Genomic DNA, 230686 nt, shown 5'->3' with positions numbered 1-230686 from the left:
TGAACCACACGCTCTCGATCAGCGTCGTCTGGGTGTAGTCGAGGTCGAACACGCTGCGCAGGTGCGGCAGCAACGTGTTGTTGATGACTGTGATGAAGCCCCAGATGAAGAACAGGCTGGCGAGCAGTCTCAGTGCCCCGCTATAGACGGCGCCGGTAGACGCCGCGCCGGGGAGCGCGTTGTTGGAACCGAATGCGGCAGGCATGGAATACCCCTCCCGTGTGTCCGCCCGGACGGCGCGGACTCTCCTTTACAATTTGTCTGAGTTTAAACTAGAGAACGGGCAGGTCAATCGGGAGGGGATGATGGCATCGTTCAAAACCGCGACAGTCGGGCTGTTCGGCGTCGTGCCGCTCGCGGCGGCGCTGCTCGCCTCGACCAGCGCCCATGCCGCCACCGCCGAGCGTTCCGCCTTCGGCAAGCTCGCGGACGGAACAGTGATCGAGGCGGTGACGCTCACCGGGACGAATGGCGTTTCGGCGCGCATCATCACCTATGGCGCGACGCTGCAGGCGCTGAACGCGCCCGGCCGCGACGGCAAGAGCGTCGACGTGACGCTCGGCTATGATGATCTCCAGAGCTATATCGACCACCCCAATTATTGGGGCCAGACGATCGGGCGCTATGCGAACCGGATCGCCGGCGGCCGCTTCACGCTCGACGGCAAAAGCTATCAGCTGACCCAGAACGACAAGGCCAACTCGCTTCACGGCGGCACGATCGGCTTCGACAAGCGGGTGTGGCGGATCGTCGCGGTGAAAAATGGGCCCGAGGCGAGCGTGACGATGGCGCTGACCAGCCCGGCGGGCGATCAGGGCTATCCCGGCAAGCTGGAGGTGACGACCACCTTCACGCTCGACGACAAGGGCAGCCTGACGATCGACTATGACGCGAAGAGCGATGCGCCGACCGTCGTCAACCTTACCAATCACGCACTCTTCAACATGGCCGGAGAGGGGGCGCCTGCCGGCATCCTCCAGCACCGGATGACGATCCCGGCCAGCCGCTACACCCCCGTCAACGCTGCGCTGATCCCGACCGGCGAGCTGAAGCCCGTCGCCGGCACGGTCTTCGACTTCACCCAGGGCCGCGTCATCGAGGACGGCATTCGCGATGGCTGCGATCCGCAGATCGTGATTGGACGCGGCTACGACCATAATTTCGTGCTCGACGCAGGCAAGACGGCCGAGCCCAAGCTCGCCGCCCGGATCGAGGACCCCGCCTCGGGCCGCGTGCTGGAGGTGCTGTCGGACCAGCCCGGCATCCAGGTCTATACCGGGAATTTCCTGGACGGCACGCTCATCGGCAAGGGCGGGCATCTCTACCGTATGGGCGACGGCATCGCGCTCGAGCCGCAGGTCTTTCCAGACACGCCCAACCAGCCCGCCTTCGGTTCGGCGCGCGTCGCGCCCGGCAAGCCCTATCGCCACCGTATGATCTACCGCGTGTCAGTCGCACGCTGAGCTTAGAGAGAACCGATCGACATCATGGCCGATACGCCAACCCCGAAACTGCGCAGCCGCGCGTGGTTCGACAATCCTGCCAACATCGACATGACGTCGCTCTATCTGGAGCGGTATCTCAATTATGGCCTCAGCCTGGAGGAGCTGCGCTCGGGCAAGCCCATCATCGGCATTGCCCAGACCGGCAGCGACCTCTCGCCCTGCAACCGCCATCATCTCGTCCTGGCCGAGCGGGTGCGGGAGGGCATCCGCGAGGCGGGCGGCATCGCGATCGAATTCCCCGTCCATCCGATCCAGGAGACGGGCAAGCGCCCGACGGCCGGGCTCGACCGCAATCTTACCTATCTGGGGCTGGTCGAGGCGCTCTACGGCTATCCGCTCGACGGCGTCGTGCTGACCACCGGCTGCGACAAGACGACGCCGGCGCTGCTGATGGCGGCGGCGACCGTCAACATTCCCGCCATCGCGCTGTCGGTCGGGCCGATGCTCAACGGCTGGCACAAGGGCGAGCGGACCGGCTCCGGCACGATCGTGTGGAAGGCGCGGCAGATGCTTGCTGCAGGTGAGATCGATGACGAAGGCTTCATCGCGCTCGTCGCCTCGTCGGCGCCGTCGACCGGCTATTGCAACACGATGGGCACGGCGACGACGATGAACAGCCTCGCCGAGGCGCTGGGCATGATGCTGCCCGGATCGGCGGCGATCCCGGCGCCCTATCGCGACCGTCAGGAGGTTGCGTGGCGGACGGGGAAGCGCATCGTCGCGATGGTTCACGAGGATCTGAAACCCTCCGACATCCTGACCCGCGAGGCATTCGAGAACGCGATTGTCGTCAATTCGGCGATCGGCGGCTCGACCAACGCGCCGATCCATCTCGCTGCGATCGCGCGGCACGTCGGCGTCGACCTGCCGATCGAGACCTGGCAGGAGCGGGGGCACAAGGTGCCGCTGCTGGTCAATCTCCAGCCCGCGGGCGAGTATCTGGGCGAGGATTATTACCGCGCGGGCGGCGTGCCCGCGGTGGTCGGCCAGCTGATCCGCCATGGGTTGATCCACGAAGGCGCGATGACGGTGAACGGTCGCACCATGGGCGACAATTGTCGCGGCGCGGCGATCGAGGACGAACGGGTCATCCGCCCGTTCGAGGCGCCGCTGGTCGAGGACGCGGGCTTCATCGTGCTCAAGGGCAATCTCTTCGACGCGGCGGTCATGAAGACCAGCGTGATCGGGCCCGAGTTCCGCGAACGTTATCTCTCCAACCCCGACGATCCCGATGCGTTCGAGGGCCCCGCCGTCGTCTTCGACGGACCGGAGGATTATCACGCGCGGATCGACGATCCCGCGCTCGACATCACCCCCGATACCCTGCTGTTCATGCGCGGCGCGGGGCCGGTCGGCTATCCGGGCGCGGCCGAGGTCGTCAACATGCGCCCTCCCGCCTATCTGATCCGCGAGGGCATCCATGCGCTCCCCTGCATCGGCGACGGACGCCAGTCGGGAACGTCAGGATCGCCGTCGATCCTCAACGCTTCCCCGGAGGCCGCCGTCGGCGGCGGGCTCGCGCTGCTGAGGACCGGCGACCGCGTCCGCATCGACCTGCGCCGCGGCACCTGCGACGTGCTGATTCCCAACGCAGAACTGGCGGAGCGGCGTCGCGCATTCGAGGAGGCCGGCGGCTATTCCTATCCGCCGTCGCAGACGCCCTGGCAGGAGATCCAGCGCGCGCTAGTCGGGCAGATGAGCTCCGGTGCGATCCTGGAAGGCGCGGAAAAATACCAGCGCATCGCCCAGACGCTAGGATTGCCGCGCGACAATCACTGAGTCTGTCTGAAGCAGCGTAAGTGCTCCTGCGAAGGCAGGAGCCTTGACCGCAAGCGATCCCCGGCGATCCAGGGCTCCTGCCTTCGCAGGAGCACGATTCCATAAAAAGGACCCCGGCCACCGCAAGGCAGCCGAGGTCATCCGTCCTGGGAGGAGGGACTCAGAAGGCGTAGCGCGCGCCGAGGAAGAACTGGCGGCCGCTGTGCGTCAGGACGTTGAGGCGGTTGGATGCGTCCACGAACTGGTCGTTGACCTGGTCGGTGAGATTGATGGCTTCCAGGCTCAGCTTCAGGCGGTCGGTCACGTTGTACGACATCTGCGCATCGACGTTGGTGGTCGAGTTGGTGCCGTTGTAGCTGTTGCCCTCGGTCCCCGGCACTGCCGTCAGATACTTTGACCGGTAGGCGACCGAGCCGCGGATCGAGAATTTCTTGGTCTCGAAATAGAGCGTGCCGTTGGCGGCGTGCTTCGACAGGCCGATGAGCGACGCACGAACGGAGTCGGTGCCGGCCGAATTGGTCAGATATTCGATGTTCGAGTCGACATAGGTATAGTTGGCGAGAATGCCGAAGTTCGAGAGGATGCCCGGCAGGAAGCTCAGCGGCTGCTGCACGTTGACCTCGAACCCGCGCAGGCGGCCGCCGTTCGAGTTGACCGGCTGGCTGACGATGAAGCTGTCGGTCGGCCTGGCCGTCGTCCCGTCGAGCAGCGAATCGGGGAGGCCGAGGTCGCGGAAGGGCACGTCGTCCGACAGCGTCTGGACGAATGTGCCGATGTCCTTCTGGAAACCCGACACCGCATAGATCGCGCCGCGCATCGGATACCATTCGATCGACACGTCGTAGTTGGTCGAACTGGTCGGCATCAGGTCCGGGTTGCCGCGGCTGAAGGTGCGGTTGCCGCCCGACACGCTGAGGTTGCCGCCCGGCGTGATCGACGCGATGCCGGCGCGCGCCAGCGTCTTGGCCGTGCCGAAGCGGACGAGCAGCTTGTCGGTCACGTCCACGACCAGATTCACCGACGGCAGCCAGCGATGGTAGCTGCGGTCGGCGGTCACCAGGTTGAAGGTGCCGCCCTGGCTGGCATAGCCGGTCGAGACCTGGTCGGTGTTGACGTAGCGCACGCCGACGTCGCCGCGGATAGGCAGGCCGGCATCGGCGAAATTGAATTCCGCCATGCCCCAGACGCCGAGATCCTTCTCCTCGACGGTGATGTAGGAACCGCGCGCCGAGGCGTTCTCGACGCCGCCGGTCGCATAGAGCGGGTTGGAATAGATGCCGTAGAGCGCGGCGAACTTGGCGAGATCGGGCACGGCCCAGGATGTGATCGTCCCCGCAGGCACATCGAGCCCTTTGCCGAAGCCCGAGAACACCGTTGTTGCCGCGGCGAGCTGTGCCGGGGTCAGCGTCTGGACCACCGTCTCGCCCTGGAGGCGGCGGCGTTCGGTCGAGCTGTATTCGAACTTGCGCCAGTCGACGCCGGCCTTGAGCTTGGCGAGCGGGCTCACCGTCCATTCGGCGAAGGCCTTGGCGTTGGTGAAGCGGTTGTCGACCGTCTGCGGCCGGATGCGGACCTCCGACGTGCCGTTGGTGAAGGCGAAGGTCCCGGGGTTGGTCACGTCGACGCCCGGCTTGATCACCGGGAAGCGGCTGGAGAAATCGTAGAAGAAGTTCGAGGTGTTCGCCGCGTCCATCGTGACGGTGGTCTGGACGGGGTTGCTGAACGACGAATCGGCGTAGCCCACCACCGCGCCGACCTTGAAATTCTCGCCGAACTTCTGGTCGAGCGTCGCGGTGACCTGGTAGAAATCGGTCTCGAGCTCGTCGTAGCGCGACTGGGTGCGCAGATCGACGTTGTCGAAGGTGCCGCTGACGATGTTGTTGCCCTCGACCACGCCGTCGCGGATGATCGTCTGCGGCTTGCCGGAGCCGCCGCGGCTGAAGCTGATCGCCTGGAACTGCGCTTCCTTGCGGGTGCCGTCGAGGCGCGAATAGAGCGCGTCGATCGAGATCAGCGTCCGGTCGGTCGGCTGGAACTGGATCGATCCCGCAGCGCCGAGGCGCTTCTGGAAGATGTCGTAGCTGACCAGGCCCGGGATACGGGGGTGGTAGAGCGCGGTCGCGGGGTCGCTGTTGTTGATCTGAGCGATCGTATAGCCCGGCAGCGTCGAGGCGGCGTTGAACCCGCCGTTGAAGCCGCCATAGGTCCAGCGCGTGATGTTGGCGCCCTCTTCCTTGAGCGCGCGCTCCTCATAGGCAACCGACAGCAGCACGCCGAAGCGGCCGTCGGCGGTGGAGGTCGAGACGAGTCCGGAGAAGCGCGGCGTCACCTTCTCGCGCAGGTCGTTGTAGCTCGCCTGCGCCGACAGCGAGACGGTCGGCTTCTTGAAGTCGAAGGGGCGGGCGGTCTGGAGGTCGACCGTCGCGCCGAGCGATCCTTCCTCGACGTCCGCGCTCGCGGTCTTGCGGACGGCGAGGCTGTTGAACAGGTCGGACGAGAAGATGTTGAAGTCGAAGCCGCGGCCGCGGTTGACGCCGCCCGAATTGTCGGTGCCGCCGGTCGTGCCAATCGCCTCCATCCCGTTGATGCGGACGCGGGTGTATTCGGGTCCGAGGCCGCGGACGGAGATGTTGCGGCCCTCGCCGTTGACGCGGCTGATCGCGACGCCGGGAATGCGCTGAAGCGATTCCGCCAGGTTGAGGTCGGGGAACTCGGCGACGTCCTCGGCCTTGATCGCATCGATCGTCCCGGTCGAGGTGCGCTTGATGCTGAGGGCGCTGTTCAGGCTCTCGCGGAAGCCGGTGACGACGATGTCCTGCTGCTCGTTATCGATCGCTGCTGGTGGGGCATCCTCCGCCTGCTGCGCCTGTGCCGGCAGCGCTGCGAATGCGACCAGCGCGGTCGAGGCCGCCAATATGGGCTTGATGCGACGAATGGCGATCATGCAGCCGAATCCCCTCTCTGTATGGTCGCGGCTTCGTGCAGAGCCGCTTGGCGTCGAGGGTGGTTAGCGCTGGGGCGGCGGCGATGGCCAACCTGATTACGGCATCGATCGATGCACGACGCGCACCGAACGAGGCGGCACCGAGACGGCAGGTGCCGCGATCATGCCAAGCCGTGGCTCGATCATCCCCGTTTTGGACTTGGACCGCGCTTCGCCGGACGCCTAGCATCGGGGCTACTGAACCAGACGCAGCGCCCCGGGAGACGGGCGCAGCGGCGACAGGGAGAGCGGCGTGACCAGCGAGGCAGGAATAGAGGCCGATCAGACCGTGACGGCGCGCCCGACCCGCGTGCGCTACTGGATCATCGCGCTGATCTTCATCATCACCTCGATCAACTATGCCGATCGTGCGACTTTCTCGATCGCGGGGAGCGCGGCCTCGGCCGAGCTCGGCCTGTCGCCGGTGGCGACCGGCTATATCCTGTCAGCCTTCGCCTGGGCCTATGCGCTGGCGCAGATCCCTGGCGGGGCGCTGCTCGATCGGTTCGGGACCAAGCGCATCTATGCCGGCGCGATCGCGATCTGGTCGCTGTTCACCGCGAGCCAGGGGCTTGCCGGGCTGATCCCCGGCATTTCTGCGGTGGCGATGCTGTTCGCCCTGCGTTTCCTGGTGGGGCTGGCGGAGGCGCCGTCCTTTCCTGGCAACGCGCGGCTGGTCGCCGCCTGGTTCCCGGCACCCGAGCGCGGTACCGCGTCGGCGATCTTCAACTCGGCGCAATATTTCTCGCTCGTCGCCTTCGCGCCGCTGATGGGCTGGCTGGTCCATGCGTTCGGCTGGCGCGCGGTGTTCTGGGTGATGGGAGCGTTGGGGCTGGTCGCCGCCTGGGTCTTCGTCCGCTTCATCCACAGCCCCGCGCGGCATCCGGCGATCAACGCCGCCGAGTTCGCCGCGATCGAGGCGGGCGGCGGGCTGGTGCGGATGGAGGACGAGGCCGCGACGCGCGCGCCGTCGTTCGAATGGGCCAATGTCCGCCAACTGCTCGCCAGCCGGATGATGCTGGGCATCTACCTCGGTCAATATTGCATCAACGTGCTGACCTATTTCTTCGTCACCTGGTTCCCGATCTACCTGGTCAAGGAACGCGGGTTGAACATCATGCAGGCGGGGTTCGCCGCGGCGGCGCCGGCGCTGTGTGGGTTCGTCGGCGGGCTGGCGGGCGGCTATGCGTCCGACCTGATCCTCAAGCGCACCGGTTCGCTCGACCTCGCGCGCAAGGCGCCGCTGGTGGTCGGCATGATCCTGGCGACGCTGATCATCGCCTGCGTCTGGGTCGAGGCCGAGTGGCTGGTGGTGACGCTGATGGCGGTCGCCTTCTTCGGCAAGGGGATCGCCTCGCTCGGCTGGGCGGTGATGGCCGATGTCGCGCCGCGGCAGCTCGCCGGACTATCGGGCGGGGTGTTCAACATGTTCGGCAACATGGCCGGCATCGTCACGCCGATCGTGGTCGGCTACATCGTCGCCGCGACCGGGTCGTTCGACCTGGCACTGGTGTTCGTCGGAGCGCATTGCCTGCTCACCATCTTCGCCTTCCTCGTGATCGTGGGGCCGATCCGGCGGCTGGAACTCGCCTGATGAAGACCGATCGCCGGACGTTCCTGGGCGGCGCCGCGGCGCTGGCGCTGCCGGCGGCGGCGCGGAGGGCCAATCCGACGCTGACGGTCTCGACGCCGATGGCGGCGCCCGGCTGGGCCGCGCTCCAGCGCCGCCTGCTCGACGCGAATGCAGCGGCGTGCGAGGCTTTCTACGCCAAATATGTCGATGCCGACGATGCGCTGCGCGTCTTCGTGCGCTGGGGCGCGAACGACGGGCCCGACGACGCGGCCGAGGCGACCAACGACTGGGCGATCCTCCACGCGCTCGGCGGATCGGATCGCATCCTGGAGCTCACCCGCCGCTTCTGGGAGGGGCACCTCAGGCAATATGCCGCGGCGCGGACGGTCGACGTGCCGATCGCGCGGGACGGCATGTATTTCCGCGAGTTCCCGGTGCAGATGGACTGGCAGCACAATGCCGAGGGGCTCACCACCTTCAATTGCATGGGACTGAGTTCGCCGCGCGACGCCCGGCTGATTGAGCGGACGCGACGCTACGCCGATTTCTATACCGGCCGCGATCCGTCCGCACCCAATTACGACCCCGAGCGCCGGCTGATCCGCAGCCTGCTGAACGGCAGCCGCGGGCCGATGCTGCGCCGGGCGACGCCGCTCGACTGGGCGGGCGATCCGTTCGATCCCGCGCCCTTCCACATGGAGCATGGCGAGGCGAGCTATCGGCAGACGCTCGACCATTATGCCGAGTACGGCGACGTGATCGGCGACAATCCGCTCAACCTCCAGGCGACGACGCTGGGGCTCAACGCCTATGCGCTGGGGGGAGGGGAGCACTACCGCCGCTGGGCGCTCGACTATCTCGACGCCTGGGTGGAGCGGGCGCGGGCCAATAACGACATCGTGCCGAGCCATGTCGCGCTCGACGGCACGGTAGGCGGGGGCTGGTGGAAGGGCGTCTACGGCTGGGGCTTCTCGCCGGTGGTGCCGCAGACCGGCGCGCGCGAGGATCGCAATCGGGTGCCGCGATCGATCACCGCCTTCATGAACGGCACGCTGCTGACCGGCGACGGCGCCTATATCGAGGTGTGGCGGCGGCAGAACGCACGACTCAACGGTCTCGCTCGGATGGTCGGAGGCACGCTATCGGTGCCGACGATGCACGGCGCGGACGGCTGGTACGGCTGGAAGCCGGCACCCTATCGGACCAACGGCTTCGAGATCTGGTACGTGACGCAGAGCGCCGCCGACCGCGAGGCGGCGGGCGATCATCCCTGGATCGCCTTCCTGGAAGGGCGCAATCCCGGCTATCCGGTCGAGGCGCTCAATGCGGACCTCGCCCGCGTCGCCGAGCGAGTGAAACGGCGCGAGCAGGACCGGACCACGCCGGCGACGCGGCTCGCCGACTGGCCGATCGACATCAATCCGGCCAGCGTCACCAGTCTGATCCAGACGATGACCGGCGGGCTGCACATCGCGCGCCCGCCCTGGTCGCGCACCTCGCCTCCGCAAGGCGGCGTGCCGCTGCATTGCCGGCTGCGCTATTTCGACCCGGAGCGGCGGCGGGCGGGCGTGCCCGAAGGCGTGGCGGCGCTGGTCCATGCGCTGGGCGACGCGTCTACCGAAGTGACGCTGGTCAATCTCGACCGGCATCGGGCAAGGACGGTGACGGTGCAGGGCGGCGCCTACGCCGAGCACCGGATCGAAGCGGTGATCGTCGGCGGGCGGCGGATCGACGTGAGTGGATCGGCCTTCACGCTGCGGTTGGAGCCGGGATGCGGCGCGCGGCTGGCGATCGCGATGCGACGCTATGCCAATCGTCCGGCGCTCGCCTTTCCGTGGGATCGGGCGTGAAGCCTAGCCGCCGGGCTTGATGTAGGGCGCGACCGCGAACAGCAGTCGTTCCTCACGCCGCGGATCATTCTCCACCCGCACCTCGCGGTCGAAGATCATGGTCGGTCGCCGCTCCAGGTCGAAGCGGGGCCAGCTCGGAATGCTCGCGCAGTTCGGGTCGCCGGTGCGCGCGAAGGCAATGAAGGCGTCCGCCATCCGCCCCGCCAGCCGCCGCGCATCCGGGCCGTCGCCGGTGCGTGCGGCGGGCAATCGGGTGTTGTCGAAGACCAGGCCGATGTCGAGCGAGTGGAAGGCCCCCAGCACGCCGCCCGCATCCGGCGAGGGAAAGTCGAGCTGGTACATCCAGGTCGGTGCGCCGATCTTCGCCCGCTCTTCGGCCTGGATCAGATGCCCCGGCCATGACCGGCCGGCGGTGGAGGCGGCGAGCAGGATCTGGCCCGGCGTCTTCTCCGGATAGAGCTCGCGATAGCGGCGGATGACGTAGTCGGACGACAGGTCCTTCACCGTCTCGCGCGTCAGCCGGGCCGGCAGGTTCTCCCAGGTGGTATCGCCGCGCTTCAGCGTCTCGGCGAGCCATATTCCGGTCTCGTCATGGGTGTTGCCGACGATCAGCGGGATGTGCGCGGCTTCACGCGGGGCATCGGGGTAGAAGGGGTGGCGCGGCAGCACGCCATGGTCGAGCGTCGATACGAAGCTGATCTCGCTCTTGCCCTCGAGCGGGTCGGTCATCGCCATCGCTTCGACCAGGCGCTCGACCGGCATCGCCGCCAGCTCGGCGACGGTCCGTGCGCCGGCCTTGGCCATCCAGGCGCGGGCGCGTTCGGTGGCGTGGTTGGGGCCGGCGGCGGTGACGTGCTGGCCGCTCATCGTCGCCACGCGGTGGAACAGCGGTCGCGCCTCGGGCATCGCCATCAGCGTCACCGCCTTGGCGCCGCCGCCCGACTGGCCGAAGATCATCACCCGCCCCGGATCGCCGCCGAAGCCGGCGATGTTGTCCCGCACCCATTGCAGCGCGAGGACGAGGTCGAGATTGCCGACGTTCCCCGATTCCGCCGGGCCGCCCAGCGCGGCGAGATAGGCGTAGCCGAGCCCCGCCAGCCGGTGGTTGACCGTCACCACCACCACGTCGCCGCGGCGGACCAGCGCGCCGCCGTCGTAGAGCGGGTCGGAGCCCGAGCCGTGGCTGTGCGCGCCGCCGTGGAAATAGACCATCACCGGCCGCCGGCCGCGGTCGAGCGCGGGTGTCCAGACGTTGAGGAACAGGCAGTCCTCGCTGGTCGGCTCGTCCGCGCGCGTCTGCGGCGATGCGGGGCCGTAGCGGGTGGCGTCGGCGACGCCGGTCCATGGCGCGGGCGGCACGGCACGGCGGAAGCGGCGCGGACCTGTGTCGGCGCCGTAGCGGATGCCGCGGAACACCGTCACGCCGTCCTCGACCAGCCCGCGAACGCGGCCGGCGCGCGTGACCGCGATGGGGTCGCCTGCCAGGCGTATCGATCCCATCGCCGGCGCGGCCGCGAGGCCGGCCATGACGGTGCGGCGATCGATCATCCGGTGACCTCGCGACAAAGGTTGCGCATTGCCTCCAGCGCCGGATTGCTGTTGTCGCGCCGCCACGCCATGTGCAGCTCGACCGGCTGGGCGGGCGTGGTCCTGAGCTGGCGGAACTGGACGTCCATCAGATGCAGGCCCGATGCCGATTCCGGCACGATCGCCGCCGCCAGCCCGGCATGGACCAGCCCCAGCATCGAATGGATCTGCGTCACATGCTGCACATAGAGCGGCGACACGCCGGCCTCGTCGAACAGGCGGACCAGCATGGCGTGGAAGTATCCGGCGCCCTGGCGCGCGTACATGATGAGCGGCTCGTCGTCGAAATCGGCGAGCTCCAGCTCCGCCCGCGCCTGGCGGGGATCGCCGGCCGGGAGGGCGACCACCAGCGGCTCGTGCAGCACGCACAATGTGTCGAACTCGTGCCGGTCGACGGGCGGGCGGACGAAGCCGATATCGATGAGGCCGGTCAGCAGCGCCTCGACCTGGTCGGTCGTGACCATCTCCCTCAGCTCCAGCTCGATGTTGGGGAGCGTGGCGCGGGCCTGGGCGACGATCTGCGGCACCAGGCTGTAGCCCGAGACGGCGGTGAAGCCGATCGCGACCTTGCCCGCATCGCCCTTCGCGACGCGGCGGGCGGAGAGCTGCGCGCTTTCGGCGAGGCGGACGATCCGCTTGGCCTCGATCAGGAACACGCGGCCGGCGGGGGTCAGGCTGACCTGCCGGCTTGTGCGCTCCAGCAGCGTCACGTCGAGGATGCGCTCGAGCAGCTGGATCTGCCGGCTGAGCGGCGACTGGGTCATGTTGAGCCGCTGCGCCGCGCGGCCGAAGTGGAGCTCCTCGGCGGCGGCGACGAAGCAGCGGAGCTGGCTCAGTTCAAACATCGCGCCAGCCTAGTCACCTCATGCCGCGGCGGCGAGAGCCTGGGGCGCCGCACGCCGGATCAGCGATCGCAGTGTCTCATGCTCGGCCTCGGTGAGATCGGTCAGCGGCGGGCGGACCGGACCGGCGTCGCGGCCGACGATGCGCATCCCCGCCTTGACGATCGCCACGGCATAGCCGCGCCCCTGGTTACGGAGCGCGATGTAGGGGAGGACGAACTCGCGCAGTCGATCGAGGACTGTTGTCTGATCCTTCGCCAGCACCGCCTTGTAGAAGGCGAGGGCCCACTCCGGCATGAAGTTGAAGATCGCCGACGAATATGTCGTGACACCCATGGTGAGATAGGGGGTCGCGAAGGTCTCGGCGGTGGGGAGGCCGCCGATATAGGTCAGCCGGTCGCCCATGCGGGCGAAGATGCGCGTCATCAGCTCGATGTCGCCGACACCGTCCTTGAACCCGACGAGATTGGGGTTACGCTCGCACAGGCGAGCCAGGGTCTCATCGTCGACCACGGCGTTGTCGCGGTTGTAGACGATGACGCCGAGGCCGGTCGCCTTGCACACCGCCTCGATATGCGCGGCGAGCCCTTCCTGCTTCGAGCCGACCAGATAGGGCGGCAGCAGCAGCAGCCCGTCGGCGCCCGCCTTCTCGGCGTCGCGCGCGATGCCGGTGGCGATGGCGGTGCCGTAGCCGCAGCCCGAGATCACCGGCAGGCGGCCGTTGGCCTCGGCGACGGCGGCGGAGACCACGGCCGCGATCTCGTCCGGCGTCAGCGAGAAGAACTCGCCGGTGCCGCCCGCCGCGAACAGGCCGGCCAGGTCATGTTCGAGCATCCACGAGCAGTGCGCGCGATAGGCGTCCTCGACGAAGCGACCCTCCGCGTCGAAATGGGTGACGGGAAAGGAAAGCAGTCCGCTCCCCAGCCGCTTTGCCATTTCCTGGGGAGCCATCGTCGTCATGCCAGCCGTTCCTTCCGAACAGGGCGCGTTCCGCTGCCCGTCTTCCGGTCGGTTGGTAAGATGGAGGCGTTCGGGCGTCCAAGCCAAAGGCGCTATCGATCGATGCGCGTCTTGGCTGGATAGAGCCGAGCTGGCGTGGAGGCCAGCCCGGCGGAGAATGTCTCAGCTTCCGAAGCGGTAGCGCAGCGTCACGCTGAAGTTGCGGCCGTTGACGAAATGCTGGCGCTCGATGCCGGTCGCCAGCGCCGGTTCGCCGACATAGCGGTTGGCGGCGGCGTTGGTGAGGTTCTCGGCGCTGAACGACAGCGAGAAGTTCGCCGGCAGGTTGAAGGTGACCGACGCGTCGAGCAGGCCGAAGTTGTCGATGTAGCGGCCGTCGATCGGGTTCCCAGCGACGCCGAACAGGATCGCCTTGGACCGGTAGGTGTAGACGATGCGGGCAGACAGGAAGCTGTCCTCGTAGAGTCCCGAGGCGGTCCAGTTGTATTTGGAGGTGAAGGGCTGCGGCGTATCGGTCAGCTGGCCGTTGAGCGTCAGCGGGTTCTTGGTGTCGACGTAGGTGAAGGATCCGGCCACGCCGAACTTGTGCAGGAAATCCGGCAGGAAGGGATAGTCGAAGAAGGTCTGGCCGGAGATTTCGACGCCCTTGGCGTCCCCGGTCGCGGCGTTGACGGTCTGAGTGATGAAATACTGGCCGCCGGTGCAGCCGTTGGGCAGGGTGCCGGTATAGGGCGGGAAGGTCGCCACCGTCTCGCAGTTGGAGATGCCGCTGAAGAAGCCCTTGATCCGCTTGTAGAAGAAGGCGGCGGCGACATAGTTCACCGACGAGAAATAATGTTCGAGCGAGACGTCGTAGCTGTCGGCACGCTGCGGCTTGAGCTCGGAATTGCCGCGGCTGCCGAGGCCGGTGTTGGTGTCGACGGTGATGGTCGGATTGAGCGCGTCGACGCTCGGCCGGGTGATCCCCTTGCCGTAACCGAGGCGCACGATCGTCTTCGGCGTCACATACCAGGCGAGATTGGCGGTCGGCAGCACGTCCCAATAGGAGCTGCTCGTCTCGTTGGGGACGATGACGATCGGTGCACCGGGCGCGCTCTGGGAGTTCACCATCGCCCGTGCGAACGTCTCGGTCCTGACCGCGCGCACGCCGATGTTGCCGCGAATCTTGTCGTCGAGGAAGCCATAGTCGGCGACCGCGTAGCCGGCATAGGTGCGCTCGCGGATGAAGCGCCGGGCGAGCAGGTTCTCGGCAAGGTTGTCCTCGGGCAGGATTCCCGCGTTCGGGAAGCGCGCGCGGACATTGTCGCCGAGCAGCGCATCGGGCGAGAAGACCAGATAGCCGCCCGAATAGCCCATCTTGCCGTTCATGAAGTTGGTCGGCGAGTTCTCGAACAGATCCGGCACGGCGGTGACGGGAATGGCGTTGGACTGGTTGGCGGCGAGCGGAAGGCCGTCGGTGGTCAGGTTGCGGCCGCTGAACGAATAGTTGCGGTAGCGATCCTCGAGCACCGAATAGCGCACGCCGACCTTGATCGCCTTGATCGGCGAATCGTCGAACCGGTAGCGCAGGTCGAGTGCCGCCGCGCCGGCCACATCGTCCCACGCCTGGTTGGTGCCGTTGGCGTAGTTGTTGAGCACCCAGGTCGAGGGGCTCGCCAGATCGGGCCCGGAAATGCCGAGCTGCGCCGGGCTGGTGGTGAGATCGCGGGTCACGTCCCAGGTCAGGCCGCTCCGCGCCGAAAGAGTGACGGCGCGGTTGTCGGTGCTGCGGTCGGCCTTGACGTAGGAATAGTCGAAATGGGCATCGAAATGCGGCGTCACCTGCCAGCGCACGCCGCCGGCGATCAGCCAGGTGGTATAGTCGCTCTTCTCATCGCCGCCGATCGAGGTGGCGCCCGATCCCAGGAAGGTGCCGGTGGCAAGACGGGTGCCGGACAGCAGCTCGTTGGCACCGCCGTTGGCGTTGCGGTTGGCGAGCGCCTCGTCGATGGCGAAAGGGACGGTGGTCAGGTTCTGGACGTATCGCGAATTGGCGATGTTCAGGAACCGATAGTTCTGATGGTACTGGTAGTAATTGTAGTTGCCGTCGACGTAGAATTCGAGGTCCGGCGTCGGCTTGTACTGGAACGCGCCGTTCAATCCCTTGCGGGTGCGCATATAGTCTTCCTGGAAGATATTATGCGCTTCGGTGACGGTCGAGACCAGGTTGGCGCGCTGGGCCTCCGGTAGGGCGAGCGGATTGGCGACGTCGGCCAGATAGACGACGTCCGACCGGCCGACATAGGCGGGATTCAGGTTGAGGCCGGTGCCGATGTTGGAAGCATATTCTGCGCTGTCGCCGCTGATCGCGCGCCGGATCGAGGTGCCGCCGCCGGCCGGATTGTTGTCGCCGCGGTTGAAGCTGCGCGAATAGGAGCCGGCGAGCAGCAGTCCCATCTCGCCGTCGCCGACCTTCCAGCGGGTCGAGCCGAGCGCGAACAGCTCCGGCTGCACCTTCTTGCCCAGGTCGTTGTACCGCCCGCCGACCGAGGCGGAGAGGGCGGTGCCCTTGAAATCGAACGGTCGGCGCGTGCGGATGTCGACGAGACCGCCGATGCCGCCCTCGATATGTTCGGCGGACGGGTTCTTGTAGACGTCGATCCCGGCGACCATGCCTGGGCTCGCCCCTTCCACGTTGAACTCGCGGCCGCCGGCGGTGATGTAGGCGCGGCCGTCGACCCGTGATGCGGTCTGGCCCGAGAGGCCGCGGATGGTGAGGCCGCTGCCCTGGCCGACAGGGGAGGCGGATTCGCCGCCGAAGCGATAGGCCTGGACGCCCGGCACGCGTGAGAGCGTCGCGGCGACATTGTTGTCGGGCAGCTTGCCGATGTCGTCGGCGGTGATCGAGTCCACCACCTCCAGCGTGTTCTTCTTGCGCAGCGCGGAGGACTGGAGGCTCTCGCGGATGCCGGTGACGATGATCTCCTGCTCGGCGGTAGCGTCGGGAGCTGCCGTTTCCGGCTGCTGCGTGGCCTGCTGGCCCCAGGCGGGTACGGCTGCGGTGGTGCAGAGGAGCACCGAGGCGAATTTCGTGAAACTCTTCATCATCCCCTCCCTCGTTCGGCGGCACCGGCGATGACGCAGGTGGTACCGCGTCCCGTCGCCGATCGTCCTCACCGGGCGAATCGTGCCCCGATATGTTATCGGTAGCAGAAGCATCTGTTATCGATCACATAAACGTTGTGCAATAGGGATTCTGCTGTAGCTCGCCGATTTGGGTAGCAGGGGAGGTGGTGCGCTCGTCGCTGTCAGCGGATGAGCCCGCTATTTGACTGTCAGGCCCTCGACGAACTGGCCGACGTCAATGTCGGACCTGCGCAGCGGGGCGCCGCCGACCGTCACATTCTCGATCGTCACCCCGCGCACGATCCGGTCGGCGGAATAACCCGCGATCACTGGCCGGTTGATGTCGCCGCCCTTGAAGCGGACGTTGCGGATCGTCACGTCCTCGATCCCGCGGCCGGGCGCGTGGCTGTACTTGGGATTGAAGAGCACGCGGAAGTTGAACAGCATCCCTTCCTCGATGCTGTCGATGCGGATGTCCTCGAACCGCACGTTGCGGACGAGATTGTTGTCGCTGTTCGAGATCGCCATCACGCCCTGATAGTCGCGCTCGTCCTCGTCATGGCCGAGCACGTCGATGTTGCGAAAGACGAGGTTCTCCAGAACCTCCGGCGCCTCGGCATTGCCATGGAGGCCGATGTTGATCGGATGCGCGATGTCCGCCCACAGAATGGAGTTGGTGACGAGATAGTTGCGCGCGTCGCCGCGATAGTCCCACCGCGATCCGTAGATCGCGATGGTGTCGTCCGAATTGCGCATGAACACGCCGTCGATCCGCACGTCGGAGCAGCTCATGAAATCGAGCCCGTCGCTCCAGCTCGATGCGCTGAACGACTTGACGTCGCGGATGGTGACGTTCGAGGACTGGCCGCACGCCACTGTGTAGTGATTGGGGTCGATGAAGATCGGGCCGTCGATCGTCACGTTGCGCGAATGGGCGATGGTGATGCCCTGCTCCGGGCGGTCGATGATGCCATGGCCGATCACGCGGACGTTCTCGGCGTCGCGAATCTCGATATTGCCCTGCACCAGCGCACCGCCCGCGACCACGACCGTGGTGTTGGAGGGGATACGGAAGCTCTTCTGCCCCTCCGGCAGCGGGTGAACGCCCGGACCGAAATAGACGACGCCGGGGCCGGGCGGCGGCAGCTCCGGCTCGGGCGCGTCGGCGAAGAGGTGGAGATTGTGGAGCCGGTCGCCGTCGAACTCGATCGACAGTTTCGCCGGCCGGTCGAGCCGGAAATAGGCGGTGTTGCCCACCAGCCGCGCCTTGACGCCTGCGGATGTGGGCCGCACCTCGACGCGCCGGACATCGCCGTTGTTCTTCTTGACCGAGACCTCCACCGGCCCGGCCATGTCGAACGCCACCATCGAGGCATCCTGCGGCCGGTCGAGATCGACCTTGACGTCATATTCGTAGAGGTCCTGCCATTCGCCGCCCGGCACCCGGACGCGCACGGTGAAATCGTCGTTGAGATGGGTCCAGAACGCCTTGCCGGCCGGCGGCGCGTGGATGCGCAGCGTCTGGCTCTGCGCCGACGCGGGAAGTGCCGCGAGCGTGAGGAGGAGAGCAGGGGCAAGGCAGAGCCGGGTCATCGCGTGATCCTGAGCCAGTCGAAATCGGCATGGCCGACGGTGGTGGCGATGCTGGCGGGCGTGCCGTCCTGCGCCTGGGCGAACAACCCGATCTGCGCGCCGACCCAGCGGCCGGGGCGGCTCTCGAAAGCCTCGCCGAGCGGGACGAAGCGGATGCCGTCGAGGCTGTAGCTGAAGCGGACGCGCATGTGCGTCTCGCGCAGCATCGACGGCCAATAGGGGGTGAAGTCCGGCGGTCCGACGCGGGTCGTCACCGGCGCCGCCTCCAGCCGCAACCAGACTCGGCCGTCCGGGGCGAGCGGTCCCGAAGTCCGCTGTTCGGGAGGCGACGGCTCGATCCCGTCGCGCCGGCCCTGGACGAGGCGGAGCGCATCGCCCTGGCGTTCGATTCCGATCCACGCATAGCGCTGGCCGAGCATGGCCAGCCCGGCGCGCTCCCCGGATCGCAGTGGCTGGAAGTGCATCAACGTCGTGGCGGTGAACGCCTCCCCTGGTAGCTTCTGCGACAACAGGTTGCCTGCTTCATAGAGATTGGCCGATCCGCTGACCGACTTGAGGCGGAGCTGTCCGTCGGCAAGCGTCAGCCAGTCGGCGTCCGGGTTGCTGTTCCACTGCCAGGCGAGCGACAAGGGGCCGGCGAACTCGTCGTCGGCGACCGGCGCCGTGCGCGGCTGGGCCGGGCCCATGGGTTTGCGGTGTCGCGCGACCGGTTCGCCGCGGCCGTCGCCGTCGGGATCGGCGCCGATCACCGGCCAGCCGTTCCGCCACGCCATCGGCTGGAGATGGACGACGCGGCCATAGCTGTCGCGGTCTTGGAAATGGAGGAACCAGTCCTCGCCGGACGGCGTCGTCACCCAGGCGCCCTGGTGCGGGCCGTTGACGTCGGTCGTGCCTTGGTCGAGCACGTTGCGCCCCTCATAGGGCCCCTCGATCCGCCGGCTGCGGAACACGCCCTGCCAGCCGCCCTTCACGCTGCCGGAGGGTACGAGGACATAATACCAGCCGTCGCGCTTGTAGAGCTTGGGGCCCTCGGTCGTCTGCCACGGCCGCAGTCCCACGCTGGTCGCGACCGGGGGCAGCGCGTCGCCGTCGATGATCGTCCGCACCTCGCCCACCGTCCTGCCGCCGTCGGGGTCGAGCCGCTTGAGCACGATCAGATTGGCCTTGCCTGCGCGGCTGCGGGCGAAGGCGTGGACCAGCCAGCCGGTGCCGTCCTCGTCCCAGAAGGGGGCTGGGTCGATCGCGCCCCTGGTCGCATCGACCAGTTCGGGCGCGGACCACGGGCCCCGCGGGTCGGTGGCGGTCACCCGGAAGATGCCGAAATCGGGATCGGGGTAGTAGATCATGAAGCGTCCGCCGTGATGGCGGATCGCCGGCGCCCAGACGCCGCCGCCGCGGCGTGGCGTGCGGAAATGCGCCTCCGGCGTCAGCTCGGGCAGGGCGTGGCCGATGATCGTCCAGTTCACCAGATCGCGCGAGTGGAGGATCGGCAGCCCCGGCACATTCGCGAAGGACGATGCGGTGAGATAATAATCGTCGCCGACGCGGACCACGTCCGGGTCCGAATAGTCCCCGATGAGCACCGGATTGCGATAGGTGCCGTCGCCCTGGTCGGCGAACCAGCGGCCGTCCTCGATCCGGTCGGATGCGGAGGCCGTCAGCAGCGCGCAGCAACACGCCAGCAGGACATGCGCTCCGCGCCGTCGCCACGCGGGAATCGAGCCTCGTTCCGCGGATTTTGCCATCGACCCCCTCCGACCGTGCTTGCTCTTCGATATGGTTCTGTTATCGATACCAGTATGCGACCCGCCCCGGGCGAGCGCAAGAAGATTGTGGAGGAGAGGAGTGGAAGGAACGCGAAGCGGCATTCGTCGGCGCGAGCTGATGTCGGGAGCGCTGGCCGCCGCAGGCGTCGGCAGCCTGGCACCTGCGCATGCCGCGGGGCGGGCACCGCTGGAGGCGCGCTCCCCCAACGGCGCCATCGTCGTCCGCCTCGATCCGCCGAGCGGCCCCGGCGACTTTCCCCGTTGGTCGGCGAGCTTCGGCGGCAAGCCCATCTTCGAGTCCTCCCGCCTGGCGCTGGTGCTGTCCGATGGACGGCTGCTGGGACCGGGAGCGGTGCTGACCAGCCATCGCGTACACGCCCATAGCGAGCAATGGCGCCCTCCCTATGGCATTGCCGAAAGCTATGACGCGAGCCGCAACCTGCTCGAGGCTCGCTTCGAGGATCGGGAGCGCGGCATTGCCTTCAGTATCGTCCTGGCCGCGCATGATGACGGCGTTGCAGTGCGCTATGTGCTGCACGAGGCGCCGGGCGGCCGGCTGGCGCTGGGCGGTGAGGCGACCGAGCTCTGCTTTCCCGCGGGCGCCCGGGTGTGGAGCAGCCGCGACGAAGGCGAGTATCAGGTCTCGGCGCCGGGGGACATCGCCCCGGTGCCGCATCCCGACCTCACCCGGAGCACCGATCAGGGACCGCTCGCCGATCCGCCGCTCCACGTTGCGACGCGGGAAGGACTGGCGCTTTGCGTCTGCGAGTCCGATCGGTTGCACTATCCGCGGATGATGGTGCGGAGCGCCGGCCGTGACACCATCGCCACGCATCTCATGCGCTTCCCCGGCCGCGCGACCGGCTATTCGGGACCGGGCGATACCCATGCGGCGCCGGTCTTCACCGTCGAGACCCCGTTCGAGACACCGTGGCGGGTCGTTCTTGTCGCGGCGGAATCCGCCAAGCTGATCGAGAAGGCCGGGCTGATCCCGTCGCTCGCCACGCCCAACCGGCTCGGCAACGTCTCCTGGGTCCGTCCCGGCCGCGCCTTACGTATCCGCAAGCCCTACACGACCGAGCGCGCGCTTGCCTGCGTCGACTTCGCCGCGCGCCGCAAGCTCGATTTCGTCGAGTTCGACGCCCATTGGTACGGCGACGGCACCGACCCGAGCGATGCGACCGTGCCGATCGCCGGGCTCGACATGGCGCGGATCATCGCGGCGGCGAAGGGCAGGGGGATCGGCATGATCCTCTACGTCGATCGCGTGCCGGCGATGCGGCAGCTCGATGCGATCCTCGCCACCTATCGCGACTGGGGCGTGGCGGGGATCAAGTTCGGCTTCGTCTGGGAAGGGCGGCAGGAGGACGTCGATTTCATCTACGACCTCGTCCGCCGCTGCGGCGAGCACCGGCTGCTCGTCAACCTTCACGACAATCTGCGGCCGGCGGGGCTCGAGCGGACGCTGCCCAACTATGTCGCGCTCGAAGGGGTGCGAGGCAACGAGCAGTTCCCGACCGCACGGCACAACGTGACCTTGCCGTTCACGCGCGCGCTGGGCGGACCGATCGACTACACGATCTGCTACGCCCACGAACGCAACCAGACCACCAACGCGCATCAGCTCGCGATGGCGGCGGTTTACTATAACCCGCTCACCTTCCTCTATTGGTACGACGAGCCGGCGAAATATGACGCCGGCGGCTGGCCCGAGCTGCGCTGGTTCGACGAATGTCCCACGAGTTGGCACGAGACCCGGGCTCTTGCCGGCGCGGTCGGCGAATATGTCGCGGTCGCGCGCCGCCACGGTGCACGCTGGTTCCTGGGGGCGATGACTAATGAGGAGGCGAGGGTGCTGACGGTGCCGCTCGATTTCCTGGGCGCGGGGCGGTGGCGCGCGCAGATCTTCGCCGATGGGCCGCCCGCGGCGCAGGCCCGGCAGACGCCGGTCGTGGTCCGAGAGGTGTTGGTGACGGCCGGTGACAGGCTCGATCTCGCGCTTGCCCCGTCCGGCGGCCAGGCGATCCTGTTCGAGCGTGGCTAGGCGGATCGTTCCGGCGCGGGGCCGATCGAATCGCGTTCGACGAGCGTCAGCATCTCGCGCACATGCCGCGGCGAAGGGGAGGTGCCGGCACGGACCTCGCGGACCTGATCGCTGAGCATCGCCACCGCCGTCGCCGCCATGTCCGCGATCGGCTGGCGGATGGTGGTGAGCTCGGGCCAGATGGTCGAGGCGATCGGCGCGTCGTCGAAGCCGGCGATGCTGAGGTCGCGCGGCACGGTGAGGCCCATGCCCTGCGCGACCGCCGAGACCGCCGCTGCCATGTCGTCGTTGCTCGCGAAGATCGCGGTAGGGCGTGGCGAGGCGGCGAGCAGCAGCCGGGCGGCATCGAGCCCGGACTTGTAGGTGAACAGGCCCGGTGCGATCCATTCGGGCTTGATGGTGATACCGGCGCCGGCGAGCGCCGCGCGATAACCCTGTTCGCGGCGCTGCGAGGGCGAATGCCGGGGATCGCCCTGGATGAAGCCGATCGCGCGATGCCCCGCCGCGATCAGGTGGCGCGTCATGTCGAATGCGCCCTTGTAGTCGTCGACCACGATCGCCGCGATGCCCTCGCGCGGCTTGGCCGTCGCGAAGGCGAGCGGCAGCACGCCGGCCTGCTCGACCCGTTCCAGGACCAGCGCCGAATCGCACAGCGGCGGCGGCAGGATGACGCCCCCGATCCCCGCCTCGATCAGCCGCTCGAGGCCGTCGAGCGCTTCCTCCTCGGTCACGCCCGGCTCGATCAGGAACTGGCAGCCGCTGGTGCCGCTCTGGCGGAAGGCGCCCATCAGAAAGGCGGCGAGGTTCGACGAGCTCGGATTGCTGTAGAGCGCGCCGATGCGGACGTCGCGCTTCAGGCTGCGCGCGGTGAGGTTGGGCGAGTAATTGAGGGCGCGGATCGCCGCCTCGACCTTCTCCCGCATGTCCTTGCTGACGTATCTGGCGCCGTTGATGACGCGTGAGACCGTCATCGACGAGACGCCGGCATGGCGGGCGACGTCGTGGATGGTCACGGTCGCGCGCCTGGGCGTTCCGCCGGGCTCTCGGTCGTCGCTCGCCGCCATGTTCTTGCTTTCGCTGAGCCCCGCGATATCCTGTCGTACCGATCGCGGAAGCGAGCCGGCTATCTGATATCGATAACAGCTTTCCCGGGCGGGTCAATCTCGGGCCTTGCCACCGATGATTCGGCAGGCGTATATGATATCGATAACAGATTCGAGAGGGTCCGGACGTGTCCGAAACGAGGCGCAATTATGTAGTGCTCAGCGCCTTCCTCTTCTGTTTCTTCTTCGCCCAGGCGATGGCGATGTCGCTGCTGTCGATCTGGCTCACCCGCACGCTGGGGCTGAACGGTGTCGAGGCGGGGACGGTCTTCTCGGCCAATTTCATCGGCGCGATGTGCGCGCAGCCGCTCTACGGATATCTCTCCGACCGGATGGGGTTCCGCAAGGCGGTGCCGGCGGGCATCGCGCTGCTGGTCGTCATGGCGGGGCTGTTCTTCACCTTCGCCTATGCGCCGCTATTGCGCTGGAACATCGTCGTCGGCGCGGTCGCTGGCGGCATCTATCTCGGCGTCACCTTCATCGCCGGCAGCTATGCTCTCGAAAGCTATGTCGACCGCGTCGGGCGGCGGTACGGGTTCGAATATAGCCGGGTGCGGCTGTGGGGCTCGCTGGGCTTCGCGACCGCGGCGGCTTTCTCCGGGCGCCTCTACAACCTCGATCCCGGCATCAACTTCTTCCTGGCGAGCGCGGCCGGGCTGCTGCTGCTGCCGATCCTGGCATTTGCCCGGATCGATCCCGATCCCGGGCAGCAGGCGGCGGCGGACCGGCTCACGCCTGCCCAGTCCGCCGCCCTGCTTACCCAGCCCAAGTTCTGGGGATTCATGGTGCTGATCCTCGGCGTGACCAACCTCTATCTGGTCTACGATCAACAGTTCCCCTTCTATTTCTCCTCGCTGTTCCCGACGCCCGAGGCCGGCAACGCCATGTTCGGCTATCTCAACTCGGCGCAGATCTTCGTCGAGGCCGCGGGTATGTTCGCCGCGCCCTTTCTCGTGCGGCGGATCGGTGCGACGCGGGGGCTGATGCTGGCGACGGCGATCATGATCGTGCGCATCGCCGGTTCCGGCCTCGCCGCCGGGCCGCTCGCCATCTCGGCATGCAAGATGCTGCATGCGATCGAACTGCCGATCCTGGCGGTCTCGCTCTTCCGCTACATCGCCTATCATTTCGAGGCGCGGCACGCCTCGACCGTCTATATGGTGGGCGTCAGCTTCGGCCATTCGCTGGGGCTTGCCGTCCTGTCGCCGATCGCGGGCATGGGCTATGACCTGATCGGCTTCCAGAACACCTATTTCGCCATCGCCGGCCTCGCGCTGCTGTTCTGGGTCGCGTCCTGGTTCGCGCTGTCGCCGACGCCGCCTGAACGGGCGGGAAGGGCGAGGGGCCGAGGCATACCTGCTGCGGGGCTAGATCCGGCCGGCAGCGGCGATGTCGCACCGCTGGGATCGGCGGCGCGATGACGGCGAACGACACGTCGGCCGCGCTGCTGCCGCCGACCCAGCCCACGCCCGAACAGGTCGATGCGTTGATCGTGGCTGCGCTTGCGCGGCTCGACCGCACGATGCCGCAGTTCGTCGACCATTTCCCCGCGCCGTCGAGCGAAAGCGGGGTCTATGCGCCGATCGACAATGTCGAATGGACCAACGGCTTCTGGACCGGGATGCTGTGGCTCGCCTGGGAGCTGACCGGCGAGGTGCGCTATCGGCTGGCGGCGGAACGGGACGTCCTGTCCTTCGCCGATCGCGTGGAGCGGCGGATCAACGTCGATCATCACGACCTCGGCTTCCTCTACACGCTCTCGGCTTGTGCGGCGCACCGGCTGACGGGAAGCGAGATTGGCCGCACTGCTGGGCTCGATGCCGCCAGGCTGCTGCTCGCGCGGTTCGATCCGGTCGCGGATGTCATCCAGGCCTGGGGCGACATGCGCGATCCGGCGCAGCGCGGGCGGATGATCATCGACTGCAACCTCAACCTGCCGCTGCTGTTCTGGGCAGGGCGCGAAACGCTCGATCCGGCCTTCGCCGAGGCCGCGCACCGTCACCTCGCCCAGGCCGCGCGGCTGCTCGTTCGGCCCGATGCCTCGACCTATCACACCTATTATGTCGACACGGCGACCGGCCAACCGCGCTTCGGCAGCACCCATCAGGGCCATTCGGACGAAAGCTGCTGGGCGCGGGGTCAGGCCTGGGGCATCTACGGTTTCGCGCTCGGCGGGCTGCACACTGGCGACGACAGCTATTTCGAGCTCGCAGCCCGGCTCGCCGACTATTTCCTCGCCCGGCTGCCGAGCGACGGCATCTGCTGCTGGGATCTGATCTTCACCGGAGACGGCGAGGCGCCGCGCGACAGCTCCGCGGCGGCGATCGCGGCCTGCGGGCTGCTCGAGCTGGTCAAGGCGCTGCCGCTCTCCGATCCCCGTCGCGAGAGCTATGCCGGGTGGGCGTGGCGAATCGTCGAGCGGCTGGGCACGGCCTATGTCGCGCCGCTCGAGGGCTCCAATGCGCTGCTGCTCCATGCGGTCTACCACATGCCGAACGGCGCCGGCGTCGACGAGGCCTGCATCTGGGGCGACTATTTTTATCTGGAGGCGCTGGTCCGCTTGCGGCAGGTCTGGGTTCCCTACTGGTCCTAGCATTCGGGCCGACTCATCCGACGCCGACGGAACGGAGAAGTCTCACTGGTCAATCCAGTGGGAAGTAATGTGCCTGATTCGAGTGTGAGTTGACCGTCGCCCGCCCCAAATGGTAGCGCTACCTTAAATGGTGCACCACTCATGGTGCAATCACCGGAGGGGAACGATAGTGGCCGAGGTCAGGCGTCCGTTGTGTGATTGGCTGCCCGTGCGAGGGCTGGCGGCGCTTGCGTTTCTTTTCGGAGCCTTGTTCGGGCCACCAGCGCTCGCCTGTACCGCGCCGATGACGCCTTGTGGTGCTTCCGGGGCCGGCAGTTTCGCGCTTATTCGGAATGGGCAGCCGGCGCCGGTCTACGTCGATGCCGGCGCGGACCCGGCGATCACACGGGTCGCGAGGAGCTTCGCCGGGGACCTGCAGCGCGTCGGTGGTCGTGGGAGCGGTGGGGCCGTGCTGAACGACCTGCGGCTGGCCAAGGGACAGGTCGTGATCATCGGCGCGATCGGCACCAGCCCGGTCATCGACCGCCTTGCCGCGGAAGGGAAGCTGGCGACCTCCGATCTCCGCGGGCGATGGGAAGCCTATCGCCAGGTGGTGGTGGAGCGGCCGCTGCCGAACATCCCGCGGGCGCTGGTGATCGTGGGGTCCGACCGTCGCGGCGCCGTGTTCGGGGCTTATGACCTTTCCGCGAAGATCGGCGTCAATCCCTGGAACTGGTGGGCGGATATCCCGGTCCGCAAGCGTGACGATCTCTTTCTTACGGCCGGTTCGCACACCGATCAGCCGAAGGTCCGCTACCGCGGCTTTTTCATCAACGACGAGGATCCGGCATTCAGCGGCTGGGCGAAGAAGACGTTCGGCGGCCTGAACTCAGCGATGTACGAGCATGTGTTCGAGCTCGTCCTCAGGATGAAGGGCAATTATCTCTGGCCGGCGATGTGGGGGAAGGCATTCGCCGTCGACGATCCGCGGAACCAGGCGCTCGCCGATCAGATGGGGGTGGTGATGGGGACCTCCCACCACGAGCCGATGATGCGGGCACAGGCCGAATGGCACCGTGACACCGGCAGCGGCGTTACCGGCGGCAAATGGGATTATGCGCAGAACGGCGCCAACCTCCGCGCCTTCTGGCGTGGGGCGATCGAGCGGATGGCGTCCAAGCCCGGCGGCGGGACCTACGAAAGCCTGGTGACGATCGGGATGCGCGGCGACGGCGACGAGCCGATGGCCGAGGGCACCGCGACGCGTCTTCTGGAAACCATCGTCGCCGATCAGCGCAGGATCATCGCCGACGTGACCGGCAAGCCCGCCGAGCGGACGCCGCAGGTGTGGGCGCTGTATAAGGAGGTGCAGGACTATTACGACGACGGGATGACCGTCCCGGATGACGTCATCCTGCTGTTCTGCGATGACAATTGGGGGCAGATCAGAAGGCTGCCGGAGAAGCCGGATCGACGCGCGGGCGGTTACGGCGTCTATTACCATTTCGACTATGTCGGCGCTCCACGAAACTACAAGTGGATCAACACCAATCAGATAGAGAAGACCTGGCAGCAGATGGACCTCGCCTATCGGCGAGGCGCGCGCAGCCTGTGGATCGTCAACGTCGGCGACATCAAGCCGATGGAGTTCCCGCTGCAGTTCTTCATGGACATGGCCTGGGACCCGGAAGCGATGACGCCCGCGGCGCTCGCGGCCTATCCGGAGCGGTGGGCCGCCGCCGCATTCGGCCCCGACCATGCGCAGGCGATCGGGCGGATGGTGACGCGCTACGGACAGCTCGCCGCACGGCGCAAGCCGGAGCTCATCGACGCGGCGAGCTTCGATCTCGGGCCGGCGTCGGGCAAGACGCTCGACGGCGGCGAATTCGGCGCGATGGTCGCCGAATGGGATGCGCTGGAGCGGGAGATGCTGGCGGTGAAGGCCTCGCTGCCGCCCGAGCAGCGCGACGCCTATTTCCAGCTGGTCGAGCATCCGATCGCCGCGCTCGGCAATCTCTACCGCCTCTATTATGCGGTGGCGTGGAACCGGCGGCTGGCTGCGGCCGGGGACGTTAGGGCCAACGCCTTCGCCGACATGGCCGAGGCTGCGTACCGGCGCGACGGGCAACTGACCCACGACTATCATGCTCTCGCCGGCGGCAAGTGGGACAGGATGATGTCCCAGATCCATATCGGCTACACGAACTGGCAGCAGCCCGATACACAGAAGATGCCGGAGGTGGTCCGCGTGCCCGGCGGCGCGCCCGTCCAGGTTCCGACGATCGGGCGATCGGAAGCCGGCGCCGATCCGGGGATCGTCGCGATCGAGGCCCCGGACTTCAGCCGGGCCGTCAACGGGAAAGGGCTGACCTGGACCGTCATTCCGCATCTCGGACGGACGCTTGGATCGGTAGTGGCCTTGCCGCAGGGGCGGCCCGCGAGCGGCTTCGGCGATGGCGTGCGGCTCGAATATGATGTCGACCTGCGGCAGGCGGGCGACGGGCAGGTGCTGCTCTATCTGGTCCCGACCCTCGACACGCACGGTGGGAAGGGGCTCAGGATCGGCGTCTCCGTCGACGACGGTCCGCCGCAGACGCTGACCTTCAATCCGGTGCCGGCGGCCGGCGGCGCGCGTTCGACGGAGGAGCGAGCCTGGGTCGAGGCAGTCAAAGACAACGCCGTCACCGTCAGCGCCAGATTTCCCGCGCTGTCGGCCGGACGGCATCGCGTCAGGATCTGGCGCCTGGACGACAATGTGGTCCTCCAGAAGCTGGTGATCGCCACCCGTCCCGTTCCGCCGTCCTATCTGGGGCCGGTGCCCACCGCCGCTTCGGTGCGCAAGTGAGCGCGCCGATAGCTCCGCTGCTGAGCCGGCGTGACGTGATCGCCGGCTGTGCCGCGCTGGGGCTCGCCACCGCGGCGGATGCTGCGGGCGAGCCGGGCCTGGCAGAGGTCGCCGCGCGCCGCGGCATCCTGTTCGGGTCGGCAGTCGCCTGGGGAGGGCAGGGGAGCGATACCGGCTCCTTCGCCAATCCGCGCTATGCCGCCCTGCTCGAGCGCGATTGCGCGGTGCTGGTGCCCGAGAACGAGCTGAAGTGGCAGGCCACGCGGCCCGGGCCGCACCTTTTCGACTTCGCGCGCATGGATGCGATCGCCGACTATGCGATGGATCATCATATGCGCCTTCGCGGCCATACGTTGTTCTGGGTGCCGCCGCAGTGGTACCCGGACTGGCTGCGCGACCATGATTTCGGGAGCCGCCCCGCGCAAGCGGCCGAGGCGATGCTGATCGAGCATGTGCGGACGGTCTGCGGCCGATACGGCAGCCGCATCTTCTCCTACGACGTGGTCAACGAGGCGATCCAGCCGGAGACCGGGGCGATCCGCGATACCGTCGTGACCAAAGCGCTCGGCGGCGAGGCGATGCTCGACCTCCTGTTCCACAGCGCCCGCGCCGAGGCGCCGCACGCACAGCTGGTCTACAACGACTATATGAGCTGGGAGCGGGGCACCGAGGACGAGAGCCATATCCGGGGTGTGCTCAAGCTGCTCGAGGGGTTTCGCAAGCGGAACACGCCGGTCGACGCATTGGGTGTCCAGTCGCATATCCGGCTGCTCAAATCCGATCCGGTTGCGGCCATCGTCAAGGAATCGGCGGGGCCGTGGCGCCGCTTTCTGGACGAGGTCGTCGCGATGGGCTTCGACCTCGTCATCACCGAATTCGACGTCAACGACCGGAAGGCGCCGGCCGACATCGCCGCGCGGGACGGCGCGGTCGCGGACTATGCGCGGGCCTATCTCGACATCATGTTCAGCTATCCTCAGCTGCGCGAGATGCTCGTCTGGGGCCTGAGCGATCGCTATAGCTGGCTGGAAGGCTTCGATCCGCGCGCCGACAAGCTGCCCAAGCGCGGCCTGCCCTATGATCGGGAATTCCGCGCCAAGCCGCTCCGCTCCGCCATCGCCCGCGCGCTTGCGGGAGCGCCCCGGCGGGAACCGCTGAGGCCGGCGGGCTGACCCTGGACGACCAGCTGAACTATTCGAGGCCGGTTGCCGATGGCAGGCGCTGGTCTCAGGGCTCGGGACAGGCTTCGGAAAGCCGCAGAAAACCGTCGAAGGTCACGAAAGTCACGGGTAGATGGGGCCCGATCCGGATGGCGCATCCGGTATCAGGACACCCGAAAATGTTGACTAAATTGACTCAGGCATGTGTGCACGAGCCGGTCCGCTCGGAACGCTACATGAAAGCGACGGATAAGCGACGCGGACACAACGACGACGCGACACCTGCGCGACACTCACGCGACGGCAACGCGACACTGGCGCGACGCCTACGCGACATGGACAAGATCGACGGGATCAAAGAGCAGCCCGACGCTCGCGCGGCCCGGACCGGAGCAGCCAAGCAGGCGAAATCCTACATTGCAAGCGGCGGTGACGGTTGTGTCTCATTCAGATTGAAGCAGTGTCAGTGCTCCTGCGAAGGGAAACCCAGGCTGTAGTGCGGCGCACATAATCCAAGGCTCCTGCCTTCGCAGGAGCACGTTCCTGTTCATTCGGCGGACTCCAAAGCCGTCCGCAAATAAGAAGTTTGATATCGATATCACTGATTCCCCGCCTGTATCGCGACATGCGGCAAGGCGCTCCCGCTTAATCTTCCTCCATTTCAAGCCTCAAGCCTTCGGAAGGCCGTCGCTCGCACGCGATGGTATCGCTCCCATTTTTTGATTGACACAAGAGGTCAGGCCACTAGCCTGACCACAAAGAGAAGGTGAGGCACCCAATCGCTTCACGAATAGGGAGAGGGGACATGAGGCCGAAAGGGATCGACGGCAATTCTGTGCGCATCGCGTGGCTGTCCGGGACGGCTTTGGCGATGGCGCTGGTGGTCATGCCAATTGCGGCGAATGCGCAATCTGCGGCACCGTCAGGGAGCACGCCCCAGGAACGCGTGGCCAGCCCGGCATCCCCGCCGGCACCGCCCGCGCAATATCAGGCTGCGCCGGGGGATGCGTCCGACTCCGAGAACCGGGCCGACGACATCATCGTCACCGGCTATGCGAGGTCGCTCGAGGATTCGGCGAACGCGAAGAAGAACGCCACCAACTTCACCGATTCGATCTTCGCCGAGGACATCGGCAAGTTCCCCGACCTCAACCTCGCCGAATCGCTGCAGCGCCTGCCGGGCGTGCAGATCGATCGCGATACGTCGGGCGAGGGGACCTACATCAACGTGCGCGGCCTCAGCGCGGGCTTCACCGTGCTGACGGTCAACGGCTTCGCGATCAGCACCTCGGCCAACGGCTCCAACGAGGGCCGCGGGTCGAGCCTCGACATCCTGCCGTCGGAGCTGTTCCGCCGCCTGACGCTCAGCAAGTCGCCGATCGCCAGCGCCGTCGAGGGCGGCACCGCCGGATCGGTCGACATGCAGCCGATCGGTCCGTTCGACCGGAAGGGCTTCCACGTCAGCATCCAGGCGCAGGGCTCGTATCAGGACGCCGACAAGACCACGACCCCGCGCATCGCCGGGATCGTCAGCAACACGTTCATGGATACGCCGATCGGCGACTTCGGCATCGTCGTCGCCGGCGCCTATGCCAAGCGCAACTATCGCAGCGAGATCTTCAACACCGTCGGCTATACGACGATGAGCCTCGGGTCGGCCTGTCCCACTACGCGTGCGGGCTGCAACTCGCTGACGATCGATCCGAGCAGCCTTCCCGCCAACAACGTCGACAACCGGACGTCGGGCTATGGCGGCGGCGGCGGCGCCACGCTGACCCGCGTGCCGAGCAACGTGCCGCCCGAGCTCGGCCTGCCCGCCGCGGGGTCGCCGCTCGTCCAGTGCGGGAACGGCGTGCCGGGCGGTACGTCGGGCATGTCGTGCCAGGACCTGAGCTATGTGATCGTCCCGCGCCTCGTGCGTGCGGAGCAGGTCGTCGGCTCGCGGGACCGGAAGGCCGGTATGCTCAATTTCGAGTGGCGGCCGGTCGATGGTGTGAGCCTCAGGATCGATTCGATCCTGAGCGAGTCGAACAATAATTTCGGCCAGCACGACGTGATGATGGTCGTGCGCAGCTACAACAACAACATCCCGATCGACTTCGAGGCGGACGAGAACAACGTCCTCACCTCGGGCACCTTCGGCAATGCCTATTTCCTCAACCAGAGCACCGACGCCCAGACCTATACGCGGCTGTTCTACCGTTCCGCGCAGCTGGATTGGGAGATCAACAAGGACTTCCGCGTCTCGGTCGCCGGCATGGTCAACACCGGCAAGTTCAAGAATGATTCGCTGCAATACACGCTGCAGTCGGCGCCGGGGCAGGTGCAGCCGGTCGTCTACGCGCCCGGGCAGACCGCGCCGGCCGGCGGCGGTCCTGCATCGAACCTCACGCCGCTGAACACCGGGCAATATGTCAATTACAGCTACACCCCGGGCGACCTCACGCCCCGGATCTCGTCGAACATCGACCTGGCGAACTACACCGGCTGGTACTGGAACAGCATCCAGATCGCGCCGAACCGGCAGGACCTGAAGCAGAAGGCCGGCCGCATCGACTTCGCCGGCGGCGACGCCAACCGCTTCCAGGTGTCGGCGGGCATGATGGTGTCGAGCTTCGAGCGGAACATCACCAGCTGGAACGTTTCCGATTGCGCGTTCCGCAACAACTGCACGTCGCAGTTCACGTCGCAGGAGACCTCGGTGCTCGGCGCGGTGCCGAACTCTGCGATCCCGCAGTTCCTGACCAACCTGCCGGCGAGCGGCCTGTTCAAGAATGCGCCGTTCGACGCGGGCTTCAACGGCGGCTGGCAGGTCCTCGACTTCGCCAAGATGCGCAATGCGGTCGATTTCGATTATTACATCAACCAGACCAATCCGGGCGACCAGCCGGGCAATTATCTCAACACCTATTCGCCGCGGGTGCTGACCGAGGATACCTGGTCGAACTATCTGATGGTCGACGGCCGGCAGGACGTCTTCGGCGGCGAGCTGCGCTACAATGCCGGCGTGCGCTACACCCGCACGACCCAGACCGTCGCCGGCATCGTCAACGACTTCCTGGTGGGCGGCGGCACGCGGACCGCACCCTTTACCAAGAGCAGCGGTTCCAAATGGCTGCCGAGCGCCAATTTCGCCTATCTGGCGACGAACTCGCTGGTGTTCCGCGGCGCCGCCGCGCGGACCGTGACGCGGCCCAATCCGCAGGACCTGGCGCCGACCTTCGGCCTCAGCCTGGACGGCGACGTCTTCACGAGGGGCAACCCCAGCCTGCGTCCCTTCTATGCCGACAATTTCGATGTCGGCATCGAATGGTATCCGCGGTCCAGGACCGTGCTGACGTTCAACCTGTGGTGGAAGAACGTCCACGACTATCCCGCGACGATCGACACCGCGACGCCGTTCGCCGAGACCGGCCTCGTCTTCAGCCGCCTGAGCCAGCGTCAGCAGACCGGCATCAGCAACCTCGGCAACGGCGACCCGAACGCAGCGCGCATCATCGTGCGCCAGAAACTCAACTCGGACGTCACGGTGAACCTGTTCGGGCAGGAGTTCCAGTGGATCCAGCCGCTCGACTTCCTGGTGAAGGGGGTCGGCTTCAATGCGAACGTGACGCATATCTCGCAGAAGCTGTCGGGCACGGTGCCCAAGAACTTCAATCCCAAGTCGCTGATCGCAGGGCTCGCGCCGTGGACCTACAACGGCACGATCTATTACGAGACCAAGGGCGGGTTCTCCGCGCGGCTTTCCTACACGCACCGCGACGAGAATCTGAACACCGTCTGCCCGTGCAACAACGTGCCCGGCGATCTCTACTCGATCGCGACGGACTATATGGATGCGCAGATCAGCTTTCCGCTGCCGTGGTACACCAACCTCAAGATCACGCTCCAGGCGCAGAACCTGCTCCAGCAGGTCCAGCTGAACCGGTACGAGAACCGTGAATCCCAGCCGGACGGCGCGACCTATGCCGGCCGCAATTTCCTGATCGGCGCGCGGCTCAATTTCTGAACCCTCCTCGGGCGGCGCGCTTTGCGGCGCGCCGCCGCTTTTTTGGGAGGTAGTCGAGAGAGATTGGCGTTATCCGTTTCTGGCACTGATCAGAGCGGCTATACCGCACCGAAACGACGGGAGCGGTGCGTGCGCCAGGAACGGCTTTACGAGCATGTGAAGAAGGAAATCGCCGCGAAGATCGCGGCGCACGAATATCCGGTGGGGTCGAAACTCCCCTCCGAGCGATTGCTCTCGCAGGCCTATGCGGTGTCCCGGCCGACCATCCGCGAGGCGCTCATCGCGCTCGAGCTGGACGGCCAGGTGGAGGTCCGTCACGGTTACGGCATCATCGTCACCTCCGCCTCGCCGGCGGGCGGCAAGGCCAATGAGGCCGATGTCGGGCCGTTCGAGCTGCTGGAGGCGCGGCGGGCGATCGAGGCGGAGACCTGCGCCCTCGCGGCCCAGCACGCGGATGCCGAGGATGTGAGGGCGCTGGAAGCGCTTCTCGATGAGATGGTCTCGACGCTTGGGGATTTTCCGACGTGCGAAGACGCGGATCGGCGCTTCCACCTCGCGATCGCCAGAGCGTCGCGCAACAGCGCGTTCGAGGCGGTGGTCGAGCAATTGTGGGACATGCGCGACCGATCGGCGCAGTATCGGCTGGTGACGGAGAAGGCGCGGGCGGCCGGGGTCGCTCCCGTGGTCGAGGAGCATCGTCAGATTCTCGCGGCGATAACGTCGGGCGACCCGGACCAGGCGCGGGCATGCATGCGAAGCCACATCAACCGGGTACTGCGCGACCTGCTGCACGCGACCGAAGTTCATGAGATCGAGCAGGTGCGGGCGCGCCTCATGGCCGATCGCCGCCGCTATGCGGATTCGCTTGAAGAGGCGGTTGACCTGCCCGAGCGGTGATCCGGCGGCATTGGGGAGGCTCGGGAGGTTCACGCGGCTGATCATCGTCGGGGCGGCACGGACAAGGCCGGCAGCTCCAGCGGACGCGCGTTGCCTTGCCGGGCTGCGACGCTGTGGCTCACCACGCCTGTGCACTGGAGTGTCGAAGGGTGTCCGTTAGCCGCGCGGCAGCGGCGTTGAGCGCGCCTGGAAAGATTACTGGGCGAGCGAACGCTGCCCGTAGCCCATCGTCTGCGCCGCGATCGCGACCTGGGTGCGGTTACGCACGTTGAGCTTGCGCATCAGCGCGGTCATGTGCGCCTTCACCGTCGCTTCGGCGATACCGAGATCGAACGCGATCTGCTTGTTGAGCAGGCCGGAACGGACGCCCTGAAGCACCTTGATCTGGGTGGGAGTGAGCGTGGCAAGGACGGCCCGGCCATCCTCGCGCGCCGCGCCGTTGGCCACTGCCTGATGCTGCTCGGTTCCGATCATCATCATCTCCCTTTTTTCGCGCGGTTCTGTTTGCCGCATCGCGAGCCGCGGTTGGGCGGGGAATCGCGATAGCGCTAACTTAGCGCTATCTGTTGGACAGATTCAAGCAGGTAACGCGCATTCTGCCGCAATTCCTGTGGTAAATGCCGGGAATCTGTCCTACAGATATTGCCAAGCTCCCGACCGTGGAGCACGAGGAAGGGAGCGGATAACAAATGGGGCGACGCCGACCCTGGCGGGGCATGGAGACGATCCTCCGCGGGCCTTCGAGGAAAGGGGGAGGGCGATGACCTTCGCCGACTATCGCCTCGTCCTTGCCGCTGTTCTGGGCATCGCGCTGTCGATCCTGCTGATCATAAGGGGCCGCTTCCATCCGTTCGTCGGGCTGCTGTGCGGCGCCTTCGCGGTCGGTCTGCTCGCCGGGATGCCGATCGGCGACACGGCCAAGGCGGTGCAGAAGGGCGCCGGCGACATCCTGGGCGGAACCGGCCTGGTGGTCGCGCTGGGGCTGGCGCTCGGCGCGATGCTGCAGCTGTCGGACGGTGCTGCCGGGCTTGCCCGCGCGGCGCTGCGCTGGTCGGGCGTCGCGGGTGCGCCGTGGGCGAGCCTGTTCGCCGCGCTGGTGATCGGCCTGCCGCTGTTCTTCGAGACCGGGCTGGTGCTGCTGCTCCCCATCGTCGCCACCGCCGCGGCGGCGCTGCCGCAGGGCGCGAACGGCGATGCGGCCAAGCTCCGCCTGATGCTGCCCGCGCTCGCCGGCCTGTCGGTGGTGCACGCGCTGGTGCCGCCGCACCCGGGGCCGCTGCTCGCGGTCGAAGCGCTGGGTGCGAGCCTTGGCCGGACGATCGTTTACGGCCTGATCATAGCACTGCCGGTCGCCGTGCTCTCCGGACCGGTGCTCGCGCGCCTTACCGCGCGCGGCGTGACGCTCGGGCCGCCCGCGCTCGAGCCGGTGCGAGTGGAGATGGAGAGCCCATCGTTGTGGCGGGCGTTCGTGGTCGTGCTGATGCCGGTCGTGCTGATCGCGGTGGGCCAGGTCGGTGCGCTGCTGCCCGCCGGCGTCGCGCCGCGCTTCGCCTGGCTCGGCGCGGCGAGCAACCCGATCGCGGCGCTGCTGATCGCCTGTCTTCTCGCGCTTCCCCTCCTGTTCGGCCGCCGGCTGATCGAGCCGCGGATCCAGGAGGCGATCTGGATCGAGACGATGAAGCCTGCCGGCACGATCCTGCTCGCGATCGGCGCGGGCGGCGCGCTCAAGCAGGTGCTGGTGAGTGCCGGCCTGTCCGACATGCTCGTGCGCGTGGCGGCGGGCGGCGCGGTCTCGCCGCTGGTGCTCGCCTGGCTGATCGCGGTGTTCATCCGCCTGGCGACCGGATCGGCGACGGTGGCGACGATCACCGCGGCGGGCGTCATGCCCGGGTTGGTGGCGGCGTCGGGCGTGTCGCCCGAATGGACCGTGCTCGCGATCGGCGCCGGCTCGGTCTTCTTCTCGCACGTCAACGATCCGGGCTTCTGGCTGGTCAAGGGCTATCTCGGCACCGACATGCCCGGCACGTTCCGGACCTGGTCGGTACTCGAGACCGTCATCTCGGTGGCGGGATTGCTGCTGGTCCTGGCCGCCAGCAGCGTGTTCTAGGGAGGCCGCGATGAGTGAGGGACGGGCGGCGGATCGCGCCTATACAGGCATCGTCGAGATGATCAATGCCGAGGGTCTCGGCATCGGCGACCGGCTGCCCTCGGAGGCGGGGCTCGCCGAGATGTTCGGCGTGTCGCGCACGATCGTCCGCGAGGCGCTGGTCCGTCTCGCCTCCGACGGGATCACCGAAGCGCGGCGCGGCGCAGGGTCGTTCGTGAAGAGCCGGCCGTCCGACCGGCTGGTCGCCTTCATGCCGCTCACCGAGCTGTCGTCGACGCTCGGCAGCTACGAGGTCCGCTTCGTGCTGGAGGCGGAGGCGGCACGGCTGGCGGCGATGCGGCGCTCCGCCGAGGACCTTGCCGAGATCGAGGATGGGCTGGTGCGGCTGCGCGAGGCGCTGCTGTCGAGCGCGCCGGCCCATGCCGAGGACATGGACCTGCATCGCCGGATCGCGCGGGCGACCGCCAATCCGGCCTTCGTGGTCGCCTTCGACGCCCTGTCGGAGGAAACGGATCGCATCATGCGCGCCGGGGTGGACATCTCGCGTTCGCGTCCGCCCGAGGTGATCGGTGCGATGATGCGAGAGCATGAGATGATCGTCGACGCGATCCGCGCGCAGGACGCCGACGGCGCCGCGCTGGCGATGCGGTGGCATCTCTCCGAAGGGCGCAAGCGGCTGATGCCATAGGGGAGATCGACATTTAAGGTTGCAGGCATTTCCTAGCCCGATTCCCAGCCGTCACCCCGGACTTGTTCCGGGGTCCACCGGACCTAGCGGACTGCACTCAAACCTCTTGCCCGGTCCTTGCCTCCCGGTGGACTCCGGAACAAGTCCGGGGTGACGGTGAGGAGGGTTGAGATGTCAGTCATCCCTCACTTGTCGATCGATCCTAAGGCGTCTCCCGTTCGCCACGCAGCCAGGCCAGCGCGGTGTCGCGGAGCTGCTCGGGCGCGGCGCAGGCGTCGAGCGCGATCGCCGCTTCGTCGGGATCGGGGCGCTCGAGGGTCGCGAGCTGGCTGTCGAGCAGGCTCGCCGGCATATAGTGGTGAGGACGATTGAGGAGCCGGCGCATCAACTCGTCCCGGCCGCTATCGAGCAGCACGAACCGCGCCGGCACTCCGATCGCTTCCCGGAGCTGGTCTCGATACCGTCGCCGCAGCGCCGAGCAGGCCGCGACGGCGACGCCGTCCGACCGCACCGCCGCGCCGATCGCCTGTCCGACCCGGTCGAGCCACGGCCGGCGATCCTCGTCGGACAGCGGCTGGCCGGCCCGCATCTTGGCGACCGCGGCATCGTCGTGGAACTGGTCGCCCTCGAGGAACGGGCAACCCAGCGTGCGGGCGAGCAGCGCGCCGAGCGTCGACTTGCCGCAGCCGCTCACGCCCATCACGACGATGGCCGGCGCCTTCATGCCGCTGTGACTGTCTGATCCTTGCAAGCGCTGTCCCTGAAGGCTGCCGGCAGCGGGCCCGATCACGGCCCTTTCCGATGGTTGCACGGCCGAGTCCTAACGGCGGCTCCGCGCCGGAGGGAACTACGACCATGGTCGCGGATGGCAGCGGCGCCGCAGCCGCCTATCGGTCGCGGGATCGGGGCACCGGCCCCTTTCGGAGAGGATGATCGAGGGCAGCATGAAAGCGCGCCTGTTCGCGACTGCGGCGATCCTGTGGACCTATGGCTGCGGCCCCGCCGCGGCGGAGTCCGTGCTGCCGGTCGCTCCGAACGATCCCAGGGCGATCACCGTGCGCGGACAGGGAGACGGGCGCGCCGACGACACCGACGCCATCCAGCGCGCGCTCGACGCGGCCCGCGACAAGACCGGCCACGGCATCGTCTTCCTGCCGTCCGGCCGCTACCGCCTCACCCGCACCGTCGTGGTGCCGGCGGGCGTGCGCATCTTCGGCGTGGGCCCGACCCGGCCCGTGCTCGTGCTCGGCGCCAACACGCCGGGCTTCCAGAGTGGCGTGTCGACGATGATCGTATTCGCCGGCGGGGATCAGTACAATGTCGGCAAGGTGCCCGTGCCCGTGCCGACCGTGGTGCCGCGTGACAAGGTCGTCCGCGACGCCAATTCGGGCACCTTCTATTCGTCGATGAGCAACGTCGACGTCGAGATCGGCCCCGGCAACCCGGCGGCGGCCGCGGTGCGCTTCCGCATGGCCCAGCACGCCTTCCTCAGCCACATGGACTTCCGCCTGGGATCGGCCTTCGCCGGCGTCTACCAGGCCGGCAACGTCATGGAGAACGTCCATTTCCATGGCGGCCGCTACGGCATCGTCACCGAGAAGACCTCGCCCGCCTGGCAGTTCACCCTGATCGATTCGAGCTTCGACGGGCAGCGCGACGCGGCGATCCGCGAGCATGAGGTCGACCTCACCCTGGTCAACGTCGCGATCCGCGACACGCCGGTCGGGATCGAGATCGACCGCGGCTATGGCGATTCGCTGTGGGGCAAGGACGTCCGCTTCGAGAACGTCTCGCGGGCGGGGATCGTCATCTCCAACGAGAACAACGTCTTCACCCAGATCGGCTTCGAGAACGCGCTTGCCAGCAACAGCCCGGTGTTCGCGCGCTTCCGCGACAGCGGCCGGACCGTCGAGGGCAAGGGCCGCGCCTACAAGGTCGCGTCCTTCTCCTACGGCCTCGCGGTGCCCGAGCTCGGCCGCACCGGCGACTATGCGACCGAGGCCGACATCCAGCCGCTGCCCGCCATGCCGGCGCCGCGCCCGCCCGCGATCCGCGACCTGCCCCCTGTGGCGGAGTGGACCGACGTGCGCTCGCTCGGCGTGGTCGGCGACGGGCAGGCGGACGACACCGCGGCGATCCAGCGCGCAATCGACGGCCACCGCGTCCTCTATTTCCCGACCGGCTTCTACAAGGTCACCGACAGCCTGAAGCTGCGGCCGGACACGGTGCTGATCGGGCTGCACCCGGCGATCACCCAATTCTACATCCCCGACAATAATCCGCGCCATGCCGGCCTCGGCACCGTGCTGCCGATCATCGAGAGCCCGCGCGGCGGCGACAACATCCTGTCCGGCCTCGGCCTCTTCACCGGGCGGGTGAACCCGCGCGCGTCCGCGCTGCTGTGGCGGTCGGGCGAGAACAGCCTGGTCGAGGACGTGAAGATCATGGGCGGCGGCGGCACGCCGACCGCGGACGACAAGCCGCTGGGGACCCAGTCCGCGCACAGCGGCGATCCGGTCGCCGACGGACGCTGGGACGCGCAATATCCCAGCATCTGGGTCACCGACGGCGGCGGCGGCACCTTCGCCGACGTGTGGAGCCCCAACACCTTCGCGCAGGCGGGCTTCTACGTCACCGACACCAGCACGCCCGGCCATGTCTACGAGATGTCGGTCGAGCATCATGCCCGCAACGAGATCGTGCTCGACAACGTCCGGAACTGGGAGTTCCTCGCGCCCCAGACCGAGCAGGAAGTGGGCGACGGGCCGAACGCGATCTCGCTGGAGATCCGCAACTCGCGCAACCTGCTGTTCGCCAACTATCACGGCTATCGGGTGACGCGCAGCTACCACCCGGCGCGCAGTGCGGTGAAGCTGTTCAACTCGGGCGACATCCGTTTCCGCAACGTCCATGTGAACGCCGAGAGCGGCTATGCGACGTGCGACGACGAGGGGTGCGGCACCTTCCTGCGCGCCAGCAAATATCCGTTCGAGAATGCGATCGAGGACCTGTCGCACAAGCTGGTGGTGCGCGAGCGCGAGTTCGCGAAGCTCGACGTCGGCCCGGCGGACCGCAGCATCGCGGCGGCGCCGTCCGGCATGGCCAAGGTCGACAAGCTGGAGGAAGGCTTCTGGTCGATCTCCGGCGCGGCGGTGGATGCCGGGGGCGCGCTCTACTTCATCGACCGGCGGTTCCAGCGCATCTATCGCTGGACCGAGGCCAAGGGGCTGGAGATCGTGCGCGACCAGCCGCTCGACCCGGTCAACCTGGCGGTCGACGGCTCCGGGCACCTGCTGGTGCTGTCGTCGCTCGGCGCCAAGGCGACCGTCTATTCGCTCGATCCGGCGGGGCCCAAGGACCAGCTCACGCTGATCAAGCCGACGCCCGTCCGTGCGGGGTCGGGCGCGCGGACGCTGCTGCCCGTCAATTGGTGGAACAACGGCGAGTTCCGCGACCAGCTCGACCACAAGACCTATGAGTTCACCACGCTCGCCGAGATGTTCGCGCGCGACGCGGGCACGCCCAAGGCGCAGGAATATGTCTCGCCGGACGGCAGCATCGCGCTGCCCGCCTTCCGCGTGTGGCAGCAGGGGCCGACGGATCACGTCGGCTGGCGCTGGTCCGACAGCCTCAATGCCAACGGCTTCGTGAGCGGCAAACAGGGCGACCGGCTGTTCGTCACCAACGGGTCGGAGAACGTCACCTACAGCGGCACGGTGGGACCGGGCGGCGCGCTGACCGGCCTCAAGCCCTTCGCCAACCGCGGCGGCGAGAGCGTCGCCGTCGCCGGGGACGGCCGCGTCTTCGTCGCGAACGGGCAGGTGTTCGTCTACGGCGCCGACGGCAAGGAGTTGGGCCGCATCGACGTGCCCGACCGGCCGCTGCAGCTGATCTTCGGCGGGCGCGACCGGCGCACGCTGTTCATCCTCACGCACCACGCGCTCTACGCGGTGACGCCGTGAGGTTGGTCCAATCACAACAGAAGCACCGGGGAGACCGACCATGCTAACGATCTACGCTGACAACCCCCGCCGCCGCCTTGCCGCGGCGAGTCTGACTGCGCTTGCCGTCGCGACGCTCGCGATGCCTGCCGCCGCGCAGACCAGCCCACCGGCGCAGGCCCCAACGGCTCAAACGACGCCCGCCGACGCGCCCCAATCGCTCCCCGCCGAGCAGGAGACTCAGCAATCGGCGACGGGTGCCGACATCATCGTCACCGGATCGCGCATCACCACCAGCGGCTTCAACGCGCCGACGCCGACCCAGGTGCTCGGCGAGGCGCAGATCGCCAACAACGCGCAGCCGAACGTCTTCAACACCATCGCCCAGCTGCCCTCGCTCCAGGGATCGACCGGCGCGGCGACGGGCACCTTCAGCACCTCGAGCGGGCAGCAGGGCCTCAGCTCCTTCTCGCTGCGCGGCCTCGGCCCGATCCGCACGCTGACCCTGCTCGACAGCCAGCGCGTCGTCGCCGCCAACGTGACCGGCGTGCCCGACATCAGCATGTTCCCGCAGCTGCTGATCAAGCGCGTCGACGTGGTGACCGGCGGCGCCTCGGCCTCCTACGGGTCCGATGCGGTCGGCGGCGTCGTCAACTTCATCACCGACACGCATTTCGAGGGGTTCAAGGGCAATATCCTCGGCAGCATCACCAAATACGGCGACGACGAGACCGCCTTGGTCCAGGCGGCCTATGGCAAGGCGTTCCTCGACAACCGCCTGCACCTCGTGCTGAGCGGCGAATACGACCATGAGGGCGGCGTCGGCGCGGGCGATTTCGGCACCGACCTAGCCGGCAGCCGCGACTGGTATCGCGCGACGACGCTGATGAACACCGGGCAGACCAACAACGGCCTGCCGCAGTTCAACTATCGCGACTATGCGCAACCCTATCAGTTTTCCCGCTACGGCCTGATCAACAACGGCCCGCTCCAGGGCATCGCCTTCGACCAGAACGGCACGCCCTATAATTTCAACTATGGGTCGGGCGGCCGGCCGACCGGCACCGGCGCCGTCACCGGCTGCTATCCCGGCAACAGCTTCTGCGAGGGCGGCGATCTGTCGGGCGCGCCGGGGTCGGGGGCGTCGCTCAAATCATCGCTGGAGCGCATCAACGGCTACGGCCGGATCGGCTTCGACTTCGCCCCGGACAACGAGGTCTATCTCACGGTCAATGTGGCCCAGGTGAAGACCCATAACCAGCCGAGCCCCGGCTACGGCCGGTCGAACCTGACCGTCCAATGCGCCAACCCGTTCCTGCCGCAGCTGGTCCGCGATCGCTGCGCCCAGGCCGGCATCACCCAGTTCGGCTTCGGGTCGAGCAACGCGTCTTTCCCCGACCCGCAGGTCTATACCGACCGGCGCCAGTACCGCTTCGTCGGAGGCGCCAAGGGTAAGTTCGACGTTGCGGGCACGAACTGGAACTACGACGCCTATTACGAGCACGGCATCACCATCTCCGACATCCGGGTGAAGGACATCGTCCTGCAGAACCGCTATGCGGCCGCGACCAACGCGATCACGCTCAACGGCGCGATCGTCTGCGCCGATCCGGCGGCGCGGGCGCTGGGGTGCCAGCCGATCAACATCTTCGGCGGCTTCACGCCCTCGGATGCGGCGCTTGCCTATGTCGCGCCGCACGACAACGGCCCGTTCCAGCACACCAAGCTGACCCAGGACGTCGCCAGCCTGAACTTCTCCGGCGAGCCGCTCGAATTGTGGGCGGGGCCGCTGTCGGTCGCGTTCGGCGGCGAATACCGCCGCGAGTTCTACCGCGTGAACGCCGATCCCTACGGCGCCGGCGTTTCGGACCTCAGCCCCAACAGCGCCGACTATCCGGCGGACCCGCTGCTCAACGCGGCGCAGGGCAGCAACTGGGCGGCCGGCAACTACAAGAACGGCCGCGGCAAATATGAGGTCTATGAAGGCTTTCTGGAAGTCGACCTGCCGCTGTTCAACAGCAAGTCGATCGGCCGCGCCAATCTGAACGCCGCGGGCCGCGGCACGCATTACAGCACCTCGGGCACGGTCTGGGCGTGGAAGGTGGGCGGCACCTGGGACACGCCGCTCGACGGCATCCGCCTGCGCGGCGTGACCTCGCGCGACGTGCGCGCGCCGAACCTGTCGGAACTGTTCGCCGCACCGACCGTCACGACGCTGCCGAACTTCAACGATCCGTTCCGCAACGTGGCGGTGCAGGCGTTCCAGAACACGATCGGCAACACCGAGCTGAAGCCGGAGATCGCGCGCAACACCGAAGTCGGCATCGTGCTGGCGCGCCCGTCGTGGCTGCCGGGCCTCAGCTTGTCGTTCGACTATTACAACATCAAGCTGAAGGGCGTGGTCTCCACCCTGTCGGCGCAGCAGATCGTGCAATTCTGCTTCGAGGGCAATCAGGCCTTCTGCGGCGGCTTCAGCCTGGACAATGCCAATCCCAGCCTGAACTACATTAACGTCCAGCCGTTCAACCTGGCCTCCTGGTCGACCAGCGGCTTCGATATCGAGGCGAGCTACCAATGGCAGCGGCCTCTGGGCCTGCCGGGCACTTTCACCGTCCGCGCGCTGGGTACGCATATCCGCAAGTTCATCGTCAATGCGGGCATCGCCGGCGTGGACCCGGTCGATCAGGCCGGCGCGAACAACGGCAACACGCCCGACTGGAAATGGCTGGCCGTGCAGACCTATGACAGCGACAAGATCACCCTGACCGTGCAGGAACGCTGGTTCAGCGACGGCACCTTCGGCAACCAATATGTGGTCTGCCAGACGTCCTGCCCGGTTTCGACCGGGAACCATCCGACCATCGACTACAACAAGATGAAGGGCGCGTTCTACGTCGACGTCGGCGCCACCTATAAGATCAGCAACCGCTTCTCCATCTATGGCAAGGTCGACAATCTCTTCGACAAGGATCCGGTGGCGTCGCCGCAGACCAACACCGGCCTGGATATCAATCCGGCGCTCTACGACACGCTGGGCCGGATCTATCGCGCCGGCGTCCGCTTCAACTTCTGATCCCCCGCCGCCTCCTGATGGAGGCGGTCCTCTCCGCCTTGTCCCGGCCCCTTGCGGCCGGGACAATTTTCAGGAGTCGAGACATGCAAGGCTGGTCAGGTGCGTTGATCGGAGCGCTCGCGATGCTGCTGGCATCCGCGACGCCTGCGTCGGCATCGCGGTCGGCCTTTGTGAAAGCGCCGGACGAGCCGCGCGCAGTCACCGTCAACGGCAAGGGTGACGGCCGCGCGGACGACACGGCCGCCATCCAGCAGGCGATCGACGCCGCCGCGGCGAAACCCGGCGGCGGGATCGTGTTCGTGCCGTCGGGCCGCTACCGGATCAGCCGCACGATCTTCATCTGGCCAGGCGTGCGCGTGTTCGGCGTGGGCGCATCGCGGCCGGTCATCGAGCTGGGCGACAATACGCCCGGTTTCCAGCGCGGTATCGCCAACATGGTGATCTTCGCGGGTGCCAAGCGTGATCCGTCGCGCCGCGTTCCTTTTCCGCCACCGGGCAGTGTCCCGTTCGACAAGGACGTCGCCGACGCCAATCCCGGCACTTTCTATTCGGCGCTCAGCAACGTCGATTTCGTGATCGGCGATGGCAATCCGGCCGCGACCGCGATCCGCTTCCATGCCGCGCAGCACGCCTATCTCAGCCATATCGACTTCGACATCGGCTCGGGGCTCGCCGGCCTCTACCATGTCGCCAACGAGGCCGAGGACCTCCACTTCCGCGGCGGCCGTTACGGCATCCTCGCCGAGAAGCCCTCGCCGGCCTGGCAGTTCACGCTCATCGATTCGACCTTCGACGGCCAGCGCGACGCGGCGATCCGCGAGCATGAGGCGAGCCTGACGCTGCTCAACGTCACGATGCGCAACACGCCGGTCGGCATCGAGATCGACCGCGGCTATGGCGACTGGCTGTGGGGCCAGGATCTGCGGCTCGAGAACGTCAGCCGGGCCGGCGTGATCATCTCCAACGAGGAGAATGTCTACACCCAAGTCGGCTTCCAGAATGTCGTGGCGACCGGCACGCCGGTCTTCGCGCGCTTCCGCGACAGCGGCCGGTCGGCGCCGGGGAAGGGAAGCCGCTACCGCGTCAAATCCTTCACCTACGGTCTGACACTTTCCGGCGTCGGCCAGATGGGCCGGTACGAGACGCGGATGGACGCCGAGGCGCTTGCCGCGCTCCCGTCGCCGTCGTCGCCGATGATCCGCTCGCTTCCGGCCGTCGGCGAATGGGTGAACGTCCGCACGCTCGGCGCCAAGGGCGACAATGCGGCCGACGACACCGCCGCGATCCAGCGCGCGATCGATGGGCACCGCGTGGTCTATTTCCCGGCCGGCTTCTACGTCGTCAGCAACACGCTGCGCCTGCGCCCGGACACGGTGCTGATCGGCCTTCATCCGAGCCTGACGCAGATCGTGCTCGCCGACCGCACCGCGGCATACCAGGGCGTCGGCGCGCCCAAGGCGCTGGTGGAATCGGCGCGCGGCGGCGACGCCATCGTCTCCGGCCTCGGCCTCGCGACCGGCGGGCTCAATCCGCGCGCCACCGCGCTCCTTTGGAGGGCCGGCGCGCAATCGCTCGTCAACGACGTCAAGTTCCAGGGCGGCCACGGCACCAACCTGTTCGACGGCACCCGCTTCATCCCCTACAACGCGAATCAGACCGGCGATCCCGATCCCGCCAAGCGCTGGGCCGGCCAATACGCCAGCCTGTGGGTGACGCAGGGCGGCGGCGGTACCTTCGTCAACGTCTGGAGCCCCAGCACCTATGCCGATCCGGGCATCTATGTCTCCGACACCGAGACGCCGGGGCGGATCATCCAGGCGTCGGTCGAGCATCACGTCCGCAGCGAGTTCGCGCTCAACCGAGTCGCCAACTGGGAGCTGATCGCTCCGCAGACGGAGGAGGAAGCCGGGGAGAGCGGCGACGCGGTGTCGCTCGAGATCCGCGATTCGCGTAACATCCTCGTCGCCAACCATCATGCTTATCGCGTGACGCGGACGCGCAAGCCGGCGCCGGCGGCGGTCACGCTCTACAACTCGCGGGACATCCGCTTCCGCAACGTCCATGTGAATGCCGAAAGCGGGCTCGGCACCTGCGACGAGAACGGCTGCGCGACCTTCCTGCGCGTCAGCAAATATCCCTATGAGAACGCCATCCGCGACGTGACGCATGGGCTGGAGGTGCGCGAGCGTGAGTTCGCGGTGCTCGACGTGCCGGCCGATCCGGCACCGGTCGAACCGGCGACGTTCGGCGGCGCCCGGGTCGAGAAGCTCGCCGACGGCTTCGAGGCGGTCGGCGGCGGCGCGGTCGATGCTGCGGGGGCGCTCTACTTCGTCGACCGCAAGACGCAGCGGATCTACGGCTGGTCGGCGGACCGCAAGCTGTCGATCGTCCGCGACAACACGCTCGATCCGGTCAACCTGGCCGTCGACCGTTCGGGCAATTTGCTCGTGCTCTCGTCCGACGGACGAAACGGCACGGTCTACAGCTTCAAGCCGGGAAGCCCCGAGACTGAGCTCACCGTCATCCCGCCGACTCCCGTCGCCGAGCGTCCGGACGCGGCCAAGGTGCTGCCGGTCAACTGGTGGAACAACGGCGAGTTCAAGGACCAGCTCGATCCTGAGACGCTCCAGTTCACCACGCTGGCCGAGATGTTCGCCCGCGACATGGCGTTGCCCAAGGCGCAGGAATATGTCTCGCCCGATGGCAGCCTGGCGCTGCCGGCCTATCGGACGTTCCAGCAGGGGCCGCCCGACTTCCGCGGCTGGCGCTTCTCCGACGCGCTCGATGCCTATGGCTTCACCACGGCAAGGCCGGGCACGCGCGCGTTCGTGACCAATGCGTCGGAGAACAGGACCTATTCCGGCCTGGTCGGCGGGCGTGGGGAGATCACCGAGCTCAAACCCTTCGCCAACCGCGGCGGCGAGAGCGTGGCGACGGACGCCGAGGGTCGCGTCTATGTCGCCAACGGTCAGGTGTTCGTCTACGCGCCCGACGGGCGGGAGCTGGGCCGGATCGACGTGCCCGAGCGGCCGCTCCAGCTCCTGTTCGGCGGAGAGGACCGGCGGACGCTGTTCATCCTGTCACATCATGCGCTCTATCGAGTGAATAGGGACTGATCACCGCCGTCGGCGGTTATGATGAAGAGGCTCCGAACTGGGCCGATCGGCCCTGACGGGCGGATCGGGCGTCGGATTTGCAGGCCAGGACCGTCGAGAAAGCGACCTTCTTCGCGCCGGCTGTGCGTCTGGCCGATCCCCTGAGCGAGCAGCAGCTGTTGGTCCGGGTGGTGACCGGCGACCGCTGACTCGCGGGTCCATTTGCGACCATCCCGTTAGGACCAGAACGATACTTTTCATGGTGCCAGGCGGGGATTTGGCTCTCCTCCTCTCCATTGTGAGATCGGCTTTCCGCGACGAAATGCCGCTTCCAGGCGGTGGTTGTCGGATGCCGCCGCTGATTGCGCTCGCATGAATGGTAGTATTTTGGTTATGTCGATTGTAGCGCAATCGAGCGGGCGAAGCCGCCGGGCGCGACCGTCAGCAGGGAACGGCGTCCACGCGACGCAGACCAGTCCGGTGTTTGAAAGGGAGTACCACATGCGTTTGCGAGAGATGACCCTGCTGTCCACGTCCCTGGCCGGCATCCTCGGCTTTGCCGGCAGCGCCCAGGCGCAGCAGGCGCCTGCCACGCAATCCGACACGACACCCACGCAGGAAACGGCGCCCCAACCGGCGGGTCAGGGTGTCGATGCCGATCAGTCGGACATCGTCGTCACCGGCCTCCGCGGCAGCCTTCGCGAGGCCCTTGAGATCAAGCGCAACGCGAACGCCGTGGTAGACGCGATCTCGTCGGAGGACATCGGCAAGTTCCCCGATCGCAACGTCGCCGAATCGCTGTCGCACATCCCCGGCGTCTCGATCGACCGCCGTTTCGGCGAGGGCGAGAAGGTCGCGATTCTCGGCACCGATCCGGCGCTGAACCGGATGCTGCTCGACGGCCACGGCCTGGCCTCGGCCGATTGGGGCGGCAACGACAACGATCCCAGCAGCCGCACCTTCAACTATTCGCTGCTCGCGCCCGAGCTGGTCGACCGGCTGGAGGTCTACAAGTCGCCCGAGGCGCGCATCGAGGAAGGCAGCCTCGGCGGCACGGTGATCGTCCGCACCCGCCGGCCGCTTGAGCTCAAGGCCAATTCGATCTTCGCGTCCGGCGGCTATTCGTACAACGACCGGGCGGAGAAAGGGAGCTTCCGCGGCTCCGGCCTCTACAGCTGGAAGAACGAGGCGGAGACGTTCGGCGTCCTGGTCGCCGCCACCTACGACAAGCAGAATCTCGTGCGCTCGGGCGTCGAGTTCTTCGGCTACGACAATGCCGACGGTTCCGGCAGCCCGTTCATGACGACCAACGCGGCGGGCGAGCGCGTGCTCAAGAACCCGAATGCGGTGATCACCGGGGGAACGCTCGCCGACCTCGACAAGGCCGCGTCGCCGTTCGGCATCAACTATGCCTATTTCCAGCAGAAGCGCGAGCGCGCCAGCATCGCGGGCACCGTGCAGTTGCGCCCGGCGGAGAAGCTGACCCTCACGCTGAGCGGCCTGCACATCGACGGCAACTACAACAACTACAGCCAGTCGATGTACACGATCCCCGGCGCCTGGACGGGCGACGTACTGCAGTCGGCGACCATCTCGAACGGCGTGGTGACCGACGCCAGCTTCGGCGCTTCGAACGGAGCGAGCGCGCAGCTCGACACGCTCGTCCGCCGCACGAAGCTCAAGACGGACAACCTCAACTTCTTCGCGGACTGGGAGGGCGACGACGGCTCGAAGCTGTCCTTCGTCGCCGGGTGGAGCAAGGCGAAGGGCGGGCGCAATCCCGAATATCTCTTCAACGTCCAGACGGCGGCGCCGTTCAGCTACTCGATCACCCCGACGTCGGCCGAGGTGAACTTCGGCGGCGACATCACCAATCCGGCCAGCTATTTCACCAATCCCAACAACAACCCCGCGACGATCGAGGGCAACCCGGTGATCGTCAACGGCGCGCCGCTCGTCGCCGCGCAGATCGGCGGTCTCGACTACAGCGTCACCACCGACAAGGACGCGTTCGCCGGCTTCGACGGGACCGTGCCGCTCGGCGGCTTCTTCACCCAGCTGCTTATCGGCGCCCGCTTCACCGACCACGTCAACCGGGTCGATGCGCGCGGCGTGAACACCTATCTCCAGCAATCGCTGCTCGGCTCGGAGCTGGGCGTGGACGCGCTCGTCACCCCCGACGACGTATTCAGCGGGACGGGGGCCAGCGGCAATGCGACGCGATACCTGAACCTGCCCGAACAATCGGTCATCGACGTCCTCGCCAACGCGATCAACTCGCCACTGGTGGACAAGATCGGCGCCTCCACCCGCGTGAAGGAGCGGGTCGCGGCGAGCTACGTCCAGCTCAACTTCGAGCAGGGCGGGCTGCGCGGCAACATCGGCGGACGGCTCGTCTACACCAAGAACGTGTCATACTACGCCCTGACGCTGCCGACGCCGGCCGATCCCAATCCGCGCCCGGTGCCGACCAGCACCTCGACCGACTATCTGAAATTCCTGCCGGCGCTCAACGTCGCCTATGAGGTCAATCCGAAGCTGATCTTCCGCGGCGCGGTGGCCAAGGTGATCTCGCGGCCGCGCTATCAGGACCTGGCGGCGTCGATCACGCAGAACGACGTCACCTATGATGCCGGCGGCGGCAATCCCTTCCTCAAGCCCTATGAGTCGACCAACTTCGAGGTCACGGCGGAATATTATCCGGCGCCCGGCGCGCTGCTGTCGCTCGAGCTCTATCGCCGCGAAATCTCCAACTACATCATCACCACGCGCCAGGAGGGCGTGACGCTCTACAACTCGCTGACCGGTCAGCTCGAGAGCCGTTATAGCGTGTCGCGGCCGGTCAACGGCGGCAAGGCGAAGGTGAACGGCATCCTGATCAACGGGCAGGCGGAGCTCTGGGGCGGGTTCGGCATCCAGGCCAACTATGCCTATCAGGACAGCAGCACCTCGACGACGCTGGACACGACCGAGATCCTCAACCTGCCGTATCTCTCCAAGCACACGGTCAACATCATCCCTTATTTCGAGAAGGGGCCGTTCCAGGCGCGCGTGAGCTACAATTATCGCTCATCCTATTTCCGGACGATCGGGCGCCTCGGCTCGCAGGAGATGGTGGCGCCCTATCATCAGCTCGACGCCTCGGCCGCGCTCAAGCTGAACGACAATGTCACGCTGACCGTCCAGGCGCAGAACCTGCTCGACGAGAAGTATCTGCAATACAGCGGCACGCGCGACCGACCGTCGGCCTTCTACAAGAACGGGCGGACCTTCGTCGGCAGCATCTCCTTCCGGATGTAGCCCGAACCCGGGGCTCCGCAATCGTGCGGGGCCCCGCCTTTCAGTAGTCGACGTAATAATCCTTGGGGAACGGCTCGCCATTGAAGGCTTTTCTGGTCGTCCAGGACAGGCCGGGCGCGGTCCAGTAGCTGTCCTTCGCAGGAAGACCGAGCGCGATGAGGCTCTCCGCCGCGATATACATGCTGCCGGCGTTCGAATAGACGTCGCCGAGCGTCGGCTGATGGCCGGCGAAGCCGATCGTGAGATAGCCTTTCGCGTTGAAATTGGTGGGATTGCGAAAGATCGCCCGCTGCGCGGCGAGCGTCGCGGCGCGGACCTGGCCCTCGGGCAGCGAATTGGGGAGCCTCTTGCGCCAGGCGAGCAATCCCAGCGGCTGGAAGACGGCGGTGCGATAGGTGAGCGACCGCCCGATCGGCGCATAGCTGCCGTCCGGCCCGATCAGCCGCTCGAGATGCTCACCGAACCGCTGCATCCGCTTGTACGCCTGGTCGAGCAGTTCCGGCGCGTTGAGCTTGTTGAACCTGGCCCCGGTCGCGACGAGCACCTCGAGGATTTCCACGAGCATCGGCTGGATCACATATGAATTATAGTAATCGAAGTGAAAGCGCGGACCGTCCGCATACCAGCCGTCGCCCACATACCATTCGTTGATCTTGCGGACCGCGAGGTCGATCCGGATCGGGTCCCATTGCTCGCCGACCGAAAGCAGGAACGCCTCGTTCATCGCCGCGAAGAGCAGCCAGTTGGTGTAGGGCGGCGGCACGCGGCGCAGGCCCTGGATCTCCTGCACCACCCGCCGCTTCGTGGCCCCATCGAGCGGGTCCCAGAGCTGCTTCGGCGCGCGGAGGAGGGCGTTGGTGAAATAGGCCGAGTCGACAAGCGGCTGGCCTTCGCTCCGCCACAGCAGATAGTCGGGGCTGGCCGGATCGACCGCATGGGCATAGCTGGCGAGCGCTTGCCGGCGCAGCTTCGCGCGCAGCCGCCCCTCTGCCGTCTCGTCGTCGGGAAGCGCCAGCCACGGCGCGATGCCGGAGATCAGCCGCCCGAAACATTCGAGATAGGCGACCTTGGCATTGCGCCCGTCCCAGGTGGGGCTGAGCTCCGGCTCGAACACCGCCTGGAGCCGGCCTTCGGACATCGGGCCCAGCACCGGTTCCGCCATACTGGCGAGGATGTCGAGCATATAGCTCCGGTCGCTCGCGCCGTCGGGCGTGTGCCGCGCGGTGGCGAAGCCCGGAGCGGTCGCGGCAAGCGTGCCGGTGGCCAGGGTGGAGGCGAGGAAGCGGCGGCGTTCCATGGGTGGTCCTATGATCAGCGCGGCGGGAGGAAATCGAGCCGCTCTGCAGCCACGTAGCGCTCCCAGGCCTCTCGGCTGCGGAAGCCGCCTTCGCCCAGGCTCCAGGCCGAGCCGGAATAATAGACGAACGGCTTGCCCGGCGTGACCTTGAGCAGCACCAGATGGTTATCGGCGTCCTGCCGGATCTCGGCGATCATCGCCGGATTGACCCGCAGCGCGATCGCCATGCGGCCGTGATGCGGGTCCGCGGGCCCCCACCAGGAGAGCAGACCGCGCGCGCGGTCGACGGTCAGCTCGCCGCCGTCGCCGGTAGTGCGCTTGCCGATGCCGATGCCCACGAGCAGCGGCCCCGGCTTGTCCGACCGGATCGTCGACACCAGCCGCGTGAAATGGGTGCCGAGGGGAAGGGTGAACCGGCGCGTCTCCCACACCTTGCGTCCGACATCGACCGGCCAGGGGGCATAGTCGACCACGAAGTCGGCCGTGTCGGGCCCATCCTTCAGGATACGATAGCTGCGATAATTGCGCGAGACCCACAGCTTGTTGTCGAACCAGATGCCCAGCCCGCCGGCGCCGCGGCCCGTGCCGACGTTATAGAAGTCGAGGCCCTCGCCATGATAGGCGTGCTGGTCGCCGGTGCGCAGCTGCCGGTCCATGAAGGGCCAGGCGACGTTCTTGCCCCAGCTGTCGATTCCCGACCCAGAGGGCGGCTCGGCCGCCTCCAGCGCGTGGCCGTAGATGCGGTGCGCGGTCCTGTCGTTCTCCCACAGGAGATCGCCGTAGCGATAGTCCGCGCGCATCACCCTCGCGCGCGGCGTCTTGTCCGGCGCGGGGGGCAGGGGGCTCGCCACGGGCGGCAATTGCTCGGCCTCGGAGAGGGTCCGGGCCGGTGCCGCGCCGGCGAGCAGCACGACGGCGGCGGCGCAGAGTCGGGCGCTCACCGGAGTTCCTCCGCGGCGGCGGGCTTGGCCCGGTCGGGCGTGGTGCCGTCGCCCGCGAAGGGTTCGAGCGTGAAGCCGTAATGGATCGGCTTCAACGGCACCCGATATTGCAGCAGCGGGCGTCCGCCGGCATCCCAGGCATTGTCGCCGCCGACGCCGGACTGAACCGCGTCGATCATCAGCGAGACCTCGCCATGCGGCACGATGTCGGTGCTCCGGCGCGTGCCGGGCGGGCGGCGGGAGAGATCGTCATAGGGGAAGGCCAGCGCGTTCATCGACAGCGGCGCGTCGCCGACGACGCGCAGCCCGCCATGTCCGGGCTGGAGCAGCTCCATCCAGCGGACGTCCACTTTGTTGCCGGTCTCCTGCGGACGCATGTAATCGTGGTTCTGGTCGGCGATCCTGCCCCGCCACAGCCCCAGCGGGGCGCCGGTCCTGCGGTCCTGATAGCTTTCGTGCGGACCACGCCCGTACCATGAGACGGTATCGATGCGCGCCGGCATCGAGAAGAACAGGCCTACGCGGAGCGGATCGGGCAGGTCGGGCTTGAGCGGCGTGAAATCGCCCTCCACCCGGACCGAGCCGTCGCCGATCATGCGATAGCGTGAGACGAAGGTGGCCGCACCATCGCCCACGGCATAGCGGATCGTCACCTCGGCCGCGCTTGGTCCAAGCCGGCGCGTCTCGACGCCCTGGACCACGCGCACCGCCGAAGCTTGTTTCCATAGGCCATGCGATTTCTCGAGGCCCGTGCCGATGTCGTTGTCGGTGAGCGCACGATAGAAATTGGGCGTGCCGCCGTGGAGGAAAGGCTGGCCGTTGACGGCATAGCGCTCGACGAGCCCCGTCTTGCGGTCGAGGACCAGTTCGGCACCGTGGGCGGCGAGGCGGATCGTCTCCTTGCCCTCCGCGAGCGCGACATCACCCGAGGGGACAGGCGCGTTCGCCGGCTCGCGGCCGAGCACGAATTGTTCCCATCCGATCACCGTCCCGGCCTCCACCGCGGGGATAGCTCCTGCCTTGGCGCGGGCGCTCACGGTCAGCACATATTCGGCGCCGGGTTTGCGGGTGAAGGAGGGGAGGGCGAGCGCGATCGTCTCGCGGCCCCGCGCCGGAACATGGAGCGCGGGAAGCTGCCCCTTCGCCACTGCCACACCGTCCTCCAGCACCTCGAAGCCGAAGTCGTAACCGGAAAGGTCGACGAAGTCGTGGCGGTTAATCACCGTCAACCGGCCCGCCGCGGCGTCGAAGTTCGAGAATTGGATCGGCGAATACACTTTCCGGACTTCGAACAGGTGCGGGTTGGGCGTGCGGTCGGGTTGGTTCAGCCCGTCGCCGAACTCGATGTCGCCGCCCGGATTGGGACCGTACTCGCCGCCCGTGCCCCAATATCGGCGCCCGTCGGCGGTGTAGCGGTACATCGACTGGTCGACCCAGTCCCAGATGAAGCCGCCCTGCAGCTTGCCGGGATGCGCATAGATCGCATCCCAATATTCCTTGAGGTTCCCGCCCGAATTGCCCTGCATATGGGCATATTCGCACTGGATCATCGGCTGGCGGAATGCCCAGCTCTCGGCATAGTCGACCATCTTCTCGACGCTGTCGTACATCGGTGCATAGATGTCGGCATAGTCGTTGGGCCGATGATCGGTCACCCCGGGCCAGGTGCCCCAGCCGAGATAGCTCACCAGCCGGTTCGGATCGCGCGCCTTCACTGCCGCCGCGGCCTTGTTGAAGGTGGGGCCGATGCCTGCCTCGTTGCCCAGCGACCAGAAGATGATCGAGGGATGATTCTTGTCGCGCTCGACCATGTTGAGGATGCGGCTCTTGTGCGCATCCTCCCAGGCGGGATCGAAGCCGAGCTGATATTGGCCGCGGAGCCGCGGGCGCTTGTTGGCCCAGTCCATATAGCCGTGGCTCTCGATATTGGCCTCGTCCATCACGTAGAGGCCGTATCGGTCGGCGAGCTCGTAGAGGCGCGGATCGTTAGGGTAGTGCGACGTGCGCAGCGCGTTGATGTTGTTGCGCTTCATCAGCTGGATGTCGCGTTCCATCGATTCGAGCGAGATGACGTGAAACGTCTCGGGATCGTGCTCGTGGCGGTTGACGCCGCGGATGGTGATCGGCTTGCCGTTCACCGTGACCAGGCCATTGCGAACCTCCACGGTGCGGAAGCCGATGCGGCTGTAGGTCGACTGGATGATCCGACCCTCGGCGTCGTAGAGCTCGACGAGCAGCATGTAGAGGTTGGGCGTTTCGGCCGTCCACGGCTTCACGCCGGGCACTGCACCGGTCAGCGTGACGGTGCGTTCGCCCGTGCCCGCTTCGATCCGCCGGGAAAGCTCGAGCACCCGCCGGTCGCCGTCGAGCAGCAGCGCGCGTGCCGTGACCGGGCGATCGGATGCAGTCACTGCCACGTCCACCGAGAGCCGTCCGTCCCGGTAGGCGTCGTCGAGGCCGGCGTGGACGAAGAAATCGCGCACCCGGGTCTTGGGCGCCGCCATCAGGAACACCTCGCGCTCGATGCCCGAGACGCGCCAGAAATCCTGATCCTCCAGATAACTGCCGTCGGACCAGCGATAGACCTGGATCGCGATGGTGTTGCGGCCCGGCCGCACGAACCGCGTCACGTCGAACTCGGAGGGGAGCTTCGAATCCTCCGAATAGCCGACCTTCTCGCCGTTGACCCAGACATAATAGGCCGATCCGGCTGCGCCGATGTGGAGGATGACGTCCGATCCGCTCCAGTCCGCCGGCACCTCCACGTCGCGCCGGTACGAGCCCACCGGGTTGGTGGCATGCGGGATCAGCGGCCGGTTGGCGGGGAAGGGGTAGGTGATGTTGTTGTACCTGGGCTGGTCATAGCCCTCCGTCTGCCAGTCGGCCGGGACCTTGATCTCCTTCCAGCCGGACACGTCATAGCCGGGCTTCTCGAACCCCGCCGGGAGCGTGTCGGCACTGGGCGAGAAGGCGAAACGCCATTGGCCGTTGAGCGGGAGGAAGCGCGTCGACTTGGTGCGGTGCCCGGCAAGCGCCTTCTCGCGCGATTCGAACGGGAATCCGGTGGCGCGCGCCGGCTCCTTGCCGATCGCGTAGACGGCGGGATTCTCCCACTCCGGCCGATCGGGCGAGACCTGCGGCTGGATCGGCAGCGCCACCTCCTGCGCTGCGAGCGTCGAGGCGGTGCTCGCGAGGAGCAGGGCGGACAGACCGGGCAGTGATCGCATAAATCCCCTCATTGTCGGCCTTTCGCCGGATCGACTGTTGTCATTGTTGGTGATAAACGAGGGTAGCTATCGGAGATAAGTATGACAAGTCGGTCTGAGGCCCTGCCGATCGAGGTCTCGCCCAGCGGAGCCGAAGAGACGATCCGCACCGGATCGTTGACCGACGAGCTGTTCGCCAAGCTAGAGGCACGGATTCGTTCCGGCGAGCTTCCCGCCGGCTCGCGGCTTCCCTCCCAGAAGGAGATTGCGCTGTCGGAGAATGTCAGCCGCACCGTCGTGCGCGAAGCCGTCGCGCGGCTCGCTGCTCAGGGGCTGACGCTCTCGCGACAGGGCGCCGGGGTGTTCGTTGCGGAAACCGCCGAATATCGGGCGTTCCAGATCACCCGCGACGAAGTCCAGGAACTGGCCGACGTCATCAAGCTGCTCGAGATCCGCATGGCGGTGGAGACCGAGATGGCGGGGCTGGCGGCGGCGCGCCGCACCACGGCCGATATCGGCGCCATCCAGGACGCGCTGGAGGAGATGGTCGCGGTCGGTGAGGATCCCGTCGCCTCGGCCAAGGCGGACGCCGCCTTCCACCTCGCGATCGCACAGGCCACGCAGAACGAATATTATGCGCGTTTCGTCGAGTTCCTCGGCCTTCGCCTAGTGCCCTCGCGTAGCCTTTATCTAGGCGACAAGCCCGACGAGGCGCATCGCGCCTATGCCGCGAAGGTGCTCGCGGAGCATGAGGCGATCGTCGACGCGATCATCCGGATGGATTCGGCCCGCGCCCGCGAGGCCGCCCGCCAGCATATGCACGAGAGCCTCACGCGCCATTCCACCCTCAGCGCCAGCTTGCGGGCGCGTAGGCGGACCGACGAGGCCTGCTAGGTCACACTGCCCGACAGGGGCTGATTCCTCGAATCTATCATACCACTTACACCGAGTCGGTGGATCGGGAGCGCGGAATCGTCGCGGATTTCCGTAGGAAACCGCTGATATCTCCCCGAAACAGTCTGACAATTGACTGGATCGCCAAAAGTTATCATACAAGAACGGCACGCGCGGCCTGCACCGCGAACGTGACGGGAGAGAGACATGGGGAAATCGATTCTGGCGTCGGCTGTTTCGGCGGGCGCGCTTGCCATCACCCTTGCAGCCGGACCTGCCTATGCGCAGCAATCGGGCATCGAGCCGGGTCAGCCTTCCGCGCAGGATGCGCCCGCGAGCGGCGATCAGGCCGATGCGTCGGCGGACGACATCATCGTCACCGGCTTCCGCGGCAGCCTCAGCAAGGCGATCGAACTCAAGCGCGAGGCGATCGGCTTCCGCGATTCGATCGTGGCCGAGGATATCGGCAAGTTCCCGGAGGCGAACGTCGCCGATTCGCTTCAGCGCATTCCCGGCGTCATCCTGTCGCGCGACGGCGCATCCAACGAAGGGCAGCGGATCAGCATCCGCGGCCTCGGCTCGGAATTCACCGTAACGACGATCAACGGCGCGCCGGTGCGCACGACCTCGGCGATGAACGTCGGCACTTCGGCGCGCGACTTCAACTACGACGTCTTCCCGTCCGAGCTGTTCGGGCGGGTCGACGTCTACAAGACGCCGCTTGCCAATCTCGAGGAAGGCGGCATCGGCGGCAACGTCGACCTGCAGACGCCCCGGCCGTTCGACAACAGCGGCCGGGTGATCCGCTACACGGCGCAGGCCAATTACAACACCCAGTCAAAGGAATGGCGCCCGCGCGGGTCGCTGCTGCTCAGCGACACCTGGGGCAATTTCGGTGCGCTGTTCGGCGTGGCCTATGCCAAGAACGTCAACGAGCGGTCGGGCTTCCAGTCCACCGGCGGCTATAATTCGTCGGCGCTCGGTCGCCGTCCCTATTACACGCCCGCGCCGCCCGCGAACACGAGCGGGCCGTTCCAGTTCGAGCTGGACCTCGACAACCCGCTCGCCAATTTCGGCGGCCTGACCCGTGCCCAGGTGGAGAACGGCTATCTGCCGCGCTTCTATCGCGTCTTCGCCTCGAACAACGAGCGCGAGCGCCTCGGCTTCGTCGGATCGCTTCAGTACAAGAGCGACCGTTTCGAGGCGAGCGTCGACGGCATCTTCTCGCGGCTGACCGACCAGACGGACGAGTTCACCTTCGGCGTGCCGGTGCGCAACTCGCGGACCGTCGCCGGCAGCACCGCTCCGCCCGGCACCGGCAACCATTCGGGCCTCATCCCGCTCGACGTGCACCTCGACGAATACAACAACCTCTACGGCACGTTCGGGAACTCGAGCATCCTGACGGAGAGCTTCTTCCGCGACGCCAAGACCCGGTTCAAATACGGCATCGTGCGAGCGTCCTACAAGCTCACCGACACGATGACGCTCTCGGCCCAGGGCAATATCAGCGAGAGCAAGGCGGTCTATTCCGAGAACCGCATCATCTCGAACATCTTCGGCATCACCACCACCTTCGATCCCAGCGGCAACGTGAGCTATCCGACGATCAGCTCGCCGGTCGATTTCACCGATACGAGCAGATATTCGTCGCCGTCGCTCGGCTTCGCGATCAACGACGAGCTGGACCGGGAAAAGACCGCCCGGGCCGTGCTGGACTGGACCCCGGTCGACACCGGCGACCAGCTGCTGTCGCTCAAGCTCGGCGGCAGCTATGTCTCGACCACCAAGAGGATCTCGCGGCAGGACGGCACCAGCATCGCCACCGCCACCCCGCTGCCGAACGGCGGCACCTTCGCCAGCAATCCGGCCGGCGTCTTTTCATACATGGACCCGTATATCCAGTTCGGCGAGCTGACCAACGGCGGGAATTCCGGCTATCCGTCGCAGTTCGCGACCTTCCCGCGTTCGTTCGTGATGGACGTGCTGGATGCGAACGGTGCGAACCGGCAGGCGCCGGTCCGTCTCAACGCCGCCTTCAACGCAGAGGAGATCGTCAAGTCGGCGTTCTTCGAGACCAGCTTCAAGATCCCGGTCGGTAGCCATGCGCTGCGCGGCAACTTCGGCATGCGCTTTTCCGATACCCGCACGATCATCGACAATTATCAGAGCATCGGCGGCGGCAACTTCGCTCCGGTGCAGCGCAAGGGTGGGTATCAGAACCTTCTCCCCTCGGCGAGCCTGGCATTCGACATCACGCCGAAGCTCGTCCTGCGCGCGTCCGGAGGCCAGACGATCACCCGCGCAGCGCTGTCCTATATTGCGACCGGCACCAACGTGCCGAACATCTTCAACGCCGAATACACCGTCGGCAATCCGAACCTGCGTCCGCAGATCGCCACGCAGTACGATGCGGGCCTCGAATGGTATTTCGCGCCGGGTGGGCTGCTCAGCGCGGGCGTGTTCCAGAAGAACATCGTCGATCGCGCGACCCAGGTGTTCGACTATGTCCCGTTCAGCGAGGTCGGCCTGCCTTCGAGCGCCTTCAACTGCGCCTCGCTCGGCTCCCCGGCCTGCGTAAACGGCGTCATCGATCCCAATTACCTGTTCCGCCGCACGATCTGGGTTAACCAGGGCAGGCTGAAGCTGAAGGGGCTGGAGCTGGCCTATCAGCAGAACTTCACCTTCCTGCCCAAGCCGTTCGACGGCCTCGGCATCACCAGCAGCTTCACGCTGATCGACCAGTCCGGCGACGATTTCGTGCTGACGAACGGAGATCGTATCTCGATCCAGTTCGTCCCGGATTATACGTACAGCGTGACGGCTTTCTACGAGAAGGGGCCGTTCTCGATCCGCGGCTCCTACAATTACCGCGCGAAGACGGGCATCACGTCACAGAACAACGGCAACGACCAGATCCCCTATGTCGCGCCGCAGGCGTTCCTCGACGGCACGATCAGCTACAAGGTCAACGATCTGGTCGAGCTGCGCATCGATGCGTTGAACATCACCAACGAGAATCTCTACACCTACTACACCAACCCCAACCAGCCGAAGGGCAATGGCTCGACGCGCCGCGACAATTCATTCTTCAACGGCACGACGATCTCGTTCGGCGTCCGTGGGAAATTCTAGGCTCCTCCCTGGGGCGCCCGGTCCGCTGGGCGCCCCCTTGTTTGATTTCCGGAGAAGGGAATGAAGCTATCCGCTCTCGCGGCGGCCCTGCTGCTCGCCGCGCCCGCCGCCGCCTTCGCGCAAGCCGCGCCGGCAGAGGCGCCCGCGTCTGCCCTCGACGCAGCGATCCGTCTTGCCGACTGGCAGCTCGACCGGATGAACGGCCATGGCATCTCTCAGGCGACGAGCGAGACTCGCAAGCCGCGGGCGTGGGAGCAGGCGGTGTTCTGGGTCGGCATGACCGCGCTCGCCGACGCGGGTGGCCCGCCCCGGATCCGGCAGGCCATCCTCGACATGGGACGCGCGAACCAGTGGCTCCCCGGCGAGAAGCCCTATTTCGCCGACGACCATGCCATCACCCAGGCCTATCTCTGGGCCGCCGCGAACGGCGCCGGCCCGGCTGCGCGGGCGCCGACGCGCCGCACCTTGGACCTGGTCGTGACCAAGCCGGCGGTCACGACCCTGGCCTTCTATGTACCCAAGGACGGCTATTCCTCCACCGAATGCCTGACGCGCTGGTGCTGGTGCGATGCGCTGTTCATGGCGCCGCCCGCCTTCTTCGAGCTTTCCCGTCAGACGGGGGACCGCCGCTATCGCGACTTCGCGCTACGCGAGTTCTGGGCGACCACCGATTTCCTCTACGATCCCGTCGAGCATCTCTACTATCGCGACAGCCGTTTCTTCGAGCGCCGCGACGCCCAGGGTCGGAAGATGTTCTGGAGCCGCGGGAACGGCTGGGTCTTCGGCGGCCTGGCGCGCATCATCCCGCAGCTTCCCAAGGCCAGTCCCGAACGGCGCAAGATGGAGGCGCTGTTCCTGCAGATGGCGACCCGCATCAAGCAATTGCAGAAGCCGGATGGCTATTGGGCGCCGTCGCTGCTCGCGCCGGAGGGCTCGCCGCCCGAGACGAGTGGCACGGCCTTCTACACCTATGGGCTGGCCTGGGGGATCAACGCGGGGCTGCTGCCGCGCAGCGACTATGAACCGGCGGTCCGGCGCGGATGGGCCGCTCTGCTTCGCGCTATCCAGCCCGACGGGCGGCTGGGATATGTGCAGCAGGTGGGCGACCGCCCGGACAAGGTCGAGGCGGCCGACACCCAATATTACGGCGTCGGCGCCTTCCTGCTCGCGGCGACCCAGGTCGCGGCACTCGACAAACGCACGCGCTGACCGGCGAGGACGATTTTGTACGAAAAAACCTATTACGCGACGCATCCGGACATGATGGCGGGGGCGTCGAACGAGGCGCTGCGCGACCGGCATCTCGTCTCCGGATTGTTCCGGCCCGGCGAGGTCGTGCTGACCTATTCGCACGGCGAGCGCTTCGTGATCGGGGGTGCGGTGCCGGCCGGTAAGCCGCTCGCGCTGCCCGACCAGACCGAGCCCGAGAGCGCGGCGGGTCATCCTCTGCTCGAACGACGAGAGCTGGGGGTCGTCAACATCGGCGCCGGCGAGGGGCTCGTCACCGTCGACGGCGAAGCGATCCAGCTGGCGAAATATGAGGCGCTGTACGTGCCCATGGGGTCCCGCAGCGTGACCTTCGCCGGGGAGGGCGCGCGTTTCTACCTGCTGTCGGTGCCGGCGCACGCGCGCTTTCCCCTGCGCAGGATCACCGCTGCCGACACCAGCCCGCTCCAGCGCGGCGATCTTGAGACCTCCAATCGGCGCACGATCTATCAGCTGATCCTGCCGCATGTCTGCGGGAGCGCCGCGCTATGCCTTGGCCTGACCCGGCTCGATCCCGGCAGCGTCTGGAACACGATGCCGCCGCACGTCCATGAGCGGCGGTCGGAAATCTACCTCTATTTCGATCTGGAGGAGGACGATCGGGTCTTCCACTACATGGGGCAGCCGGACGACCTGCGGCATATCGTGATGCGCAACGAGGAGGTCGTGATCTCTCCGCCCTGGTCGGTGCACATGGGTTCCGGCACGCGCAATTACAGCTTCATCTGGGCGATGGCCGGCGAGAATCTCGATTACAATGACATGGACGTGATCGATATCTGCCAGCTGCGGTGACGCCGCTGGCGTCGGCGGAACCGGAGCCGACTGCCCTCGGCTACCGCGTCACTCTGAGCATAGCGATCGGCCCTCGTTCCCTTCTCGTCGTCGGTGTCGAGCAGCGCGACCAGGCGTGGATATAGCCCTGGATCGAGACGTCGGGCGCGACGCGGCCATCGCCGCCATTCGCGACAGCGCGATCACGAATCCCCTTGCCGGGTCGAATAGCGCGACGAAACCGATGCGGACGCGGCCGCCTAGCTATGCGCTCGTCCTCAACGACGCGGCTTTGCGGCCTTTGCTGCCGTTGCCTCCGCGGTGGAAAGCGTACCGTTGCCGTCGGTATCGGCCCGAGTGAACCAGGCCGACTTCTTCGCGGTGAATTCCGCCTGCGAGAGCGTGCCGTTGCCGTCCGTATCCGCGGCAGTCCAATCGGCAGCATCCTTCGCGCCGGCTTCGTCGCGCGTCAGCTGACCGTCGCCGTTCTTGTCCTTGTCCGCCCATTGCGCCGCGACATGCCCGTCGAACTCGGCGCGGGTGATCTGACCATTCTTGTCGGCATCGAGGTCGTGCTTCTGGCCTGCCGCCGCGGGGGCGGCGAGCACGAGACCGGCGGCCGCCATGACCAAGGTCCGCCTCATGACATCCTCCTATGATTGGCGCCGCGTCAAAGCGCGCGGCACCGGTGCCGCATGAACGCACGCGCGCGCGGGATATTTCCCGCGAACCGTCAAATTTCCCGACGTGTCGCCGATGCTCGACGCTATTCGATCAGCGACCAGGGCGTGCCGAAGCTCGCATGACGCGCGCGGCGGGTCAGCCGCATGAACTCGCCGTGATCGAGCCGTATCAGCGACCGGTGATCGCCGGCCTCGAAATAGACCTCCGGCTCGTCCGAGAGATGCATGTCGACGATCAGCGGCACGCCGAATCCCATCGGCGGCACTGCGCCCGGCTCGCAGCCGGTGAAGATTGCGGAGACCTCGTCCTCGTCGGCGAGTTGCGGCTTCTCGCCGATATCGTCCCTGAGGTCGGCGAGTTCGATCCGCCGGTCGGCGGACAGCACCGCGAGCAGCGGTCCGTCCCTGGTCTCGAGCAGTACGGCCTTGGCCATCCGGTTCGGCGGGACGTGCGCCTCGGCCGCACTCTGCATGGCGGATTGGGTCGGCGGGTGCTCGACCAGATCGTAGGTCACGTCCCTGAGGTCGAGGAATTGGCGAAGCTTGGGGGCAATGGTCATGGCGCGGTCCTCCGGGTCGAAGATGTTTCGTCCGCATGAAGGCTACGCTGCGCAAGCGCGCCGGTTCCCGCCGATGCGGCGGATCGTTCGCGGGTTCGCGGGCAGTTGGCGCGGTTTCGTTCGCGGCGCCGAACGCCGCACGTACGCCATGGGCGTGCCGTCACCGGGCGGCGGTGAAGCTCGAAAGACCGCCGATGCCGAGCCGCCGCTCGATCGACCCGATGCGCGCGGTCTCGTGGATATAACCGGTGAGCTCGCGTCCGCGCCGGTGCTGCATCAGCAGGGCGTCGACCAGATCGCCGGCATCGCCGCCGAGCGCCGCAGCTCGGGAAAGAGGAAACCCTCTGCGCGCGCTCGTCCGCCGTGTCGAAGTAGGCGATACGCAGGTGCGGATTCTCGGCTCGCGGAAGGTGCTCGAACACGCCGTTCGGCGCATCAATGACGAGGCGAGCGGTGGAGTTCCCAGCATCGAACGGAAATGGCGCGCCCGGCAGGATTCGAACCTGCGACCACGAGCTTAGAAGGCACGTGCTCTATCCAGCTGAGCTACGGGCGCCCGCCGCGGCGATTAGCGTGGATTGCGCGGCCGCGGAACCACCTTCATAGATGTTCCGCATGAGCGAAGGGGCAGCACCGGCCGCGGTCGACGCGCGCGAGGTTTCGGGCGGGCATTTCCGCTATTTCGATTTCGTGATGGCGGCGTTCGTCGCGATCCTGCTGCTGTCGAACGTGATCGGCGCGGGCAAGGTCGCCACCATCGGCGGATTCGTATTCGGCGCCGGCATCCTGTTCTTTCCGATCTCCTACGTGATCGGCGACGTCCTGACCGAAGTCTACGGCTATGCCCGCGCGCGCCGGTGCATCTGGGCGGGCTTCGTCGCCGTGGTGTTCATGGCGCTGATGAGCTGGGTGGTGGTGAGTCTGCCGCCTGCCGAGGGCTGGACCGGCCAGGCAGCCTATGAGGCGGTGTTCGGTCAGGTGCCGCGGATCGTGTTCGCCTCGGTCGTCGCCTTCTGGGTCGGCGAGTTCGTCAACAGCTTCGTGCTCGCCAAGATGAAGCTGCTGACCGGCGGCCGGATGCTGTGGACCCGCACGATCGCCTCGACCGTGTTCGGCCAGGCGGCCGACAGCCTGATCTTCTATCCGCTCGCCTTCCTCGGCGTCTGGCCGACGAGCCAGGTGGTGACGGTGCTGGTCACCAACTGGGCGCTGAAGGTCGGTTGGGAGATCGTCCTCACCCCCGTCACCTATGCGGTGGTCGGCTTCCTCAAGCGCCGCGAGGGCGTCGACGTGTTCGACCGCGGCACCGACTTCACCCCTTTCTCGGCGCGGGTATGAGCGATCTCCAGGCGGCCAAGGTCTGGCTGATCAGCCACGTCCATCTCGCGAAGGACGCGCTGCATATCTATGTCGGGCTGACGGTATTCCTCGCGACGCTGCTGGTGCTGCGCTGGCGGATCGGGAGCTGGAAGCCGCTGATCGCGGTGGCGGTCGTCGCGTTGGCGGGAGAGATCTGGGACGTTCGCGACAGCGTCGTCTTCCGCACGCGAATCGATTTCTGGGGCAACTGGCACGACATCTGGAACACGCTGTTCTGGCCGGCCGCGATCACGCTGCTGGCGCGATGGACGAGCGTGTTCGGCAGAAAGGCTCGCGGTTAGGGCGGTCAGGCGACCGCTTCGAGCAGCCCCTCGAACAGCCGCCGCCCGTCGGTGCCGCCGTGCGCCGCCTCGATCTTGCGCTCGGGGTGAGGCATCATGCCGAGCACATTGCCCTCGGCATTGAGGATGCCAGCGATCGACCGTGCCGAGCCGTTGACGGCCTCGCCATAGCGGAAGGCGACGCGGCCTTCGCCCTCAAGCCGGTCGAGCGTCTCGTCGTCGGCGAAGAAATTGCCGTCGTGGTGCGCCACCGGCACGCTCAGCGTCTCGCCCGAGCGGTAGCGACTGGTGAACAGGCTCTGGCTGTTCTCGACCGTCAGCGTGACGTCGCGGCACACGAAATCGAGCCCGGCATTGCGCATCAGCGCGCCGGGCAGCAGCCCCGCCTCGGTCAGTACCTGGAAGCCGTTGCACACGCCCAGCACCGGCACGCCGCGCCCGGCCGCCTCGACCACCGCCCGCATAACCGGGGAGCGCGCCGCCATCGCGCCGCTGCGCAGGTAATCGCCGTAGGAAAAGCCGCCCGGCAGCGCGATCAGGCCGAGGCGGTCGGGAAGTTCGGTCTCGCCGTGCCAAACCATGTCCGGCCGCTTGCCCGTCACCTCCTCCAGCGCGACCGCCAGGTCCCGGTCGCAATTGGAGCCCGGGAAGACGATCACCGCTGTCTTCATGCCGCCTTCTCCACGCGATAATTCTCGATCACCGTGTTGGCGAGCAGCTTGCGGCACATCTCGTCGATCTGGGCGTCGGACGTGCCGTCGGCGACGTCGAGCTCGAAGACCTTGCCGGCGCGGACCTGATCCACGCCGGAGAAGCCGAGGCCGGCGAGGGCATGTTCGATCGCCTTGCCCTGCGGGTCGAGCACGCCGTTCTTGAGCGTCACCACGATGCGGAGTTTCATGGCACGCGCCTATGGCGCCTCGACGCGGCGAGGGCAAGGCTGGAACAGGCCTCAATCGTCATGCCGGACTTGTTCCGGCATCCACTCCTCCGCGAAGACAGGCACCGAGGCTCCGGCTGGAACCGGGAAGCCTGTATTTGCTGCCCGGTGGACCCCGGAACAAGTCCGGGGTGACGATTCCGGTCAGAAATAGCGTGCGAGGGCGAGGCGGAGGCGCAGGCGGTCGCTGGCGAAGAAGGGGAGGGTGGACTCCGTCCGCGAATAGCTGAGCTGCACCGAGGGGGAGAAGCCCATATAGTTGAACTTACGGGCGCCGAGCGACAGACCGCCGCTGAGCCGCCAGTCCTTGCGCGGATCGGGCGAGAAGATCGTCAGCGGCGCGTCGTAGCTCGCGTGCGATACGACGCCGTTCAACACGAAGCTGATCCCGAGCGGCAACGAGCCGCCCAGGCCGAGCGAGCCGCCGAGCTCGGCGTTGGAGTAGATCGGCGTTCGCAGCAGGTCTCGGCGGGCGAACAGGCCGCCGGTGACGACCAGCGACTGCGAGACCGACCGCTCGGCATTGGCATAGAGTCCCAATTGCCAGCCGCTGAAGGCGCGGTCGAACAGCGCCGTTGTGCGCCGTGCGTCGAACTGGATGCCGAGGCGGGTCTTGTCCGCCACCGCAAGCTGGCCACCGAAGCGGGTGCCGATCTGACGGGTGACGCTTCGTCCGCCGTACCAGCGCTGCGCGCCGACGAGCTGGCCGAACAGGCTCGCGCCGTCGGACAGGTTAAGCTGCGGGCCGGCGGCGAGCTGGACGAGGTAGTCGTCGAACTCCGAGCCCCTGTAGTTGCTGCCGCTGCCGTTGAGGTCGACCAGCATCGCCGTCTTGCCCGACACCGGCAGCCGTACGCCGGCATTGAGGCTGGCGACCTGCCCGGTGCCCGAGCGTGCCCTGATCGAGTCGTCGAGCGCGATGGGCAGGGTGATATCGCCGAGCTGGATGGTGATCCGGTCGGCCGAGGTGGCGCCGTTGATGTTGCTGTCGGGCGCGATGCCGAAGTCCATGTCGAGCCGCCACGGCCGCTGCGATCGGATCACCTCGCGCACGCCGCGGATGATGCGGGCGAGGTCGGGCGGCAGATCGTCGTCCTGCTGCGCGATCCTCAGCTGCCGGTCGGCGCTCGCGGTCTTGCCGAGCCCGATCAGCGCGCGGGCCAGCTCGAGCCGGACGCGGGTCTGGCCCGGATTGTCGGCCAGGATCGCCTTGAACAGCTCGGACGCGCGCTTGTAGTCGCCCTGTTCGGCGGCGGCATAGCCGGCGAGGAAGCGGGCCTGGAGCCGCATCTCCGGCGATCGGGAGAGGGCGGCGATCAGCGGTTCGGCATCGGCGAAGCGCTTCGCTTGGACGAGCGCCTCGGCTTGGGCGAGAAGTTGCGGGGAGGCCGGGGCCGTGGCGACCGCCTCCTGCGCCGTCGCAGGAGGCGTGGACAGGATCAACGGCATCGCCGCGATCAAGGCCAGGCAGCGCATGTCCGAACCTCTCCTGTCCTGCCCGTCGGATCGGGCGGAGGATGAGGCGGACGGGGCTAAGCGCCGTTGAAGATTGCCTCCGGAACGGCGCCGAAGCCGGGCTTACTTGCCGCGGCGCTTCCGGTGCGTTTCGAGGTCGAGCACCGCCGAATCGGCGCCTTCGGGCAGCAGGCCCAGCCGGCGCGCGACCTCCTGATAGGCTTCGACCTCCCCGCCGAGGTCGCGGCGGAAGCGGTCCTTGTCGAGCTTCTCGTTGGTGGCCATGTCCCACAGCCGGCAATTGTCCGGGCTGATCTCGTCGGCCAGGATGATGCGACCGTAGTCGTTGTCCCAGATTCGCCCGAATTCGAGCTTGAAGTCGACCAGGCGGATGCCGATCCCTGCGAACAGGCCGGAGAGGAAGTCGTTCACCCGGATCGCCAGGTCGGCGATGTCGTGGAGCTCGTCCTGGCTCGCCCAGCCGAAGCAGAGGATATGCTCGTCGCTGACGATCGGGTCGCCGAGCGCGTCGTCCTTCAGGCAATATTCGATGATCGTGCGGGGGAGCTGGGTGCCTTCCTCGATCCCGAGACGCTTGGACAGCGAGCCGGCGGCAACGTTGCGGACGACCACCTCGATCGGCACGATCTCGACCTGGCGGATCAGCTGCTCGCGCATGTTGAGCCGGCGGATGAAATGTGTCGGCACGCCGATGTTGGCGAGCAGCGTGAAGATATGCTCGGAAATGCGGTTGTTGAGGACGCCCTTGCCGCTGATCGTCCCCTTCTTCTGCGCGTTGAAGGCGGTGGCGTCGTCCTTGAAATACTGGATCAGCGTGCCCGGCTCCGGACCCTCGTACAGGATCTTGGCCTTGCCCTCGTAGATCTGGCGGCGGCGAGCCATCGGCGACGGTCCCCTTGGAAAAAGAGCAGCCCCGGCCGCACGGGACGTGACCCGGGCCGGGGCGGGAAGGGCGCGCCTATACGGTATGGGGCGCCGGCAATCAATCGGGCGCGGACGCCTGAGGCTCGACTTGCCCGTTCCGCCGCATGCGAGGGGCGGTGGCCGACCGGCAGGCGCTGGTCGCAGGGCCTGGGGCAGGCGCCGGAAAACCGTGGAAATCCGTCGAAGGTCACGAAAGTCACGGGTAGAACGACCCCGTTCCGGATGGCGTCTGCGGTATCAGGGCGCCCGGAAATGTTGACTAAATTGACTCGGGCACGTGTGTACGAACCGGTCCGCTCGGAACGCTACACGAAGGCGACAGATAGGCGACGCGGGCGCAACGACGACGCGACACCCATGCGACACCCATGCGACACCGGCGCGACGGTCGCGCGACACTGGCGCGACGCCTACGCGACGGCGACGCGGCATGGATAAGATCGACGGGATCAAAGAGCGGGCCGGCGCATGCGCGGGTCGGACCGGGCGAGCCAAGCAGGCGAAATCCTACATTGCAAGCGGCGGTAACGGGCTGGAGGCTATCCGGCTCGGTCGGCGGGTGGAATGGGTCCGATCGACATTCAGATACCAACCGCGTGGCGTCGTCGTCCAAAAATCCTCCCCTGCAAGGGGAGGGGGAGCATTCGCGTCAGCGAATGGTGGAGGGGTGTCGAGCTATCGAGGCCGGAATACCCCTCCGTCAGCCGCTGCGCGGCTGCCACCTCCCCTTGCAGGGGAGGATCGGAATGTCGATCGGTCCTAGAGGCTTCGCCCCGAAATCCGCGCGATCTCCCGCGCGACCATCGCCTCGACGATCTCGGGCAGGTGGGTGTCGAGCCATTCGCGGAGCATCGGGCGCAGCATCTCGCGCACCAGTCCCTCCAGCGTATCGCTGCCCGCGACGTCGGGCTTCACGATCATGCGCGACAGCGTCTCGAGCGGTCCGCGAGTCGCTTCGGCAACATCGGGAGAGATGATCGGCTCCGGCTTCGCCGGTTCTTCCGTCGCCGGCGGCGTGGTCGCGCGGTCGGAGAGTTCGAGCACCTCCTCGCGCTCGGCGGCCGGCGGGGGAGGCATCGGGCGGACGGGACGGTTCTTGCGCGCGGCGGGCGCGGCCTCGCTCTCCTCGATCACGCGTTTGATCGAAGAGAGGATTTCCTCCATGCTCGGCTCGGCGCCGACGTCCCCCATCAACTGGGCCCTCTAAAACGCGAAAGCGGCGTGATTAATTGGGCGTAACTGCGGGATTCGCGGGGGTGCTGTCAACTCCGCGGCGCAGCGCGGGGTCGTCGAGCTCAGGATTGGAGCCGATCGCAGGCGTCTGCGCCGGCGTTCCGACGGTGCGGGTCGCGATCGGTTGCGGGTCGGGATCGTCGTCCCAATCGTTGATGTTGCCCTTGACGCGATTGTAGTTGGCGACCGGATCGTAGAGCGGACCGCCGTCGAGGCCGAGGTCCTTCGCCTCCGCCTGCCCCATCGCCGCGAGCAGCGCGAAGCCCGCGACATAGGCGTCGCGCCGCGCCGTCACCAGCGTCACCTGCGAGTTGAGCAGCTCCTGCTCCGCGTTGAGGATGTCGAGGATGGTACGGGTGCCGACGCTGTTCTCGGCGCGCACGCCCTCCAGCGACAGCTTGTTGGCCTGGACCGCGATCTCGCTGCTGTGGATCACCTGCTGCGCCGACTGCCAGCTTGCAAAGGCGGAGCGGGTCTGGGCGATGACACCGCGCTCGGTCTCGGTCACCTGCTCGATCGCCTGCGAACGCCGCGCCTGCGCCTGGCGGACCTGCGCCGATGGGCGGCCACCCTGGAACAGCGGCAGGGTCATCGACAGACCTGCGGTGGCACCGACGCCGTTGCCGGGCGTACCGCTCCCGTTGGGGAGGGTGCCGAGATAGTTGTAGTAGGTGCTGCCGACGATCACGTTGACGCGCGGCAGCCGGGCCGTCTTGGCGACACTGACGTCATAGCGCGTGGCGTCGCGGGCCTTCGCCGCGGCGAGCAGCAGCGGGTTGTTGTCGAGCGCGATGCCGACCGCTCCGTCGGGATTGCTCGGCAGGTTCGGCAGCGCCGGCGGCTCCTCCAGCGCATTCGGAGGCGTGCCGACGACGCGGACATAGGTTTCGCGGCTGGCGATGAGCTGCGCCTCGGCCGAGCGCAGCTGGCCCTCCGCCACCGCGAGTCGCGCCTCGGACTGGGCGACGTCGGTGCGGGTGAGGTCGCCCACTTCGAACCGGTCGCGCGTCGCCTGGAGGTTGACCTGCAGCGCGCGGACGTTCTGCTGGTTGAGCGCGACGATCGCCTCATCGCGGATCACGTCCATGTAGGAGGCGACCACGTTGGTGAAGAGATCCGCCTCTGTCCCGCGCAGGCTGGCGCGGCCGGCCTCCACACGCGTGCGGGCCGCATTCACCGAGTTGCGCACCGCGCCGAAGCTCAGGACCGGATAGCTGACGCTCGCGCTGGCGTTGAGCGCCCGCTCCGGCGCCAGGAAATTGTTCTGCGCGTTCTTCATCGTCTCGGTGAAGTCCGCCTGCGTCTGCAGCGAGGGCAGGCCGTCCGCCCGGGCGATCGGCACATTCTCGTCCTGCGCGCGCAGGTCTGCCCGCGCCGCGCTGAGCGTCGGGTTGGTGTTGTAGGCGCGCACCAGCGCCTCGCGCAGCGTGTCCGCGGACGCGGGCGTCGCGAGCAGGGCCGAGATCGCCGCCCCCCCGGCGGCCGTCAGAAGAATGCGTCGCATCGTCATCCCGGAAATTGGAACCCGCGCGGCCGGGCGAAGCCGGGCAGCAGTGCGCAATCGATGTCGGCGAAATCGGCCAGGCCATGGCCCCCTTCGGTACGAACCCCTGAGGCGAGGCGCGTCACCCCGCGGTCGACGATGCCCGTGCCGATCCGGCCGCCCGGCCGGAGCTGGTCCACCAGACTCGCCGGCAGCACCTCGACCGCGCCGTCGATCAGCAGCACGTCATAGGGCGCGCCCTCGGGGTGACCGGCGGCGAGATCGCCCTCGACGACGGTGACGTTGCCGGTCCCCGCCAGCGCCTCGCGTGCCATTCCGGCGAGCTGCGAATCGCTCTCGACCGCGACCACCTCCCGCGCCAGCCGCGCCAGCACGGCGGCGGTATAGCCGGCGGTCGCGCCGATCAGCAGCACCTTGTCCCCGGCACCGATCCCGACCTCGGTCAGCAGCCGTGCGGTGGCGAGCGGCGGGTTCTGCTTGCGCCCGCCCGGCAGCGGCAGCGGCGTGTCGCGATAGGCGAGCGCGTCGTGGCCCGGCACGAACGCCTCGCGCGGGACGGCCGCCATCGCCTCGACGACACGCGCATCGCTGACGCCGCTCGTCCTGAGCTGGCTGGCGACCATGGCGTGACGGGCGGCGTCGGTGTCGGGGAAGGTCGTGGTCATCATCGTCCTCGATGTCGCACAACTGTTTTAGTCATGCAATACAGTTGTTGTCGCGAGGCTGCATATCCTGCTCGCGGAGCCCAGCCAAGCCGGTGTAAGAACTTCCTGCCCGCCTGTGGTTTCGGCGCTAGAGTTGGTTTCAGCGGAGCTGAAACGGTTACGGCACCGGCCCGCTCCCCCACCCGGCCACCCATAAGATACTGCCGTTGGGTGGCCGGGTGGGGGAGCGGGCCGGTGCCGATCCAGCGAAGCTGAAAACGACTCTATCCGGTTGACACGCCGCCCCGGGCGCGGGCATTGGCGCCGACCACCACCTGATCGGGGCCCGATGGCGGAGTGGTGACGCAGCGGACTGCAAATCCGTGCACGCCGGTTCGATTCCGGCTCGGGCCTCCATTCTCGATCGAAACGACTCCGCCGCGGGCACGGTTTGTCGCCCCGGGCTGGCTTTCTGCGCCCGAGGCGGGCAGGGGAGCGGCATGGAACTGGTAAACGCCTACGCTCGGATCATCGCGCATATCACCGAACTCTGCGGCGGCAGCGACAAGTTCGCGCATACCTATATCGGGCTGGCGATCTGGCTCGCCACTTTGATCGTCATGCGCCGGCCGCTGACGGACTGGCGTGCGCTGATCCCGCTGATGCTGCTGGAAGGCGCCAACGAGGTCATGGATCGGCTCGCCGTCGGATCCTGGATGGTGCCCGAGACGCTGAAGGACATCGCCGCCACGCTGTTCTGGCCGGTGACGATCATCCTGCTCGTGCGGATCGGCGCGGTGCGGCTGGCGGCCCAAGAGGGGGCGGCCGCCGGGGATGCGGCGACGGAAAGATCGAACTCGGATGCAACTCCCGCCTTTGCCCGGACGCAACGGATTGACCGGCCACGCGCCGCCGCGAGATGATCCGGCCCGCAACAGGCGAGGAGCGGGTCATGGACGAGATGATCGCGGCACGGCGCGAGGGGCTGATCGAGGCGGAGGTCGACGGCGAGCTGCTCGGGCTGCATGTCGAGCGGGGCTATTGCTACGGCTTCAATCCCACCGCGACGCGCATCTGGGCGCTGATCGAGACGCCACAGAGCGTCACCCGGCTGTGCGAGACGTTGAGCGAGGAATTCGAGGTGGCGCCCGAAGCCGCACGCCCCGAGGTGGTGGCGCTGCTGGAGGAGCTGAAGCGCGAAGGGCTGGTCGAACTGACGCCGGCATGAGCCGGGACTGCCGATGACGCAGCGCTACAACGCGGTTGTCATCGGCGGCGGGCACAATGGGCTGGTCTGCGCCTTCTACCTCGCTCGCGCAGGACTGAAGGTCTGCGTGCTGGAGGCGCGCTCCGTCGTCGGCGGCGCGGCGGTGACCGAGGAGTTCGCCCCGGGCTTTCGCAATTCGACCGCGAGCTACACCGTCAGCCTGCTCCAGCCCAAGGTGATCCGCGATATGCGGCTCCGCGAGCATGGCTATCGGGTCGTGCTGCGCCCGCTCGCCAATTTCCTGCCGCTGCCCGACGGGCGGTCGCTGGCAATGGGCGGCGGCATGGCGGCGACTCGGGCGGAAGTGACGAAATTCTCGGCCGCCGACGCCGAGGCGCTGCCGGCCTATCACGCCACGCTCGACCGGATCGCCGATGTGCTGCGCGACCTGGCGCTGCGCATCCCGCCCAACGCCGGCGAAGGACTCGCGACGCTGCTCGACGCGGCGCGGCAGGGGCGGCGATTGGGGCGACTCGACGTCGAAGGACAACGCGATCTTCTCGAACTCTTCACCCGCAGCGCGCGAGTTCCTCGACCGCTGGTTCGAGAGCGATCCGGTGAAGGCGGTGTTCGGCTTCGATTCGGTGGTCGGCAACCATGCCGGGCCGAGCACGCCGGGATCGGCCTATGTGCTGCTCCACCATGTCTTCGGCGAGGTGAACGGGGAGAAGGGCGCCTGGGGCCATGCGATCGGCGGCATGGGCGCGATCACCCAGGCGATGGCGGCGGCGTGCCGCGATGCGGGCGTGACGATCCGTACCGAGGCGCCGGTCGCGCGCGTGGTGACGGAACGAGGCAGGGCGACCGGCGTGCAGCTCGCGAGCGGCGAACTGATCGCGGCGCCGATCGTGGTCGCCAATATCGGGCCGAAGCCTCTCTATGAGACGCTCATCGATCCCGTCGACCTGCCCGCCGACTTCCGCACCCGTATCGCTGCCTATCAGGTGGGCTCGGGCAGCTTCCGCATGAATGTCGCGCTGTCCGAACTGCCGCGCTTCACTGCCTGGCCGGAGCCGGGGCCGCATCTCAGCGCCGGCATCATCCTCGCGCCGTCGCTCGCCTATATGGATGTCGCTTTCGAGGAGGCGCGGAAGCGGGGATGGACGCGCCGTCCGGTGGTGGAGATGCTGATCCCCTCGACGCTCGACGACAGCCTGGCGCCGCCCGGCGCGCATGTCGCGAGCCTGTTCTGCCAGGGCTTCTCGCCGACGCTTCCGGACGGCCGGAGCTGGGACGACGAGCGCGAGGCGGCCGCCGATGCGATCCTCGATGTGATCGAAAGCTACGCGCCCGGCTTCAAGGCATCGGTGATCGCCCGCCAGCTCCATTCGCCGCTCGATCTGGAGCGCAAGTTCGGGCTCGCCGGCGGCGACATCTTCCACGGCCGCATGTCGCTCGACCAGCTCTGGGCGGCGCGGCCGGTGCTGGGGCACGGCAGCTATCGCGCGCCGATCCCCGGCCTGTGGATGTGCGGCGCGGGCACGCATCCCGGCGGCGGCGTCACCGGCGCGCCCGGACACAATGCCGCGCACGCGATCCTGCGCGATCGCTCGTTGCTCGGCCGCTGGCGCCGTCGCAGCTGAGCCGGAACGGCGGGCCCGCCGGCGCGTTCGGCGGCGGGAGGAGAGAGAGGATGACCGACATCGCCGAGACGCCGCCCGCCATACGCATCGCCCGCGTGATCGCCGCCGCGGCGCTCAGCCCCAATGCCGAGGGACCGCAGGGCTCCGAACGGCCGGTATCCGACGCGGTGGACGACGCCTGGCGGCTGGAAGTCGACCGCGCCCGGGCGATCCTGCGCACCCTACGCGAGCCGACCCGCACGATGGTCGCGGCCGGCAACGCCGCGCGCGGTGACGCCGCCGAGGTGTGGAGCGCGATGGTCCGCGCCGCGATCGAGGAGGAGGAAAGCGCCGAGGGAATCGCGCTCTAGCCTCGGCGGGCGGAGCCGCGCTAAGGCGCCGGTCATGTCCGGCACACCGCTCAGGCTCTACAACAGCCTCACCCGCTCGCTCGAAGAGTTCCGCCCGATCCACCCCGGCGAGGCGCGCGTCTATTCATGCGGGCCGACGGTCTACAACTACCAGCATATCGGCAACATGCGGGCGTACATCTTCGCCGATACGCTCGGCCGCACGCTGCGCTGGAAGGGCTATGACCTCCGCCATGTCATCAACATCACCGATGTCGGCCACCTGACCTCCGACGCCGATGCCGGCGAGGACAAGATGGAGAAGGCGGCCGCCGCGCAGGCCAAGTCGATCTGGGAGGTCGCCGCGCATTATACCGAGGCGTTCAAGCGCGACGTCGCCCGGCTCAACATCACCCCGCCGATGCTGTGGTCGGTCGCGACCGATCACATTCCGGAGATGATCGACTTCGCACAGAAGATCGAAAAGAGCTGCTATCAGCTTGAATCCGGTCTCTATTTCGACGTCAGCACCGTGCCGAACTACGGCAGCCTCGCGCGCGCCGGCACCGACGAGGGCGAAAGCCGCATCGATCCGGTCGAAGGCAAGCGCCACCCGCAGGACTTCGCGATCTGGCGCACCTCGGCGCCGGACGAGCATCGGCAGATGGAATGGGATTCGCCCTGGGGACGGGGCGCGCCGGGCTGGCATCTCGAATGCTCGGTGATGAGCCTCAAGCATCTCGGGCATCCGTTCGATATCCATACCGGCGGGATCGATCATCGCGAAATCCACCATCCCAATGAGATTGCGCAGAACCAGGCTCATTGCGCGTGCCCGAATCCAGGCGCAAATATCTGGATGCACAATAATTTCCTCGTGGATCGCGGCGGCAAGATGTCGAAGTCCGCGGGTGGCTTCCTCACGCTGCAGACCCTGGTCGACGCGGGCGTGCATCCGCTCGCCTATCGCCTGATGTGCCTCCAGGCGCATTACCGCAGCGAGCTGGAGTTCACCTGGGACAATCTGTCCGCGGCGCTGACGCGGCTGAAGCGGCTGGTGCAGGGGATCGAGAAGCTGGCAGCGCGGTTCGACGCCGAGCCGCGCGGATCGCTGGACGTCGCCGAGGTGCGCGAGGTCGAGGAAGCGATGAGCGACGATCTCAACACCGCGCGCGCGCTGGTGCTGCTGGAGAGCGTGGTGGCAGGGAAGGGCCATGCTGGCGATCGTTTCACCGCCGTGCGCAAGATCGATCGCGTGCTTGGGCTCAGGCTCGCCACCCTCCACCGCACCGAGCTGCGCGTGCGTCCGGCCGATGCCGTGATCGACGAGGCGACGATCGAGGCCCGGCTCGCCGAGCGCAAGGAAGCGCGCGCTGCCAAGGACTTCGCTCGATCTGATGCGATTCGGGATGAACTAGCGGCGGCGGGCGTCGAGGTGATGGATGGCGACCCGCTGGGGTGGGATTGGAAGCTCGCCCTCTAAGCTCCTCCCCGGCACGGGGAGGGGGACCGCCGCCGAAGGCGGTGGTGGAGGGGGCTCACCGCTAACGAGTCGCCCGCCGCACTCCCCCTCCACCAGCCTGCGGCCACGGCTTGCTCCGCAAGCCGGCTCCGCGGCTGCGACCTGCCCCCGGCAGGTCGCTGATCGCCGCTACGCCCCCCTCCCCGTGCCGGGGAGGATTTGGTAGGCCGTCTCTATGAAAGCCGTCCTCCCCGCGCTCGCCCGCCCGCTGCTGGAACCGCGCCTGCCGGGCGGCCTCGATGTCGCCTGGTTCGCCTCCCGCGAAGACGCGCGGGAGATGATCGTCGACGCCGATATCGCCTGGGTCGACATGCAGCGCTCAGCCGATACCGCAGAGGCGGTTGTGGCCGGCGGCCGGCTCAAGTGGGTCAACACCATCTACGCCGGCGTCGACCCGTTCGATCTCGCCAGGCTGAAGGCCAACGGCACGATCCTCACCAACGGCGTCGGCATCAACGCGATCGCGGTCGCCGAATATGCGGTGATGGGCGTGCTCGCTGCCGCCAAGCGTTTCGACGAGGTGGTGCGCATGGCCGACCGCCGCGAGTGGTCGACCGACGCGCCGGGCAAGATCGAGCTCGACGGGACCGCAGCGCTGATCGTCGGCTACGGCACGATCGGCCGGCTGATCGGCGAGCGGCTCGCGGCGTTCGGGGTCACGGTCACCGGCGTCACCCGCTCGGGCCACGACGGCACGCTCGCCCCCGGCCAGTGGAAACCGCGCCTCGGCGAGTTCGACTGGGTGATCCTCGCCGCGCCTTCGACCGGAGAGACCCACGCGCTGCTCGGCGCCGACGAGCTCCGTACGATGAAGCCGTCGGCCTGGCTCATCAACGTCGCCCGCGGCGACATGGTCGATCAGGATGCGCTGACCGAGGCGCTGGAGAAGCGCCGCATCGCCGGCGCCTTCCTCGACACCGTCACGCCGGAGCCGTTGCCGTCCGACCATCCGCTCTGGTCCGCGCCCAACGCGATCCTGACCATGCATCTGTCCGGCCGCAGCCAGACGAAGATGTTCCTCCGCGCCGCCGAGCTGTTCCTCGACAATCTCTCCGCCTTCCTCGACGGACGGCCGATGCGCAACGTCGTCGATCTCGACCGCGGCTATTGAGCGCCGCCCCGGTTGTATCGCCGCACGGGGCGGCTATGGACGGCCGCATGACCGACCTGCCGAAGACCTTCGACCCCGCCGAGATCGAATCGCGCTGGTACCAGCATTGGGAGGAGAACGGGCTGTTCCGCCCCGACCGTCCCGGCGCCGAGCCCTGGACGATCGTCAACCCGCCGCCCAACGTCACCGGCAGCCTCCATATCGGCCACGCGCTCGACAACACGCTGCAGGACATCCTCGTCCGTCACGCCCGCCTCACCGGCAAGGACGCGCTATGGGTGGTCGGCACCGATCATGCCGGCATCGCCACCCAGATGGTGGTCGAGCGGCAGATGGCGCTCCATCAGCAGAAGCGCACCGACTTCACCCGCGAGGAGTTCGTCGCCAAGGTCTGGGAGTGGAAGGCGGAGAGCGGCGGCGAGATCACCCGCCAGCTCCGCCGGCTCGGCTGCTCGATGGATTGGGCGAACGAGCGCTTCACCATGGACGAGGGCTTCTCCAAGGCGGTCCTCAAGGTGTTCGTCGACCTCTACCGGCAGGGCCTGCTCTACCGCGACAAGCGGCTGGTGAACTGGGACCCCGGCCTCGGCACCGCGATCAGCGATCTCGAGGTCGAGACGCGCGAGGTCAACGGCAAGTTCTGGCACCTCAGATATCCGCTGGAGGACGGCAGCGGCTTCATCTCGGTCGCGACCACGCGGCCGGAGACGATGCTCGCCGACATGGCGGTGGCGGTGAACCCCGAGGACGAGCGCTACAAGGCGCTGGTGGGCAGGAAGGTGCGCCTGCCGATCACCGGCCGCCTGATCCCGATCGTCGCCGACGAGCACGCCGACCCGGAGCTCGGCTCGGGCGCGGTCAAGATCACGCCAGGACACGACTTCAACGACTTCGAGGTCGGCAAGCGAGCCGGCATCGAGCCGCGCGACATGCTCAACATGCTCGATGCCAAGGGTCAGGTCGCCCAGACCGCCGACGGGCTGATCCCCGCCGACCTGGTCGGCCTCGACCGCTTCGAGGCGCGCGACCGCATCGTCAAGCTGCTGGAGGGCGAGGGGGCACTGGAGCGGGTCGAGGACCGCGTGATCCAGACGCCCTACGGCGACCGCTCGGGCGTGGTGATCGAGCCGTGGCTGACCGACCAATGGTATGTCGACGCCGCGACGCTCGCCAAGCCCGCAATCGCGGCGGTGCGATCGGGCGCGATCGAGATCGTACCGAAGAGCTGGGAGAAGACCTTCTTCAACTGGATGGAGAACATCCAGCCCTGGTGCGTGTCGCGCCAGCTGTGGTGGGGGCACCGGATTCCGGCGTGGTTCGCCGAGGACGGCACGGTGTTCGTCGCCGAGACCGAGGAGGAGGCTCAGGCCGAGGCGGGCGAGGGCGTGGCGCTCCAGCGCGATCCGGACGTGCTCGACACTTGGTTCTCGTCGGCGTTGTGGCCGTTTGCGACGATGGGCTGGCCGGAGGATGCGGACCCGAAGCTTCATGGCCGCTATCCCAACGACGTCCTCATTTCCGGCTTCGACATCCTGTTCTTCTGGGATGCGCGGATGATGATGCAGGGGCTGCACTTCATGGGCGACGTGCCGTTCTGCAAGCTCTACCTGCATGGCCTGGTCCGCGCCGCCGACGGCGCCAAGATGTCCAAGTCCAAGGGCAACACCGTCGATCCGCTCGGCCTGATCGACCGGTACGGCGCCGACGCGCTGCGCTTCTTCATGGCGGCGATGGAGAGCCAGGGCCGCGACATCAAGATGGATGAGAAGCGGGTCGAGGGGTATCGCAACTTCGCGACCAAGCTGTGGAACGCCGCGCGCTTCTGTCAGGCCAACGGCATCGGCGCCTCGCAGCATCTGGAGCCGCCCGCGGCGAGCCTTGCCGTCAACCGCTGGATCGTGGGCGAGACGGTCCGGACGGTGCAGGCGGTCGACCTCGCGCTCGCGGATCTGCGCTTCGACGGCGCGGCGGATGCGATTTACCATTTCGTGTGGAGCCGCTTCTGCGACTGGTATCTCGAGCTGATCAAGCCGGTGCTGCAGGGCGGCGAGCCGGGCAGCTTCTCCGGCGACGAGATGCGCGAGGTGCTCGGCGCCCAGGGCCCGGCGGCGGAGACGCGCGCGGTCGCCGGCTGGGTGCTCGACCAGATCCTGGTGCTGCTCCACCCGTTCATGCCCTTCATCACCGAGGAGCTGTGGTCCAAGATGGGCGAACGCAGCTATGAACTGATCGTCGCCAAATGGCCGATGGCGGATGCCCGTGCGCTCGATCCGGAAGCGGGCCGGGAGATCGACTGGCTAATCCGGCTGGTGAGCGAGATCCGCGCCGCCCGCACCGAGCTGAACGTGCCGCCGGGCGCGCGCCTGCCGCTGTACGTCCGAGACGCCGCTCCGGCAACGCAGGCGCGCCTCGCTAATCAGACGGCCGCGATCGCTCGCCTCGCGCGGGTCGATCAGATGGATGGCGAGGTGCCGGCCGGTGGCGCGCTCCAGATCGTGGTGGATGAAGCGACTTTCGTGATCCCGCTGGAAGGCGTCATCGACCTCGACGCCGAGCGCGCGCGCCTCGCCAAGGCGATCGCGGCGGCGGAGAAGGAGCGCGACGGCCTGGCCGGGCGCCTCGGCAACCCGAGCTTCGTCGAGCGCGCCAAGCCCGAGGCGGTGGAGAAGGCTCGTGCCGACCATGCCGAGAAGGCGGCCGAGGCCGAGCGCCTGACCGCTGCGCTGGCACGCCTCGGGTGAAACTCCGCCCCAACCGTCACCCCGGCCTTGTGCCGGGGTCCACCTATCCGCGAGCGCAGACCTTGCGGCTCCGTGGATGCCGGAACAAGTCCGGCATGACGGGTAGGGGGTAAGCCATGGCGCGCCCCACCCACGACCTCACCCAAGGCCCGATCGGCCGCACATTGCTCATGTTCGCGCTGCCGACGCTCGGCTCGAACATCCTCCAGTCGCTCAACGGCTCGATCAACTCGATCTGGGTCGGGCGTTTCCTGGGCGAGGGGGCGCTGGCGGCGACGTCCAACGCCAACATCATCATGTTCCTGACGTTCGGCGCCGTGTTCGGCTTCGGCATGGCCGCGACCATCCTGATCGGCCAGTCGATCGGACGCCGCGACGTCGAGGCGGCGCGGCGGGCGTTCGGGTCGGCGGTAGGGATGGTGGTCGGCGGCGCGATCCTGATCTCCGCGCTCGGCTGGATCTTCGCGCCGGAGATCCTCCACCTGCTCGCCACGCCCGGCGAGGCGCAGGCGCTGGCGCGCGACTATCTGCGCGTGATCTTCCTCGGCCTGCCGCTGTCGATGCTCGGCGTGCTGATCCAGATGAGCCTGCGCGGCACCGGCGATGCGATCACGCCTTTGTGGTTCATGGTGCTGAGCGTGATCATCGACAGCTCGATGAACCCGGTGCTGATCCGCGGCCTCGGCCCCTTTCCGGAGATGGGCATCGCCGGATCGGCGACGGCGACGCTGCTGGCGAACGCCGTCTCCGCGCTCGGCCTGATCGCCTACGTCTACGCGCGCGACCTGCCGATCCGCCTGCGCGGGCACGAGCTGCGCTACCTGATCCCCGAACGTGCGCTGGTCCGCACCATCGTCGCCAAGGGGTTGCCGATCGGCGCGCAGATGCTGGTGATGTCGACCGCCGGTCTCACTATGGTCGGCCTGGTCAACCGGCTCGGCGTCGACACCGCGGCTGCCTATGCCGTCTCGCAGCAGCTGTGGACCTATATCCAGATGCCGGCGATGGCGATCGGCGCGGCGGTGAGCGCGATGGCAGCGCAGAACATCGGCGCCGGCCGCTGGGATCGGGTGGGGGAGATCACCCGCTCCGGCATCGTCATGAATACGGTCATCACGCTGGCGGTGATCGTCCTGATCATCCTGTTCGACCGGCCGGTGATGGCGCTGTTCGTCGGCGGCGACAGCCCGGCGATCCCGATCGCACGCCACATCCAGCTGATCGCGAGCTGGACCTTCGTCCTGTTCGGCGCGACCATGGTGTTGTTCTCGACCGTCCGCGCCAATGGCGCGACGATCCCTCCGCTCATCATCCTGTTCGTCGCGCTCTATCCGGTGCGGATCGGCATCGCGCTGGGCGCCAAGCCGCTGATCGGCACGGATGCCCTTTGGTGGGCCTTCCCGATCGGCTCGGCGGTGTCGCTGGCGCTGGCGATCGCCTATTACCGCTACGGCAAGTGGCGCACGCAGCTGCTGGTGGTGCCGCCCGACCCCGAGGAAACGGCGGAGCACGCCCACGCCGCCACCGAACCCGCCGGACGATTGCAACCGACCGGCTGAAGGCTCATGTGGAACGCCATGTCCGTCTACCCCGCTCTCCGCCTTCGCCGTACCCGCGCCTCCGCCTGGAGCCGCCGTCTCCATGCCGAGACGGTGCTGACTCCCGCCGACCTCATCTGGCCGCTGTTCGTCACCGAAGGCGCCGACGAGGAGCCGATCGCCAGCCTGCCCGGCGTCTCGCGCTGGTCGGTCGCCAGGCTGGTCGAGCGGGCGAAGGAGGCGCGCGACCTCGGCATCCCATGCCTCGCGCTGTTCCCCAACACGCCCGCGCATCTGAGGACCGACAAGGGCGAGGAGGCATTCAACCCCGACAACCTGATGTGCCGCGCGATCCGTGCGCTCAAGGACGCGGTGCCGGAGGTCGGCGTGCTGACCGACGTCGCGCTCGATCCCTACACCAGCCACGGCCACGATGGCCTGCTCGACGATGCCGGCTACGTCCTCAACGACGCCACCGCCGAGGTGCTGGTCCGCCAGGCACTGGTCCAGGCGGAGGCGGGCGCCGACATCATCGCGCCGTCGGACATGATGGACGGCCGTGTCGGCCTGATCCGCCAGGCGCTGGAGGGCGGGGGCCACGTCAACGTCCAGATCATGTCCTACGCCGCCAAATACGCCAGCGGCTTCTACGGCCCGTTCCGCGACGCGGTCGGCTCGCGCGGGCTCTTGAAGGGCGACAAGAAGACCTACCAGATGGACCCGGCCAATGCCGAGGAGGCGATCCGCGAGGTCGCGCTCGACCTCGACGAGGGCGCCGACAGCGTGATGGTGAAGCCGGGCCTACCCTATCTCGACATCATCGTGCGGGTGAAGGCGGAGTTCGGCGTGCCGGTGTTCGCCTATCAGGTCTCGGGCGAATACGCGATGATCGAGGCCGCGGTCGCCGCTGGCGCAGGGGAGCGCGACGCGCTGGTACTGGAGACGCTGATGGCGTTCAAGCGCGCCGGCTGCTCGGGCGTGCTCACCTATCATGCGCCGCATGTAGCGCGGCTGCTCAATGATTGAGCTGCATTTCATCTGTTCCCCGGCGAAGGCCGGGGCCCAGGATCGAACCGCTCGCAACTGGGCCCCGGCCTTCGCCGGGGAACAATTGTCTTGATCGAGACAGGCCGCCTCCTGCTCCGCCGCTGGGAGCCGCGCGACCATGCGCCGTTCCTGGCGATGGGCAACGATCCCGAGGTGATGCGCTACCTCGGCCCGCCGTTGACCGCCGCCGACGTCGACGCGGCGATCGCGCGGCACAACGGGTACCTCGATCGCGTCGGCTATTGCTTCTGGGCGATGGAGCGCCGCGCCGACGGCGCCTTCCTCGGCTTCTGCGGCATCAAGCCAGGCCCCGACGGCACGCCGATCGCCGGCAGGCCGGAAATCGGGTGGCGGCTGCGGCGCGACGCCTGGGGGCAGGGCTATGCGCGCGAGGCGGCGGAGGCGAGCCTCGATTGGGGCTGGGCGAGCGGCGGTTTCGACCATATCCTCGCGATCACCGTGCCCGCCAATGTGCGGAGCTGGGGCCTGATGGAGCGGCTGGGGATGCAACGCGTGGCGGACGGCGATTTCGATCATCCAGCGGTGCCCGACGGCAGCCCGCTCAAGCGCCACATCACCTATTCGATCGCCCGGCCGGCGTGAGCGATACGATCGCAAGCGGGGCGGCTGCCGCAGGACGTGGCCCCCGCGCGCTGTTTGTCGCGACGATCCTGGTCGGCTCGTTCCTGCTGTTCCTCGTCCAGCCGATGGTCGCCCGCATGGCGCTGCCGAGGCTCGGCGGCGCGCCGGCCGTGTGGAACTCGGCGATGCTGGTCTATCAGGCGCTGCTGCTCGGCGGCTATGCCTATGCGCATTGGTTGGGACGCCTCAGGCTCCGCACCGGCGCCATCGTCCACCTGGGCCTGCTCGCGCTCGCCGCGCTATGGCTGCCGATCGGCCTGTTCGCCTTCGCGATGCCCGCCGATGCCGAGCCCGCGCTATGGGTGCCCTGGCTGCTCGGTGCCTCGATCGGCCCCTTGTTCCTGGCCGTCTCTGCCCAGGCACCGCTGATGCAGCGCTGGTATGCCACCACCGAGCCGGGCCGCGACCCCTATGCGCTTTACGCCGCGTCGAACGTCGGCAGCTTCGGTGGCCTCATCGCCTATCCGCTCCTCGTCGAGCCGATGCTGGCCCTGCGCGAGCAAAGCCTGATCTGGAGCGCCGGGTACGCGCTGCTGTTCGTCCTCGTCGCCGCCTGTGCGCTGCTGTTGCCGCGCCGGGGTGGGGAAGGGGAAGCGCATCACGCCTTCACCAGCACACCGCCGGACGCACGCCGGGTCGTGATGTGGATAGCGCTCGCTTTCGTTCCGTCAGGGCTGATGCTCGCGACCTCGACCTTCATCACCACCGACATCGTCGCGGTGCCGCTGCTCTGGGTGCTGCCGCTCGGCCTCTATCTCCTCAGCTTCACCGTCGCCTTCGCCGTCAGGCGTACGCTCGCCGACGTGATCACCCGCTTCGCCCCGATCACCATCCTGATGTTCGGCGGCGTGATGATCGGGGGCGCGCAGCAATATCCCTATCTCAACACGCTGATGGCACTGGTGCTGCTGTTCATGGCTTCCGTGGCGCTGCACAGCCGCCTCTATGCGTTGCGGCCGGCACCAGACCGGCTCACCGGCTTCTATCTGGCGATGGCGGTGGGAGGGGCGCTCGGCGGCGTCTTCGCGGGCCTGCTCGCGCCGGTGGTGTTCGACTGGACCTATGAATATCCGCTGTTGATCCTTGCCGCGGGGATGCTCGCGCCGCAGCAGTTCCTGCTGCCGGTGTTCGGCTGGCTGTGGAATACCGACCGGCGCGGCCTGACGATCCGCACGATCGCGGTCGCCGTACTCGTCGCGGTGCTGGTGGGGCTCGGTCTCACCGATCCAGGGCACATTTTTGGCGGGATGGGCGAGAACATCATGTTCCTGGCTCTCGCCGCGCTCGGCCTGTTCGTGATCGGGATGCGCATTCCCTATGTCGTCGTGCTGTTCGGTGCGATCTTCCTCTACGGCGGCTATCGCGCGATCCTGACGACGCTCGAGGGCGACGCGCGCACGCGCAGCTACTTCGGCGTCTATACCGTCCGCGATTATCCCGAGTGGCGTACGCTCGCGCATGGCACGACCCTCCACGGCATCGAGCTCACCGGCTCACCCGAGCGCGAGCGCTGGCCGACCAGCTACTATATCCCAGGTTCCGGCGTCGGACAGGCGATGCAGGCGGCGCCGGTGCTCTACGGGCCGAATGCGCGGATCGGGGTGGTCGGGCTCGGTACGGGCACGCTCGCCTGTTATGCCCAGCCCGGCCAGCAGTGGCGCTTCTTCGAGATCGACCCGACCGTCGTCCACATTGCGCGCGGGCACTTCCGCTTCCTCGCCAATTGCCTGCCGCATCCGGCGATCGAGATTGGCGATGCGCGCATGCGGCTCGCGGAGCAGCCGCCCGGCAGCCTCGACCTGCTCGCGCTGGATGCCTTCTCGTCGGACGCGATCCCGATGCACCTGATGACCGAGGAGGCCTTCGCCACCTACGGCCGGGTCCTCAGTCCCAAGGGATTGCTGCTCGTCCACATCTCGAACCGTTTCCTCGATCTCGAACCCGTGGTCGCAGCGGCCGGGGCGAGCGGCCATTGGTTCGCGGCGCGGCTCAACTATCATCCCGATCCGAGCGAGGGCGAGCAGGCCACCATCTCCGACTGGATCGCGCTCACCCGCGACCCCACGACGCTGGCGCGCCTGCTGGAGCAGGGCGGCCAATGGGAGCCGGTGCGGCCGCGCAAGAGCTTCCGACCATGGACGGATGATTACGCGACGATCCTGCCGCTGCTGCGCGGTTTCCGTACTGCGGGGGCGGATTAAGCCGGACCGTCATCCCGGCGAAAGCCGGGATCTCCATCGGCAGGCGAACGGTTTGCGGCATGAGATCCCGGCTTCCGCCGGACGACGGGTGGATTACCGTTCCAGCAACGCCGACAGCCGCGCCACCACCTCGTTCTCGCGCTCAGCCTCCGCACTGGCCTTGGCCAACGCCGTATCGAGCGCGGGATAGGCCGGTGCGCCACCCTCGGCATGGGCGATCGCCAGCGCCTCGAGGTCCGCGACGGCGGCTTCGGTCGTTCCCCGCGCAGTACCTAGCTCGCTGACCGCGGTCTGCGCATCGAGCCAAGCCTCGCTCCCGGCCGGTGCCTTGGCGGCGCGATTGGCCAGTGTCTCGGTGCGGCGCTCGACCTCGGCAAAGGCCTGCACCGCCGCGTCGACCGCCTTGACGCGTTCGGCGATCTTGGCGTCGAGCGCCGGATCGGGCGCGACCGGCACCGGCACGACTTCGGGCTCGGCATTGCTGCGGCTCTCGATCGGGCGCGGCTGCAGTGACGGCCCCTGATTGGTGAGGCCGCTGCATCCGGAGACGAGAAGAAGAAACAGGGGAGCGAGACGGCGCATCGGGCGGCCTCCCGCTCGACCCTGGAGAAAATGGCGCGCCCGGAACGATTCGAACGTCCGACCCTCAGATTCGTAGTCTGATGCTCTATCCAGCTGAGCTACGGGCGCCTGGGAAGCGGCCAGATAGAGGGGTCGTTGCCGGAGCGCAACCCCAAACCGGCCAAAGACATCACAAACCTTCACCGCCCACCCAATGCGCGTTGGACAGGCGGCGTGCCAGCGCCCAGGTCTGGGTGCGGATATCGGGCACCGCGACGATCTCCCAGAAGGCGCCGCGCGTCATCGGCCCCAGCGCATGGAGCCATTCGCTCGGCTGTCCGTCCGCGCCGATCACCGCGGCGGTCGCGTCGACGTCGATGCCGAGCTTTGCCGCGTCGGGCCGGATCAGCCCGCGCTGGAGCAGCTTGCGCAGCAGCGGCTCCCCAGTGCGGGTGAGGTCGCCCTGCGGCCCGATCGCATTGATGATGCGGCGGACGTGCAGCACCTCCTGCCGGTCGCCGCCGCGCGGACGCCAGGTGACGTCGACGCCGCCCTCGCTCGGAGCGAAGGCGCTGGGCTTGCCGGCATGGACGGTGAGCTGCCCGCGCGCGATCATCGCCTGGAGGCGGGCATGGACCTCGGGCGCGAGCCGATGGCGGTGGACGTCCCACCAGGGCCTCAGGTGCCGCAGGAACCTCCCGCGCTCCTCGACGCTGGCATTGGCCCACATGTCCTGGGTGAAGGGCCTCAGCTCGTCGACCGCGTTGCGCCAGCCGATCGCCTCGCCCCGCGCGCGCACTTCGTGCAGCAGCGCGGAGGCGGCGAGCTTGGGCCGCTCGTCGATCCGCTTCCAGCTGGCGCCCGGCCCCTCGTGCGGCCGCGGCAGCAGCCCGCGGCGCGAGATGGCGACGATCTTCCCTTCGAAGCCGTTCGCCTCCAGCAGCAGCGCGACGTCGACCATGGTCAGGCCGGTGCCGACGATCAGCACCGTATCGTCCTTGGTGAGCCCGCCCGGCACGCGCGGGTCCCATGGATCGCCGATATAGCGGTTGCCCGGCAGCGCGTCGGGATCGAGCCCTGGCGGATGGTGCGGCGGCAGGTTGCCGACCGCGAGCACCGCGGCATGGGCCTCGATCCGCCGGCCGTCGGCCATTACCGCCGTCGCGCGGCCGTTGTGGCGCAGGTCGATGATGTCGCCATGGACGATGGTGAGTCGATCGGGCGCGGCGGCCCGGGCGGCGGCGAGCTGCTCGCTCAGATACTCGCCATAGGTGACGCGCGAGATGAAGGCGGTCTCAGGATTCTCCACCCCCCGCCCGGCGAGCCAGCGCACAAAATGCTGGGGATCGTCGGGCAGCGCGCTCATGTTGCCGGCGCGCACGTTCAGCACATGACTGGGATGGGCGGCACCATAGGCGAGGCCCTTGCCCGCGCTCGGCCCACGCTCGATCAGCGTCGCGCGCGGCCCGTCATGGCGCAACAGGTTGATCGCCTGCAGCGAGCCGGAAAAGCCCGCGCCGATGATGACGACATGCTCGATCACTGGGTGGCGATACGGTCAGATTTCGTATTCGGGGCGCCAGGTCGGCTCTTCATAGGCCGGGCGGCGCACCCCCGGCTGACGCGACACCATCTCCGAATAGAGCCGCTTGATCGCGCCGCTGCCCGTGCGCGTGAACAGCGCCGGTACCAGTGCATGGACGAAGCAGGCGAGCCCGCCTGCGACCATCGTCAGCCCGAAGCGCGACGCGACGCCGAAATGCTCGGTGTAAGTCTCGCCGACACTTTGCGGATGCTCGACGAACCAGCGGTGGAGGGGATTGGCCATGGCGCCACCCTAACGCGCAAGGGGGCGTTTTGAAACCGTCAGCGCCGCGAATGTTCGAGCGAATCGAGGATGCGCGCGCCCGCCATGAACACAGCGATGGGACAGACGGCGAACAACAGGCATCCGCCGGGCCCCGGATATTGGTGGAGATAGTGGATGCCGCGCTCCACTGCGCCGGTGCCGAGGCCGTAGATCACCAGGAACGCCTCGAACTTGGTCTTGATCGTGAACAGGTTCTTGATCCGGCGCCACATGAGCGATGGTTAAGCAAGCTCCGGGCCAGCGGCGGAAATGCGCGATTGCGGGTTAAGGCTTATGGTTACCTGTCAATTCATCCGACAGGCTGCTGGGGGCGCACGGGATCAGCGCCGGCTGTCGACGGCGATCCAGTTGGTTTCCCAGGTCGCCCCGCCGTCGGCCGAATAGGCCTGCTCGAAGCGCGCGGAGTTTGGCGTGACGTCGGAGATCACGAAACGGACGAGGACCGTGCGGTCGTCGACGGTATCCACGCCATAGAAGGTTCCTCGCCCCTTTGCGTCGAACGAGCCGGTGACCGGCGGCGTGAGGATGCCGCTGCGGACGTTCGCGAAGTTGAGCGTCCATTGACGGGCCTTCGGGTTGTAGAGCCGGAGCGACGTGCCCTCGATCTTTCCGGCGGCGCCTTCCACCGAAAGCTCGACAAGGTTGGCGCGGCCACCCAGGACCGCCCGGACCTCGCTCGTGCCGCGATACTCGATCCATCGGGTCGATCCGGTCAGCGGTTCCGGCAAATATCGTAACTGGGTTGTCCAGCTTCCGATCTCCCAATCGAAATCATGGCTCCCGTCGCGCGCCTGCGTCGTGGCGGATGGGGCTGTCTGTCCGGTCCCTGGGTCGAGAGGGGCAAGAAGAAAGGCAGCCAAGGCCAGCGCGCGACCTGCGCGCGTCAGCCGTATCTTCACTCGCTTATCGGCCTCGTTCACCGCGATGGCTTGGTAGGTGTCGTTCATCCACATCCTCCCGATCATCATGCGGCGAGCCGTCGCCGGAGCTAGGGTAGTTCGCCGGCGAGGCCTAACGCGTCCAACAATGCCGTCCGCGCGCTCTCGATCTCACGAATCAGCCCCGGATCGCCGATCCGGTCATAGGGAATCGCCTCGGGCCAATGCGTTTCCACCACGGCGGCGATGCGGTCGAGCTTCGCCGTGGCGAGCAGGAACCGCGGATCGACCGTCGCCGGATCGGCCACGACGCGCAGCCGCAGGCACGCCGGGCCGCCGCCGTTCGCCATCGATTCGCGCACGTCCACCACCTCCAGGCGGCGAATCGGCCCATTGCCGGCGATCATCTCCTGCAGCCATGCCCAGACGCTCGGCGTCTCGCGGGCTTCCGAGGGCAGGATCAGCGCCATGCCGCCCGCAGGCAGCGTCACCAGCTGTGCGTTGAACAGATAGGAGGCGATCGCATCGGCCAGGCTCACCCGGCTCGCCGGCACCTCGACGATCTCGACCTCCGGGAGCCGCGCGCGCAGCTCGGCGTAGAAGCGTTCCTTGTCGGCGAAGGCCAGCTCGTGCGCGAACAGCACCGTCTCGTTGGCGACCGCGACGACGTCGTTGTGGAAGGCGCCGGCAGCGATCGCTTCCTCGCTCTGTTGCACGAACAGCGCCTCGACCCCATGCCGCCGCGCCACCGCCGCGCTCGCCTCGCGGTGCTGGCGGGCAGGGAAGGGGCCGCCCGACAGGCCGTAGACGAATACCTCGACCCCGGGCTCGGCGTGGCTGCGGGTGAGCCGCATGTGGTTGGCCGCGCCTTCATCGCCGAACGGCGGCGGCACGGGCGGGTGCACCACGAAGGCGGGATCGGCGAAAGCGAGCCGGAGCTGCGCCAGTGTGTCCGTCCATTCATGGCTGCGATGCGGCATCGTCGTGAGGTTGGCGACGGTCAGATGGCAGCGCCCGTCAGCGGTATCGGGCGCGGGTGAGACGGTCGCCGCATTGGCCGCCCACATCGCCGAAGCCGACAGCGCCTGCGCCTGAAGGTGCGGCGCGGCGCGGGCATAGTCGGTGGCGAGGCTCCCCAGCCAGCGATGATCCGGCCGTGCGTGCGGCAGCAGGATGCCCTGCGCCAGCCCGAGCGCGAGATTGGCGCGCATCTTGGCGATACCCTGGAGCGCTGCGGCACGCGGGTGGGAGGTCGCGCCGGCATTCCTGGTCGCGGCGAGATTGCCGGGGCTGAGGCCGGCGTAATTGTGGCTGGGCCCGACGATCCCGTCGAAGTTGATCTCGACGATCGCCATCAGTCTTCCTCCGTCATGCCGGACTTGTTCCGGCATCCACGGTTCAGCGAGCCAATCGGCCGATGCAAGTGCGGCTCGGTGGATGCCGGAACAAGTCCGGCATGACGGGTGTGGTCAAACCCGCCCGACATGGCTCACCACCGCACCCGGCCCGACCTCCAGCGCCTCCGCGCTCTCCGCGTCGATCGTCCCGTCGCCGGCATGGCCCAGGCACGCGCGGAAGCCCGCCAGTCGTCCGGTTGCGATCAGCGATGCCTTCCCGCCGGCCGCGACCTCCCGCACCTCCATGTCCACCGCTTCGCGGATCGTGCGCACATTGTCCGTCCGCACGGTCATCGTCGGTCCGCCGTCGAAGATGTCGATATAGTTCTCGAACGCGAATCCCTCGTTCTCCAGCATCCGCATCGCCGCGCGGCCGGAGGGGTGGGGGAGGCCGATCACGCCGCGTGCGCTCTCGGACAGCATTGCGGTGTAGATCGGGTGGCGCGGCATCAGATCGGCGATGAACTGGTTGCCGTGCACCGCATTGAAGGCATCGGCGTCCTGGAAGTTCATCCCGAAGAAGCGCCCCGCCACCCCGTCCCAGAACGGCGAACCGCCCGCCTCGTCGATGATGCCGCGCAACTCCGCCAGCAGCCGGTCGGCGAAGCGGGCACGGTGCGCGCGGATGAATAGGTAGCGGCTGCGCGCCAGCAGCAGCCCGAGCCCGCCCGCGCGCTCGCTCGGATGGAGGAACAGCCCGCCCACCTCGCTCGCGCCTTCGAGGTCGTTGACGAGGTTCAATATCTCCGAGCGGAAGGTGCGTCCCAGCTCTTCGCTGTGCTTGGTCAGCGTGCCGATGCGATAGCTGTAGAAGGGCCAGCGCTGCCCGACCTGGGTGAAGATCTGGCACGTCCCGCGCACCTCGCCGGTCGCGACGTTCTCGAGCACGAGCACGAACAGCTCGTCGGCGAGGCCGTCGTCCTCGCGCGCGAAGGCGGCATGGCTGCGCTCCAGCTTGGCGGTGAGCGCACCGCGGTCCGGCGGCAGGTTGGTGAAGCCGCCCCCGGTCAGCTTCGCCATTTCGTAGAGCGGCTCGATATCCTCGTCGCGGGCCGCGCGGATGCGGAAGGTCATGGACGACCTTTGTCGGCGATCCGCAAAATGGTCAACGCCGACAGCGCCGCCCGCTCGGCCAGGCTCTCGGGAATCAGGAACTCGTCGGCGGAATGGATCGCGCCGCCGCGCACGCCCATCGTGTCGACCACGGGCACGCCGCAGGCGGCGATGTTGTTGCCGTCGCACACGCCGCCGGTCGCCTTCCAGCCGATGGCGAGTCCCAGGTCGGCGCCGACCTCCCGCACCAGCGCGAACAGTCGCTCGGCGCCCGGATCGACCGGCTTCGGCGGCCGGTTGAAGCTGCCGTGCACCTCGATCCGGACGTCATGCTCGCGCGCCACCGCGGCTACAGCAGCATCGATCACCGCCTGCGCCCGAGCGATCTCCTCGCGCGAGGCTGGCCGGAAGTTGACTCGCAGCACCGCCAGCTCCGGCACGACGTTGTTCGGCCCGCCGCCGTCGATCCGCGCCGGATTGACCGCCAACCCCGGCCCCTTCGCCGCTGCCAGCCTGACCGCCAGGTCGGAGGCCGCGACGATCGCATTGCGCCCGTCCTCGGGATTGCGCCCGGCATGGGCGCTCCGCCCACGCACCACGATCGAGAAATTGCCGGTCCCGCCGCGCGCGCCGGCCAGCGTCCCGTCGGCCAGCGCCGGCTCATAGGTGAGCGCCGCCACCTTCCCCTGCGCCGCCGCGGTGATGAGGGCGGCGGAGGAGAAGCTCCCAGTCTCCTCGTCCGAATTGATCACCACCTCATAGCCGAGCCGTGGCGTTCCCACTGCTTCGACCGCCTCGAGCGCGGCGAGCAACAGCGCCAGCCCGCCCTTCATGTCGGCGACGCCCGGCCCGTTGATCCGCCCGTCGGGAAGCTCGGTCACCGCCTGGAACGGATGGTCGATCGGATAGACCGTATCCATGTGACCGGTGAACAGCATCTGCACCGGCGCCTCGGGCCGCACGATGAGATGGAGGTGCCGCCCGTGCGCGATTGGCTCGACGCGGCCGCCTGCGGTCACCCGCTCGGCCGGCACCGGATCGATCAACCGGCACGTCCCCGGCAGTGCGCCAAAAGCGCCGACAAGCCGCTCCGCCATCTCGGCGAGCCCCGCAAGGTTGCCCGTCCCGCTGTTCACTCCCGCCCAGGCGAGCGTGTTCGCCAGCATCGATGCCTCGCGAACATGCGCGATCGCGTCACGCTCGGGGGCGCCCGGCGCGCTCAAAACGAATAGACCAGCGAGGCGCGGCTGGTGGTGCCGGTGCTGGCTTGTCCCTCTGGCGGCTTGCTTTCGTACGCGATGTCATAGGACAGCTGCGCCGACACCGGTCCGAACAGCCGCGCCGACAGCGCGGTGCGGCCAGTGAACGTACTGTTCGCGCTCTGGAGATAGGCGGCCGCGTCCTGCGTCAGCCGCACCCCGGGCGCAAATGTCCAGCCGAACCGCGCCGTCCCGCGCGCGGCGAGGTTGCTCTCCAGCGTCTCGTCGGTGAAGCGCGTGTAGCGATAGGCGGGGCCGAGCTCGAGATCGAGGCTGACGCTGGACGACTTGATCGCGCTGTAGCCGGCACCGACCGAGGCCGAATAGCGCTCGAAATAGCCGAGGTAGCGGTCGCTCTCGAACTGCGCCGCGCCGTAGATGTAGGCGCGGTCGTCGATCTTGTAGTTGGGCTCGAACGCCGCGAGGTAATGTTCGCGACTCTTGACGCCGTTGCTCTCCTGATACTCGGCGAGCAGCGCGAGCCGGTGGCGCCAGCGATAGCCCTCACGCGTCAGATTGGCGTTCACGGTGACGCCGCCGTTGTTGGAATTGCCGGTGGAATAGAAGCCTCCGACCTCGATCCGCCCCTTGAGCAGCGTCAGGAAATCGGACGTGCGCAGCTTCTCGGTCGCCGCCTCGCGCCGCGCCGTGCGCCATTTCGAGGTGATCTCCGCGATCTCGCGCGCATTCTCCGGAGAGGCGTTGCGTGCATATTTCTCGACCGTCGCGACCTCGCTCTCATTGCCCGATTCCATCGCGGCCTGGAGCATGGCGCGGATCACCGGCGGGATATCGTCGCTGTCGAGGACGCCAGGTGCCGGCGCATCAGGCGCATTGCCGAGCATCAGCAGCGCCGCGAGGGGGAGGAGCACGCTTCGCATCGTCCCGCCCATAGCGTCAGCGGGCGCTCGACGTCACCCCCTGGTGCGATGAGCCGTCCGCACGGCCGCCGTGCCGCGTCAGCGGATCGGCGAAGGCCTCGAGCACGGACTCGTAGAGCGCCTTCTTGAACGGCACGATCATCGCGGGCAGGTCGGCGGGATCGGCCCATTTCCAGGCGCGGAATTCGGGATGGGCGGTGGCGATGTTCACGTCCGCATCCTCGCCGGTGAAGGCGAACAGGAACCAGCGCTGCCGCTGGCCGCGCCATTTGCCCTTCCAGATCTTGCCGATCAGGTCGTCGGGCAGGTCGTACTGCAACTCCTCGGGCGCCTCGGCGATCAGCTGGAGATGCTCGGGTGCGATCCCGGTTTCCTCGCCGACCTCGCGGATCGCCGCGGCCAGCGCGTCCTCGCCGGGGTCGATTCCGCCCTGAGGCATCTGCCAGGCCTCGAGCGTCGAATCGAGCCGCTGCCCGACGAACACCTTGCCGTCGCGGTTGACCAGCATCACGCCCGCGCATGGACGGTAGGGGAGGGATTTGGGATCGGTCATGGCCGCCGCCTTAGGATGATCCGGCATCCAAGTGAACGCATCACGTCGACACGCACCACCGTCACCCCCGCCTTGTGCCGGGGTCTACTGCTCCTCAATGGCAATGCTAAAACCTCTTGACCGGTAGTTGCGGCATGGTGGACCCCGGCACAAGGCCGGGGTGACGGTGGCGATTAAGCCGCCTCCGCCATCACCCGCTGTCCCTCGGCTTCGACGATCACCGCCTTCGCCGCCGCCAGGAACCCCGCCACGTCCCCTTGGCTCGACGGAATCACCTTCCTGAGCGTCACGAAGCCATGGATATTTCCTGCAGCCTCGCGAAACACCACGGGCACCCCCGCTTCGATCAGTCTAGCGGCATAAGCACGGCCCTGGTCGCGGATCGGATCGAGGCCGGCAGTCATCACCACCGCCGGCGGCAGGCCGGCGAGATCGGCGTTGAGCGGCGAGGCGCGATGATGCCCCGCATCGGGCGCGTAGCTCTCGGTGAACCAGGTCATCGACTCATGCGTCAGGAGCCGGCCTTCGCTGAATGCCGCATAGGAGGGGTAGTCGCGCGTATAGTCGGTCGCCGGATAGATCGGCAGCTGCGCGATCACCGGCACCGCCGCGGGCCGGTCGCGCAGATCGAGCGCGACGACGATGGTGAGGTTGCCCCCGGCGCTGTCGCCGCACAGCACCAGCCCGGTGACGGCGCGGCCGAGCTCGGCCGGGCTCCCCGCGACCCAGCGCGCCGCCGCCTCGGCATCGTCGGGTGCCGCCGGCCAGGGATGCTCGGGCCCCAGCCGATAGTCGACCGCCACCACTGGCAGGTCGAGCGTGCGCGCGATCTCTGCGCAGAAGCTGGCGTGGGTGTCGAGGTCGCCGATGGTGAACCCGCCGCCGTGGAAGAACACTACCGCCGGCCCAGGCTCTCGGCTCGCGCGCGCATCGAACAGGCGGGCGGGAATGTCGCCAGCCGGTCCCGGGATGCCGAGGTCCTTGATCACGGCGAGCTCGCCCACCGGCGGATCGGTGACGTCCTTCATCGCGACGAACAGCTGCCGCGCCGCCGGCGCGCCGACCTCGTGCATCTTCGGGCCCGGCAGGTTGTTGAGATAGGTCAGGAACTGCGCGACGTCCGGGCGAGTAAAGATTTCGGTCACGATGCGGCTCTCCTTGGATCGGCGGCTTTTCGAAACTAGGTTATGCCGGATGATCGCGATCGTCCATCACCCGCACTATGTCGCGCCCGCGCCGCCGCGCTCGACCTATCAGTGGAACAAGAACGGCCTGGTCCGCGACCTGCTTCGTGCACAGGGCGACGCGATCGAGTGGTTCGCTCCCGATCCGATGCCGTGCGCCTGGATCGAGGCGGTGCACGATCCCGATTACGTCGCCGAGGTGGTCGAAGCGCGCGTGCCCCGCGACAAGGAGCGCCGCATCGGCTTCCAGGTCACGCCGGAGGTGGCGCGGCGGGCGGTGGTGGTGCCGGGGGGCACCTATCTCGCGGCCCGGCTGGCGATGGAGCGGGGCTATGCCGCCAACAGCGCCGGCGGCAGCCATCATGCGCTCGCCAATACCGGGGCCGGCTTCTGTATCTTCAACGATCTCGCCATCGCCGCGGCCCGGTTGGCGGAGGAGGGGCATCGCGTCCTGATCGTCGACTGCGACGTCCACCAGGGCGACGGCACCGCCACGCTGATGGCGGGGCGGCACGACGTCGCCACCTATTCGATCCACGCCGAGAAGAACTTCCCGGTGCGCAAGGCGCGTTCAACGCTCGACGTGGGATTGCCGGACGGGACGGGTGACGAGGCTTATCTGGATGCCCTCGCCGAGACGCTGCCGCCGCTGGTCGACGCATTCGGACCGGATATCGTGCTCTACCAGGCCGGCGTCGATCCATGGGAAGGCGACCGCCTCGGCCGCCTCGGCCTGACGCGCGAGGGCCTGGTCCGCCGCGACCGCTGGATCGCCCGCCTGTTCCGCGACCGCCGCCTGCCCCTCGCGAGCGCGCTCGGCGGCGGCTATGGCGAGGACGCGATGGAAGTCGCCGAACGCCACGTCGCGTCGATCCTGACGTTGGGGCGCGGGTATGGTTCGCCCTTACTGCCTTCCAACGTCACCCCGGACTTGGTCCGGGATCCACCCATCGGCACGTCCTACGCTTGAGCTTCCTGCCCTATGCCTGCGGCTCCGTGGACCCCGGACCAAGTCCGGGGTGACGGAGAAGAGAGAGCAAGGCGCAGGAGAATCACCGGCACCGTCCCATTCCCAGCCAAAAGAACTGGTTGCAACCGCTACCCATCATTCTACCTTGGATGGTCGGAACGCAGGAGCATAGAAGGCCCGCGCAAGGCAGTTACCGCAGGACATTCGTTTACATGGCCACAGCCGCCCATCTGCTGACGCCCGAGGAGGCGTCGGCGAACCCGCCGCCCGAGGCGATCGTCGTCCGTTTCGCCGGCGACAGCGGTGACGGGATGCAGCTCACCGGCGGGCAGTTCACCCTGTCGACCGCGCTCGCCGGCAACGATCTCGCCACCTTTCCGGATTTCCCCGCCGAGATCCGCGCGCCGCAGGGCACACTGTTCGGCGTCTCGGCGTTCCAGATCAATTTCGGCTCCGCCTCGATCGAGACCGCGGGCGACGCGCCGGACGTGCTGGTGGCAATGAACCCGGCAGCGCTCCATGTGAACGTGGGTGACCTCAAGCCCGGCGGCCTGATCATCGCCGACGAGGGCGAGTTCAATGAGCGCAACCTCGCCAAGGCGAAATACGACGCCAATCCGCTGGAGGACGACAGCCTCGCCAAATGGCAGCTGCTGAAGCTCAACATCTCGCAGCTCACCCTCGACGCCGTGAAGCCGTTCGGCCTCGGCAACAAGGAGGCGCTGCGCTGCAAGAACATGTGGACGCTGGGCCTGGCGCTGTGGATGTTCGACCGCGACCGCCAGCCGATCGTCGACTGGCTCAAGGCCAAGTTCGCCAAGGCTCCCGAGCTCGCCGAGGCCAATATCGCGGCGCTCAACGCCGGCCATGCCTATGGCGAGACCGCCGAGCTCGGCGGCCACGTCGGTCAGCTCCACATGCCTGCGGCGCCGGCCGAGCCCGGCCTCTACCGTACCGTCACCGGTGCCGAGGCGATCTCGCTCGGCCTGGTGGCGGGGACGCAGCTCGCGGGGCTGCCGATGTTCTTCGGCGGCTATCCGATCACCCCGGCCTCGGCGATCCTGCATCACCTGTCGCGCCTCAAGGAATATGGCGTCACCACCTTCCAGGCCGAGGACGAGATCGCCGCGGTCGCCTCGGCGCTGGGCGCATCCTATGCCGGTCAGCTCGGCGTCACCTCGTCCTCGGGTCCGGGCATCGCGCTCAAGGGCGAGGCGATCGGCCTCGCGATCATGACCGAGCTGCCGCTGGTGATCGTCAACTCGCAGCGCGGCGGCCCTTCGACCGGCCTGCCGACCAAGACCGAGCAGTCGGACCTCTACCAGGCGGTCTATGGCCGCAACGGCGACGCGCCGATGCCGGTAATCGCGGCGCGCTCGCCCGCCGACGCCTTCGAGTGCGCGATCGAGGCGTGCCGCATCGCGACGCAGTATATGACGCCCGTGATGCTGCTCACCGACGGCTATATCGCCAATGCCGCCGAGCCGTGGAAAGTCCCCGATATCAGTGCGTTCGAGGCATTTCCGGTAACCTTCCTGGAAGAGGCGCCGGCGGAAGGTTTCCAGCCCTACGCCCGCGACGACAAGCTCGCGCGGCCGTGGGTCAAGCCCGGCACGCCGGGTCTGCTCCACCGCATCGGCGGCATCGAGAAGAAGGCGGGCGCCGGCAACATTGACTATTCGCCCGCCAACCACCAGCAGATGACCGAGCTCCGCCGCGACAAGGTCGCCGGCATCCGCGTGCCTGACCAGGAGGTGACACTCGGCGAGGCGGGCGGCAAGCTTGCAGTGGTCGGCTGGGGCTCGACCTTCGGCCCGATCCACCAGGCGGTGCGCCGGGCGCGGAAGAAGGGACTCGACGTCAGCCATATCCACCTGCGCCATATCTGGCCGATGTCGAAGAATCTAGGTGATCTGCTAAAGGGTTACGAGAGGGTCCTGGTGCCGGAGATGAACACCGGCCAGCTCAAGACCGTGCTCCGCGACCAGTATCTCATCGATGCCCGTCCCCTTAACAAGGTCTCCGGCCAACCCTTCCGCATCGCCGAGATCGAAGCGGCGATCGAGGCCGCGTTGGCGTAAACTTCGCAAAACGACATTTTCTACTTCTACAAGGCACAACTGCCATGAACGACATGACCCCGATCGCGAAGAGCTCCCCCAAGGACTGGGAGAGCGACCAGGAGGTCCGCTGGTGCCCCGGCTGTGGCGACTATGCGATCCTGAAGGCGGTCCAGCGCACCATGCCGGAGCTCGGCGTGAAGCCCGAGAACACCGTGTTCGTCTCCGGCATCGGCTGCTCCAGCCGTTTCCCCTATTATATGGAGACCTACGGCTTCCACACCATCCACGGCCGCGCCTGCGCCGTGGCGACGGGAGTGAAGCTGGCGAACCCGGACCTCGACGTGTGGATCATCACCGGCGATGGCGACGCGCTATCGATCGGCGGCAACCACACGATGCACCTGCTGCGCCGCAATCTCGACTGCCAGCTGCTGCTGTTCAACAACGAGATCTACGGTCTGACCAAGGGTCAATATTCGCCGACGTCGCGGGTCGGCACCCGCAGCCCCTCGACCCCGTTCGGCTCGGTCGACCGTCCGGCGAGCCCCTGCGCCTTCGCGCTCGGATCGGGTGCGCGGTTCATCGCGCGCGGCATCGACGTCCACAAGAACCTGCCGGCGGTGCTGAAGGCCGCCCATGCCCACAAGGGCGCGGCGTTCGTCGAGATCTTCCAGAACTGCATCGTCTACAACGACGACGTCTTCGCGCCCTTCACCGAGAAGGCCAATGCGGCCGGCAGCCAGCTGTGGGTCGAACACGGCAAGCCTTTGCTGTTCGCCGGCGGCACCAAGGGGCTGGCGCTCGACCGCGAGCGGCTGGCGCTCAAGGTGGTCGACGTGGTGGATGGCGACGTGTCGGAGGTGCTGGTCCACGACCAGACCAGCCGCATGATCGCGCATCTGCTGGTCGAGATGCCGTTCGGGCCGTTCCCGATGGCGCTGGGCGTGCTCTACGACGATCCCGCGCCGACCTTCGAGAGCGCGGTGGTCGCCCAGAACCGCCAGGCCAGCGAAGGCAAGACCGCCGATCTCCAGAAGCTGCTCTCGCAAGGCCAGACATGGATGGTCGAGAAGGAACCGCATCCGCTCTGAGAACGCTTGCGTAACGGCCGCCGACGTGCATTGAAGGCATGATGGACGCGCCGGTGCGGAACAGGGGCCGACGGCCCGGCGGACCACGCCGGACGGCCGTAGGCGGCGCCGGCGGCGGATGGCTCGCGCCGTTCACGCCGCTGTTCCACAAGCTGCTCGACCGCATCGACGCCGGCCTGACGCAGGGCGCGATCGAGGCGACCCTGCCCGACGGCAGCCGCCGCCTGCTCGGCGGGCGCGGCGCGGGGCCGGTGGCTGTGGTTGCGATCGCCAGCTGGAATGCCTTGTCGCGCCTCGCCACCGGCGGCTCCTCCGGCTGGTATGAGGCGTGGGCGGCCGCCGAATGGTCGAGCCCCGATCCGGTGCCGCTGTTCGCGCTGTTCATGCTCAACCGGCACACGCTGGGGGAGGCGGGGCGCGCGTCGGGCTGGAGCAAATGGCTCCGCCGGATGGCCCACCGCCTCCGCCGCAACGACCGCGCCGGATCGCGCCGCAATATCGCCTACCACTACGACCTGGGAAACGACTTCTATACGCCCTGGCTCGACGCGAGCATGACCTATTCGAGCGCGCTGTTCACCTCCCCCGGCATGACGTTGGAAGAGGCGCAGGCGGCGAAGCTGGAGTCGGTCTTTGCCCGCACGGGCACCAGGCCCGGCGATACGATCCTCGAGATCGGCTCGGGCTGGGGCTCCTTCGCCGAGCTCGCCGCGCGGCACGGCGTCAAGGTGCACGGCATCACCCTCTCGACCGAGCAGCGCGACTATGCCGAGGCGCGGCTGGCGGCCTTCCCCGACACCCGCTTCACCCTCACCGACTATCGTGACGTCGCCGGCACCTATGACGCGGTCGCCAGCATCGAGATGGTCGAGGCGGTCGGGCGCGAATATTGGCGCGACTATCTCGCCGCCATCGCCCGTGCGCTGAAGCCGGGCGGGCGCGCCGCGATCCAGCTCATCTCGATGGATGAGGCGATCTTCGAGAACTACGCCTGCAACGTCGATTTCATCCAGACCTATATCTTCCCCGGCGGCCTGCTGATCTGCGAGCCCGAGTTCCGCGGCATCGCCGAGAGCGTCGGCCTGGCGTGGCGCGACCGCCAGGGTTTCGGTCTCAGCTATGCCGAGACGCTGCGGCTGTGGCGCGAGCGGTTCGACCGCGCGGCGGCGGAGGGACGGCTGCCGGCCGAGTTCGACGACCGCTTCCTCGACCTGTGGCGCTATTACCTCATGTATTGCGAAGGCGGCTTCCGCGGGGGCGGGATCGACGTCGCGCAGGTGACATTGGTGAAGGAGGGGGGATGATGCGCTGGACGATTGCCGCAGCGCTGCTGGCGCTGGCCGGCTGCGCGACCACGCCGGCCGTGCGGGTCGAGAGCGCCGGCCCGGCCGTCACCGCGGGCAATGCTGCCGGCCTGCGCAAGGTCGGCGCCGCGGTGCTGTTCTGGAGCCAGGCCGAGCGCGACGCCAATTTCCCGGCGATGGAGAAGCTGTTCCCCGGCCATGTCGTGAAGGCCGGGCGCAAGGTCCACCCGCTCCCCGCCGGCACGCCGCTGGCGATCCCGGCCGCCGAGGTCGATGCCTATATCGCCGCGCAGAACGTCGCCGGTCTGATCGTGCTCCAGGACGGCAAGGTGCGCCTGGAGCGCTATGCCCGTGGGCTCACGCGCGAGGGGCGCTGGACCAGTTTCTCGGTCGCCAAGTCCTTCACCTCGACCCTGGTCGGTGCGGCGCTCGAGGATGGCAAGATCAGGTCGCTCGACGATCCGGTGACCCGCTATGTCCCCGAACTTGCCGGAAGCGGCTACGACGGCGTCACGGTCAAGCAGCTGCTGACGATGACCTCCGGCGTGCGCTGGAACGAGGATTACACCGACCCCAAGTCCGACGTCGCTCGCATGTTCACGCTGGACGTGCCTGCCGGCACCGATCCGACCGTCGCCTATATGCGCACGCTGCCGCGCGCCGATCCGCCGGGGACGAAATGGGTCTACAAGACCGGAGAGACCAACCTGATCGGCGTGGTCGTCGCCCGCGCCGTGGGCAAGCCGCTCGCCGCCTATCTCTCGGAGAAGGTGTGGCGGCGCTACGGGATGGAGCGCGACGCCTTCTGGATGGTCGACCAGAGCGGGCACGAGGTGAGCGGCTGCTGCCTGTCGGTGTCGCTGCGCGACTATGCGCGAATGGGGCAGTTCGTGCTGGAGGGCGGGCACGGGGCGGTGCCTCCCGCCTGGTTCGCCGACGCGACTGCCAGCCATGCCGACATCGGGCGCGGCCCTGGCTATGGCTATGGATATCAATGGTGGACCTATCCCGAGGGGCGGTTCGGGGCGGTCGGCATCTTCGGGCAGTCGATCACGATCGATCCGGCGAAGAAGCTGGTGATCGTCCAGCTTTCCGCCTGGCCGCAGGCGACCGGCAAGGATCTGTCGGCGGCGCGGGCGGCGTTCCAGGCCAGGCTGATCGCGGTGGCCAGCCGGTAAGCCTCCGTTCGTGTCGAGCGAAGTCGAGACACATTGTCCCTCGACTTCGCTCGGAACGAACGGAAGGGGTTAGTCGACTCGAATGAACGCGCCGGTCTCGAAGTCCGCGACCAGCAGGGCGACGATCCGGTTCGCCACCACCTCGGGTTCCTTCACGCTCGCCGGGTCCTCGCCGGGATAGGCGCGGGCGCGCATCTTGGTGCGGGTGGCGCCGGGATTGACCAGCGCGACACGGGTCGACGAGAGGTGGCGGACCTCCTCGCCGTAGCTCAGCAACAAGTTTTCGAACGCCGCCTTGGAGGCGCCGTACAGGCCCCAATAGGCGCGCGGCTCGCGGCCGACGGTGGAGGTGAGGCCGATCACGCGGCCCTGCTTCGATGCCTTGAGCAGCGGGTCGAACGCGCCGAGCAGCGCCGCCTGGGCGCTGACGTTGAGCGTCATCACCTTGGCGAATTCCTTGGGATCGAAGGCGGGGACGGGGCCCAGCGTCCCCAGCGCCGCCGCATTCAGCACGAGGATGTCGAGCGCCGGCCAGCGCTCGCGGATCGCGGCGGCGAGGCGGGGGATGCCGTCGCTTTCGGTGAGGTCGAGCGGCGCGATGGTGGCGGTGCCGCCTGCGGCGTCGATCGCCTCCTCGACTTCCTCCAGCCCGCCGGCGGTGCGGGCGGTGAGGATGACATGGGCGCCGGCCCGGGCGAGCGCGATCGCGGTGGCGGCGCCGATGCCGCGGCTCGCGCCAGTGACGAGCGCGACGCGCTCCTGAAGCGGTGTGTTGGTCATGGCGTGATAGTGGGACTAGCCCACCCGCTCCTCGAGCAGCGCGAACTGGTCGATCGGGGCGCTTTCGTCCTGGTCGGTGAGGGTGGTGGGATAGTCGCCGGTGAAGCAGGCGTCGCAATAGCCGGGGTGGACCCGCGGCCGGCCATCCTGGCCGAGCGCTTTGTAGAGCCCGTCGATGCTGACGAAGGCGAGGCTGTCGGCGTGGATATAGGTCCGCATCGCCTCGAGATCGTGGGTCGCGGCGAGCAGCTTCGAGCGTTCCGGCGTGTCGACCCCGTAGAAGCAGCTGTGCCGGGTCGGCGGCGAGGCGATGCGCATGTGCACCTCGGCGGCGCCGGCGTCGCGCATCATCTGCACGATCTTGAGGCTGGTCGTGCCGCGCACGATCGAATCGTCGATGAGGACGATGCGCTTGCCCTGGATCAGCGCGCGGTTGGCATTGTGCTTGAGCTTGACGCCGAGGTGGCGGATCTGGTCGCCCGGCTGGATGAAGGTTCGCCCGACATAGTGCGAGCGGATGATGCCGAGCTCGAACGGGATGCCCGACTGCTGGGCATAGCCGATCGCGGCGGGCACGCCCGAATCGGGCACCGGGATGACGAGGTCGGCATCGACCGGATTCTCGATCGCGAGCTGCGCGCCGATCGCCTTGCGCACGTCGTAGACCGAACGGTCCTCGGCAATCGAATCGGGCCGCGAGAAATAGACCCATTCGAAGATGCACGGCCGCGCCGCGAGCGGGGCGAAGGGACGATGCGAGGCGATCTCGCTGCCTTTGACGATCACCAGCTCGCCCGGCTCCACGGCACGGACGAACTCGGCGCCGACCACGTCGAGCGCGACCGTCTCCGACGCGAAGATCACGGTGTCGCCAAGCTTGCCCATCACCAGCGGACGGATACCGAGCGGATCGCGGCAGGCGATCATGCCCTCGGCGGTCATGCAGATCAGCGAATAGGCGCCCTCGAGCTGCTTCAGCGCGTCGATGAACCGGTCGATCAGCGTGCGGTAGCTGGAGGTGGCGACGAGGTGGATGATCACCTCGGTATCCGAGGTCGACTGGAAGATCGACCCGCTGCGGACGAGGTCGCGCCTCAGGCGCATCGCGTTGGAGATGTTGCCGTTGTGCGCCACCGCGAAGCCGCCGCTCTGGAGCTCGGCATAGAGCGGCTGGACGTTCCTCAGCGCCGTTTCGCCGGTCGTCGAGTAGCGGACGTGGCCGCAGGCGACGCTGCCCGGCAGCGCCCGCATCACCTCGTCACGGTCGAAGTTGCCGGCGACATGCCCCATCGCGCGATGGGTATGGAAGCCGTGACCGTCAAAGCTGGTGATGCCGGCGGCCTCCTGGCCGCGGTGCTGGAGCGCATGGAGGCCGAGCGCGACCAGCGCGGCTGCGCCGTCGGCTCCGGAAACGCCAAAAATCCCACACTCCTCACGGAGGTGGTCGTCATCGAATGGGTGCGTGGTGAGCATCATTTCCCGCGCGGGCTGTGTTCGGAACGCCATATAGGGTGGCCGTTGCGGTTTGTCGCCTGTTTGTCATCATTTGCTGAACCAGGGCCGGCGCACGGGCGTTTTTGCTGGGCATCGAAGGAGATCGGACATGCCAGGCAAGGACCACGGATCGCAGATCAAGGACGACAAGCTTTACGAGAAGCTGCGCAGCGAGGGCGAATCGAAGGAGAAGGCGGCGCGCATCGCCAATGCCAAGGCCGGCCATTCGCTCGACCACCGGTCGACCCACCTCGAGGACCGCAGCAAGGAGGACCTCTACGACGAGGCCAAGGAGATCGGCATCGAGGGCCGCTCGAAGATGGACAAGAAGGAGCTGATCGACGCGATCCGCAACCACTGACCGGCGGACGAAGGCGGGACGCGGGCGAGCGGATCGTCGCCTCCCGGCAGCAGCGAATCGCCTGTCGACGGCGTAGCCGCATTCTCATGATGGATCGCCATGCGCGGCGGGCAGTCGTCGCTCGACGAACATCACGCCGCCCGCGACCGCCACCAATGCGCCGGCTAGGAACAGCATCGGTACCAGCTTGCTATCGCTTGCGGTCGCAATGGCCGGAACCAATGCCTGTGCGGCGAAACCGCCCAGATTTCCGACCGAGTTGATCGCGGCGAAACCTGCGGCTGCCCCGGCTCCCGTGAGGAAGCGTGGCGGGAGGGTCCAGAAGATCGGCTGGCCGGCGAAGATCGCCGCCGCGGCGACACAGAGCATGGCGAACTTGAGCACGAAGCCGGGGAGCAGGACGCACAGGACGAGTGCGAGCGCGCCGATCAGCGGCGGCACGATGATGTGCCAGCGCTGATCCGAGTGCCGGGCGGCATGTCGGGGAACCAGCCAGAGCGCTGCTCCGACCACGATCCACAGCAGCGCGTTGAGAAGGCCGTTCGCCGTATTGGAGACCCCGAAATCGCGGACGATCGTCGGCAACCAGTAGCTCAGCCCATAGGCCGCGAGCGGAAGGCCGAAGAAGGTGATGCAGAGCATCGCCACGCGGCGGTCGGCGAGCGAGGCAAGTCCATGGGCGTGCTTGCCGGTCGGCACCTTGGCGTGTTCCGCCGCCAGTTCCGCGGCCAGCCAGGCCTTGTGTCGTCCGCTCAGCCACCGTGCCCGTTCGGGGTGGCTGGGCAGGATCAAATAGACGGCCGGGGCCAAGGCGATCGCCGGCAGGCCGGTCACGATGAAGACCCATTGCCATCCCCGCAGGCCCGCGACGCCGTCGAGATCGAGAAGGACTCCTCCGAGTGCCGCCCCCACCGCGTTGGCGACCGCGCTGGCGATCATGAACATGCCGATCGCTCGCCCGCGATAGCGAGCGGGAAACCAGAGCGTGAGGGCATAGAGCACGCCGGGAAACAGCCCGGCCTCGGCTGCTCCGAGCAGAAAGCGCAGCAGGTAGAAGACCCAGCCGCTGGACGTGAAGGCGAGGAGAACCGTGACGGCGCCCCAACTCGCCATGATGCGGGCGAACCATGCCCCTGCGCCGACCCGGGCGAGTATGAGGTTGCTCGGTACCTCGAACAGGAAATAGCCGATGAAGAACAGTGAGGCGCCAAGTCCGAACGCCGCTTCGCTGAGGCCCAGATCCTGCGCCATCTGGAGCTTCGCGAACGAGACGTTCTGGCGATCGATATAGGCGATCAGGTAGACGAGGCCGAGGAGCGGGAGCAGCCGCCAGGAGATGATACGGACGGCGGCGTCTGCGGTGTCCTCTGCAGCTTGCCGCTTCGTCATGAAGGGCTTGATATAGGCGGGCAGCGTTGAGGTCCATGGCTTGGCACTTCCGCTATTCCCGCTTCCCCGAAACGCGCTACATCGCCGTCATGACTGACCCTCGCGAAACCGGCCTCTCTCTCGACCCCAAGTACGACGCCGCCGGACTGGTGACCGCCGTCGCCACCGACGCCGCCACTGGCGAGGTGCTGATGGTCGCGCACATGAACGCCGAGGCGCTGGAGAAGACGGTCGCGACCGGCGAGGCGCATTTCTGGTCGCGCAGCCGCGGCAGGCTGTGGAAGAAGGGCGAGACGTCCGGCCATGTGCTGCGTGTTGTCGAGGCGCGGATCGACTGTGACCAGGACGCGGTGTGGCTGCGCGTCGAGCCGGCGGGGCCGGCCTGCCACACCGGCGAGAGGAGCTGCTTCTACCGCCGGATCGAGGGCGGCGGGCTGGTTCGCGTCGAATGATCCGTTGGGCGGCGCTGCTGCCGGTCCTGCTGCTCGCGAGCTGCCCGCCGCGGCCGCATGACGCCGCGGAGACGAGCGGGGCCCCCGACCTGGAGACCGCGGCCATCGCGCGCGGCATCGTCCGCGATCCGCGCGATACCGAGCCGACCGGCCTCTATGCGCGCGACACCGACCGCGTCTGCATCGTGCCCAAGGGGCTCGATTACCGCATCGGCGCGTTCGTCGACTATGGCGAGGGGATCACCTGCAATGCCGCGGGCAGCGTCACCCGTTCGGGAGAGACGCTGCGGGTGCGGCTCGGGGACGGCAAGTGCAGCTTCGACGCGCGCTTTGACGGCGACCGCATCAGCTTTCCGGGACGATTGCCCGACGCCTGCGCGGCGCTGTGCACGCAGCGCGCGTCGCTGGCGGGGCTAGAGGTGACGCGGCTCAGCGAATCATTGTCCGAGGCGGCGGCGATGCGCGATGCACGCGGACGATTGCCCTGCACGACACGTTGACGTTCACGTAAAGGGAAGGCATAAACGAGCCATGTCGCTTTCGCCCGCCTTGGCCCCGATCGAGACACGGACCGATCGGGAGAGCTTCTCGATCTCGGACCTGTCGGCCGAGTTCGGCGTCACTGCCCGCGCGCTGCGCTTCTATGAGGACGAGGGGCTGATCTCGCCCGAGCGGCGCGGGTTGCAGCGCATCTATTCGCACCGCGACCGCGCCCGGCTCGCCTGGATCCTGCGCGGCAAGCGCGTCGGCTTCAGCCTGGCCGAGATCCGCGAGATGATCGATCTCTACGACATCGGCGACGGACGCAAGGTGCAGCGCCAGGTGACGCTCGAGCGTTGCCTGGACCGGATCGCGCTCCTGAAGCGCCAGAAAGTGGATATCGACGCCGCGATCGCCGAGCTGGAGGATTTCGTGGCGCTGCTCAAGGAATACTGAGGAGAGACCATGCCGCAATATCAGCCGCCCGTCCGCGATACCCGATTCATCCTGGATCAGGTGATCGGGCTCGATCGCTATGCCAACCTGCCGGGTTTCGCCGCAGCGTCGCCCGACGTGGTCGAGGCGGTGCTGGAAGAGGGCGGCAGGTTCGTCGCCGAGGTGCTGTTCCCGCTCAACCAGACCGGCGATGCGGAAGGCTGCACCCGCCATCCGGACGGCAGCGTCACCACGCCCAAGGGCTTCAAGGAGGCCTATCGCCAGTTCGTCGAGAGCGGCTGGGCGACATTGTCCGCGCCCGAGCATTTCGGCGGGCAGGGGATGCCGCACGTCGTCGCCACGGCGTTCCAGGAATATATGATCTCCGCGAACATGGCCTTCGCCATGTATCCGGGGCTGACACACGGCGCGATCGCGGCGCTGCTCGCCAAGGGATCGCCCGAGCAGCAGGAGAAATACGTCCCGAAGATGGTGTCGGGCGAGTGGGGCGGGACGATGAACCTGACCGAGCCCCAGTGCGGCACCGACCTGGGCCTGATCCGCACCCGCGCCGAGCCGCAGGCGGACGGGAGCTATGCGATCACGGGGACCAAGATCTTCATCTCGTCCGGCGAGCACGACCTGACCGACAACATCATCCACCTCGTCCTCGCCAAGACGCCGGGGGCGCCGGACAGCACCAAGGGCATCTCGCTGTTCGTGGTGCCGAAGTTTCTGGTCAATGACGACGGATCGCTGGGTGAGCGCAATGCGGTCACCTGCGGGTCGATCGAGCACAAGATGGGCATCCATGCCAACTCGACCTGCGTGATGAACTATGACGGAGCGAAGGGCTGGCTGGTCGGCGAGGAGATGAAGGGGCTCGCCGCGATGTTCATCATGATGAACGCGGCGCGGCTCGGCGTGGGGCTGCAAGGCCTCGCGGTGGGCGAGGTCGCGTTCCAGAACGCGGTGCAATACGCCAAGGACCGCCGCCAGGGCCGCGCGCTGACCGGGCCCAAGGACCCGGAGGAGAAGGCCGATCCGCTGTTCGTCCATCCCGACGTGCGGCGGATGCTGATGGAAGCCAAGGCGTGGAACGAGGGGCTGCGTGCGCTGTGCCTGTGGGGCGCGCTCCAGGTCGATCTCGAGCACGCGGCGCAGGGGGAGGAGGAGCGGCAGCTCGCCGCCGACCTGATCGGGCTGTTGACGCCGGTGATCAAGGGTTGCGGCACCGACGCCGGCTATCGCATCGCGACCGACAGCCAGCAGGTCTATGGCGGGCATGGCTACATCGCCGAATGGGGGATGGAGCAATATGTCCGCGATGCCCGCATCTCGATGATCTACGAGGGCACCAACGGCGTGCAGGCGATGGACCTCGTCGGCCGCAAGCTCGCGCAGAACGGCGGTCGGGCGGTGCAGGCGTTCTTCAAGCTGGTCGGCGAGGAATGCGCGGCGGCGAAGGGCGACGAGAAGGTCGCCGATTTCGCCGGACGGCTGGAGAAGGCGCTGGGCGAGCTCCAGGCGGCGACGATGTGGTTCATGGCGAACGGGATGCAGAATCCCAACCAGGTCGGCGCGGGCGCCTATAGCTATATGCAGCTGATGGGCATCGTCGCGACCGGCCTGATGTGGCTGCGCATGGCGCGCGCTGCCGTGGCCGGGCTGGCGGCGGGTGGAGGCGATGCCGGTTTCCTCGAGGCGAAGCTCGTCACCGCTCGCTTCTTCGCCGAGCGGATCATGCCCGATGCCGGCGCGCTGCGGCGCAAGATCGAAGGCGGGGCGGAGAGCGTGATGGCGCTCGATCCGGAACTGTTCGTCGCGGTCTGAGGCTGAGCGACATTCAAGCAGATCGCACGGCTATCTCTTAAGCCCCTCCCCTTCAGGGGAGGGGTTGGGGGTGGGGAAGTGCGGCAGGCTTTGTCGCTTGGGGCGAGCCCCCACCCCAACCCCTCCCCTGAAGGGGAGGGGCTTAACTGCTTAATCCTCGCCGGCTTTCGGGGCCGGTTTCGCCGATGTCGGACTGGGAGCGGGGGCGGCTGGAACCGCTGCGGGCGCTGCCTTGCGGCGGATGCCGGCAAGCGGGTCGGGGCCGACGGGTCTCGTCGGCACCACCGGCGGAGGCGCGACGCTCCCCGAGACCCCGCCGCCGACGCCGCGCAGGTCGAAGTTCGGGTTCGCGCCGGAGGCGGCCGCCGCCGCGGCCGGCGGGACCATCGTCATCGAGACCTGCGCCTTCATGCACTGAGTCGGCTGGGTATTCTTGAACTCGCCGCAGTTCCACAGCGTCTTCTCAAAGTTGAAGGCGCGATCGCGGAGGTAGCTGAACGACATCACCCGCTGCTGCACCGGCGTGATCGGCAGCGCGGCCGGCGTGGCGGCCTTGTCGGTCCAGGCCATGAACTTGCAGAAGGGCCGGTCGCCGCATGCCTTCAGCGCGAGCACCGGGTACATCTCCGGGCCGAGCTTGGGGTCGAGCGTGACGAGGAAGGTGTTCGCGTCCTGCGCCAGGCTCTGGGGCACGGCGAGACCCTCCGGCAGCAGCACGTTCGCGGCGTCTGCCGCAAGCGTCGCGACGTCATCCCCCGGCAGGTGATGGGCGGTCGAGAGCCGCGCGAGCTGCGGGATGTTCGGCTCGGCCCCGGTGTAGCGGCTGGCAAAGGCCGGCGGCGTGCCCCACCAGCCGGTCCAGCGGAAGAAGAGATGGGTGTGCACCTCGGTGATCTTGTCGAGGCTCGCGCTCCAGTACGGCACCACCCAGTCGGTATGATAGTGGGTCGCGTGGCCGACGCGCCTGTCGACCGTGCCGTTGAGCGCGGCCCTGGCGATCTCTCGCGCGCGCTCCCAGGCGGCGGGGCGTATGGTGCGCAGGATCGCGCCGTCGCAGGTGAAGGTGAACTGGCAGCCGGTGCGCCGCTCGGCGCCCTGGAACACCACGCCGCACACACTGTGCGGGAAGGCGGGGTGGCGGACGCGGTTCAGCACGACCTGCGCCACCGCCTTCTCGCCGGAGGCATCGTCGCCCGCTTCGTAGATCACCGCGGCGGCGAGACAGTCGATCGCGCGCGCCTGATCCTCCGGCGCGCCGAAGATGCGGAACGGCCGCGCAGCCGGATTGGGCGCGGTGGAGAAGGGGATGGTGGCGTTATACTCGCGGGCATCCTCGGGCGCGAGATTCTGGAACTCGATCGGTTCGACCGGCGGCAGTTCGGCCTGAGGGACGACATGTCGCGGGCGCAAGACCTTGGCCGCGGCGGGCGGGAGCTTCGGCGCATGGGTCACCAGCCAGACGGGCGCGGCGATCGCCGCGACCGCAAGCAGCGCCAGCACGCCGAGCAGCCAGCGCGGCAGGGGATTGGTGGCAGATAACGTCATGCGATCGTGGATGAGGACGCTGTCTCTGTGGAGTTGATATGGGCGCGCCAACATCTGGGCTGCACCTCCGGTTCAACGGGACGCGCGGCCATAGCGCAATCGTTTCGTTGGCGGAAGAGCAGGACGGTGGGTGGTGAGGGGGATGCGGCCGGATCGAAGCAGCGCAGTGCTCCTGCAAAGGCAGGAGCCCTGGATCGTAGGTGTGCCGCTGTGGCCTGGGCTCCTGCCTTCGCAGGAGCACGATCCAATCTGATTGGGACGAAACCTGAGCCCTAATCCGGCCAGAAGCCGGTGCCCTGGCAGATATCGAGTGCGTCGAGCGCGCGGTTGCGGCAGCCTTCGCTGGTGCAGATGGGGGCGACGCGGGCGTAGCGTTGAGAGCAGGTTTCCGGCGCGCCTGGGCGGGAGGCCGGCCTGGTGTCATAGCTGACCGACTGCGGAGTCGGCTTGGCCGACGGCGGAACCAGCATCGTCTCGCCGCCGGCATGGTGCGCCGCCGGTGCCGCGGCGACAGCGGGATTCGCGCCGCCGCCGAAGGCCATCGGCCAGACCAGGACAGTCGCCAGCATCGCGCCGGCACAGATCATCGCGTTACGCACGGTTCCCCCCGGAAACGATCGCGATTCGGGTTCCGGGGGTTTCCTATGGTGGATCAATGAATTTTGCGAGTCGCTTTCAGCTTTCCGGCAGGAAATCCGGAACCGACAGGTAACGCTCGCCGGTATCGTAGTTGAAACCGAGCACGCGCACGCCCTCGGGCAGGTCGGGCAGCTTCTGCAGGATCGCGGCCAGCGTCGCGCCCGAGCTGATGCCGACCAGCATCCCTTCCTCGCTGGCGGCGCGGCGGGCCATGTCCTTGGCGACGGCGGCGTCGACCTTGATCACGCCGTCGATCGCCTGGGTGTGGAGGTTGCGCGGGATGAAGCCGGCGCCGATGCCCTGGATCGGATGCGGGCCGGGCTGGCCGCCCGAGATCACCGGCGACAGCTCGGGCTCGACCGCGAACACCTTGAGGTTGGGCCACTCCTTCTTGAGCGTCTCGGCCACACCGGTGATGTGGCCGCCGGTGCCGACGCCGGTGATGATCACGTCGATCGGGCTGTCGCGGAAATCGTCGAGGATTTCCTTCGCCGTCGTGCGGACATGGACGTCGACGTTCGCAGGGTTTTCAAACTGCTGCGGCATCCAGGCGCCGGGCGTTTCCTCGACGATCTGCATGGCACGCTCGATCGAGCCCTTCATGCCCTTCTCGCGCGGGGTGAGGTCGAAGGTCGCGCCATAGGCGAGCATCAGGCGGCGGCGTTCGACCGACATGCTCTCCGGCATCACCAGGATCAGCTTGTAGCCTTTCACCGCCGCGACCATCGCGAGGCCGACGCCGGTGTTGCCGCTGGTCGGCTCGACGATCGTGCCGCCGGGCTTGAGGTCGCCCGACGCCTCGGCCGCCTCGACCATCGACAATGCGATGCGGTCCTTGATCGAGCCGCCGGGGTTGGAGCGTTCGGACTTGATCCACACCTCCGCGCCCGGGAACAGGCGCTGGACGCGGATATGCGGCGTATTGCCGATCGTCTCGAGGATGGTGTTGGCCTTCATGGCTGGGCAACTCCATGGTCAGGGGGGACGGAAAGCATTTCGGGCGGATCGAAGCTCTTCGCAAGCCTGAGCTCAGGAAACAAGCGCGACCAAATCAGGGTTACCACGATCGCGCCGACGCCGCCGAACACCACCGCGCCGACCGGCCCCAGCAGCGAGGCGAGCAGGCCGCTCTCGGCCTCGCCCAGCTCGTTCGATGCGGAGATGGTGAGCTGCGACACCGCGCTCACCCGGCCGCGCATGGCATCCGGCGTGTGGAGCTGGATCAGCGACTGGCGGACGTAGACCGAGACCATGTCGGCCCCGCCGGCGACGATCAGCGCGCCCAGGCTCAGCCAGAACCAGCGTGACAGGCCGAAGGTCAGGATCGCCAGGCCGAACACGACGACTGCGATCAGCATCTTGAGCCCGACGTTCGCCTTCATCGGCCGGATCGAGAAGAAGACGGCGGTGCTCGCCGCGCCGATACCCATGCCGGCGGCGAGCAGGCCCAGCCCCTGCGAGCCGACGTGGAGGATGTCGCGCGCGAACACCGGCAGCAGCGCTGTCGCGCCGGCGAGCAGCACCGCGAACAGGTCGAGCGTGATCGTCGCCAGCACCAGCCGGTTGTGGCGGACATAGGCGAAACCCTCGGCGATGCGCGCGAGCGGACGGTGGTCGGGCTGGACCGGCGGCTGCGGGACCTTGCCGATCAGGAAGATCATCGCCAGCGCGACCAGCATCAGGGCGGTGATGGTGGCATAGGCGACGTCGGGATGGATCGCGAACAGCAGCCCGCCGACGCTGGGGCCGGCGATCGAGCCGACCTGCCAGGCGATCGAGCTGACCGCGATCGCCGTCGGCAGGCTCTCGCGGGGAACCAAGTTGGGCGCGAGCGCCGAATAGGCGGGGCCGGAGAAGGCGCGGTTGATGCCGGTCAGCACCGCGGCACCGAACAGCGCCGGCAGGCTGAGCGCGTCGAAATAGGTGAGGAGGCCCAGCCCCGCGGTGACGCACACCATCAGCGTCACGGTGCCGCGCACGATCCAGCGCCGGTCGATGGTGTCGGCGACCAGGCCGACGATGGGCGTCAGCAGGAACAGCGGCACGAACTGGGCCGCGCCAATCATGCCGAGCATGAACGCGGCTTCCTTGATGCCCATCGTCTCGCGCGCGATGCTGTAGACCTGCCAGCCGATGACGATCGCCATCGCGGTCATGGCGATCGTGCCGGCGAAGCGCGACAGCCAATAGGCGCGGAAATTAGGGATCGTGAAGGGATGGGGAGGGGAAGGGGCAGCGGCGGCCATGCGTGGCCGCTCATAGGCGTGGGTTGCCGTTCGTTGCAACGGCTCTGGTGCTCTTCCCGGTACAATGCCAGCATGAGCCCGGACGATTGTTCAGGGAGGCAAGATTTGAAGGGACTCTGGTTCGCGGCGGTTGCCGCCGCGGCGCTGATGGGCTGCACGCCCTCGAACGGCGGTGCGCCGCAGGCGAACGACTGGAAGGCGTTCGTCGACGCGACGATGGAGGAGCATTTCCGGCTCGATCCCGCCTTCGCGGTCTATCAGGGGCGGCACGACTTCGACGGCAAGCTGCCCGACTGGAGCGAGGCGGGGCTGAAGGCGACGGCGGATTTCTATCGCCGCACGATCGAGAAGGCCCAGGCGTTCCAGGGCCTCGATGCCGACCAGGCGTTCGAGCGCGACTATGTGGTGCAGGTGATGAAGGGCAAGCTGTTCTGGCTCGCCGACGCCGACCAGCCGCACCGCAATCCGGCCTTCTACGTCGGTGGCGGGCTCGATCCCAACGTCTATATCGCGCGCGACTATGCCGATGCGCCGACGCGGATGAAGGCGATGATCGCCTTCCTGAAGGGCGTGCCGGCCGCGGCCGCGAACATCCGCGCCAACCTCAGGATGCCGATGCCGGCGAGTTTCGTCTATTACGGCAAGGCTGGGTTCGGCGGGTTCGCCGACTATTATGGCGGCGATGCCAAGAAGGCGTTCGCCGGCGTCAGCGACCCGGCGCTCCAGAAGGAGTTCGACACCGCGGCGGCGGCCGCCAGCCAGGCGATGCGCGACCTGGCGAAATGGTTCGACGACAATGGCAAGACGGCGACGCAGGATTTCGCGCTCGGGCCCGAGAAGTTCGCCAAGATGGTCAGGGACACGGAGGGCGTCGACGTCAGCCTCGATGAGCTGGAAGCGGTCGGGCGCGCCGACCTCAAGCGCAACCAGGACGCGCTCAAGGCTGCTTGCGCGGAGTTCGCGCCGGGGGCGACCGTTCCGGCGTGCATAGCGAAGATGAACGCGGACAAGCCCAAGGGCGGACCGGTCGCCGCCGCTACCGCGCAGATCCCGGAACTGCGCGAGTTCGTGATCAAGCACGACATCGTCACCATCCCCGGCACCGAACAGGCGCTGGTGCGCGAGAGTCCGCCCTACAACCGGCAGAACTCGGCCTACATCGATCCCGCGGGGCCGTTCGAGAAGGGCGTCGCCTCGGTCTACTATATCTCGCCGCCGGACCCTTCATGGTCGCCGGCGGTGCAGGCGGCGTTCGTGCCGGGCGAGGCGGACCTCTTGTTCACCACGGTGCATGAGATCATGCCGGGACATTTCCTCCAGTTCCTGCACAGCAACCGGTCGAAGTCGGTCTTCGGACGCGCCTATGTCGGCTATGCCTTCGCCGAGGGCTGGGCGCATTATGCCGAGGAGATGATGTGGGACGCGGGCCTGCGCGGCACACCGGAGACGCACATCGGCCAGATCTCCAACGCGCTGCTGCGCGACTGCCGCTATCTGTCGGCGATCGGGCTCCACGCGCGCGGGATGACGCAGGCGGACAGCCAGAAGCTGTTCCAGGAGCAATGCTACCAGGACGAGGGCACCGCCCGGCAGCAGGCGGCGCGGGGGACCTATGACCCGTCGTACCTCAACTACACGATGGGCAAGCTCCTGATCCGCAAGCTTCGCGACGACTGGACCGCGACGCGCGGCGGGCGGGGGGCGTGGAAGGCGTTCCACGACCAGTTCCTGAGCTACGGTGGCCCGCCGATCCCGCTGGTGCGCAAGGCGATGATGGGCGGGGAAGCGAAGGCGGTCTTCTAGCGAATCTGGCTCGCCGGCTGCGTCCCTCCGGACTCCCCGAATTGGGGATTGCGGATCGAGGGGCGCAGCCGCGCGATGCTGCACAGGCCCGCGATCAGCGCGAGCGCGGCGGCGGTATAGGGCGGTACCGCGCCCGCGCCGACGCCGATTGCCAGCAGCGCCGCGACCATCGTCGCGCCGGAGGTCTGGCCGACCATGCGGATCGTCGAGACCAGGCCGCCCGCCGCCGTCGCGCGGTCGCGCGGGGCGGAGCCCACCACCAGCCGGGCGTTAGGCGACAGGAACATGCCGAAGCCGGCGCCGCACAGCGACATCCGCCAGGCGACGTCGAAATAGTCCGGATGCGGCGGCAGGTTGGCGAGCAGCAGCAGGGCCGTCACCGCCAGCGTCATGCCGATGCCGCCGAGCAGGCCGGCAGGGATCTTGTCGGAGACGGCCCCGGCGGCGGGCGCGACGAACAAAGTGGTGAGCGGCCAGGGCGCGATCATCGCGCCGACCTCCGAGGGGGCAAAGCCATAGGCGTGCTGGAGGCGGAACGGGACCGACAGCAGCAGGGTCTGGCTGGCGAGGAAGGCGGTGAAGGCGCCTATCGCCGACAGCGCGATCACCGGCCGCGCGAGCAGGTCGATCGGCAGGATCGGCTTGGTGTCGTGCATCTCGCGCCGGACGAAAAACCAGCCGATGATCAGTCCGACTGCGACGATCGCTCCCGACACCACCGGGCTGTCGCCGTGGACGGCGGTCTCGAGGCCGCCGATCACCAGCCCGAAGGTGGCGGCGCACATGATGCCGCCGATCACGTCGAACGGCTCGCTGCGCCGGGGAAGGTCGGGCAGCGCGCGGCCGAGCAGCAGCGAGACGATGGCGAAGGGCACCGCGCTCGCGAACACCCAGGGCCAGGGCGCGATGCCGAGGATCAGGCCGCCGACGGTCGGTGCCGCCGCGGCCGAACTCGACACGATCACGGCGTTGAGGCCGAGGCCGCGGCCGAGCATCGAACGCGGATAGATGGCGCGCACCATCGCCGAGGTGACGCTGAGCGCGCCGGCGGCGCCGATCGCCTGCACCGCGCGCACGATCAGCAGGAACGGCAGGCTCTTGGCGAAGAAGCAGAGGATGGTGGCGATGGTGAAGACGAGCTGGCCGCCCTGATAGACGCGCTTGATGCCGATCCGCTCGGCGAGGCCGGCGAAGGGCAGCAGCAGCATCACCAGCATGAGCTGGTAGACGGTGACGACCGCGACCACCGCGGAATTGTCGACGTGAAGCGAGCGGGCGATCGTCGGCAGCGCGACCGCGGCGATCGCGCCATCGATCACCACCAATGCGGTGCCGAACGATACCGCCACCATCGCGACATAGCGGCGCGGCTTGGGAAGGCCGTCGTGGGGCAGGGGAAGGGGCAGGGCGGTTTGCCTCTCCTCCGGATCGTCGGCGTCGGTGCCGGTCGGAGGAGGGAAGCGATCGACCATCGCCGGATGCTTTAGGAACGCGGCTCCCGAGTCGGCAAGTCCGGTGCCCAGCCTTCCGGCGCGAGCTCGAAGCCGGCGAAGTCGAATCCCGGCGCGACGATGCAGCTCACCAGGGTCCAGCCGCTGTCGGCCTCGGCCGATTGCCAGGCGTGCGGCGGGACCAGCACCTGCGGCGCCTCTCCGGCGAGGACGTCGGGGCCGAGGCGGTACTCGGTTTCGTCAATCTTGAGCGTCAGCGGCGCGCCGGCGTGCCACAGCCAGATCTCGGCGGCATCGACGCGGTGCCAGTGCGAGCGCTGGCCGGCGTCGAGCAGGAAATAGATCGCCGTCACCCGATCGCGGCAGCCGTCGGGCGAGGGCTCGCGGACGGTCTCGCGGTACCAGCCGCCTTCGGGATGCGGCGCGAGGCCGAGGGCGGCGATGAGGTCCGGGGCGGTCGGCATGGCTTTCTCCAAAAATCCTCCCCGGCACGGGGAGGGGGACCGCGACGCGAAGCGTCGTGGTGGACGGGGCAGGCCACGAGCGAGTCGCCTGCGGCGGGCCCCCTCCACCATTTGCTCCGCAAATGGTCCCCCTCCCCGTGCCGGGGAGGATCTTCGGCCTAGCTCGTGCGTCTCTCTCCGTCCAATCAGCGCCGGCCGGTCTTGATGCTGAGCGCGATGCCGTAGATGCGCGGCTCGCCGGCGATGAAGGTCGGCAGGCCGAGGTTGTCGCCGGAGTTACCGGCGTCCTTGATGTAGTCCTTGCCGAACAGGTTGGTCGCGAACGCCTCGATCCGCCAGCCGGCCTCGGGCCGCTCGATACCGATGCGCGCGTTGACCAGCGCGTAGCCGTCCTGGAACTCGTCCTGGATATTGTCGGCGACCAGCGCGCGTGGCGGCTGCTGGAACGCTGGGATGTCGTTGTTGTCGTCGAAGAAGACCTTGCTCTGATAGGTCACGCTCGGGCTGAAATCGACGCGGACCGGGCCGACCGGCGCCTTGACCTCGATGCCGAACGAGGCGGCGTGGTCGGGCGACAGGCGGAAGTGGTTGCCGTCGTAGATGCCGGATTTCAGGCGGCCGTGGTTGTAGGCGTAGGTGCCGAACAGGTCGACCCACTCGGCCGCCGCCCAGCGGAACTGGCCTTCGAAGCCGTAGCTCTCGGCCTTGCCCGCGTTGGTGACGACGAAGGCGGTGCCGACCTGCTCGGTCGTCTGGAAGTTGTTGTACTTGTAATAGAAGACCGCCGCGTCGAGCGACAGCTTGCGGTCGAGCAGCGCGGTCTTCACGCCGCCCTCGAAGCTGTCGACGGTCTCGGCGTCGACCTTGGTGAACACCGGTGCGGCGAACGGGGCCGAGGGCGGCCGCGGGCTCAGCAGCTCGGGCCGGCGGCCGCGGGCGTAGGTGAAGTAGAGGCTGGCGTCCTCGCTCGGCATGTAGCGGGCGGTGGCGCGCCAGGTGAGGCCGTCGGTCTTGAGGTCCTGGCTGACGATAGAACCGTTGCCGGCGGTCGGCTGGCCGGAGATGGCGAACAGCGGCACCGGATATTGCGCGGACTGGGGGATATTGGCTGCGCCGGGCACCGCCAGCGCCTGGAGGAGCTGCGTGCGCACCGCCGCCGGCTGGCTCAGCGCGCCGATAAAGCCGCCGAGGATCGAGCGGCCGTTGAGGACAGCGCTGGCGATCCCCGTGGTCTTGCTGTCGTGGGTATAGCGGATGCCGCCGCCGATCTCGAACCTGTCGCCGAGCTTGAGCTTGCCGTCGGCGAAGACGTCGACGCTCTCGGTCTCGTTGTAGTTGGTGCTGCTCTCGACGAAGCCGCTACCGAGGTTGGCGGCGATCGCCCGGGCCTGCGCGGTCGGCAGCAGGGCGGCGGCCTGTGCCGGGGTGATGCCGGCGAGGTTGGCGAGGACGCCCTGCAGCAGCGCGCCGGTGAACTGGGTGTTGGCGAACGTGGCGAGCGGGGCCGGGTCGGTCGCCGGGCGGCCGGGGATCGGGCCGTTCAGCACGCCGGCCAGCCGCGCCAGCGCGACGCGCTCGTCGAACTGGAGCGGCACGCGGGTCTGGCCGCTTTCCTTGAACCAGGTCGCGCCGACGAAGCCGGTGAAGGCGCCGTCATTGTCGTAGGTGAGGCGCAGCGTCGCCTGGGTCTGCCTGCCCTCGGCATCCTCGGCGGCGGTGAGGATCGGCAGCGAGATGCCGTCGGCGTCGAACACCTCCTTCGAGTGGAAGCGGCGCCAGCCAACCACGCCGTTCAGCGACAGGGCATCGGTCAGCTCGTAGTTGACCAGGCCGGTGATGCCGCCGACGTTGCGCTCCAGCCCCAGGTCCTGGCCCTCGCGGGCGACGAAGCTCGCCGGCGCCATCAGCGCAGCGCCCGAGTTGCGGCCGCGGTCGCCGATCACCTGGCCGGTGACCGGATCGGTCGGATTGTAGGCGATCGACTTGAACGCGGTGCCGGCCGACGTGTCGTGCTGGTAATTGGCGATGACGTCGATCGTCAGCCTCTCCGGCGCGAAGCGGATCGAGCCGCGGACGGCTTCGGTGTCCTGCGAGTTGAAGTCGCGGGCGCCGAGGAGATTGTCGACATAACCGTGGCGTTTCTTGACGCGGCCGGCGATGCGCACCGCCACTGTATCGCTGAGCGGTACGTTCATTGTTCCATCGAGGCGGTAGCCGTTGAAGTTGGTATATTGCCCATAGCCATAGCCGTAGGCGGCATCCGGATCGGCCTTGGCCTGGACGATGTTGACCGCGCCGATCAGCGCGCCGCGGCCGTAGAGCGTCGACTGCGGGCCCTTCGACACCTCGACTCGCTCGAGGTCGAACAGCTCGACATAGGCGCCGCGCGAGCGCGAGATCGACACGCCGTCCTGAAACACCGACACGCGCGGCTCGGTGAAGCTCTCACCCGAATCCGAGGTGATGCCGCGGATCGACAGCGCCGGGTTGTTGGGCGACTGGTTCTGGACGTTGAAGCCGGGGACGTACTGCGCGAGCCGCTCGAAATCCTCGATGCCCTGATCGTCGAGGAAGCCGCCGGTGTAGGCGGTGAGCGCGAACGGCACCTCGATCGGGCGCTGCTCGACGAGCTGGGCGGTGACGACGATATCATCCGCCGCCGCCGGTGCCTCCTGCGCGAAGGCCGGTGCGGCGAGGGCGAGCGTGCTCGCGGTGAGAAGCAGGGCAGTGATTCGCATGTCGGTCCCCCTTTGACGTGGGAGCGCCCTAGGGGGACCGGATGACGATTGTGTTGCGGTGCGGCGGAGCGACCGCCGCATCGCCCATGCTCAGCTTTCGATGAAGGCGAGCAGGTCGGCGTTGATCACGTCGGCATGGGTGGTCGCCATGCCGTGCGGGAAGCCTGGATAGACCTTGAGTGTGCCGTTGGGCACCAGCTTGATCGCCTTCTCGGCCGCCGCGGCGATGGGGACGATCTGGTCGTCGTCGCCGTGCATGATCAGGCAGGGCACGTCGATCTTCTTGAGGTCCTCGGTATAGTCGACCTCGGAGAATTGCTTGATGCACTCGTAATGGGCCAGGATCGAGCCCTGCATCCCCTGGCGCCACCAATGGTCCATGACCCCTTGGCTGACTTCGGCGCCATCGCGGTTGTAGCCGTAGAAGGGATAGGGGATGTCCTTGTACTGCTGCGCGCGGTTGGCGGCGAGCTGGGCGCGGAAGCCGTCGAACACCTCGAGCGGCGTGCCCTCCGGGTTCGAGGGGGTCTTGAGCATCAGCGGCGGGACGGCGCCGATCAGCACCGCCTTCTTGACCCGCGAGGTGCCGTGGCGGCCGATGTAATGGGCGACCTCGCCGCCGCCGGTCGAGTGGCCGACCATCACCGCGTCCCGGACGTCGAGCTTCTCGAACAGCGCCGCCAGGTCGTCGGCATAGGTGTCCATGTCGTTGCCCTGCGCCGGCTGTGACGAGCGGCCGTGGCCGCGGCGGTCATGGGCGATGACGCGATAGCCCTTCCGGTAGAAGAACAGCATCTGCGTGTCCCAGTCGTCGGCGGTGAGCGGCCAGCCGTGGCTGAAGGTGATGACCGGGCCGGTACCCCAGTCCTTGTAGAAGATCTCGGTGCCGTCGCTGGTGGTGATGTAGGACATGGCAGGTCTCCGGTTCGCAGGGGTGAATCCCGCGGCTCTATTACGCGACGGCAACGACCCTTGCGCGTGCAAATGCGGCAACGATGGGTTTCATCCTTCTGGTCAGGCGGCGGGATTGCAGGCACAATCGCAGCATCGGCGTGATGACGGGGGCGTCCCATGCATTTCATGCAGTTGCTGAGGACACTCGACGAAATCCTCTACGAGGTGATGTCGTGGCTGGTCTTCTATGTGATCACGTTGTGGCGGACGGTCGCAGGTCCGCTGCGGATGATGAACTATGCCAACGCCGAGCTCGGGGACCGGTCGGAGCAGCAATATGCCGACACGCTGCCGCCGCCCCTGTTCCTGCTGCTGACCTTGCTCCTCTCGCATGCGATCGAGCTGGCGCTGGTCGGGCAGAATCCGCTCATCGAGGATACCAAGGGATTGTCCGAGCTGGTGCATGACGACACCAGCCTGCTGATCCTCCGCCTGCTGCTGTTCAGCCTGCCGCCGCTGATCATGGCGGTGCGGCTGGTGCGGGCGCAGAAGACCGGCCTGACCCGCGACACGTTGCGGCAGCCCTTCTACAGCCAGTGCTACCTCGCCGCGCCGTTTGCGCTGACGATGGGGATCGCGTCGATCCTGACCCGGTTGCCGTCGGCCTGGGCCGAGGTCGTGATGCTGGGATGGTTGCTGATCGTGCTCGATTTCCTGTGGTACGGCACCGTCCAGGCGCGCTGGTTCGCGGCGAAGCTGGACGTGTCGATCCTGCGCGGCTTCGGGATGGCGACCGTCGGGATGATCCAGAGCGCGGTGATCTTCGTGATCCTCGGGCGGCTGTTCTTCTGAACGGAGCGGCCTGAGGACCAATCGACATTCAATCCTCCCCGCCAGGGGGAGGTGTCAGTCCCCGCGAAGGCGGGGACTGACGGAGGGGGAGGACAGCGACAAACTATCGGTCCCCCTCCGTCACGCTTCGCGTGCCACCTCCCCCGCCAGGGGGAGGATTGAAAGGAGGCGAATCAGCGGCAGCGGACCTGGCTCTGCTGCTGGTCGATCGAGCGGCCGGCGAGCGCGCCGATCGCGCCGCCGAGCAGCGTGCCGACGGTGCGCGAATGGCCGCCGTCGATGACGTTGCCGAGGATGCCGCCGGCCGCGCCGCCGACGATCAAGCCGGTCGTGCCGTCGGAGCGCTTGCAGTAATAGCGGCCGTCCTCGCCGGCGTAGACGCGGTCCTCGGGACGCAGCACGCGTTCCTCGGTGCCGGGGCGATAGTAGCGGGCGGGATCATAGCCGCCTTCGTCGCGGTCGTCGGCATAGGGATCGGGTGCGCGGCGATAGCCGTCGCTCGGAGGCGGGTAGCCGCCGTCGCGCTGACGCGCGGCGACATAGCGGTCCACCGCATCGCGATAGGCCTGATATTCGCGGTCGAACCGCTCCTGCGCCTGATCGAAGCGCTGTTGCTCGGCGGCGGTCTGCGCGGCGGCTGGAGTGGCGAGAGCCGTGCCCGCGGCGGCAGTGGCGGCGAGCAGGGCGGCGTGGATCATGCGCATGGGTCTCATATCCTCTTCGGTGCCCGGACGTCCGGGTACGGCGGTGAGGATAATAGCCGAAACCAAGATGATTGCTGAACGATCTTGGCGGCAAGCACGATGCAGTCGGCGGCTGTCGCGGCGATTGGGCGGCTCGGCGATCGAGGAAATAATCGTACAAACTATTGCTGCAACGCAGCATAGCGGTTACATATTGGCTATGTACCTGACCGACGCCTCTCCTGCTGCGACCGCGCCCGTCAATCCGACTGCGCCGATCCTGGAAGCGATCGTCCGCCAGCGCTGCCTGGCGGCGACCTATAATCGTGCGGACATCGTCGTCGCGCCGCACGTTCTCTATACGCGGCACGGCGAGCTCTATGTCGATGCGGTGACCATCTCCCGCAACATGGTGATGGTGCGTGAGCCCAAGCTCGCCACGTTCAAGCTGACCGGCCTGGGCGGACTGCGGGTGACGGAGCGGCCGTTCGAGCTCAGCGGCTTGTTCGATTCCGAGCTGGAGAAATATGCCGGCGTGACCTTGATGAAGGTGGAACCGATCGCGCAATCGGCGAGTTGACGATCGCCAAGGTGCTTGTCGGAGGGAGCCGCCGACATGCTTGTGGTCAGGTCCTGTTCGGGTTATGTCTGAATTGTAGCGTGCAAATATCTGTTTCCGGATGGGACCGCCGGGTAACCAAGGCAGTGGAGCGCGTTACACATTGCTGAGGTTCAACTGTCGAAGGGGTCTTTATGCGTATTAGACTTTTGACTTCTGCAGCGATTGCGCTGTCCCTCGTTGCCACGCCCGTGCTTGCCAATCCGGCGGCGCGTCTGTCGGTTGCCAATTCGCCGCAGGTGCGTGCGTCGTCGAACGTCGACGGCAAGAGCCGTCTCACTGGCAGCGCCTGGATCGGTGTGGTCGCCGCGCTCGCGGTCGGTGCCGGCGCGGTTGTGCTTGCACTCACCACCGACGACGACGATTCCGACAGCAACTGATCGGTTAGTGTCGTAGAATTCGGGGGCCGTCGGTTTCCGGCGGCCCCTTTTCTATGGTCTGGGGCGGGTCGACATTTGGGCTGAGGTCTTCCTTAGTCCGGTTCCCAGCCGTCACCCCGGACTTGTTCCGGGGTCCACAGGGCCTCGCAGGCGGCGCTCAAACCTTTGTCCGGTCCTTGCCTCCCGGTGGACCCCGGAACAAGTCCGGGGTGACGGTGAAGACGGTTGAGATGTCAATCACCCCAGATCGAGCAGGCGGTTCGCGGTGAGCGCTCGTCGTCAGTCCACCGTCACGAAGCTGTCCATCACCCGCTTCCGCCCGGCCATCTCGAAATCGATCTCGAGCTTGTTGCCCTCGATCTCGGCGATGGTGCCGTAGCCGAACTTCTGGTGGAACACGCGCTGGCCCAATGAGAGGTCGTCGCGCCCCTTGTTGCCGAGGCTGACCGCGCTCGATGTAGCCTCGCGGACGCGGACCGGCTCGCGGGTGAAGGTGCGGCTGGTCCAGTCGCCGCCGGGCTTGGCGCCGAGCGTGCCGGCAGCGCGCTGCCAGCCGGGGCCGCGGCCAGTGCCCCGGCCCACGTCGGCAAAGGGATCGCCGCGCTCGGACCATTGTGCCCGCCACAGGCTCTCGCCGCCGGACATGGTGGTCTCCTCGGCGACATGCGCCTTGGGCAGCTCGCCAATGAAGCGGCTCGGGATCGAGCTGGTCCACTGGCCGTAGATGCGGCGGTTGGCGGCGTGGAGGATCACCGCGCGGCGGCGCGCGCGGGTGATCGCGACATAGGCGAGGCGGCGCTCCTCCTCCAGCGACGCGAGCCCGCCCTCGTCGAGCGCGCGCTGCGAGGGGAACAGCCCTTCCTCCCAGCCGGCGAGGAAGACGGTGTCGAACTCCAGACCCTTGGCGGCGTGGATGGTCATGATCGTGACCTTCGCCCCCTCATCGGCGGCGTCGTTGTCCATCACCAGGCTGACGTGCTCTAGGAAGGCGCCGAGGCTCTCATACTCCTCCATCGCGCGGATGAGCTCGTTGAGGTTCTCCAGGCGGCCGGCGGCCTCGGCCGAGCGGTCGGCCTGCCACATCGCGGTGTAACCGCTCTCGTCGAGGATCTGGCGGGCGAGTTCGGGGTGGGGGAGCTGCTCCACCTTCTCGCGCCAGCGGGCGAAATCGGCGACCAGGTTGCCGAGCGACTTGCGGGCGGCGCCCGTCATCTCGTCGGTGTCCAGGATGCGCGCGGCGGCGATGGAGAGCGGAACGCGTTCGGCGCGGGCGAGCTGGTGGAGGCGCGCGACCGCTTTGTCGCCTAGGCCGCGTTTCGGCACGTTGACGATGCGCTCGAAGGCGAGGTCGTCCGCCGGCTGGGCGACGACGCGGAGGTAGGCGAGCGCGTCGCGGATCTCGGCGCGCTCGTAGAAGCGGAAGCCGCCGACGATGCGGTAGCCCATGCCGATCGCGATGAAGCGGTCCTCGAACTCGCGGGTCTGGTGCTGGGCACGGACCAGGATGGCGATGTCGTTGAGCGAGGTGCCGGCGCGTGCCGCCGCCTCGATCTCGTCGCCGACGCGGCGGGCCTCCTCGGGGCCGTCCCACACGCCGATCACGCGGACCTGCTCGCCTTCGCTCGCCTCGGTCCACAGCGTCTTGCCGAGGCGGCCGCCGTTGTTGGCGATCACTCCGCTCGCCGCGGCGAGGATGTGCGGGGTCGAGCGGTAGTTCTGCTCGAGCCGGATCACCTTGGCGCCTGGGAAGTCGCGCTCGAACTTCAGGATGTTCTCGACCTGCGCGCCGCGCCACGAATAGATCGACTGGTCGTCGTCGCCGACGCAGCAGATGTTCTTGCGCTCCTGCGCGAGCAGGCGGAGCCAGAGATACTGGCTGGAATTGGTGTCCTGATACTCGTCGACCATGATGTAGCGGAAGCGCTGCTGGTAATGGGTCAGCACCTCGCGGTCGGTCTTGAGGATCGTCAGCATGTGGAGCAGCAGGTCGCCGAAGTCGCAGGCATTGAGGGCGCGCAGCCGCTCCTGATAGGCGGCGTACATCTGGGCGCCCTTGCCGTTGGCGTAGAGCTCGGATTCGCCGGCGTCGACGTCCTTCGGCAGCAGCCCTTTGTTCTTCCAGGCGTCGATGTGGCCGGCGAGCGCGCGGGCGGGCCAGCGCTTCTCGTCAATGCCGGCGGCGGTGATCAGCGCCTTGAGCAGGCGGAGCTGGTCGTCGGTATCGAGGATGGTGAAGTTGGATTGCAGGCCGACCAGCTCGGCGTGGCGGCGGAGCATCTTCGCGCCGATCGCGTGGAAGGTGCCGAGCCACGGCATCCCCTCGACCGCGTCGCCGACCAGGTTGCGGACGCGCTCGCGCATCTCACGCGCCGCCTTGTTGGTGAAGGTGACGGCGAGGATCTCGGATGGGTAGGCCTTGCGCGTGTAGAGCAGGTGCGCGAGCCGGGCGGTGAGCGCGGCGGTCTTGCCCGTGCCGGCGCCAGCGAGGACGAGTACGGGGCCGTCGGTGGTCAGCACCGCCTCGCGCTGAGGGGCGTTGAGGCCCTGGAGATAGGGCGGGTCCTGGGGCGAAGGGGCGGAGACGGACATCGGTGAACAGTTAGGGAACGGCGCGCGTGCGGGCAAGCCGAATAGACCCCTCTCCCTCTGGGAGAGGGAGGGGCCCGCTCGGCGCAGCCGAGTGGGAGGGTGAGGGTGACCAACGCCGGCGGTAGTCACCCTCACCCTCCCGCAGCTTCGCTGCTCCTTCCCTCTCCCAAAAGGAGAGGGACAGTGGGGGACAGTGTCACTTGTCATCCTACTGTCACACAAGTCGGCGAATGGCGGGATCGATCATGACCAGCATCGCTCTCGCGCCCGATGAGTCGGGTGAAGTCGCGCCGCCACGGCCGCGGCTCGACAGTCCGTCGCATCCGGCGGCGAAGTGGATCTTCGCCCTCATGCTCGTCGGCGGCTTCGTCTATGCCGGCTGGAGCGTGATGACCGACACCGCGGGCGTCGGCGAGACGCTGGCGATCGGCGTGTTCGCCTTCCTGGCGCTGGCGTTGCTGATCGCGCTCGGATTCGAGTTCGTGAACGGCTTCCACGACACCGCCAACGCGGTCGCGACCGTCATCTACACCAATTCGATGCCGGCGCATCTGGCGGTGGTGTGGTCGGGCTTCTTCAACTTCCTGGGCGTGATGGTGTCGTCGGGCGCGGTCGCCTATTCGATCATCACGCTGCTGCCGGTGGACCTGATCCTCAATGTCGGGTCGAGCTCCGGCTTCGCGATGATCTTCGCGCTGTTGCTGGCGGCGGTGATCTGGAACCTCGCGACCTGGTATGTCGGCCTGCCCAATTCGTCGAGCCACACGCTGATCGGGTCGGTGCTGGGGGTGGGCGTCGCCAACCAGCTGCTCGCGGCCGGATCCAAGGGCGGCACTGCCGGCGTCGACTGGAGCCAGGCGTACAAGGTGCTGACGGGGCTGTGGATGGCGCCGCTGATCGGCTTCGGCGCGGCGCTGCTCCTCCTGCTGGTGATGCGCGCGGTGCTGCGCAACCCGAGGCTCTACAAGGCGCCGATGCCCAACACGCCGCCGCCGAAGGGCATCCGCGGGCTGCTGATCTTCACCTGCACCGCGGTCAGCTTCGCGCATGGATCGAACGACGGGCAGAAGGGCATGGGGCTGATCATGCTGATCCTGATCGGCTGTGCGCCCACCGCCTATGCGCTCAACCGCACGCTGCCGACGAGCGCGACGCCGGCCTTCGTCGAGACGGCGAACCGCGCCGCCGCCGTGTTCGATGCCAGAGCGAACGGGGTACGTGTGCCGGTCGAGCAGGCGCGGGCGGTGATGACCCATGCGCTGCAGCAGCGGAAGGTCGATTCGCCGGAGGCTTTCGCCGCGCTGGCGGCGACGACGCGCGACATCGCCGAGCGGGTCCAGGGCTATGGCTCGATCCGCGCGGTGCCGGCGAGCGCGACGCCGAACCTTCGGAACGACATGTACCTGGTGCTCGACACCAGCAAGCTCGCGACCAAGAGCGGCGACGCGGCCGGCTTCGGCGGCGAGCCACAGCTCAAGGCGGTCAAGGACTATCAGACGTCGCTGGAGAACGGCACGCGCTTCATCCCGCTGTGGGTGAAGATCACGGTGGCGATCGCGCTCGGGCTGGGCACCATGGTCGGCTGGAAGCGGATCGTCGTCACCGTCGGCGAGAAGATCGGCAAGCAGCACATGACCTATGGCATGGGCGCGGCGGCGGAGATGGTCGCGGCAGGCACGATCCTGGCCGCCGATCGGTTCGGGCTGCCGGTGTCGACCACGCACATCCTCTCCTCGGGCGTGGCGGGTGCGTCGGTGGCGAGCGGCGCGGGGCTGCAGGCGCGGACGATCCGCAACCTGGCGCTGGCCTGGCTGCTCACCCTGCCGGCGGCGATGGCGCTGTCGGGCTTCCTCTACTGGCTGATGCTGAGCATCGCCCGGGCGACCGGCGCCTGATCCCAGTCGATCGGGCAATCGGCGAAGAGGGCGCGGAAGTCCTTCTTCGCCGCCTTCTCGTTCCTGGCGACGCGATGCTCGAGGCTGCGCGCCGGATTGGCATAGGCAAGCGCGCCCGCGACGAGCGCCGCCGCGGTGGCGAGCAGGATGCGGTTGCGATCGCGCATGTCGTCCTCCCTTTGCGGCGCCGGGACTTGGTGACGCATCGCGCCTGACCGGCGAATGAACGGACGCCTTGACGGCCCGCCCGGATGCGACGAACGGTGCAGCCATGAGTCTGCGGGGGATGGGTGCGCACCGGCGCGTGTTGCTGGCGAGCCTGGTCGGCACGTCGGTCGAGTTCTACGACTTCTACATCTACGCCACCGCGGCGGCGCTGGTGTTCGGGCCGCTGTTCTTCCCGGCCGGCGATCCCTCGATCCAGCTCCTCTCGTCCTATGCGAGCCTGGCGGTCGCCTTCCTCGCGCGGCCGGTGGGGGCGTGGGCGTTCGGCCACTACGGCGACCGCATCGGGCGCAAGTCGACCTTGGTCGCCAGCCTGATGCTGATGGGCGGGTCGACGCTGGCGATCGCGTTCCTGCCGACCTATCAGACCGCGGGATGGCTGGCGCCGGTGCTGCTGTGCGTCCTGCGGTTCGGCCAGGGCTTCGGGCTCGGTGGCGAGTGGGGCGGGGCGGCACTGCTCGCGGTCGAATATGCGCCGCCGGGCTGGCGCGGGCGCTACGGCATGGTGCCGCAGATCGGGGCGCCGATCGGCTTCATCGCCGCCAACGGGCTGTTCCTGCTGCTGGGGCTGTGGATGACGCCCGAGGACTTCATGGCCTGGGGCTGGCGCGTGCCGTTCCTGCTCTCGGTGGTGCTGGTGGGACTCGGCCTGTGGGTGCGGCTCAAGATCGCCGAGACGCCGGCCTTCGCCAAGGTGCTCGAGCAGGGGCCGCCCCCTGCCGTGCCGATCGGCGAGCTGCTGCGCGACCATTGGGGCAAGGCGGTCGGCGGGACGCTTGGCGCGGTCGCCTGCTTCGCCGTCTATTATCTCGCGACCGCCTTCGCGCTCGGATACGCGACCACCACGCTGCACATCGACCGGCAGGTGTTCCTGGGACTGCAGCTCGGCGCTATCCTGTTCATGGGCGTCGGTATCGTGCTGTCGGGGATCTGGGCGGATCGTACCAGCCCCAACAATGTGCTGACCTGGGGCTGCGTCGGTGCGGTGGTCGCGGGATTGCTGCTCGCGCCGGGACTGGGATCGGGGTCGCTGGGGCTGATCTTCGCCGCGCTCGCCTTTTCGCTGTTCGTGATGGGGTTCGTCTATGGCCCGCTGGGCGCATGGCTGCCGAGCCTCTATCCGGCGCGGGTGCGCTACACAGGGGTGAGTCTGGCCTTCAACCTGGCCGGCATCATCGGCGGCGGGCTGACGCCGGTGGTGGCGCAGGCCCTGGCCGAGCATGGCGGATTGACGCTGGTGGGGCTGTATCTGGCGGCGGCGTCGCTGCTGAGCCTCGGGGCATTGCTGGTGCTGCGCACGCGGCGCGATGCGGAAGCGGTGGTGCTGGAGATCTGAGGGGGCGCTGCGCGGGACGGACGATCAGCGATCCTTTGCGGCAGTGTTCGCGATCGGGTCGCCGTGCATGAAGATGCCATTGCACATAGCCAGCGTAAGCAACGCCAGCATGACAGCCAAACCGGCGATACAGCCTGTACCTGGAAGCGGGCGCTTCACAATGCAGGCCTGCGACCGGTCATACTTCTTCCGCCTTCAACAACGTCAGCTTCGCCTTGCCATGCACCCGCTCGGCATCGATCGTGAACCCGGCGACGGAGACCGTCTCCTCGCGTGCCGTCTCGATGCTGATCCAAGTGGCGGGGCCGGTCCAGCCGAGGCGGGCGAGCTTGTCGAGCGCGACGTTGCCGGCGCCGCTCGCATAGGGCGGGTCCATCAGGATCAGGTCGAGCGGCGCAGGGGCGGGGCCGAGCGACAGGACCGAGGTGGTGCGGACGTCGGCCCCCTTGGCGCCGAGCTTTGCGATGTTGGCCTTGAGCGTGTCGAGCGCGTTGCGGTCCTGTTCCACGAACAGGCAGGTCGCGGCGCCGCGCGACAGTGCTTCCAATCCGAGTGCCCCCGAGCCGGCGAACAGGTCGGCGACCGCGAGCCCGTCGAAGCTGCCGAGGCGGCTCGCCAGCATCGAGAACAGCGCTTCGCGCGTGCGGTCGGCGGTGGGGCGGGTGGCGTCGCCCGGGGGCGCCGCCAGCGGGCGGCCGCGCCACTGGCCGGCGATGATCCTCATTTGCGGCGCGGTCCGGGTTTGGGCCCGGACTTGGGCTTGGGCTTGGCCCAGCCGGCCTTGCGCTTGGGCGGGCGAGGGGAGCGCGTGGGGTGTTCGACCTGCGCGTCCCTGACTTCGTCATTCCCGCGCGGGCGGGACTCCGTTTTGGCTGGCTTCGCGGCGCTTCGCGGTTTGGGCGAGGGATTACGGTCGGGAGTTGGGCGCGGGCGGGGCCTTGCCGTAGGCTTTCGTCCGGCATCCGGCTTGGCGTCGTTTCCGGCCGTCTCAGGAGCGGCCAGCATGATCGGCTCGACAATGACGGCTGCCTGATCCTTGCCCTTGCCCTTCGTCAGCGACTGCCGGAAGGCGACCAGATCGTGCTGACGCACCTCGCCGACCGCACCCGCGGGGAGGTCGCCGAGCACGAATGGCCCATAGCGGGTGCGGATCAGGCGGCCGACCTTGAGCCCCAGATGCTCGAGCACGCGGCGGACCTCGCGGTTCTTGCCCTCCGTCAGCGTCAGCTCGATCCAGACGTTGGCGCCGGTGCGGCGCTCGAGATTGGCATCGATCGCGCCATAGCGGATGCCGTCGATCTCGACACCTTCGATCAGCTCCTCGAGCTGTTCCTGGCTGACCTGGCCGTAGGCGCGGGCGCGGTAGCTGCGCTCGACGCCGGTCGAGGGGAGCTCGAGCTGGCGCTTCAGCTCGCCGTCGGTGGTGAGGAGCAGCAGCCCTTCCGTGTTGAGGTCGAGCCGGCCGACCGGCATCAGGCGCGGCAGGCCCTTGGGCAGCCGGTCATAGATGGTCGGGCGGCCCCGCGGATCACGGGCGGCGGTGAGAAGGCCGACGGGCTTGTGGAACAGGAACAGGCGGGCGGGAGTGGGTTCCTTCACCGGCTGGCCGTCGACGGTGACGCCGCGCAGCGACGGGAGCAGCGTCGCCGGGGTCTCCACGGCCGCGCCGTTCAGGGCGATTCGGCCCTCGCCGATCATCCGTTCGATCTCGCGCCGCGACGCCACGCCCGCGCGGGCGAGTAGCTTGGCGATGCGTTGGGTGTCCTTGCCGGTGGTCCTGGCCATGAGGCGCCTTAGCGCGGAGATACGGCAGAGGACAAAAATTCTTTGCGGCACGCCGTCGGCGGCTACGTTAAGCAGGGCGGGAGGCAGTCATGTTGTTCGCCAGGAAACCGCGCCGGATCACCCGCATCCTGATCGCCGAGGACGAGCCTCTCGTCGCGTTCGATACCGAGCACCACCTGAGGGAGGGAGGTTTCGAGATCGTCGCCACCGTCGATCGGGTGACGGAGGCGGTCGCGCTGATCGATCAGGGCGTGCCGATCGACCTGGTGCTGGCCGACCTTACGCTGGCGGACGGCAGCGGGATCGAGGTGGCGCGGGTGGCGAGCGAGCGCGGCGTGCCGGTGCTGTTCGTGACGGGCGATTGCCCGAGCGCGGCGCGCGCGCTGGCGGCGGGATGTCTGGCCAAGCCCTATGCGCCCCGCGATCTCATCGCGGCGATCGATGCGGTCGAGCGGGTGCTGGAGGGGGCGACGCCCAAGCGCCTGCCGGCGAGTTTCAGCCTGTTCGCCACGCCGGCTTGAGAGCATTGTCGCCGTTAGGACGGATCGGCATTTGAGGACTGACATCTCACCCCTCCTCAGCGTCACCCCGGACTTGTTCCGGGGTCCACCGGGAGGCAAGGACCGGGCAAGAGGCTTGAGCGCGGTATGCGAGGCTCAGTGGACCCCGGAACAAGTCCGGGGTGACGATTGGGAACCGGGCTACGGAAGACCTGCAACCTCAAATGTCGATTGGCCATAAATCCTGCGCGGTCATAACTCACAGTTATGCCTGGGGCCCTGCTCAATATGGGCGCGGCCGTTCATTCCTTCGCATATCGGGGCATAGCTATCGGTGCGGGATGCTTCATGATCGCCAGTCCTTATCTCCTCTATCTCGGACGATCCGATGACGAGGTCGGCATCAAGACGTCGCGGGGGCTGGCCGTCTTCCGGCGTGACGATTGCGTCGGCGAGTTTCGCCACGATGCCTGTCCGCTGACGCTTGGGCTGCCGCGCCTGACCTTCGCCGAGGCGGTGGCTGCAGGCGCGCGGACGCTGGTGCTCGGCATCGCCAACGCAGGCGGGCGAATGGCGCCGGAGCTGGTGCAGGATGCGATCGCCGCGATCGAGGCCGGCCTCGACGTCGCCTCCGGCCTGCATCACCGGCTCCGCGACGAGCCGGCGCTGGTGGAAGCCGCGCACCGCCATGGCCGCACGCTGCACGACGTGCGCGATCCGGCACCGGGCATCCCGGTCGGCAACGGCCTGCCGCGCGCCGGCAGGCGGCTGCTGACGGTGGGCACCGACTGTTCGGTCGGCAAGATGTACGCGACCCTGTGCCTCGAGCGCGGGATGCGCGCGCGCGGGATTGCCGCCGATTTCCGTGCGACCGGTCAGACCGGTATCCTGATCGCGGGCGGCGGGGTGCCGCTCGATGCCGTGGTCGCGGACTTCATCTCGGGCGCGATCGAGCAATTGTCGCCCGCGCGCCATGACGGCGGCTGGGACCTGATCGAGGGGCAGGGGTCGCTGTTCCACCCGTCCTTTGCCGGCGTGTCGACCGGCCTGCTGCACGGCGCGCAGCCGGATGCGCTCGTGATCTGTCATGATCCGTCGCGTGCGCATATGCGCGGCCTGCCGCATTACCGCCTGCCCGACCTTGCCGAGACGCTGGAAGCGAACCTCAGGACCGCGCGGCTAACCAATGCCGATGTTCGCGCCGTCGGCATCGCCCTCAACACCTCGAAGCTCGCGCGCGAGGAGGCCGAGCGGCTATGTGCCGAAACCTCCGACAGGTTCGGCCTGCCCTGTACCGATCCCTTTGCGATGGGGGTCGATTCCATCGTCGATCGGATCATCGAATGCTTCGAACCCTCCGAGCCCGCAGCGACGCTTTCCCGCTAGCGTCGCCGTTCCGCATCTCGCGCGGGGTCAAGACCGTCGCGGAGGTGGTGACGGTCGAGATCGCGGAAGGCGGCCATGTCGGGCGCGGGGAGGGGGTGCCCTATCCGCGCTATGGGGAGAGTGTCGCCGGCGCGCTCGACGAGATCGCTGCGGTGCGCCTCGCGGTGGAGAACGGTGCCGATCGCGGGGAGCTCCAGCGGCTGATGCGGCCGGGGGCCGCGCGCAATGCCGTCGATTGCGCACTGTGGGACCTGGAGGCGAAGCGCTTCGGCACGTCGGTGACGGCACTGCTCGGCCGTCCTCCGATCGGTGCCACCGCGACGGCGGTCACGGTCAGCCTCGATGTCCCGGATGCCATGGCGGCTGCCGCCGCCAGGCTGGCCGATGTGCCGCTGATCAAGGTGAAGGTGGGAAGCGTCGACCCGATCGCCCTGGTCCGCGCGGTGCGCGCGGCGGCGCCGCGTCCGCGGATGATCGTCGATCCCAACGAGAGCTGGACGATGGATCAGGTCGCAGGGCTGCAGGCCGAGCTGGCCGAGCTCAGCGTCGACCTGCTCGAGCAGCCGCTGCCGGCCGGTGCCGACAGCGCACTGGAAGGGTTCGAGCCGCTGGTGCCTTTGGCCGCCGATGAATCGGCGCATGTCGCGGGCGATGTCGGGCTGCTTGCCGGGCGCTATCAGGTGGTGAACATCAAGCTCGACAAGACCGGCGGGCTCACCGGTGCGCTGGCGCTGGCCGACGCGGCGGAGGCGGCGGGGTTGGGGCTGATGACCGGCTCTATGATCTCGAGCTCGCTGTCGATCGCGCCGGCGCTGGTGATCGCCGCGCGGTCGCGGTTCGTCGATCTCGACGGGCCGCTGTGGCTCTCGCAGGATCGGCCGGGCGGCGTGCGTGCCGAGCGAGGGGTGCTAGCGCCGCCGGAGCCGGGTTTCTGGGGCGACGCATAACGCTGGTTTATGGCGTGTCGATCGTCTCGGCCAGCAGGTCGAGGAAGTCGCTCGCCAGGCGCGACAGCGGCCGGCTTTCCAGCGCCATCGCATAGACGTCGAAGGTCAGCGACGGCCGCAGCGGACGGAAGGAGACGCCGTCGCCGACCGCCGCCTGCGCGGTGAAATTGTCGAGCACGGCCATGCCCACGCCTTCGCGGACCAGCGCCGAGGCGATGTAGAAGGTGCGCGCCGACGCAACCTCGGCGAAGTCGAGGCTCAGGCGGGTCAGCTCGCCGCGCAGCAGATCGCCGATCGGGCCGCTCTGCACGAGGCTGATGAAGTCGCGGTCGGCGACGCGCTCCAGCTCGATCCGCGCCGGTGCGTCGGGCAGGTCCGCCTCGCGGTAGAGCAGTCCGAGCTCGCCCTCGCCCAGCCAGCGCGCGTTCGCCGGCAGGCCGCTCGGTACCTGATAGGCGATGACGATGTCGGTCTCGCGCTCGTAGAGCCTGCGGGCGATCTCGTCGTGGTGGACGGTCTGCAGGTCGAAGAACACGCCTGGCGCCCGGCCGAGGAAGCGCGCGACGGTGCGCGGCAGCACCGATAGGGCGAGCGAGGGCAGCGCCGAGATGCGCAGGCTGCCGCCCATGCCGCGCCGCATGTTGCGGCTCGCCTGGCGCAGCGAGGCCACGCGCGACTGGATGTCGGAGACGTCGGCGAACAGCGCATGGGCCTCCTCGGTCGGGATCAGCCCGCCGGCGCTGCGGTGGAAGAGGGGAAAGCCGAGCAGCTGCTCGGCATGGCGCAGCGTCTTGGTCACGGAGGGCTGCGACACGTTGAGCGCGCGCGCCGCGCCGGTGATCGACCCGCTCGTGTAGACCGCGTGGAAGATCTCGATGTGCCGGAGGTTCATAGGACGAGGCTAGCGGAGCGCGGGGCGCCTACCAAGCGGGTGTCGCCGTGTTTCCGCGCTGGCGGAACCGTGCGACACCTGCTTTACGGCCTTTGGGTGAGCGTCTTCTCAGCGCAGCTGGAAACGCACGCCCGCGCGGAAGGTGCGGCCGAGCATGTCCGAATAGGTGCTGTTGGCGGCAAGGCCGGTCTCGGGCACCAGCAGCGGCCAGCGGTTGAACACGTTCGTGACGTTGATGAAGAACTGCGCATCTGATTTGTCGCTGACCGCGATCTTCTGGGTCAGGTTGACGTCGACGTAGAACAGCCCCGAGACGTGGTTGTTGTCATAGGTCTGGAACGGCGATGTGGTGGTCGTGGTTGGACAGCCGGTCGTGCACTCGATGCCGTTGGCGACATATTTGCCCGAGCTGACGCCACGGCCTGTGACCGTCGCCGAGAAGGTCGGCGTCTCATAGATCGCGTTGGCGCGGAAGACCCAGGTCGGCGTGCTATACTGTCCGCCGTTCGCGCCGACCGTGTTCACAGGAATGGTTCCGGCGATGCCGGTATCGGATAGGTTCTCGATGTAGCGCGTCGCGACGCCCCTCAAGGTGAAGCTGTCCGTGCCCAGCGGAATGCGATAGGCTGCCTCGAAGTCGATGCCGCGCACCAGCCTGCGCACGAAGTTGAACGGCTGATTGCGGATCAGCAGATACGGCGCGGTCGGCGTGGAGCGGATCGGATCCTCGGTGATCGCAGCGCAATATTCCTCCACGCCGTCGGCACAGCGATTGACGATCTCCTGGGCGGTGATCGTGTCGATCGCGTCCGAAAGATTGATGCGGAAATAGTCGACCGATGCCGTGAAGCCCGGCAGGAAGCGCGGCGACAGCACCGCGCCGACGTTCCACGAATTGGCGACTTCCGGCTTGAGGTTCGGATTGCCGGTGGTGAGGCCCGAATAGCCGAAGGTCTGCGGACCATTCGCGCCATCCGAGGTATATTTGGGATTGCGCACCGAGTCGCTGTTGGCGGTGCCGGCTTGATAGAGCTCGTTGAGATTGGGTGCGCGGATGTCTCGCGAACGTGTCACGCGGAAGCGGATGTCCTCGATCGGTGCCCAGGTCGCGCCCAGCTTCCAGGTGGTGACATAGCCGGAGTTCGAATAGTCGGTGGCGCGGACAGCGCCGTTGAACTCGAGGCCGAGGCCGAGCGGGATCACCGTCTCGAGATAGGCTTCCTTGACGCTATACTCCCCGGTGAAGGGCAGATAGTTGCCCACCGACCATCGGTTGGTCGTGCCGGTGGTCGTCACGATCGGCTGAAATTCCGCCGGCACGCTGCCGCGGATCTTTTCCTTGCGGTACTCGCCGCCGAAGGAGATGCTGACATCGCCCGCCCAGGTGGCGAACGGGGTGATCGCCCAGTTGGTGCCGGCGACGTACTGCTCCATCACCTGGTCGCGATACGGGTCCCCCAGCACATAGTCGATCGCTGCCTGGCTGGCGACGCCCACGCCCATCCGGTTCAGCGGCACGCAGGCCGGGTCGTCGTCGGTGGTGCTGGCGTTCACGTTGATCAAGCACTGGATCGAGCCAACCGCATAGCCGCGCGCATTGCCTGCCGGCGCGAACGCCGCGGCGGTCGCGTTGGTCATGTTGGCCAGGTTCATGATGTCGCGAAGCTGCTCGCGCAGATCGGAACGGCCATATTGGGCGTAGACTTCCCAATGTCCGGGCTTGCCGAACGCGTCGAAATCGCCATCGGCGCCGACGACGTAGCGCTGCACCTTGCGTTCGTTGTCGATCCCCCGGAACGGCAGGTCGGCCGCTGTGGTCGCCAGCGTAATGCCGGTGACATTGGCAAGCCGTGCCGCACCGAGCGACTGCAGCGCGAAGGCGTTGCAGGTCACCGGAACGGGAACGGTCGTGCAGCCAGTGGTGTTGATCGCGATGCCGGTCGAAAGGTTCGGACCCGCGTTGAAGAAGACTTTCTGGCGGTTGTACGATCCCTCGGCGAAGAGCTCGACTCCGTCGACGACCTCGTAGCTCAGCCGGCCGAAGACGCCCCAGCGATCATCTTTCGGCATCAGGCCGATACGGGTGCCGGAATCGTTGACTTGCCACGATCCGCCCTGGGTGACGCTCGGTGCGGAGGACCCGGGTGCCCGCGTGAATGTCGGAAAGGTGAACGTGCCATAGTCGAAGACGTTCACCGCTCCGCCTTGGCCGAAATACAGCCCGCGCAGGGCATTCGCGCTGCCGCCCGCCGAGCCGGTGATGAGGCCGCCCGGCGTCGAGTTGGACGCGCCGACCTGGCGTTTGGTGGTGATGTAGCGCGGCGTCGTGCTGACATTGGCCACCCAGTTGGGATCCTCGACCCGCACATAGCCGGTGTGGTTCCATTCGCGCTCGTTACCGACTTCATAGATGCCGTCCTGATGCGCGATGTTGGCGCTGAGCAGGATATGGCCGCGGCCGCCGGCGAACGATTTGCCGCCCGCGATGCTGCCCGAATAATTGCCGCCGTCGCCATAGGTGGTGATGCCCGAATCGGCCTCGATCTTCAGCCCTTCGAACTTCTTGTTGAGGATGAAGTTCACCACGCCCGAGACCGCGTCCGAGCCATAGGCGGACGAGGCGCCGCCGGTGACGACCTCGACGCGCTCGACCAGCGCCTGCGGGAGCGTATTGATGTCGACCCAGCCATAGATCGTCGAGCCGACCGAGCGGCGGCCGTCGAGCAGGACCAGCACTCGGCCTTCGCCGAGGTTGCGCATGTTGAGCGCGTTGATGCCGGCCGATCCGTTCGACAGGTTGAGGCGCGAATTGGCCGGCTTGGTCGAGCCGGCGAGCTGGGGCAGCTGGTTGACGAAATCGGCGATGTTGTTCGTTGGCGAGGTGTTCTGGATGTCTTGCTGGGTCAGCACGATGAGCGGCGTCGGGGCCTGGAACCCGTCGCGTCGGATGCGCGAGCCGGTGACGACGATGTCGCTCCGATCCTCCCCGGGAGGCGTCTGCGCGTCCTGCTGCGCGGCCGGCGCATCCTGCGCCATTGCCGGCGCGGCATGGATGAGGGCGAGGGCGGTCATGGCGATGCCCGTCGCGCCGCGGCGGCCGATCCGCGGATGAATGTGCCCGAGAATAGACATTCGAAGATCCCCTTTGGCTTGGGATCAGGCCGGCGCGGAAGGCGACTTCCGACGTTTGCTGCGCGCTCTTTCCGCGCGACCTGACAACCCCAGCTTCACCGATGTGCCTGCTGAGCGGCACATGCGTCCCACCTGCGTCTTCATCGGGATTATCCGGGCGAGCCGTTGGGGCTTCATCCTCCCGCCATCCCTGTTTTCTTTGGAGAATTACCTCCGCCATACGGGAACATGTCAGTTCCGAGACAGGAGGTTACAGGGTGGGCAAAAGCGGTCAATACGGCCGATATGCTTAGGTTTTGCCTGGGTATAACCTGACGGAATAGTCCAGCCTGAAATCGCAGGACGTCGGCAGGCGCGGCCTCGTCATGGCCGATAGCTCATGGTTATATGCAACCGTTGGCTTGCTATGCGACTGCGTTCGGCGCGGTGCAATAGGCTTCATGTCCGTCGGATTGACATCGTGAGGGGAGGCTTGATGATCCAGCGCCGCGCGTTCCTTCTGGCATCGGCAGCGATATTGACCCTCGAAAGCACCGGCCTCGCGCGGCCAATCGGCAAGGCCAACATCGGCGCTGGACGCAAGCTCCGCATCGCCGGCGCGCGCGCGCCGATCGAGATCCTCGAGGATCGGATGGGCATCCCGCACATCCGCGCCAAGTCCAAGCATGACGCCTTCTTCGGCCAGGGTTACATGGTCGCGCGCGACCGGCTGTTCCAGATCGACTTCGCCTATCGCCGCGAGCTGGGCCGCATGGCGGAGGTGTTCGGGCCCCGTTTCGTCGCCGCGGATCGTGCCGCGCGCCTCTTTCAGTATCACGGCGATATCGATGCCGAGCTTCGCGCATTGCCGGCGGAGGTGCTCGAATGTGCGCGGGGCTATGTCGCCGGCGTCAACGCGCGCATCGCCGAGCTGGAGGCCGATCCCACCCTGCTGCCGCTCGAATATCGCATCCTCGGCATCACTCCGCTGCATTGGGATGTGCGCGATCTCGTCCGCGTCCGCAGCGACGGTATGGGCAACGTCGACGACGAGGTGCGGCGCGCACAGCTCCAGGCGCGCGGCCTGCTCCATCTCGACCAGTTCATGGATCCGCTGCGGCCGGCGTGGCAGTTCACCGTGCCCGAGGGGCTGGATTGTGCCGCGGTCAGCGAAGCCGACCTCGGCGTGCTGCTCGACGCGGCGAGGCCGCTGCCATTTGACGACGGCCAGATCGCCTTCTCCTCCTATGACCGCGAGCTGGACCGGATCGACCTTGCCGGGCAGGGCAGCAACGCCTGGACCGTGGCCGGCACTCGTACCGCGACCGGGCGGCCGATCCTCGCCAATGATCCGCACCTCGGGATCGGCGGCGCGAGTCCGCGCCATATCTCGCATCTGACCGCGCCGGGGCTCGACGTGATCGGCGGAGGGCAGCCGGGCCTGCCGGGCATCATGCAGGGGCACACCGACCGCTTCGCCTTCGGCCGCACCAACTTCCACATCGATCAGACCGATCTGTTCGTCCTGCGGACGCGCGACGACGACCCGCAGCAATATTGGCATGACGGCAGGTGGAAGCGGTTCGAGACGGTCGAGGAGGAGATCGCGGTCAAGGGCGCGCCGCCGCAGCGCGTCGTGCTGCGTTATGCGGAGGGGCGCCCGATCGTGTCGGAGGACCCGACGCGCCACCGCGCGGTCGCCTTCGCCAGCGTATCGTTGCTGCCGGGCGCCAACATGCGGTTCGCGATGATCGCGATCAACCTGGCGCGCGACTGGGCGTCGCTGCGCGAGGCGTTCAAGATCCACGTCTCGCCCACCAACATCCATTACGCCGATGTCGACGGCAACACCGGCTGGCACACGGTCGGGTTCGTGCCCAAGCGGCCGCGGCACGACGGCCTGTTCCCCGCGCCGGGCGACGGCAGCTACGACTGGACGGGCATCCTCAAGGTCGAGGAGATGCCCAACATCTACAACCCGAAGCAGGGCTGGTTCGCCTCCGCCAACGAGATGAACCTGCCGGCGGACTATCCGTACAGAGAGCGCAAGATCAGCTTCAGCTGGAGCGATCCTTTCCGTCACGATCGCGTCGCCGAGGTGCTGAGCGCGCAACCCAAGCACCGGATCGAGGACAGCATCGCGCTGCAACACGACGTGCAGTCGCTGCCGGCCCGCGCGCTGATGAAGCTGCTCCCCGCGAAACCGTCGCCCGCGGCGGCGCCGGCCGCCCAACTGCTGCGGCGCTGGAATTGCGCGATCGAGGCCGACAGCGCCGCCGCGCTGCTCTACGAGCTGGTGATGCCGGAACTGTCGTCCGGCTTCCGCGAGCTGGTCATCCCGCCCGCCGCCCGCGATCTCATCCCCTCGGTGAACCTGTCGGAGATGCTGCGGCTGCTCGCCGCGCCCGACAAGCGCCTGGGCGCCGATCCCGTGGCTGCGCGCGATGCCCTGGTCGACAAGGCGCTGGCGGCGGGATGGGCCAAGGCGGTCGAGCTGCGTGGGCCCGATCCGGCCCAGTGGCGCTGGGGCGACCTCCATCAGGTGGTGATCGCGCATCCGCTCTCGAAGCTGCCGGCGATCGCGGCCGCCTTTCCCAGGATCGATGGCGGCCGATCCGGCGGCGACGGCACCACGGTGATGGCGCGCGGCGTCAATCCGGCGCGCGGCTTCAACGTCACGCATGGTGCGAGCTATCTGCTCGTCGCCGACGTGGGGGCTTGGGACAATTCGCGAGTGCTGCTGTTGCCGGGGCAGTCCGCGGACCCGCGGTCTCCCCATTATCGCGACTTCTATCCGGACTGGCTCGCCGGAAACATGCAGCCCTTGTGGTTCAGCAAGGCGGCAGTCGACGCGAATGCCGTGTCGCGGACCGTATTGGCGCCCGCAGATTGAGTCGGCGGCCAGGTAGGAGAGGGGATGTCTCAGCAGCTGACGCGACGGCAGCTCGTCGGCGGCGCGATCGCGGCCGGAGGGCTGGCTAGCCTGCCGGGTCGCGCAGCCGAACGCGCGACCCTGTTCCGTGAGGTCAGGCTGGTCGACGGGACGGGCGTCCCGCCGCGACTGGCCGACGTGCTCGTCTCGGGGGATCGGATCGTCGGGATCACCTCGCCGACCGCCGGAGAAGCCGGATCGGGTGCGCGGATTGTCGCCGGCGAGGGACGCATCCTCGCACCTGGCTTCATCGACCTGCACAGCCATGGCGATCCGCTGAAGGAATCCTACGAATCCTTCCTTGCGATGGGCGTCACCACGATCACGCTCGGGGTGGACGGCAGCGGCCCTAGGATCGGAAAGGACCTCGACCCCAGGCGCTGGATGCAGGCGGTCGATCGCGCGCCCGTCGACGTGAACGTCGCGCTGCTGGCGGCGCATGGCACGCTGAGGCGCGCGGCCGGGGTGCCGGATTCGGTGCGCCGTCCCGATGACGCGGGGCTCGCGCGCATGGCGAGCCAGCTCGATGCCGAGCTGCGCGCCGGTGCGTTCGGCCTGTCCTATGGCCTGGAATATGTGCCCGGCATCTATTCGGAGACGCCCGAGCTCACCAACCTCGGCCGCGTGGTGAGCCGCTACGGCGGCGTCGTCATGAGCCACATGCGCTCGGAGAACGACGACGAGATCGAGGCCTCGATCGACGAGCTGATCACCTCCTCGCTGCCCGCGCGCCCGCACATCTCGCATCTCAAGGTCGTGTTCGGGAAAGGCGAGCAGCGGGCGCGTGCACTGCTCGATTTCCTCGCCGAGAAGCGCCGACAGGGGATCGACCTCACCGCCGACGAATATCCCTATGAGGCCGGTTATACCGGGATCGAGCTGCTGTTCCCGCAATGGGCGCTGCCGCCGACCGATTATGCCGCGGTCGTCGCCGGGCGGCGGCAGGAGCTGCGCGACTATCTGGAGAAGCGCATGATCCGCCGCGGCGGCCCGGAGGCGCTGCTGTTGGGAACCAAGCCCTATGCGGGCAAGACCGTCGCTCAGGCGGCCGGGGAGGCCGGGCTTCACTTCGCCGACTTCCTGATCAAGCTGGGGCCGGAAGGCGCCTCGGGCGCGCATTTCACCATGGACAAGGCGCTGCAGGACACGCTGCTGCTCGATCCGCATGTCGCGTTCTCGACCGATGGCCGCCCGGGCATGCGCCATCCCCGCGCGACCGGCACCTATGCCAAGCTGATCGAGGAGTATGTCGTGCGGGACAGAAAGCTCTCGATCGAGGAGATGGTGCGCAAGTCGACCGGCTATCCCGCGCAGATCCTGCGCCTTGCCGACCGCGGCGTGATCCGCGCCGGTGCGAGGGCCGATCTCGTCCTCTTCGATCCCGCCAAGGTCCAGGCGCGCTCGACCTATGTTGATCCCTTCGCGATGGCCGAGGGGTTCGACCTGGTGATGGTGAACGGCCGGCCTGCGTTCGAGGGCGGCAAGCGGGTCGGCAGGTCCGGACGGTTGCTCCGCGCCCGCTAGTCACTCGCCTGGCGTGCTCACCGCCTTGCACAGGTTGTCGGTCGCGAGCGCGATGCGCGATTCCGCCGTGTCCCGGTTCGACGCATCGTTCTCGACACCGCGCGTCTCGGTGTTGAAGGCGAGCAGGGTGCCCATGTGCTGATCGGGGCATAGGCTCAGATAGGCGCGGAAGCCGTTCTGGTCGCCATTATGGCCGATGATGCGGATGCCATCGGTCCGGTCGAGGAAGAAGGACAGGCCGCTCCAGGTGGTCTTCGCCATCCGGCCCTGGGTGAAGTCCTCGCCCGCAGCGATCTGCGGCCGCCACATCTCCTCGAGCGAGGATCGCTTGAGAACCAGGTCATAGTCGGCCTGGCGCTTCGGATCGCCGAGCAGGAACGCCACATATTTCGCCATGTCCGGCAAGGGCGCATTGAGCCCGCCGTTCGACACCGTCACGCCGGTATCGACGTCGAACGGCGCCTCGACCCGCTTGCCGTCGCGGATGTGATAGCTGTGCGAGCGGTGCGGCAGGAGATAGGGGGGCGTACGATCGAAATAGCTCGAGTTCATGCCGAGCGGCCTCAGGATGTTCTTGTCGACATAAACCTCGAAATCTTCGCCAGAGAGCCGTTCGATCACCTGGCCGAGATAGACGATGCCGGGATTGGAGTAGCTGAACCGGGTGCCGGGCCGGAACTTCACCTCGGTATAGGGCAACATCGCCGCCAGCTGCGCCCAGCTCGGCGGCTCGAACGGCTGCCAGTCGCGGTCCCGCCACCGCCAGGTCGCGCCGCCGAAGCCGGCGCTGTGGCTCATCAGCTGACGGATCGTGATCGCGCCCGTATCACCGAAGGGGTTATGCACCTGAGCAAGCTCGGGTACGTAGCGGACGATCGGATCATCCAGCTGCAACAATCCGCGATCGCGCAGTTGCATGATCGCGATTCCCGTCATCGGCTTGGTGATGGACGCCCAGTGGAAGATCGTCTGCGCATCCACGGGAATTTTGGAATCCAGGTCCTGCAGGCCGAGAGGGTCGGCGACGACGACACGACCGTCGCGCACGAGATAGAAGCTGCTTCCGACGATGCCCGCGCGCCGCATTTCGTCGCGGTGCAAGGCGCGGAAGTCGGCCAGCGCCTTTTCGAAGGCGCGCTCGCCGGCCGCGGCCGGAGTGCTCATCGGCGCCAAGACGAGCAAGAGCCAAGCGGCGAGCCGAGCGGACATGGTTTCCCTATTCTCCCATGGAACCTTCACCGATCATGCTGAGACTTTTCGAAGACGCAATGGCGGTGGGCGTTCAGCGGTAGCGCCCCATCGTCACCTTGAGCACCTGGGGCCGGTCGAGCAGGTTGATCCCGTAATCGGTCTGGTCGCCGTTCCAGACCCGGCTCGCGACCCAGCGCCCCCGGTCGAAGCGCCCTTCCTCGACGCTGACCACCATGGCGTTCGGCGCGGTGCCCGGCGAGGCGGCGAAGCTGACCCGGACATGGTCGCCCACCACCAGGAACTCGTCGTCGGACAGCTGCGCGACCGCGACGCCGCCGACCGGTTCGGTCGCCCAGGATGGCGGCTCCGACTTGAGCCAGGTCCAGTCCTTCTGCCCGAACTGCCATTCGCCCCAGTTCGCAGTGACGGTCCAAGCGCCCATGGTGGCCGACTGCGGCGCGCTGTCGTCGGGCTTGAATGTGCCCCAGGTCGGCCGCTCCGCCGCGATCCGCGCCCAGTCGCGCATGATCGAGGACAGCGCGGCATAGGGCAGCGCGAAGGCGTCCAGCGTCGCCTCGTCGAGCTGCTTCGCGCCGAGCGGGTAGTTGTAATAGCCGGTGCCGTCGAAGCCGAACGGCGCGAAGCCGATCGCGCCGCGGCCGATCGCGCCGTAGAAGAAGCGCGCGAACTCCCGTGCGTTGCCGATCTCCGGGACCATCAGCGCGTTGTCGGGCCGCGCATATTTGTCGAGATACTGGACGACGTTGCCGCTCGCGCGGTCGTAGATGTCGGGGGCGCCGAAATCGATCGCGGGCGCCGCCGCCTTCCAGATGTCGAGCACGTCCTGCTGCGGCCCGCCGCTGGCGACACCGGCCGGGTCGGGCACGTTGGACGGCCCGGCCAGCGCCGCGTTGACGTACATTGGCAGCGGCTTCACCGCCTTGCCGGCCGCCGCGATCTCGTTGACGTAGGCGGCGACATGCCAGGTGTTGAACGCGCGGTCGGCCTGCGCGCCGAACGCCTGGGTCCAGGTCCCGGCCTTGCCGATCCGCTTGGCCAGTGCCGGCGGGATCGGCTGCGCGAAAAGGCGGTCCGCGGCGGCGCTGTAGTCGCGCGGCAGGCGATAGCTGCCGACCTCGTTCTCCGGCTGCACCATGATCACGGTGTTCTGCGGATCGTGGTCGCGCAGATACTCCATGACCTTGACGAAGGCGCGCTTGTCCGCCTCCAGGGTCGTGCGGGCGAGCGGCGTATGGACATAATGGTCCTTGCCGGCGCGGTCCTTCATGCGGGGGAAGCGCTTGTTGTCGAGCTTGGCCCAGGCCGGCATGTAGCCTGGCGCGGTGTTCTTCCAGGTGCCGAACCAGAGCAGCACGACGCGCTTGTCGTGGGCGCGCGCCTGGTCGAGCAAATTCTGCAGGAAGGAGAGGTCGAACCGCCCCTCCTCCGGCTCGACCTGCTGCCAGGCGATCGGGACCTCCACCGTGTTGGCGTGGATGCGGTCGAGCAGCGGCCAAGCGGTGCTCAGCGGCTCGGGATAGTTGCTGGAGTTGTTGACCTGCGCGCCGAGGATCAGGAACGGCGCCCCGTCGACGAGCAGCGCGTGACGGCCGCCCCGTGTGACGAGCTGGGGGATCGGGGTGGCCTCCGCAGACTGCGCGGCTGCGGGCTCGGCGAGGGCGAGGCCCAGCGCCAGCGAAAGGGTTAGCAGCTTGTTGATCGTCATTGTCCTTTCCTCCCGATCGGATCGCCGTAGATGACCCCGCGCCCGTCGGTGCCGATGTAGACCCGCCCGAACCGGCGCGGGTCGCCGGAGATCACGCGAAAGCGCAGGCCCCATTGGTGGCGGTCATCGTTGATCCGCTGCCAGCGGCTGCCGCCGTCGAGCGAACGCCAGATCGCGTAGAGCCCACCCCGCCGGCCGATCGCGTAGATCGCCGGCAGGTCGCTGCCGGGCGCGGGATGGCCGAGCCCGTAATAGGCGCAGTCGAGGCCGATCCCCGTCCGCGTCCAATGCTCGCCCGCATCGACCGAGCGGTAGAGGTCGCCGCCGACCCGCAGCCAGAGCCTGCCCGCAGCGCCCGGTGTCGCGACCAGCGGGTTCTGCGCCTCGCGCCAGGTGACGCGCGCGCCCGAGAGGTCGGCGGGCAGTCCCTCGCCCCGGACGGCGTGGAAACTGCGGCCGCCGTCGTCGCTGCGCAGCATCCGGTTGGCGGCGAAATCGATCGCGTAGAAGCGCCGCGCATCGGCCTTGTCGGCGGTGACGCGGGTGCGGCTCGGCAGACCCTCGATCGCTTGCCAGGTGCGGCCGCGATCGGCGGTCAGCAGCGGCCGGTCGGTTTCCACGACGAAGGTCGCGCCGTCGGCCGAGACGGTGATCGCCGCATCGCCGGTCTGCTCGGGGCTGGGGCTGCCGTCGGCGCGAGGCTGCGAGGGCGGCGTGGCCAGCGGCGTCCAGCTCGTCCCGCCGTCGGCGGACCAGGCCAGCGACGGGCCCGGCACGATCGGCGAGTGCGTGCTGCCGCTGCGCACCATGACTGCCGGCGCGAGCCCGGCATAATCGAGCGTGTTGGTGTTGGTGAGATAGGGATTGCGGTGCACGTGCGGCGGCGAGACCGTGAGGTCGTCGTGGCGGAATCCCGCGATGTCGCCGAAGCCCGAGACGAGCGGTGCGCCGCCGGTCGGGCTCGTCAGCGTGATGATCGCGGTCTGCTCGATACCCCTCGTCCACGGCCGCCACAGCATTGTCCCGCGGCCGCCGAAGCCATGCGTCGCATAGAGCGTCGCGCCGGTGACATAGGCGGCATGACTGTCGTCGAACGGATCGATCGCCAGCCCCGCGATCCAGTGTCCGAAATCGGCCTTGTCGTCGAGATCGAGGAACGGCGTCGCCCGGACGTCGCGCTCGCTGCGGCGCCACAGCTCGTCCCAATGCTCCCCCGCGTCGGTCGAGCGCCAGACGGTGTCGATCGGCTTGTAGCGGTTGACCGTGCTGACCGCGATCACCCTCGGGTCCCGCGCCGAGACCGCTACCCCCATGTAGCCGCCCGGCGGTGCACCGGCACCGCGCTCGGGCGTCACGTCGGCCCAGCGATCGGCGGCGGGGGCGTAGCGCCAGACGGCGCCGCGCGTGATGCCGGTCGGCCCGATGCCGTTCGAATAGGTGATGGTGAGGACACCGTCGCGGCCGATGACGCCCTTGACCGGTAGCAGGTCGTCTGGCGGGCCACCGGCGATCGGAGTCCAGCGGACGCCGCCGTCGTCGGAGCGGAACAGGTGCGTGCCGCCGCGATCAGCGCTCGCGACGAACAGGCGTCCGCGGTGGGCGGGGTCGAACAGCACGAACGAGAGTCCGCCATTGGTCGCGCGGCGCTCGGCTGGTTTGCCGAGGCCCGGTCGCGGGAAGCTCGCCACTCGCTCCCAGCGCGCTCCCGAATCGTCGCTGCGCCACAATCCATCGTGCCGCGATCCGAAGAACAAGGTCTCGTGCCGATGCGGGTCGATCGCCAGCCGCTCGCCGAGGCCGCGCCCGTCCTCGTTGCCGCCCATCGCGAAGGGCACGGGCACGATCCGCCAATGCGGGCCGCGATCCGCGGAGCGGAAGATCGCCGCCTCGCCGCGCTTGCTCATCCCCGCTGCGAGATAGACGATGTCGGGATCGACGGGATCGGGGGCGATGCTCTCGATCCCCATGTAGCTCGAGATTGCCTGATCGTCCTGGAGGGGGATCCAGCGCTCGGCCCTGGCATCCCAGCGATAGGCGCCACCCATGTCGGTGCGGAGGTAAGCCAATCCTCGTTCGACCGGACTGAAGACGATCCCGGGCGCAAAGCCGCCGCCGCCCACCGCCGCGTTGCGCCAGTTGTAGGGCACCGATTCGACCGGTTCCGACGAGGCTTGGACGGCTGTGACGGCTAGCAGGATTCCCGCACCCAGTGCCAGGACGGATCGCCATTTGAAGGGATGACCGACCTCTCGCCTCTCCTCACCGTCACCCCGGACTTGTTCCGGGGCCCACCGGGAGGCAAGGACCGGACAAGAGGATTGAGCGCAGCCCCTGAGGCTCGGTGGACCCCGGAACAAGTCCGGGGTGACGGTTGGAAAACGGGCTAGGGAAGACCTTCCCCAAAAGTCGATCAGACACAAGGCAAACCGCCCCTTCATCGCCTCTCCCTCTCCCGGTGCCCGCCGCGCCTTGACGGTGCGCGGACAGGTAGGATAGCGCTAACACATCGAAAGAGGAAAGGGGCGTTGCGACCAAAGTCGCGCTCCGGCGATCCGACTAGGGGAGATGTCATGACGTTGCGCCGCATTCTTGTCGCCAGCACGATCCTGGCGATCGCCAGCCCTGCCGCAGCGCAGTCGCTGGGCACGGTCGATCGCAACGGCAGCATCGTCGCGGTCGAGCCTTATGCGCCCAACATCGTGCATGTGACGATCGCGCTCGACCCCAAGGAGGTCGCGGCGGGCGCGGGCTATGGCATCAGCGCGAAGCCAGACGCGGGCGGGTGGACCCATCGCGCCGATGCCGAGGGCGACACCTACAGCTCGCCGGCATTGTCGGTCACGGTCGCAGCGCAGCCCTGGCCCAAGCCGCCCACGCAGATGGAGCGCTATTTCGCGCCGTCGCTCCCGCCCGTCTCGATCGTGATCCGCGGCGCCGACGGGCGCGAGGTCACCCGCATGGGGGGCTGGGAGATGGCGCCGCACAAGGTGAACGGCGAGGCGACCTTCCGCGTCGGCGCGAGCTTCGGCGATACCCCCGGCACGCACTATTACGGCCTCGGCCAGAACCAGGAGGGCATCCTCGACCTGCGCGGGCGCACGATCGATTGCCGCCACTATTACGACGCCCCGGCCGGCGAGACCGTGTGCGTCCCGTTCCTGGTGACGGACAAGGGCTATGGGATCGTGTGGGACAACCCGTCGGTGACCACCGTTTCCCCCGGCCTGCACAACCGCACGCATTTCCAGTCGGAGGTGGGAGAGCGTGTCTCCTTCTTCGTCATCACCGGCAAGTCCGCCGACGATCTCTATGCCGGCTACGCCAAGCTGACCGGCGCGACGCCGCTGCCGCCCAAGGCGGCGTTCGGGCTCATCCAGTCGAAGGCGCGCTACGAGAGCCAGGCCGAGCTGCTCGGCATCGCGGACGGGTATCGCAAGCGCGGCTATCCGCTCGACGTGATGGTGCTCGACTGGTTCTCCTGGACGCGGATGGGGCAGCTCGACATCGACCGCACTGCCTTCCCTGATCCCGCGGCGATGAACCGGCAGCTGCACGACGCCGGGATGCACTCGATCCTGTCGGTGTGGCCCCGGTTCGAGCGCGAGAGCCGCTATTACAACATGCTCGCCGCGCGCGGGTGGTTCCTCAAGGACAAGGACGGCGATCCGGTCGACGGCCTGGCGGTGCGGTCCGATCGCGCCGGTGCGCTGCTCGACAGCACCAATCCGGAGGCGCGGGGCTGGTTCTGGGGGAAGATCCGCGACAATCTGGCGAGCCAGGGCTTCGACTGGTTCTGGCTAGACGAGACCGAGCCCGACCTTGTCCCGTCCGGATATTTCTATTCGGTCGGGTCGGGCGACCGCTATTACAACCTCTATCCGCTGGTCCACACCGCGGGCGTGGCCGAGGGATCGGCGAAGGACCGGCCGGGCTTCCGCAACCTGATCCTCGCCCGCGCGGCCTATCTCGGGGCGCAGGCGTCGGGCGCGATCTTCTGGACCTCCGACGTCCAGTCCACCTGGGAGGCATTGCGGCGGCAGGTGCCCGCCAACCTCAACATGGCGGCGAGCGGCATCGCCTATACCAGCAGCGACACGGGCGGATGGCAGTGGCCGAACGGACCCGAGGCGCAGCGGCCGGTGCTGGTCGATCCGGCCGGGGCGACGGCGATGTCCCCCTCCTATCGCGACTATCCCGAGCTGTTCGTCCGCTGGTTCCAGCTCAACAGCTTCACGCCGACGCTGCGAATCCACGGGCAGCGCCCCGCCACCGCGATCTGGGAATATGGCAAGGCGGCGGAGCCGATCCTCGCCGAGTTCCTCAAGCTCAGGTATCGGCTGATGCCCTATCTCTATTCGCTCGGATACGGGACCTACCGCACCGGCGCGCCGTTCATGCGGGCGCTGTTCATGGATTTCCCCGGCGATCCCAATGTCGCGGCGATATCCGATCAATATATGTTCGGCCCGGCCTTCCTGGTCGCGCCGGTGCTCGATCAGGGCGCGACCAGCCGCCGCGTCTACCTGCCCGCCGGAACCGACTGGTACGACTGGTGGACCAACGAGCGGCATCCGGGCGGGCAGTGGATCGATGCGGCGGCGCCGATCGACCGTATCCCGCTGTTCGTCCGCGCCGGATCGATCGTGCCGCTCGGCGCCGACGTGCCGAACACCGCGGCGCGCCAGCCGCTCAGCGAGATTCGTGTCTATCCTGGGGCGGACGCGACCTTCACGATCTACGACGATGACGGCGTGACGAACGACTATCGGAAGGGCGCTGGCCGGTCCGCCGACCTCAGATGGGACGAGCGCGCGAAGCGGCTGACCGGCTCCGGCAAGCTGCCGACCGGTCAGGGCGTCGATTCGCTGGTACGGGTCATGGGAGCGGGGCGCGGCCAGTAGTTGCTCGGCAGACCTGCGGCCTTGGCCGGAAAATTCCAAGCCAGAGTCCGGACCATAGGTTAGCGTAAACACGTGCGTTGCTAATAACCTCGGCGCGGCCACCAGTTCACCGGGTGCGGCGGGCAAAAGTTCGGCTACAAATGTAGTCGATAAGTCAACGACTTCCTCAGCCCACGCCTGGAATTGCATGACAATATCGCTATTGCCAGGCGCGGGCGGTAGGAATAATAAGATCAGTGTGAGCGCTCACACACGTAGAAGGTGTGAGGCCACGCGGACAGGCCATGTCCGCATATTCGGGAGAGGGGATCGAAAGATGACATCTACGCATCGGCAGAAGGCGCGTCAGACGGTTAGGCGCGGTGTTTCACTCGCCGCTTTGGCCGCAATGGGGATCGCATCGCCGGCCTGGGCCGCCGTCTCGGACGAAGCGGCCGCGGCGAGCCAGGCTCAGACACCGCCGCAGAGTGATTCGGGTGATTCGGCGCAGAGCGACCAAAGCGCGCCTCGTGATGACATCGTTGTCACGGGACGCCGCGCGGCGCTGGAGGCTGCCGACGAGCGCAAGCGCCGGAGCGAGACCATCATCGACTCGGTCGTCGCCGACGACGCCGGCAAGCTCCCGGACAATTCGATCACCGAGGTGCTGCAGCGCGTTTCCGGCGTCACCATCGTGCGCTTCGCCGCGCTCAACGACCCCGATCACTATTCGGTCGAGGGAACGGGCATCCAGGTGCGCGGTCTGACCGGCGTCGCCTCACGGCTCAACGGCCGCGAGATCTTCAGCGCGAACAACGGGCGCTCGCTGCAGTTCGCCGACGTCACGCCGGAGCTGATGGCGGCGGTCGACGTCTACAAGGCATCGACCGCGGACCTGATCGAGGGCGGCACGGGTGGCCAGATCGACCTGCGCACCAAGGTGCCCTTCGATTACCGCGACGAGGGCTTCCACGTTGCCGCGACTGGTGACCTCAGCATGGGCGACCTCGCGCGCAAGGCCGATCCGTCGGGCTCCATCTTGGTCTCGAAGCGCTGGTCGACCCCGATCGGCGACATCGGCTTCCTCGGCGATCTGGCGTACAGCCGCCTCAGCTCCAATTCGCACTTTTTCCGCGTGGAGCCCTATTTCCGGCAGCGCATCTCGGGCGCCGACTATTATATTCCGGGCGGCTATACCTATGGCGAGGAGCAGTTCCAGCGCACTCGCACAGGCATCTACGGCGCCGTGCAGTGGGCACCATCGGATGCGCTGACCTTCACTGGCACCTTCTTTCAGTCGCGCTACAAGAACCGGTCGGGCGACTGGGGGGCGTTCGTATCGTCGCAGACGCTGGCGGTCGATCCGGCGACCAGCGAGTTCGACGAGAACAACATGTTGGTCTCGACCCCGCTGCTGTTCAATCGCGATCAATCGACGTTCCTGCCGGCTGGCCTGATCACGACCGGCGGCAACAAGGGCGCGTATGCCAGTAAGACGACCACCAAGGATTATTCGCTGAGCTTCGACTGGTCGCCGACGGATAGCCCGCTTTCGATCAAGGGCGCCATTCAGCGCGTCGATTCGAGCCAGATTTCCGACCGCATGGACGTGTTCCGTGACGTCCAGTTCCCGGCGGGCTTCGGGTTCGACCTGAGCGGCGATCTGCCGGTCGTCACCATGCCCGCGGGTTCACAGGCGAGATTCGACAATCCCGCCAGCTATTTCTGGGCGGCGTCGATGCCGCACCAGGAAGACAATAGCGGTCGGCTGGATTCGGCGAACCTCGATCTCGAGTACAAGTTCGAGGACAGCTTCTTCAAATCGATCAAGGTCGGCGGCCGCGCGGCCAAGCGGACCGAGCGCGACTTCAACAACGGCTATAACTGGGCGGCGCTGGGCCGCGGCTGGAATGGCGATCCGCAGCTGACCTATGCGAACGCCGCACCGGGCGACGTCGAGCTCCACGTCTTCAAGAACTTCTTCCATGGCCAGGCGGCGCTGCCGGCGAACCTGATGTTCCCGACCGACGCGCTCGTCCGCCGCTTCGACCGTGCGGAGCTGACGGCCTCGCCGCCCGCGGGTTTCTGCGGTTCGCCGCCGACCGACACGGCGCCGAATCCTCTATGGAACGACTGTTCGGCAGCCGGTCCGCTGCCGCAGACCGGCTATGGCGGCTTTGCAGGCATCCGCCCCATCGGTTTCGTGCTGCCGATCGATCGGGTGGACAACGAGACCAAGACTTACGCGGGCTATGCGCTCGTGCGGTTCGGATCCGATGCCATCCGCCTCTCGGGCAATGTCGGCGCGCGCGTCGTTCACATCAGGAACGAGGGGAGCGGCTTCGTCCAGCAGAACGCCGCAACGTTCATCCGCAACGGCCAGACGCAGACGCTCCTCAACGTGGCGGTCCCGCGCGGCGGCAAGGCGTCGTTCACCCGCGTCCTGCCGTCGATCAACTTCGACTATGCGCTGGCTGACAACGCCAAGATTCGCTTCGGCTACAACATCACGCTCGACCTGCCGACGTTCCAGGCGTTGCGCGCGTCAGGCTCGATCGGCGCGGCGACGATCGGCAATCCCGGTGGGAGCAATCTACCGAATATCTTCACCAATTTCACGGCCGACACGGGGAACCCGCTCCTCAAGCCGGCCCTGTCGAACAATTTCGACCTGTCGTTCGAATATTATCCCAGCGCCGGCACGTCGTTCCATCTGGCGCCGTTCTACAAGCGTCTGACCAACCTGCCGATCTATTCGCTGACGCAGCGTGACGTGACATTCATCTTCGCGGACGGAACCACCGAAAACGCGAGCGTCGCCGCCACCGATTATAGCAATTCGTCCAAGGCCGCGACGGTCAAGGGCGTCGAGGTCGGCGGGCGCATCTTCTTCGATATGTTGCCGGGATTGCTCAGCGGGCTCGGCTTCGAGGGCAACTACACCTACGTCGACAGCAAAAATCCTGGAGACACGTATCGCGACATTAACGGCGTGACCCACAGCGACGCGCCGCTGGTGGGGCTATCGAAGCACAACTTCAATGCCGTGCTGTTGTACGAGCGCAAGGCCGTCTCTGCCCGTATCGCCTACTCCTGGCGCTCGCGCTACCTGCAGACGACCAACAGCAACGGCACCAATCCGACCTATCAATATTATTCCGCGCCGGGCGTCTCCACGCCGGTCCAGATCGCCCTGCCGATCTACGGTGCCAACTACGGGCAGTTGGAGGCTGGCGTCAGGTTTAGGGTCACGGAGAACTTCTCGTTCAACGTCCAGGGCACCAACCTGACCAACTCGATGCAGCGCACCTTGATGGGCGGCTATCCCGGCGGCGCGCTGAAGGGACGCAGCTGGTTCCAGACCGATCGGCGCATCAGCACCGGGATCAGCCTGGCGTTCTAGGGAAAAAGGGGGCCGGCCACCGGATAGGTCCCCCTGCCGGTGGCCGGGTATCGCTGAGGCACGGGTGCGATGGCGAAACGCGTTCTGATCGTAGGCGGCGGCACCGCGGGCTGGCTGACCGCCGGCTATCTGGCCAAGCGCCTGAGCGTCGACCTGCCCGGCGGCGTCTCGATCCGGCTGGTCGAATCGCAGGCGATCGGCATCCTCGGGGTCGGGGAGGGGACCTTCCCGACCATCCGCCGGACGCTGGCCACGATCGGCGTCGACGAGGCCGAGATGGTGCGGCGGTGCGGCGCGACCTTCAAGCAGGGCGCCAAGTTCGTCCACTGGCGCCGTCCGCCCGGCGCGGGCGGTCCGGACCATTATCTTCATTCCTTCCAGGTGACGGAGGACCATAACGGGCTCGACCTGCTTCCCTATTGGCTGCTCGGCGTTGCGGGCGACCAGAACTGGGACGAGGTCAACACGCCGCAGAAGAAGGCCGCGGACGCGCATCGCGCGCCCAAGCTGCCGTCGCACCCCGACTTCATCGGGCCGCTCAACTATGCCTTCCACTTCGACGCGGTCACGCTCGCGGAGCTGTTGCGCGACCAGGGGATCGCCAACGGGGTGCAGCATCTCGTCGACACCGTCACCGAGGTGCTGGTGGACGGGGAGGGGAGCATCGCCGGCGTGCGGACCGAGGCGAACGGCCTGCTCGATGCCGACCTCTACATCGACTGCACGGGCTTTCGTGCCGAGTTGATCGGCAAGGCGCTCGGTATGCCCTACCGCTCGTGCCGCAAGGTGCTGTTCTGCGACAGCGCGATCGCGATGCAGGTGCCCTATCCGCAGCCGGATCATCCGATCGCCTCCTATACCATCTCGACCGCGCAGGAGGCCGGCTGGACCTGGGACATCGGCCTCGACAAGCGCCGCGGCACCGGCCACGTCTATTCCTCCGATCACACCGACGACGAGCAGGCGGAAGCCTTGCTGCGCGCCTACAACGGCCCGGCGGCGGAGGGGCTCGAGGTCCGCAAATTCCGTTTCGACGCCGGCTATCGCGAGACCAGCTGGCACAGGAACTGCGTCGCGATCGGCCTCTCCAGCGGCTTCTTCGAGCCGCTCGAATCGACGGGGATCATCCTGTCCGAGGTCGCGGCGGCGATGGTCGCCAATCTCTTCCCCTGGGGCGGCGACTACGAGACCTCGGCGCGCCAGTTCAACGCGATCATGCGCCGCCGCTACGAGCGCGCGCTCGACTTCATCAAGCTGCACTATTGCATCTCCGAGCGCCGCGACACCGCCTTCTGGCGCGACAATGTCGATCCTTCGACGATCCCCGACAGCCTGCTCGAGCTGCTCGACCGCTGGCGCTTCCGTCCGCCGACCGAGATCGACGTCGATGCCAACATCGACATCTTCACCGAGCCGAGCTGGCAATATGTGCTCTACGGCATGGGCTGGAAGACCGACCTCAGCGACCGCGCCGGACTCTACCGCTATCATGACGAGGCGCGCGCCGCCTTCGCAGAAGTCGCTCGCCAGGCGCAGTTCGCGATCGCCAACCTGCCCTCGAACCGCGAGCTCGTCGACTATGCCCGGACGCGCGGTTTCGGGCCGCAGGTCGCCGCCGCATGACCGGCGAGGGCCCGGCGCCGCCGATCACCCGGGTCGTCATCGTCGGCGGCGGCACGGCCGGCTGGATGACGGCGGCGGCGCTGTCGCGGCTGACTGCGGCCGGCGTGTCGGTGACTTTGGTCGAATCCGACGAGATCGGCGCGGTCGGCGTCGGCGAGGCCACTATCCCGCCGCTGCTCGATTTCAACCGTTCCCTGGGGACCGACGAGGACGCGTTCGTCCGGGCGACGCAGGCGACGTTCAAACTGGGCATCGAACTCGTCGGCTGGGGTAGGGAAAGCGATCGCTATATCCATCCCTTCGGCACGATCGGCCGCGATGCGGAGGGGGTGGAGTTCCACCAGATCTGGCTGCGCCAGTCGCGCCTGCCCGGCGCGGCCGGCGACGTCGGGCTGATCGGCGACTATTCGCTGGCGACGGTCGCGGCGCGGATGGGGAGGTTCGCCCGCCCGTCGTCCGATCCCGCAGCGGTGCTGTCGTCGCTCAGCTATGCCTTCCATTTCGACGCCGGCCTTTATGCCCGTTTCCTGCGTAGCTTCGCCGAGGATGGCGGCGTCACGCGGATCGAAGGAAAGATCGTCGCCGTCGAGCAGGATCCGGCCAACGGCTTCATCGCCGCGGTCAAGCTGGAGGACGGCCGCGCGATCGGCGGCGAGCTCTTCGTCGATTGCAGCGGCTTCCGGTCGATGCTGCTCGGCGGAACGCTGGGCGTACCCTACCGCAGCTGGCAGCACTGGCTACCGTGTGACCGCGCCATCGCCGTGCCGAGCGCGCGTGCGGGCGCGGCTCCTCCCTATACCCGCGCCACGGCGGGCAAGGCCGGATGGCGCTGGCGCATTCCGCTGCAGCATCGCGTGGGCAACGGGCATGTCTATTCGAGCGCGCATCTGAGCGACGCTGAGGCGGAGCAGGCGTTGCTCGAAGGGCTGGACGGTGCGCCGACGGCAGAGCCGCGCCAGCTGCGCTTCGTGGCTGGGCGGCGCGAGCGCCTGTGGGACCGGAACTGCGTCGCGATCGGGTTGGCCGCCGGCTTCATCGAGCCGCTGGAATCGACCAGCATCCACCTCATCCAGTCGGGCATCACCCGCCTGATGGCGCTGTTTCCCGACAGCGGCTTCGCGCAGCGCGAGATCGACGAATACAACCGCTGGCTGGTCCGCGAATATGAGCAGGTCCGCGACTTCGTCGTCCTCCACTATCACGCCACCGAGCGCGACGATTCCGATTTCTGGAACGATTGCCGGACGATGCCGATCCCTGACAGCCTGGCGGGGCGGATCGAGCTGTGGCGCGGCAAGGCGCGCATCTTCCGCGAGCAGGGCGACCTGTTCACCGAGGACAGCTGGATCGCGGTGCTGATGGGGCAGAATGTGGTTCCCCGGTCTTTCGACCCGCTGGTCCACGCGCTGCCGGTCGCGGAGAGTGCGCGCTTCCTGCAGCACCTGCGCCACGTCATCGCCCAGACCGCCGCGGCGATGCCGACGCACGAGGATTTCATCGCCCGCCATTGTGCCGCCGTAAAGCAGGAAGCCGCATGAAAGCTCGATATCGGCCGACGGGGCCGCATCCCATCCTGTGCCTGATCCTGTCGCTGCTCGCGCTGGCGGCACCGCCGGCCGAGGCGCAGGCGCAGCAGGCGCAGCCGATCCCGAAGATCGTGTCCCAGGACGGCCGTCACGCCCTCCTTGTCGACGGCAAGCCCTTCCTCATCATCGGCGCCCAGGCGCACAATTCGAGCGCCTGGCCGGGGATGCTGCCGAAGGTGTGGCCGGCGATGAAGTATCTCGGCGTCAACACGGTCGAGCTGCCCGTCTATTGGGAGCAGATCGAGCCGCAGCCCGGCCAGTTCGATTTCGGCGTGGTCGACACGCTGATCGCCGAGGCGCGGCGGAACGACGTCCGGCTGGTGCTGCTGTGGTTCGGCACCTGGAAGAACGGCAGCGCCCACTATCGCCCCGAATGGATGAAGCGCCAGCCGGAGCGCTTTCCCAACATCGTCGGCCGCGACGGCAAGCCGGTCGATTCACCCTCGCCGCACTCGAAGGAGGCGCTGGAGGCCGACATCAAGGCCTTCTCCGCCTTCATGCGGCATCTGCGCCAGGCGGACCCGCAGCGTACGGTGATCATGGTCCAGGTCCAGAACGAGCCCGGCAGCTGGGGATCGGTGCGCGACTTCTCGCCGGCCGCGGAGCGGCTGTTCCAGGCACCGGTGCCGGAGCCGCTGCTCCGCGCCATCGGCCGCACCGCCGACCGCGGAAAGAGCTGGCAGGCCGTGTTCGGCGACGACGCGGACGAGACCTTCCACGCCTGGTCCGTGGCGCACTATATCGAGCAGGTCGCCGCGGCGGGGAAAGCGATCTACCCGCTGCCGCTCTATGCCAACGCCGCGCTCAAGGACCCGCTGCAGACCGGCCGCACGCCCGGCTACGAGTTCGGCGGGCCGACCCATAACATGCTGCACATCTGGAAGGCCGCGGCGCCGTCGCTCGACGTGCTCGCACCCGACATCTACCAGCCGCCGGCGAAGGTGCTTCCGGTGATGGACCAGTATCGCCGGCCGGACAATCCGCTGTTCATCCCGGAAACGATCTCCGCCGCCCCCTATGCGCGCTTCTTCTACGCGGCGATCGCCAGGGGGGCGATCGGCTATGCCCCCTTCGGCGTCGACTATACCGTGCTCGCCGCCGATCCGCCCGGCGCGTCGCGGCTCGGCGAGGCCGACCTGCAGCAGCTGGCGATGAGCTACCGCGCCATCGGACCGATGATGCGCGAGATGGCGCAATGGGCGTTTGAAGGCAGGGTCCATGCCGCCATCGAGACCGAAGACAAGGCGCCTGCGGAAATCGCCCTGGGCCGCTGGAAGGCGAAGGTCCGGTTCGGGGTCTCTCCGCGCGGCGATCCGAAGGGGAACGATACGCCGATCGGCCGCGTGCTGGTGGCACAGCTCGGGCCGGACGAGTTCATCGTCACCGGCTTCTACGCCAAGCTGGAGTTCGAACCCGCCGGCAAGGATGCCGGCCGCCCTTGGGAGTTCCTGAGGGTGGAAGAGGGGCAGTTCGCCGACGGACGCTTCCAGCCCGTCCGCATCTGGAACGGGGACGAGACCGACTGGGGCCTCAACTTCGTCTCGGCTCCGCAGGTTCTTCGGGTGAGGCTGGCCACGCGATAGCCGGGATCGGGATCTGAAGGGCATTCGGAGGGTGGCACCATGAACTTGCGAGTGATCAGACTTTTGATTGCGGTGGCTTGTGCCTGGCTGGCATCCGCTGCGCTGGCGGCCTCGGCTCCGGGCATGCCGGAGGGATGGTCGGACGGGTTCGTGTATGCGAACGGAATCCGCATTCATTACTATCGCGCGGTTCCCCGACCGGGAAAGCCGGTCATCGTGATGGTTCATGGAGTCACGGATAACGGACTTTCGTGGACCACGCTGACCGAAGAGCTTCAGGCCTCCTACGACATCTATATGCTGGACGCGCGCGGGCACGGGCTGTCCGATCCGTTCACCGACGCCGACACCGGCGATACGCTCGTCAAGGACGTGGTGGGCTTCGTGCGTGCCATGAGCTTCGACAAGCCTATCCTGATGGGCCATTCGATGGGCGCAGCCACCGTGATGCGGCTGGGCGCGGAGTATCCGGACCTGCCGCGCGCGGTGATCATGCTCGATCCCTTGCTCGGCCGTCTCCCGGCAGGCGTTCCCGGACGGCCGGCAGGCGCGAGTGCCGGAGGCGCGGCGCCTGCACGGCGGCCCGGCTCGGTGAGCATGTTCGGCACGCCGGAAACACTGGTCGCGCAGAACAATGACTCGTTCGAGGATCTGCTCGCGGCGTGCGGCCGGCAGAACAGGATGTGGGACCCGACGGACTGCCAATATTGGGCACTGTCCAAGAAACAGTATCACGGGCCCTATTCGGCGGCCCAGATGCAAGCCATGCGAGGAACGATGGCGATCGAGGATGCTCTAGCGAGGATCACCGCGCCGGCCCTCATCCTCAAGGCCGATGCGCCGCCTGAGGTCCGCGAGGCCAATCTGAGAGCCGCGAGCGTGATGAGGAACGGCAAGCTGGTGCATGTCGACGGCTCCGGACACAATCTGCACCACGACAAGCGCGCTCGCACGGTGGAGCTGCTGACGGAGTTCCTCGGGCGACTCCAGACGAGCGGATGACTGGCACGGGCAGGCTGGCGGGCGTGGCGATTCATCGCAGCCTACCGGCACTTGGCTTCAATCTCGTCCCGTTCGGCAGACCCAAAATGTGTCGGACAAATTTATGCCGATGTCATGCATCCTGCTGAAGGAGGCGGTTGCGCAACTCGGCGCTTTGCTCGCGCGCGGCTTCCACCGCATCATTTTCGGTCACCTGCAGAAGATGGTCGATGACGCGCTCGAGATGAGAACGCATGGTCTTGCGGGCGGCGCGGGAATCACGCCGGCGAAGCGCGGCAAGTATCTCCTCGTGCTCCGAAATCCGGGAATTGAAGCCGCAATGTCGGGCCCGTGTCAGGATGTTCCGTGCGAGCGGGGATCGGTCGCGCATGTCCCACAGGCTCTCGACAGTGCGCTGGATCACGCTGTTCCCGGTGGCCCGGGCGATCGTCAGGTGGAATTCCCGGTCGGCAGCTTCGGCTTTCAAGCTGTCCGGATCGTGCATGGCTTCCAGCAGCCTTTCCAGCTCGGCCAGGAACGTGTCGCTGATCGACACCGCAGCCAGGGCGGCGGCCTCGCCTTCGAACAACCTCCTCGCCTCGATCAGCTCGAACGCGCCGATGTCGAGTTCCGGAAGCGGCGCCCAGACGCGGTCCAGTCCGACGACATAGATGCCGGAGCCTTTCCTGATCTCGACGACCCCTGCCATTTCAAGCGCGACCATCGCCTCGCGGACAGTCGTCCGGCTCACGCCGTGCAGTTCGGCCAGCTCGCGCTCCGTTGGTAGGCGATCGCCCTTCGGATGACGTCCCTGGCGGATCCACGAAAGGACCGAGTCGCATACGGCCCGATAAAGCTTGTCGTTGCGATGTTCCTTCATGCCCGATCCGCGTGCCCCGCTCTCCACTGACTTGCAAGTCGATCATACCCGAAAATGTGTCTACCTGTAGCCCGCCAGGTTGACAGACAAATATGGCAGACATATGTATGTATGACTGATCATACAAAAGGGGGGAGGCGGATGATGGTTCCCGGTCATCTGATGGGCGTGAGCCTGGTGGCGCTCAGCGTGGCGACGCAGCCGGCATGGGCGCAGCAGGCACCGCAGGCAGCCGCGCAAACCGGTGCCGATGCTCGCGATAACGGTGCCGGCGATCCGCGCCGCGACGATGCCGGTGCCTCTCCGCAGCAGGAGACTGGTAACGCTCCCGCGCCCGATGACATCGTCGTCACCGGGGTGCGGGCGAGCCTTCGCTCCGCAGTCGGCATCAAGCGCAACGCAGGCGCGATCGTCGATTCGATCGTCGCGCAGGACATCGGCAAGCTGCCCGACAACAATGTCGCCGAAGCGCTGCAGCGCGTGACCGGTGTTCAGGTCACGCGCAGCCAGGGGCAGGGGCGGGGCATCGCCATCCGCGGCCTGAGTCAGGTGCAGACGCTGCTCGACGGACGCGAGATATTCTCCGCGGCGTCCCGCTCGCTGACGGTGTCGGACGTTCCGGCCGAGCTGGTCGGAGGCATCGATGTCTACAAGACGGCGCAGGCCGACCAGATCGAGGGCGGCCTTGGCGGCACGGTGGACCTCCGGACGCGCCGGCCGTTCGACTTCAAGGGCCTGGAGATCGGCGCCAGCGTCAAGGGCGAGTACACCGACCTGCTCGGCAAGGTGAAGCCCTATGCGTCCGCGCTGGTCAGCAACCGCTGGTCGACCGGCATCGGCGACATCGGCGCTCTGCTGAGCGCAAGCTACCAGAATTTCGCCTATCGCATCGACCGCAACGCGGTGGGCACCTTCAGCGAGCGCCGCGACCTCTACGACCGCGACGGCGACGGCGTGTTCCCCAACGATCCGGACGACCTGATCGTGTCGCCGACCGACGTCGGCCAGCGCTACACCTATGGCAACCGCAAGCAGCTCGGCATCAACGGCTCGCTGCAATGGGCGCCGAGCGACAGCCTCGAATTCCACCTCGACGGGCTCTACACGCGCTATCGTTCCGACGAGGAAAACCAGCTCATTTATGCGCTCACCGGCACGAGCGGCATCCGCACCTCACCGGCGGTGGCGGTGCCGCCCTTCGAGTTCGCGGAGGATGGGCTCACTATCCAGCGGGGACGCTGGAACAATGCCGGCCTGACCACCAGCACCTACACCCAGGACGATACGACCGATACATATCAATTCGCGCTGGGCGGCAAATATGAGCGGGACGGTGTGCAGGTCACGGGCGATGTCAGCTACAGCCGCAGTATTTCCTGGAATGCCTATAACGAGTTCGTGATTCGCGGTCAGGCGGCGACCTATGATCTCGATCTCTCACAGACGCTGCCCGTCATCGCGGTGACGGGCCTCGACCCGACGAAGATTGCCGGCTTCACGCTCAATCGCCTCACCTTCTTCCGGACGCGGACGACGGGTGACCAGTTCGCCGCGCGCCTCGACAGCCGCTTCGAGATCGCCGACCGCGGCATGACCGCGTTCAAGCTCGGCTTCCGCTATGCAAAGCGCAAGGCGGGCTCGGAACGGATTGAGGATAATTACACCTATCCGACGGGCGCCGACGCGATCGACGCGGGCCCTTTCCTCGATACGCAGAGGCTGACGGACAATGACCTGTTCTCCGGCCGCGACATCGCTATCCGGCAATGGCTGACCGCACGCTCCGATCTGCTGCGCGATTATGTCGGGCTGCGCGAACGGATCGGCTACCGGACGACGGCCCTGCCTTCGCTCATTCCCACCAATGCCTATGATTTCGACGAGGAGACCGTCGCCGGCTACGTCAAGGCCGACTTCGCCTGGTCTCTGTTCTCCATCCCGATGGACGGCAACCTCGGCATGCGCGTGATCGCGACGACCACCACCGGCAACAGCGCCGTCACGTTGCCGGGCGGCGGCTATGCCCCGCTGACGCAGTCGAACCGCTACGTCGATGCGTTGCCGAGCGTCAACGTACGCGCCAAGCTGCGCGACAATCTCTTCCTGCGGCTGGCCGCGTCCAAGTCGCTCACTCGGCCCGGCTTCTCGCAGCTCAATCCGGCACTGAGGCTCGATTATCTCTTCCTCTCGGGCTCGGCAGGCAATCCGTCGCTGCGACCGCTGCGGGCGGACCAATATGATGCGTCGCTCGAATGGTACATGCCCGGCGGCGGGCTCGCCTATGCTGCCGGATTCATCAAGAACGTCGACGGCTTCATCCAGAATTCGAACGAGAATGAGGTCCATGAAGGCCTGACCTTCCTGATCAGCCGGCCGCGCAACGGCGACAACGGCAAGATCAAGGGCTTCGAGCTCGGCTATCAGCAGTTCTTCGATTTCCTGCCCGCGCCGTTCGACGGGCTGGGGGTGCAGGCGAACTATACCTATGTCGACAGCAAGGCGCCCTCGTCCGTGGTCGGCCAGACCGTCCCGCTCGAGAATCTGTCGAAGAACAGCTACAATCTCGTCGGCATCTACGAGAAGTACGGCGTCAGCCTGCGCGTCGCCTACAACTGGCGCTCCGCCTTCGTGAACACCACCGGCGGCGGCGGTGCGGGCAACCTGCCGATCTACAGCAATGCCCAGCCGCAGCTCGATGCGTCGTTGAACTATGATGTCACGCCCAATGTGACGCTCACGCTCGAGGGTCAGAATCTGACAAGGCCGGACCGGATCGACTATTACGGCTATATGTACCGGCCCAAGGCGGTCCTGATCCAGGATCGCCGCATCCAGGTCGGAGTCAGGTTCCGTCTGTAATCGGGGGGTGTTCGTGGCTGACATCATCGGTCGCCGCTCCGCAGGCTCGTCTCGTGGAGCGGCTGCCCTGTCGAAGCTGGTGCTGGCCATCATCATCGGCCTGATCCTGCCGCTGTCGCCGGCGCTCGCCTCGCCCCTGGTGTCGGAGAGGCCATCGCGGGGAGGGTTTGCCGTCGTCGCCGACGCGCAGGCCGCGCCGATCCTCTACGATCCGGACGACGCGCCGGTCGTCGCCCACGCGGCGACCGACCTGGCCGGCGATATCGCCGCGGTGACGGGCGTAAGGCCCATGCTGACGGCGAGCGTCGCACGGCCGGCCGGGCGTCGGGCGATCATCGTCGGAACGCTCGGCAAGAGCCGGTTGATTGACACTTTGGTGGAGAAAGGGCGGATCGATGCGAGCCGCCTGCGCGGCGCATGGGAGAGCTTCGTCATCGCCACCGTGCGCAATCCCGCCCCGGGGTTAGAGGCGGCGCTGGTGATCGCCGGCAGCGACCGGCGCGGCACGGCGTTTGGCGTCTATGAGCTGAGCGAGGCGATCGGCGTCTCGCCATGGACGTGGTGGGCCGATGTGCCGGCGAGGCGCCACGACGCCCTGTGGATCAAGGCCGGAACGCGCCGCTTCGGTCCGCCCTCCGTCAAATACCGCGGCATCTTCATCAACGACGAGGACTGGGGCCTCCACCCCTGGGCCGCAAACACCTATGAGCCGGAAGCCGGCGGGATCGGCCCCAAGACCTATACCCGCGTCTTCGAGCTGCTGCTGCGGCTCAAGGCCAACACCTTATGGCCCGCGATGCATCGCGTCTCGCGCCCGTTCAACGATAATCCGCTGAATGCCAAGCTGGCCGACGAATATGCCATCGTGATGGGCTCGTCCCATGCCGAGCCGATGCTGCGCAACAACGTCGGCGAATGGCATGGGCCGGGCGAGTTCAACTACGCCGTCAACCGGGATGCCGTGCAGGCCTATTGGGAGAAACGGGCCGAGACCAATGCCCGCTACGAGAGCCTCTGGACGATCGGCATGCGCGGCATCCACGATAGCGGGATGCTGGGCGCGGCCACCCTCCAGGACAAGGTCGCGCTGCTCGACCGCGTGATCGCGGACCAGCGCGCCATGCTCGCCAGGCACGTCGACCGCGACCTCACGCGCGTTCCGCAGCTCTTCATGCCCTACAAGGAGGTCCTCGACATCTATCGCGGCGGGCTGCGCGTTCCCGACGACGTGACGATCGTCTGGCCGGACGACAATTTCGGCTACATCCGCCAGTTCCCAAATGCCGAGGAGCGCAAGCGCGCAGGCGGGGCAGGCATCTATTACCATCTCTCCTATCTCGGCGCGCCCCTGTCCTATCTGTGGCTGCCGTCGACGTCCCCCGCGCTGGTGAGGGAGGAGATGACACGCGCCTGGGACGCCGGGATCCGCACGCTCTGGGTGGCCAATGTCGGCGACATCAAGCCGGCGGAGATCGGCATGACCCAATTTCTGGAGATGGGATGGGACATCGAGCGCTGGCGCGGCAAGGGCCAGCGCGCGTTCCTCGACGATTGGGCCGGGCGTACGTTCGACAGCACCCTCGGCTCGCGGATCGGGGCGGTGCTGGACGAATATTATGCGCTCAATTTCGAGCGGCGGACCGAGCATCTGCAATGGTGGCTGCCGGGCGAGAAGCCGCGCCGTTCGCCGCTGTCGCCGGCGGAGGTTGCGGCGCGGCTGGCGCGTTTCGACGCCCTCACCGCCACGCTCGACCGGATCGGCCGCGACGTTCCGCGCGAACAGGCCGACGCCTTCTTCGAGCTGGTCGAATACCCCATCCGCGCCGCCGCCGAGGCCAACCGCCGCTTCTTCGCCAACGAGCGTTATGCGGGCCTGATCGATTCCGATCCGGCAGAGGCCCGTGCTGCAGCCGCCGTCGCGGCTAGTGCGGACGAACGCATCAAGCAGCTGACCAGCCGGTTCAACAACGACGTCGCGGGCGGCAAATGGCGCTTCATCATGGCGGAGGAGCCGGCGGACAACCAGTGGCAGCAATATCGCCAGGTCGCTCAGGTGATCGCTGCCCCTGGGCTGCGCGCGGCTCTCTCGGATGCGTCGCAGCCTTCCCCGCCCGCCGACACCTGTCCGAGCCGGATGATCGCGGGACCGCCCGGCGCAGCGGGATGGCAGGTTGAACAGGGGCTGGGGAGAAGCGGCCGCGCGCTTCTGGCGAGGACTAGCGGTGCTGCGTTGGACATCGGCTTCGACCTGCCCTCTGGCTGCCGCGCCGCGCTTGGCCTGGTCCCGACCTTCCCGACCGAGGGGCAGGAGGGGTTCGCGCTCGACGTCGCCGTCGACGGCGGGGCGTCCTCCACGATCACCGTGCCGCGTCAGGCCGGTGACAAGACGTGGACGCGAGGCGTCCTCGACAATCTGATCCTCGTTCCGTTGCCGGCGGACCTTGCGCCTGGGGAACATCGCGTTCGGCTTCGGACCAGGCAGAGCGGCCTGGTCCTCGACGGGGTGATGCTGTCGCGCGAGCCCTCGGAAGGAACGAAGCACTAGCGTGTGCGAACGCCGATAACGGTCACGATCGATCGAACGGGAGGGATGGTGATAAAGCTCTTTCAAGACCGCCGCTTGCCGTCCGTTGCCGGCCTGCGCGGGGCTATTCTCGGCCTCCTGCTGATCCTGGGCTCGGCGCCGGCAGCGTCAGCCCAGCAGGCCGCCCCGCTTCCCCGCCTGGTCAGTGAGAAGGGGCGCCATGCGCTCCTCGTCGATGGGCGGCCGTTCCTCATGCTCGGCGCGCAGGTGCATAACAGCAGCAACTATGAGGCAATGCTGCCGCTGGTGTGGCCCACCATCAAGGCCCTCCACGCCAATACGGTGGAGGTTCCCGTCGCCTGGGAGCAGGTCGAGCCGGTCGAGGGGCAATTCGATTTCAGCTTCCTCGACGCGCTCGTGCGACAGGCGCGCGAGAACGGTGTCCGGGTGGTGCTGCTCTGGTTCGGGACCTGGAAGAACACGGGTCCGACCTACACGCCGGAATGGGTGAAGACCGACACCAGGCGCTTCCCGCGCATGAAGAGGCGCGACGGCAGCTCGCATTACGTCCTGTCGCCGCACGGCCGGAACACGCTCGAGGCGGATCGCCGGGCTTTCGTCCGGCTCATGCAGCACATTCGCGAGATCGATCCGCAGCATACGGTCATCATGGTGCAGCCCGAGAATGAAGTGGGAAGCGGCGGCCAGCCGCGCGACTTCGCCCCGGAGGCACAACGCCTGTTCGAAGGGCCGGTCCCCGCCCAGCTTCTGCGCGCGCTGGGGCGGCAGTCGGGAAGCTGGTCGCAGGTCTTCGGCGCCCATGCCGACCAGGCGTTCAACGCATGGTACACGGCCCGTTACATCGACGAGATCGCCGCGGCCGGCAAGGCGGTGCTCGACCTGCCGATGTACTGCAACGCGGCGCTGACCAATCCCTTCGACGAGGCGAATGCCGACAAGGGGGCCGTCGGTGGGCCGAACTGGAACGTCATCGCAATCTGGAAGGCGGCGGCGCCGCACATCGATCTGGTCGCGCCCGACATCTATGACCGTAAGCATGAGAATTATATCGCCTTCCTCGATCGCTACGCTCGTCCGGATAACGCCCTGATGGTGCCGGAGACGGGCAATGCGATGGATTTCGCCCGCTACTTCTGGCCGGTGCTGGGCAAGGGCGCGATCGGTTTCGCGCCGTTCGGAATGGACGGCACCAGCTATTCGAACTACCCGCTCGGCGCGAAGACGCTCGACCGGGAGACGATCGACGCGTTCGCCGCGCCATACCGCCTGTTCGCGCCGATGGCGCACGACTGGGCGCGCATCGCGTTCGAGCACCCGACCTGGGGAGTTGCCAAGGGTTCGGACGGAGGCGACCAATCCACCGTCATGGGACGCTGGAAGATCACGGCACAATTCGGCCTGTGGCAGATGAAGGACCGTACCGATCCGCGCCTCGAGCCTCACCCGAATGCGGCACGCCCCGTAGGAGGCGCTGTGGTCGCGCAGCTGGGCCCGAACGAGTTCATCGTGGCCGGCACCTCGATACGGATGCGCTTTGCACCGGCTGCCGACGGGACCATGCAGTTCCTCAGCGTCGAGGAAGGCAGTTTCATCGACGGAAAATGGGCGATGCGCCGGCGGTGGAATGGCGATCAGATCGACTTCGGGTTGAATTTCGTCGAGCCCGTCATGCTCCGGGTTCGGCTCGACACCTATCGCTGACGAATTCGCCGGAGAAGGTCATCGGGGAAATGAAGCTGCCAAGATGCGAGTCGGGCTGCGGTGCCTCCAGATCCGAGCGGCATCTATGTCGGCCCGAACATCGAATGGAACCCCGTGTCATTATTTCGGACGATGCCAACACGGCCGGGTCGATGCCGGCCGGCATTGGTTGCTCAATGTCGAGGGTCGCAATTTTACCGACAAGCACTCTACCTCGACTGCGGCGATCGCACGGACTACCGACGCCTCCGGCCTCGCGGGGCGGCGTCAAGCGCGACATCTATGTCTCGCCGCGGGGCAAGGTGCTTGGCGGGCGCGACCCGGAAACCAGGATCACCGAGACAGTCGAGCGCATCCACGGCTCGCTGCTGCTCGGCAGCTGGGGGATTGGCTGGTCGAACTGGCCGCCAGTTGAACGATCGTCCTGATCCTGAGGGGGGTCTATCTGTGATGGCCGCGGCCGTTTCGTGCCGGCGGGACCCTCTAACCGCGGTCGAATCTCAGGGGCGACGCCCGATGGCTTCGATTACAGCTTCGACGGATATGCTCAATTCCTCGAGCGCTGCGTCCTGTATTTCCACGATTTCGGGTCCCGATCGGGCGGTACGATCGCTTTTCACCAACGGCAGCGACGATTTATATTACATCATTCGGCAACTCGTTTGTCTTGCACGTATAACCGATTCAAGCACAACGAGACCTCAACGTACGCATGGTCGAGGATAAAGCCATCGAGGATTGGTTCTGCCGCGAGGTGCTCCCTCTCGAACGATCCTCGACGCACTTCATCCGGCGCAACTGGAGGGTCACGGATGATCTAGTCGACCTCAGACATGATATCTACGAACTCGCGATTGCCGGTGCGCGGAGCGGGCTGCCGCTGAACACGGGGCCATATGTGTTCACCGTGGCGCGCAATCACCTTATCAACCGTGCCAAACGGGCGCGGATCGTTTCATTTGAGCTGATTGCGGATCTGGAGGCCGTCGAGCCGGAGGTGGATCTGCTTGCGACCGAGCGGCATTTGAGTGCGCGCGAGGCGCTTCGCCGGGTGTATGAAGGTCTCGAGAAGCTGTCGCCGCGCGTGCGGGAGATCGTGAGGCTGCGCAAGGTCGACGGGCTCAGCGTCGACGAAACCGCCGAGCGGCTGGGGATCGGCAAGGACGCGGTGAATCACCAGGTGATGATGGGAATGAAGGCGCTCGCCGATCACATGCTGGGCGGGTCGGGGAAGATCGTGCGGCCGAAATTCGACCGACGTCGCAGGGAGGCCGGGCAATGAGCCGCGCCCGCCAAGCGAACGACCGGGCGGCCGCGTTCATCATCGCGTGCGAGGATGGTCCCTGGAGCGATGCGCAGCAGGCGGAGCTCGACGCCTGGCTCGCCGAGTCCGACGGCAACAAGGCCGCCTACTGGCGGCTGAAGCACAGCTGGAAAGAGGCCGATCGGATCGGCGCCCTTGGCCCGGGAGTCGAGAACGAGGCCGCAACCGCCACCGCCACCAGCTATCGGGGACCGAAATGGTGGGCGCCCGCATCGATTGCCGCGTCGCTCGCGGCAGTCATCGGCATTGGATTCATGACGCTCGTCCCGTCGGCGCATGAGGAGCCGGTCACCGTGCAGGCCAGCTTTCAAACGCCGGTCGGCGGCCGCAAGACGGTGAATCTGGCCGACGGCAGCAGGATCGAGCTGAATACGGCGTCGCGCGTCCGGGCGGCGGTCTCGGACGCGCGACGCGAGGTATGGCTCGAGCGGGGCGAGGCCTATTTCGACGTGGCCCACAACAAGGAGCGGCCATTCGTCGTTCATGCCGGCAGCCGTCAGGTCACGGTGCTGGGCACCAAATTCGCGGTCCGCCGCGACGGCGGCAAGGTCGTCATATCGGTGCTCGAAGGCCGGGTCAGGGTGGACGACGCCGAAGACCCGCGGGCGGTCCGCTCGACCGATATCACCGGCGGCGATATCGCGCTCGCCCAGGGCGCCGCAACGCTGATCACCGCCCGTTCGGAAGAGCGGGTGGAGGATACGCTGGCATGGCGGCAGGGCATGCTGAGCTTCGACCGAGAGCCGCTCGCCAGCATCGCGGCCGAGTTCAACCGCTATAACCAGAAGCGGCTCGTCGTGACCGATGCCGAGGTCGCGGGCATACGGATCGGCGGCATCTTTCCCGCCTCCAAGCCGGCGGCCTTCGCCCGGCTGCTGCGCGAGGCCTATGGCCTGAGGGTCGAGGAGACGGCATCGGAAATCAGAATCTCGAATTGAGCATTACAGTTCCGCGACACCCGATTGTCTCCAACCTTTGAAGGCCAGCAAAAGAGCGGCCAGCGGGAGGGACGGATGGGGTTCGGGAATCTTGTCGCCGTCATGGGGAGCGGCGTCTTCGCCGTTGCACTGGTAGCGCCGGCCCAGGCGCAGGTACGCGAGTTCAACATTCCGGCCGGGCCGCTCAAGGCCGCACTCGACGCCTATGGCCGTCAGGCAGGCCGGCCGATCCTCTACAAGGCCGACGAAGTACGGACGGCCCGGTCGCCAGGCTATCGCGGCGCGGCCTCGCCCGAGCGGGTACTGGAGGCGATCCTCGCCGACACCGGCTTCGCCGCCCACGCCGATGGCTCCGGCGCGGTCGCCATCGTGCGCGCCGGCAGGACGACCTCCGCAGCCACGCCGCAGGCCGGCGCGGAGCCGGGCGATGCCGAGACCCCGCCCACGGACGATATCGTGGTCGTGGCGCAGAAGCGCAGCGAACGCCTGATCGACGTTCCGGTCGCGGTTTCGTCGACGAGCGGTCAGGCGCTCGCCCGCCAGAATTCGGTCGGCCTGGCGGACTATTATTCACGCATTCCCGGCCTGTCGGTATCGAGCAGCTCGACCAGCGGCATCTCGCTGCGCGGCGTCACCACCGGCGGCAACGGCACCAGCCCCACCGTGGCGGTGATGATCGATGACGCGCCCTTCGGCGCGACCAGCTATCTCGCTTCGCCGCCGTTTCCCGATCTCGATCCCGCCGAGCTGGAGCGGATCGAAGTGCTGCGCGGGCCGCAGGGTACGCTCTACGGCGCCTCGAGCACGGGCGGGTTGATCAAGCTGATCACCAGACGCCCGGATCCAAACCGGTTCTCGGGCAGGGTCGAGATTCTCGGCAACAAGGCGAGCGGTGGTGACGAAGGCTATGCGGTGCGCGGATCGGTGAACGTGCCGGTGATCGACGACCGCGTCGCCGTCAGGGCCAGCGTGGGATACCGCGAGGACCCCGCCTATGTCGACGACATCCACCCGGCGGTGAACCGCAGGAATGTCAACCAATCCAGGACGCTGACCGGGCGCGCCGCCTTCTATGCCGCGGCGACGGACCGCCTGACCATCGACCTCAGCGCGCTCTACCAGCGGACCAGGACAACCGGGACCGCAGCGATCGAGCTGAACCCGCTGCCGTCCGCACCGCTCACCGACTATCGGCCGCGGTACGGCGACAACACGATCAACTCGCTGCTGGACTCGGCGAAATCCGAATTCCGGATGTTCCAGGCCAAGGCGAACTATGATCTCGACAGCAGCGAGATCAACGTGATCAGCGCCTGGTCGCGATCCGACCGGCCGGTGACGCAGGACGTGACGAGCTCGTTCGACTTTCTGCTGGGCCTCTATCCGGACTCCCCGACCGGTTCGACCGTCAGCCTCGTCGGCCGCGACCGCACCGACAAATTCTCGCAGGAGGTTCGTTGGAGCTCGAAGGGAACGGGTACGCTGGAGTGGATTTTCGGCGGTTTCTACACCAACGAACGCAATGCCCCCGAACAGGGCCTCATCGCCAACGACCCGTCCGGCGGAGCGATCGCCGATGTCGCCGTGTTCCTCAGCCCCTCAAGCTACAAGGAATGGGCGGTATTCGGCGATCTCACCTATCGCCTGACCGACAAATTCGACGTCCAGGTCGGCGGGCGCTGGAGCGAGAACCGGCAGACCTTCACTCAGGAATCCCTCATCGATCCTGCCGCCCAGTTTCTGTTCGGCCCCTCCACGACCGTCAGCTCCAGGTCAAAGGAATCGGTCGGAACCTGGCTCGTCTCCGCGCGATACAAGTTCGACCGCGACCTCATGGCCTATGTCCGGGTCGCGAGCGGCTATCGGCCGGGCGGCCCCAATCCCGTCGCGCTCGGTGTTCCCCGCACCTATGGGTCGGATTCGGTGATAAGCTACGAGCTTGGCGCAAAGGGCACCGTTCTCGACCGGCGGCTGACATTCGATCTCGCCCTGTTCCAGATCGACTGGAACGATATCCAGATCCTGGCGACCCAGGCCTCCGGCATCGGCTTCAACACCAACGGCGGCAGCGCGCGCAGCCGGGGCCTGGAGGCGTCGGTCCAGGTCACGCCGTGGCGCGGAATGACGATCGCGGCGAATTCGACATGGACCGATGCGGAGCTGACCAGTGCGTTCGCTCCCCCTCCCGCCGGCGGGACGTCGGCGGTCGGGCGGCCCGGTGAGGACCTTCCCTATGCCGCCAAGTTCTCCGGCAATCTCTTCGCGGAGCAGCGGTGGCCGCTGGCGCCGGGCCTGGAGGCGACCGCCTCGGTCAACTACAGCCATGTCGGCTCGCGCCGAGGCCAGTTCGCATCGACCGCGGCGCCGCCCGCCCTGCAGTCGCGCCTGGTGCTGCCCGCCTACGATACGGTCGATCTGAACCTGGGGGTCGAGACGGCCGGTTGGACGGTAAACCTCTTCGTCCGCAATCTCACCGATGAGCGCGGGTTGCTGAACCTCGCCAATCGCAACGGAACGACGCCGGTGGTGACGGCGACCTACATCCGCCCGCGGATCTTCGGGATGAGCCTCGCCAAAGCCTTCTGACCGCCCGGCCCCGCCAAGCAGCTCTTGTTGGAAGACCCGTGATGCACGTTCTGGCCAAGCTCTTCTCAGTCGTGGCGGCTGCGGCCGCCGGTATCGCTGCCGCAGCGGCATCCGCCGAGCCCGTCGCCTTCACCGGCGCGACGATCATCGACGCGACCGGGCGCGCGCCGATCGAGGATGGCGTCCTCGTCGTCGACGACGGCCGCATCGTCGCGGTCGGCAACAGGCGGACGACGCGCATTCCCGCCGGCGCGAAGATCATCCGCAAGCAAGGCAAATACATTCTGCCCGGCCTGATGGATGCCAATGTCCACCTCTGGTCCTGGATCCAGGCGCCGTTGCTGCTGCACTTCGAGGGGAGGTATGAAGAGGGCATATTGGAGGCCGCCCAGCTCAAGCTGAAGTACGGCATCACCTCGGTATTCGATACCTGGGGGCCGCGCGGACCGCTGGTCAATGTCCGCGACCGCATCCGGTCCGGGCAGGCGGTCGGCAGCCGGATCTTCGTCGGCGGCAATATCATCGGCTTCGACGGTCCCTTCTCGGAGGATTTCGCCCCTTCCGGCTGGAGCAGGCGGGTCCCGCCGCTCGACAAGGCGACGATCGACCGGATCAATGCGATCTGGGCGCAGGGTGTCAGCGGTGACGAGTTGATGACCCGAACTGCGGACGAGGTCGGCGCCGCCGTCGGCAGATACATCGCGGCCGGCAAGGTCGATTTCATCAAATATGCCTCGTCGGGGCAGCGCGATACCCGCTTCATCGTCTTCTCCCCGGCCGCGCAGGCGGCGATCGTCGCGGCAGGGCACAAGGCGGGGCTCACCGTTCAGGCGCACAGCACGACGGTCGAATCGCTGCGCATGGCGTTCGATGCGGGGGTCGATATCCTGACCCATTGCAATCACACGTCCGACCATCCGATCCCCGAGGACCTGCTGGCCAGGATCGCCGCCGCGCGGCGCGGTTGCTCCGCCATGATCCAGACGAGGGCGGGGCTCGCTGCCTTCAAAGGGGCCTCCACGCTGGATTTCGACGTGGCGGACCGGAACAACACCAATCTCATCGCGCATGGCGTGAAGATGATGGCGGCGACCGACGGCCAGCCGCCGACGCCGTCGCTGCAAGGCGGCGCGCCTCCCGAATTCTTCGCCGACTGGCGCCACGGCATGACCTGGTATCTGAGCTCGGCCGTCGCACACGGCATGACGCCGATGCAGGCGCTGATGGCGGCGACCAGGAACGTCGCCGAGGGCTATGGCCGGAAAGACCTCGGTACATTGGAAGCCGGCAAGCTCGCCGACCTGCTGATCCTCAATGCGGACCCGCTGGCAGATGCGAGGAACTATGAGGATATCGACACGGTCGTGCTCGGCGGCCGCATCGTCGATCGGCAAGCGCTCCCGACCAAGTCGATCTTCGAGGAAGGCCTCGAGGTGTTGCGCCAGGATGCTCGGCGCGAAGCGGCCCTCAAGGCGCCGGCCACAGCACCCAAACCAAGTCACTGAGCCATGTCGTTCTGGAACCGGCGCAAGCCGATCGCTACCTCGCGCGGGACCGCCGCGGCGTCCGGCCTGCGGCGGTCCCTGGGATGGCCTCAGCTCGTCGCCCTGGGGGTCGGCGCGATCGTCGGCACAGGAATCTATACGCTGATCGGGGTCGGCGCCGAACGTGCCGGTCCAGCCGTGATCCTGGGCTTCCTGATGGCCGGCGTCGTATGTGCCTGCGCGGCAATAGCTTATGCCGAGCTGGCGACGGCCATCCCCGCCTCGGGAAGGCGGAGATGCCCTCAAGGTCGAGATGATCCGCAAGGCGCAGACCTTCACCTTGCCTCTCGCCAGGTAGCCGGCCGAGATCCTGGTAGACCCGGACACCGAGCTTCTCGCCGATACGACGCTCCGCCGAGCTCGCTGAGATTCTGCAGGCATGGCTGATGCGAGCCGGTGCGGTCAGACGGCGATCTCAGACCTCGCACCATGCCTATGCTCAAGGCCCCAACGTTCGCATTGTGCGATAGTCTACCACATTATACTCTTGACATCGATGACAAAGGTTCAATAAAGTAATTTAGTTATAAAAGGCGGAAGAATTCGCTTCGAAATGAAAAGAGGGGATCGATGGGCACTTCGCATCCGCTGTTGACGCGTTCGCTGCTGACGACGGCAGCGCCATTTGCGCTCGTTGCATTCGCCTTCACGCCGGTCGTGGCGGGAGCGCAGGTCGCTTCGCCGGACGCATCCGCTCCGGGGCAGGATTCCGCCGCTTCGGGGCAGGCCGACCAGCCGGAGCAGGATATCGTCGTCACGGGCATCCGCGCATCTCAGGCCCGTTCGGTCGAGATCAAGCGCAATGCCGACAGCGTGGTCGAGGCGATCAGCGCGCAGGACATCGGCAAGCTGCCCGACGTCACCATCTCGGATTCGCTGCAACGCATCCCCGGCGTCCAGATCCGCCGCGAGGCGGGTGAGGGCGGCGCGATCAACATCCGCGGCCTGCCGCAGGTGACCACGCTGCTGAACGGTGAGGAGTTCCTCGGCGCCAATTCGGTCACGACCGTCCAGCCGAACTTCACCGACATCCCGTCGCAGCTCTTCTCGGGCGCGACCGTGTTCAAGTCGCCGACCGCCTCGCTCCAGCAGGCGGGCCTGTCCGGCACGGTCGACCTGCTGACGCGCCGTCCGTTCGATCTCAAGCAGGGGCTGACCGTCTCGGCAGCGGCCGAGGCGCAATATGGCGACAAGACCAAGAAGTGGAATCCGTCGGTCAACGGGCTGGTCTCGTACAACTCGGGCCGCTTCGGCATCCTCGTGTCCGCCGCCTACAGCGATCTCGACCTCTCCAACAGCTTCCGCGGCATCCAGGATTACGGCGTCGCGCTGCGCAACGAAGGCGGCAGCGCGACCAATCCCGGCGACTTCGCGGTCGGCAACAACGGCGTCAGCCGGGGTACACCGGTGCGCGACGGGGCGGGCACGATCATTGGCTATGACGTCAACGGCGACGGCGATGCCAACGACGCCTTCATCACGCCGCAGTCGCACACCGCCTGGAACCGCATCACCAGCCGCGAGCGCTTCGGCGCCAACGCCTCGCTGCAGTTCGAGATCAACGATACGCTGCGCCTGACCGCCGACGGTTTCTACACCAAGCAGACGCAGTACGACCGCACCGCCGGGTTCCAGTTCCAGGCGGTGGACTGGCAGTCCGCGCCGTTCCTTCCCACCAGCTCGCGCGATACCGGCGCGATCGTCGGCGGCTATCACCTCAACACCGTCCAGACCTATGCCTACGACATGCCGAACTTCGACAGCTATGCGGAAACCTTCCGCATCCGGTCGAAGTCGCAGAACTACAACCTCCAGCTCGACTGGAATCCCAGCGACGCGTTCAAGGCGACAGTCCGCGGCATCTACGGCAAGGCCAGCCGCAAGCTCGACCAGGCCTATCTCCAGTTCAGCCTGACCGACGGCTATCAATGGGCCTATCAGGGCGTGGGCAATTATCCCGCGTCGCTCGGCGGCGACGTGCGCTTCAATCCGAATGGCTACCGCGTCTACAGCCAGCAGGCGACCGTCGATTATTCGAGCGGCGCGCCGGTCTTCACCTTCCCGCAGGCCTTTCTCGAGCAGACCCAGGACCCGTCGCGCTATGGCCTGAAGACGATCTCGTCGGAGAACAACGTCTATCGCGACGGCGATCTTTGGGCGCTGCGCGGCGATGCCGAATGGTCGCCAAGCGAGAGCGTCAAGGTGAGGTTCGGCGCCCGCTACGGCGAGCGCAGCGTCGACCAGTTCACCTTCGAGCGTATCTCCCCCTTCTACGCCGGCAACACCGACAATCCGCAGAATCCGGCGGCGGGATGTCTGGTCAAATGGAAGGCGTTCGACGTCAACCTGAACGATTCCAACTGCCAGGTTCGCGACGCGCAGGGCAACGCCTATACCGCCGGCTATACCCGCCTCGCCACCGATCCGCGGTTCCAGGGGCTATTGAAGCAATATGCGCTGCCGGCGGCAGGGACGCCGGACCTCTATGTCCTCAATCCCAAGGCGCTCGACAATTCGGAGGCGTTCCAGAACAGCTTCTATCCGGGCAGCATCAACAATGTGAACCCGGCCGACTCGTTCAGCATGAATCTCCAGCAGATCTCGGGCTATGTCGAGGTGAGCGGCGAGAGCGAGCTGTGGGGGATGCCGATCCGCGCCAACGGCGGCGTGCGCATCGTCAACACGCGCTTCGACGTGCGGCAGAACATCGTCGGCGCGCCGCAGCCCTATGGCGTTTCGGGCGTCGATGCCGGCGACGTCGTCACGCATCGCAATTTCACCGATTTCCTGCCGGCGTTCAATGTCGCGCTCGACATCACCGGCAAGCTGCGCCTGCGCGCGGCCTTCGCCAAGACGATGACGCTGCTCGATTTCCTGCAATGGGGCGGCGGCCTCAACGTCAACTATGCGATCGACACCACCACCAACCCGCCGATCTTCGCGGCGACGGGCGCCAACGCGCGCGGCAACCCGCAGCTCGAGCCGTGGCGTGCCGACAACCTCGAGGCGAGCCTGGAATATTACACCGGCCGGTCGAGCCTGATCGCGGTCGGCGCCTTCTACATCGACGTCGCCAGCTTCATCGAGAACGCGACGGTCAACCGCGACGACATCCCCGACAACGACGGGGTGATCCGCCGAGTGGTGCCGGTGAACACGGTGGTGCAGGGCGAGGGCGGCACGCTGAAAGGGATCGAGGTCTCGGCGCGGCAATCGCTGGCGGATTATGGAGTCGGCGGCTTCCTGCGCGGCTTCGGCGTCGACGCCAACTACACGCTCTCGCTCGGCGATACCGGGCGCGTCGACCTGGCCGGCAACGATCAGCCGTTCCAGGACAATTCCAAGCACCAGATCAACGCCGCGCTATGGTACGAGCAGTACGGCCTGCAGGCGCGCATCGCCTATAACTACCGCTCGAAGCGCCTCGTCGCGTCCGATTACGCCGGCATCACCGGGCTCGCCCAATATCAGAAGCCGACCCAGTATCTCGACGCGTCGATCTCCTACGACATCACGCCTAACTTCACCATCTACGGCCAGGCCTCCAACCTGACCGGCGAGACCGAGCGCTATTACCTGACCTTCCCGGATCAGGTGTTCAATGAGAACATCTACGAACGGCGCTTCATTGCGGGCGTGCGCGCCAAATTCTGATACCCCCGAACTGCCGCCGCTCGCGCTTGGCGCGGGCGGCGGGGCCTTTTAGGAACGTGCAAGGGAAGGCTCCGGCAGGGCGAGGTCATGCAGGCTGATCCGATCCGGTCGATCGTCATCGTCGGCGGCGGCACCGCCGGCTGGATGGCGGCAACCTATCTCGCGCGGCGGCTGCGGCACCTGCCGATCGCAATCACCGTGGTCGACAGCAGCGCGATCGGCACCATCGGCGTCGGCGAAGCGACCGTGCCCGCCATCCGCGACTTCTTCGCCGCGGTCGAGCTCGGCGAGCCCGAGGTGCTGCGCGAGACCGAGGGCACGATCAAATACGGCATCCGCTTCGTCGACTGGGCGGAGCCGGGGTACAGCTTCTTCCATCCGTTCGGCCTCTACGGCGTGCCGGCGCGCGGCGTCGCCTTCCACCATTATTGGCTCAAGCTGCGCGCGAGCGGCGCGGCGACCGGGCCGCTGTCCGACTATTGCCTGTGCGCCCAGCTAGCCGAGCGCGGGCTGTTCCTGCCGCCCAGCGATCGACCGGCGAACGACCTCGGGGTCTTCAACTTCGCGGTTCATTTCGACGCCTCGAAATTCGCCGCGCTGCTGCGCCGGCTCGCGCTCGCCAACGGCGTCGCGCACATCGACGCGCGGATCGACCAAGTCGAGCTGGCGGCGGAGAGCGGCCATGTCGCCGCGGTGGAACTGGCGGACGGGCGTCGCATCGCCGGCGATCTGTGGATCGACTGCTCGGGCTTCCGCAGCCTGCTGCTCGGCGAGGCGCTCGAGGTGCCGTTCGTCGACTGGCGCCGCTGGCTGCCGTGCGACCGTGCCATCACCGTGCCGTGCCGCGCGGCGGTCCCGGCGCACCGGCCGATGACCACGGCCACCGCGCGGCCCGCCGGGTGGCAGTGGCATATCCCGCTGCGCCATCGCATCGGCAACGGGCATGTCTATTGCTCCGATTTCACCAGCGACGAGGCGGCGGAGGCGCTGCTGCTCGCCTCGATCGAGGGCGAGCCGCTGGCGCCGCCCAATCGGCTGCGCTTCACCACCGGGCATCGTGCGCGTTTCTGGGAAAGGAACGTGGTGGGGCTGGGGCTTTCCGCCGGCTTCCTCGAGCCGTTAGAATCGACCAGCATCACGTTGATCCAGTCGGGGCTCGAACGCTTCGTCGCGCTGTTTCCCGACCGCGGCTTCGATCCGCGGCTGGCTGCGACCTACAACCGCCAGTCGGTGCTCGAGTTCGAGCGCATCCGCGATTTCCTGCTGCTCCATTATTGGTCGAACCGCCGCCATGGCGAGCCCTTCTGGGACTATATGCGCGCGATCGTTCCGACCGACGGGCTGCAGGTGAAGCTCGACGCGTGGCGCGCGGGCGGCGAGTTCGTGCGCAACGAATGGGACACGTTCCAGGACCCGAGCTGGCTCAGCATGTATGCGGGCTTCGACGACCTGCCCGCGCGCTATTCGCCGCTGGCCGACCAGTTCTCCGTCGCCGAGCTCACCGACAGCCTTGCGCGGATGAAGGCCGCGATCGGCGCGACGCTGGCGCATGCGGAGCCGCATGGCGATTTCCTTGCGCGCACGGCGCAGGCGTGAACGGATCGGAGAGGGGCCGATGCGGTGCGCCGGACCCGGGCTCGCGCTGCGCGGCTGGAACCCCACGGAGGCGAAGGTCGCCGTGGCCGGACCCAATCCATGAGCTGACGGAGGGACCATGAGCATCGATCGCAGGAACCTGCTGCTGGGCGGCCTGGCGCTGCCGTTCGTCGCAAGCGCGGCGCGCGCCCAGACTGCCGCGCCGCCGAAGGAGGAAAGCTGGGACCAGCGCTGGCAGCGGCTGCTGCGCGAGGATTTCGGCCATCTCTTCCGCTATCGCGACGACGATGCGGCGGTGCGCGCCTCGGGCAGGCCGGTCGACATCGTGTTCATGGGCGATTCGATCACCGAGGGCTGGCGCGACAAGCGTCCCGGCTTCTTCACCCCGGGGCGCGTCGGCCGCGGCATCAGCGGCCAGACGACGCCGCAGATGCTGGTGCGCTTCCAGCCCGACGTGATCGACCTCAAGCCCCGGCGCGTCCACATCATGGCGGGCACCAACGACATCGCCGGCAATACCGGGCCGATGACCGAGGAGGCGACGCGCGACAATTTCCGGGCGATGGCGACGCTGGCGAAGGCGAACGGCATCCATGTGATCCTCGCCTCGATTCCGCCGGCCGGTGCCTTTCCCTGGCGCCCCGGCCTGGAGGTGAGGACGCCGATCGCCTCGCTCAACCGCTGGCTCAAGGGTTATGCGGCCGAGATCGGCGCGACCTGGGTCGATTATCATCCGGCGCTCGCCGACGCCTCGGGTGCGATGAAGCCCGGCATGGCCAATGACGGCGTGCACCCGACCGAGGCAGGCTATGCCGCGATGGAGGCCGTGCTGGAGCCCGTGCTGCAGGACGGCAGCAGCTGAGGCGGCGAAAGCAACGATATGCGACGCCGCTGCTTGCCGCTTATGTCTCGCCTCATGCGCGGGCGCGCCTAACGGAAGTTATAAACGGCTGGGTCTCGGCTCCGCAGACTGGGTGCGGCTGGCCACGCGATAGCCGGGAGCGCCTGTCGGCGCGACGGCACGGCATGGCCGGAGCCAAACCGGCGTCGTCGAGATAGAGCAATGACAGATCGGCGCTCGGTCGATAGGATCGCGCTCATGGTTCGCCGTGCGTGGATGCTGGTTCTGTTGCTGCTTGCGACGTCGCTCGTGACGACGGCGGTCGTGCACGCGCGCGAGCTTCAGGTGCCGGTGACCCTCGAATGCACCGGCGAGATGCACAGTGCGGACGATCGCGATCAATCGACCGGCGACGCCGACAACGGGCTCCCGCACCATCATGGTACATGCCAGGGTCCCGCACTGGCGCTTCCGTCCAAGGACGAAGCTCCGGGCGTGCTGCTCGTCGCAAGCGCACGACCGACAGCCGCGGCAAGCAGGGCCTTGGTCTCGCATCCGGTCGACCCTGCGCTGAGGCCGCCCAACGCCTGACCGGGTCGCAGGACCGGCGCCCGCCGGTCTCGGCAACTCTCGGTCAGGAGCAATCCATGAAGATTCATTGCGCGGCCGTGATGGTCGCGGTGTCGGGCGCGGCAGTGGCGCAGGCACCAACCGTGCCGCAAGCGGACCGGACGTCCGCCACGCCGGTTTATACGTTGGAGGACGCCTTGCGCGCCGCGGGCGCATCCTCTCCCGCCGCCGATGCGGCGTCCGCGGGCGTCGCGGCGGCGCGCGCCGGCCGCACCGCCGCCGGCCTGCACCCCAATCCGCAGGTGCAAGTCCAGGTCGAGAACGTCCTCGGCTCGGGACAATATTCCGGATTCGACAGCGCGGAGACGACGGTTGGCGTGGCGATCCCCGTTGAGCTGGCCGGCAAGCGCGGCGCCCGGATCGCCGTTGCCGACGCGCAGCTGTCGCGGGCGGAGCTGCAGGCGGCGATCGCGCAGGCCGACATCCGGCTGCAGGTGACCAGCCTCTACATCGAAACCATCGCCGCGGAGGAGCGCATCATGCTGGGCCGCGATCAGCTGCGGATCGCCGGCGAGGCGCTCCGCGCCGCGCGTGTCCGGGTGCAGTCGGGGCGTGCATCGCCGATCGAGGAGCAGCGCGCCGACGTGGCGCGCATTCAAGCGGAAGCCGACCTCGAGCGCAACCTGCGCCTCGCTCGGGCGGCGCGCGAGAACCTGGCGCGCCGGGTCGGATCGATCCCGGCGGGGCCGCTCGATCTGGGGCTGCTCGACCGCATTCCGCCGGCGACGCAGGGCCCCGTCGTCCCACCGAACGCGGCGGGCACGCTCGCTCAGGCGGCGGCGGATGCCGACCTCGCCTTTGCCGACGCGGGCGTGCGACTGGCGCGGGCCAACCGGGTGCCCGACCTGACCGTCGGCCCGGGATTGCGCCGGCTCGAGCAGACCAGCGACATGGCGGCGATCTTCAGCATCTCGATCCCGATGCCGCTGTTCAACCGCGGTACCGCGGCGGTGGATCAGGCGCGGGCGGAACGCGCGCGGGCCGAAGCGCAGCGGCGCGTGACTCAGCTCGACGTCGAGCAGACGATCACCGATGCATCGGCCGCCGTCGACAATGCGGCAACCAGCGCCCGTGCGGCGGGCCCCGCATTAGCTGCCGCGGAGGAAGCTGCTCGGATCGCCCGCATCGGCTATCGCGAAGGCAAGTTCGGCCAGCTCGACCTGCTCGATGCCGAGCGCACGCTAGCCCAGACGCGCAGCGCTGCGATCGACGCCTTCACCGCCTATCACATCGCCAAGGCGCGGCTGGAACGGCTGACCGCTCGCGCGCCCAGGGGAGACAATCGATGATCGGAATCCCTTTGAAGCCCGGCGCGGCGCTGCCGATCGCGCTCGCCTTGTCGCTCGCTGGCTGCGATGCGCCGAGCCTGCCCGATAACAGGTCGGACGAGGCCGCGCCGAAGGGCGCGGAACATGGCGAGGAGAGTGTCGTCATCCTCACTCCGCAGCAGATCACGATCGCAGGGATCGAGCTCGTGTCGCCGACCATCGGCGGCAGCGCCGGCGCGATCGAGCTGCCGGCGACGATCGAAGGCGATCCGCAGGCGACGCAGGTCGTATCGGCGTCGATCGGTGGGCGCGTGGTCTCGCTCACCCGCAATCTCGGGCAATCGGTCGGTCGCGGCGAGACGCTCGCGGTGATCGAGAGCCGTGAGGCGGCGCAGCTCAAGGGCGAGATCGAGGCGACCGAGGCGCGGCTTGCCCTTGCGGAATCGAATTACGCGCGCGAGCGCCGCCTGTTCGCCGAACGCGTGTCGCCCGAGCAGGATCTGATCGCCGCGCGCACCGCCGCGACCGAGGCGCGGATCGCGCTGCGGCTGGCGCGCCAGCAGCTTTCCGCGGCTGGCTCCGGCGGCGGTGGTCTCAACCGCATCGGCATTCCCGCGCCGATCGCCGGTCAGGTGATCGCCCGCTCGGCGACGCTCGGCCAGACGGTGGCCGCCGACGCGGAGCTGTACCGCATTGCCGATCTCGACAATGTCTCGCTCAGCCTCGCGCTCCAGCCCGCGGACGCGGGCCGCCTGCGCCCGGGTACTGCCGTGATCGTCACCGCGCCGGGGCGTCAGGCGAGTGCGCGCATCACCTTCGTGTCGCCCGCGCTCGATCCCGACACCCGCCTCGTGACGGCGCTTGCGCAGCTCGACAATCGCGCGGGCCAGTGGCGCGTGGGGGAGCCGGTCACCGCATCGATCCAGCTCGCCGGGGGAGGCGACGGCACGATCCGGGTGCCGACCACCGCGGTGCAGACGATCGAGGGGCGAACCGTCGTGTTCGTGCGGACCGGGCAAGGCTTCCGCGCGGCTCCCGTCGCGCTGGGGCGGCAGGACGGTGATATGGTCGTCGTGACCAAGGGGCTGACCGGGCGCGAGCGGATCGCCGCGCAGAACAGCTTCACGCTCAAATCGGCGCTCGGCACCGCCGAAGCCGGACATGAGGACTGAGCCATGATCGATCGCATCGTCACCTGGGCGGTCGAGCGGCGCTGGCTCGTCCTGCTCCTCACCGTCGTCGCCGCCGTCGTCGGCGGCATCAGCCTCGCGCGCCTGCCGATCGACGCGGTGCCCGACATCACCAACAACCAGGTGCAGGTGAACGTCCTCGCACCTGCGCTCTCTCCCGAGCTGATCGAGAAGCAGGTCGCCTTTCCGATCGAAACCGCGCTCGCCGGCATCAAGGGGCTGGAAAGCACCCGCTCGCTCAGCCGCAACGGCTTCGCGCAGATCACCGCGGTATTCAGCGACTCCACCGATATCTATTTCGCCCGGCAGCAGGTGCAGGAGCGGCTGACGGCGGCGAAGGAGACATTGCCGGCTGGCATCACGCCCGCAATGGGGCCGATCGCGACCGGCCTGGGCGAGGTCTATATCTGGACGCTGCGCTATGCCGAACACGCGCATGAACAGCATCGGCCGGGCGAGCCGGGATTGCAGCCCGACGGCAGCTACATCACCCCGGAAGGCGATCGGCTTGCGAACGAGGCCGACAAGGCGACCTATCTCCACACCGTGCAGGACTGGATCGTCGCGCCGCAGGTCAAGGCGGTCGACGGCGTGGCCGGCATCGATTCATTGGGCGGATTCGAGAAGGAATATCTGGTCGTTCCCGACCTGCAGAAGCTGGCGGCGCTCAAGCTGAGCCTCGCCGATCTCGCCGCCGCGCTCGAGCGCAACAACGTCGCCACCGGCGGCGGCACGGTGGACCGCAACGGCGAGGGTCTCGCGGTCCGTGCCGATGCGCGCATCCTCAGCCTCGCGCAATTGCGCGACCGCGTGATCGCATCGCGCGAGGGCGTGCCGATCACGCTCGGCCAAGTCGCCGAGGTGCGGCTGGGCCAGGGCATCCGCATGGGGGCGGCGTCGGAGAACGGCCGTGAGGTGATCACCGGCACCGCGATCATGCGGATCGGCGAGAACAGCCGCACCGTTTCCTCCGGTGTCGATGCCAAGCTCAAGGCGATCGCGCCGTCGCTGCCCCGCGACGTCGTCATCGAGCCGGTGCTCGACCGCACGCGACTGGTCGACGCGACGATCGGCACCGTGGCGCGCAACCTCACCGAAGGCGCGCTGCTGGTGATCGCGGTGCTGTTCGTGCTGCTCGGCAACTTCCGCGCGGCGCTGATCGCAGCGCTGGTCATCCCGATCACCATGCTGCTCACCGGTTTTGGGATGCTGCGCGTCGGTGTGTCGGCCAATCTTATGAGCCTCGGCGCACTCGATTTCGGCCTGATCGTCGACGGGGCGGTGATCATCGTCGAGAATGCGCTGCGCCGCATCGCCGATCGCCAGTATCTCGAAGGTCGGTCGCTTGGCCTCGGCGAGCGGATGGAAACGGTCGCGGCGGCGGCGCGCGAGATGATCCGGCCGTCGGTGTACGGTCAGGCGATCGTCATGCTCGTCTATGTACCGCTGCTGACGCTCTCTGGCGTCGAGGGCCGCACCTTCGAGCCGATGGCGGTCACGGTCATCATCGCGCTTGCCTTCGCCTTCGTGCTGTCGCTGACCTTCGTTCCCGCGGCGATCGCGATATGGCTGTCGCGGCCGGTCCGGGAGAAGGAGAGCCGCATTATCGGCTGGCTGCGCCGACGTTACGAACCCGGCCTGGATCGCGCGCTCGCGCAGCCCAGGACGATGATCGGCGTGGCGATCGGTGCGATCGCGCTGGGCGCCGCCGCCTTCTCCAGCCTGGGGCAGGAGTTCCTGCCGCAGCTCGACGAGGGCGACGTCCTCGTCTCGGCCTTTCGCGTGCCGGGCACTTCGGTCGAGCAGAGCCAGAAGATGCAGGCGCAGATCGAGCGCGCGCTGCAGGGCATGCCCGAGATCCGCACGGTCTTCTCACGCACCGGCACCGCGGAGATCGCGGCGGACCCGATGCCGCCCAATGCGACCGACACCTTCATCATGCTGAAGGACCGCAAGCAATGGCCGAACCCGTCCGGGGCGAAGGCCGCGATCATCGAGCGGATCGAGGCGCGGCTGGCGACGGTGCCCGGCCACGCCTATGAGGTCACGCAGCCGATCCAGATGCGCTTCAACGAGCTCATCGCCGGCGTGCGATCCGACGTCGCGGTGAAGGTGTTCGGCGAAGACTTCGCCGAGATGAACGCGGTCGCCAACCGCATCGCCGCCGCGCTGCGCCGCGTGCCGGGCGCCGAGGACGTCAAGGTCGAGCAGACCGAGGGCCTCCCCATGCTCGACATCGCCTATAGTCAGGATCGGGCGAGCCGGGTCGGCGTGGCGGCGCAGGACGTCGCAGATACGGTTGCCGCCGCGATCGGCGGGCGCGAGGCGGGCCGCATCTTCGAGGGCGACCGCAGCTTTCCCATCGTGATCCGCCTTGCCGATGCTACACGCGCCGATCTCGAGGCGCTCGGCCAGACGCCGGTGCCGACCCCGGTCGGCGCGTTCGTGCCCCTGGCCAGCGTCGCCGACATCCGGATTGTGGATGGTCCCAACCAGATCAGCCGCGAGAACGGCAAGCGCCGCGTCGTCGTCCAGGCCAATGTCCGTGGGCGCGACGTCGCGAGTGTCGTGTCCGAGGCGCGCGCCGCGATCGCGCGCGACGTGCCGCTTCCCGCCGGCATCTGGCTGATCTGGGGTGGCCAGTTCGAGAATCTGGCCTCGGCACGCGGCCGGCTCGCGGTGGTGGTGCCGGCGTGCTTCGCACTGATCATGCTGCTGCTCTACGGGGCGCTGCGAAACATTCGGGATGCCGCGATCGTGTTCACCGGCGTGCCGCTGGCGTTGGTGGGCGGTGCGCTCGCGCTGCTCCTGCGGGGCATGCCCTTCTCGATCTCGGCCGCGGTCGGATTCATCGCGCTATCGGGTATCGCGGTGCTCAATGGGCTGGTGATGCTCACCTCGATCCAGAAGCTGGTCGAGGAGGGCCGTGATCCGGCATCCGCTGCCCGGGAGGGAGCGTTGGCACGCCTCCGCCCGGTCGCGATGACCGCGCTGGTGGCGAGCCTCGGCTTTCTGCCGATGGCGCTCGGACATGGCGCGGGTGCGGAGGTGCAGAAGCCGCTCGCGACCGTGGTGATCGGCGGATTGTTCTCGGCGACCTTATTGACGTTGTTCGTGCTGCCGACGCTCTATGCTCGGTTCGGCGGCGGGCGGTCGCCGAGCTAGGCGGCGGGTGTCGGCCAATGATGCCGTCAGATCAGCGCGGGAGCTCAAGGATCTGCCGTTCCGACATCAGCTTCGTCCGCAGCTTGGCATAGTCGACATCCTGGACCGCGACATCCTCCGCGATGGCGATCGACGCCGCGGCTGCGGCGGACTGGCCGAGGATCATGAACACCGGCTCCATCCTGATCGAGCCATAGGCGATGTGCGAAGCCGACAGGGCTACGGGCACCAGCAGGTTGGCCGCTTCGCGCTTCCTCGGCACGATCGCGTCGTAGCTGATCGGATAGGCGCGGCCGGGGCTGACCTCTATATTGCCCTCGTTGCGCGCGAAGCCGCGGGCGTCGACGATGCGCTGCACGTTGTGGGAGTCCATGTTGTAAGAGCCCATGCCGATCGGTCGAGGCGTGGGTTTCGTACCGCGCAAGTGCGGTTCGGCCATCACGAAGTTGGACACCATGCGGCGCGCCTCGCGCACGTACATCTCGCGCGGCCAGTGGCCGTTGCCGGTGAACTCGTCCTTGCAGAGGCCCCACTTCGCCATCTCGTCGCGCGTCTCCGCCGGCACGCCGGGATCGTTCGCCATGAACCAGAGGAGGCCCTGCTGATAGGTCGTGTGCTCGCGCGCGATCGCGGCCCGCTCGGCGTCGCTGCCTTCGGGATAGCGATAGTTCATCCCGATGTTGTCGAACGAGAAGGCGCCGAAATTGTTGGTATCGGTCTTGCCGTTCGGGATGCGGTCGAACTTCCGGAAGAAGTCGCGATAGCCGGCGTCCATGTAGCGCTTGAGCAGCGTATACTGGCTCGCGTCATATCCCTCGGGCTTGGGGAAGGGCACGCGGTTGGCGGGCACGTCGGTCAGGCACATGCGATAGGTATAGGCCTGGATCTTGCGGTCGCCGGTGCCGTCGGGAGCGGGGCGCTCGGCGCTGATGCGCGGCACCAGCCCGCTCGAGGGATCGCCGGGGGTGCGATAGGGATCGACGTCCAGCGTGAACTGATGGTTGGTCGTGTTGGCGAGCTGGACGCCGTTCAGCGTCTCGCCGTAGGCCGCGTTCGCCTCCCGCCCCACAGTGAAGCTGACGCCGGCGCCGGCCATCAGGTCGCCTTCATAGGTGGCGTCGATGAACATGCGGCCTTCGAACCGTTCGCCGGCCGTCGAGCGGAAGGCGACGACGCGGCCGCCTGCCTTCTCCACGCCGTCCTCCGATCGGTCGAGCGGCTGGTTGCGCACCACCGTGACGCCGGCCTCGCGCACCCAGTCCTCGAGGATGCGCTCGGCCACCTTGGGCTCGAACTGCCACATCGCGTCGCCGTCGACGAAGTTCTCGCCCCGCGCCGGTCGCGGCGCATGGGTCCACACCGACGGATCGTCGTAGTACCGCTTCACCCTGCGGTAGAATTCGAGCGACAGGCCGCCGATCGCGCGATGGTTGCCGGTATCGGACCAGCCGAGGCCGTTGGTCGACATGCCGCCGAGATAATCCTCGCGGCAGACGAGCAGCACGGACCGGCCGAGGCGGCGCGCCTCCACGGCTGCGATGACCCCGCCGGAGGTGCAGCCGTAGATGACGATGTCGGCGCGATGGGGCGTCTTCGCTGCGGCGGTGCAAGCCGCGGCGGCAAGCGCCAATGCAATGCGGTACCGATGCCTCATCAGAAGGTGGCGGCCACGCCGAAGAAGACGCGCCGGTCCTCGCGCGTGGTGTTCAGCAGGCGCAGCTCGTCCTGCAGATACTGGCGATCGATCTCGCGCGTCAGGTTTATCGCCTCGACCGTCAGCCGCACGTTCTTGGTGAGGTTGAGCTGGGCCGAGACGTCGAGCTGCCCGCGCCCGTCGGCATAAGAGCTGCCGCCGCTCGCCGCGCTGCCCTGCCCCTGGAGATAGTCGCTGCGATAGATGTAGGCGGCGCGCAGCGAGAAGTCGTCGTCCTCGTAATAGCCGATCAGGTTGTAGCTGTGCTTCGACAGGCCCGGCAGCGGCAGGCTGGCGCCGGTCGCCTCGTCGATCAGCGGCGTCTCGCTGTCGACATAGGTGTAGTTCGCCTGGATACCGAGGTTGTCGAACGGCGCCGGCAGGAAGCGCAGCGCGTGCTGGTAGGCGACCTCGAAGCCCTTGATCTTGCCCGATCTGCCGTTGATCGGCTGGGTGATCTGAAAGAGATCGGTGGGGCTGGTGGAGAAGCCGGGGACATATTCCGCCTGCGTCACGTTGATCGTGAACGAATCGACGTTCTTGTAGAAAGCTGCGAAGGTGAGGGCGCTCGACGGGGCGAAATACCATTCGAGCGTGGCATCGAACTGAGTAGCCTCGAACGGGCGCAGCCTGGGGTTGCCGCGCGAGCCGGTCCGCGACACGATCAGGGGCACGAAGCTGACGCCGACGTCGCTGAGGCTCGGCCGCGCGACCACCTTCGCCGCGGCGGCGCGAAAGGTCAGATTGGAAGTCAGGTCGAGCGCCAGGTTGGCACTGGGCAGCCAATAGTCGAAGCTCGATTTCGACGCCGTCGGCTCGGTATCCGACAGGAAGCCCGACGAGATGCGGTCCATGGTGACGTAGCGCACGCCGGCATTGCCCGAGAGCGGCATCGACCCGACGCGGCCGGCGAAATTGGCCTTGGCGTAGAAAGCGATCGTGTCCTGGTCGACGTCCTTGATCGACACGCGACCGAACGGGATGGTGTCGGCGCGCGGAATCGGCAGGCCGAAGGCGTCGCGCGCCGCCTGCTTGTCGGTGGTGCCGGTCAGGAAGTCGCGCGGGAAGTCGCCGTTCACCCCGGGGAAGAAGCTGCCGGCGCTGTTGTCGTAATTGAGACCCGGCAGCTCGTCGACGGTCAGGATGCCGTCGCCGTTCTTGTCCCCGACCCCGAGCAGGCTGGCCGCCGAGGGAATGTTCTGGGGCGCTTCGGAATAAAATTCGATCCGCTCGTAGCGCGAGCCGAGCTGAACCGACTTCACCGGACCCCAATCGGTGCGGATCTCGAAGTCGAGGCGGGCGTCGTAGCCGGTGTTGTCGGTCCGGAAGTCGTTCTCGAAGATCGAGGCGAGCTGATATTGTCCGGGATCGTCGCGGTCGAAGTTTGTGCTGAGCGCGAGGTCGGGCACCGGGTTGCCGGCGGAGAAGTCGTAGCTCGCGTTGGTCGTGTTGCCGGCGCGCGGGACGACGACATAGGTGAAGGAGGCGCCTGGACCGCCGTCAGTGCCCTTGCCTTTGCTGTACGAGGCATCCGCCGACACCTTGACGATGTCGCCGTCATATTTGGTCGAGAGACCAAGGTTGGTCGACCTGAACTCGGTCGGCTCGTCGTAGATCAGCGGGCGCAGGGTCACGCCGTTGAAGGTGCCGCTGAGCACGGTGCCGTTCTCGTCGGCGACCGCGTTCACGTCGTTGTCGTTGAACAGCACCTGGTAGTTGACGCTGTTCCGCTCGCGCTTCAGCCGGGTGTAGGTGCCGTCGAGAATGATCTCCCAATTCTCGGCGGGGCGATATTGGACCGAGCTGTTGAGGGTCAGCCGCTCCTCCCGCCGGTCGTAGATGCGGGCCATGAAGCGGTTGGGGCGGAACAGCCCGGGATCGTTCACCCCGTCGCCGTTGCCGTCGATATTGTTGGTCCGCGTCCAGCCGCCGGAGTCGAAGGAGTAGCCGCGTGTGTGGATGTTCGAATAGGCGGCGCTGGCGAGGATGCCGAAGCTGTCGTTGAAGCTCTTCGACACCAGGGCCGAGCCGCGATAGCCGAGGTGGTCGGCCTGGTCGGTATAGGCGCCTTGCAACCGGCCGCTGACGACGAAATCGTCGAGCTCCAGCGGACGCTTGGTCTTGAGGTTGACGGTGGCGCCGAGCGCGCCCTCGGGCATGTCGGCCGAGGGCGACTTGGCGACGACGATGCTCGAGATGATCTCCGGGCTGATCGATTCGAGCGACGCGCTGCCGCCCGGGCCGGGGCCGAGGAAGGTGCGGCCGTTGATCTCGAGCCGGTTCTGCGAGATGCCGCGCACGGTGAAGTTCGATCCGTCGCCCTCGCGCCGTGTGATCTGGACGCCGGTGATGCGGCTCATCGATTCGGCGACGTTCTGGTCGGGGAGCTTGCCGATGTCTTGCGCGGTGATGACGTCGACAATGTTGCCGGCGGCACGCTTGACGTTGATCGATTCCTGGAGCGAGGCGCGGATGCCGGTGACGACGATGTCCTCGTCACCTGCCGGGGGCGCAGCGCCTTCCTGAACTGTATCATTGGCTTGGCCCTGCGGCGGCATTGCGGGACCGACCTGCGCAAGGGCGACCGGACGCGGTGCTGCCGCCGTTTCCTGGCGTTTCAGCACGATCGCGCGGCCGATCGTGACGGGCACGAGATCGGTGCCCGCCAGCAGCAGCCGCAGCGCCGTGGCGACATCCAGCGATCCCTTGACGCGGTTGACTCTCACCCCGTCAGTGATGGGGCCGGACGCAAGGACCTGGATGCCGGCCTGATGCGCAAACAACGGAATGCCGGTTCGCGCCGGCTGGGCTGGGACGTCGAAACGCCGCACCTGGGCGGTCGCGCCGGCAGGCGCGGCCATGCCGCAGACGACCGCGGCGGCGGTGCCGAGCAAGTGAAGGCGTGCGTATGTCATTCCATCCTCCCCGCATCATCGGGCGCCCTATCGTGGGCGCGCTCTTGACGTCACGAGTCCGTGACGGCGCATTTCCGTCAGGGGTGCGGGGTCTTTTTTCTCGACAGGCGAATTTCGGAGGGTGTCGAGGTGACCTCGACGTCGAGCGTGGCCGCCACGGTCGCGGCGAAGTCGCCCGGGCGGTCGATCTGGAACAGTCCCACCAGCCGCTCTCGAGCGAGCTCCGGATCGGCAACCACGAGCTGCTGCTGGTTGTAGCGGTTGAATTGGGTGACGGCGCTGCCTAGCGTCTCGTTCTCCAGCGAGATCTCGCCAGCGCGCCAGGCCAGCGCGCGCTCTATCCGGGCCGGGGCCGTGCCCGTCTCCGGCGTCATCGCTTCCGGCCGAAAGGTCGCGTACTGGCCGGCGTTGAGGATCGTCATCGTTCCGCCGCCGTCGCTGGCCCAGACGGCGACGATCCCCTCCGTGACGGCGACCTGGACGCCGTCGTCGGCACGGCTCACCGAGAAGGCGGTGCCGACCGCGCGCGCCTGGGCGATGCCGGCATCGACGATGAAGGGCCGCTTGCGATCCTTGGCGACCTGGAACCACGCCTGCCCCTTGCCGAGCGCGATGCGGCGGCTGTCGCTCGCCATCACGACGCGCAGCTCGCTGCCGGTATCGATCGTCGCCACCGATCCGTCGGCGAGCGGCAGCCGCCGAATCTCGCCGCGCGCGGTCGTGACTCGCTCGCCCGTCAGCCACGGCCAGCCGACGATGCCGGCGACCGCGGCCGCGGCCGCGGCGCCGCCGATCCCCGTCAGCAGCCATCGCCGTGTCGGCAGCGGGCGCGGAGGCGCATCAGCCCCGCCCTGTTGCGTCAATGCCTCACCGATCACGCTGAGGCCCGCCTGCGCCCGCAACAGCGCGCCCGCATGGCGCGGGTCCTGCGCCAGCCACGCCTCGAGCTCGGCGCGCCCCTGTGCATCGAGCGGATGGCGAAGCGCCCAGGCGGCGGCTTGCTCAGCGGAATCGTGCATGGGAAACGCCTCCCGTCGACGACAGGTCCTGCCCGGCTTCGGGCTCGGTCAACAGCTTCAGGATCGCGCGCAGGCTGCGGCTCGCTTCATTCTCGACGACGGCCTCGGTGACTCCCAGCGTCTGCGCGATCTCCTTCTGGCTCAGGCCTTCGACCTTGCGCATGAGGAAGATCCGGCGGGCGCGCTCCGAGACCGTGGCGAGCGCCGCCTGCACGCGGCCGAGTTCCTGGCGGGCAGCGGCGATCCGCTCGGGGGAGAGCAGCTCGATCTCCCATTGCTCGTCGACCGGGTCCGCCATCGCCTCGAGCCGGACCACCCGCGCACGCTTGCGCTGCCGCTGCACCAGATTGCGCGCCATCGTGAAGAGATAGGCGCGCGGCATCGTGACATGGCTGACGTCGCGAAGCTGGGCGAGGCGGCAATAGCATTCCTGCACGACATCCTCCACATCGCCCGCGTCGACGAGCCGACGCTGCAGCCACCTGCGCAGGTCGCGTTCGTGCGGCAGGATCTCCCGTCCCACCCATTCGGCCAGTGCCTCGCGTTCCGTCGCCTCTCTCCCTCGAACCCTAAGAGGCCCGTCGGCGATGTTTCCGTCAACCAATTCGAGCAAGCGGTGATATACTCCGGACGGCGGAGAGCGATATGGCTGGTGACCTTGCGATCGTGCTGAGCGGAGGAGGCGCCAAGGGCGCCTTCCAGGTCGGCGTCGTGCATGAGCTCGTCGTCAACCGCGGGGTCAGGATCGACATCGTCGCCGGCGTCTCGACCGGCTCGATCCAGGCGTTGGGCGTGGCGCAGGACGATGTGCCGGAGATGCTGCAGCGATGGCTCGACATCAAAGGCAACGGCGACATCTACGAGGAGCGGCTGCTGGGAATCGTGGGCGGCATTCTGGGGGAGGACGCACTCTACGACGCCGCGCCGCTGCGCCGGCTGCTCAAGGATTTCGCCGACGACGCGAAGCTGAGGGCGAGCGGCCGCAAGCTCCGGATCGGCGTGGTCAATCTCGGCACCGGCGAATATCGCAGCATCGACGAGACGGTGCCCGGCATCCACAACTGGGTCTATGCCAGCTCGGCGATGCCGGTGTTCTTCGATCCGTTGAAGACCCGCGCCGGCGATGGCACCGAGGAGCAATGGGTGGACGGGGGCGTGCGCAACGTCACGCCCTTGGACGCAGCGCTGGAGCTCAACCCGCGCGGCGTGATCGTCGTGCGTGCCTCGCCGCCGCCGCATCCGGGCAGGGTGCGCACCTATTCCAACCTCATCAAGATCGGCCTGCGCGCTGTCGACATCCTCCAGTCGGAGGTGTCGGCGAACGACACCGCCAATGCGACGCTGATCAACGACATCATCGCCGCACGCGAGGCGCAGGCGCGGGCACTGCGGTCGACGGGCGTAACCGGTGCGGCGGCGGCGACTATCCTGCGCCCGCTCGACCTCCAGATCGCCCGCTATCGGTTCGCGCCGATCCGCATCATCGAGCCCGAGCAGGAATATTCCGAAACCCTCGAGTTCGATCCCAAGAAAATCCGTAAGGCCATTGACGCCGGGCGGGCGGCGGTCGAACGTGAATGGGAAGCGCTTGAGCCGCTGCTGAGCTGAGCGGAATGCGCGCAGAGTGCCCTAGCCGATAAAAATCGAAATCGTGAAGGTAGCTGGCTCCCCGAGTTGGATTCGAACCAACGGCCGCTCGATTAACAGTCGAGAGCTCTACCGCTGAGCTATCGGGGAACGCGCTTGGAGGCGCGGCTAATAGCAGTGCTTTCGGGCTTTGCAAGCCCCTCGCGCACAACCTGTCTCAGGCGATGAACTGCTCCATCGTGATGCGGTCGTCGAGGGCGTGTTCGGGGTCGAACAGCAGCGTCAGGTCGCGCAGCGGATCGATCGCGATGTCGACCTGTGCGACGTCGCGCACCTCGCGCTGGTCGGCGACGGCGCTCACCGGGCGCTTCTCCGGCTCCAGCACGCGGATGCTGATTCGCGCCTTCTCCGGCAGGATCGCGCCGCGCCAGCGGCGGGGGCGGAAGGCGCTGATCGGGGTGAGCGCGATCAGCGCCGATCCCAGCGGCAGGATCGGACCGTTGGCGGAGAGGTTATAGGCCGTGGAACCGGCCGGCGTTGCCGCGAGGATGCCGTCGCACACCAGCTCGGGCAGCACGACGCGGTCGTTCACCGTCACTTCGAGCTTGGCGGTCTGGCGGGTTTCGCGCAGCAGCGATACCTCGTTGATGGCAGGAAGCTCGCGCAGCTCGCCCTCGATCGTGCGGGCGGTCATGGTCAGTGGAGAGACCTTGAAAGGGCGTGCGCGCTCGAGCCGGCGCTCGAGGTCGGCGATGCGCCAGTCGTTCATCAGGAAACCGACGGTGCCGAGGTTCATCCCGAATACCGGCACGCTGCGATGCGCCTCCAGCATCTGGTGGAGCACCTGGAGCATGAAGCCGTCGCCGCCGAGCGCGATCACCAGGTCGGCTTCCTCGAACGGCACCCAGTCGTAGGCGCGCGACAGGTCCTGCACCGCGGCCTGGGCCGGCGGCGTCGGCGACGCGAGCAGGGCACGCTTGGCGAGCGTCATCCGCCGGTGGCGTTCATGTGGCGCTCGACGGCCGGCGCGGCGCCGGCGCGGATCGCGAAGTCGTGGCGTGCCGGCTTGGCGGCGAGGGCGGCGTCGATCGCCGCGTCGAGCGCCGGTACGCCGCCGGTCCGGAGCGCGGCCTTGAGGTCGACCTGATCGTCATGACCGAGGCACATGTAGAGCTTGCCCTCGGTGGTGAGGCGGACGCGGTTGCAGCCGTCGCAGAAATTGGCGGTGAGCGGGGAGATCAATCCCAGCCGGGTGCCCCAGGGCGTGCGCCAGTAGCGCGCCGGGCCGCCGCTGCGGTGGACGTCGCGGACCAGCTCGATCTCGGCCGCCAGCGCCTCGAACACCCGGGTGAGGGGGACGAAGCGGTCGGCGCGGTCTTCGTCGATATGGCCGAGCGGCATCGTCTCGATCAGGCTGAGGTCGAAGCCATGCTCGCCGCACCAGGCGAGCATCGGCGCGATCTCATGCTCGTTGAGGCCGGCGAGCGCGACCATGTTGATCTTGACCGCGAGCCCCGCGTCGCGCGCGGCGAAGATGCCGGCGAGCACGCGGTCGAGGTCGCCGTGGCGGGTGATGTAGCGGAAGGCCTCGGGATCGCGGCTGTCGAGGCTGACGTTGACGCGGCGGATGCCCGCCTCGAACAGCGTCGCCGCGTGATCGGCGAGGCGGGTGCCGTTGGTGGTGAGGGTGAGCTCATCGAGGCCGGCGCCGATATGCGTGCCGAGCCGGCGGGCGAGACCGGCGATGCCGCGGCGGACGAGCGGCTCGCCGCCCGACAGGCGGATCTTGCGGACGCCGCGGGCGATGAAGCGCTCGGCTATCGTCGCGATCTCATCGAGCTCCATCATCGCCGCCTTCGGCAGGAAGGTCATCTGCTCCGCCATGCAGTAGCGGCAGCGCAGGTCGCAGCGATCGGTGACGGAAACGCGCAGATAGGAGATCGCGCGGCCGTGGCGGTCGATCAGGGGCGCGGACGCGGCCATATCCAGCAGCTAGGACTTTGTTGGCGCGGTCACAAGCCTCAGCAGATTTCTTACGAACCCCTGTTTTTCTTCATTCCTTTCGGCGAGAAGCGTTGCGCCTCTCCGTCGGGGAGGACGCCTGAGGGGGTATTCTTGGTCGAATCGCACGGCAAGCCGTTGTTCATCCTGTCCTTTCGCCAACGCGACGAGCTGGCGGCGGCGGCGACGCGCGGCGGCTGGCGGCCGGTGGCGGCGCGGCGGAGCGAGGGTGCGGCGCGGCGGCTGGTGGCGAGCGGCGCAGCGGTGGCGGTGATCGATGCGCGCGGGGCCCTCGACGAGGGGCTCGCCGCGACGCGGATGCTGGGCGAGGCGGTTGCCGCGGACGGGCGGGCGCTGCTGGTGCTCGTGTCGCACAATGATGCGGCGGCATTGCCGGAGTTCCGGGCGGCGGGAGCGACGCATTTCCTGGTGAGCCCGATGCGCGAGGTCGAGCTGCAGGAAGCGATCCGCTTCGCCGAACGCCACGCCCAGCGCGCTTCCGGCGGCTGGATCACGGAAACGCAGCCGAGCGAGCCGCTGGCCTGGCGCTACGATCATGCGCGCCGCTCGCTCCAGCTTTCGCCCGCGCTGGCGGCGAGCCTGGAGGCGCCAACGGATGCGAGCGTCAGCCAAATGCTGCGGCGGGTGCGCGAGGATCGGCCGCTGCTCGCGGCGGCATTGCGGCGGCTGGAGCAGCGGGAGAGCGCGACCTTCGCCCACGACCTGCCGGGCGTGGGGCGGGTGGTCGAGCATATCCAGCGTGATCCGCGCACCGGGCGCCTCCATGCGCTGATCGAGCCGCTGGGCGAGACGCCCGATGCCAGCGCGGAGATGCGCGACGTGTTCCCGCGCCGCTCGCGGTCGCTGGCGACGCTGGCGGAGGAACTGCCGCGTGCCTTTGCCGAGCACGAGATCGACGTGCTGTTCCAGCCGCAGGTGGTGTGCGCGACCGGGCAGATCGTCGGGGTGGAGGCGCTGGCGCGCTGGCACCATCCCCGGCTGGGCGAGATCGGGGCGGAGGCGCTGATCGCGGCGGCGGCGCGGGCGGGGCAGGGGCCGGTGCTGTCGGGCTATCTCCAGAATCGTGCGCTCGGCGCCGCTGCCGGGTGGGCGGGGGCGCTGGCGCGGCTCAAGCTGTCGATCAACGTCACGGCGGAGGATCTGGCAGCGCCGGGATTCGGGGCGACGATGCTGGAGCGGATTGCCGCGCACGGCATCGCGCCGGAGCGGGTGACGGTCGAGGTGACGGAGAGCGGACTGATCGAATCGCTCGAATCGGCCACGGAGGCGCTGGAGATGCTGCGCGGCGCCGGATGCCTGATCGCGATCGACGATTTCGGGACGGGCTATTCGAGCCTCGCCTATCTCAACGCGCTGCCGCTCGACGTGTTGAAGCTCGACAAGCGGATGACGCAGCAGATGGTGAGCTCGCCGCGCGAGCGGATCGTGGTGCGCGGGGTGATCGGCATGGCGCGGTCGCTGGGGCTGTCGGTGGTGGCCGAGGGGGTCGAGACGCGGGAGCAGCTCGACCGCGTGATCGCGGAAGGGTGCGACCTCTACCAGGGGTATCTGTGTGCGCCCGCGGTGGACAGCGCGCGGTTGGCGGAACTGGTCGGGGCCTGAGCGGCGATATTGTCGCGGGAGCCCTCCACCGCTTTCGGTGATCCGTCTCTCCTTCGTCATTCTCGCAAAGGCGGGAATCCATTGTCGCTGAAGCGGATGAGAGCCACTACCGCCAGCCAGAATGGATTCCCGCCTTCGCGGGAATGACGAAGATTGGGATATCACGCCAAACTACGTCATACCAAAAATGTTGACTAACTTGACTTGCCGCATGTGTGTGCGAGCCACTCCGCTGGAGATGCGGTGTGAAGGCGACAGGGACGCGACAGGGACGCGACAGGGACGCGACAGGGACGCGACAGGGACGCGACAGGGACGCGACAGGGACGCGACAGGGACGCGACAGGGACGCGACAGGGACGCGACAGGGACGCGACAGGGATGCGACAGGGATGCGACAGGGACGCGACAGGAATGCGGCGCCGACGCGACTTGGACAGGATCTACGAACTCAAAGAGCAGGCCAGTGCCGCAGCGGCACCGGGCTCGGTAAGCCAAGCAGGCGAAATCCTACATTGCAAGCCAGAGCGAAGAGTTCGTGGCCGCCCGTTCCAGGGCCGTGCTGCCAGTCAATCCTCCCCCGCCAGGGGGAGGTGTCAGCCACAGGCTGACGGAGGGGGAGGACGGCGATGCGCTATCGGTGTGCTTCCTCCCCCTCCGTCACGCTTCGCGTGCCACCTCCCCCTGGCGGGGGAGGATTGAAGGAAGCCGCACTTCCCGTGGTTTTGAAGGCCGACCGACCTAACCCGCCGCCTTCGCCAATCCGCGCGAGAGCTGGAGCGCGCCGTTGAGGCGGGCCTTCGGGTCGGCCCAGGCACGGTTGATAACGAGGCGGTGATCCGGGCGCAGCTTTGCGGTGTCGCCGAGGCGCGCGACATAGGCGAGCAGGCCGTCGATGTTGGGGAACCTGTCCTCGTGGAAGCTGACCAGCGCGCCCTTGGGGCCGACGTCGATCTTGGCGACGCAGGCGTGCTTGGCGTTGAGCTTGATCTCCATGAGGCGCAGCAGGTTCTCGGTCTCGTCGGGGAGTTTGCCGAAGCGGTCGATCATCTCGGCGGCGAACGCCTCCAGCCCGGCGACCTCGTCGATCTCGTTGAGGCGGCGATAGAGGCCCATGCGCAGGTCGAGATCGGGGACATAGCCGTCCGGGATCAGGATCGGCGCGTCGATAGTGATCTGGGGGCTGAAATCGGTGGGGCGCTGGAGCGATCCGCCGGCGCGGGCTTCGAGGATCGCCTCCTCCAGCATCGACTGGTAGAGTTCGTAGCCGACCTCCTTGATATGGCCGGACTGCTCGTCGCCGAGCAGGTTGCCGGCGCCGCGGATGTCGAGATCGTGGCTGGCGAGCTGGAAGCCGGCGCCGAGTGATTCGAGATCGGAGAGCACCTTGAGCCGCTTTTCCGCCGCCTCGGTCATCAGCCGTTCGGGCGGCGTGGTGAGATAGGCGTAGGCGCGCGTCTTCGCCCGGCCGACGCGGCCGCGGAGCTGATAGAGCTGGGCGAGGCCGAAGCGGTCGGCGCGGTTGACGATCATCGTGTTGGCGGAGGGGATGTCGATCCCGCTCTCGATGATGGTGGTCGAGACCAGCACCTCGAACTTCTTGTCGTAGAAGGCCGACATCCGCTCCTCGACCTCGGTCGGGGACATCTGGCCGTGGGCGACGACGTAGCGGACCTCGGGCACCGCCTCGCGCAGGAACTCCTCGATGTCGGGCAGGTCAGCGATGCGCGGGGTGACGACGAAGCTCTGGCCGCCGCGATAATGTTCGCGCAGCAGCGCTTCGCGCAGCACGACCGGGTCCCAGGGCATGACATAGGTGCGCACCGCGAGGCGATCGACCGGCGGGGTCTGGATCACCGACAGCTCACGCAGGCCGGACATCGCCATCTGCAGGGTGCGGGGGATCGGGGTGGCGGTGAGGGTGAGGACATGGACGTCGGTCTTGAGCGCCTTCAGCCGTTCCTTGTGGGTGACGCCGAAGCGCTGCTCCTCGTCGACGATGACGAGGCCGAGGCGCTTGAACTCAATGCCCTTGGCGAGGAGCGCATGGGTGCCGACGACGATGTCGACCTTGCCCGAGGTGATCCCTTCCTTGACCGCCTTGGCCTCATTGGCGGGGACGAGGCGGGAGAGGCGGCCGATCTCGATCGGGAAGCCTTCGAAGCGCTCGCGGAAATTGTTGTAGTGCTGGCGGGCGAGCAAAGTGGTCGGGCACACCACCGCCACCTGCATTCCCGCCATCGCCGCGACGAAGGCGGCGCGCAGTGCGACCTCGGTCTTGCCGAAGCCGACGTCGCCGACGATCAGCCGGTCCATCGGCTTGCCGGCGGAAAGGTCCGCGAGCGCGTCGGCGATCGCGCGATCCTGGTCGTCGGTCTCCTGATAGGGGAAGCGGTCGACGAAGGTCGCGAAGCCGGTGGCATCGGGCTCGGCGACCTCGGCGGGGCGCAGCGCGCGTTCGGCGGCGGTCTTGATGAGCTCGCCCGCGATCTCGCGGATGCGCTCCTTCATCCGCGCCTTGCGCCGTTGCCACGCCTCACCGCCGAGGCGGTCGAGGGCGGCGCCTTCCTCGCTGGAGCCGTAGCGGCTCAGCACCTCGAGGTTCTCGACCGGTACGTAGAGCTTGTCGCCGCCGGCATAGGTGAGCGCGACGCAATCGTGCGGCGCGCGTTGCACCGGGATCTGCGTCAGCCCCTCGTAGCGGCCGATGCCGTGGTCGACGTGAACGACGAGGTCGCCGGGCGACAGCGTGGCGAGTTCGGCGAGGAAGGCGTCGGCCGACTTGCGGCGCTTCTGCCGGCGGACGAGGCGGTCGCCGAGCATGTCCTGCTCGGTGAGCAGCGCGATGTCGGGCGCGGTGAAGCCGTGGTCGAGCGGGAGGACGATCAGGGCGGTGCCCTTGTCGCCGGCAGCCTGCGCCTCCTGCCAGCTGTCGACGAGGCGGAGGCCCTTGAGATCGTGGTCTTCAAGCAGCCCCTTGAGGCGCTCGCGCGAACCCTGGGAATAGCTGGCGAGGACCGTCTTGCGGCCCGCCGCTTTCACATTGGCGAGGTGGGCGACGACTGCCTCGTAGACATTCTTGCCGCCCGACCGCTCGGGCGCGAAGTCGCGGGGGCCGTCGACGTTGAATTCGAGGACGGTCGCGCTCTCGGGCTCGTGGAAGGGGGTGGCGACATGCGCGGGCGTGGCTTTCAGCGCCTCGGCCCATTCCTCCGACGCCAGGTACAGCGCGTCGGGAGCGAGCGGGCGGTAGCTGCCTGGCTCGGCGCTGGCGGCGCGCATACGATTGGCATGATAATCGGCGATCGCCTCGAATCGCGCTTCGGCGGCGCCGGAAACGCCGGTGTCGCGGACCACGACGGCGCCGTCCGGCAGATGATCGAACAGCGTCTCCAGCCGCTCCTCGAACAGCGGCAGCCAATGCTCCATGCCGGCGAGGCGGCGGCCGTCGCTCACCGCCTCGTAGAGCGGGTCGCCGGTGGCGGTGGCGCCGAACTTCTCGCGGTAACGGGTGCGGAAACGCTTGATCGAGTCCTCGTCGAGCAGCGCTTCGGAGGCGGGGAGGAGGGTGAAGCCGGGGACGGTGCCGGTGGTGCGCTGCGTGGCGGGGTCGAAGGTGCGGACCGTCTCGATCTCGTCGCCGAAGAAGTCGAGGCGCAGGCCCTGCTCGGCGCCCGAGGGGAAGAGGTCGACCAGGCCGCCGCGGACGGCGAATTCGCCCGCATCGGCAACCGATTCGGTGCGGACATAGCCGTTGGCCTGGAGGAGAGCGGTCAGGCGGTCGAGCGAGATGCGCTCGCCCGGGGCGAGCCGGGCGACGAGTTGGCGGATGCGGAACGGGGTGAGGGTGCGCTGGGCGGCGGCGTTGGCGGTGGTGACGAGAAGGCGCGGCGCCTTCGCTGGCTGCTGGAGCGCGTGGAGCGTGGCCAGTCGTTCCGACATCATCCGCAGCGTCGGCGAGGCACGGTCGTAGGGCAGGCAGTCCCAGGCCGGGAAGGTCAGCACCTCCAGCTCGGGAGCGAAGAAGGGGGCGGTCGCCGCGACCTCGCGCATCGCCGCCTCGTCGGGGACGATGAACACAGCCCCACCCTTGGCCGCGCGGGCGAGGTCGGCGAGCAGCACGGGCTGGAACCCGGTCGCCACGCCGGCGAGGGTGAGGGGGGACTTGGCGGAGAGGATTTTGTTTAGGTCGGGCATTTGGTCTCGGTCGGGTAGGGTACGCAAAACCCTCTCCCCGCTGGGGAGAGGGTTTGGGAGAGGGGAAGGGGTCTCACCGAGCCCGTGGCCTGCGGCGAGGCCCCTCTCCCAACCCTCTCCCCAGCGGGGAGAGGGCTAAGTAGCTCATCTCGCAATCGGAACGTAATTGAGGGTCTTGAGTGCGGTCATCATTTCCCCCTGCCAGCGCTCGGGGACCGGCTGCGTGCCCATCGCCCAGGCCATGATGTCGACGTCCTGCTCCTCCAGAAACGCCTCGAACCAGGCAATGTCGGCGTCGCTCCAGTCGGCGGCATGGGCGTCGAAGAAGCCGCCGATCATCAGGTCGGCTTCCTTGGTGCCGCGGTGCCAGGCGCGGAAGCGCAGGCGCTTGAGGCGGTGTTCGCGATCCATGAGACTCCAACGACGAATGGCCGGCAGCGCTGGTCGGAGCGGTCGGCGATGGGTAGAGATGGCGAGATAGCCATGCGTCCCGCCATCCTCAACCCGCTGTTCGCCGAAGTGACCGTCCTCAAGGGCGTGGGGGCTGGGCTCGCCAAACCGTTGGAACGGCTCGGGATCGCGCGGGTGGTCGACGTCGCCTTCCACCTGCCGACCGGGTGGATCGACCGGCTGCCGCGCGAGGAGCTGGATGTCGCCGACGCCGGGCGGGTGATAGCGATCACGCTGACTCCCGTCTCCTACCGCATGGGCGGCAGCGCGCGCAGCCCGGCGCGGGTGCAGGCGGTGGACGCCGGGGGCAATTACGTGAGCCTCGTCTATTTCGGCGGCAGCTCGGCGTGGGTGAAGAAGCTGCTGCCCCTCAATGAACCCCGGCGGGTGTCGGGCAAGCTCGAGACTTATGGCCAGGAGCTGCAGATCGTCCATCCCGACTATGTCGTGCCGCTCGAGGAAGCACCGGCGGCGGGGGAGCGCGAGGCGATCTATCCGCTGACCGAAGGCATGACCTCGCGCAGGCTCGCGGCGCTGGCGGCACAGGCGGTGGAGCGGGCGCCGGATCTGCCCGAATGGATCGAGCCGAGCCTCAAGGCGACGCGCGGCTGGCCCGGGTGGAAGGAGGCGCTGGCGCGCATCCATGCCGATCCCGCCGATGCGAAAGCGCGCGAGCGGCTCGCCTATGACGAGGTGTTCGCCAACCAGCTCGCGCTGCTGCTGGTGCGGGGGGAGGCGCGCTCGAAACGTGGCGTGCCGCTGGTGGGCGAGGGGCGTCTCAGGCAGCAGCTGCGTCTGCCCTATGCCCCGACCGGCGCGCAGGCCCGCACGATCGCCGAGATCGAGGGGGACATGGCGCAGGCGCAGCCGATGCTGCGGCTGCTGCAGGGCGATGTCGGATCGGGCAAGACGCTGGTGGCGCTGATGGCGCTGCTGATCGCGGCCGAGGCGGGGGCGCAGGGGGCGTTGCTGGCGCCGACCGAGATCCTCGCGCGGCAGCATTTCGAGACGCTGCAGCGGTTGCTTGCCGGACTGCCGGTCTCGGTCGCGATCCTCACCGGACGCGACAAGGGGCGGGCGCGGGAGGCGACGCTGATGGGGATCGCCGACGGATCGATCGACATCCTGGTGGGCACGCATGCGATCTTCCAGGAAGGGGTGAGCTACCGGAAGCTGGGGCTGGTGGTGGTCGACGAGCAGCATCGCTTCGGCGTCGCCCAGCGGATGATGCTGCAGGCCAAGGCCGAGCGGCCGCCGCACCTGCTGGTGATGACCGCGACCCCGATCCCGCGCACGCTGACGCTGGCGCAGTACGGCGAGATGGACGTGAGCCGGCTCGACGAGATGCCGCCGGGACGCCAGCCGATCGAGACGCGGGTGATCTCCGACGATCGGCTCGACGAGGTGGTGGATGCGCTGGCGCGGCACTTGTCGAATGAAGGGCAAGCCTATTGGGTGTGTCCGTTGGTCGAGGAGAGCGAGAAGAGCGATCTCGCTGCCGCCGAAGCGCGGGCGGCGGCTTTGCAGGCGCGGTTCGGCGATCGCGTCGGGCTGGTCCACGGCCGGATGAAGGGGCCGGAGAAGGACGCGGTGATGGCGCGCTTCGCCGCGGGCCAGGTCGCGGTGCTGGTGGCGACGACGGTGATCGAGGTCGGCGTCGACGTGCCCAACGCGACACTGATCGTGATCGAGCATGCCGACCGGTTCGGACTCGCGCAGCTCCACCAGCTGCGCGGGCGCGTGGGGCGGGGCGGCGGACGGTCGGTGTGCCTGCTGCTGCGGACGGCGGGGCCGCTCGGCGAGACCTCCCGCGCGCGGCTGGCGCTGATGCGGGAGACCAACGACGGTTTCCGGATCGCCGAGGAGGACCTCAGGCTGCGCGGCGCCGGCGAGATGCTGGGAACGCGCCAGTCGGGCGAGCAGCAATTCCGCCTTGCCCCGCCGGAGACGTTCGCCGAGCTGATCGGCATGGCCAATGGCGACGCGCGCCTGCTGGTCGACCGCGACGGCGGGCTCGAGGGCGAACGTGGCCAGGCGGCGCGGATCGCGCTCTATCTGTTCGAGCGCGACGCGGCGGTGGGATTGTTGCGGGCAGGGTAGCTACCAAATCCTCCCCGGCACGGGGAGGGGGACCGCCGCCGAAGGCGGTGGTGGAGGGGGGCCTCGGCGCCGGACTCGCTTGCGGCGAGCCCCCTCCACCATGCTTCGCATGGTCCCCCTCCCCGTGCCGGGGAGGATTTGGTCAGCCATGCTTCACCAGCACCGCGATCAGCTCGTAATAGGCGGCAGGCCGGATCGGCCTCTCGAACAGGCAGCCGACGCGGCCGCCGAGCGACCAGCGGACCTCGCTCACCACCGATCCCACCATCGGCAGCACCAGCCGCAGCCGCTCGCCGGCGGCGATCTCGGTCTCGCAGCGCGCCATCATGCCGTGGGGCGAGATGTTGACGATCAGCAGCGGGAGCGAGCGGCCGTCGGCGGTGGCGGCGCGGGCGCGGTGGTGGACCTCGTCGCGGGCCACCATCCGTTCGTCGGCATAGGCCAGGTTCCCGATCGTCATATCCGCTTCCCCGCTGGCGGGCCCATTTAGCCCGGCAGACATGAAAAGCTCTGCAATAAAGCTACTTAACGAGGTGTTGCGCCCCCTTTAGCCGGCGACGAGCAGGCCGTGATGCTTCTTGCCCGCCGAGATGCGGACCTGGCCATTGCCGATGCTGACGACGAATGTTTCGTCCGCGACCTTCTCGCCTTCGACCCGGGCGCCGCCGCCGGCGATCAGCCGCCGCGCCTCGCCCTTGGACGCGCAGAAGCCGAGGCCCACCAGCGCGTCGACGATGCCGATGCCGCCGCCCGAAACCGTGAGGCTCGGCAGCGCGTCGCCGGCAGCGCCCTCCTCGAAGGTCTTGCGCGCCGTCTCGGCCGCCTCCTTGGCGGCGGCACGGCCGCGGCACATCGCGGTGGCTTCGGTAGCGAGGATCTTCTTGGCCTCGTTGATCTCGGCGCCTTCCAACGCCTCCAGCCGGGCGATCTCGTCGAGCGGCAGGTCGGTGAACAGGCGGAGGAAGCGGCCGACGTCGCGGTCGTCGGTGTTGCGCCAGAACTGCCAGTAATCGAAGTGCGGCAGCTGATCCTCGTGCAGCCACACCGCGCCGGCCATGGTCTTGCCCATCTTGCCGCCGTCCGCGGTGGTGATGAGCGGCGTGGTGACGCCATAGACCTCGGTCCCGTCCATGCGGCGGGCGAGCTCGATGCCGTTGACGATGTTGCCCCACTGGTCCGACCCGCCCATCTGCAGCCGGCAGCCCGCGCGCCGCGACAGCTCCATGAAGTCGTAGGCCTGCAGGATCATGTAGTTGAACTCGAGGAAGCTCAGCGACTGTTCGCGGTCGAGCCTGAGCTTGACCGAATCGAAGCTCAGCATCCGATTGATCGAGAAATGCTGCCCGACCTCGCGCAGGAAGGGGATATATTCGAGCCGGTCGAGCCATTCGGCGTTGTCGACCATGACCGCATCGGTCGGGCCGTCCCCGAAGATCAGGAACCGCTCGAAGATGCGGCGGATCGAGGCGACGTTCCCGGCGATCACCTCCTCCGTCATCAGCTTGCGCGCTTCGTCCTTGAAGCTCGGGTCGCCGATCTTGCCGGTGCCGCCGCCCATCAGCACGATCGGCTTGTGCCCGGTCTGCTGGAGACGACGCAGCAGCATGATCTGGACGAGGCTGCCGACATGGAGAGACGGCGCGGTGGGATCGAAGCCGATATAGCCCGGCACCACCTGCTTGGCGGCGAGGGCGTCGAGGCCCTCGGCATCGGTGAGCTGGTGGATGTAGCCGCGCGTCGAGAGCAGGCGGAGCAGGTCGGACTGGAAATCGGTCATGATGCGCGCCGCATAGCCAATGCGCGCGCGTGCGTCAGCCCCGTGTCGGTTCGGACCCCGCCTGCGCCATTGGATCATTCTTCGCATAAGCGGCGAGAATGGCGGAGATCAGGCCGGGAAAGCGCGCATCCACCTCCGTGCAGCGCGAGGTGTTGCGTACCTCGACACCCTGCCGCTCGGACCGGATCAGCCCGGCCTCGCGCAGCAGCTTGAAATGGTGGGAGAGCGACGACTTCGGGATCACGCGGTCACCGATGTTAGCGAAGGCCGAGCAGGTCGGAGCGCAGCCGTTCCCGGCGATCCGGGCAAAAATGGCTACGCGTTCCGGATCGGAGAGCGCGTGGAGGATCGCCTCCACCGGCACGTCGTCGATCGAAGGGTGAAACAGCGGCCGCATGGTTTTTTTAGTTAGGGGGTCTTGAAGGTGAGTTCAACAGTTCCAGATTTCCGAACTATGGGAGTAAGGCACCATTCCGGTGACCGGCCCATGAGGAATTGAAGTCATGTCGAAACTTGCAGGCAAGGTCGCGGTCGTCACCGGAGCATCCAAGGGTATCGGCGCCGGCATCGCCCGGGCGCTGGCCGCCGCGGGCGCCGCAGTCGTGGTGAACTATGCATCGAGCAAGGCCGGAGCGGAGGCGCTGGTTGCGGACATCACTCAAGCGGGCGGAAAGGCGATCGCGGTACAGGCCGACGTATCGAAGGCGGACCAGGCCCAGGGCCTGATCGATGCTGCGGTGAGCAGCTTCGGCCGGCTGGACGTGCTGGTCAACAATTCGGGCGTCTACGACTTCGCGGCGATCGAGGAGGTGACCGAGGACCATTATCGCAGGATGTTCGACGTCAATGTGCTCGGCCTGCTGCTGACCACGGGCGCGGCCGCGAAGCATCTCGGCGAGGGCGGCAGCGTGATCAACATCTCCTCGGCGGTCACCAGCGTGCTGATGCCGAACTCCGCCGTCTATACCGGCACCAAGGGCGCGGTGGACGCGATCACCGGCGTACTGGCCAACGAGCTCGGCCCCCGCAAGATCCGCGTCAACGCGATCAACCCGGGCGTGGTGGAGACCGAGGGCACGCATACCGCGGGCGTCATCGGATCGGAGCTGGAGAGCGGCTTCGTCGCGCAGACTCCACTCGGCCGGATCGGCCAGCCCGACGATATCGCGGATATCGCGGTCTTCCTGGCCTCGGACGACGCGCGTTGGCTGACGGGCGAGAAGCTCGTCGCGAGCGGCGGGCTGCGATAGGACGAACGGCTATGCAAATCCTCCCCCGCCAGGGGGAGGTGTCAGCCGTAGGCTGACGGAGGGGGAGGACGGCGAGCCATTATCGGCGTGCTTCCTCCCCCTCCGTCACGCTCCGCGTGCCACCTCCCCTTGGCGGGGGAGGATTGAAAAGGAGGCACGCATTGGCACCACGGCGCTCCCGGTCTAGCGCTATGTCCATGAAGTTGATCCCCCATCCCGCATCACCGCCTGACCGGGTGGATACTGTCCAGGTGGAGGCGGACATCCGGCGCGGGATCAGTGCGCTTGCCTATCGAGTCGCCGGTGGTTCGATCCGGGTTCCGTCCGCCGCGGAGCCGGTCCACACCGACGGGTTGTGGCGGTTCACCTGTTTCGAGCTGTTCGTGAAGCCGGAGGATGGAGAGGAGTATTTCGAGCTCAACTTCTCGCCCTCCACGCAATGGGCGGCGTATCGCTTCGACGGGTATCGCGATGGGATGCGCGACCAGCCGCTGGCGGCGCCGATCATCGAACCGATCGAGGACGGCATCCGCGTGACGGTCGATCTGGGCGGCCTGCCGGCGGGCGACTGGCGCGTCGCCCTGACCGCCGTCATCGAGGAACAGGACGGCACCAAATCCTATTGGGCGCTCGCGCATCCGCCGGAAAAGCCCGATTTCCACGACGACGCTTGCTTCGCCCTCGAACTCCCGGCAGCAGACGAGCCATGAAATTCGGTATCGATCGCCTGCTCGCCGACCCCGACCTGCGCAGGCCGCTGGAGGGCAGGCGCGTCGCGCTGCTCGCGCATCCCGCCTCGGTGACGGCGGACCTCACCCATTCGCTCGACGCGCTGGTGGCGGCGGGGCTCAACGTGTCGGCAGTGTTCGGGCCGCAGCATGGCGTACGGGGCGACCTCCAGGACAATATGATGGAGTCGCCCGACTTCACCGACCCCACTTACGGGATGCCGGTGTTCAGCCTCTATGGCGAGGTGCGGCGGCCGACCGGGCAGTCGATGCACACCTTCGACGTGATGCTGGTCGATCTGCAGGACGTGGGCTGCCGCATCTACACCTTCGTCACGACGCTGCTCTATGTGCTCGAGGCGGCGGCCGAGCACGGCAAGTCGGTGTGGGTGCTGGACCGGCCCAACCCCGCGGGGCGCCCGGTCGAGGGGCTGATGCTGCGGCCAGGGTGGGAGAGCTTCGTCGGGGCGGGGCCGATGCCGATGCGGCACGGGCTGACGCTCGGCGAGATGGGCGACTGGTTCATCCGGCACTTCGGCCTGGACGTCGACTATCGCGTGATCGAGATGGAGGGGTGGCAGCCCGATGCGGCGCCCGGCTTCGGCTGGCCGCCCGAGCGGCCCTGGATCAACCCGAGCCCCAACGCCGCCAACGTCAACATGGCGCGCGCCTATGCCGGGACCGTGATGGTGGAAGGCGCGACGCTTTCCGAAGGGCGCGGCACCACCCGGCCGCTGGAGCTATTCGGTGCGCCGGATATCGATGCGCGTGCGGTGATCGCCGAGATGCGCCGCCTCGCGCCCGACTGGCTGAACGGCTGCACGTTGCGGGATATCTGGTTCCAGCCGACCTTTCACAAGCATGTCGGGCAGCTCTGCTCGGGCGTGTTCATCCATGCCGAGGGGCCGGACTATGATCATCCAAGCTTCCGGCCGTGGCGGGTGCAGGCCTTGGGGTTCAAGGCGATCCGGCGGCTCTATCCGGACTACGATCTGTGGCGTGACTTTCCCTATGAATATGTGTTCGACAAACTGGCGATCGACGTGATCAACGGCGGTCCGGCGTTGCGCGAATGGGTGGACGATGCCGCGGCGGCGCCGGGCGATCTTGATGCGCTGACGGTGCCTGACGAGGAAGCATGGAGCGCGGAACGGCGCGCCCATTTGCGGTACTGACGCTGGCGAATTGCGTCGGACGCAACGCTTCCCTATCGGCTCAGCATGCTCGCCGGCCTGATTTTTGCGACCGAAGATGCGGAGGACCAGCCCGGCACGCTGGCGGCCACGCTGCCGTTCGGCGGGTCGACGCTGATCGAGTATCAGGCGCGGCTGCTGGCGGCGGTGGGCGTGCGGCATCTGCTGGTGGTGGTCTCGCGGGTGACTCCGGCGCTGCTCGGCGCGACCAACCGCATCGGTGGCAAGGGCATGACGGTGGACGTCGTGCGCACCGCGCGCGAGGCGGCGGCCAAGGCGCATCCGCTTTCGCAGCTCATCGTCTTTGCCGACGGGCTGGTGACGACCGACGCGGTGGTCGAATGGATCGCGTCCGAGGCTCATGAGGCGCTGCTGGTCGCGCGCGACGGCGACGACGGCGCGGCGGGGGTGGAGCGGGTCGACAGCTCGCACAGCTGGGCGGGGCTGGCGCGCGTGCCGGCGGTGCGGCTCACGGACGTCGCCGTGATGCCCGAGGATTATGATTTCCAATCGACCCTGCTCCGCCATTCCGCGCAGGCGGGCGCGGTGCAGCTGCTGCTGCCGCCGGCGACCGGGCGCACCCGCCACGGCGTCGAGCGCAATGCGGCTGCGCTGCTTCGCCGCTCGAAGTCGGTGCTGGCCGCGCTCGGCGATCGGCGGACGGCGTGGGTCGACCGCTTCGTCTTCACGCCGATCACCGGCTGGACGCTGCCGCAGCTCGTCGCGCGCAGCGTGCCCGGGTGGGCGCTGCTGGCGGCGGGGGGCGTGCTGACGCTCGGCGGGCTGGTGTTGCTCTACCGTCTGATGGCGTGGCCGGGGCTGGCGCTGATCGTGGTTGCGACCGCGGCCTTCTCGACCGGGTCGATGCTGAGCTGGCTGCGCGGCGAGGATGCCCGTGCGCGACTCCAGGAGCGGGCGATCGGGGCGGTGGCGGCGCTTGGCGCGTTGCTGCTCGGGTTCGCGGCGTGGCGCGGGTCAGGCGATACGGCGGGGATTGCGCTGGCGGTAACGCTGATCGGACTGGTCGCGCTCGTCGAGCGCGTGCCGGCCGAGCGGCAGCGCTGGTGGGGAACGCCTGGCGCTTATCCGTTGCTGCTGCTGCCGTTCGTGGTCGTCGGTTATCCGACGCTGGGATTGGTAGCGGCCGTCGTCTACGCGTTCGCCTCGCTCGCCCGGGCAATTGAGGACAGCCGGCAAAAGGCTTAGGCCCCCATTAACGACAGTCGGCATAGCAGAGAGCCATGTCGGAGATTTCCGAAGGCATTGCGGGAACGATCGGCCCCGATGCGCAGGCATTGCTTGCGCGGGCTGCCGGCGCGGAGGCGCGCGGGCGGCGGGCGCTGCGTGCGGCCATCGACGACGCCTTTCTCGCGCCTGAAACCCGACTCGACGATCGCGCGCGGATCGCGCTGATCGGCCTTGTCGACGCGCTGGTGACCGCGATCGGGCAGGACGTCCGCGATCATGCGGCGCGGGTGCTGACCGGGCGCGGCGAGGCGGGGCTTGCCGAGGCGTTGGCGGCCGGCTCCGTCGCGCTTGCCGATCGGCTGGCCGGAGCAGGCGTGCTGCGCGATCCCGATCTGGTGGGCGAATGCCTGGCGCGGGTGCGGTGCGAGCTGATCGCCGCGGCGCTGCCGGCCGAAGCGCCGGCCGATCCTGATACGCCGAGCCTGGTCGTGCGCCTTACCGGCAGCACCGATCCTGTCGTGGCCGAGGCTGCGACGGCGGTCCTGGCGGGCGAGAGCCAGCGTCGCGCGATCGCGGAGGGCGGCGTGGTGAACGCCTCCGGCCTGCCGCCGGCGATCCATCGGCGATTGACCTGGTGGGTCGCCGCCGCGCTGCGCGAAGCCGCCGCAGCGGCGGCCGGCGATGCGCCCTCGATGCTCGATCGCGCGGTGATCGAGGCGGCGCTGCGCAACATCGCGGCCAACGAAGGGCAGGACCGGCTGGAGGCCGCGGCGATGCGGCTTGCCGAGGCGATCGATGCGCAGGCCGACGAGTTGCCGACTTTGCTCGACGAAGCCTTGCGCGATCGACGCGTCAGCCTGATGATCGCGTTTCTCGCCCATGCGCTGGGCGTCGACTATGAGATGGCGCGCGAGATCGTGCTTGATCCGACCGGGGAACGGCTGTGGCTGTCGCTGCGTGCGCTGGAGCTGCCGCGGCCGGCGATCGCGCGGGTCGGCTATCGGTTGTGCGAGGCCGACGGGCGGCGGGATCTCGATGGTTTTGCCGACATGCTCGACGTCGTCGCCGGCCTCGATCCGCGTAGCGCGCGCCGGGCGATCGCGCCGCTGACGCTGCATCCGGAGTTCCGGACAGCGCTGGCGGCGCTCGATGGGGGGCGGCCGTGAACGCGGTCGACACCACGCTGGTCCCGGTGATGGCGCGGATCGACGCGGACGGGCGGCTGGCGAGCGCGGAGCCGCGCCTGATCGATCTCGTCCGCCGCGCCGGTGGCGATCTGGGCGCACCGCTGCCTATCCCCGAGCTGGCCGCGCTGGCGCGGCTGGCGGTGCGGCTCGGTATCGCCATCGCGCGCGAGGTGACGGTGGCGGACGGATCGGACGATCTCGACCTGCTGGTCCGCGCCGAGCCCGATGCCGAGGGCGTCACGCTCGCCGCAAGCGGATGGTATGCGCGGCCGGCGTGGCGCGCGCCGGCGCCGGCCGTCCTGCCCGTCGCCGATCCGGTGGTGGGCGAAGACGACTGGCGGTGGGATGCCGATGCGGCTCTCAGGATCACCTATCTCCAGCCCGATGCGGGGCGGCGCTATGGCTTCGATGCGGCGGCGGCGCTCGGCGAGCCGCTCAATCGCCTGTTCGTGCTGGCGGAGGACGAGCAGGGTGCCCTTCCGATCCTGAATGCGGTCGCGGCGCAGATGCGTTTCGACGGTCAGCAGGCGGAGCTGCGCGGCACCGGGCGTCGCGTGCGGCTGTCGGCGGCGCCGCGGATCGACCAGCAGGGGCGGTTCGCGGGTTTCGTCGGCGTCGCGCATATGCTCGAGGACGTGACCGCCGATGATGATGCTCCGGCTGCGGCATTTCCGGAGGGTTTCGGTACGGAGCTGGGCCGTGCGCTGAGAGCGCCTCTCGAGCGGATCATCGCCAATGCCGACAGCATGAGCGCGGAGATCGAGGGGCCGCTCGCGGCGAGCTACACCGATTATGCGGGCGATATCGCCGCGGCGGGCCGGCATTTGTTGGGACTGGTCGACGATCTGGTCGATCTGGAGGCGGTGGAGCGCGAGGACTTCGCGATCCAGCCTGAGCCGATCGACCTGGCCGATGTCGCGCGGCGTGCGGCGGGGCTGCTCGCCGTACGAGCGGCCGAGCAGCGCGTCCATATCGACAAGCCGGAGGCGGAGGAGGCGCTGCCGGCGACCGGCGATTTCCGGCGCGCGTTGCAGGTGATGGTCAACCTGATCGGCAATGCCATGCGCTATTCGCCGGCAGGCGGCACCGTCTGGGTGCGGTCGGGCCTTCAGGGCAGCGCGGCGTGCGTGATCGTCGCGGACCAGGGCAAGGGCATCGCCCCCGAGGACCAGGCGCGCATCTTCGAGAAGTTTGAGCGGGTCGACGGGAGCGAGCCGGGCGGCAGCGGGCTCGGCCTCTATATCTCGCGGCGGCTGGCGCGGGCGATGGGTGGCGACATCCTGGTCGACAGCGCGCCGGGGCAGGGAGCGCGGTTCGTCTTCTCGTTGCCGGGGCGGTGATTCCATTCCTCCCCAAGCTTGCTTGGGGAGGGGGACCGCCGAAGGCGGTGGAGGGGACGACGGCGAAGCCGGCGCTGCGCGCCACCCCTCCACCACGCGACTGCGTCGCGCGGTCCCCCTCCCCGAGACAAGCTTAGAATCAGCGCTTGTCGATCGGAACGTAATCGCGCTCGGTCGGCCCCGTGTAGAGCTGGCGCGGGCGGCCGATCTTCTGGTCGGGATCGGAGATCATCTCGTTCCACTGCGCGACCCAGCCGACCGTGCGGGCGAGGGCGAACAGCGCGGTGAACATCGTCGTCGGGAAGCCGATCGCCGACAGGATCACGCCCGAATAGAAATCGACGTTCGGGAACAGCTTCTTCTCGATGAAGTAATCGTCCTTGAGCGCGATCTCCTCGAGCTGGAGCGCGACGTCGAATACCGGGTCGGAGACGTTCATCGCCTTGAACACCTCGCGCACCGTCTTCTGCATCACGGTCGCGCGTGGATCGTAGTTCTTGTAGACGCGGTGGCCGAAGCCCATCAGGCGGAACGGGTCGTTCTTGTCCTTGGCGCGCGCGATATATTCCGGGATGCGCTCGGGCTTGCCGATCTCGCGCAGCATGTTGAGCGCCGCCTCGTTGGCGCCGCCGTGCGCGGGGCCCCACAGGCAGGCGATGCCGGCCGCGATGCAGGCGAAGGGATTGGCGCCCGACGAGCCGGCGAGGCGCACGGTCGAGGTCGAGGCGTTCTGCTCATGGTCGGCATGAAGGATGAAGATCCGGTCCATCGCCTTCTCGATCACCGGATCGACGACATAATCCTCTGCCGGCACGCCGAAGGTCATGCGCAGGAAGTTGCCGGTGTAGGAGAGGTCGTTCTGCGGATAGAGGAACGGCTGGCCGATCGTGTACTTGTAGGCCATCGCCGCGATCGTCGGCATCTTCGCGATCAGCCGGTGGCTGGCGATCATCCGCTGGGTCGGATCGGTGATGTCGGTCGAGTCGTGGTAGAAGGCCGACAGCGCGCCGACCACGCCGCACATCACCGCCATCGGATGCGCGTCGCGGCGGAAGCCGCGGTAGAAGGTCGCGAGCTGCTCGTGCAGCATCGTGTGACGGGTGATGGTGTGGGTGAACTTGTCGAGCTCGTCCTTGCTCGGCAACTCGCCGTTGAGCAGGAGGTAGCTGACCTCCATGAAGCTCGAATGCTCGGCGAGCTGGCCGATCGGATAGCCGCGGTGGAGCAGCACGCCCGCGTCGCCGTCGATGTAGGTCAGCGCCGATTCGCAGCTCGCCGTCGAGGTGAAGCCGGGATCGTAGGTGAACATCCCCGACTCGCCGTAGAACTTGCGGATGTCGATCACATCCGGACCCACGCTGCCCTTGCGGACGGGGTAGTCGTGGTTGCCGATCGCGATCGCGGGTTTGTCGGCGACTTCGCTCATGCGCGCTGTCCTTTTCTCTGTCCGGCCCAGGTGTTCAGGCCATGTGATCGGCGATCCGGGCCAGGCTCTCCTCGCGCCCGAGCAGCTCGAGCACGTCGAAGATTCCGGGCGAGGTGCGTCGACCGGTGAGCGCGGCGCGCAAGGGTTGCGCGACCGCGCCGAGCCTGATGCTCGCGGCCTCGGCGACCTCGCGGACCGCCGCTTCGAGCGCCTCCGTATTCCAACTCTCGACGGCGTCAAGTGCTGCATGGACCCGCGCGAGGACGGTGCGTGCCTCGCCTTCGAGCAGCGGTGCGGCGTCGGGCTCAATCCCTAGTGGGCGGGTGCGAAATAGAAAAGCGGCGCCGTCCGCCAATTCGAGGAGATTGGCCGCGCGCGGCTTCAATGCAGGCATGGCGCGGCGCAGCAATTCGCGATGCGAATCCGTGACTTCGAAGTCGAGCTGGCCGGCAACCAGATCGGCTAGCCTGCTATCGTCTGCGGCGCGGATGTAATGACCATTCAGGTTCTCGAGCTTCTTCAGATCGAACCGTGACGGTGATTTTCCGACGCCATCGAGGTCGAACCAAGCGACCGCCTGCTCCTTCGAGATGATCTCGTCGTCGCCATGGCCCCAGCCGAGGCGGAGCAGATAGTTGAACAGCGCCTCGGGCAGCACGCCGAGCTCGTCGCGATAGGCGTCCACGCCGAGCGCGCCGTGGCGCTTCGACAGCTTGGCGCCGTCGCCGCCGTGGATCAGCGGGATGTGCGCATAGGTCGGCTCCGGCCAACCCATGGCGTGAATGATAGTGAGCTGGCGGAAGGCGTTGTTGAGGTGATCGTCGCCGCGGATGATGTGGGTCACGCCCATGTCGTGATCGTCGACCACCACCGCGAGCATATAGGTCGGCGTGCCGTCCGAACGGAGCAGGATCATGTCGTCGAGCTCGGCATTGGCGACCGCGACTCGGCCCTGCACCAGGTCTTCGATCACCGTCTCGCCGTCGCGCGGGGCCTTGATCCGCACGACGAACGGGCGGTCGGGCGCGGTGGAGGGGTCGGCATCGCGCCAGGGGGACTGGAGGCGGAACGGCCGGCGCTCGCGCTCGGCGGCGGCGCGCGCCTCGGCGAGCTCCTCCTGGGTCATGTAGCAGCGGTAGGCGGCGCCTTTCTCGACCAGCTCGTTCGCGATCTCGGCGTGACGCTCGACGCGAGTCGACTGGAACACCGGCTCGTCGTCCCAGTCGAGGTCGAGCCAGCTGAGACCGTCGAAGATGACGTCGATGGCTTCTTTGGTCGAGCGCGCCTTGTCGGTGTCCTCGATGCGGAGCAGCGCCTTGCCGCCGTGATGGCGCGCATAGAGCCACGAGAACATGCCGGTGCGGGCATTGCCGATGTGGAGGAACCCCGTCGGCGACGGGGCGAAACGGGTGACGATTGCGGAACCGGACGCGCCCGCGCCCGAAGTCGATGTTGCGCCCAAGCGCGCATGCTCCCAGACTGTGAATTCAATGGCCAGCTCAGCCGCCGCGCCCCCTAGCACGCACCCTCCGCGGCGCCAAATCGTGTCCGATTGGCTCGGCCGGGTGGGGGCGGTGGTCGAGCGGTGGCTGGAGGCGGAGCGTGACCAGCTCGTCCTGTGGCTGCCGGTGGCGGTGGGGGCCGGGATCGCCGCCTGGTTCGCGCTGCCTGATGCCGGACAGTGGACCGCGGTGGTGCTGGCCGGGCTCGGCATTGCAGCGGCGGGGGTAGTGCTGCCGGTCGGCGCGCGTGCCGGACGAGCGCTGCTGGTCGGCGGGATTGCGGTTGCACTGGGGTGCGGCCTGGCGTGGTGGCGGGCGGAACGCGTTGCGGCGCCGGTACTGGCGCGGCCGGCGATCACGCGCTTCACCGCGCGTGTCGAGCGGGTCGAGCCGCTGCCGGCGCGTGAGCTGGTGCGGTTGCGGTTAGCGCCGGTCGATGCGGTCGGGCTGCCAACGCATGTGCGGGTGAACCTGGCCGAGGCCGATGTGCCGCAGGGCCTGACGCGGGGCGCAGTGATCCGGCTGCGCGCGCGGCTGATGCCGCCGCCGGGGCCGGCCGTGCCTGGGGCTTATGACTATACACGCGTTGCCTGGTTCGATCGCATCGGTGCGACCGGACGCGGATTCGCGCCGGTGGAGGTGGTGAAGGCCGGTGACGTGCCGGGGACAGACCTGCGCGCGCGGCTGTCGGCGCATATCCGGAGTCGCATCGAGGGGGCGGGCGGAGGCATCGCGGCGTCGCTCGCTACCGGCGATCAGGGCGGCATTCCCGAGGAGGATGCCGAGGCGATGCGCCAGTCCGGACTTGCCCATCTCCTGTCGGTGAGCGGGCTGCACATCACGGCGGTCGTCGGTGCGACGATGCTGCTGGTGCTGCGGCTCCTGGCGTTGAGTCCCTGGCTGGCGTTGCGTTTCCGCTTACCGTTGATCGCGGCCGGCGCGGGCGCGGTGGCGGCGATCGGCTATACGCTGCTCACCGGCGCGGAGGTGCCGACGATCCGAAGCTGCGTCGCGGCGCTGCTGGTGCTGGCGGCGCTCGCGATGGGGCGCGAGGCGGTGACGCTGCGGCTGGTGGCCGCCGGGGCGCTGGCGGTGATGCTGCTGTGGCCGGAGGCGGTGGCGGGCGCCAGCTTCCAGCTTTCGTTCGCAGCGGTGACCGCGATCGTCGCGCTGCATGAAGGCGGGCGGGTGCGCGGCTGGTTCGTCCCGCGCGAGGAGGCGCGGTGGCGCAGGATCGGGCGGGGATTCGCCTCGCTGCTGCTGACCGGCATCGTCGTCGAGCTGGCATTGATGCCGATCGGGCTGTTCCACTTCCACAAGGCCGGCTTCTACGGCGCGCTCGCCAATATCGTCGCGATTCCGCTCACCACCTTCGTGGTCATGCCGCTCGAGGCGCTGGCGTTGCTGCTCGATCTGGGTGGTCTGGGTGCGCCGCTGTGGTGGCTATGCGGGCGGGCGCTCGACCTGCTGCTGTGGATCGCCCGGACCACTGCCCATGCGCCGGGCGCGGTCGCGGCGCTGCCCGCCATGCCGCGGGGCGCCTTCGCGCTGATGGTGACGGGCGGGCTGTGGATAATGTTGTGGAAAACCCGTTGGCGGTGGTGTGGATTGGCTCCACTCGTATTCGGAGCCACCTGGGCGCTGGCGACGCCGGCGCCGGACCTGATCGTCACCGGCGACGGGCGGCATCTTGCCATCCGCACGCAGGGCGGCGGGCTGGCGCTGCTGCGCGAGCGGGCGGGGGACTATGTCCGCGACGTGCTGAGCGAAGGCGGAGGCGTCGACGGCGAGTTGCCGGTGCTCGACGATGTCGCGGGTACGCGCTGCAATATCGACCTGTGCCTGACGGAGCTGGAACGGGGCGGGCGGCGGTGGCGGGTGCTGGCGACCCGGTCGGCGTATCTCGTCGATCCGCGGCCGCTGATCGCCGCCTGCCGGACGGCGGACGTCGTCGTCAGCGATCGCCGGTTGCCGCAGGGCTGTACGCCACGCTGGCTGAAGCTCGACCGCAGCTTCCTGGCGCGGTCGGGCGGGGTGACGCTGACCTTCGATCCGCCCAGGGTGAGGACGGTCGCCGCGTCCGCCGGCCGCCATCCCTGGATCCGGCCCGCCACCGTCCTGCCGCCTCGCGATCGGCAGGCCTCGGGTGCGGGTCAGTAGCGGCGGAGCAGGCCGGCGAGCTTGCCCTGCACGCGCACCTGGTCCGCCGCGTAGCGCTGCGGATCATAGGCGCGGTTGGCGGGATCGAGCCGGATCATCGCGCCTTCGCGGTAGAAGGTCTTGAGCGTTGCCTCGTTGTCGTCGATCAGCGCGACGATGATGTCGCCGTCGCGGGCGACGTCGGTGCGGCGGATCAGCGCATAATCGCCGTCGAGAATACCCTTCTCGACCATCGAGTCGCCGGCGACCTCCAATGCATAATGCTCGCCTGCGCCGAGCAGCGCGGCGGGGACCGGCAGCATCGTCGCACCCTCCAGCGCCTCGATCGGCACGCCGGCGGCGATGCGGCCGTGCAGCGGGATCTCGATCACGTCGTTCGCCGGCTGCGGCAGGCGCGAAGGCGCCGTCGGTTGGACAGTTTTGGCCGCCTTCTTCGCTTCGGGGCGCTCGGGCATCTTGATGACCTCGAGCGCGCGGGCGCGGTTGGGCAGGCGGCGGAGGAAGCCGCGCTCCTCCAATGCGCTGATCAGGCGGTGGACGCCCGACTTGGACTTGAGGTCGAGCGCCTCCTTCATCTCCTCGAACGAGGGCGACACGCCCGTTTCCGCCAGGCGATCGGCGATGAAGCAGATGAGCTCGTGCTGCTTGCGCGTGAGCATTCGGTCCCTCCGTCCAGAACAGACACGGAACGTTTATGGATTGTTCCCCGTCCTGTCAAGCGAGGTCGAGGATTTCCGCCGAGTCGCCTTCGACCGCCGCCGGCGCATGGGGCGGGCGGACGATCAGGCAGGTCGCGCGGGCGAGGGTGCGGAGCATCGAGCTGTCCTGGATGCTGGAGGCGTAGGCGCGGCCGCCGCGCAGCTCGGCGCGGAGATAGTCGGCGCGGGAATCGTTGGCGGGGAGCGGCTCGCCGAGCGGGACGGTGCGGGTGCGGGGGAGGGGATCGGCGGCGCCGGACAGGGCGGCAACCAGCGGCTTCAGGAACAGCGTGGCGGTGACGAAGGCGGAGACGGGATTGCCCGGCAGGCCGAGCACCACCGCATCCTTCAATCGCCCGGCCATCATCGGCCGGCCGGGACGCACCGCGACCTTCCAGAAGTCGATATCGGCGCCGGCGGCCTCCAGCGCGGGGCGGACGAGGTCGTGGTCGCCGACCGATGCGCCGCCGGTGGTGACGAGGATGTCGGCGTCGACCGCGGCGAAGGCAGCCGTAAGCACGTCCAGGCGATCGGGGAGGATGCCGAGCGGGACGACCGCTACCGGCAGATCGGCGAGCATCGTCGCCAGCATCAGCGCGTTGACTTCGTGGACCTGGCCGTCGCGAAGCGGTGCGCCGTGCGGCACCAGCTCGTCGCCGGTGGCGGCGATCGCGATGCGGATCGGGCGGCGGACGGCCAGCTCGGCATGGCCGCCCAGCCCCGCCAGCGCGGCGCGGGCGGGCGTGATGCGTTCGCCATTCGCAATGAGGACATCGCCCTCGGTGAAATCCAGCCCGCGTCGCCGGACGCTGCTGCCGGGGCGCAGCGGGCCCTCCCCGATGAGGTGGATCGTGCCGGCGCGGTCCTCTGCTTCCTCCTGCACGAGCACGGCGTCGGCGCCTGCGGGCATGACCGCGCCGGTGAAGATGCGCACCGTCTCGCCCGCGTCGATGCTGCCCGCATGGGGGTGGCCGGCGCCGCTCTCGCCGATCAGGCGGAATGGACCGGGGAGGTCGGCGAAGCGGATGGCGTAGCCGTCCATCGCGGAGAGATCGGCCGCAGGTTGGGTGCGGCGGGCGCGGACGTTCTCGGCCGCCCAGCGGCCGGCGGCGGCATGGAGCGATACGCGTTCGCTCGCGACCGGCGATGCGAGGGCCAGCAGCCGCGCCTGCGCCTCGGCGACGGGGAGGAGGGGAATCATCGGCCGATCCGTGGCAGGGGCTGGGACCGATCGACATCCAGATGCGTCGTGCGACCAGCTCCAAAGTAAAGGGAGACGCGCTTCATTCTTTCACTTTGCTCCACTTAATTCCGCAGCTGCGTCACGGTAGCCGGGCGGGACTCAAGCAAAGCAAATCCTATTAGGAAAGCGATTTGTCGGCCTGGTATGGCATCCATTCTGTTGACAACGGACGAGCCATTCGAGTCGGTGGCCGACTGGCAGGCGGCTGGCCGCACGGCTCTGGGAGGGCGCCGGAAACCCGCGGAAATCCGTCGAAGGTCACGAAAGTCATAGGTAGAACGGCCCCCCGTCCGGACGAGGCTTTCCGGTGCCGGGGCCGCCGAAAAGTTGACGAAATTGACTCAGGTCACGTGTTTGCGCGCCGTCCCCCCGGACACGGCGCAGAGGCGACGGAATCGCGACAGCGACGCATCGGGGACGCGACATCAGGGTGACACCGAGGCAACACCAAGGCGACGCTAACGCGACACCGACGCGACACCGACGCGACACCGACGCGACATGGGCGAGATCTACAGAATCAAAGAACGGCCCGGCGCTCGCGCGGCTCGGAGCGGGCGAGCCAAGCAGGCGAAATCCTACATTGCAAGGGCGGGCGCCTCAGGGGCTGTCGACCTTCACCCCTCCCCTCCAGGGGAGGAGTGCAAGAGCTGCCGGCGGATTGCTGAACGTCAACACACCCTAGGTTGCAAGTGGTGATGACGAGCGGGAGCCTATCCGATTCGGTTGGCGACGCAGCCATGTCGATCGGCATCCTCCCTTCCGCCAGCCTCGGCTGCCATCCCCCCTGGCAGGGGAGGATCGAAGCCGAGCCACCATCGGCGCACCGACCGCACGAACGCTGTGGCCTTTCGCCATCGTCCCGCTAGGGTCCGCCGCATGACTGCCCTACTCCAGCCCGATCGCGGCCAGGCCGCGCGTTCCATCATCGTCGTCCATCCCGACAATTGGGCCGAATGGCTTGCCGCCCAGCCGCCGCGGGTTCGCGCTACCGTTGCCGCGCATCGGCTCACCGGCAAGGCCGGCAATCGCGCGGTCCTGCCCGGCGAGGGAGCGGAGGACTGGTCGATGCTGCTGGTCTGCGACGAGGCGCCGGGCTCGCCGTGGCGCATCGCCTCGCTCGGCGAGCAGCTTCCCGAAGGCACCTATCGGCTGGCCGAGGGTGAGGTCGGCGCGGCCGGGCTCGGCTGGGTGCTCGCGCAGCATCGGTTCGATCGCTACCGCAAGGAGGAGAATGGCGTCGGGCCCCGTATCCTGCTGACCGGCGATCCGGCGGCGATCGAGGAAACCGAGCGGCTCGCCGCCGCCACCGCGCGGGTGCGCGACCTCGTCAACACCGCGGCCGCCGATCTGGGGCCCGAGGAGCTGGAGGCGGAGGCCGCCGCGCTCGCCAAGACGCATGGGGCGACCCTCACCGTCACGCGGGGACGCGAACTGGAGGCCGGCTATCCTATGGTCCACGCGGTCGGCCAGGCCGCCGCCAAGGGGCGCGAGCCGCGGCTGATCGAGATCGAATGGGGCCGGCCCGATCACCCGCGCGTGGCGTTGGTCGGCAAGGGCGTGGTGTTCGATTCGGGCGGGCTCGACATCAAGCCGTCGGCGGGGATGCGGCTGATGAAGAAGGATATGGGCGGCGCGGCACATGTCCTCGCGCTCGCCGAGCTGGTGATGCAGGCGCATCTGCCGGTGCGGCTGCATCTGTTGGTCCCGGCGGTGGAGAATGCGGTGTCGGGGGCGAGCTTCCGTCCGGGCGACGTGCTGAGGTCCCGCAAGGGACTGACGGTCGAGAACACCAATACCGATGCCGAAGGCCGGCTGATCCTGGCCGATGCGCTCGCCAGGGCGGTCGAAGCCGAGCCGGAGCTGATCCTCGATTATGCCACGCTGACCGGTGCTGCCCGCGTCGCGCTCGGGCCCGATCTGCCGCCGCTATTCGCCAACGACGATACGCTGGCCGAGGAGCTGCTCGCCGCCGGGCGCGACGAAGGCGACCCCTTGTGGCGGCTGCCGCTGTGGGACGGGTATGACGAGATGCTGAAGTCCGACATCGCCGACTTGGTCAACGCGCCGGACGGCGGCTTCGCGGGGGCAGTGACGGCGGCGCTGTTCCTGCGGCGCTTCGTGCCGAAGGAGATCGCCTGGGCGCATATGGACGTGTTCGCCTGGCGGCCGGCGGCCAAGGCGGGACGGCCGAAAGGGGGCGATGCGTTCGGCCTCAGGGCGGCGTGGAAGGTGCTGAAGACGCGCTATCCGCGGGGTTGACGCTACGGCGCTCGTGCCGGTTCCGATGCGGCGATGCCGAGGTCTTTGCAGTCCCGGCTATTTGTCGCATGACGAGCCTTGATGACCTACCAGCACATCCTGAGCGAGCGGCGCGGCGACGTGCTCGCCATCACGCTGAACCGGCCGGAACGGCTCAACGCGGCGCCGCCGGCGATGTTCGACGAGATCGGCGCGGCGCTCGAACGGCTCGACGGTGCGCGGGCGGTGCTGATCGGCGGGGCGGGGCGCGCGTTCTGCTCGGGCGCGGATGTCGCTGGTGGTGCGCTCAGCGCGGGTGATCCGGCGGAGGCGACCTATCGTGCGCTGACCGAGCATTACAATCCGGCGCTGCAGGCAATCGCGGATCTCGGCGTGCCGGTGGTCAGCGCGGTGCGCGGGCCGGCCGCGGGCATCGGGTGCAGCCTGGCGCTGGCGGCGGATTTCTGCGTCGCGAGCGAGAGCGGCTATTTCCTCCAGGCGTTCGTCAACATCGGGCTGGTGCCCGACGGGGGCGCGAGCTGGATGCTGCCGCGGCTGATCGGGCGGGCGCGGGCGGCGGAGATGATGATGCTGGGCGAGCGGGTGCCTGCTGCCAAGGCGTTCGAATGGGGGATGATCCACAAGGTGGTCGCGGACGAGACGTTGGAGGCGGAGGCGCTTGCCCTTGCCGAGCGGCTTGCCGCGGGGCCGACCGTGGCGCTGGGGCTGATGCGGCGGGGGCTCGCCCATGCGCTGGACTCCACCTACGCCGAGGCGATGCAGCGCGAGGCCGAGAACCAGCGTGCCGCGCGCCGCTCGGCGGATTCGATGGAGGGGGGCATGGCTTTTCTTGAGAAGCGCAAACCCGCCTTTCGCGGCGCCTGAAAATCTCTACATCCTGGCTCTATGGCGACTCATTCCACCAAGATGCTCATCCTCGGCTCGGGTCCTGCGGGGCTCAGCGCCGCGATCTACGGCGCGCGCGCGGGCCTGGAGCCGATCGTCGTCCAGGGCATCCAGCCCGGCGGCCAGCTCACCACCACCACCGACGTCGAGAATTATCCCGGCTTCCGCGAGGTCATCCAGGGCCCCTGGCTGATGCAGGAGATGCAGGCGCAGGCCGAGCATGTCGGCACGCGGATGATGTGGGACACGATCGTCGAGGTCGACCTGTCGCGCCGGCCGTTCCGGCTCGTCGGCGACGGCGGCGACGTCTATCTCGGCGACGTGCTGGTGATCGCGACCGGCGCGCAGGCGAAATGGCTCGGTCTCGATTCCGAGGAATCACTCAAGGGAAAGGGCGTAAGTGCCTGTGCGACCTGCGATGGTTTCTTCTATCGCGGCAAGAAGGTGGCGGTGATCGGCGGCGGCAACACCGCGGTCGAGGAGGCGCTGTACCTCACCAACCATTCGCCCGACGTGACGCTGATCCATCGCCGCGATTCCTTGCGCGCCGAGAAGATCCTGCAGCAGCGGCTGTTCGCCAATGACCGCATCAAGGTGGTGTGGAACAAGGAGGTCGCGCGTTTCCTGGGTGCCGGCGAACCGGAGGGGCTTGTCGCGCTGGAGCTGCGCGATACCGTCACCGGCGAGCTGTCGCGGCTCGACGTCGAGGGCGGCTTCGTCGCGATCGGGCACCATCCGGCGACCGAGCTGTTCCGCGGACATCTCGAGCTCGACGAGGATCACTACATCAAGGTCGAGACCGGCTCGACGCGCACCAGCGTGCCGGGCGTGTTCGCCTGCGGCGACGTGATGGACAAGGTCTATCGCCAGGCGGTCACCGCCGCCGGCACCGGCTGCATGGCCGCGCTCGACGCCGAGCGCTTCCTGGCCGAGGCCGAGTTCGAGGTCGCTCAGGCAGCCGAATAGGCGCGCACCGCCGCCAGCACGCACTCGTGCAGCCACGCCTTGTCGGCGGCGGAGGCGAAGCTGTGACTGGCGGAATCGAGTGACTCGATCGTCACCGGCGGAGGCGAGGGGAGCCGGCGCCAGGCGTCGCGGAAGGCGATGGCGGTGTTGTCGCGCTCGGCGAGCAGGATGGTCGCGGCGCAGCCGGCGAGGCCGGAGGCCATGTCAGCGGCGATCGAGCCCGCTTCCTTCGATCGACCGGTGGATACCTTTCCCAAGCCCTTGGCTAATTTGAGAAGATTGACGCCGCCGCGTGCCAGCCGCAGCCATTCGCGCGGGTCGCGGAGCTTCTCGGCATAGCGCGCGCGGATCGCCGCTGCAGCGGGGAGGGCATCCGCGGTCCCACCGGTCCAGGGATTGGCGAGGATCAGCGAGTCGATGCCGGTGACGGTGTGGAACAGCGCGAGCGCTGTCGCCGCATCGCAATTGCCGAAGCCGATGAGGCGCGTGATGCCCGTTTCCGCGACGAAGGTCGCGGAGGCGGCAGCGATGTCGGGCGCCGAGCTTTCATAGCCGGCATTAAGGCCGCTCGAATCGCCGATCCCGCGGCGATCGAAGCGGAACACAGGGATGCCTTCGGCCGCGACCGCTCCGGCGAGCTCGGCCATGCCCCGATGGGCGCCGATGCGGATCTCATTGCCGCCGGAGACGATCAGCAGTCCGGTTCTGCCTGGCGCCTCGTCGAGCGTGCCGATCAGCGTCTCGCCCGCGCAGGGGAAGGAGATCAGCCTTCGCAATTTCGCACCCAATGGGCGATATCGTCAGCAAGGGCTTCAGCAAGAACGGGATCATTGTCCGGTTCCGCCCTGCGCCACAAGGGCGTGCCCGGCAGTTTCAGGTCCGCCGGCTTGGGATCGTTGTCGAGGCGGACGACGCGGGTGGCGACATGCGGTGTCGGATGCGCTTCGACCAGTTCGGTAAGGAACGCGTCGGAAACGTCGTTTCCGGCGATGGTCGCGCCATCCCCGGCCGTACGCAGGCGTTCGAGTTCGCGGAGCTGAGCCGGGCCGTCGAGCGGGGCCAACTGCCAATGGCTCGCTGCCGCGGTCCCGGGCACGAGTGCGCCGCCGCGCAGGCTCACTGCATGAACGCGCCTGAACGTCTCGAAAGCGGCACGCCAGTGCTCGAGCCGGACCGCGTTGACAGGTGTCAGGCTCTCGCCTGTCCCCGGCAGGTCGGGCAGCACGGACGCGATCCCGCGCCGGGCCAGACCCCGCGCCATCGTCACGATCAGCGCGCGGGTCCTGTTGGCCTCCTCGAACAGCGGCTGGGCGAACACCACGACCGGGCCGTCGGCGGGGCCGAAGCGCAACATCGCCTCGCGCCCGCCGGCCCAGTCGTAATGGCCGATCACTTGAGCGCTTTCGCCACCGCGAAGCGGGTGAGGGCGCCGAAGCTTTCCAGCGTGTCGGCGTCGATGTCTTCGTCGTCGATGATGATGCCGAGCCGATCCTCGAGCTCGGTCAGCACGCCGGCCACCGCCATCGAATCGAGCTCGGGCAGCGCGCCGAACAGCGGCGTCGTCTCGTCGAACGCCGCCGCGCGCTCGGCGCTGATGCCGAGCACGTCGCTGAGCACCGCGCGCACGGTTTCGATCACTTCGCTCGTGCCTTCGGGACGCACGTCAAACCCCCACCAGAGAATTGGTGCGGCGTTAATTGGTGCGGCCGAGCTTGCCAAGGGCGGGCGCTGTGCGAAGAAGGGACGATGGTGCCGCTCGACCCCACGCCCCGCCCGATCGACTCGCTGCCGTCGCGCGGCCGGCCCGAGGACGTGGCGCTGGAGGATCGCGCGGGCACGCTGAGCTTCGTCGAGCTGGAGCGGGCTGTGGCGGAGCTTGCCGGCTGGCTGGCGGGGCGGGGGCTCGCGCCGGGCGAGCGTATCGCGAGCTGGCTCCCCAAGACGCGCACCGCCTGTCTGCTTCCGCTGGCCGCCCCGCGTGCCGGCCTCGTGCATGTGCCGATCAACCCGGTGCTGAAGCGGGCGCAGGTGGCGCATATCCTCGCCGACAGCGGGGCCGCGCTGCTGGTGACGCAGCCGGCACGCATCGCCGCGCTCGAGCCGGACGACGCCGCCTGCCCAATCGTCGTCGAGGAGGAGCTGACCGGCGCCGATCCGCTGCCGCCGTCCTCCGCCGATCCGGACGGGCTGGCGGCGATCCTCTACACCTCGGGCTCGACCGGGCGGCCCAAGGGCGTGATGCTGAGCCATGCCAATCTCTGGCTCGGCGCGATCAGCGTGGCACATTATCTCGGGCTTTCGGCCGAGGATCGCGTGCTCGGCGTGTTGCCGCTGAGCTTCGATTATGGGCAGAACCAGCTGCTCTCGACCTGGGCGGCGGGGGCGCGAGTGGTCCCGCTCGACTATCTCACGGCGCGGGACGTGGTGAAGGCGGTCGGCCGCCATGACGCCACCACGCTCGCCGGCGTGCCGCCGCTGTGGGTGCAGCTGCTGGAGGCCGACTGGCCGGAGGAGACGGCGGCGAAGCTCCGGCGGCTCACCAATTCCGGCGGCGCTTTGACGCCACGGCTGGTGCGGAGCCTGCGCGAACGGTTCCCGGCGGCCGATCTCTACCCGATGTACGGGCTCACCGAGGCGTTCCGTTCGACCTATCTCGATCCCCGGCTGGTTGATGCCCATCCGGATTCGATCGGCCGCGCCATTCCGTTCGCCGAGGTGATGGTGGTGCGCCCCGACGGCGCGCGCGCTGCGCCGGGCGAGCCGGGGGAACTGGTCCATGCCGGTCCGCTGGTCGCGCAGGGCTATTGGCGCGATCCCGAGCGGACGGCGTCGCGCTTCCGGCCGGCGCCCGCATGGTCGCGCTATGGCGGCACGGCGGCATGGTCGGGCGATACGGTTGTGGAGGACGAGCAGGGGCTGCTTCGCTTCGTCGGGCGCGACGACGAGATGATCAAGTCTGCCGGCAACCGTATCAGTCCGACCGAGGTGGAGGAGGCGGTGCTCGCCGGCGGCGAGACTGGTGAGGCGGCGGCGTTCGGCGTGCCCGACGAGCGGCTGGGCCAGGCGATCGTGGTGGTCGCGCGGGGTGACGGGATGCGGGAGGAGGAGCTGCGTGCTCGTTTGCGGCGCGATCTGCCGAGCTTCATGCAGCCGGCGCGCTATGAGTGGCGTGAGGCCTTGCCGCGTAACGCCAACGGCAAGCTCGACCGGACGGTGCTGCGAAACTCCCTCTCCCCACTGGGGAGAGGGCCGGGGAGAGGGGGCGGTGTCTCACCGAGACCAGCGCCTGCCGCACTGCCCCTCTCCCAACCCTCTCCCCGGGGGGGGGAGGGCTTTAAGCCGATAGGGCCAATTCCGCCCGAATTCGCGGGGCAGGCGCGGCTGGCGATCGGCGGGCGTGACGCCACAGAGTGGGCCTCAGAAGGCACGCCGGTATTCGTTTACGACATGGCGATCGTCTCCAGCCGGATCGGCAGGCTCCGCGCCGCGCTGCCGGCCAAGATCGACATCCATTATGCTATAAAGGCCAATCCATTCGTTCCGCTGCTTCAGAACATCTCTGAACTCGTCGACGGCCTCGACGTCGCTTCGTCGGGCGAATTGGCGAAGGCGCTTGCGGTCAAGCCGGCGACGACGATCAGCTTCGCGGGGCCGGGCAAGCGGGATGAGGAATTGGACGCCGCGATTTCCGCAGGCGTCACGATCAACCTCGAATCCGAGGGCGAGGCGGAGCGGGCGCTGGCGCTTGCCGAACGCCTTGGCATCACGCCGCGCATGGCGGTGCGGGTGAATCCGGATTTCGAGCTGCGCGGTTCCGGCATGAAGATGGGCGGGCGGGCCTCGCCGTTCGGAATCGATGCTGTGCGCGTGCCGTCGCTGGTCCGGCGACTGGTCGGCGCGGGCGTCGACTGGCGTGGCTTCCATATCTTCGCCGGTTCGCAGTCGCTCGATGTCCAGGCGATCATCGAGACCCAGGCTGCGACGCTCGCGTTGGCGGCTCGGCTCGCCGACGATGCTGGCACCGCGCCGCCCTTGGTCAATCTGGGGGGAGGTTTCGGGATTCCCTATTTCGCCGGCGACGTCGCGCTCGACGTCGAGGCGATCGGCGCCGCGCTCGGCGAACGGCTGGCGGCGCGGCCGGCGATCCTCGGCGGCAGCCGCTTCGCCATCGAGCTCGGCCGCTGGCTGGTGGGGGAGGCGGGCGTCTATCTCACCCGCATCGTCGATCGGAAGGAGAGCGGCGGCGAGACCTTCCTCGTCGTCGACGGGGGACTCAACCACCAGCTCGCTGCCACCGGCAATTTCGGAACGGTGGTGCGCCGCAACTATCCGGTCGCGCTCGCCCGTGACGTCATGGGGTCGGCCGCGGAGACGGTCTCGATCGTCGGGCCGCTCTGTACGCCGCTCGACCGACTCGCCGACCGCATCGCTTTCCCAAGGGCGGAACCGGGCGATCTGGTCGCGGTCTTCCTCGCCGGCGCCTATGGCGCCACGGCCAGTCCCGCCGCCTTCCTCGGTCATCCGCCGGCGCGGGAAGTGATCGGTAGCCAAGCCTAACGCTATCTTTACCTCCTCGCCCGCATAGCAGCCCGCAATCTGCGTGAGGTGCAGGTGCGAGACGTCGCACCGGCCGCCCCCCGCGCCAAAAGGGTGATGCGATGCGTCTTGGTGCCAAGTCCCGGAAATTGCTGGGCGTGATGATCGTGCCGCTGGCGGCCTCCGGCTGCGCGGGCGGCGGTGCTCACCCGCAGCTTCCCTCCGCCCAGTTCGTCGCCAAGCAGGAGGGGCCGGGCGAGGAATATGTCATCGGGCCGATGGACCAGCTCCAGGTGTTCGTCTGGCGCAATCCGGAGCTGAGCGCGAAGGTGCAGGTGCGCCCCGACGGCCGCATCACCACGCCGCTGATCAGCGACATGCCCGCGGTCGGCAAGACCCCGGCGATGCTGGCCGACGACCTCAAGATCGCGCTCGGCGAATATATCAAGGACCCGATCGTCTCAGTGATCGTCGAGAATTTCTCGGGCACCTACAGCCAGCAGATCCGCGTGGTCGGCGCGGCCGAGAAGCCGGCCTCGATCCCCTATCGCGCCAACATGACCTTGCTCGACGCGATGATCGCGGTCGGCGGCCTCAGTGAGTTCGCCAACGGCAACGGCGCGCGGCTGGTGCGGTTCGACCGGAACACGGGCAAGCAGACCGAATACAACGTCAAGCTCAAGAACCTGCTGAGGAACGGTGACGTCAAGGCGAACGTCCGGCTGGAGCCGGGCGATGTCGTCATCATCCCGGAAAGCATGTTCTAAGCCGTGGGCGGGCTCTACGAAGAATTCCGCGCGGCGCTCCACGCGGTCTGGATCCGGCGCTGGATCGCGCTGGCGGTGGCCTGGGCATTGTGCCTCATGGGCTGGCTGGTGGTCTCGCAGATCCCCAACCAGTATGAATCGCGGGCGCGCGTGTCGGTGCAGCTGCGCCAGGTGCTGCCGACCCAGAATTCGGCCGAGCAGGCCAAGGACATCGACCGCCTCCGCCAGACGCTGACCAGCGCGGTCAACCTCGAGAAGGTCGTGCGCGGCACCGACATCGGCAACACCGTCGCCAACGACCGCGACATGGCCGACCGCATCGGCTGGCTGCAGAAGGCGATCAAGATCACCTCGACGCAGGACAATCTGTTCGAGCTGTCCGCGACGATCGGCAGCGGCGGCGCCTCCGACGCGGCCAACGCCAAGCTGGCGCGGGCGGTGGTGCAGAAGCTGATCGACATCTTCGTCGAGGACAATCTCGCCAACAACCGCGACGAGACCAGCCAATCGCTGCAGTTCCTCGACCAGCAGCTCCAGCAGCGCCAGCGCCAGCTCCAGGAGGCGGAGGCCAAGCGCGCCGACTTCCAGGCGAAGTTCCTCGGTTCGCTGCCCGGCACCGGATCGCTCGACGAGCGCATCGCCGCCGCGCGGAGCCAGCTTGCGCAGATCGAGGGCGACCTGGCCGCAGCGCAGTCGAGCCTGGCGGCGGTCAACGGGCAGATGACCGGCACTTCGGCCACCATCGCAGGATCGGGCGGCACTGCAACGGCCGGGCCGGCGCGGGCGCGGGTCGCGGCGATCCAGGGCCAGCTCGCCGAGGCGCGCGGCCGCGGCTGGACCGACAGCCATCCGGACGTGATCGCGCTCAAGAACCAGCTTGCGGTCGCCCAGGCGGCGGCGAAGAACGAGCCGTTGAGCGCGGGCGGGGCAGGGGCGTCGCAAAACCCGCTCTATCTGTCGCTGAAGTCGATGCAGGCGGACAAGGCGGCGCAGGTCGCCGCGCTCCAGCAGCGCAAGGCGCAGATCATGGGCGATCTCTCCACCTTCGAGGCGAAGATGGGGCAGCAACCCGGCGTCGCCAGCGAGCAGGGGGCGATCGACCGCGATTACCAGGTGCTGAAGGACCAGTACGCCAAGCTGCTCGCCGACCGCGAGCAGGTGAAGCTGCAGAGCCAGATCCAGACGCAGACCGACGCGATCAAGTTCAGCGTGATCGATCCGCCGACCAGCCCGCGCGCGCCGAGCGCGCCCAACCGGCCGTTGTTCATCACCGCGGTGCTGATCGCGGGGCTGTGCGGCGGCGTCGGTGCCGCCTTCGCGCTCGGCCAGCTCCAGCCGACCTATTCGACCGCGAGCCGGCTGGAGCGCGCGAGCGGGCTGCCGGTGATCGGCTCGATCGGCGAGGTGGTGACCGAGGCACAGCGGGCACTCCGCGCCAAGCGGCTCAGGCTGTTCGCGGGAGGCGTCGGCGCGCTCGGCGCGGCTTGGGTGCTGCTGGTCGGTCTCGAATTCTTCCAGCGGGGGATGGTCGCCTGATGAATGACGCCACGCCTCGCCGCCTGTCGGGGTCGCTGCTCGAACGGGCGGCGGCGATCTACGACCTCACCCCGGCCGCGATTCCCGCCGTTGCCGAGCCGCAGCCGGCCGCCGTCCCGGTTGCCGATCCCGAACCGGTGATCCGAACCGGCTTCGCGGCCGAGGGGCCGGTCGTCCGCCGCGTCGCCTCGATCGACCGCGAGGTGCTTGCCGCGGGCGGAATGCTGGTGCCGGGCGCGTCGGTGACGGCGCTCGCCGAGGAATTCCGGCTGGTGAAGCGGCATCTGCTGCTCACGGCGCGCCAGATCGCCGGCAGCGATGCGCAGAAGTCGCGCACGATCCTGGTCTGCTCGGCACGGCCCGAC

General features: G+C 67.8%; 165 protein-coding genes, 4 tRNA genes and 3 pseudogenes (2 of these 172 running past the window's edge). 95 read left to right on the top strand and 77 right to left on the bottom strand.

Going from position 1 to position 230686, the window contains the following annotated elements:
- A protein-coding gene (locus AC2YHA_RS06465; RefSeq protein WP_487400812.1) for a sugar MFS transporter crosses the window boundary here: on the bottom strand, window positions 1-205 show its beginning. The gene continues 1115 nt to the left of window position 1, outside the view; 205 of the gene's 1320 nt are visible here — the first part of the coding sequence; the start codon lies at window positions 203-205; the stop codon falls past the left edge of the window.
- 100 nt (window positions 206-305) lie between these two features.
- On the opposite strand from AC2YHA_RS06465, the gene AC2YHA_RS06460 reads away from it, so the two are divergent.
- Window positions 306-1463, top strand: a complete 1158-nt coding sequence (locus tag AC2YHA_RS06460) for an aldose epimerase family protein (RefSeq protein WP_487400811.1) — start codon at window positions 306-308, stop codon at window positions 1461-1463.
- A gap of 24 nt (window positions 1464-1487) precedes the next feature.
- Window positions 1488-3284, top strand: coding sequence for an IlvD/Edd family dehydratase (locus tag AC2YHA_RS06455; RefSeq protein ID WP_487400810.1), 1797 nt, complete (start codon window positions 1488-1490; stop codon window positions 3282-3284).
- 160 nt (window positions 3285-3444) lie between these two features.
- Here the strand turns inward: AC2YHA_RS06455 and AC2YHA_RS06450 are convergent, their stop codons facing one another.
- Entirely contained in the window at window positions 3445-6228 is a 2784-nt protein-coding gene (locus tag AC2YHA_RS06450) for a TonB-dependent receptor (protein WP_487400809.1), read from the bottom strand.
- 292 nt (window positions 6229-6520) lie between these two features.
- Between AC2YHA_RS06450 and AC2YHA_RS06445 the strand changes: the two genes are divergently transcribed.
- Both AC2YHA_RS06445 and AC2YHA_RS06440 read left to right on the top strand, forming a co-directional pair.
- Entirely contained in the window at window positions 6521-7861 is a 1341-nt protein-coding gene (locus AC2YHA_RS06445; RefSeq protein WP_487400808.1) for an MFS transporter, read from the top strand.
- Window positions 7861-9690 (top strand): DUF8034 domain-containing protein, encoded by a 1830-nt coding sequence (locus AC2YHA_RS06440; RefSeq protein ID WP_487400807.1) that lies wholly within the window; start codon window positions 7861-7863, stop codon window positions 9688-9690. Before AC2YHA_RS06445 ends, AC2YHA_RS06440 begins: the two co-directional genes overlap by 1 nt.
- 3 nt (window positions 9691-9693) lie before the next feature.
- Here AC2YHA_RS06440 and AC2YHA_RS06435 read toward each other — a convergent pair whose 3' ends face one another.
- From AC2YHA_RS06435 to AC2YHA_RS06410, 6 genes are all read right to left on the bottom strand, one after another.
- Entirely contained in the window at window positions 9694-11238 is a 1545-nt protein-coding gene (locus AC2YHA_RS06435; protein ID WP_487400806.1) for a carboxylesterase/lipase family protein, read from the bottom strand.
- Entirely contained in the window at window positions 11235-12122 is an 888-nt protein-coding gene (locus AC2YHA_RS06430) for a LysR substrate-binding domain-containing protein (protein WP_487400805.1), read from the bottom strand. Before AC2YHA_RS06430 ends, AC2YHA_RS06435 begins: the two co-directional genes overlap by 4 nt.
- 18 nt (window positions 12123-12140) lie before the next feature.
- Window positions 12141-13079, bottom strand: coding sequence for a 5-dehydro-4-deoxyglucarate dehydratase (gene kdgD, locus AC2YHA_RS06425; RefSeq protein WP_487400804.1), 939 nt, complete (start codon window positions 13077-13079; stop codon window positions 12141-12143).
- Between the two features lie 162 nt (window positions 13080-13241).
- Window positions 13242-16163, bottom strand: a complete 2922-nt coding sequence (locus AC2YHA_RS06420; RefSeq protein WP_487400803.1) for a TonB-dependent receptor — start codon at window positions 16161-16163, stop codon at window positions 13242-13244.
- Window positions 16164-16382: 219 nt separating this feature from the next.
- A complete protein-coding gene (locus AC2YHA_RS06415) occupies window positions 16383-17777 on the bottom strand; it encodes a glycosyl hydrolase family 28 protein (RefSeq protein WP_487400802.1) in 1395 nt (464 codons plus the stop codon).
- Window positions 17774-19522: a glycoside hydrolase family 43 protein gene (locus AC2YHA_RS06410; protein WP_487400801.1), complete on the bottom strand. Its 1749-nt coding sequence runs from the start codon at window positions 19520-19522 to the stop codon at window positions 17774-17776. Before AC2YHA_RS06410 ends, AC2YHA_RS06415 begins: the two co-directional genes overlap by 4 nt.
- A 139-nt stretch (window positions 19523-19661) precedes the next feature.
- Here AC2YHA_RS06410 and AC2YHA_RS06405 point away from each other — a divergent pair, with 139 nt between their 5' ends.
- A complete protein-coding gene (locus AC2YHA_RS06405; RefSeq protein ID WP_487400800.1) occupies window positions 19662-21587 on the top strand; it encodes a glycoside hydrolase family 97 protein in 1926 nt (641 codons plus the stop codon).
- Here the strand turns inward: AC2YHA_RS06405 and AC2YHA_RS06400 are convergent.
- Entirely contained in the window at window positions 21584-22600 is a 1017-nt protein-coding gene (locus AC2YHA_RS06400) for a LacI family DNA-binding transcriptional regulator (protein ID WP_233786342.1), read from the bottom strand. The two genes, AC2YHA_RS06405 and AC2YHA_RS06400, sit on opposite strands and share 4 nt — an antisense overlap.
- A gap of 218 nt (window positions 22601-22818) precedes the next feature.
- Between AC2YHA_RS06400 and AC2YHA_RS06395 the strand changes: the two genes are divergently transcribed.
- From AC2YHA_RS06395 to AC2YHA_RS06370, 6 genes are all read left to right on the top strand, one after another.
- Window positions 22819-24111, top strand: coding sequence for an oligosaccharide MFS transporter (locus tag AC2YHA_RS06395; RefSeq protein ID WP_487400799.1), 1293 nt, complete (start codon window positions 22819-22821; stop codon window positions 24109-24111).
- Complete coding sequence (locus tag AC2YHA_RS06390; RefSeq protein ID WP_487400798.1) at window positions 24108-25283, top strand: glycoside hydrolase family 88 protein; 1176 nt, start codon at window positions 24108-24110, stop codon at window positions 25281-25283. Before AC2YHA_RS06395 ends, AC2YHA_RS06390 begins: the two co-directional genes overlap by 4 nt.
- A 448-nt stretch (window positions 25284-25731) precedes the next feature.
- Window positions 25732-28107 (top strand): glycosyl hydrolase 115 family protein, encoded by a 2376-nt coding sequence (locus AC2YHA_RS06385; protein WP_487400797.1) that lies wholly within the window; start codon window positions 25732-25734, stop codon window positions 28105-28107.
- Window positions 28104-29279, top strand: coding sequence for an endo-1,4-beta-xylanase (locus AC2YHA_RS06380; RefSeq protein ID WP_487400796.1), 1176 nt, complete (start codon window positions 28104-28106; stop codon window positions 29277-29279). The genes AC2YHA_RS06385 and AC2YHA_RS06380 overlap by 4 nt, the downstream gene beginning before the upstream one ends.
- A gap of 793 nt (window positions 29280-30072) precedes the next feature.
- Complete coding sequence (locus AC2YHA_RS06375) at window positions 30073-33276, top strand: TonB-dependent receptor (protein ID WP_487400795.1); 3204 nt, start codon at window positions 30073-30075, stop codon at window positions 33274-33276.
- Between the two features lie 21 nt (window positions 33277-33297).
- Window positions 33298-34173 carry a FadR/GntR family transcriptional regulator gene (locus tag AC2YHA_RS06370; protein ID WP_487400794.1) on the top strand — a complete coding sequence of 292 codons (876 nt, stop codon included), beginning with the start codon at window positions 33298-33300 and terminating at the stop codon, window positions 34171-34173.
- A 195-nt stretch (window positions 34174-34368) separates the two neighbouring features.
- Here the strand turns inward: AC2YHA_RS06370 and AC2YHA_RS06365 are convergent, their stop codons facing one another.
- Complete coding sequence (locus AC2YHA_RS06365) at window positions 34369-34647, bottom strand: helix-turn-helix domain-containing protein (RefSeq protein WP_233786349.1); 279 nt, start codon at window positions 34645-34647, stop codon at window positions 34369-34371.
- Between the two features lie 286 nt (window positions 34648-34933).
- Here AC2YHA_RS06365 and AC2YHA_RS06360 point away from each other — a divergent pair, with 286 nt between their 5' ends.
- Together AC2YHA_RS06360 and AC2YHA_RS06355 are read left to right on the top strand one after the other, a co-directional pair.
- The gene (locus AC2YHA_RS06360; protein ID WP_233786350.1) at window positions 34934-36280 is read left to right on the top strand and encodes a GntT/GntP/DsdX family permease; all 1347 of its coding nucleotides are present in this window, start codon (window positions 34934-34936) and stop codon (window positions 36278-36280) included.
- Between the two features lie 10 nt (window positions 36281-36290).
- Window positions 36291-36968, top strand: coding sequence for a FadR/GntR family transcriptional regulator (locus tag AC2YHA_RS06355; protein ID WP_233786351.1), 678 nt, complete (start codon window positions 36291-36293; stop codon window positions 36966-36968).
- A 202-nt stretch (window positions 36969-37170) separates the two neighbouring features.
- Here AC2YHA_RS06355 and AC2YHA_RS06350 read toward each other — a convergent pair whose 3' ends face one another.
- Complete coding sequence (locus AC2YHA_RS06350) at window positions 37171-37692, bottom strand: gluconokinase (protein ID WP_487400793.1); 522 nt, start codon at window positions 37690-37692, stop codon at window positions 37171-37173.
- A gap of 220 nt (window positions 37693-37912) precedes the next feature.
- Between AC2YHA_RS06350 and AC2YHA_RS06345 the strand changes: the two genes are divergently transcribed.
- The 4 genes from AC2YHA_RS06345 (at window position 37913) to AC2YHA_RS06330 (ending at window position 50377) form a co-directional block, all read left to right on the top strand.
- Complete coding sequence (locus AC2YHA_RS06345; RefSeq protein WP_487400792.1) at window positions 37913-40930, top strand: glycosyl hydrolase family 28-related protein; 3018 nt, start codon at window positions 37913-37915, stop codon at window positions 40928-40930.
- A gap of 40 nt (window positions 40931-40970) precedes the next feature.
- Window positions 40971-43982 (top strand): TonB-dependent receptor plug domain-containing protein, encoded by a 3012-nt coding sequence (locus tag AC2YHA_RS06340; protein WP_487400791.1) that lies wholly within the window; start codon window positions 40971-40973, stop codon window positions 43980-43982.
- A gap of 83 nt (window positions 43983-44065) precedes the next feature.
- Window positions 44066-47098 (top strand): glycosyl hydrolase family 28-related protein, encoded by a 3033-nt coding sequence (locus AC2YHA_RS06335; RefSeq protein WP_487400790.1) that lies wholly within the window; start codon window positions 44066-44068, stop codon window positions 47096-47098.
- Between the two features lie 480 nt (window positions 47099-47578).
- Entirely contained in the window at window positions 47579-50377 is a 2799-nt protein-coding gene (locus tag AC2YHA_RS06330; protein ID WP_487400789.1) for a TonB-dependent receptor, read from the top strand.
- Between the two features lie 40 nt (window positions 50378-50417).
- Here the strand turns inward: AC2YHA_RS06330 and AC2YHA_RS06325 are convergent, their stop codons facing one another.
- Genes AC2YHA_RS06325 through AC2YHA_RS06315 form a run of 3 tightly spaced genes read right to left on the bottom strand, consistent with a single transcriptional unit; the run spans window position 50418 to window position 55842 of the window.
- Window positions 50418-51674 carry a DUF2264 domain-containing protein gene (locus AC2YHA_RS06325; protein ID WP_487400788.1) on the bottom strand — a complete coding sequence of 419 codons (1257 nt, stop codon included), beginning with the start codon at window positions 51672-51674 and terminating at the stop codon, window positions 50418-50420.
- 14 nt (window positions 51675-51688) lie between these two features.
- Window positions 51689-52615 carry a DUF4861 family protein gene (locus tag AC2YHA_RS06320; protein ID WP_487400787.1) on the bottom strand — a complete coding sequence of 309 codons (927 nt, stop codon included), beginning with the start codon at window positions 52613-52615 and terminating at the stop codon, window positions 51689-51691.
- Window positions 52612-55842 carry a glycoside hydrolase family 2 TIM barrel-domain containing protein gene (locus AC2YHA_RS06315; protein ID WP_487400786.1) on the bottom strand — a complete coding sequence of 1077 codons (3231 nt, stop codon included), beginning with the start codon at window positions 55840-55842 and terminating at the stop codon, window positions 52612-52614. Before AC2YHA_RS06315 ends, AC2YHA_RS06320 begins: the two co-directional genes overlap by 4 nt.
- Before the next feature lie 81 nt (window positions 55843-55923).
- On the opposite strand from AC2YHA_RS06315, the gene AC2YHA_RS06310 reads away from it, so the two are divergent.
- The 4 genes from AC2YHA_RS06310 to kduI all read left to right on the top strand — a co-directional run bounded on the left by AC2YHA_RS06310 (window position 55924) and on the right by kduI (window position 61911).
- Complete coding sequence (locus tag AC2YHA_RS06310) at window positions 55924-56715, top strand: FadR/GntR family transcriptional regulator (protein ID WP_233786360.1); 792 nt, start codon at window positions 55924-55926, stop codon at window positions 56713-56715.
- Between the two features lie 207 nt (window positions 56716-56922).
- Window positions 56923-59850: a TonB-dependent receptor gene (locus AC2YHA_RS06305; RefSeq protein WP_487400785.1), complete on the top strand. Its 2928-nt coding sequence runs from the start codon at window positions 56923-56925 to the stop codon at window positions 59848-59850.
- Between the two features lie 60 nt (window positions 59851-59910).
- Window positions 59911-61059, top strand: coding sequence for a glycoside hydrolase family 88/105 protein (locus AC2YHA_RS06300; RefSeq protein ID WP_487400784.1), 1149 nt, complete (start codon window positions 59911-59913; stop codon window positions 61057-61059).
- Window positions 61060-61074: 15 nt separating this feature from the next.
- Entirely contained in the window at window positions 61075-61911 is an 837-nt protein-coding gene (kduI, locus tag AC2YHA_RS06295; RefSeq protein ID WP_487400783.1) for a 5-dehydro-4-deoxy-D-glucuronate isomerase, read from the top strand.
- 257 nt (window positions 61912-62168) lie between these two features.
- Here kduI and AC2YHA_RS06290 read toward each other — a convergent pair whose 3' ends face one another.
- The 3 genes from AC2YHA_RS06290 to AC2YHA_RS06280 all read right to left on the bottom strand — a co-directional run bounded on the left by AC2YHA_RS06290 (window position 62169) and on the right by AC2YHA_RS06280 (window position 63689).
- Window positions 62169-62534 (bottom strand): EF-hand domain-containing protein, encoded by a 366-nt coding sequence (locus AC2YHA_RS06290; protein WP_233786365.1) that lies wholly within the window; start codon window positions 62532-62534, stop codon window positions 62169-62171.
- Between the two features lie 122 nt (window positions 62535-62656).
- Window positions 62657-63133, bottom strand: coding sequence for an aminoacyl-tRNA deacylase (locus AC2YHA_RS06285; protein WP_487400782.1), 477 nt, complete (start codon window positions 63131-63133; stop codon window positions 62657-62659).
- 479 nt (window positions 63134-63612) lie between these two features.
- Window positions 63613-63689, bottom strand: a tRNA-Arg gene (locus AC2YHA_RS06280).
- A 59-nt stretch (window positions 63690-63748) separates the two neighbouring features.
- Between AC2YHA_RS06280 and AC2YHA_RS06275 the strand changes: the two genes are divergently transcribed.
- On the top strand, window positions 63749-64471 hold the full coding sequence (locus tag AC2YHA_RS06275) for a queuosine precursor transporter (protein ID WP_487400781.1): 723 nt from the start codon (window positions 63749-63751) through the stop codon (window positions 64469-64471).
- Window positions 64468-64794, top strand: a complete 327-nt coding sequence (locus AC2YHA_RS06270) for a hypothetical protein (protein ID WP_487400780.1) — start codon at window positions 64468-64470, stop codon at window positions 64792-64794. The genes AC2YHA_RS06275 and AC2YHA_RS06270 overlap by 4 nt, the downstream gene beginning before the upstream one ends.
- A gap of 5 nt (window positions 64795-64799) precedes the next feature.
- Here AC2YHA_RS06270 and purQ read toward each other — a convergent pair whose 3' ends face one another.
- The 7 genes from purQ to AC2YHA_RS06235 all read right to left on the bottom strand — a co-directional run bounded on the left by purQ (window position 64800) and on the right by AC2YHA_RS06235 (window position 71536).
- On the bottom strand, window positions 64800-65465 hold the full coding sequence (purQ, locus tag AC2YHA_RS06265; protein WP_487400779.1) for a phosphoribosylformylglycinamidine synthase subunit PurQ: 666 nt from the start codon (window positions 65463-65465) through the stop codon (window positions 64800-64802).
- Window positions 65462-65695 (bottom strand): phosphoribosylformylglycinamidine synthase subunit PurS, encoded by a 234-nt coding sequence (purS, locus tag AC2YHA_RS06260; RefSeq protein ID WP_233786386.1) that lies wholly within the window; start codon window positions 65693-65695, stop codon window positions 65462-65464. The genes purQ and purS overlap by 4 nt, the downstream gene beginning before the upstream one ends.
- A 183-nt stretch (window positions 65696-65878) precedes the next feature.
- Entirely contained in the window at window positions 65879-67210 is a 1332-nt protein-coding gene (locus tag AC2YHA_RS06255; RefSeq protein ID WP_487400778.1) for a surface lipoprotein assembly modifier, read from the bottom strand.
- A 102-nt stretch (window positions 67211-67312) separates the two neighbouring features.
- Window positions 67313-68092, bottom strand: a complete 780-nt coding sequence (purC, locus tag AC2YHA_RS06250; RefSeq protein ID WP_487400777.1) for a phosphoribosylaminoimidazolesuccinocarboxamide synthase — start codon at window positions 68090-68092, stop codon at window positions 67313-67315.
- A gap of 801 nt (window positions 68093-68893) precedes the next feature.
- Window positions 68894-69325, bottom strand: a complete 432-nt coding sequence (locus AC2YHA_RS06245; RefSeq protein WP_487400776.1) for a DUF2497 domain-containing protein — start codon at window positions 69323-69325, stop codon at window positions 68894-68896.
- Window positions 69326-69359: 34 nt separating this feature from the next.
- Window positions 69360-70871 (bottom strand): TolC family outer membrane protein, encoded by a 1512-nt coding sequence (locus AC2YHA_RS06240; RefSeq protein ID WP_487400775.1) that lies wholly within the window; start codon window positions 70869-70871, stop codon window positions 69360-69362.
- 2 nt (window positions 70872-70873) lie between these two features.
- On the bottom strand, window positions 70874-71536 hold the full coding sequence (locus AC2YHA_RS06235) for a protein-L-isoaspartate O-methyltransferase family protein (RefSeq protein ID WP_487400774.1): 663 nt from the start codon (window positions 71534-71536) through the stop codon (window positions 70874-70876).
- Window positions 71537-71858: 322 nt separating this feature from the next.
- Between AC2YHA_RS06235 and AC2YHA_RS06230 the strand changes: the two genes are divergently transcribed.
- From AC2YHA_RS06230 to AC2YHA_RS06175, 12 genes and pseudogenes are all read left to right on the top strand, one after another.
- Window positions 71859-71932: transfer RNA gene (locus AC2YHA_RS06230), tRNA-Cys, on the top strand.
- An 83-nt stretch (window positions 71933-72015) separates the two neighbouring features.
- A complete protein-coding gene (locus tag AC2YHA_RS06225; protein ID WP_487400773.1) occupies window positions 72016-72438 on the top strand; it encodes a hypothetical protein in 423 nt (140 codons plus the stop codon).
- 29 nt (window positions 72439-72467) lie between these two features.
- Window positions 72468-72743, top strand: coding sequence for a PqqD family protein (locus AC2YHA_RS06220; RefSeq protein ID WP_487400772.1), 276 nt, complete (start codon window positions 72468-72470; stop codon window positions 72741-72743).
- Window positions 72744-72756: 13 nt separating this feature from the next.
- Window positions 72757-74365, top strand: a pseudogene (locus tag AC2YHA_RS06215) (phytoene desaturase family protein).
- A gap of 50 nt (window positions 74366-74415) precedes the next feature.
- Entirely contained in the window at window positions 74416-74715 is a 300-nt protein-coding gene (locus AC2YHA_RS06210) for a hypothetical protein (RefSeq protein WP_487400771.1), read from the top strand.
- Between the two features lie 34 nt (window positions 74716-74749).
- Complete coding sequence (gene cysS / locus AC2YHA_RS06205) at window positions 74750-76177, top strand: cysteine--tRNA ligase (RefSeq protein WP_487400770.1); 1428 nt, start codon at window positions 74750-74752, stop codon at window positions 76175-76177.
- Between the two features lie 214 nt (window positions 76178-76391).
- On the top strand, window positions 76392-77327 hold the full coding sequence (locus AC2YHA_RS06200) for a D-2-hydroxyacid dehydrogenase (protein WP_487400769.1): 936 nt from the start codon (window positions 76392-76394) through the stop codon (window positions 77325-77327).
- Window positions 77328-77374: 47 nt separating this feature from the next.
- Entirely contained in the window at window positions 77375-80068 is a 2694-nt protein-coding gene (locus AC2YHA_RS06195) for a valine--tRNA ligase (protein ID WP_487400768.1), read from the top strand.
- Window positions 80069-80184: 116 nt separating this feature from the next.
- Window positions 80185-81627, top strand: a complete 1443-nt coding sequence (locus tag AC2YHA_RS06190; RefSeq protein WP_487400767.1) for an MATE family efflux transporter — start codon at window positions 80185-80187, stop codon at window positions 81625-81627.
- An 18-nt stretch (window positions 81628-81645) separates the two neighbouring features.
- The gene (gene hemB / locus AC2YHA_RS06185) at window positions 81646-82632 is read left to right on the top strand and encodes a porphobilinogen synthase (protein ID WP_487400766.1); all 987 of its coding nucleotides are present in this window, start codon (window positions 81646-81648) and stop codon (window positions 82630-82632) included.
- Between the two features lie 90 nt (window positions 82633-82722).
- Window positions 82723-83256 carry a GNAT family N-acetyltransferase gene (locus AC2YHA_RS06180; protein ID WP_487400765.1) on the top strand — a complete coding sequence of 178 codons (534 nt, stop codon included), beginning with the start codon at window positions 82723-82725 and terminating at the stop codon, window positions 83254-83256.
- The gene (locus tag AC2YHA_RS06175; protein WP_487400764.1) at window positions 83253-85496 is read left to right on the top strand and encodes a spermidine synthase; all 2244 of its coding nucleotides are present in this window, start codon (window positions 83253-83255) and stop codon (window positions 85494-85496) included. Before AC2YHA_RS06180 ends, AC2YHA_RS06175 begins: the two co-directional genes overlap by 4 nt.
- 93 nt (window positions 85497-85589) lie before the next feature.
- On the opposite strand, the gene AC2YHA_RS06170 is transcribed toward AC2YHA_RS06175, so the two are convergent.
- The 12 genes from AC2YHA_RS06170 to AC2YHA_RS06115 form a co-directional block, all read right to left on the bottom strand.
- Window positions 85590-86078: a hypothetical protein gene (locus AC2YHA_RS06170; protein ID WP_487400763.1), complete on the bottom strand. Its 489-nt coding sequence runs from the start codon at window positions 86076-86078 to the stop codon at window positions 85590-85592.
- A gap of 31 nt (window positions 86079-86109) precedes the next feature.
- Window positions 86110-86186, bottom strand: a tRNA-Arg gene (locus tag AC2YHA_RS06165).
- A 61-nt stretch (window positions 86187-86247) separates the two neighbouring features.
- Window positions 86248-87600 carry an FAD/NAD(P)-binding protein gene (locus tag AC2YHA_RS06160; RefSeq protein WP_487400762.1) on the bottom strand — a complete coding sequence of 451 codons (1353 nt, stop codon included), beginning with the start codon at window positions 87598-87600 and terminating at the stop codon, window positions 86248-86250.
- Window positions 87601-87615: 15 nt separating this feature from the next.
- Window positions 87616-87885: a DUF6356 family protein gene (locus AC2YHA_RS06155; RefSeq protein WP_233786409.1), complete on the bottom strand. Its 270-nt coding sequence runs from the start codon at window positions 87883-87885 to the stop codon at window positions 87616-87618.
- A 38-nt stretch (window positions 87886-87923) separates the two neighbouring features.
- The gene (locus AC2YHA_RS06150; protein ID WP_487400761.1) at window positions 87924-88139 is read right to left on the bottom strand and encodes a hypothetical protein; all 216 of its coding nucleotides are present in this window, start codon (window positions 88137-88139) and stop codon (window positions 87924-87926) included.
- A gap of 108 nt (window positions 88140-88247) precedes the next feature.
- Window positions 88248-88874 carry a hypothetical protein gene (locus tag AC2YHA_RS06145; RefSeq protein WP_487400760.1) on the bottom strand — a complete coding sequence of 209 codons (627 nt, stop codon included), beginning with the start codon at window positions 88872-88874 and terminating at the stop codon, window positions 88248-88250.
- Window positions 88875-88915: 41 nt separating this feature from the next.
- Complete coding sequence (locus tag AC2YHA_RS06140) at window positions 88916-90160, bottom strand: N-succinylarginine dihydrolase (RefSeq protein ID WP_487400759.1); 1245 nt, start codon at window positions 90158-90160, stop codon at window positions 88916-88918.
- Between the two features lie 114 nt (window positions 90161-90274).
- Complete coding sequence (locus AC2YHA_RS06135) at window positions 90275-91276, bottom strand: arginine N-succinyltransferase (protein WP_233786413.1); 1002 nt, start codon at window positions 91274-91276, stop codon at window positions 90275-90277.
- On the bottom strand, window positions 91273-92478 hold the full coding sequence (locus AC2YHA_RS06130; protein WP_487400758.1) for a hydrolase: 1206 nt from the start codon (window positions 92476-92478) through the stop codon (window positions 91273-91275). Before AC2YHA_RS06130 ends, AC2YHA_RS06135 begins: the two co-directional genes overlap by 4 nt.
- Window positions 92475-93395, bottom strand: coding sequence for a DUF481 domain-containing protein (locus tag AC2YHA_RS06125; RefSeq protein WP_233786414.1), 921 nt, complete (start codon window positions 93393-93395; stop codon window positions 92475-92477). The genes AC2YHA_RS06130 and AC2YHA_RS06125 overlap by 4 nt, the downstream gene beginning before the upstream one ends.
- A 16-nt stretch (window positions 93396-93411) precedes the next feature.
- The gene (locus AC2YHA_RS06120) at window positions 93412-93948 is read right to left on the bottom strand and encodes an RNA pyrophosphohydrolase (RefSeq protein WP_487400757.1); all 537 of its coding nucleotides are present in this window, start codon (window positions 93946-93948) and stop codon (window positions 93412-93414) included.
- 173 nt (window positions 93949-94121) lie between these two features.
- A complete protein-coding gene (locus AC2YHA_RS06115) occupies window positions 94122-95093 on the bottom strand; it encodes an alpha/beta hydrolase (RefSeq protein ID WP_487400756.1) in 972 nt (323 codons plus the stop codon).
- 49 nt (window positions 95094-95142) lie between these two features.
- Here AC2YHA_RS06115 and AC2YHA_RS06110 point away from each other — a divergent pair, with 49 nt between their 5' ends.
- The 5 genes from AC2YHA_RS06110 (at window position 95143) to AC2YHA_RS06090 (ending at window position 101738) form a co-directional block, all read left to right on the top strand.
- Complete coding sequence (locus AC2YHA_RS06110) at window positions 95143-96102, top strand: histone deacetylase family protein (protein ID WP_487400755.1); 960 nt, start codon at window positions 95143-95145, stop codon at window positions 96100-96102.
- 212 nt (window positions 96103-96314) lie between these two features.
- On the top strand, window positions 96315-98183 hold the full coding sequence (locus AC2YHA_RS06105; RefSeq protein WP_487400754.1) for a 2-oxoacid:acceptor oxidoreductase subunit alpha: 1869 nt from the start codon (window positions 96315-96317) through the stop codon (window positions 98181-98183).
- A 44-nt stretch (window positions 98184-98227) separates the two neighbouring features.
- Window positions 98228-99256, top strand: coding sequence for a 2-oxoacid:ferredoxin oxidoreductase subunit beta (locus tag AC2YHA_RS06100; RefSeq protein ID WP_233786420.1), 1029 nt, complete (start codon window positions 98228-98230; stop codon window positions 99254-99256).
- Between the two features lie 41 nt (window positions 99257-99297).
- Window positions 99298-100560, top strand: coding sequence for a class I SAM-dependent methyltransferase (locus tag AC2YHA_RS06095; protein ID WP_487401713.1), 1263 nt, complete (start codon window positions 99298-99300; stop codon window positions 100558-100560).
- Window positions 100560-101738, top strand: a complete 1179-nt coding sequence (locus AC2YHA_RS06090) for a serine hydrolase domain-containing protein (RefSeq protein WP_487400753.1) — start codon at window positions 100560-100562, stop codon at window positions 101736-101738. Before AC2YHA_RS06095 ends, AC2YHA_RS06090 begins: the two co-directional genes overlap by 1 nt.
- Window positions 101739-101807: 69 nt before the next feature.
- On the opposite strand, the gene AC2YHA_RS06085 is transcribed toward AC2YHA_RS06090, so the two are convergent.
- On the bottom strand, window positions 101808-102518 hold the full coding sequence (locus AC2YHA_RS06085; protein WP_487400752.1) for an SDR family NAD(P)-dependent oxidoreductase: 711 nt from the start codon (window positions 102516-102518) through the stop codon (window positions 101808-101810).
- A gap of 15 nt (window positions 102519-102533) precedes the next feature.
- The gene (purF, locus tag AC2YHA_RS06080; RefSeq protein WP_487401712.1) at window positions 102534-103991 is read right to left on the bottom strand and encodes an amidophosphoribosyltransferase; all 1458 of its coding nucleotides are present in this window, start codon (window positions 103989-103991) and stop codon (window positions 102534-102536) included.
- Between the two features lie 130 nt (window positions 103992-104121).
- Here purF and AC2YHA_RS06075 point away from each other — a divergent pair, with 130 nt between their 5' ends.
- A complete protein-coding gene (locus tag AC2YHA_RS06075; protein ID WP_233786427.1) occupies window positions 104122-104373 on the top strand; it encodes a DUF7218 family protein in 252 nt (83 codons plus the stop codon).
- Window positions 104374-104457: 84 nt separating this feature from the next.
- Here the strand turns inward: AC2YHA_RS06075 and AC2YHA_RS06070 are convergent, their stop codons facing one another.
- Window positions 104458-105762: an MFS transporter gene (locus tag AC2YHA_RS06070; protein WP_233786428.1), complete on the bottom strand. Its 1305-nt coding sequence runs from the start codon at window positions 105760-105762 to the stop codon at window positions 104458-104460.
- Window positions 105763-105851: 89 nt separating this feature from the next.
- On the opposite strand from AC2YHA_RS06070, the gene hisI reads away from it, so the two are divergent.
- From hisI to AC2YHA_RS06050, 4 genes are read left to right on the top strand one after another with little or no spacing between them, the layout of a single operon-like run.
- Entirely contained in the window at window positions 105852-106214 is a 363-nt protein-coding gene (hisI, locus tag AC2YHA_RS06065) for a phosphoribosyl-AMP cyclohydrolase (RefSeq protein WP_233786429.1), read from the top strand.
- On the top strand, window positions 106211-106714 hold the full coding sequence (locus AC2YHA_RS06060) for a hypothetical protein (protein ID WP_487400751.1): 504 nt from the start codon (window positions 106211-106213) through the stop codon (window positions 106712-106714). The genes hisI and AC2YHA_RS06060 overlap by 4 nt, the downstream gene beginning before the upstream one ends.
- A gap of 31 nt (window positions 106715-106745) precedes the next feature.
- Entirely contained in the window at window positions 106746-107150 is a 405-nt protein-coding gene (locus AC2YHA_RS06055) for a MerR family transcriptional regulator (RefSeq protein ID WP_233786433.1), read from the top strand.
- A 9-nt stretch (window positions 107151-107159) separates the two neighbouring features.
- Window positions 107160-108962 carry an acyl-CoA dehydrogenase C-terminal domain-containing protein gene (locus AC2YHA_RS06050; RefSeq protein WP_487400750.1) on the top strand — a complete coding sequence of 601 codons (1803 nt, stop codon included), beginning with the start codon at window positions 107160-107162 and terminating at the stop codon, window positions 108960-108962.
- A 150-nt stretch (window positions 108963-109112) separates the two neighbouring features.
- On the opposite strand, the gene AC2YHA_RS06045 is transcribed toward AC2YHA_RS06050, so the two are convergent.
- The 4 genes from AC2YHA_RS06045 to AC2YHA_RS06030 form a co-directional block, all read right to left on the bottom strand.
- Window positions 109113-110507, bottom strand: coding sequence for a cell wall hydrolase (locus AC2YHA_RS06045; RefSeq protein WP_487400749.1), 1395 nt, complete (start codon window positions 110505-110507; stop codon window positions 109113-109115).
- 272 nt (window positions 110508-110779) lie between these two features.
- Complete coding sequence (locus AC2YHA_RS06040; protein WP_487400748.1) at window positions 110780-111106, bottom strand: hypothetical protein; 327 nt, start codon at window positions 111104-111106, stop codon at window positions 110780-110782.
- Window positions 111107-111182: 76 nt separating this feature from the next.
- Window positions 111183-112103, bottom strand: a complete 921-nt coding sequence (gene cysK, locus AC2YHA_RS06035; RefSeq protein WP_487400747.1) for a cysteine synthase A — start codon at window positions 112101-112103, stop codon at window positions 111183-111185.
- Window positions 112100-113392, bottom strand: coding sequence for an MFS transporter (locus tag AC2YHA_RS06030; RefSeq protein WP_233786440.1), 1293 nt, complete (start codon window positions 113390-113392; stop codon window positions 112100-112102). Before AC2YHA_RS06030 ends, cysK begins: the two co-directional genes overlap by 4 nt.
- A gap of 72 nt (window positions 113393-113464) precedes the next feature.
- Here AC2YHA_RS06030 and AC2YHA_RS06025 point away from each other — a divergent pair, with 72 nt between their 5' ends.
- Window positions 113465-115195: a DUF885 domain-containing protein gene (locus AC2YHA_RS06025; protein ID WP_487400746.1), complete on the top strand. Its 1731-nt coding sequence runs from the start codon at window positions 113465-113467 to the stop codon at window positions 115193-115195.
- On the opposite strand, the gene AC2YHA_RS06020 is transcribed toward AC2YHA_RS06025, so the two are convergent.
- The 4 genes from AC2YHA_RS06020 to AC2YHA_RS06005 form a co-directional block, all read right to left on the bottom strand.
- Window positions 115192-116547, bottom strand: a complete 1356-nt coding sequence (locus AC2YHA_RS06020; protein ID WP_487401711.1) for an MFS transporter — start codon at window positions 116545-116547, stop codon at window positions 115192-115194. The genes AC2YHA_RS06025 and AC2YHA_RS06020 overlap by 4 nt on opposite strands.
- A 131-nt stretch (window positions 116548-116678) precedes the next feature.
- Window positions 116679-117110, bottom strand: coding sequence for a cupin domain-containing protein (locus AC2YHA_RS06015; protein ID WP_487400745.1), 432 nt, complete (start codon window positions 117108-117110; stop codon window positions 116679-116681).
- Between the two features lie 185 nt (window positions 117111-117295).
- Window positions 117296-119848, bottom strand: a complete 2553-nt coding sequence (locus AC2YHA_RS06010; protein WP_487400744.1) for a TonB-dependent receptor — start codon at window positions 119846-119848, stop codon at window positions 117296-117298.
- 90 nt (window positions 119849-119938) lie between these two features.
- Window positions 119939-120760: an alpha/beta fold hydrolase gene (locus AC2YHA_RS06005; protein WP_487400743.1), complete on the bottom strand. Its 822-nt coding sequence runs from the start codon at window positions 120758-120760 to the stop codon at window positions 119939-119941.
- 159 nt (window positions 120761-120919) lie between these two features.
- Between AC2YHA_RS06005 and AC2YHA_RS06000 the strand changes: the two genes are divergently transcribed.
- Window positions 120920-121594 carry a hypothetical protein gene (locus AC2YHA_RS06000; RefSeq protein WP_487400742.1) on the top strand — a complete coding sequence of 225 codons (675 nt, stop codon included), beginning with the start codon at window positions 120920-120922 and terminating at the stop codon, window positions 121592-121594.
- A 173-nt stretch (window positions 121595-121767) separates the two neighbouring features.
- Here the strand turns inward: AC2YHA_RS06000 and AC2YHA_RS05995 are convergent, their stop codons facing one another.
- Complete coding sequence (locus tag AC2YHA_RS05995; protein WP_233786552.1) at window positions 121768-122292, bottom strand: glycine zipper 2TM domain-containing protein; 525 nt, start codon at window positions 122290-122292, stop codon at window positions 121768-121770.
- On the opposite strand from AC2YHA_RS05995, the gene AC2YHA_RS05990 reads away from it, so the two are divergent.
- The gene (locus tag AC2YHA_RS05990; protein WP_487400741.1) at window positions 122291-122857 is read left to right on the top strand and encodes a WYL domain-containing protein; all 567 of its coding nucleotides are present in this window, start codon (window positions 122291-122293) and stop codon (window positions 122855-122857) included. The two genes, AC2YHA_RS05995 and AC2YHA_RS05990, sit on opposite strands and share 2 nt — an antisense overlap.
- 173 nt (window positions 122858-123030) lie before the next feature.
- On the top strand, window positions 123031-123276 hold the full coding sequence (locus tag AC2YHA_RS05985; protein ID WP_233786446.1) for a hypothetical protein: 246 nt from the start codon (window positions 123031-123033) through the stop codon (window positions 123274-123276).
- A 279-nt stretch (window positions 123277-123555) separates the two neighbouring features.
- Here AC2YHA_RS05985 and AC2YHA_RS05980 read toward each other — a convergent pair whose 3' ends face one another.
- Complete coding sequence (locus AC2YHA_RS05980; protein ID WP_487400740.1) at window positions 123556-125865, bottom strand: ATP-dependent helicase; 2310 nt, start codon at window positions 125863-125865, stop codon at window positions 123556-123558.
- 245 nt (window positions 125866-126110) lie between these two features.
- Between AC2YHA_RS05980 and AC2YHA_RS05975 the strand changes: the two genes are divergently transcribed.
- Window positions 126111-127760, top strand: a complete 1650-nt coding sequence (locus AC2YHA_RS05975; protein ID WP_487400739.1) for an inorganic phosphate transporter — start codon at window positions 126111-126113, stop codon at window positions 127758-127760.
- Here AC2YHA_RS05975 and AC2YHA_RS05970 read toward each other — a convergent pair.
- Complete coding sequence (locus AC2YHA_RS05970; protein ID WP_487400738.1) at window positions 127718-127927, bottom strand: hypothetical protein; 210 nt, start codon at window positions 127925-127927, stop codon at window positions 127718-127720. The genes AC2YHA_RS05975 and AC2YHA_RS05970 overlap by 43 nt on opposite strands.
- A gap of 104 nt (window positions 127928-128031) precedes the next feature.
- Here AC2YHA_RS05970 and AC2YHA_RS05965 point away from each other — a divergent pair, with 104 nt between their 5' ends.
- Window positions 128032-129321, top strand: coding sequence for an MFS transporter (locus tag AC2YHA_RS05965; RefSeq protein ID WP_233786452.1), 1290 nt, complete (start codon window positions 128032-128034; stop codon window positions 129319-129321).
- A 178-nt stretch (window positions 129322-129499) separates the two neighbouring features.
- On the opposite strand, the gene rsmD is transcribed toward AC2YHA_RS05965, so the two are convergent.
- Complete coding sequence (gene rsmD, locus AC2YHA_RS05960) at window positions 129500-130045, bottom strand: 16S rRNA (guanine(966)-N(2))-methyltransferase RsmD (RefSeq protein ID WP_487400737.1); 546 nt, start codon at window positions 130043-130045, stop codon at window positions 129500-129502.
- Window positions 130042-131106 (bottom strand): pseudouridine synthase, encoded by a 1065-nt coding sequence (locus AC2YHA_RS05955; RefSeq protein ID WP_487400736.1) that lies wholly within the window; start codon window positions 131104-131106, stop codon window positions 130042-130044. The genes rsmD and AC2YHA_RS05955 overlap by 4 nt, the downstream gene beginning before the upstream one ends.
- An 89-nt stretch (window positions 131107-131195) precedes the next feature.
- Between AC2YHA_RS05955 and AC2YHA_RS05950 the strand changes: the two genes are divergently transcribed.
- From AC2YHA_RS05950 to dgcA, 3 genes are all read left to right on the top strand, one after another.
- The gene (locus tag AC2YHA_RS05950; RefSeq protein WP_487400735.1) at window positions 131196-131627 is read left to right on the top strand and encodes a response regulator; all 432 of its coding nucleotides are present in this window, start codon (window positions 131196-131198) and stop codon (window positions 131625-131627) included.
- 327 nt (window positions 131628-131954) lie between these two features.
- Window positions 131955-132992, top strand: coding sequence for an N-acetyltransferase DgcN (dgcN, locus tag AC2YHA_RS05945; protein ID WP_487400734.1), 1038 nt, complete (start codon window positions 131955-131957; stop codon window positions 132990-132992).
- On the top strand, window positions 132950-133939 hold the full coding sequence (gene dgcA, locus AC2YHA_RS05940) for an N-acetyl-D-Glu racemase DgcA (protein ID WP_487400733.1): 990 nt from the start codon (window positions 132950-132952) through the stop codon (window positions 133937-133939). The genes dgcN and dgcA overlap by 43 nt, the downstream gene beginning before the upstream one ends.
- A 7-nt stretch (window positions 133940-133946) precedes the next feature.
- Here the strand turns inward: dgcA and AC2YHA_RS05935 are convergent, their stop codons facing one another.
- Entirely contained in the window at window positions 133947-134831 is an 885-nt protein-coding gene (locus AC2YHA_RS05935; RefSeq protein ID WP_233786458.1) for a LysR family transcriptional regulator, read from the bottom strand.
- Between the two features lie 108 nt (window positions 134832-134939).
- Window positions 134940-137963, bottom strand: coding sequence for a TonB-dependent receptor plug domain-containing protein (locus AC2YHA_RS05930; RefSeq protein ID WP_487400732.1), 3024 nt, complete (start codon window positions 137961-137963; stop codon window positions 134940-134942).
- A gap of 475 nt (window positions 137964-138438) precedes the next feature.
- On the opposite strand from AC2YHA_RS05930, the gene AC2YHA_RS05925 reads away from it, so the two are divergent.
- Window positions 138439-140835, top strand: coding sequence for a penicillin acylase family protein (locus AC2YHA_RS05925; protein ID WP_487400731.1), 2397 nt, complete (start codon window positions 138439-138441; stop codon window positions 140833-140835).
- Window positions 140836-140859: 24 nt separating this feature from the next.
- Window positions 140860-142398 carry an N-acyl-D-amino-acid deacylase family protein gene (locus AC2YHA_RS05920; RefSeq protein WP_487400730.1) on the top strand — a complete coding sequence of 513 codons (1539 nt, stop codon included), beginning with the start codon at window positions 140860-140862 and terminating at the stop codon, window positions 142396-142398.
- Here the strand turns inward: AC2YHA_RS05920 and AC2YHA_RS05915 are convergent, their stop codons facing one another.
- The 3 genes from AC2YHA_RS05915 to AC2YHA_RS05905 all read right to left on the bottom strand — a co-directional run bounded on the left by AC2YHA_RS05915 (window position 142399) and on the right by AC2YHA_RS05905 (window position 147462).
- Complete coding sequence (locus AC2YHA_RS05915) at window positions 142399-143562, bottom strand: serine hydrolase domain-containing protein (RefSeq protein WP_487400729.1); 1164 nt, start codon at window positions 143560-143562, stop codon at window positions 142399-142401.
- Window positions 143563-143680: 118 nt separating this feature from the next.
- Window positions 143681-145315, bottom strand: coding sequence for a DUF5597 domain-containing protein (locus AC2YHA_RS05910; RefSeq protein ID WP_487400728.1), 1635 nt, complete (start codon window positions 145313-145315; stop codon window positions 143681-143683).
- Complete coding sequence (locus AC2YHA_RS05905; RefSeq protein WP_487400727.1) at window positions 145312-147462, bottom strand: WD40/YVTN/BNR-like repeat-containing protein; 2151 nt, start codon at window positions 147460-147462, stop codon at window positions 145312-145314. Before AC2YHA_RS05905 ends, AC2YHA_RS05910 begins: the two co-directional genes overlap by 4 nt.
- A 423-nt stretch (window positions 147463-147885) precedes the next feature.
- On the opposite strand from AC2YHA_RS05905, the gene AC2YHA_RS05900 reads away from it, so the two are divergent.
- From AC2YHA_RS05900 to AC2YHA_RS05875, 6 genes are all read left to right on the top strand, one after another.
- Window positions 147886-150216: a glycoside hydrolase family 31 protein gene (locus AC2YHA_RS05900; RefSeq protein ID WP_487400726.1), complete on the top strand. Its 2331-nt coding sequence runs from the start codon at window positions 147886-147888 to the stop codon at window positions 150214-150216.
- A 388-nt stretch (window positions 150217-150604) separates the two neighbouring features.
- Window positions 150605-153598 (top strand): TonB-dependent receptor, encoded by a 2994-nt coding sequence (locus AC2YHA_RS05895; protein ID WP_487400725.1) that lies wholly within the window; start codon window positions 150605-150607, stop codon window positions 153596-153598.
- 69 nt (window positions 153599-153667) lie between these two features.
- Window positions 153668-155221 (top strand): tryptophan halogenase family protein, encoded by a 1554-nt coding sequence (locus AC2YHA_RS05890; RefSeq protein ID WP_487400724.1) that lies wholly within the window; start codon window positions 153668-153670, stop codon window positions 155219-155221.
- A complete protein-coding gene (locus AC2YHA_RS05885) occupies window positions 155218-156759 on the top strand; it encodes a tryptophan halogenase family protein (RefSeq protein WP_487400723.1) in 1542 nt (513 codons plus the stop codon). Before AC2YHA_RS05890 ends, AC2YHA_RS05885 begins: the two co-directional genes overlap by 4 nt.
- Window positions 156756-158390, top strand: coding sequence for a DUF5597 domain-containing protein (locus AC2YHA_RS05880; protein WP_487400722.1), 1635 nt, complete (start codon window positions 156756-156758; stop codon window positions 158388-158390). Before AC2YHA_RS05885 ends, AC2YHA_RS05880 begins: the two co-directional genes overlap by 4 nt.
- A 39-nt stretch (window positions 158391-158429) precedes the next feature.
- On the top strand, window positions 158430-159392 hold the full coding sequence (locus tag AC2YHA_RS05875) for an alpha/beta fold hydrolase (RefSeq protein WP_487400721.1): 963 nt from the start codon (window positions 158430-158432) through the stop codon (window positions 159390-159392).
- A gap of 112 nt (window positions 159393-159504) precedes the next feature.
- Here the strand turns inward: AC2YHA_RS05875 and AC2YHA_RS05870 are convergent, their stop codons facing one another.
- Window positions 159505-160251 (bottom strand): FadR/GntR family transcriptional regulator, encoded by a 747-nt coding sequence (locus AC2YHA_RS05870; RefSeq protein WP_233786471.1) that lies wholly within the window; start codon window positions 160249-160251, stop codon window positions 159505-159507.
- A gap of 141 nt (window positions 160252-160392) precedes the next feature.
- Here AC2YHA_RS05870 and AC2YHA_RS05865 point away from each other — a divergent pair, with 141 nt between their 5' ends.
- The 15 genes and pseudogenes from AC2YHA_RS05865 (at window position 160393) to AC2YHA_RS05795 (ending at window position 186092) form a co-directional block, all read left to right on the top strand.
- A complete protein-coding gene (locus tag AC2YHA_RS05865; protein WP_487400720.1) occupies window positions 160393-163110 on the top strand; it encodes a TonB-dependent receptor in 2718 nt (905 codons plus the stop codon).
- Window positions 163111-163123: 13 nt separating this feature from the next.
- Entirely contained in the window at window positions 163124-165655 is a 2532-nt protein-coding gene (locus tag AC2YHA_RS05860) for a glycosyl hydrolase 115 family protein (RefSeq protein ID WP_487400719.1), read from the top strand.
- A 75-nt stretch (window positions 165656-165730) separates the two neighbouring features.
- A complete protein-coding gene (locus tag AC2YHA_RS05855; RefSeq protein ID WP_487400718.1) occupies window positions 165731-167356 on the top strand; it encodes a DUF5597 domain-containing protein in 1626 nt (541 codons plus the stop codon).
- Window positions 167357-168068: 712 nt separating this feature from the next.
- Window positions 168069-168638 (top strand): RNA polymerase sigma factor, encoded by a 570-nt coding sequence (locus AC2YHA_RS05850; RefSeq protein WP_487400717.1) that lies wholly within the window; start codon window positions 168069-168071, stop codon window positions 168636-168638.
- The gene (locus AC2YHA_RS05845) at window positions 168635-169618 is read left to right on the top strand and encodes a FecR family protein (RefSeq protein ID WP_487400716.1); all 984 of its coding nucleotides are present in this window, start codon (window positions 168635-168637) and stop codon (window positions 169616-169618) included. The genes AC2YHA_RS05850 and AC2YHA_RS05845 overlap by 4 nt, the downstream gene beginning before the upstream one ends.
- Before the next feature lie 75 nt (window positions 169619-169693).
- Window positions 169694-172204, top strand: coding sequence for a TonB-dependent receptor (locus tag AC2YHA_RS05840; RefSeq protein WP_487400715.1), 2511 nt, complete (start codon window positions 169694-169696; stop codon window positions 172202-172204).
- A gap of 41 nt (window positions 172205-172245) precedes the next feature.
- Window positions 172246-173709, top strand: a complete 1464-nt coding sequence (locus AC2YHA_RS05835) for an amidohydrolase family protein (protein WP_487401710.1) — start codon at window positions 172246-172248, stop codon at window positions 173707-173709.
- Window positions 173710-173712: 3 nt separating this feature from the next.
- Window positions 173713-173976 (top strand): annotated as a pseudogene (locus AC2YHA_RS05830) (amino acid permease); the annotation flags it as partial.
- 342 nt (window positions 173977-174318) lie between these two features.
- Window positions 174319-177402 (top strand): TonB-dependent receptor, encoded by a 3084-nt coding sequence (locus AC2YHA_RS05825; protein ID WP_487400714.1) that lies wholly within the window; start codon window positions 174319-174321, stop codon window positions 177400-177402.
- Window positions 177403-177489: 87 nt separating this feature from the next.
- A complete protein-coding gene (locus tag AC2YHA_RS05820) occupies window positions 177490-178998 on the top strand; it encodes a tryptophan halogenase family protein (RefSeq protein WP_487400713.1) in 1509 nt (502 codons plus the stop codon).
- Window positions 178999-179116: 118 nt separating this feature from the next.
- Window positions 179117-179860, top strand: a complete 744-nt coding sequence (locus tag AC2YHA_RS05815) for an SGNH/GDSL hydrolase family protein (protein WP_487400712.1) — start codon at window positions 179117-179119, stop codon at window positions 179858-179860.
- 237 nt (window positions 179861-180097) lie between these two features.
- Window positions 180098-180430, top strand: a complete 333-nt coding sequence (locus AC2YHA_RS05810; protein ID WP_487400711.1) for a hypothetical protein — start codon at window positions 180098-180100, stop codon at window positions 180428-180430.
- 56 nt (window positions 180431-180486) lie between these two features.
- The gene (locus AC2YHA_RS05805) at window positions 180487-181758 is read left to right on the top strand and encodes a TolC family protein (protein ID WP_487400710.1); all 1272 of its coding nucleotides are present in this window, start codon (window positions 180487-180489) and stop codon (window positions 181756-181758) included.
- Window positions 181755-182909 (top strand): efflux RND transporter periplasmic adaptor subunit, encoded by a 1155-nt coding sequence (locus tag AC2YHA_RS05800; protein WP_487400709.1) that lies wholly within the window; start codon window positions 181755-181757, stop codon window positions 182907-182909. The genes AC2YHA_RS05805 and AC2YHA_RS05800 overlap by 4 nt, the downstream gene beginning before the upstream one ends.
- Before the next feature lie 3 nt (window positions 182910-182912).
- Window positions 182913-186092, top strand: a complete 3180-nt coding sequence (locus AC2YHA_RS05795) for an efflux RND transporter permease subunit (protein ID WP_487400708.1) — start codon at window positions 182913-182915, stop codon at window positions 186090-186092.
- 31 nt (window positions 186093-186123) lie between these two features.
- On the opposite strand, the gene AC2YHA_RS05790 is transcribed toward AC2YHA_RS05795, so the two are convergent.
- From AC2YHA_RS05790 to AC2YHA_RS05775, 4 genes are all read right to left on the bottom strand, one after another.
- Window positions 186124-187746 (bottom strand): FAD-dependent oxidoreductase, encoded by a 1623-nt coding sequence (locus AC2YHA_RS05790; protein ID WP_487400707.1) that lies wholly within the window; start codon window positions 187744-187746, stop codon window positions 186124-186126.
- Entirely contained in the window at window positions 187746-190700 is a 2955-nt protein-coding gene (locus AC2YHA_RS05785) for a TonB-dependent receptor (protein ID WP_487400706.1), read from the bottom strand. Before AC2YHA_RS05785 ends, AC2YHA_RS05790 begins: the two co-directional genes overlap by 1 nt.
- A 77-nt stretch (window positions 190701-190777) precedes the next feature.
- Window positions 190778-191719: a FecR family protein gene (locus AC2YHA_RS05780; protein ID WP_487400705.1), complete on the bottom strand. Its 942-nt coding sequence runs from the start codon at window positions 191717-191719 to the stop codon at window positions 190778-190780.
- A complete protein-coding gene (locus AC2YHA_RS05775) occupies window positions 191703-192242 on the bottom strand; it encodes an RNA polymerase sigma factor (RefSeq protein WP_487400704.1) in 540 nt (179 codons plus the stop codon). The genes AC2YHA_RS05780 and AC2YHA_RS05775 overlap by 17 nt, the downstream gene beginning before the upstream one ends.
- Before the next feature lie 122 nt (window positions 192243-192364).
- Between AC2YHA_RS05775 and AC2YHA_RS05770 the strand changes: the two genes are divergently transcribed.
- A complete protein-coding gene (locus AC2YHA_RS05770; protein WP_487400703.1) occupies window positions 192365-193327 on the top strand; it encodes a patatin-like phospholipase family protein in 963 nt (320 codons plus the stop codon).
- Window positions 193328-193381: 54 nt separating this feature from the next.
- Here the strand turns inward: AC2YHA_RS05770 and AC2YHA_RS05765 are convergent.
- The 3 genes from AC2YHA_RS05765 to moaA form a co-directional block, all read right to left on the bottom strand.
- Window positions 193382-193456: transfer RNA gene (locus AC2YHA_RS05765), tRNA-Asn, on the bottom strand.
- 67 nt (window positions 193457-193523) lie between these two features.
- Window positions 193524-194297 carry an NAD kinase gene (locus tag AC2YHA_RS05760; RefSeq protein ID WP_233782247.1) on the bottom strand — a complete coding sequence of 258 codons (774 nt, stop codon included), beginning with the start codon at window positions 194295-194297 and terminating at the stop codon, window positions 193524-193526.
- Window positions 194294-195289, bottom strand: coding sequence for a GTP 3',8-cyclase MoaA (moaA, locus tag AC2YHA_RS05755; protein WP_487400702.1), 996 nt, complete (start codon window positions 195287-195289; stop codon window positions 194294-194296). The genes AC2YHA_RS05760 and moaA overlap by 4 nt, the downstream gene beginning before the upstream one ends.
- Window positions 195290-195421: 132 nt before the next feature.
- On the opposite strand from moaA, the gene AC2YHA_RS05750 reads away from it, so the two are divergent.
- Window positions 195422-196930: an EAL domain-containing protein gene (locus tag AC2YHA_RS05750; protein WP_487400701.1), complete on the top strand. Its 1509-nt coding sequence runs from the start codon at window positions 195422-195424 to the stop codon at window positions 196928-196930.
- A 741-nt stretch (window positions 196931-197671) separates the two neighbouring features.
- Here the strand turns inward: AC2YHA_RS05750 and mfd are convergent.
- Complete coding sequence (mfd, locus tag AC2YHA_RS05745; RefSeq protein ID WP_487400700.1) at window positions 197672-201127, bottom strand: transcription-repair coupling factor; 3456 nt, start codon at window positions 201125-201127, stop codon at window positions 197672-197674.
- A gap of 144 nt (window positions 201128-201271) precedes the next feature.
- Window positions 201272-201538, bottom strand: coding sequence for an FAD assembly factor SdhE (locus tag AC2YHA_RS05740; RefSeq protein ID WP_487400699.1), 267 nt, complete (start codon window positions 201536-201538; stop codon window positions 201272-201274).
- 72 nt (window positions 201539-201610) lie between these two features.
- Here AC2YHA_RS05740 and recG point away from each other — a divergent pair, with 72 nt between their 5' ends.
- Window positions 201611-203677, top strand: coding sequence for an ATP-dependent DNA helicase RecG (gene recG, locus AC2YHA_RS05735; RefSeq protein ID WP_487400698.1), 2067 nt, complete (start codon window positions 201611-201613; stop codon window positions 203675-203677).
- Window positions 203678-203819: 142 nt separating this feature from the next.
- Here the strand turns inward: recG and AC2YHA_RS05730 are convergent, their stop codons facing one another.
- The 3 genes from AC2YHA_RS05730 to AC2YHA_RS05720 form a co-directional block, all read right to left on the bottom strand.
- Window positions 203820-204137 (bottom strand): PilZ domain-containing protein, encoded by a 318-nt coding sequence (locus tag AC2YHA_RS05730; RefSeq protein WP_487400697.1) that lies wholly within the window; start codon window positions 204135-204137, stop codon window positions 203820-203822.
- An 87-nt stretch (window positions 204138-204224) separates the two neighbouring features.
- Window positions 204225-205454: a tyrosine--tRNA ligase gene (gene tyrS / locus AC2YHA_RS05725; RefSeq protein WP_487400696.1), complete on the bottom strand. Its 1230-nt coding sequence runs from the start codon at window positions 205452-205454 to the stop codon at window positions 204225-204227.
- Window positions 205455-205488: 34 nt separating this feature from the next.
- Window positions 205489-205812: an ArsR/SmtB family transcription factor gene (locus AC2YHA_RS05720; RefSeq protein ID WP_487400695.1), complete on the bottom strand. Its 324-nt coding sequence runs from the start codon at window positions 205810-205812 to the stop codon at window positions 205489-205491.
- 145 nt (window positions 205813-205957) lie between these two features.
- Here AC2YHA_RS05720 and AC2YHA_RS05715 point away from each other — a divergent pair, with 145 nt between their 5' ends.
- From AC2YHA_RS05715 to AC2YHA_RS05690, 6 genes are all read left to right on the top strand, one after another.
- Entirely contained in the window at window positions 205958-206704 is a 747-nt protein-coding gene (locus tag AC2YHA_RS05715) for a glucose 1-dehydrogenase (RefSeq protein WP_487400694.1), read from the top strand.
- A 197-nt stretch (window positions 206705-206901) separates the two neighbouring features.
- Window positions 206902-207414, top strand: a complete 513-nt coding sequence (locus tag AC2YHA_RS05710; RefSeq protein WP_487400693.1) for a DOMON-like domain-containing protein — start codon at window positions 206902-206904, stop codon at window positions 207412-207414.
- The gene (locus AC2YHA_RS05705) at window positions 207411-208607 is read left to right on the top strand and encodes an exo-beta-N-acetylmuramidase NamZ family protein (RefSeq protein WP_487400692.1); all 1197 of its coding nucleotides are present in this window, start codon (window positions 207411-207413) and stop codon (window positions 208605-208607) included. The genes AC2YHA_RS05710 and AC2YHA_RS05705 overlap by 4 nt, the downstream gene beginning before the upstream one ends.
- 45 nt (window positions 208608-208652) lie before the next feature.
- A complete protein-coding gene (locus AC2YHA_RS05700; protein WP_487400691.1) occupies window positions 208653-209831 on the top strand; it encodes a hypothetical protein in 1179 nt (392 codons plus the stop codon).
- A 35-nt stretch (window positions 209832-209866) separates the two neighbouring features.
- Window positions 209867-210979 (top strand): DUF2336 domain-containing protein, encoded by a 1113-nt coding sequence (locus AC2YHA_RS05695; protein WP_487400690.1) that lies wholly within the window; start codon window positions 209867-209869, stop codon window positions 210977-210979.
- The gene (locus AC2YHA_RS05690; protein ID WP_487400689.1) at window positions 210976-212340 is read left to right on the top strand and encodes a sensor histidine kinase; all 1365 of its coding nucleotides are present in this window, start codon (window positions 210976-210978) and stop codon (window positions 212338-212340) included. Before AC2YHA_RS05695 ends, AC2YHA_RS05690 begins: the two co-directional genes overlap by 4 nt.
- 139 nt (window positions 212341-212479) lie before the next feature.
- Here the strand turns inward: AC2YHA_RS05690 and AC2YHA_RS05685 are convergent, their stop codons facing one another.
- On the bottom strand, window positions 212480-213766 hold the full coding sequence (locus AC2YHA_RS05685) for a citrate synthase (RefSeq protein WP_233782261.1): 1287 nt from the start codon (window positions 213764-213766) through the stop codon (window positions 212480-212482).
- Between the two features lie 34 nt (window positions 213767-213800).
- Window positions 213801-215228 carry a glutamate--tRNA ligase gene (gene gltX / locus AC2YHA_RS05680; protein WP_487400688.1) on the bottom strand — a complete coding sequence of 476 codons (1428 nt, stop codon included), beginning with the start codon at window positions 215226-215228 and terminating at the stop codon, window positions 213801-213803.
- A gap of 28 nt (window positions 215229-215256) precedes the next feature.
- On the opposite strand from gltX, the gene AC2YHA_RS05675 reads away from it, so the two are divergent.
- The gene (locus AC2YHA_RS05675) at window positions 215257-217428 is read left to right on the top strand and encodes a ComEC/Rec2 family competence protein (protein WP_487400687.1); all 2172 of its coding nucleotides are present in this window, start codon (window positions 215257-215259) and stop codon (window positions 217426-217428) included.
- Here AC2YHA_RS05675 and lexA read toward each other — a convergent pair.
- Together lexA and AC2YHA_RS05665 are read right to left on the bottom strand one after the other, a co-directional pair.
- Entirely contained in the window at window positions 217422-218087 is a 666-nt protein-coding gene (gene lexA, locus AC2YHA_RS05670; RefSeq protein ID WP_487400686.1) for a transcriptional repressor LexA, read from the bottom strand. The genes AC2YHA_RS05675 and lexA overlap by 7 nt on opposite strands.
- 55 nt (window positions 218088-218142) lie before the next feature.
- Window positions 218143-219324 carry a molybdopterin molybdotransferase MoeA gene (locus AC2YHA_RS05665; protein WP_487401709.1) on the bottom strand — a complete coding sequence of 394 codons (1182 nt, stop codon included), beginning with the start codon at window positions 219322-219324 and terminating at the stop codon, window positions 218143-218145.
- Window positions 219325-220248: 924 nt separating this feature from the next.
- Between AC2YHA_RS05665 and AC2YHA_RS05660 the strand changes: the two genes are divergently transcribed.
- The 3 genes from AC2YHA_RS05660 to trxB all read left to right on the top strand — a co-directional run bounded on the left by AC2YHA_RS05660 (window position 220249) and on the right by trxB (window position 223482).
- Entirely contained in the window at window positions 220249-221631 is a 1383-nt protein-coding gene (locus AC2YHA_RS05660; protein WP_233782265.1) for a leucyl aminopeptidase family protein, read from the top strand.
- A gap of 81 nt (window positions 221632-221712) precedes the next feature.
- The gene (locus AC2YHA_RS05655; RefSeq protein ID WP_487400685.1) at window positions 221713-222495 is read left to right on the top strand and encodes an enoyl-CoA hydratase-related protein; all 783 of its coding nucleotides are present in this window, start codon (window positions 221713-221715) and stop codon (window positions 222493-222495) included.
- 21 nt (window positions 222496-222516) lie between these two features.
- Complete coding sequence (gene trxB, locus AC2YHA_RS05650) at window positions 222517-223482, top strand: thioredoxin-disulfide reductase (protein WP_487400684.1); 966 nt, start codon at window positions 222517-222519, stop codon at window positions 223480-223482.
- Here trxB and AC2YHA_RS05645 read toward each other — a convergent pair.
- The 3 genes from AC2YHA_RS05645 to AC2YHA_RS05635 are packed head-to-tail and all read right to left on the bottom strand — an operon-like array spanning window position 223467 to window position 225144.
- Window positions 223467-224258: a hydrolase 1, exosortase A system-associated gene (locus AC2YHA_RS05645; protein ID WP_487400683.1), complete on the bottom strand. Its 792-nt coding sequence runs from the start codon at window positions 224256-224258 to the stop codon at window positions 223467-223469. The two genes, trxB and AC2YHA_RS05645, sit on opposite strands and share 16 nt — an antisense overlap.
- Window positions 224246-224875: an alpha/beta hydrolase family protein gene (locus AC2YHA_RS05640; RefSeq protein WP_487400682.1), complete on the bottom strand. Its 630-nt coding sequence runs from the start codon at window positions 224873-224875 to the stop codon at window positions 224246-224248. Before AC2YHA_RS05640 ends, AC2YHA_RS05645 begins: the two co-directional genes overlap by 13 nt.
- On the bottom strand, window positions 224872-225144 hold the full coding sequence (locus AC2YHA_RS05635) for an acyl carrier protein (RefSeq protein ID WP_233782270.1): 273 nt from the start codon (window positions 225142-225144) through the stop codon (window positions 224872-224874). The genes AC2YHA_RS05640 and AC2YHA_RS05635 overlap by 4 nt, the downstream gene beginning before the upstream one ends.
- An 84-nt stretch (window positions 225145-225228) precedes the next feature.
- Here AC2YHA_RS05635 and AC2YHA_RS05630 point away from each other — a divergent pair.
- The 5 genes and pseudogenes from AC2YHA_RS05630 to AC2YHA_RS05610 all read left to right on the top strand — a co-directional run.
- A pseudogene (locus tag AC2YHA_RS05630) lies at window positions 225229-226713 on the top strand (acyl-CoA ligase (AMP-forming), exosortase A system-associated); the annotation flags it as partial.
- Window positions 226714-226776: 63 nt separating this feature from the next.
- A complete protein-coding gene (locus tag AC2YHA_RS05625) occupies window positions 226777-228039 on the top strand; it encodes a pyridoxal-dependent decarboxylase, exosortase A system-associated (RefSeq protein ID WP_487401708.1) in 1263 nt (420 codons plus the stop codon).
- A gap of 101 nt (window positions 228040-228140) precedes the next feature.
- The gene (locus AC2YHA_RS05620; protein WP_233782271.1) at window positions 228141-228785 is read left to right on the top strand and encodes an XrtA/PEP-CTERM system exopolysaccharide export protein; all 645 of its coding nucleotides are present in this window, start codon (window positions 228141-228143) and stop codon (window positions 228783-228785) included.
- 3 nt (window positions 228786-228788) lie between these two features.
- Window positions 228789-230321, top strand: a complete 1533-nt coding sequence (locus AC2YHA_RS05615; protein ID WP_487400681.1) for an XrtA system polysaccharide chain length determinant — start codon at window positions 228789-228791, stop codon at window positions 230319-230321.
- On the top strand, window positions 230321-230686 hold the start of the coding sequence (locus tag AC2YHA_RS05610) for an AAA family ATPase (protein WP_487400680.1). The gene runs 552 nt beyond the window's last position; only the first 366 of its 918 coding nucleotides appear in the window; it begins with the start codon at window positions 230321-230323; the stop codon falls past the right edge of the window. The genes AC2YHA_RS05615 and AC2YHA_RS05610 overlap by 1 nt, the downstream gene beginning before the upstream one ends.

Source organism: Sphingomonas sp. SRI_018, from assembly GCF_057586275.1.
Note: the sequence above shows the minus strand (reverse complement) of the source record. Positions and strands in the feature narration are given on the sequence as shown.

Coding starts and splice junctions, on each gene's coding strand:
- AC2YHA_RS05935 (WP_233786458.1), bottom strand. CDS start 134,831: ATGAACCTCCGGCACATCGAGATCTTCCACGCGGTCTACACGAGCGGG.
- AC2YHA_RS06430 (WP_487400805.1), bottom strand. CDS start 12,122: ATGTTTGAACTGAGCCAGCTCCGCTGCTTCGTCGCCGCCGCCGAGGAG.
- AC2YHA_RS06010 (WP_487400744.1), bottom strand. CDS start 119,848: ATGCGAATCACTGCCCTGCTTCTCACCGCGAGCACGCTCGCCCTCGCC.
- AC2YHA_RS06100 (WP_233786420.1), top strand. CDS start 98,228: ATGAACGACATGACCCCGATCGCGAAGAGCTCCCCCAAGGACTGGGAG.
- AC2YHA_RS05990 (WP_487400741.1), top strand. CDS start 122,291: ATGCGCATGGGTCTCATATCCTCTTCGGTGCCCGGACGTCCGGGTACG.
- AC2YHA_RS06375 (WP_487400795.1), top strand. CDS start 30,073: ATGAGGCCGAAAGGGATCGACGGCAATTCTGTGCGCATCGCGTGGCTG.
- AC2YHA_RS05705 (WP_487400692.1), top strand. CDS start 207,411: ATGAAATTCGGTATCGATCGCCTGCTCGCCGACCCCGACCTGCGCAGG.
- AC2YHA_RS06415 (WP_487400802.1), bottom strand. CDS start 17,777: ATGACCCGGCTCTGCCTTGCCCCTGCTCTCCTCCTCACGCTCGCGGCA.
- AC2YHA_RS05930 (WP_487400732.1), bottom strand. CDS start 137,963: ATGTCTATTCTCGGGCACATTCATCCGCGGATCGGCCGCCGCGGCGCG.
- dgcN (WP_487400734.1), top strand. CDS start 131,955: ATGATCGCCAGTCCTTATCTCCTCTATCTCGGACGATCCGATGACGAG.
- hisI (WP_233786429.1), top strand. CDS start 105,852: ATGACTGACCCTCGCGAAACCGGCCTCTCTCTCGACCCCAAGTACGAC.
- AC2YHA_RS06435 (WP_487400806.1), bottom strand. CDS start 11,238: ATGATCGATCGCCGCACCGTCATGGCCGGCCTCGCGGCCGCGCCGGCG.
- mfd (WP_487400700.1), bottom strand. CDS start 201,127: ATGCCCGACCTAAACAAAATCCTCTCCGCCAAGTCCCCCCTCACCCTC.
- AC2YHA_RS05840 (WP_487400715.1), top strand. CDS start 169,694: ATGGGGTTCGGGAATCTTGTCGCCGTCATGGGGAGCGGCGTCTTCGCC.
- AC2YHA_RS05740 (WP_487400699.1), bottom strand. CDS start 201,538: ATGGATCGCGAACACCGCCTCAAGCGCCTGCGCTTCCGCGCCTGGCAC.
- AC2YHA_RS05820 (WP_487400713.1), top strand. CDS start 177,490: ATGCAGGCTGATCCGATCCGGTCGATCGTCATCGTCGGCGGCGGCACC.
- rsmD (WP_487400737.1), bottom strand. CDS start 130,045: ATGAGGATCATCGCCGGCCAGTGGCGCGGCCGCCCGCTGGCGGCGCCC.
- AC2YHA_RS06200 (WP_487400769.1), top strand. CDS start 76,392: ATGAAAGCCGTCCTCCCCGCGCTCGCCCGCCCGCTGCTGGAACCGCGC.
- AC2YHA_RS06450 (WP_487400809.1), bottom strand. CDS start 6,228: ATGATCGCCATTCGTCGCATCAAGCCCATATTGGCGGCCTCGACCGCG.
- AC2YHA_RS06365 (WP_233786349.1), bottom strand. CDS start 34,647: ATGATCGGAACCGAGCAGCATCAGGCAGTGGCCAACGGCGCGGCGCGC.
- AC2YHA_RS05995 (WP_233786552.1), bottom strand. CDS start 122,292: ATGATCCACGCCGCCCTGCTCGCCGCCACTGCCGCCGCGGGCACGGCT.
- AC2YHA_RS05810 (WP_487400711.1), top strand. CDS start 180,098: ATGGTTCGCCGTGCGTGGATGCTGGTTCTGTTGCTGCTTGCGACGTCG.
- AC2YHA_RS05950 (WP_487400735.1), top strand. CDS start 131,196: ATGTTGTTCGCCAGGAAACCGCGCCGGATCACCCGCATCCTGATCGCC.
- AC2YHA_RS06095 (WP_487401713.1), top strand. CDS start 99,298: ATGGACGCGCCGGTGCGGAACAGGGGCCGACGGCCCGGCGGACCACGC.
- recG (WP_487400698.1), top strand. CDS start 201,611: ATGCGTCCCGCCATCCTCAACCCGCTGTTCGCCGAAGTGACCGTCCTC.
- AC2YHA_RS06290 (WP_233786365.1), bottom strand. CDS start 62,534: ATGAGGCGGACCTTGGTCATGGCGGCCGCCGGTCTCGTGCTCGCCGCC.
- AC2YHA_RS06455 (WP_487400810.1), top strand. CDS start 1,488: ATGGCCGATACGCCAACCCCGAAACTGCGCAGCCGCGCGTGGTTCGAC.
- AC2YHA_RS05800 (WP_487400709.1), top strand. CDS start 181,755: ATGATCGGAATCCCTTTGAAGCCCGGCGCGGCGCTGCCGATCGCGCTC.
- AC2YHA_RS06190 (WP_487400767.1), top strand. CDS start 80,185: ATGGCGCGCCCCACCCACGACCTCACCCAAGGCCCGATCGGCCGCACA.
- AC2YHA_RS06245 (WP_487400776.1), bottom strand. CDS start 69,325: ATGGGGGACGTCGGCGCCGAGCCGAGCATGGAGGAAATCCTCTCTTCG.
- AC2YHA_RS06360 (WP_233786350.1), top strand. CDS start 34,934: ATGACCTTCGCCGACTATCGCCTCGTCCTTGCCGCTGTTCTGGGCATC.
- AC2YHA_RS05965 (WP_233786452.1), top strand. CDS start 128,032: ATGAGTCTGCGGGGGATGGGTGCGCACCGGCGCGTGTTGCTGGCGAGC.
- AC2YHA_RS06045 (WP_487400749.1), bottom strand. CDS start 110,507: ATGACGTTATCTGCCACCAATCCCCTGCCGCGCTGGCTGCTCGGCGTG.
- AC2YHA_RS06270 (WP_487400780.1), top strand. CDS start 64,468: ATGAGCGATCTCCAGGCGGCCAAGGTCTGGCTGATCAGCCACGTCCAT.
- tyrS (WP_487400696.1), bottom strand. CDS start 205,454: ATGACCGATTTCCAGTCCGACCTGCTCCGCCTGCTCTCGACGCGCGGC.
- AC2YHA_RS06150 (WP_487400761.1), bottom strand. CDS start 88,139: ATGTGGCGCCGGATCAAGAACCTGTTCACGATCAAGACCAAGTTCGAG.
- AC2YHA_RS05890 (WP_487400724.1), top strand. CDS start 153,668: ATGGCGAAACGCGTTCTGATCGTAGGCGGCGGCACCGCGGGCTGGCTG.
- AC2YHA_RS06460 (WP_487400811.1), top strand. CDS start 306: ATGGCATCGTTCAAAACCGCGACAGTCGGGCTGTTCGGCGTCGTGCCG.
- AC2YHA_RS05875 (WP_487400721.1), top strand. CDS start 158,430: ATGAACTTGCGAGTGATCAGACTTTTGATTGCGGTGGCTTGTGCCTGG.
- AC2YHA_RS06025 (WP_487400746.1), top strand. CDS start 113,465: ATGAGCCCGGACGATTGTTCAGGGAGGCAAGATTTGAAGGGACTCTGG.
- AC2YHA_RS06335 (WP_487400790.1), top strand. CDS start 44,066: ATGCAAGGCTGGTCAGGTGCGTTGATCGGAGCGCTCGCGATGCTGCTG.
- AC2YHA_RS06005 (WP_487400743.1), bottom strand. CDS start 120,760: ATGTCCTACATCACCACCAGCGACGGCACCGAGATCTTCTACAAGGAC.
- AC2YHA_RS05675 (WP_487400687.1), top strand. CDS start 215,257: ATGGCCAGCTCAGCCGCCGCGCCCCCTAGCACGCACCCTCCGCGGCGC.
- hemB (WP_487400766.1), top strand. CDS start 81,646: ATGTCCGTCTACCCCGCTCTCCGCCTTCGCCGTACCCGCGCCTCCGCC.
- AC2YHA_RS05975 (WP_487400739.1), top strand. CDS start 126,111: ATGACCAGCATCGCTCTCGCGCCCGATGAGTCGGGTGAAGTCGCGCCG.
- AC2YHA_RS05790 (WP_487400707.1), bottom strand. CDS start 187,746: ATGAGGCATCGGTACCGCATTGCATTGGCGCTTGCCGCCGCGGCTTGC.
- AC2YHA_RS05910 (WP_487400728.1), bottom strand. CDS start 145,315: ATGACGATCAACAAGCTGCTAACCCTTTCGCTGGCGCTGGGCCTCGCC.
- AC2YHA_RS06310 (WP_233786360.1), top strand. CDS start 55,924: ATGACAAGTCGGTCTGAGGCCCTGCCGATCGAGGTCTCGCCCAGCGGA.
- AC2YHA_RS06000 (WP_487400742.1), top strand. CDS start 120,920: ATGCATTTCATGCAGTTGCTGAGGACACTCGACGAAATCCTCTACGAG.
- AC2YHA_RS06030 (WP_233786440.1), bottom strand. CDS start 113,392: ATGGCCGCCGCTGCCCCTTCCCCTCCCCATCCCTTCACGATCCCTAAT.
- AC2YHA_RS06345 (WP_487400792.1), top strand. CDS start 37,913: ATGAAAGCGCGCCTGTTCGCGACTGCGGCGATCCTGTGGACCTATGGC.
- AC2YHA_RS05825 (WP_487400714.1), top strand. CDS start 174,319: ATGGGCACTTCGCATCCGCTGTTGACGCGTTCGCTGCTGACGACGGCA.
- AC2YHA_RS06305 (WP_487400785.1), top strand. CDS start 56,923: ATGGGGAAATCGATTCTGGCGTCGGCTGTTTCGGCGGGCGCGCTTGCC.
- AC2YHA_RS05885 (WP_487400723.1), top strand. CDS start 155,218: ATGACCGGCGAGGGCCCGGCGCCGCCGATCACCCGGGTCGTCATCGTC.
- AC2YHA_RS06050 (WP_487400750.1), top strand. CDS start 107,160: ATGCCGCAATATCAGCCGCCCGTCCGCGATACCCGATTCATCCTGGAT.
- AC2YHA_RS06355 (WP_233786351.1), top strand. CDS start 36,291: ATGAGTGAGGGACGGGCGGCGGATCGCGCCTATACAGGCATCGTCGAG.
- AC2YHA_RS06300 (WP_487400784.1), top strand. CDS start 59,911: ATGAAGCTATCCGCTCTCGCGGCGGCCCTGCTGCTCGCCGCGCCCGCC.
- cysS (WP_487400770.1), top strand. CDS start 74,750: ATGTCCGGCACACCGCTCAGGCTCTACAACAGCCTCACCCGCTCGCTC.
- AC2YHA_RS06085 (WP_487400752.1), bottom strand. CDS start 102,518: ATGACCAACACACCGCTTCAGGAGCGCGTCGCGCTCGTCACTGGCGCG.
- AC2YHA_RS06275 (WP_487400781.1), top strand. CDS start 63,749: ATGAGCGAAGGGGCAGCACCGGCCGCGGTCGACGCGCGCGAGGTTTCG.
- AC2YHA_RS05865 (WP_487400720.1), top strand. CDS start 160,393: ATGATGGTTCCCGGTCATCTGATGGGCGTGAGCCTGGTGGCGCTCAGC.
- AC2YHA_RS05920 (WP_487400730.1), top strand. CDS start 140,860: ATGTCTCAGCAGCTGACGCGACGGCAGCTCGTCGGCGGCGCGATCGCG.
- AC2YHA_RS06120 (WP_487400757.1), bottom strand. CDS start 93,948: ATGACCGATCCCAAATCCCTCCCCTACCGTCCATGCGCGGGCGTGATG.
- AC2YHA_RS06135 (WP_233786413.1), bottom strand. CDS start 91,276: ATGACCTTCCGCATCCGCGCGGCCCGCGACGAGGATATCGAGCCGCTC.
- trxB (WP_487400684.1), top strand. CDS start 222,517: ATGGCGACTCATTCCACCAAGATGCTCATCCTCGGCTCGGGTCCTGCG.
- AC2YHA_RS05850 (WP_487400717.1), top strand. CDS start 168,069: ATGGTCGAGGATAAAGCCATCGAGGATTGGTTCTGCCGCGAGGTGCTC.
- AC2YHA_RS06350 (WP_487400793.1), bottom strand. CDS start 37,692: ATGAAGGCGCCGGCCATCGTCGTGATGGGCGTGAGCGGCTGCGGCAAG.
- AC2YHA_RS06195 (WP_487400768.1), top strand. CDS start 77,375: ATGACCGACCTGCCGAAGACCTTCGACCCCGCCGAGATCGAATCGCGC.
- AC2YHA_RS06110 (WP_487400755.1), top strand. CDS start 95,143: ATGATCGCGATCGTCCATCACCCGCACTATGTCGCGCCCGCGCCGCCG.
- AC2YHA_RS05660 (WP_233782265.1), top strand. CDS start 220,249: ATGACTGCCCTACTCCAGCCCGATCGCGGCCAGGCCGCGCGTTCCATC.
- AC2YHA_RS06090 (WP_487400753.1), top strand. CDS start 100,560: ATGCGCTGGACGATTGCCGCAGCGCTGCTGGCGCTGGCCGGCTGCGCG.
- AC2YHA_RS06240 (WP_487400775.1), bottom strand. CDS start 70,871: ATGCGACGCATTCTTCTGACGGCCGCCGGGGGGGCGGCGATCTCGGCC.
- AC2YHA_RS05695 (WP_487400690.1), top strand. CDS start 209,867: ATGTCGGAGATTTCCGAAGGCATTGCGGGAACGATCGGCCCCGATGCG.
- AC2YHA_RS05955 (WP_487400736.1), bottom strand. CDS start 131,106: ATGGCCAGGACCACCGGCAAGGACACCCAACGCATCGCCAAGCTACTC.
- AC2YHA_RS05730 (WP_487400697.1), bottom strand. CDS start 204,137: ATGACGATCGGGAACCTGGCCTATGCCGACGAACGGATGGTGGCCCGC.
- AC2YHA_RS05915 (WP_487400729.1), bottom strand. CDS start 143,562: ATGAGCACTCCGGCCGCGGCCGGCGAGCGCGCCTTCGAAAAGGCGCTG.
- purS (WP_233786386.1), bottom strand. CDS start 65,695: ATGAAACTCCGCATCGTGGTGACGCTCAAGAACGGCGTGCTCGACCCG.
- AC2YHA_RS05980 (WP_487400740.1), bottom strand. CDS start 125,865: ATGTCCGTCTCCGCCCCTTCGCCCCAGGACCCGCCCTATCTCCAGGGC.
- AC2YHA_RS05760 (WP_233782247.1), bottom strand. CDS start 194,297: ATGACGCTCGCCAAGCGTGCCCTGCTCGCGTCGCCGACGCCGCCGGCC.
- AC2YHA_RS06420 (WP_487400803.1), bottom strand. CDS start 16,163: ATGAAGAGTTTCACGAAATTCGCCTCGGTGCTCCTCTGCACCACCGCA.
- AC2YHA_RS05715 (WP_487400694.1), top strand. CDS start 205,958: ATGTCGAAACTTGCAGGCAAGGTCGCGGTCGTCACCGGAGCATCCAAG.
- moaA (WP_487400702.1), bottom strand. CDS start 195,289: ATGGCCGCGTCCGCGCCCCTGATCGACCGCCACGGCCGCGCGATCTCC.
- AC2YHA_RS05780 (WP_487400705.1), bottom strand. CDS start 191,719: ATGCACGATTCCGCTGAGCAAGCCGCCGCCTGGGCGCTTCGCCATCCG.
- AC2YHA_RS05770 (WP_487400703.1), top strand. CDS start 192,365: ATGGCTGGTGACCTTGCGATCGTGCTGAGCGGAGGAGGCGCCAAGGGC.
- AC2YHA_RS06325 (WP_487400788.1), bottom strand. CDS start 51,674: ATGGAACGCCGCCGCTTCCTCGCCTCCACCCTGGCCACCGGCACGCTT.
- AC2YHA_RS06170 (WP_487400763.1), bottom strand. CDS start 86,078: ATGCGCCGTCTCGCTCCCCTGTTTCTTCTTCTCGTCTCCGGATGCAGC.
- AC2YHA_RS05970 (WP_487400738.1), bottom strand. CDS start 127,927: ATGCGCGATCGCAACCGCATCCTGCTCGCCACCGCGGCGGCGCTCGTC.
- dgcA (WP_487400733.1), top strand. CDS start 132,950: ATGCTTCGAACCCTCCGAGCCCGCAGCGACGCTTTCCCGCTAGCGTCG.
- AC2YHA_RS06410 (WP_487400801.1), bottom strand. CDS start 19,522: ATGGCAAAATCCGCGGAACGAGGCTCGATTCCCGCGTGGCGACGGCGC.
- AC2YHA_RS06075 (WP_233786427.1), top strand. CDS start 104,122: ATGCCAGGCAAGGACCACGGATCGCAGATCAAGGACGACAAGCTTTAC.
- AC2YHA_RS05845 (WP_487400716.1), top strand. CDS start 168,635: ATGAGCCGCGCCCGCCAAGCGAACGACCGGGCGGCCGCGTTCATCATC.
- AC2YHA_RS06340 (WP_487400791.1), top strand. CDS start 40,971: ATGCTAACGATCTACGCTGACAACCCCCGCCGCCGCCTTGCCGCGGCG.
- AC2YHA_RS06390 (WP_487400798.1), top strand. CDS start 24,108: ATGACGGCGAACGACACGTCGGCCGCGCTGCTGCCGCCGACCCAGCCC.
- AC2YHA_RS06145 (WP_487400760.1), bottom strand. CDS start 88,874: ATGAACGACACCTACCAAGCCATCGCGGTGAACGAGGCCGATAAGCGA.
- AC2YHA_RS06020 (WP_487401711.1), bottom strand. CDS start 116,547: ATGGTGGCGGTATCGTTCGGCACCGCATTGGTGGTGATCGATGGCGCG.
- AC2YHA_RS06405 (WP_487400800.1), top strand. CDS start 19,662: ATGTCGGGAGCGCTGGCCGCCGCAGGCGTCGGCAGCCTGGCACCTGCG.
- purC (WP_487400777.1), bottom strand. CDS start 68,092: ATGGCTCGCCGCCGCCAGATCTACGAGGGCAAGGCCAAGATCCTGTAC.
- AC2YHA_RS05795 (WP_487400708.1), top strand. CDS start 182,913: ATGATCGATCGCATCGTCACCTGGGCGGTCGAGCGGCGCTGGCTCGTC.
- AC2YHA_RS06235 (WP_487400774.1), bottom strand. CDS start 71,536: ATGACCACGACCTTCCCCGACACCGACGCCGCCCGTCACGCCATGGTC.
- AC2YHA_RS06155 (WP_233786409.1), bottom strand. CDS start 87,885: ATGGCCAATCCCCTCCACCGCTGGTTCGTCGAGCATCCGCAAAGTGTC.
- AC2YHA_RS06315 (WP_487400786.1), bottom strand. CDS start 55,842: ATGCGATCACTGCCCGGTCTGTCCGCCCTGCTCCTCGCGAGCACCGCC.
- AC2YHA_RS05815 (WP_487400712.1), top strand. CDS start 179,117: ATGAGCATCGATCGCAGGAACCTGCTGCTGGGCGGCCTGGCGCTGCCG.
- AC2YHA_RS05655 (WP_487400685.1), top strand. CDS start 221,713: ATGACCTACCAGCACATCCTGAGCGAGCGGCGCGGCGACGTGCTCGCC.
- AC2YHA_RS05805 (WP_487400710.1), top strand. CDS start 180,487: ATGAAGATTCATTGCGCGGCCGTGATGGTCGCGGTGTCGGGCGCGGCA.
- AC2YHA_RS06220 (WP_487400772.1), top strand. CDS start 72,468: ATGGACGAGATGATCGCGGCACGGCGCGAGGGGCTGATCGAGGCGGAG.
- AC2YHA_RS05880 (WP_487400722.1), top strand. CDS start 156,756: ATGAAAGCTCGATATCGGCCGACGGGGCCGCATCCCATCCTGTGCCTG.
- AC2YHA_RS06255 (WP_487400778.1), bottom strand. CDS start 67,210: ATGCGCTGCCTGGCCTTGATCGCGGCGATGCCGTTGATCCTGTCCACG.
- AC2YHA_RS06225 (WP_487400773.1), top strand. CDS start 72,016: ATGGAACTGGTAAACGCCTACGCTCGGATCATCGCGCATATCACCGAA.
- AC2YHA_RS05685 (WP_233782261.1), bottom strand. CDS start 213,766: ATGAGCGAAGTCGCCGACAAACCCGCGATCGCGATCGGCAACCACGAC.
- AC2YHA_RS05835 (WP_487401710.1), top strand. CDS start 172,246: ATGCACGTTCTGGCCAAGCTCTTCTCAGTCGTGGCGGCTGCGGCCGCC.
- AC2YHA_RS06015 (WP_487400745.1), bottom strand. CDS start 117,110: ATGCCGACCGCCCCGGACCTCATCGCCGCCCTCGGCCTCGCGCCGCAT.
- AC2YHA_RS06140 (WP_487400759.1), bottom strand. CDS start 90,160: ATGGCGATCGTCGAGATCAACTTCGACGGGATCGTCGGGCCCAGCCAC.
- lexA (WP_487400686.1), bottom strand. CDS start 218,087: ATGCTCACGCGCAAGCAGCACGAGCTCATCTGCTTCATCGCCGATCGC.
- AC2YHA_RS06055 (WP_233786433.1), top strand. CDS start 106,746: ATGTCGCTTTCGCCCGCCTTGGCCCCGATCGAGACACGGACCGATCGG.
- AC2YHA_RS05700 (WP_487400691.1), top strand. CDS start 208,653: ATGCTCGCCGGCCTGATTTTTGCGACCGAAGATGCGGAGGACCAGCCC.
- AC2YHA_RS05710 (WP_487400693.1), top strand. CDS start 206,902: ATGAAGTTGATCCCCCATCCCGCATCACCGCCTGACCGGGTGGATACT.
- cysK (WP_487400747.1), bottom strand. CDS start 112,103: ATGAAGGCCAACACCATCCTCGAGACGATCGGCAATACGCCGCATATC.
- AC2YHA_RS05900 (WP_487400726.1), top strand. CDS start 147,886: ATGACGTTGCGCCGCATTCTTGTCGCCAGCACGATCCTGGCGATCGCC.
- AC2YHA_RS06210 (WP_487400771.1), top strand. CDS start 74,416: ATGACCGACATCGCCGAGACGCCGCCCGCCATACGCATCGCCCGCGTG.
- AC2YHA_RS06125 (WP_233786414.1), bottom strand. CDS start 93,395: ATGCGAAGCGTGCTCCTCCCCCTCGCGGCGCTGCTGATGCTCGGCAAT.
- AC2YHA_RS06330 (WP_487400789.1), top strand. CDS start 47,579: ATGCGTTTGCGAGAGATGACCCTGCTGTCCACGTCCCTGGCCGGCATC.
- AC2YHA_RS05620 (WP_233782271.1), top strand. CDS start 228,141: ATGCGTCTTGGTGCCAAGTCCCGGAAATTGCTGGGCGTGATGATCGTG.
- purF (WP_487401712.1), bottom strand. CDS start 103,991: ATGCTCACCACGCACCCATTCGATGACGACCACCTCCGTGAGGAGTGT.
- AC2YHA_RS06060 (WP_487400751.1), top strand. CDS start 106,211: ATGATCCGTTGGGCGGCGCTGCTGCCGGTCCTGCTGCTCGCGAGCTGC.
- AC2YHA_RS06285 (WP_487400782.1), bottom strand. CDS start 63,133: ATGACCATTGCCCCCAAGCTTCGCCAATTCCTCGACCTCAGGGACGTG.
- AC2YHA_RS05895 (WP_487400725.1), top strand. CDS start 150,605: ATGGGGATCGCATCGCCGGCCTGGGCCGCCGTCTCGGACGAAGCGGCC.
- purQ (WP_487400779.1), bottom strand. CDS start 65,465: ATGAAGACAGCGGTGATCGTCTTCCCGGGCTCCAATTGCGACCGGGAC.
- AC2YHA_RS05925 (WP_487400731.1), top strand. CDS start 138,439: ATGATCCAGCGCCGCGCGTTCCTTCTGGCATCGGCAGCGATATTGACC.
- AC2YHA_RS05985 (WP_233786446.1), top strand. CDS start 123,031: ATGCGTATTAGACTTTTGACTTCTGCAGCGATTGCGCTGTCCCTCGTT.
- kdgD (WP_487400804.1), bottom strand. CDS start 13,079: ATGACGACGATGGCTCCCCAGGAAATGGCAAAGCGGCTGGGGAGCGGA.
- AC2YHA_RS05870 (WP_233786471.1), bottom strand. CDS start 160,251: ATGAAGGAACATCGCAACGACAAGCTTTATCGGGCCGTATGCGACTCG.
- AC2YHA_RS06070 (WP_233786428.1), bottom strand. CDS start 105,762: ATGACGAAGCGGCAAGCTGCAGAGGACACCGCAGACGCCGCCGTCCGT.
- AC2YHA_RS05785 (WP_487400706.1), bottom strand. CDS start 190,700: ATGACATACGCACGCCTTCACTTGCTCGGCACCGCCGCCGCGGTCGTC.
- AC2YHA_RS06105 (WP_487400754.1), top strand. CDS start 96,315: ATGGCCACAGCCGCCCATCTGCTGACGCCCGAGGAGGCGTCGGCGAAC.
- AC2YHA_RS06440 (WP_487400807.1), top strand. CDS start 7,861: ATGAAGACCGATCGCCGGACGTTCCTGGGCGGCGCCGCGGCGCTGGCG.